This window comes from Terribacillus saccharophilus (genome assembly GCF_002272075.1).
Classification (GTDB): Bacteria; Bacillota; Bacilli; order Bacillales; family Amphibacillaceae; genus Terribacillus; species Terribacillus saccharophilus_A.
The window spans coordinates 230687-401311 of sequence record NZ_NPBJ01000003.1; the positions used below are offsets into that span (position 1 = coordinate 230687).

At 43.2% G+C, this 170625-nt stretch carries 167 protein-coding genes and 4 pseudogenes (1 of these 171 running past the window's edge); 152 read left to right on the forward strand and 19 right to left on the reverse strand.

Annotated features, from left to right (window positions below; genetic code table 11):
• From sucC to CHH48_RS02390, 110 genes and pseudogenes are all read left to right on the forward strand, one after another.
• Window positions 1–933: the 3' portion of an ADP-forming succinate--CoA ligase subunit beta gene (sucC, locus tag CHH48_RS01855; RefSeq protein ID WP_095217645.1), read on the forward strand. Its footprint begins 228 nt before the window's first position; 933 of the gene's 1161 nt are visible here — the last part of the coding sequence; the start codon falls outside the window, past its left edge; it ends in the stop codon at window positions 931–933.
• 18 nt (window positions 934–951) lie between these two features.
• Window positions 952–1854, forward strand: a complete 903-nt coding sequence (gene sucD / locus CHH48_RS01860) for a succinate--CoA ligase subunit alpha (RefSeq protein WP_095217646.1) — start codon at window positions 952–954, stop codon at window positions 1852–1854.
• A gap of 62 nt (window positions 1855–1916) precedes the next feature.
• On the forward strand, window positions 1917–2813 hold the full coding sequence (gene dprA / locus CHH48_RS01865; protein ID WP_095217647.1) for a DNA-processing protein DprA: 897 nt from the start codon (window positions 1917–1919) through the stop codon (window positions 2811–2813).
• Between the two features lie 149 nt (window positions 2814–2962).
• Window positions 2963–5041: a type I DNA topoisomerase gene (gene topA / locus CHH48_RS01870; RefSeq protein WP_095217648.1), complete on the forward strand. Its 2079-nt coding sequence runs from the start codon at window positions 2963–2965 to the stop codon at window positions 5039–5041.
• Between the two features lie 184 nt (window positions 5042–5225).
• Window positions 5226–5517: pseudogene (locus CHH48_RS20000) on the forward strand (FAD-dependent oxidoreductase); the annotation flags it as partial.
• A 336-nt stretch (window positions 5518–5853) separates the two neighbouring features.
• Entirely contained in the window at window positions 5854–6762 is a 909-nt protein-coding gene (xerC, locus tag CHH48_RS01875) for a tyrosine recombinase XerC (protein WP_095217649.1), read from the forward strand.
• Between the two features lie 15 nt (window positions 6763–6777).
• Complete coding sequence (hslV, locus tag CHH48_RS01880) at window positions 6778–7326, forward strand: ATP-dependent protease subunit HslV (RefSeq protein ID WP_093726606.1); 549 nt, start codon at window positions 6778–6780, stop codon at window positions 7324–7326.
• 2 nt (window positions 7327–7328) lie between these two features.
• A complete protein-coding gene (gene hslU / locus CHH48_RS01885; protein ID WP_095217650.1) occupies window positions 7329–8717 on the forward strand; it encodes an HslU--HslV peptidase ATPase subunit in 1389 nt (462 codons plus the stop codon).
• A gap of 17 nt (window positions 8718–8734) precedes the next feature.
• On the forward strand, window positions 8735–9511 hold the full coding sequence (codY, locus tag CHH48_RS01890; RefSeq protein WP_095217651.1) for a GTP-sensing pleiotropic transcriptional regulator CodY: 777 nt from the start codon (window positions 8735–8737) through the stop codon (window positions 9509–9511).
• Window positions 9512–9935: 424 nt separating this feature from the next.
• The gene (gene flgB, locus CHH48_RS01895) at window positions 9936–10334 is read left to right on the forward strand and encodes a flagellar basal body rod protein FlgB (RefSeq protein ID WP_095217652.1); all 399 of its coding nucleotides are present in this window, start codon (window positions 9936–9938) and stop codon (window positions 10332–10334) included.
• 2 nt (window positions 10335–10336) lie between these two features.
• On the forward strand, window positions 10337–10792 hold the full coding sequence (flgC, locus tag CHH48_RS01900) for a flagellar basal body rod protein FlgC (RefSeq protein ID WP_095217653.1): 456 nt from the start codon (window positions 10337–10339) through the stop codon (window positions 10790–10792).
• Between the two features lie 37 nt (window positions 10793–10829).
• The gene (gene fliE, locus CHH48_RS01905) at window positions 10830–11105 is read left to right on the forward strand and encodes a flagellar hook-basal body complex protein FliE (RefSeq protein WP_245840285.1); all 276 of its coding nucleotides are present in this window, start codon (window positions 10830–10832) and stop codon (window positions 11103–11105) included.
• A 77-nt stretch (window positions 11106–11182) separates the two neighbouring features.
• Complete coding sequence (gene fliF / locus CHH48_RS01910; RefSeq protein WP_095217655.1) at window positions 11183–12799, forward strand: flagellar basal-body MS-ring/collar protein FliF; 1617 nt, start codon at window positions 11183–11185, stop codon at window positions 12797–12799.
• 15 nt (window positions 12800–12814) lie between these two features.
• Window positions 12815–13828 carry a flagellar motor switch protein FliG gene (gene fliG / locus CHH48_RS01915; RefSeq protein ID WP_095217656.1) on the forward strand — a complete coding sequence of 338 codons (1014 nt, stop codon included), beginning with the start codon at window positions 12815–12817 and terminating at the stop codon, window positions 13826–13828.
• Window positions 13821–14567, forward strand: a complete 747-nt coding sequence (gene fliH, locus CHH48_RS01920) for a flagellar assembly protein FliH (RefSeq protein ID WP_176466347.1) — start codon at window positions 13821–13823, stop codon at window positions 14565–14567. The genes fliG and fliH overlap by 8 nt, the downstream gene beginning before the upstream one ends.
• The gene (gene fliI / locus CHH48_RS01925) at window positions 14567–15877 is read left to right on the forward strand and encodes a flagellar protein export ATPase FliI (RefSeq protein ID WP_095217658.1); all 1311 of its coding nucleotides are present in this window, start codon (window positions 14567–14569) and stop codon (window positions 15875–15877) included. The genes fliH and fliI overlap by 1 nt, the downstream gene beginning before the upstream one ends.
• A gap of 4 nt (window positions 15878–15881) precedes the next feature.
• On the forward strand, window positions 15882–16328 hold the full coding sequence (gene fliJ, locus CHH48_RS01930) for a flagellar export protein FliJ (protein ID WP_095217659.1): 447 nt from the start codon (window positions 15882–15884) through the stop codon (window positions 16326–16328).
• Window positions 16329–16331: 3 nt separating this feature from the next.
• Entirely contained in the window at window positions 16332–16979 is a 648-nt protein-coding gene (locus tag CHH48_RS01935; protein ID WP_095217660.1) for a MotE family protein, read from the forward strand.
• The gene (locus CHH48_RS01940) at window positions 16972–18345 is read left to right on the forward strand and encodes a flagellar hook-length control protein FliK (protein ID WP_176466348.1); all 1374 of its coding nucleotides are present in this window, start codon (window positions 16972–16974) and stop codon (window positions 18343–18345) included. Before CHH48_RS01935 ends, CHH48_RS01940 begins: the two co-directional genes overlap by 8 nt.
• Complete coding sequence (locus tag CHH48_RS01945) at window positions 18342–18785, forward strand: flagellar hook capping FlgD N-terminal domain-containing protein (protein ID WP_095217662.1); 444 nt, start codon at window positions 18342–18344, stop codon at window positions 18783–18785. The genes CHH48_RS01940 and CHH48_RS01945 overlap by 4 nt, the downstream gene beginning before the upstream one ends.
• Before the next feature lie 22 nt (window positions 18786–18807).
• Window positions 18808–19632: a flagellar basal body rod protein FlgG gene (flgG, locus tag CHH48_RS01950; RefSeq protein ID WP_095217663.1), complete on the forward strand. Its 825-nt coding sequence runs from the start codon at window positions 18808–18810 to the stop codon at window positions 19630–19632.
• A 38-nt stretch (window positions 19633–19670) separates the two neighbouring features.
• A complete protein-coding gene (locus CHH48_RS01955; protein ID WP_095217664.1) occupies window positions 19671–19889 on the forward strand; it encodes a flagellar FlbD family protein in 219 nt (72 codons plus the stop codon).
• Window positions 19879–20292 carry a flagellar basal body-associated FliL family protein gene (locus tag CHH48_RS01960; RefSeq protein WP_038560206.1) on the forward strand — a complete coding sequence of 138 codons (414 nt, stop codon included), beginning with the start codon at window positions 19879–19881 and terminating at the stop codon, window positions 20290–20292. Before CHH48_RS01955 ends, CHH48_RS01960 begins: the two co-directional genes overlap by 11 nt.
• 32 nt (window positions 20293–20324) lie before the next feature.
• Window positions 20325–21326: a flagellar motor switch protein FliM gene (fliM, locus tag CHH48_RS01965; protein WP_095217665.1), complete on the forward strand. Its 1002-nt coding sequence runs from the start codon at window positions 20325–20327 to the stop codon at window positions 21324–21326.
• The gene (gene fliY, locus CHH48_RS01970) at window positions 21319–22455 is read left to right on the forward strand and encodes a flagellar motor switch phosphatase FliY (RefSeq protein WP_095217666.1); all 1137 of its coding nucleotides are present in this window, start codon (window positions 21319–21321) and stop codon (window positions 22453–22455) included. The genes fliM and fliY overlap by 8 nt, the downstream gene beginning before the upstream one ends.
• Before the next feature lie 26 nt (window positions 22456–22481).
• Window positions 22482–22844 carry a response regulator gene (locus CHH48_RS01975; protein WP_095217667.1) on the forward strand — a complete coding sequence of 121 codons (363 nt, stop codon included), beginning with the start codon at window positions 22482–22484 and terminating at the stop codon, window positions 22842–22844.
• Window positions 22845–22860: 16 nt separating this feature from the next.
• The gene (locus tag CHH48_RS01980; RefSeq protein WP_095217668.1) at window positions 22861–23547 is read left to right on the forward strand and encodes a flagellar biosynthetic protein FliO; all 687 of its coding nucleotides are present in this window, start codon (window positions 22861–22863) and stop codon (window positions 23545–23547) included.
• Window positions 23540–24205, forward strand: a complete 666-nt coding sequence (gene fliP, locus CHH48_RS01985; RefSeq protein WP_038560221.1) for a flagellar type III secretion system pore protein FliP — start codon at window positions 23540–23542, stop codon at window positions 24203–24205. Before CHH48_RS01980 ends, fliP begins: the two co-directional genes overlap by 8 nt.
• Window positions 24206–24227: 22 nt before the next feature.
• A complete protein-coding gene (gene fliQ / locus CHH48_RS01990; protein WP_038560224.1) occupies window positions 24228–24497 on the forward strand; it encodes a flagellar biosynthesis protein FliQ in 270 nt (89 codons plus the stop codon).
• A gap of 4 nt (window positions 24498–24501) precedes the next feature.
• Entirely contained in the window at window positions 24502–25281 is a 780-nt protein-coding gene (gene fliR / locus CHH48_RS01995) for a flagellar biosynthetic protein FliR (protein WP_095217669.1), read from the forward strand.
• On the forward strand, window positions 25282–26361 hold the full coding sequence (gene flhB / locus CHH48_RS02000) for a flagellar biosynthesis protein FlhB (protein WP_095217670.1): 1080 nt from the start codon (window positions 25282–25284) through the stop codon (window positions 26359–26361).
• Between the two features lie 22 nt (window positions 26362–26383).
• Window positions 26384–28417 (forward strand): flagellar biosynthesis protein FlhA, encoded by a 2034-nt coding sequence (gene flhA / locus CHH48_RS02005; RefSeq protein ID WP_095217671.1) that lies wholly within the window; start codon window positions 26384–26386, stop codon window positions 28415–28417.
• The gene (flhF, locus tag CHH48_RS02010; protein WP_095217672.1) at window positions 28414–29517 is read left to right on the forward strand and encodes a flagellar biosynthesis protein FlhF; all 1104 of its coding nucleotides are present in this window, start codon (window positions 28414–28416) and stop codon (window positions 29515–29517) included. The genes flhA and flhF overlap by 4 nt, the downstream gene beginning before the upstream one ends.
• Window positions 29510–30394, forward strand: coding sequence for a MinD/ParA family protein (locus CHH48_RS02015; RefSeq protein WP_095217673.1), 885 nt, complete (start codon window positions 29510–29512; stop codon window positions 30392–30394). Before flhF ends, CHH48_RS02015 begins: the two co-directional genes overlap by 8 nt.
• Window positions 30366–31442 carry a protein-glutamate methylesterase/protein-glutamine glutaminase gene (locus CHH48_RS02020; RefSeq protein WP_095217674.1) on the forward strand — a complete coding sequence of 359 codons (1077 nt, stop codon included), beginning with the start codon at window positions 30366–30368 and terminating at the stop codon, window positions 31440–31442. Before CHH48_RS02015 ends, CHH48_RS02020 begins: the two co-directional genes overlap by 29 nt.
• Window positions 31433–33433, forward strand: coding sequence for a chemotaxis protein CheA (locus tag CHH48_RS02025; protein ID WP_095217675.1), 2001 nt, complete (start codon window positions 31433–31435; stop codon window positions 33431–33433). Before CHH48_RS02020 ends, CHH48_RS02025 begins: the two co-directional genes overlap by 10 nt.
• A 12-nt stretch (window positions 33434–33445) precedes the next feature.
• Window positions 33446–33916, forward strand: coding sequence for a chemotaxis protein CheW (locus tag CHH48_RS02030; protein WP_093879827.1), 471 nt, complete (start codon window positions 33446–33448; stop codon window positions 33914–33916).
• A complete protein-coding gene (locus CHH48_RS02035) occupies window positions 33916–34560 on the forward strand; it encodes a chemotaxis protein CheC (protein ID WP_095217676.1) in 645 nt (214 codons plus the stop codon). The genes CHH48_RS02030 and CHH48_RS02035 overlap by 1 nt, the downstream gene beginning before the upstream one ends.
• Window positions 34553–35047: a chemotaxis protein CheD gene (locus CHH48_RS02040; protein WP_095217677.1), complete on the forward strand. Its 495-nt coding sequence runs from the start codon at window positions 34553–34555 to the stop codon at window positions 35045–35047. Before CHH48_RS02035 ends, CHH48_RS02040 begins: the two co-directional genes overlap by 8 nt.
• Before the next feature lie 50 nt (window positions 35048–35097).
• Window positions 35098–35874: a FliA/WhiG family RNA polymerase sigma factor gene (locus CHH48_RS02045; RefSeq protein WP_095218070.1), complete on the forward strand. Its 777-nt coding sequence runs from the start codon at window positions 35098–35100 to the stop codon at window positions 35872–35874.
• Window positions 35875–35911: 37 nt separating this feature from the next.
• Window positions 35912–36382 carry a DUF6115 domain-containing protein gene (locus CHH48_RS02050; RefSeq protein ID WP_095217678.1) on the forward strand — a complete coding sequence of 157 codons (471 nt, stop codon included), beginning with the start codon at window positions 35912–35914 and terminating at the stop codon, window positions 36380–36382.
• Window positions 36383–36554: 172 nt separating this feature from the next.
• Window positions 36555–37298 (forward strand): 30S ribosomal protein S2, encoded by a 744-nt coding sequence (gene rpsB, locus CHH48_RS02055; protein WP_095217679.1) that lies wholly within the window; start codon window positions 36555–36557, stop codon window positions 37296–37298.
• An 82-nt stretch (window positions 37299–37380) separates the two neighbouring features.
• Window positions 37381–38262, forward strand: coding sequence for a translation elongation factor Ts (gene tsf / locus CHH48_RS02060; RefSeq protein ID WP_095217680.1), 882 nt, complete (start codon window positions 37381–37383; stop codon window positions 38260–38262).
• A gap of 65 nt (window positions 38263–38327) precedes the next feature.
• Window positions 38328–39053: a UMP kinase gene (pyrH, locus tag CHH48_RS02065; RefSeq protein WP_095217681.1), complete on the forward strand. Its 726-nt coding sequence runs from the start codon at window positions 38328–38330 to the stop codon at window positions 39051–39053.
• Window positions 39053–39610 (forward strand): ribosome recycling factor, encoded by a 558-nt coding sequence (gene frr, locus CHH48_RS02070; RefSeq protein WP_095217682.1) that lies wholly within the window; start codon window positions 39053–39055, stop codon window positions 39608–39610. Before pyrH ends, frr begins: the two co-directional genes overlap by 1 nt.
• A 146-nt stretch (window positions 39611–39756) precedes the next feature.
• The gene (locus tag CHH48_RS02075) at window positions 39757–40521 is read left to right on the forward strand and encodes an isoprenyl transferase (RefSeq protein ID WP_095217683.1); all 765 of its coding nucleotides are present in this window, start codon (window positions 39757–39759) and stop codon (window positions 40519–40521) included.
• Window positions 40522–40536: 15 nt separating this feature from the next.
• Window positions 40537–41361 (forward strand): phosphatidate cytidylyltransferase, encoded by an 825-nt coding sequence (locus tag CHH48_RS02080; RefSeq protein WP_095217684.1) that lies wholly within the window; start codon window positions 40537–40539, stop codon window positions 41359–41361.
• A gap of 27 nt (window positions 41362–41388) precedes the next feature.
• On the forward strand, window positions 41389–42534 hold the full coding sequence (dxr, locus tag CHH48_RS02085; RefSeq protein WP_095217685.1) for a 1-deoxy-D-xylulose-5-phosphate reductoisomerase: 1146 nt from the start codon (window positions 41389–41391) through the stop codon (window positions 42532–42534).
• Window positions 42535–42549: 15 nt separating this feature from the next.
• The gene (gene rseP, locus CHH48_RS02090; protein ID WP_095217686.1) at window positions 42550–43806 is read left to right on the forward strand and encodes an RIP metalloprotease RseP; all 1257 of its coding nucleotides are present in this window, start codon (window positions 42550–42552) and stop codon (window positions 43804–43806) included.
• Between the two features lie 15 nt (window positions 43807–43821).
• Window positions 43822–45519 carry a proline--tRNA ligase gene (locus tag CHH48_RS02095; protein WP_095217687.1) on the forward strand — a complete coding sequence of 566 codons (1698 nt, stop codon included), beginning with the start codon at window positions 43822–43824 and terminating at the stop codon, window positions 45517–45519.
• A gap of 80 nt (window positions 45520–45599) precedes the next feature.
• Window positions 45600–49892, forward strand: a complete 4293-nt coding sequence (locus tag CHH48_RS02100) for a PolC-type DNA polymerase III (RefSeq protein WP_095217688.1) — start codon at window positions 45600–45602, stop codon at window positions 49890–49892.
• A gap of 278 nt (window positions 49893–50170) precedes the next feature.
• Window positions 50171–50644, forward strand: coding sequence for a ribosome maturation factor RimP (rimP, locus tag CHH48_RS02105; protein ID WP_095217689.1), 474 nt, complete (start codon window positions 50171–50173; stop codon window positions 50642–50644).
• A gap of 14 nt (window positions 50645–50658) precedes the next feature.
• The gene (nusA, locus tag CHH48_RS02110) at window positions 50659–51765 is read left to right on the forward strand and encodes a transcription termination factor NusA (RefSeq protein WP_095217690.1); all 1107 of its coding nucleotides are present in this window, start codon (window positions 50659–50661) and stop codon (window positions 51763–51765) included.
• Window positions 51766–51780: 15 nt separating this feature from the next.
• Complete coding sequence (gene rnpM, locus CHH48_RS02115; RefSeq protein WP_095217691.1) at window positions 51781–52053, forward strand: RNase P modulator RnpM; 273 nt, start codon at window positions 51781–51783, stop codon at window positions 52051–52053.
• The gene (locus CHH48_RS02120) at window positions 52050–52367 is read left to right on the forward strand and encodes a L7Ae/L30e/S12e/Gadd45 family ribosomal protein (protein WP_095217692.1); all 318 of its coding nucleotides are present in this window, start codon (window positions 52050–52052) and stop codon (window positions 52365–52367) included. The genes rnpM and CHH48_RS02120 overlap by 4 nt, the downstream gene beginning before the upstream one ends.
• A gap of 4 nt (window positions 52368–52371) precedes the next feature.
• Window positions 52372–54528 (forward strand): translation initiation factor IF-2, encoded by a 2157-nt coding sequence (gene infB, locus CHH48_RS02125; RefSeq protein ID WP_095217693.1) that lies wholly within the window; start codon window positions 52372–52374, stop codon window positions 54526–54528.
• Window positions 54525–54803 (forward strand): DUF503 domain-containing protein, encoded by a 279-nt coding sequence (locus CHH48_RS02130; protein ID WP_038560303.1) that lies wholly within the window; start codon window positions 54525–54527, stop codon window positions 54801–54803. The genes infB and CHH48_RS02130 overlap by 4 nt, the downstream gene beginning before the upstream one ends.
• Before the next feature lie 30 nt (window positions 54804–54833).
• The gene (gene rbfA / locus CHH48_RS02135) at window positions 54834–55184 is read left to right on the forward strand and encodes a 30S ribosome-binding factor RbfA (protein WP_095217694.1); all 351 of its coding nucleotides are present in this window, start codon (window positions 54834–54836) and stop codon (window positions 55182–55184) included.
• Window positions 55185–55259: 75 nt separating this feature from the next.
• Complete coding sequence (truB, locus tag CHH48_RS02140; RefSeq protein ID WP_095217695.1) at window positions 55260–56180, forward strand: tRNA pseudouridine(55) synthase TruB; 921 nt, start codon at window positions 55260–55262, stop codon at window positions 56178–56180.
• On the forward strand, window positions 56167–57105 hold the full coding sequence (locus tag CHH48_RS02145) for a bifunctional riboflavin kinase/FAD synthetase (protein ID WP_095217696.1): 939 nt from the start codon (window positions 56167–56169) through the stop codon (window positions 57103–57105). Before truB ends, CHH48_RS02145 begins: the two co-directional genes overlap by 14 nt.
• A 138-nt stretch (window positions 57106–57243) precedes the next feature.
• A complete protein-coding gene (gene rpsO, locus CHH48_RS02150) occupies window positions 57244–57513 on the forward strand; it encodes a 30S ribosomal protein S15 (protein WP_095217697.1) in 270 nt (89 codons plus the stop codon).
• A gap of 137 nt (window positions 57514–57650) precedes the next feature.
• The gene (locus CHH48_RS02155) at window positions 57651–59777 is read left to right on the forward strand and encodes a polyribonucleotide nucleotidyltransferase (RefSeq protein WP_095217698.1); all 2127 of its coding nucleotides are present in this window, start codon (window positions 57651–57653) and stop codon (window positions 59775–59777) included.
• Between the two features lie 116 nt (window positions 59778–59893).
• Window positions 59894–60847 carry a polysaccharide deacetylase family protein gene (locus CHH48_RS02160; protein ID WP_245840282.1) on the forward strand — a complete coding sequence of 318 codons (954 nt, stop codon included), beginning with the start codon at window positions 59894–59896 and terminating at the stop codon, window positions 60845–60847.
• 40 nt (window positions 60848–60887) lie between these two features.
• Entirely contained in the window at window positions 60888–62102 is a 1215-nt protein-coding gene (locus CHH48_RS02165) for a M16 family metallopeptidase (RefSeq protein ID WP_095218071.1), read from the forward strand.
• Between the two features lie 16 nt (window positions 62103–62118).
• A complete protein-coding gene (locus tag CHH48_RS02170) occupies window positions 62119–62349 on the forward strand; it encodes a YlmC/YmxH family sporulation protein (protein ID WP_038560328.1) in 231 nt (76 codons plus the stop codon).
• Window positions 62350–62729: 380 nt separating this feature from the next.
• Complete coding sequence (dpaA, locus tag CHH48_RS02175) at window positions 62730–63608, forward strand: dipicolinic acid synthetase subunit A (RefSeq protein WP_245840283.1); 879 nt, start codon at window positions 62730–62732, stop codon at window positions 63606–63608.
• 14 nt (window positions 63609–63622) lie between these two features.
• Window positions 63623–64213: a dipicolinate synthase subunit B gene (gene dpaB / locus CHH48_RS02180; RefSeq protein WP_038560334.1), complete on the forward strand. Its 591-nt coding sequence runs from the start codon at window positions 63623–63625 to the stop codon at window positions 64211–64213.
• Between the two features lie 120 nt (window positions 64214–64333).
• Window positions 64334–65383 carry an aspartate-semialdehyde dehydrogenase gene (locus CHH48_RS02185; protein ID WP_095217701.1) on the forward strand — a complete coding sequence of 350 codons (1050 nt, stop codon included), beginning with the start codon at window positions 64334–64336 and terminating at the stop codon, window positions 65381–65383.
• A 9-nt stretch (window positions 65384–65392) separates the two neighbouring features.
• Window positions 65393–66604, forward strand: coding sequence for an aspartate kinase (dapG, locus tag CHH48_RS02190; protein ID WP_095217702.1), 1212 nt, complete (start codon window positions 65393–65395; stop codon window positions 66602–66604).
• Between the two features lie 35 nt (window positions 66605–66639).
• Window positions 66640–67503 (forward strand): 4-hydroxy-tetrahydrodipicolinate synthase, encoded by an 864-nt coding sequence (dapA, locus tag CHH48_RS02195; protein WP_095217703.1) that lies wholly within the window; start codon window positions 66640–66642, stop codon window positions 67501–67503.
• A 100-nt stretch (window positions 67504–67603) separates the two neighbouring features.
• Window positions 67604–68335: a ClpP family protease gene (locus CHH48_RS02200; protein WP_095217704.1), complete on the forward strand. Its 732-nt coding sequence runs from the start codon at window positions 67604–67606 to the stop codon at window positions 68333–68335.
• Entirely contained in the window at window positions 68332–68541 is a 210-nt protein-coding gene (locus tag CHH48_RS02205) for a YlzJ-like family protein (protein WP_095217705.1), read from the forward strand. The genes CHH48_RS02200 and CHH48_RS02205 overlap by 4 nt, the downstream gene beginning before the upstream one ends.
• Window positions 68542–68692: 151 nt before the next feature.
• Complete coding sequence (locus CHH48_RS02210) at window positions 68693–71002, forward strand: FtsK/SpoIIIE family DNA translocase (RefSeq protein ID WP_095217706.1); 2310 nt, start codon at window positions 68693–68695, stop codon at window positions 71000–71002.
• A 215-nt stretch (window positions 71003–71217) separates the two neighbouring features.
• Window positions 71218–72297 carry a BMP family lipoprotein gene (locus CHH48_RS02215; protein WP_095217707.1) on the forward strand — a complete coding sequence of 360 codons (1080 nt, stop codon included), beginning with the start codon at window positions 71218–71220 and terminating at the stop codon, window positions 72295–72297.
• Window positions 72298–72449: 152 nt separating this feature from the next.
• Window positions 72450–73982 carry an ABC transporter ATP-binding protein gene (locus tag CHH48_RS02220; RefSeq protein ID WP_095217708.1) on the forward strand — a complete coding sequence of 511 codons (1533 nt, stop codon included), beginning with the start codon at window positions 72450–72452 and terminating at the stop codon, window positions 73980–73982.
• Window positions 73982–75025, forward strand: a complete 1044-nt coding sequence (locus CHH48_RS02225; RefSeq protein WP_095217709.1) for an ABC transporter permease — start codon at window positions 73982–73984, stop codon at window positions 75023–75025. Before CHH48_RS02220 ends, CHH48_RS02225 begins: the two co-directional genes overlap by 1 nt.
• A 1-nt stretch (window position 75026) precedes the next feature.
• Window positions 75027–75980 carry an ABC transporter permease gene (locus CHH48_RS02230; protein ID WP_095217710.1) on the forward strand — a complete coding sequence of 318 codons (954 nt, stop codon included), beginning with the start codon at window positions 75027–75029 and terminating at the stop codon, window positions 75978–75980.
• A gap of 164 nt (window positions 75981–76144) precedes the next feature.
• Window positions 76145–77431 (forward strand): EF-P 5-aminopentanol modification-associated protein YfmF, encoded by a 1287-nt coding sequence (gene yfmF, locus CHH48_RS02235; RefSeq protein ID WP_095217711.1) that lies wholly within the window; start codon window positions 76145–76147, stop codon window positions 77429–77431.
• A complete protein-coding gene (gene yfmH, locus CHH48_RS02240; protein WP_095217712.1) occupies window positions 77424–78713 on the forward strand; it encodes an EF-P 5-aminopentanol modification-associated protein YfmH in 1290 nt (429 codons plus the stop codon). Before yfmF ends, yfmH begins: the two co-directional genes overlap by 8 nt.
• A gap of 2 nt (window positions 78714–78715) precedes the next feature.
• Window positions 78716–79429, forward strand: a complete 714-nt coding sequence (ymfI, locus tag CHH48_RS02245) for an elongation factor P 5-aminopentanone reductase (RefSeq protein WP_095217713.1) — start codon at window positions 78716–78718, stop codon at window positions 79427–79429.
• Between the two features lie 79 nt (window positions 79430–79508).
• Window positions 79509–79769, forward strand: a complete 261-nt coding sequence (locus tag CHH48_RS02250) for a DUF3243 domain-containing protein (RefSeq protein WP_095217714.1) — start codon at window positions 79509–79511, stop codon at window positions 79767–79769.
• A 163-nt stretch (window positions 79770–79932) separates the two neighbouring features.
• On the forward strand, window positions 79933–80688 hold the full coding sequence (locus CHH48_RS02255; RefSeq protein ID WP_095217715.1) for a DUF3388 domain-containing protein: 756 nt from the start codon (window positions 79933–79935) through the stop codon (window positions 80686–80688).
• 28 nt (window positions 80689–80716) lie between these two features.
• Window positions 80717–81640 (forward strand): helix-turn-helix domain-containing protein, encoded by a 924-nt coding sequence (locus tag CHH48_RS02260; RefSeq protein ID WP_176466349.1) that lies wholly within the window; start codon window positions 80717–80719, stop codon window positions 81638–81640.
• Between the two features lie 75 nt (window positions 81641–81715).
• Entirely contained in the window at window positions 81716–82294 is a 579-nt protein-coding gene (gene pgsA / locus CHH48_RS02265) for a CDP-diacylglycerol--glycerol-3-phosphate 3-phosphatidyltransferase (RefSeq protein ID WP_095217717.1), read from the forward strand.
• A 1-nt stretch (window position 82295) separates the two neighbouring features.
• Window positions 82296–83543 (forward strand): competence/damage-inducible protein A, encoded by a 1248-nt coding sequence (locus CHH48_RS02270; RefSeq protein ID WP_095217718.1) that lies wholly within the window; start codon window positions 82296–82298, stop codon window positions 83541–83543.
• Between the two features lie 166 nt (window positions 83544–83709).
• A complete protein-coding gene (recA, locus tag CHH48_RS02275) occupies window positions 83710–84753 on the forward strand; it encodes a recombinase RecA (protein WP_095217719.1) in 1044 nt (347 codons plus the stop codon).
• Window positions 84754–84969: 216 nt separating this feature from the next.
• Complete coding sequence (gene rny / locus CHH48_RS02280) at window positions 84970–86532, forward strand: ribonuclease Y (protein ID WP_095217720.1); 1563 nt, start codon at window positions 84970–84972, stop codon at window positions 86530–86532.
• A gap of 76 nt (window positions 86533–86608) precedes the next feature.
• A pseudogene (locus tag CHH48_RS02285) lies at window positions 86609–87416 on the forward strand (TIGR00282 family metallophosphoesterase).
• Window positions 87417–87572: 156 nt separating this feature from the next.
• Window positions 87573–87833: a stage V sporulation protein S gene (locus CHH48_RS02290; protein WP_038560399.1), complete on the forward strand. Its 261-nt coding sequence runs from the start codon at window positions 87573–87575 to the stop codon at window positions 87831–87833.
• A gap of 104 nt (window positions 87834–87937) precedes the next feature.
• Window positions 87938–89497, forward strand: coding sequence for a tRNA (N6-isopentenyl adenosine(37)-C2)-methylthiotransferase MiaB (gene miaB, locus CHH48_RS02295; protein ID WP_095217722.1), 1560 nt, complete (start codon window positions 87938–87940; stop codon window positions 89495–89497).
• Window positions 89497–89859, forward strand: a complete 363-nt coding sequence (locus CHH48_RS02300; RefSeq protein WP_095217723.1) for a RicAFT regulatory complex protein RicA family protein — start codon at window positions 89497–89499, stop codon at window positions 89857–89859. The genes miaB and CHH48_RS02300 overlap by 1 nt, the downstream gene beginning before the upstream one ends.
• 186 nt (window positions 89860–90045) lie before the next feature.
• Entirely contained in the window at window positions 90046–90621 is a 576-nt protein-coding gene (cotE, locus tag CHH48_RS02305; RefSeq protein ID WP_095217724.1) for an outer spore coat protein CotE, read from the forward strand.
• A gap of 113 nt (window positions 90622–90734) precedes the next feature.
• A complete protein-coding gene (mutS, locus tag CHH48_RS02310) occupies window positions 90735–93329 on the forward strand; it encodes a DNA mismatch repair protein MutS (RefSeq protein WP_095217725.1) in 2595 nt (864 codons plus the stop codon).
• 12 nt (window positions 93330–93341) lie between these two features.
• Window positions 93342–95174 (forward strand): DNA mismatch repair endonuclease MutL, encoded by a 1833-nt coding sequence (mutL, locus tag CHH48_RS02315; RefSeq protein ID WP_095217726.1) that lies wholly within the window; start codon window positions 93342–93344, stop codon window positions 95172–95174.
• Between the two features lie 110 nt (window positions 95175–95284).
• Window positions 95285–95680: pseudogene (locus tag CHH48_RS19710) on the forward strand (M23 family metallopeptidase); the annotation flags it as partial.
• A gap of 90 nt (window positions 95681–95770) precedes the next feature.
• Entirely contained in the window at window positions 95771–95908 is a 138-nt protein-coding gene (locus CHH48_RS19715) for a peptidoglycan-binding domain-containing protein (protein ID WP_255212158.1), read from the forward strand.
• A gap of 36 nt (window positions 95909–95944) precedes the next feature.
• A complete protein-coding gene (locus tag CHH48_RS02325) occupies window positions 95945–96400 on the forward strand; it encodes a Dps family protein (protein ID WP_095217727.1) in 456 nt (151 codons plus the stop codon).
• Between the two features lie 85 nt (window positions 96401–96485).
• A complete protein-coding gene (gene miaA, locus CHH48_RS02330; protein ID WP_095217728.1) occupies window positions 96486–97415 on the forward strand; it encodes a tRNA (adenosine(37)-N6)-dimethylallyltransferase MiaA in 930 nt (309 codons plus the stop codon).
• Window positions 97416–97456: 41 nt separating this feature from the next.
• Window positions 97457–97690: an RNA chaperone Hfq gene (hfq, locus tag CHH48_RS02335; RefSeq protein WP_038560416.1), complete on the forward strand. Its 234-nt coding sequence runs from the start codon at window positions 97457–97459 to the stop codon at window positions 97688–97690.
• A gap of 142 nt (window positions 97691–97832) precedes the next feature.
• Complete coding sequence (locus CHH48_RS02340; RefSeq protein ID WP_141230043.1) at window positions 97833–98753, forward strand: AAA family ATPase; 921 nt, start codon at window positions 97833–97835, stop codon at window positions 98751–98753.
• Window positions 98754–98892: 139 nt separating this feature from the next.
• Window positions 98893–100530 (forward strand): spore germination protein, encoded by a 1638-nt coding sequence (locus tag CHH48_RS02345; RefSeq protein WP_095217729.1) that lies wholly within the window; start codon window positions 98893–98895, stop codon window positions 100528–100530.
• Window positions 100531–100542: 12 nt separating this feature from the next.
• The gene (locus tag CHH48_RS02350; protein WP_095217730.1) at window positions 100543–101655 is read left to right on the forward strand and encodes a GerAB/ArcD/ProY family transporter; all 1113 of its coding nucleotides are present in this window, start codon (window positions 100543–100545) and stop codon (window positions 101653–101655) included.
• Window positions 101630–102775 carry a Ger(x)C family spore germination protein gene (locus CHH48_RS02355; RefSeq protein ID WP_095217731.1) on the forward strand — a complete coding sequence of 382 codons (1146 nt, stop codon included), beginning with the start codon at window positions 101630–101632 and terminating at the stop codon, window positions 102773–102775. Before CHH48_RS02350 ends, CHH48_RS02355 begins: the two co-directional genes overlap by 26 nt.
• Window positions 102776–102955: 180 nt before the next feature.
• Window positions 102956–104197, forward strand: a complete 1242-nt coding sequence (gene hflX, locus CHH48_RS02360) for a GTPase HflX (protein ID WP_095217732.1) — start codon at window positions 102956–102958, stop codon at window positions 104195–104197.
• Window positions 104194–105447, forward strand: coding sequence for a methionine gamma-lyase family protein (locus tag CHH48_RS02365; protein WP_095217733.1), 1254 nt, complete (start codon window positions 104194–104196; stop codon window positions 105445–105447). The genes hflX and CHH48_RS02365 overlap by 4 nt, the downstream gene beginning before the upstream one ends.
• Window positions 105448–105544: 97 nt before the next feature.
• Window positions 105545–105937, forward strand: coding sequence for a MerR family transcriptional regulator (locus CHH48_RS02370; RefSeq protein WP_095217734.1), 393 nt, complete (start codon window positions 105545–105547; stop codon window positions 105935–105937).
• Window positions 105938–105953: 16 nt separating this feature from the next.
• A complete protein-coding gene (gene glnA / locus CHH48_RS02375; protein ID WP_095217735.1) occupies window positions 105954–107288 on the forward strand; it encodes a type I glutamate--ammonia ligase in 1335 nt (444 codons plus the stop codon).
• Between the two features lie 1313 nt (window positions 107289–108601).
• The gene (locus tag CHH48_RS02380; RefSeq protein WP_095217736.1) at window positions 108602–108787 is read left to right on the forward strand and encodes a hypothetical protein; all 186 of its coding nucleotides are present in this window, start codon (window positions 108602–108604) and stop codon (window positions 108785–108787) included.
• Window positions 108788–108871: 84 nt separating this feature from the next.
• Window positions 108872–109066, forward strand: coding sequence for a DUF5776 domain-containing protein (locus CHH48_RS02385; RefSeq protein WP_176466350.1), 195 nt, complete (start codon window positions 108872–108874; stop codon window positions 109064–109066).
• A gap of 207 nt (window positions 109067–109273) precedes the next feature.
• Window positions 109274–109837, forward strand: a complete 564-nt coding sequence (locus CHH48_RS02390; protein ID WP_095218073.1) for a GNAT family N-acetyltransferase — start codon at window positions 109274–109276, stop codon at window positions 109835–109837.
• A gap of 174 nt (window positions 109838–110011) precedes the next feature.
• Here CHH48_RS02390 and CHH48_RS02400 read toward each other — a convergent pair whose 3' ends face one another.
• Both CHH48_RS02400 and CHH48_RS02410 read right to left on the reverse strand, forming a co-directional pair.
• A complete protein-coding gene (locus CHH48_RS02400; protein ID WP_095217737.1) occupies window positions 110012–110431 on the reverse strand; it encodes a VOC family protein in 420 nt (139 codons plus the stop codon).
• Between the two features lie 443 nt (window positions 110432–110874).
• Window positions 110875–111324 carry a GNAT family N-acetyltransferase gene (locus tag CHH48_RS02410; protein WP_095217739.1) on the reverse strand — a complete coding sequence of 150 codons (450 nt, stop codon included), beginning with the start codon at window positions 111322–111324 and terminating at the stop codon, window positions 110875–110877.
• 1523 nt (window positions 111325–112847) lie between these two features.
• Here CHH48_RS02410 and CHH48_RS02425 point away from each other — a divergent pair.
• Window positions 112848–113120: a holin gene (locus tag CHH48_RS02425; RefSeq protein ID WP_095217742.1), complete on the forward strand. Its 273-nt coding sequence runs from the start codon at window positions 112848–112850 to the stop codon at window positions 113118–113120.
• A 246-nt stretch (window positions 113121–113366) separates the two neighbouring features.
• Window positions 113367–114137 (forward strand): Cof-type HAD-IIB family hydrolase, encoded by a 771-nt coding sequence (locus CHH48_RS02430; RefSeq protein ID WP_095217743.1) that lies wholly within the window; start codon window positions 113367–113369, stop codon window positions 114135–114137.
• Between the two features lie 218 nt (window positions 114138–114355).
• On the opposite strand, the gene CHH48_RS02435 is transcribed toward CHH48_RS02430, so the two are convergent.
• Complete coding sequence (locus CHH48_RS02435; RefSeq protein WP_095217744.1) at window positions 114356–114904, reverse strand: TetR/AcrR family transcriptional regulator; 549 nt, start codon at window positions 114902–114904, stop codon at window positions 114356–114358.
• Between the two features lie 143 nt (window positions 114905–115047).
• On the opposite strand from CHH48_RS02435, the gene CHH48_RS02440 reads away from it, so the two are divergent.
• Window positions 115048–115806, forward strand: coding sequence for an SDR family oxidoreductase (locus tag CHH48_RS02440; RefSeq protein WP_095217745.1), 759 nt, complete (start codon window positions 115048–115050; stop codon window positions 115804–115806).
• A gap of 84 nt (window positions 115807–115890) precedes the next feature.
• Here the strand turns inward: CHH48_RS02440 and CHH48_RS02445 are convergent, their stop codons facing one another.
• Window positions 115891–116112 carry a DUF2188 domain-containing protein gene (locus tag CHH48_RS02445; protein ID WP_095217746.1) on the reverse strand — a complete coding sequence of 74 codons (222 nt, stop codon included), beginning with the start codon at window positions 116110–116112 and terminating at the stop codon, window positions 115891–115893.
• A 187-nt stretch (window positions 116113–116299) separates the two neighbouring features.
• Between CHH48_RS02445 and CHH48_RS02450 the strand changes: the two genes are divergently transcribed.
• On the forward strand, window positions 116300–116686 hold the full coding sequence (locus CHH48_RS02450; RefSeq protein WP_095217747.1) for a hypothetical protein: 387 nt from the start codon (window positions 116300–116302) through the stop codon (window positions 116684–116686).
• A gap of 286 nt (window positions 116687–116972) precedes the next feature.
• Here CHH48_RS02450 and lexA read toward each other — a convergent pair whose 3' ends face one another.
• Window positions 116973–117602: a transcriptional repressor LexA gene (gene lexA / locus CHH48_RS02455; RefSeq protein ID WP_095217748.1), complete on the reverse strand. Its 630-nt coding sequence runs from the start codon at window positions 117600–117602 to the stop codon at window positions 116973–116975.
• Window positions 117603–117885: 283 nt separating this feature from the next.
• Between lexA and CHH48_RS02460 the strand changes: the two genes are divergently transcribed.
• The 13 genes from CHH48_RS02460 (at window position 117886) to CHH48_RS02520 (ending at window position 128513) form a co-directional block, all read left to right on the forward strand.
• Entirely contained in the window at window positions 117886–118545 is a 660-nt protein-coding gene (locus CHH48_RS02460) for a YneB family resolvase-like protein (protein ID WP_095217749.1), read from the forward strand.
• A 42-nt stretch (window positions 118546–118587) separates the two neighbouring features.
• Window positions 118588–118812 (forward strand): DUF896 domain-containing protein, encoded by a 225-nt coding sequence (locus CHH48_RS02465; RefSeq protein WP_095217750.1) that lies wholly within the window; start codon window positions 118588–118590, stop codon window positions 118810–118812.
• Between the two features lie 126 nt (window positions 118813–118938).
• Window positions 118939–120942 carry a transketolase gene (tkt, locus tag CHH48_RS02470; RefSeq protein ID WP_095217751.1) on the forward strand — a complete coding sequence of 668 codons (2004 nt, stop codon included), beginning with the start codon at window positions 118939–118941 and terminating at the stop codon, window positions 120940–120942.
• Window positions 120943–121100: 158 nt separating this feature from the next.
• A complete protein-coding gene (gene sirA / locus CHH48_RS02475; RefSeq protein WP_095217752.1) occupies window positions 121101–121499 on the forward strand; it encodes a sporulation inhibitor of replication protein SirA in 399 nt (132 codons plus the stop codon).
• 43 nt (window positions 121500–121542) lie between these two features.
• The gene (locus tag CHH48_RS02480) at window positions 121543–121764 is read left to right on the forward strand and encodes a YneF family protein (RefSeq protein WP_038560474.1); all 222 of its coding nucleotides are present in this window, start codon (window positions 121543–121545) and stop codon (window positions 121762–121764) included.
• 385 nt (window positions 121765–122149) lie between these two features.
• The gene (locus CHH48_RS02485) at window positions 122150–123571 is read left to right on the forward strand and encodes a serine hydrolase domain-containing protein (protein ID WP_095217753.1); all 1422 of its coding nucleotides are present in this window, start codon (window positions 122150–122152) and stop codon (window positions 123569–123571) included.
• A 169-nt stretch (window positions 123572–123740) separates the two neighbouring features.
• Window positions 123741–124490, forward strand: coding sequence for a nucleotidyltransferase domain-containing protein (locus tag CHH48_RS02490; RefSeq protein WP_095217754.1), 750 nt, complete (start codon window positions 123741–123743; stop codon window positions 124488–124490).
• A 170-nt stretch (window positions 124491–124660) separates the two neighbouring features.
• Window positions 124661–125074, forward strand: coding sequence for a YndM family protein (locus CHH48_RS02495; RefSeq protein ID WP_095217755.1), 414 nt, complete (start codon window positions 124661–124663; stop codon window positions 125072–125074).
• Between the two features lie 83 nt (window positions 125075–125157).
• Window positions 125158–125853: a cytochrome c biogenesis CcdA family protein gene (locus tag CHH48_RS02500; protein ID WP_095217756.1), complete on the forward strand. Its 696-nt coding sequence runs from the start codon at window positions 125158–125160 to the stop codon at window positions 125851–125853.
• A 54-nt stretch (window positions 125854–125907) separates the two neighbouring features.
• Window positions 125908–126381 (forward strand): Na(+)/H(+) antiporter subunit B, encoded by a 474-nt coding sequence (locus tag CHH48_RS02505; protein WP_095218074.1) that lies wholly within the window; start codon window positions 125908–125910, stop codon window positions 126379–126381.
• A 10-nt stretch (window positions 126382–126391) separates the two neighbouring features.
• Entirely contained in the window at window positions 126392–126715 is a 324-nt protein-coding gene (locus tag CHH48_RS02510; RefSeq protein WP_245840302.1) for a response regulator, read from the forward strand.
• 29 nt (window positions 126716–126744) lie between these two features.
• Window positions 126745–127218, forward strand: a complete 474-nt coding sequence (locus tag CHH48_RS02515; RefSeq protein ID WP_095217758.1) for a CcdC family protein — start codon at window positions 126745–126747, stop codon at window positions 127216–127218.
• 188 nt (window positions 127219–127406) lie between these two features.
• Window positions 127407–128513: an ATP-binding protein gene (locus tag CHH48_RS02520; RefSeq protein ID WP_245840288.1), complete on the forward strand. Its 1107-nt coding sequence runs from the start codon at window positions 127407–127409 to the stop codon at window positions 128511–128513.
• 40 nt (window positions 128514–128553) lie between these two features.
• On the opposite strand, the gene CHH48_RS02525 is transcribed toward CHH48_RS02520, so the two are convergent.
• Complete coding sequence (locus CHH48_RS02525) at window positions 128554–128679, reverse strand: small acid-soluble spore protein P (protein ID WP_095217759.1); 126 nt, start codon at window positions 128677–128679, stop codon at window positions 128554–128556.
• A gap of 245 nt (window positions 128680–128924) precedes the next feature.
• Between CHH48_RS02525 and acnA the strand changes: the two genes are divergently transcribed.
• The 5 genes from acnA to CHH48_RS02550 all read left to right on the forward strand — a co-directional run bounded on the left by acnA (window position 128925) and on the right by CHH48_RS02550 (window position 135226).
• Complete coding sequence (gene acnA, locus CHH48_RS02530) at window positions 128925–131633, forward strand: aconitate hydratase AcnA (RefSeq protein ID WP_095217760.1); 2709 nt, start codon at window positions 128925–128927, stop codon at window positions 131631–131633.
• A gap of 91 nt (window positions 131634–131724) precedes the next feature.
• Window positions 131725–132171, forward strand: a complete 447-nt coding sequence (locus CHH48_RS02535) for a TlpA family protein disulfide reductase (protein ID WP_095217761.1) — start codon at window positions 131725–131727, stop codon at window positions 132169–132171.
• Between the two features lie 65 nt (window positions 132172–132236).
• Complete coding sequence (locus CHH48_RS02540) at window positions 132237–134489, forward strand: AAA family ATPase (RefSeq protein ID WP_342747513.1); 2253 nt, start codon at window positions 132237–132239, stop codon at window positions 134487–134489.
• Window positions 134486–134905: an acyl-CoA thioesterase gene (locus CHH48_RS02545; RefSeq protein WP_095217762.1), complete on the forward strand. Its 420-nt coding sequence runs from the start codon at window positions 134486–134488 to the stop codon at window positions 134903–134905. The genes CHH48_RS02540 and CHH48_RS02545 overlap by 4 nt, the downstream gene beginning before the upstream one ends.
• Window positions 134906–134908: 3 nt before the next feature.
• On the forward strand, window positions 134909–135226 hold the full coding sequence (locus CHH48_RS02550; protein ID WP_095217763.1) for a hypothetical protein: 318 nt from the start codon (window positions 134909–134911) through the stop codon (window positions 135224–135226).
• 11 nt (window positions 135227–135237) lie between these two features.
• Here the strand turns inward: CHH48_RS02550 and yidD are convergent, their stop codons facing one another.
• The 3 genes from yidD to plsY all read right to left on the reverse strand — a co-directional run bounded on the left by yidD (window position 135238) and on the right by plsY (window position 137138).
• On the reverse strand, window positions 135238–135483 hold the full coding sequence (gene yidD, locus CHH48_RS02555) for a membrane protein insertion efficiency factor YidD (RefSeq protein WP_095217764.1): 246 nt from the start codon (window positions 135481–135483) through the stop codon (window positions 135238–135240).
• A gap of 4 nt (window positions 135484–135487) precedes the next feature.
• A complete protein-coding gene (folE2, locus tag CHH48_RS02560) occupies window positions 135488–136420 on the reverse strand; it encodes a GTP cyclohydrolase FolE2 (protein WP_095217765.1) in 933 nt (310 codons plus the stop codon).
• Between the two features lie 115 nt (window positions 136421–136535).
• Window positions 136536–137138: a glycerol-3-phosphate 1-O-acyltransferase PlsY gene (plsY, locus tag CHH48_RS02565; protein WP_095217766.1), complete on the reverse strand. Its 603-nt coding sequence runs from the start codon at window positions 137136–137138 to the stop codon at window positions 136536–136538.
• Between the two features lie 154 nt (window positions 137139–137292).
• On the opposite strand from plsY, the gene CHH48_RS02570 reads away from it, so the two are divergent.
• From CHH48_RS02570 to CHH48_RS02615, 10 genes are all read left to right on the forward strand, one after another.
• The gene (locus CHH48_RS02570; protein WP_095217767.1) at window positions 137293–138360 is read left to right on the forward strand and encodes an ABC transporter ATP-binding protein; all 1068 of its coding nucleotides are present in this window, start codon (window positions 137293–137295) and stop codon (window positions 138358–138360) included.
• Window positions 138357–139877, forward strand: coding sequence for an ABC transporter permease/substrate-binding protein (locus tag CHH48_RS02575; protein WP_095217768.1), 1521 nt, complete (start codon window positions 138357–138359; stop codon window positions 139875–139877). The genes CHH48_RS02570 and CHH48_RS02575 overlap by 4 nt, the downstream gene beginning before the upstream one ends.
• A 16-nt stretch (window positions 139878–139893) precedes the next feature.
• On the forward strand, window positions 139894–140322 hold the full coding sequence (locus CHH48_RS02580) for a CoA-binding protein (RefSeq protein WP_095217769.1): 429 nt from the start codon (window positions 139894–139896) through the stop codon (window positions 140320–140322).
• An 87-nt stretch (window positions 140323–140409) separates the two neighbouring features.
• Window positions 140410–141834 carry a protein adenylyltransferase SelO gene (locus CHH48_RS02585; protein WP_095217770.1) on the forward strand — a complete coding sequence of 475 codons (1425 nt, stop codon included), beginning with the start codon at window positions 140410–140412 and terminating at the stop codon, window positions 141832–141834.
• A gap of 447 nt (window positions 141835–142281) precedes the next feature.
• Window positions 142282–144234 carry a DNA topoisomerase IV subunit B gene (parE, locus tag CHH48_RS02590; RefSeq protein WP_095218077.1) on the forward strand — a complete coding sequence of 651 codons (1953 nt, stop codon included), beginning with the start codon at window positions 142282–142284 and terminating at the stop codon, window positions 144232–144234.
• A 12-nt stretch (window positions 144235–144246) separates the two neighbouring features.
• Window positions 144247–146688, forward strand: a complete 2442-nt coding sequence (gene parC / locus CHH48_RS02595; protein ID WP_095217771.1) for a DNA topoisomerase IV subunit A — start codon at window positions 144247–144249, stop codon at window positions 146686–146688.
• 156 nt (window positions 146689–146844) lie between these two features.
• Window positions 146845–147309 (forward strand): flavin reductase family protein, encoded by a 465-nt coding sequence (locus tag CHH48_RS02600; protein ID WP_095217772.1) that lies wholly within the window; start codon window positions 146845–146847, stop codon window positions 147307–147309.
• An 18-nt stretch (window positions 147310–147327) separates the two neighbouring features.
• Window positions 147328–148023 carry a response regulator transcription factor gene (locus tag CHH48_RS02605; protein WP_095217773.1) on the forward strand — a complete coding sequence of 232 codons (696 nt, stop codon included), beginning with the start codon at window positions 147328–147330 and terminating at the stop codon, window positions 148021–148023.
• Window positions 148020–149357, forward strand: coding sequence for a sensor histidine kinase (locus CHH48_RS02610; protein ID WP_095217774.1), 1338 nt, complete (start codon window positions 148020–148022; stop codon window positions 149355–149357). Before CHH48_RS02605 ends, CHH48_RS02610 begins: the two co-directional genes overlap by 4 nt.
• An 88-nt stretch (window positions 149358–149445) precedes the next feature.
• The gene (locus CHH48_RS02615; RefSeq protein WP_095217775.1) at window positions 149446–150081 is read left to right on the forward strand and encodes a PepSY domain-containing protein; all 636 of its coding nucleotides are present in this window, start codon (window positions 149446–149448) and stop codon (window positions 150079–150081) included.
• A 140-nt stretch (window positions 150082–150221) separates the two neighbouring features.
• On the opposite strand, the gene CHH48_RS02620 is transcribed toward CHH48_RS02615, so the two are convergent.
• Window positions 150222–150323, reverse strand: a complete 102-nt coding sequence (locus CHH48_RS02620) for a YjcZ family sporulation protein (RefSeq protein ID WP_095217776.1) — start codon at window positions 150321–150323, stop codon at window positions 150222–150224.
• A gap of 382 nt (window positions 150324–150705) precedes the next feature.
• Between CHH48_RS02620 and CHH48_RS02625 the strand changes: the two genes are divergently transcribed.
• The 6 genes from CHH48_RS02625 (at window position 150706) to CHH48_RS02650 (ending at window position 158265) form a co-directional block, all read left to right on the forward strand.
• Window positions 150706–150798 (forward strand): YjcZ family sporulation protein, encoded by a 93-nt coding sequence (locus CHH48_RS02625; RefSeq protein ID WP_095217777.1) that lies wholly within the window; start codon window positions 150706–150708, stop codon window positions 150796–150798.
• 242 nt (window positions 150799–151040) lie between these two features.
• Window positions 151041–151322: a DUF3221 domain-containing protein gene (locus tag CHH48_RS02630; RefSeq protein WP_095217778.1), complete on the forward strand. Its 282-nt coding sequence runs from the start codon at window positions 151041–151043 to the stop codon at window positions 151320–151322.
• A gap of 72 nt (window positions 151323–151394) precedes the next feature.
• Window positions 151395–152438: a C45 family autoproteolytic acyltransferase/hydolase gene (locus tag CHH48_RS02635; RefSeq protein WP_095217779.1), complete on the forward strand. Its 1044-nt coding sequence runs from the start codon at window positions 151395–151397 to the stop codon at window positions 152436–152438.
• An 89-nt stretch (window positions 152439–152527) separates the two neighbouring features.
• Window positions 152528–156091 (forward strand): dynamin family protein, encoded by a 3564-nt coding sequence (locus CHH48_RS02640; protein ID WP_095217780.1) that lies wholly within the window; start codon window positions 152528–152530, stop codon window positions 156089–156091.
• Window positions 156092–156150: 59 nt separating this feature from the next.
• On the forward strand, window positions 156151–157653 hold the full coding sequence (locus CHH48_RS02645; RefSeq protein ID WP_095217781.1) for an FAD-dependent oxidoreductase: 1503 nt from the start codon (window positions 156151–156153) through the stop codon (window positions 157651–157653).
• A gap of 216 nt (window positions 157654–157869) precedes the next feature.
• On the forward strand, window positions 157870–158265 hold the full coding sequence (locus CHH48_RS02650; RefSeq protein WP_095217782.1) for a VOC family protein: 396 nt from the start codon (window positions 157870–157872) through the stop codon (window positions 158263–158265).
• 188 nt (window positions 158266–158453) lie between these two features.
• On the opposite strand, the gene CHH48_RS19720 is transcribed toward CHH48_RS02650, so the two are convergent.
• Complete coding sequence (locus CHH48_RS19720) at window positions 158454–158645, reverse strand: hypothetical protein (RefSeq protein ID WP_245840309.1); 192 nt, start codon at window positions 158643–158645, stop codon at window positions 158454–158456.
• A gap of 58 nt (window positions 158646–158703) precedes the next feature.
• Here CHH48_RS19720 and CHH48_RS19725 point away from each other — a divergent pair, with 58 nt between their 5' ends.
• A complete protein-coding gene (locus tag CHH48_RS19725) occupies window positions 158704–158904 on the forward strand; it encodes a PH domain-containing protein (protein ID WP_245840303.1) in 201 nt (66 codons plus the stop codon).
• A gap of 39 nt (window positions 158905–158943) precedes the next feature.
• On the opposite strand, the gene CHH48_RS02660 is transcribed toward CHH48_RS19725, so the two are convergent.
• Together CHH48_RS02660 and CHH48_RS02665 are read right to left on the reverse strand one after the other, a co-directional pair.
• Entirely contained in the window at window positions 158944–159459 is a 516-nt protein-coding gene (locus CHH48_RS02660) for a DUF6141 family protein (protein ID WP_095218078.1), read from the reverse strand.
• A 76-nt stretch (window positions 159460–159535) separates the two neighbouring features.
• Entirely contained in the window at window positions 159536–160288 is a 753-nt protein-coding gene (locus CHH48_RS02665; RefSeq protein ID WP_095217784.1) for a hypothetical protein, read from the reverse strand.
• Window positions 160289–160762: 474 nt separating this feature from the next.
• On the opposite strand from CHH48_RS02665, the gene CHH48_RS02670 reads away from it, so the two are divergent.
• Window positions 160763–161938: a NupC/NupG family nucleoside CNT transporter gene (locus tag CHH48_RS02670; protein ID WP_095217785.1), complete on the forward strand. Its 1176-nt coding sequence runs from the start codon at window positions 160763–160765 to the stop codon at window positions 161936–161938.
• Window positions 161939–162096: 158 nt separating this feature from the next.
• On the opposite strand, the gene CHH48_RS02675 is transcribed toward CHH48_RS02670, so the two are convergent.
• Window positions 162097–162990: a LysR family transcriptional regulator gene (locus CHH48_RS02675; protein ID WP_095217786.1), complete on the reverse strand. Its 894-nt coding sequence runs from the start codon at window positions 162988–162990 to the stop codon at window positions 162097–162099.
• A gap of 199 nt (window positions 162991–163189) precedes the next feature.
• Between CHH48_RS02675 and CHH48_RS02680 the strand changes: the two are divergent.
• Both CHH48_RS02680 and CHH48_RS02685 read left to right on the forward strand, forming a co-directional pair.
• Window positions 163190–163877: pseudogene (locus tag CHH48_RS02680) on the forward strand (SDR family oxidoreductase).
• A gap of 97 nt (window positions 163878–163974) precedes the next feature.
• Window positions 163975–165183 carry a multidrug effflux MFS transporter gene (locus CHH48_RS02685; RefSeq protein WP_095217787.1) on the forward strand — a complete coding sequence of 403 codons (1209 nt, stop codon included), beginning with the start codon at window positions 163975–163977 and terminating at the stop codon, window positions 165181–165183.
• A gap of 173 nt (window positions 165184–165356) precedes the next feature.
• On the opposite strand, the gene CHH48_RS02690 is transcribed toward CHH48_RS02685, so the two are convergent.
• From CHH48_RS02690 to CHH48_RS02710, 5 genes are all read right to left on the reverse strand, one after another.
• Window positions 165357–165836: a pyridoxamine 5'-phosphate oxidase family protein gene (locus CHH48_RS02690; RefSeq protein WP_400660495.1), complete on the reverse strand. Its 480-nt coding sequence runs from the start codon at window positions 165834–165836 to the stop codon at window positions 165357–165359.
• A 302-nt stretch (window positions 165837–166138) separates the two neighbouring features.
• On the reverse strand, window positions 166139–167038 hold the full coding sequence (locus tag CHH48_RS02695; protein WP_095217789.1) for a glycine betaine ABC transporter substrate-binding protein: 900 nt from the start codon (window positions 167036–167038) through the stop codon (window positions 166139–166141).
• A 19-nt stretch (window positions 167039–167057) separates the two neighbouring features.
• Window positions 167058–167807: an ABC transporter permease gene (locus CHH48_RS02700; RefSeq protein ID WP_095217790.1), complete on the reverse strand. Its 750-nt coding sequence runs from the start codon at window positions 167805–167807 to the stop codon at window positions 167058–167060.
• Window positions 167808–167820: 13 nt separating this feature from the next.
• Window positions 167821–168792, reverse strand: a complete 972-nt coding sequence (locus CHH48_RS02705; RefSeq protein WP_095217791.1) for an ABC transporter ATP-binding protein — start codon at window positions 168790–168792, stop codon at window positions 167821–167823.
• Window positions 168793–168805: 13 nt separating this feature from the next.
• A complete protein-coding gene (locus CHH48_RS02710; protein ID WP_281252921.1) occupies window positions 168806–169489 on the reverse strand; it encodes an ABC transporter permease in 684 nt (227 codons plus the stop codon).
• Window positions 169490–170625: the final 1136 nt, after the last annotated feature.

A 170625-nucleotide genomic window follows, 5' to 3' on the forward strand; every position in this document is an offset into this window, starting at 1 on the left:
TTAGGCAAGACGCTTGTAACGCATCAGACAGGCCCAGAAGGAAAAGAAGTGAAACGACTTCTAATCGAAGAGGGCTGTGATATCCAGAAAGAGTATTATATCGGTCTTGTTCTTGATCGCAGCACATCCCGAATCGTAATGATGGCGTCTGAAGAAGGCGGTACAGAGATCGAGGAAGTTGCAGCAGAGACACCGGAGAAAATCTTCCGGGAAGCGATCGACCCTGTTGTCGGTTTGACTGGCTACCAAGCTAGAAGATTGGCATTTGCTATTAATATTCCGCCAGAATCGCTGAACAAAGCTGTCGGGTTCATGATGAGCTTGTATCAGGCTTTCGTAGAGAAGGATTGCTCCATTGCTGAGATTAATCCGCTTGTTACGACTGGCGATGGTCAAGTATTGGCGCTTGATGCCAAACTGAATTTTGACGAAAACGCACTATACAGACATAAAGATATCGTCGCGCTTCGCGACTTGGATGAAGAAGATGAAAAAGAAATCGAAGCTTCTAAGCATGATTTGAGCTATATTTCCCTTGATGGGAATATCGGCTGCATGGTAAACGGTGCGGGTCTCGCAATGGCTACGATGGATATTATCAAGCATTACGGCGGAGATCCCGCTAACTTCCTCGATGTTGGGGGCGGTGCTACGACTGAAAAAGTTACCGAGGCCTTCAAAATCATTCTGGCTGATCAAAATGTCAAAGGTATCTTAGTCAATATTTTCGGAGGCATTATGAAATGTGACGTTATTGCTGAAGGTGTAATTGGTGCATCCCGTCAAGTCGGATTGGAAATTCCGCTTGTCGTGCGTTTGGAAGGAACGAACGTGGAGCAGGGCAAGAAGCTGCTCGAGGAGTCCGGATTGAACATCACATCGGCAGCGTCCATGGCAGATGCAGCAGAGAAAATCGTCGCACTTGTAAACTAACGGGGGAGGTACAAATTCATGAGTGTTTTTATTAATAAGGAAACAAGAGTACTCGTACAAGGTATTACTGGATCTACGGCGCTTTTCCATACAAAGCAGATGATTGAATACGGTACCCGGATTGTTGCCGGTGTTACGCCAAAAAAAGGCGGTACCGAAGTGGAAGGCGTACCTGTTTATAATACAGTGAAAGAGGCAGTACACGAAACTGGCGCAACTGCTTCAGTAATCTATGTTCCGGCAGCTTTTGCAGCTGATGCGATTTTAGAAGCTGTGGACGCGGAGCTTGATCTGGTCATCTGTATTACAGAGCATATTCCAGTTATGGACATGGTTCGTGTGAAGCGAGCGATGGAAGGTAAGAAGACAAGATTGATCGGTCCGAACTGTCCTGGTGTCATCACACCGGAAGAGTGCAAAATTGGTATCATGCCTGGATATATTCATAAAAAAGGACATATCGGCGTTGTATCACGGTCTGGTACCTTGACGTATGAAGCAGTGCATCAGCTCACACAAGCTGGCATTGGCCAATCCACTGCGGTTGGTATCGGTGGGGACCCAGTTAACGGAACGGATTTTATCGATGTTTTGAAAGCATTCAATGAAGACAGAGAGACGAAAGCGGTCATCATGATCGGAGAAATCGGCGGTACAGCGGAAGAAGAAGCTGCCGAATGGATCCGTCAAAATATGAACAAACCTGTCGTCGGTTTCATCGGCGGTGCAACGGCACCTCCAGGTAAACGTATGGGCCATGCTGGTGCCATCATCTCTGGTGGAAAAGGCACAGCTGACGAAAAAATCAAAGTCTTGGAAGCTTGTGGTGTAAAAGTAGCGAATACGCCAGCAGTTATGGGAGAAACTTTGATTGAAGTGCTGAAAGAAAAGGGACTGTACGAAATCTGTCAAACGCATTAAGATGAAAGTGGGCCGATTATTCGGTCCGCTTTCTTATCTTTTTCAGAGACAGGAGTGGTAAATTGGAGAAACGTAAAAGATTATTGTTGCTGCACCGAGTGCTGCGGGGACGGCGTAAGGTCATGCAGCGTATCCTCACACTCGATCCTCGATTGGACAACCTTCTACATTCATCCTTCCATGAACTGATGAGTTATTATCAGCTCCCCGAATCTTTTGCACTTACATTGTTCCACGAACTGCAGGACGAAACACATCTTACCTCTTTGGAGCAGGACATGCAGACCTTTTGCACTTTAACTTGCTTTGATGAAGCTTTTCCAGCTGCTCTAAGGCACATACCTGATCCTCCGCTTGTACTTTATGCTGCTGGCAATATCGAGCTCCTTGGCAGTCTGCCTGCAATCAGCGTAGTCGGCACTCGTCAGCCAACGAAGGCTGCTGCCGATAAGGTGGCTTATTTTTTAGCTCCGCTAGCTGCTGCCGGGTGGACAATTATCAGCGGTATGGCAAAGGGAATCGACAGTATGGCGCATCAAGCAGCGATTCGCAGTAATGGCAATACAATAGCTGTATTAGGAGGCGGTTTACGTCAAATATACCCTCGTTCGAATCAGGAGTTATTTGACAAATTAGCAGTGACACAGCTTGTTCTCAGTGAGTATTATCCCGATCAGCATCCGCAGCAGCATCATTTTCCGGAACGGAATCGAATCATCAGTGGACTCGGTTTCTGTACCCTAGTAGTCGAAGCCAAAAAACATAGCGGTACAATGCATACCGTCATGCATGCATTGGAACAGGGAAGAGATGTATTTGCTATACCCGGAGACCCTCTGGAGGACCGGACAGCAGGCTGTCATCAGATGATTTCAGAAGGAGCCGGAATCATCTTTGAACCGGGTCAGCTGATTGACGAATGGGAACGTAATAAGTCGAAATGGATACACTTTATATAGTAGAAACTTGCTTTTTTCTGTATGCTTTATTACAAAATATAGCAAGTTATGTTTGACAAACGGAATATAAGTATTTAATAATAGGGAAGATTTATCGGACAATATATAAAAAATAAACAGAAAAAGAAAACCTCTTGGGAGGAAACAATATGGCAGATTATCTTGTAATCGTGGAATCTCCAGCTAAAGCGAAAACAATCGAACGTTATCTAGGTAAAAAATATAAAGTAAAAGCAAGCATGGGACATATCCGTGACTTGCCGAAAAGTCAGATGGGTATCAATGTAGAAGAAGACTTTGAACCTCGCTACATCACTATCCGAGGAAAAGGACCTGTGCTCAAAGAATTGAAAAGTGCAGCCAAGAAAGTAAAGAAAGTATATCTCGCAGCCGATCCCGATCGTGAGGGTGAAGCGATTGCATGGCACTTGGCGCATAGCTTAAACATCGATGAGACTTCTGAGTGTCGTGTGGTCTTCAATGAGATTACGAAGGATGCGATCAAGGAGTCCTTCAAGCATCCGCGCAGTATCGATATGGATTTGGTTGATGCTCAACAGGCTCGGCGTATCCTAGACCGACTTGTCGGATATAATATTAGCCCGCTGCTATGGAAGAAAGTGAAGAAAGGCCTGAGTGCCGGACGTGTCCAATCTGTAGCCGTGAAGATGATTATGGATCGTGAAAACGAGATCAAGAAATTCATTCCAGAAGAATACTGGTCAATAGATACAGCTTTCCAATCCGGAAAAAGCAGTTTTGAAGGATCATTTTACGGAGTAGATGGTGAGAAAGTAGGCCTCGCGTCCGAAGAAGAAGTCAATGAGATTCTCGAAAAATTGAACGGAAATGATTTCCAAGTCGATAGAGTGAACAAAAGGGAACGTAAACGAAACCCAGCAGCTCCATTCACGACGTCTTCCCTGCAGCAGGAAGCAGCGCGCAAACTCAATTTCCGAGCTCGTAAGACAATGATGGTGGCGCAGCAGCTTTATGAGGGAATTGATTTAGGTAAAAAAGAAGGCGGAATCACTGGTCTGATCACCTATATGCGTACCGACTCCACTCGTATATCTAACACAGCCAAAGAAGAATCAGCCAATTACATCAAAGAAACGTATGGCGAAGAGTTCCTTGGTTCAGGTGCAAAAACGAAACAAACCGAAGGTGCTCAGGATGCCCATGAAGGTATTCGCCCAACGTCTGCGTACCGGCACCCAGATAGTGTAAAAGCAATCTTGTCACGTGATCAGTTCAGATTGTACAAACTCATCTGGGAACGTTTCACTGCAAGTCAGATGGCACAGGCTGTCCTGGATACAATGACCGTTCACCTTGTAAATGAGGGTGTAGAGTTCCGGGCAACAGGATCCAAGGTTAAATTCAAGGGATTCATGAAGGTTTATGTGGAAGGTAATGATGATAACAAGAGTGAAAAAGACAGGCTGCTTCCGAATCTGGAAGAAGGCATGACAGTGAAGGCGGAGGAAATCACACCGAACCAGCACTTCACACAGCCACCTCCGCGCTATACGGAAGCTCGGCTTGTCCGTACGATGGAAGAACAGGGAATCGGCCGTCCATCTACCTTTGCACCGACACTGGATACAATTCAGCGCCGCGGCTATGTAACGCTCGACAACAAGCGTTTCGTACCGACAGAACTAGGAGAAATTGTAATTGATATTCTGGAGGAATTTTTCCCGGAGATCATTGATTTGGAGTTCACAGTGAAGATGGAAGAAGATCTTGACCACGTTGAGGAAGGTAAGACACAATGGGTCACTATCATCGATGAATTCTATAAAGGCTTCGACACAAGATTGGAAAAAGCGGAGCAGGAAATGGAAAAAATCGAGATACGGGATGAACCTGCTGGTATCGATTGTGAGGAATGCGGGCATGAGATGGTATACAAAATGGGGCGCTACGGTAAGTTCCTCGCTTGCTCCAATTTCCCGGATTGCCGTAATACGAAGCCGATTCTGAAAAAGATCGGAGTAACTTGTCCGAAATGTAAGGAAGGCGAAGTTGTCGAACGTAAGTCGAAGAAAAACCGCGTATTCTACGGCTGCGATCAGTACCCAGACTGTGATTTTCTCAGCTGGGATAAACCGATCTCGAGACCATGTCCGAAATGTGACTCCATGCTTGTCGAGAAGAAAGCGAAAAAGGGAACGCAGATTACATGTTCCAGCTGTGATTATAAAGAAGAAGTTCAGCAGTAGTACGAAAAGACTCCGGCTTAATGATAGCCGGAGTCTTTTGTTTGAATTGTTAAGACTTTGTGAAAACAAGAGCAGGAACCGGAAATGATTTGACACAGTTTTATACGAGGTCTATAATAACGGATTGGAAAGGAATTTTGCTTGACACACTTGAGGGGAAATACCGTATGACAAATGGATTCGTCATTTCTATGATGTAACTGCTCCGATCATTGAAAAGGCCAGCATCAATATGTACAGAGTATACCTAAAATCACGCAATGACAAAGGTGAAGCTGCTTATTTGAACTGTCGATGACGAAAAAGAAAAGAGAATCTATCATTTCTAGCAAGCGCTTGTTTAAGCTGAAACGGTACCTTTGAAAGAATTCGAGAAAGAGATCTACATCTCAGGATGCCATGCTGATTGAAGCGGTGACAGAATGTGGTGAAATGATGTACTCTTCGGTTCGCTGAAGCCGGCAGGATTGAAGGATTCGTAAAATGGGGAAAACCATATGCAGACGTTCGGTCTCGTTAGGATGACACCGAAGAACACTTTACAACCTTGTCGAATTCCATACTTACTTTAATCGGAAGTTATTGCACATTATATAAAGCATGCAAACAGTGAGGATCTAGCTAATAAACGCTAACTTCGGTTTGATCCATGAACTGAATAAGATGATTAAAATATAAGCAAAATTGTAATTAAACTTATGCTAACCGTACATTGACTTCAATTCAGAATTTTTCTACAATTTAATTTCTAACGTTTGCTTCTCTGCTTGAAGTTATGATAAGCTTTATACGCTTGAAGTGAGGCGATTAAATTGAAAAATGCAGAACAGTTCGTTCAAGAGTTCAAATCTTATTTGCAAGTGGAGAAGCATGCTTCCCCGCATACGGTTTACTATTATCTGAATGATGTGAATTTTTTCCTTGAATTCCTTCATTCGGAATCTATTTCGTTTGAACAAGTAGATCCGGGAGTAGTACGCGTTTTTCTTACACGATTATATGAGAAGAAGCTATCAAGACGGACGGTATCTCGGAAGATATCCAGTCTCCGTTCTTTTTACAAGTACCTGGAGCGGGAAGATATTGTCACGTCAAACCCATTTTTGCGGCTTGTTCAGCCAAAGGCACCTGCTTATGTACCCAGCTTCCTTTACGAACAAGAGCTTGAGAAACTGTTCGAAGCTTCTGATTTGGAAACTCCGCTGGGACAGCGGGATCAAGCTATCCTTGAGTGTTTGTATGGTACTGGTATGCGTGTCAGTGAGTGTGCAGGTATAACATCAGGCGACATAGATTTCTCTATCGGGACAGTCCTTGTCCGCGGTAAGGGACGTAAGGAGAGGTATGTTCCGTTTGGCAGTTTCATGGAAAAAGCAACTCAGAGATATTTGCAGGATGGCCGCAATCGTCTTTTAGAAAAGGCGCAGGAAGATACCGACAAACTGTTCTTAAACAGCAGAGGAAAACCGATTACGGAACGGGGGATTCGTCTCATCCTGAATAAACTAGTTGAGCAGTCCGCTGTACATATGCACCTGCATCCGCACAAGCTGCGCCACACATTTGCCACGCACATGCTGAATGAAGGTGCTGATTTGCGTGCTGTGCAGGAATTGCTTGGTCATGAGCATCTGTCCTCTACACAGATTTATACGCATGTGACGAAAGATCGGCTGCGTACGATATATATGAATACCCATCCGAGAGCGAATCGGGATTAAAGGAGATGGATAGCCATGAGTTCTGAATTTCATGCCACCACTATTTTCGCCGTACGTCATAAAGGTGAGTGCGCAATGTCTGGAGATGGACAGGTGACACTCGGCAACCAAGTTGTCATGAAACATAAAGCAAAAAAAGTCAGAAGATTATTCAAAGGTCAGGTGCTGGCGGGCTTTGCTGGTTCGGTAGCTGACGCGTTTACGCTTTTTGAGAAATTCGAAGGTAAGCTGGAAGCATATAACGGCAACCTTGCCAGAGCTGCAGTGGAATTAGCGAAGGAATGGCGCAGTGATCAAGTCCTTCGGAAGCTGGAAGCGATGCTGATCGTGATGAACAAAGAGCAAATGTTTCTTGTTTCAGGAACTGGGGAAGTCATTGAACCGGATGATGATATTCTGGCTATCGGCTCAGGCGGCAATTTTGCCTTAAGCGCAGGACGCGCTCTGAAAAGATACTCCGAAGAGAAGTCGGCAGCTGAAATTGCTCAGGCTGCGCTTGAGATTGCTGGAGAAATTTGTGTATTCACGAACGATCAAATCACGTTGGAGACATTGGAGGCGTAATGATGGAGGCTAACTTAACCCCGAAACAAATCGTAGCGCAGCTGGATCGATATATTATCGGTCAGCAAAATGCCAAGAGATCAGTAGCGGTGGCATTAAGGAACCGTTATCGCCGCATGCAGCTTGATAGTGATTTACGCGATGAGATAACGCCGAAAAATATTCTGATGATCGGACCGACAGGTGTTGGTAAAACAGAGATCGCCAGAAGGCTGGCGAAACTCGTTGGGGCACCATTCATTAAAGTGGAAGCAACGAAATTCACTGAAGTCGGCTATGTCGGCCGTGATGTAGAATCGATGGTAAGGGATTTGGCTGAAGCTTCCGTAAGGCTTGTGCGGGAAAACAAGATGGAAGCTGTACAGGATAAAGCCGAAGAACAAGCCAAGAAGCGACTCGTTAAACTGCTTGTTCCTGAGACGAAAAAGCAGGCGAATAATTTCAAAAATCCATTCGAGATGCTCTTTAACCAGCAGCAGAGTGAAGAGCCAGAAGAAAAACCTTCTGATGAAATCGAATCCAAACGAGCTCGTACAGAACGGATGCTCGATATGGGCGAGTTAGAAGACACTATGGTAACAATTGAGATTGAGGAGCAGCAATCCTCCATGTACGATATGCTTCAAGGATCCGGTATGGAGCAGATGGGGATGAATATGCAGGATGCTTTGGGGCAATTCATGCCGAAGAAAAAGAAAAAGCGTCGTTTGCCTGTATCTGAAGCACGACCGCTACTTGTTCAGCAGGAAGCGCAAAAGCTGATCGACATGGACGAAGTATCGCAGGAAGCAGTACAACTGGTAGAACAAGCCGGAATCATCTTCATCGATGAAATAGATAAAGTTGCTGCTAAAGGCGAACAAGGTGCTAATGTATCCCGAGAAGGTGTCCAGCGAGATATTCTTCCAATCGTAGAAGGTTCTACTGTGACAACAAAATACGGACCTGTTAAGACAGATCATATTTTGTTCGTAGCAGCAGGGGCCTTTCATATGGCAAAGCCGTCTGATTTAATACCGGAGCTGCAGGGGCGTTTTCCGATCCGTGTTGAATTGGAGAAGCTATCTGTCGAGGATTTCAAGAAGATTCTTATCGAGCCATCAAACGCATTGCTGAAGCAATATAAGGCATTATTGGAGACAGAAGGTATAAATGTGGAGTTTACGGACGAAGCTGTTACCAGATTAGCGGAAGTGGCTTTTGAAGTGAATCAGGAAACAGATAATATCGGTGCTCGTCGTCTTCATACCATCTTGGAGAAGCTGCTGGAAGACTTAAGCTTCGAAGCAGCTGATATCAACATGGGGACAATTCAGATTACCCCTAGCTACGTAGATGACAAACTAGCATCAATCGCAAAAAATAAAGATCTGAGCCAATATATTTTATAACATTACAGGAGGAAATCATGAAATTATTAGATAAAGCAAGAGATATAAACTTTATGCTGCAAAAGACAGCAGGAAAGGCTGTCAACTTCAACAATATGTCAGAGACATTGCAACAGGTTATTGAGAGTAATACCTTTATCGTAAGTCGCCGTGGTAAATTGCTTGGTGTTTCGATTAACCAGGCAATCGAGAATGACAGAATGAAGCAAATGCTTGAAGAAAAACAATTTCCGAAAGAGTATACAGAAGGACTTTTCCAAGTTCAGCAAACAACTGCAAACATCGGTATCGATAGCCCTTATACAGCATTCCCTGTCGAGAACAAAGATCTTTTCCAGGGTGGTTTAACTACAATTGTACCAATCATCGGTGGTGGTGAACGTCTTGGTACATTGATTCTCAGCCGTCTTGCAGAAAACTTCAGTGATGATGATTTGCTGCTAGCTGAATATGGTGCAACAGTTGTAGGGATGGAAATCCTTCATCAGAAAACAGCAGAAATCGAAACAGAAGCGCGCAGCAAAGCTGTTGTGCAAATGGCGATTAGCTCCCTTTCTTATAGTGAATTGGAAGCAATCGAGCATATCTTTGAGGAATTGGACGGCAGCGAAGGTCTCCTAGTAGCAAGTAAAGTGGCAGATCGTGTGGGTATTACACGTTCCGTTATCGTTAACGCGTTGCGAAAGCTCGAAAGCGCAGGAGTTATAGAGTCCCGTTCTTTAGGGATGAAAGGTACTTACATTAAAGTTCTTAATAACAAATTCCTAGTTGAATTACAAAAGCACACAAGCTGATATAAAAGGAAGCAGGCCAAAAAGCCTGCTTCCTTTTTTTGTTTATAACCGTGACTCTTATACCATAAGTAACTGCCTGCTTAGACATAAAAAAGAAAACCCTTTCAAAAACTTAACGTCTTCTATGTTCTACTGTAGTAAAATGTGTTTAGTTTTTTTGGTGAAGAAAGGTAAAAACTCGGGATATAAAATCGGGATGATGGACTTTAATCATGTCATAAGAAAAGTTAACATCAAAAAGCGGGCGAAATATGTAAGTTAATGGCTTTTAGGTAGGTTTAAAGACTTAGTAGGCTTAGACCATTTTCGCATATATAAGAAAATTATCACAGAACATATAGACACGACTTCCTCCTTTCAATACAATAATCGTGTACATTAGAGCTAATTCGACGGCAGGCATAGCACTCTGGGAGGAACTACAATGGACCTATATGGCAAAACAATTCAATCTTTAGATCGTTCACTGGATTATGCCAATCTCAAGAATCAAACTATTGCTAACAATATAGCAAATGCCGATACACCTGGATATAAGACAGAAACAGTTTCATTTAAAGATACTTTGCAGGAGACAATGGATGCTTCATTTACTGCTAAACGTACAAATCCAAAGCATCTCGCTTTCGGCAGTACAGGAGATACATCCGAATTTCAAGTAACAAAGAAGGATAATACGACCTATACCAACAGTGGAAACAATGTTGATATTGATAAGGAAATGTCTGAGCTAGCAGATAACCAGCTATACTATCAGGCACTTGTAGACAGGATGAGCGGTAAATTCAACAGCTTGTCCAAAGTGATCAAAGGAGGTAATTGATTGTGACTATTTTTTCTTCCTTGAATACAAGCGCTAGTGCGCTTACAGCCCAGCGATTGCGGATGGATGTTGTATCATCCAATATTGCGAATGCAGAAACGACACGGGCAACTATTGATGAAGATGGGAACTATGTCCCTTACAGACGTAAAATGGTTTCCTTGGAGACGCAGGAAACAAAAAGCTTCTCTTCTTTCTTAGAAAGGGCACAAGGCAGCTCGACTAGTTCAAATGGTGTGAGAGTATCTGAAGTCACTGAAGATGAATCCGAATTTCAGATGGTTTATAACCCATCTTCACCTGATGCGAACGAGGAAGGTTATGTAGCAATGCCTAATGTCGATCCTTTAAAGGAAATGACAGATTTAATGAGTGCTACGCGATCCTATGAAGCTAACGTTACAGCAATGAACGCAACAAAAGGAATGCTTCAAAAAGCTTTGGAAATCGGAAAATAAAGGGGGGTAACAAATGGCAGTTGAAGGAATCAGCGGAATGGTCGGAACGAGTGGCCTAACTTCCGTAAAGCAGGCAACGCCTGCTCAGGCACAATCAAGCTTTACAGAAAGCTTAAAATCCGCAATAGAAAGCTTAAATGAAACACAGCAGGCATCGGATAAGATGACACAAGACCTCGCTGCAGGAAAGGTTGATAACCTGCATGATGTTATGATTGCGTCTCAAAAAGCAAGTGTAGCACTGGATGCAGCTGTACAAGTACAGAAGAAAGCAATCGATGCTTATACAGAAATGATGCGCATGTCTATGTAAGTAGGATATATAACGTATCCTCATTCAAAGTAGATATGCTTTTATTATGAATTTGACCTATGCTTTGGGGGAACAAGATGAATCAGCGAATTGCAAGCTACAAAGAAAAGATAACGAGTTTCTGGCAGACAAGACCTGGATGGCAAAAAGCACTAATAATATGTACCCCGATTGTTCTTATTCTAATCATCGGTATCACTTCTTTTTTTGCGACAAAAGAAACGATGGTTCCGTTGTATAAAGATCTTTCTGCCCAAGAAACTGGCAAGATAAAGGAAGAATTGGATGCGCAAGGTGTCAAGTATGAACTTCAAGGTAACGGATCAACTATCCTTGTGCCAGATACACAGGCAGAAGGGCTGCTCGTTGATTTAGCGGCAGAAGGTTTGCCGGAAACCGGCAGTATTGATTATTCTTTCTTCAGCAACAACGCTTCATGGGGTATGACAGATAACGAGTTTGATGTTATTAAACTCGATGCCTTACAGACTGAGTTGTCTACGCTTTTGACCAATATTGATGGTATCAAGAGTGCTAATGTATTGATTAATAAACCTACTGATCCTGTATTTGTTACTGACGAACAAGAAGAAGCATCTGCATCAATCGTTTTGAATACAGAAACAGGCTATGATTTTCAGCCAGATCAAGTAGAAGCGATGTATCGATTGGTATCGAAAACCGTGCCGAATCTTCCTGAAGAAAATATTGTTATAACTAACCAGGACTTTGAGTACATCAACATGGATACTGCCAAAGCAGGCGGAGATGCTTATACAAATCAGATGGGCATCAAGCAGGAAGTTGAGCAAGGAATTCAGCAGCGTGTGCAGCAAATGCTAGCTGCCATGGTCGGTGCTGAGAATGTTCGTGTATCTGTAACAACGGATATCGATTTTGATCAGGAAACACGCACTGAGGAACTTGTGGAGCCTGTTGATGAAGAAAATAACGAAGGGCTGCCGGTAAGTGTTGAGACAATTACAGAAACGTATGAAGGCGAACCAACGGCAGAAGGCGGCGTTGCTGGAACTGGAGAAGAAGAAGTTCCGAACATAGCTGCCGAGGATGAGACTACCGGAGACGGTGCTTATAACAATGTGAAAGAATCAGTAAACTATGAATTCAATAAGATAAAAAAAGAAATCACCGAGAGTCCATATAGTATCCGTGATATCGGCATTCAAGTTGCGGTTGATAGCAACAAGAACACCGCAGCACAGAACGGAGAGGCTCAACAGCTTACACAACAAGAACAAACACAAGTAGAAGAAAGCATCACCTCGATTCTAAATTCGATCGTGTCGACTTCTGTAGACGCAGAAGTAGCACAGACAATAAATCCTGAAAACAGTGTCTCAGTAGTCTTCCAGCCATTCGCTGCAAGTCAGGCTGCACAATCAGATGACACCGCTGGTTCAGGAATCCCAGTATGGGCATATATTGCTGGCGGAGTTCTTTTAGCTGCTGTAGCAGTACTCATATTCATGCTCATCCGCTCCAGAAGGAATCAAGAGGAAGAGGAAGATGATTTGCTGGAAAAAGAAGTGACAGCAGTACCAGTGGTAGTCGAAGAAATAGATGATACTCCAGAAACGGAATCAACACTGAAACAAAAGCAATTGGAAAAATTAGCACAAGAGTCACCAGAAGACTTCGCTAAACTACTGCGAAGCTGGATGGCTGAAGATTAAAGGAGCAATGAAGGAATGGCAGCTGTGAAAGGACGTTTGACAGGAAAACAGAAAGCGGCGGTCTTGATGATCTCTCTTGGAGCTGATACGGCTGCGAACGTGTACAAGCATTTGACTGAAGAAGAGATAGAACGCATGTCTCTCGAGATTTCTTCGGTCAAGAAAGTGGACAGTACAGAGAAGGAATCCATCATTGATCAATTCCACCAGATTGCCATTGCTCAGGATTATATATCCCAAGGCGGGATTGCCTATGCAAAGTCAATCTTGGAGAAGGCTCTAGGAGTGGATGAAGCTGCTGCAATCATGAACAGGCTGACATCCACCTTGCAAGTAAGACCATTTGATTTTGCAAGGAAAGCAGACCCAACACAGATTCTCAACTTTATTCAAAACGAGCATCCTCAGACAATTGCACTGGTTCTTTCTTATCTGGATCCGGAGCAATCCGGTCAGATATTGTCTGAGTTGCCGCAGGACATGCAGGCAGATGTTGCGAAGCGTATCGCTACAATGAGCAGTACATCGCCAGAGATCATAAGTCAAGTAGAACAGATACTTGAGAGGAACTTATCAGCGACTGCGACACAGGATTATACGCAGACCGGCGGTATACAGGCAGTTGTAGAAGTACTCAATGGAGTTGACCGCAGTACGGAAAGGACCATCCTTGATGAACTGGAAGTGCAAGACCCTGAGCTTGCCGAGGAAATCAAAAAGCGTATGTTTATCTTTGAAGATATTGTCACCTTGGATAATCGCGCGATACAGCGTGTCATCCGCGAAGTGGAAAATGATGATTTGAAACTCTCACTAAAAGTGGCAAGCGACGAAGTGAAAGATATTGTGTTCCAAAATATGTCTGACCGAATGGCGCAGACATTCAAGGAAGAGATGGAATTCATGGGTCCTGTTCGCTTGAAGGATGTGGAAGAAGCGCAAAGCCGAATTGTTTCTGTTATTCGACGATTGGAGGAAGTTGGCGAGATAATCATATCCCGTGGCGGAGGAGATGACATCATTGTCTAATATCTGGCAATCGGTTGCAGTGCAAGAGTCAAAAGTAATTGGTATAAAACCGATCAAGCTGTCGCTTGAGACTGCTGATGGTGCTGAACAAGAAGTATCTTTCCAAGTTGAGAAGCAGCGTTCAGAGCAATATGTCCAGGATGCGAAGAAAGAAGCTGACCAAATAATGGCAGCTGCCAACAAGGCAGTGGAAGAGCAAAGAGTCCAGTGGGAAGCAGAGCGGCAGGAATTAATGGAGCAAGCACAGTTGGAAGGATATCAAAAAGGCTTTGCAGCTGGACAGCAGGAAGGTCTGCAGTCGTATCAAGCGAAGATTGAAGAAGCACAAAATATGATTCAGCTGGCTCAGCAAGACTACAAAGCAACAGTAGAAGGCAGTGAGGATGCGTTGCTTGATCTAGGATTGAGACTTGCAGAAAAGATTCTTCATGAAAAACTGAAAGATGAACCAGAAAGCTATCTATCGCTTGTAAAGGGTGCTATTGCTGACTGGAAGGAACGATCCGATCTGCGACTTTACGTCCATACAGACAGTTATGAACTTGTCCTGCAGCAAAAAGAGGAATTAGCTTTGCTGACTGGAAATGATTTCGATCTTATGATTATGCCGCAGCATGATTTACCTGCTGGCGGCTGTATCCTTGAAACCAAGCATGGAAGAATTGATGCGAGCATTGATTCGCAGCTAACTGTTCTCCGAGAAAAATTGTTTGAAATCAGACGAGAGGAAACTCTTTGATGTTAGGGCGATATATTGATGAACTGGATAATTTGGATACCTACAAACGATATGGAAGAATTCATAGGGTCGTCGGATTGCTGATTGAATCACACGGTCCAGTCACAAGTGTCGGCGAAGTCTGTTATATTCATCCTTCTTCAAGTTCAGGAGAAAGGTTCCTGGCAGAAGTAGTCGGATTTGATGATGAAAAAGTGCTGCTTATGCCTTTTGCTCCTTTGAAAGACGTTGGACCTGGCTGTTTAGTCGAAGCGACTAGTTCGCCATTGTCAGTCAAGATAGGTCATGGGCTGATCGGCAGCATTATTGATCCGTTAGGACAGCCCTTAGATGGCAGTATGCTCCCTAAAGGCTTGAAGTCGTTTACAACGGATCGTAATCCTCCGAACCCAATGACTAGGCCTCGAATTTTAGAACCGCTGGAGACGGGGGTACGTGTAATCGACAGTCTATTGACAGTCGGTCAGGGACAACGAGTTGGAATTTTTGCCGGAAGCGGCGTCGGTAAGAGTACCCTTCTAGGGATGATAGCCCGCAAATCGAGTGCCGATGTCAATGTTATCGCTCTGATAGGAGAACGAGGGCGTGAAGTTCGAGAGTTCATCGAAAAGGACTTGGGCGAAGAAGGGATCAAAAGGTCAATAATTGTCGTTGCCACATCTGATCAGCCGGCTCTCATGCGGATTAAAGGTGCTTACACTGCGACTGCTATTTGTGAGTATTTCCGTGATCAAGGAATGCATGTGAACTTGATGATGGATTCGGTCACTCGGGTCGCAATGGCACAGCGTGAGATCGGTCTTGCCTCAGGCGAGCCGCCTACGACGAAAGGATATACACCGTCTGTTTTTGCCGCTTTGCCAAAGCTGCTTGAGCGAACAGGAACAAATGAACTTGGAGCCATTACAGCATTCTACACCGTGCTTGTAGATGGGGACGACATGAATGAACCGATTGCCGATACAGTGCGTGGTATTTTGGACGGACACTTCGTTTTAGATCGGAAACTAGCTGAACAAGGCCAATTTCCTGCTTTGAATGTCCTCAAGTCAATAAGTCGGGTGATGCCGCAAATCACCGACGAAGAAGTTTATCAGCTTGCACAGCGTTTACGGACGATGCTGGCTTTATATGAGGAAAACCGTGAACTGATTCAAATTGGTGCTTACAAAAGAGGTACGAATAATGAAATAGATGAAGCAATCGGCTATCAAAAACAAATCTTGGATTTCCTTAAGCAAGGAATGCATGAATTTACCAGTCGCCCGGATGCAATTCAGCTCATGAAGCAGCTGCTAGGAAAGGGATGATCTAATGGCTGAAGCAAAGGTGTTCGAAAAGATATTACGTATGAAAGAGCGGGAACGTAAAACCGCACAGCAAGCTTTTGCAGAAAAACAGCAACAGTTCGAAGCAGCAGCAACAACTTTGTATGAACTGCTAAAGAAGAAAGAAGACGCAGAAGAGCAGCTGTCTAATGGCTTAGCGGCTTCTGTTCCTATCCAGCGGCTATCCGAACACCATGATTTCCTGGAAACAATCAACCGGCGCATCGACCGGGCTCAAATAGCTGTACAGTTCGCTCGTAACGCAATGCTGGAAAAACAGGAACTGCTATCGGAAGCGTACATCGAAGTGAAAAAGATCGAAAAGCTTTTGGAGAAGAAAAGGCAGGAAGCATGGCGCAAGCTGCAGGAGGAAGAAAATAAGCAGATGGATGACATATCGATCCGCCAATTCTTAGCAAATGGAGCACGATAGTATATGGTAAAACAAAAAAAAGACCAACAAAAGAAAAAAGGCAAAGGAAAAGGGTTTATCCTCTACTTCTTATTGCCTGTCGTACTGGCAGCAGCGCTCGTGATTGCTATTTTAGAGTTCTCAGGCGTATCTGTTGCAAAGCTCGCCTCTGGCATTCCGGTCATAGGAAACATGGTTAATGATGAAACTACAGCAACAACGGGCAGTACAGCCGATGCAGAAAAGCTGAAACAGCAGCTTAAGGACCAGCAAGCAACCATCGACATGATGAAAGAAACAGAGGATGCTAAAAATACAGAGATTGATGATTTAAATCAGCAAATCGTCAAACTGGAAAATCAGATTAATGGTACTGAACCAGAAACTAATACTGCTGCAATGCAAGCAACTTCTGCTGATGGTGAGACAGCTGCAGGAGAAGAAGCGGTGACTCCATTTAAAGAGGCAGCATCATCTTTCAGCAAAATGGATGATACAAAAGCAGCAGCCATCATCAGTAAGCTGGATAATGAGAAGGCTTTAGGAGTTCTTCAAGAGCTTTCCGGCAAAAAACGAGGAACCATTCTCGCTGCAATGGATCCCGAGGCAGCCGCTTCTTATACAAGTGCAATGGTAGACGATGCAGAAAAGGAGGGTGAGGCAGTTGAATAATGTCATTATGTCCCTACTCCCGACCAGTACCGCTACCAATGTGCAACGTAACACATCAGCACCTTCGGATGTGTTCCAAAGTTTATTCCAGCAAGTAAGTTCCAAAACAGGTGAACCGACTGTGAACGATCAAGCTGGCAGTGAAACTTTGCTGTCAGATGTTCAAAATCAGCAGGATATGCAAGTTATCCTGGAAGCATTATTCGACAAAGTCCCTTCCGATGGCTCTCTTGAACTAGAAGAGCAGCCTGAAGATGCTTGGGAACTGATGGAACAAGTGCTTGGAGAAGATCAGCTAGCTGCGTATCTGCCGAAGCAATTTAAGGAAATGGCAGAGAACGTTTTACAGACTATTAAACCGAAGGATAAGGAATCGGCTGTGAGTGACCTTTTAGCGCAGCTTGGACAGTTGCAGGAGCAGTTGAAGACTGGAAGTCTTCCTGTGACAGGTAGTACAAAAGAGATGGTTTCTCTGCAAGCTTTGCCAAGTTCAAACTTTTCTATTATGTCTTTGCCAAACAAGAAGGAAACTGAAGTTACCAAGTCTGCTGCAGATAATACTTCTGCCCAGAAGGCAGCAAAAAACGAAGTAGTTTCAGAGACCTTGGCAGCCAAATTGGATAGGCGCGACACGCTATCTGTTCTATCAAATCGGTCAGTAACAGGCTCCGGCTTGCTGGAAGCGCATGCTGTTAGAAATCAAGCAGCTCTTACGCAGCAGTCAGAGACAAAACGAACCGAGACTGCTAACGCGGTTCGGCAACTTGTGAATGCAGCAGCTAATGGTGGAGAAGAAAAATTACCGACTAGCACAGCAGCGGCACAGCAGCGTGATTCTCAAGCTTTGGATCAAAAGCAAGTTAGCTTGTTTCAGGTTCCGAAGCAGGAGCAGCTTGTCTTCCATTTGAAACAAGCTGATCAGACGCCGGAGCAAGCTAGTGAGGAACTTATCCAAAAACTTGAACAGGCAGTGAAGTTCAGCGGTATTTTATCTGACAGAAACGGCTTGAAGGAATTGTCGATTCAGCTTAAGCCTGGTAATTTAGGTGATTTACAAGTGAAATTAGTCCGTGAGAATGGAGATATAACCGTTCAGATTCTTGCTACATCAAAGCAGGCTAAAGATTTGCTTGAATCCAACATTTCAAGTCTCAAGCATATGTTCTCTCCTCATCAGGTAACAATTTCTGAGAGAGCAGATCAATTCCAGACAACGTCCGCTGAAAGTAACGATCAGCAAACGTTCCAGGAAAAAGATGAGGAACAGTCAGATCGGCAACAAAGACAGCAAGAAAATGTAATGCTTGAAGAAAACCAATCCACCTTTGCGGACATTTTGCATGAACAAAAGGAGATTAAGGTATGACGACTACAGGAGCAATTGACTCCAGCTATTATCTGGACTCACAAAACAAACGAACGCCCAGTGCAACACTTGATAAAGATGATTTTCTCCAGATTCTTATGGTTCAGCTGCAAAACCAGGATCCTACAAGTCCAATGGACGATTCGAAGTTTGTTGATCAGATGACCTCCTTCACGACCTTGGAACAGGTAATGAATATGTCTGAGGCTGTTGAATATATGGCCGGAAATTCATCGATCATGTCGCCGGTTCTCGAGTACAGTCATATGATTGATAAAAATGTCACTTATAACGAATATGACTTGGATACAGGGGAGATCACAGACACCATTACAAGTAAGGTGACAGCTGTGACACAGCAAGGTGGATATGCCGTCTTGGAATTGGAAAACGGGAAATCGATTTTCGCAGATGCAGTAACTAAAGTAAGCAATGAATAATAAAAGAAAAGGATGATGAAGCATGTTACGTTCACTTTACTCTGGTATTTCTGGTATGAAAGGTTTTCAAACAAACTTAGACGTAGTAGGAAACAATATCGCTAACGTTAATACTTCTGGATATAAGAAAAGCAGAATTACTTTCCAGGATTTGATGAACCAGCAGGTCAAAGCATCTAATGATCCTACAGCAACAACTGGGGGTACGAATGCCAGCCAAGTCGGATTAGGATCCAAAGTCGGTTCTATTGATAACGTACATACACAAGGGAACCGTCAAACTACTGACCGAACTTTGGATCTCGCTTTAGAAGGAGATGGAATGTTTGTGCTATCTTCAGCACCTACAGGAAATAACGATTTGAACGCAAATACTGTCAGTTTTACTAGAGCCGGTAACTTCTATCTTGACGGAGAAGGCAGAGTTGTTAACAGCAGCGGACTTTTCCTTCTAGGTACTGATGGTGAAGCTATAACGATTGACAAAGAAGCTACTAATATTAGTATCAACAGTCAAGGTCAGGTTCAATATAACTCGGCTGATGGGGAATTAACGACAGCTGGAACTATCGGAGTAGCAAAATTCTCCAATCCAGATGGTCTTGTGAAAAATGGAAACAGCACGTATCGTAACTCTGCGAATGCAGGTCTGTCAGAAGCAGGTATTTCTGCGCCGGGTGAAAATGGTACAGCTGACATCGTCTCAGGGGCTCTGGAAATGTCCAACGTCGACCTTTCCGAAGAGTTCACGAACATGATTATCGCGCAACGTGGATTCCAGGCCAATACTAGAATCATCACTACATCCGATCAGATACTGGAAGAGCTTGTTAACCTGAAACGTTAAGAAGGGGGTGAAGGGAGCTTTAAGCTCCCTTTCAAATCATGATTCAGCTAACAAGATTGAATGGAGAATCATTTACATTGAATGCACTATTCATCGAACAGATACAATCCTTTCCTGACACAACGATCACACTGACATCAAATAAGAAGATCATTGTTCGGGATTCGGAGATAGAAGTGGCAAGAAAGATACGCGAATTCTATCAATCTATCGGTTTGATCGGTGTGAAGGAGAAACAAGAGAGAAATGAACGCTAAAGTTATCATTATTATTTTATCGGTTGTCATCATTTTAGGGGCTGGCGGATTTGTAGCATGGAATTTCTTCACGAGCCCTACGTCAGAGGCTAAAGAACCTTCGGCAACTGAGCTTGCGGAGTATTCAGTAGCAACAGATGAGATTACGACTGATTTGGAGGATGGCAGTATCGTCCGTATCCAATTCCAGCTCATCACAGATGGCGAGAAAGCGAAAGAAGAAGTGACTGCAAGACAATTTCAGCTAAAAAATATCGTTATCAAGGAAATGACTACGATTAATAAAGAGGATTTCCAGGCTGGTTTAACAGACTTAGAAGAAAACCTTAAGAAAAAAATGAATGAAGAAATGCAAGAAGGCAAGATCGATGATGTGTATACGATCAGTAAAGTACTACAATAAACCACTGAAAAGCAGGAACGGAGGTGACGTGCATGGCAGAAGAGGTCTTATCGCAGAATGAGATCGATGCACTGTTATCCGCTATATCTTCCGGTGAGATGGATGCAGATGAGCTGAAGCAGGATGAGAAAGCCAAAAAAGTAAAAACGTACGATTTCAAACGGGCACTCCGTTTTTCGAAGGATCAGATCCGCAGTCTTACACGTATTCATGAGAATTTCGCCAGATTGCTGACAACGTTCTATTCCGCGAGACTGCGTACATTTGTTCAAATATCGGTTGCATCTGTAGATCAAGTGCCTTACGAGGAGTTCATAAGATCTATTCCAACGATGACTATTTTAAACACATACAGTTTGGCTCCGCTCGAGGGTAAAATTCTGATTGAGTATGATCCGACCATCGCTTTTGCGATGCTGGATAGGACACTTGGCGGTAGCGGCGGCAGTGTGAATAAGATCAACAACCTTACAGAAATTGAAACGACTTTGATGACTCAGTTTTTAGAGTCCGGTATGGAGAATCTTAAAGCTGCCTGGCAGTCAGTGGAAGACGTTGATCCAGTGATGGAAGAATTTGAGGTGAATCCACAATTTATTCAGATGGTCTCTCCAAATGAAACTGTAGTCGTTGTCACTCTGAATTCAACCATTGGAGAAACGTCCGGCATGATCAATATCTGTATACCTCATGTTGTGCTGGAGCCGATTGTATCGAAGCTTTCCATTCATTATTGGATGCAGGCTCCCGTAGACAAACAAGGCAATGAATCAGAATGGCGAGATTTATCCTCGAGTATTCAGAAAGCTTCTATCGATTTAAAGGCGATCCTTGGAGAGACAACGATTCAAGTAGAAGAGTTGATGAACCTCAGGGAAGGTGACGTCCTGATGCTAAATCAGCAGATTGACCGTCCTCTTGACGTGAAAGTAGATAATCAAGTGAAGTTCAAAGCACAGCCAGGTAAACAGAAAAATAGAATGGCGATACAAGTAATGGAAGAGATTGAAACAGGGGGGGAAGAAAATGAGTGACAATATGTTGTCTCAAGAAGAAATAGATGCATTATTAAATGGAACATCCGACAATTCTAGCAGCATAGATGATGAGCAGCTCCTCCCTGAGGAAGATTTGAATTCTATGGAAGTGGATGCACTAGGTGAGATTGGTAATATTTCGTTTGGCAGTTCAGCAACAACACTATCGACACTTTTAAATCAAAAAGTCGATATCACGACGCCAAAAACTGCTGTAATAAATAGATCGGATTTATATGATAAGTTCCCGCAGCCAAATGTGGCGATTGAGGTCAGTTATACAGAAGGATTCGCGGGGGCCAACCTTTTTGTTATTAAACAGAGTGATGCAGCTATAATTGCAGACTTGATGCTCGGCGGTGACGGAAATGCTCCTGCTGAAGAATTCAATGAAATTCATCAGAGTGCTGTACAAGAAGCAATGAATCAAATGATGGGCGCAGCTGCAACGAGTATGAGTACTGTATTCAGCAAAAAAATTGATATTTCTCCGCCATCAATTGCACTGATGGATCTTTCTGCTGGTACTGGGGCCGATAAACTTCCTGAGGATGAACAACTAGTAAGTGTCTCCTTTGATCTGAAGATTGGTAACTTGATAGATTCTTCTATCATGCAGCTTTTGTCGACAGAGTTTGCCAAGGATATGGTGAACGAGCTGCTTCAGCCAGCTCCCGAAGAACCAGAAGCAGCAGCTGTACCACAGCAGCCAGCTCCAAGCCAGCCCGAGCCAACTATTCAGGAAGCACCAATGCAAACGATGCAGCAAACTGCACCGCAGCAGCGGCCCGCTCAGCCTGCGCCGAATGTGCAGCAAGCAGCATTTACAAGCTTTGATACACCAGCAGCTCCGCCTGCTGAACAGCCGCGCAACCTTGACTTGCTGATGGATATACCGCTAAAAGTATCGGTTGAACTCGGTAGAACAAAACGTACCATCAAGGAAATTCTTGAGCTGTCTGTCGGTTCCGTTGTGGAATTGGACAAGCTTGCTGGAGAACCGGTGGATATACATGTAAATGATAAATTGATAGCTAAAGGCGAAGTAGTCGTTATCGAAGAGAACTTCGGTGTGCGTGTTACAGACATCTTAAGCCAAACAGACAGATTGAAATCAATTAACTAATTTGACCATTGAGAGGAAGAGAAAATATGGGGAACAGAATTTTAATCGTAGACGACGCTGCATTCATGCGCATGATGATCAAGGATATTTTGACTAAGAACGGCTTTGAAGTAGTGGGAGAAGCACAAGATGGTCAGCAGGCAGTAGAAAAATACAAGGAACTAACTCCGGATCTTGTGACGATGGATATCACAATGCCTGAGATGGATGGAATTGCTGCAATGAAAGAAATCAGAAGTCAGTATCCTGATGCAAAAGTTATCATGTGTTCTGCTATGGGCCAACAAGCGATGGTTATTGATGCTATTCAAGCAGGTGCGAAGGACTTTATCGTCAAACCATTCCAAGCAGATCGCGTTGTAGAGGCAATTCAAAAAGCATTAAGCTAAAAAAGGTGAGTAGGAAATGATGAAAAGAACAGTCTGGGCATGCATGCTCGTCGTATTACTGCATCTTATCGTTTCTCCTGTTTCTGCCGAAGCGGCAGCAAGCGTGGAGGATTGTTTAAAAGAAGGTGCAGCCCAATCAGATGACTGCAAAGATATGAATGAAGCCGGAAACCAACAAGAAAATACACCAACAGTAGATTCGGCTGATTCAGCAGCTGGAGGCACATCGACCTTCCTGAATCTGGTCAAGCTTGCATTGGCACTAGTCGTCGTGCTCGGACTGATCTATGTCCTACTGAAATTTTTAAATAAGCGGAATCGGCTGTTTCAGCAGGTACGGGCTATGGAGAACATAGGTGGTATTGCACTAGGTAACAACAAATCCGTCCAGATTGTCCGAGTCGGTGAAAAAGTATTTATGCTGGGTGTGGGCGACAATGTCGATTTGCTTACGGAAATTAAAGATGAGCAGACGATTAAGGAACTGACAGAACAGGATCAGCAGGAAATGAAGGCATCTGCCCTGCTGGCGAACATTCTGCCGAACAGAAAACAGCAAGAAGAGAAGCAGCAAGAAGACAGACCGAAACAAAATGAATCTTCAAGCAATTTCCAGGATCTTTTTAAAGAGGAAATAGGGAAGCTGAAGCAGTCAAGAAATAGGTTGAAACAGCAGCAAAGGAAGGATACAGACGATGAATGATTTTATCAATATATTTTCTGGAACCGACCCCGAGAATGTATCTACCTCGGTCAAATTGCTGTTATTATTGACTGTTTTTTCCCTGGCACCAGGAATACTGATTCTGATGACCTGCTTTACACGAATTGTGGTAGTTCTATCGTTTGTACGAATGAGTTTAGGTACACAGCAGACACCACCGACGCAAGTATTGATCGGAATTGCATTATTCATGACTTTCTTTATTATGGCGCCGACTTTCAATGAGATTAATGATCAAGCTATTACGCCATTGATGAATGATGAAATATCACTAGATGAGGCTTATACAGAAGCGAGCGGTCCGATCAAGATGTTCATGGCGGAAGAAACACGGCAAAAGGATTTATCTTTATTTATGAATTATGCTGGTATCGAAAGACCGGAATCAGTCGAAGATATTCCGCTAACAACGCTTGTACCGGCCTTTGCAATCAGTGAGTTGAAGACGGCCTTCCAAATGGGTTTCATGATCTTCATCCCATTCCTTGTTATTGATATGGCAGTAGCAAGTATCCTTATGTCGATGGGTATGATGATGCTGCCGCCAGTAATCATTTCATTACCATTTAAAATTTTGTTATTCATCCTGGTGGATGGCTGGTATCTGGTCACATCCTCGTTACTGCGAGGGTTTTAGCAAATGAAGGAGCGTAACGTTTATGAGCAGTGAATTTGTTATTTCCATCGCAGAACGCGGAATTTATACAGTGCTGATTGTCAGCGGACCTTTGCTTATTCTGGCGCTTGCTGTCGGGTTGATTGTCAGTATATTTCAAGCAACAACACAGATACAGGAACAGACGCTAGCGTTTATTCCTAAAATAGTTGCTGTATTAGTAGGTTTGGTTTTCTTTGGTCCCTGGATGCTGACAAGAATGGTTGAATTCACAGCAGGTATCCTTGAGAATCTGGATCGGTTTGTGGGCTGAGTAGATGCTGTCGCAAATTGATTACACCGTTGTACCAGCATTTGCATTAATTTTAGTTCGTCTTATTGCTTTTTTTGTTACGGTACCTCTGTTTTCTTACAGAAACGTACCAACAACATTCAAGATTGGCTTCAGCTTCTTCCTTGCCATGATTATTTTCTTTACGATCGATCGGCCGACAGTTCCGGTTGACCAGACGTATTTTCTGTTACTTTTTAAGGAAGCAATGGTAGGTCTGTCAATCGGACTGCTCGCTTTTATCGTCATCCAAGCAATCAATGTTGCTGGAGGATTAATCGATTTTCAGATGGGCTTTGCAATCGCCAATGTCATTGATCCTGTTACAAGAGCTCAAAGTCCTCTGACGGGGCAATTTCTTTATACGATTGCTACGCTGTTCCTGCTGTCTGTCAATGGTCATTTACTCTTGATTGATGGTATTTTTTACAGTTATCAGCTTATTCCATTGGATGAGATGGTACCATTCGGTGATCAGTCGATTGTAGAACTGGTGCTCCGTTCCTTCAGCCAAATGTTCCTTATTGCATTCCAGATGAGCATCCCTCTTGTCGGATGTTTGTTTCTGGTCGATGTAGCTATTGGGATAGTTGCTAGAACAGTACCGCAGCTGAACGTATTTGTCGTAGGGCCTCCGATCAAGATATTAATAGCTTTTGTGCTGCTGTTCCTATCAATGGGTATCTATATGACAGTTGTTCGGCAGCTGTTCGACTATATGCTTGTAACAATGCGCGATCTGATGGTGCTGTTTGGAGGGGCTTAAATGAAATACCGTTTGGACCTGCAGTTTTTCGCTGGTGAAAAGACAGAGAAAGCAACTCCGAAGAAACAGCAGGATACTAGGAAAAAAGGACAAGTGGCCAAGAGTCAGGATGTCAATACTGCCATATTACTTTTATTCTCTTTAGGACTCTTGGCGTTGATGGGCGGTTATTTTAAAGATCAGTTCCTACAGCTTTTCACGCATGTATTCAATAACTATCTCGCCGAGGATATTACCGCAAATACTGTGCAGACACTGCTTGTTGAGATGAGCATATCTCTTGCGAAAATAGTAGGTCCTGTGATGGGAATTGCTATTCTGGCTGGACTGGTCTCTAATTTCGCGCAATTCGGTTTGCTTTTCAGCGGGGAAGCAATAAAGTTTGACTTGAAGAAAATCGATCCAATCCAAGGGGCAAAACGGATATTTTCAGTCCGGGCTTTGGTCGAACTATTAAAATCATTGCTCAAGATTGGACTGGTAGGGGCAGTAACATTTTATGTTCTTTGGCAGAACATGGATACGGTTATGACTATGTTCACGAAGTCTCCTGAAAATGCCATGCAGTTTTTCGGAAAGATAACGTTATACATGGGTTTTGCAGCAACGCTTGCCTTGCTGTTTATAGCAGTTCTGGATTATGCATATCAGCGATTTGATTTTGCAAAGAACATTCGGATGTCCAAGCAAGACATCAAGGATGAGTATAAAAACATGGAAGGTAATCCTTTGATTCGTTCCAAAATAAAAGAAAAGCAGCGCCAAATGTCCATGATGCGGATGATGAGCGAGGTTCCAAAAGCAGATGTAGTTATTACGAACCCAACACACTTCGCAATTGCTATTAAATATGACGACACGAAGTCGGATACACCCATCGTTATAGCGAAAGGTATGGAGCACGTAGCGCTGAAAATTAAGGAAATAGCTAAAGCGAACGATGTGACAATGGTAGAAAACAGACCGCTGGCACGCGGATTATATAAGAATGTGGAGCTGAACCATCCGATACAGGAAGAATTCTTCCAAGCGGTTGCGGAAGTGCTCGCCTTTGTTTACCGCACGGAGCGTAAAACGTAAGAGAAGAGGAAGGAATTACAACATGAAACTTAAGGATATGTCAGTACTTATAGCAGTAATATTAGTGATCGTCATGCTGATTATTCCGTTGCCGGATTGGCTTCTCAGCATTCTGATCCTGACGAATATCTCGCTTGCTTTAATCGTCATTCTGGTGGCGATGAATACGGAGGAAGCGCTGCAATTCTCAATCTTCCCTACTCTCTTACTTTTGCTTACCCTGTTCAGGCTGGCATTGAATATATCGACGACAAGAGCAATTCTTTCAGATGGTCATGCTGGCGGTGTGGTAGAGACTTTCGGCAGCTTTGTAATCGGTGGTAATCCGCTTGTCGGGTTTGTCGTATTTATCATCTTGGTTATTATTCAATTTTTAGTTATCACGAAGGGTTCGGAGCGAGTATCTGAAGTGGCGGCCCGATTCACACTTGATGCGATGCCAGGGAAGCAGATGAGTATCGATGCCGATTTGAATGCTGGCATGATATCAGATGTAGAAGCCAAAGAGCGCCGAGAAAAAGTGGGAAATGAAGCAGATTTCTACGGAGCAATGGATGGAGCGAGTAAATTCGTAAAAGGTGATGCCATTGCCGGTATCATTATCGTATTGATCAATATCGTATTTGGATTGATTATCGGGATGATGCAAATGGGCATGAGCTTCCAGGAAGCCATCAATACATTTATGCGACTCACTATCGGTGATGGACTAGTTACACAAATCCCGGCTATTTTGATTTCTACTGCAACAGGTATTGTGGTGACACGAGTAGCTTCAGAAGGAAACCTGAGCAGTGATGTAACGAAACAGCTATTCCGATACCCGAGTTTGTTATATATAGCTGCAGGGGCAATCTTCATGCTCGGTTTGACACCGATCAACTTCTTCCTGACAACTACGATTGCCGCTGTACTTGCTGGAATTGGTTATTTCTTGTCCAGAGTTCAAAAAAAGCAGGAGACTGTCGCAGAAGTGACCGAGGAAGTGCAAGAAGAAACATCTATGAAGTCTTCGGACAATGTTGTGAATCTGTTAAGCATGGATCCTATCGAATTCGAATTCGGTTATGCCCTTATACCGCTTGCTGATACGAATCAAGGCGGGGACTTGCTCGATCGGATTGTCATGATCCGTAAACAGCTTGCCATCGAACTTGGTATTGTAATTCCGGTTGTAAGGATACGCGATAATATTCAGCTCGGTCCCAATGAATATCGTCTGAAGATAAAGGGCAACGAAGTCGCAGCTGGAGAGGTGCTGCTGGACCACTACTTAGCGATGAGTCCGGGTGTGGAAGATGATGGACTGGATGGAATTGAAACACTTGAACCCGCTTTCGGGCTGCCTGCTAAGTGGATTAGTGAGGAGACGAAGGACGATGCCGAGCTATCTGGCTATACGGTCGTTGATCCTCCGTCTGTCGTATCGACCCACCTCACGGAAACGATTAAGCGCCATGCGCATGAATTACTTGGCAGACAAGAAACAAAACAGCTTATCGATCATCTGAAAGAATCATACCCAATATTGGCAGAAGAAGTGACACCGGAACCGCTGTCGGTTGGGGATGTGCAAAAGGTGCTGGCAAAACTGCTGCGTGAGCATGTATCAGTTAGAAATTTGCCGGTTATCTTCGAGACGCTGGCTGATTTTGGCAGGATGACGACAGATACAGATTTGCTGGCAGAATATGCACGACAAGCACTTGCACCGCAAATCACGAAGCAATATGTTCAAAATAGTCAGCCGCTGCAGGTTATAACCGTCTCTGGAGCTGTTGAAAAGGTCATAGCAGATCATATCCAGCAAACAGAACATGGAAATTATTTATCTCTGGATCCGGAATCACAGCAGAAAATCGTACAGTCAGTTATGGAACAAGCAGAACGTCTGTCGTTGAGAGAAGAAACAGTCATTGTTCTATGCTCTCCTACAATCCGGATGTATGTTCGTCAATTGCTTGATCGGAATTTACCGCATGCAGTGGTTCTATCTTACAACGAATTGGATAATACAACAGAAATCAGGAGTGTCGGGATGGTGAATGTCGCATGAAAATGAAGAAATATACAGCGGACACAATGCCCGAAGCAATGATTCAGATTAGACGTGAACTAGGTCAAGATGCAGTCATCCTTCGAACAAAAGAACTGACAAGCGGCGGTTTTTTCGGACTATTCAAGAAGAAGCGTATTGAAGTCATTGCGGCATTGGATCATCAAGATCTTAATAGCAGAAGTCGTAACGAGGGAAAGCCAGCTATTTCATCCACAATGTCTCTTGAAAAGAAAGAGACAAAACAAGCTGAAACGGATATTTCAGCAGAAATTGCGGCTCTCAAGAAGGAGTTAAGTTCTGCGCTTTCCAACCAGACCCGGCATTATGCATTGCCAGTACAAGGTCTATATGATCGACTTCTGCACAATGAGGTCCATCCCCAGATCGCTTCCGGACTTATGGAACGGCTCTTGGAAGAAGCTTCTAGTAAAGATGTCGAACAAGTGCTGCTTAATACGTTGGTGAAACGTTTTGAAAAGGTCCAGCAGCCCGCACAGTTTGATAAGAAATTTATACATCTTGTGGGTCCAACTGGGGTAGGAAAGACGACAACGATAGCTAAGCTTGCTGCAAAGAGTGCGTTAGTAGATAAAAAAAGAGTTGCTTTTATTACGACTGACACGTATAGAATTGCGGCAATCGATCAGTTACGCACATACGCCAAAATATTGGAAGTTCCGCTTGAAGTTGCTTATTCGCTTGAAGATTATCAAGCTGCAAGAGAGAAGCTTGCAGATTATGATTTAGTATTCATCGATACAGCCGGAAGAAACTTCAAAGATTCCACTTATGTAAAAGAGCTGGAACGCACGCTTGACTTGCAACATGAAGCGGAGACGTATTTGACTTTGTCCATTACGACAAGAGCTAGTGATCTGTCTGAGATTTATGACCAGTTCGCACATTTGCCGATTAAGCAGTTTATTTTCACGAAATTAGATGAGGCGAGCCGCTATGGAGGTATCCTGAATCTGATTCAGCAAGCACATATCGGTGTAGCGTATCTAACCCATGGCCAGGATGTACCGGATGATATTATTGCTCCATCTGCTTCTTACTTGGCAAAACGTGTGATGGAGGCGACTGCGCGTGCATGATCAAGCAGCTAAACTCCGGGAGAGTGTGCAGCACATGCCAATTGGACGCACTATAGCTGTTGCCAGTGGGAAAGGCGGAGTTGGCAAATCGAATTTCGCTCTAAACTTTTCGTTAGCTTTAAGCAAGCTTGGTAAGTCAGTCCTGCTTATTGACTTGGATTTAGGAATGGGAAACATTGAAATATTGCTAGGTTCTTCGGCCAAGCATTCCTTTGTGGAAATGATTCAGAACCGTTTAAAACTTGAACAGATTGTGGAAGCGGGACCTGATGGTCTCGACTTCATTGCTGCGGGAGCAGCGATGAATGAACTCTTTCATATGGACGGTCCCGGATTCACACATTTCCAAAAAGAGTTTGAAAGAGCACAGCAAGTCTATGACTTTGTATTCCTTGATATGGGAGCTGGATTAACGGAAGAAAGTGCATCGTTCATCTTAGCAGCAGATGAAAGTATTGTGGTAACCACGACTGAACCTACCAGCATGATGGACGCATATGCCCTGATCAAACATATCAAGCAGCGGAATGCTGATTTGCCAATGTATCTGCTTGTAAATCGGGCAATAGACAAGCGTGAGGGACAGGATACAGCAGCTCGAATGAAGGAAGTAATACGGACATTTCTTCATACTGAGATAATGCTCTTAGGAATCTTGCCTGAGGACAAGCAGGTTCCTAAATCGGTGAAAATGCAGGAGCCATTCATAAATCAAAAGGATTCAAAAGCGGGAACTAGCATAAAGCAGCTCGCAGCCACCTATCTGAAGCCTGCAGCAGAAACAACAGCTAAAGAAAGAACATCATTTATAGGCAGATTAAGAGATATTTGGACGGGAGGAACTCGCAATGGGAAAGATCCGCGTTTTAGTCGTTGATGATTCCGCTTTTATGCGGAAAATTATTTCGGATTTACTGAACAGTGATGATCGACTGGAAGTTATCGGAACAGCCCGCAACGGCAAAGATGGTCTGGAGCAAATCAGTCAGCTGAAACCAGATGTAGTGACGATGGATGTAGAAATGCCGATCATGAACGGACTGGATGCGCTGAAGCAAGCCATGCAGAAGCATCCGCTCCCAGTAGTCATGCTCTCCAGCTTAACGAAGCAAGGTGCAGATATGACCATTCATGCCATGTCACTCGGTGCGGTTGATTTTATTGCAAAACCGTCTGGTTCCATATCCTTGGATTTGGATAAGGTGCGGGATGAGTTGGTCGTCAAAGTTGTGGCAGCAGCATCCTCTCGTCTCTCAACTAGAGAGCAAGTAAAAGCAGCAGAGGTAAAGGTTTTTGCGAAGGCTCCTGCGAAAAAATCTGCTGATCGCAATTTGGTAGCTATCGGCACTTCCACAGGAGGACCAAGAGCTTTGCAGGAAGTTATCGGGAAACTGCCTTCTGCACTTGCTGCTCCCGTAGTTGTCGTCCAGCATATGCCAGTAGGTTTCACGAAGTCTCTGGCAGAAAGGCTGGACAGTTTAAGTGCAATTAAAGTCAAGGAAGCAGAACAAAATGAAACCTTAAAAAATGGCGTGGTTTATATCGCGCCGGGAGGATATCATCTGACGATAGTACAGGCAGACAGCAGGCTTATCGCCAAACTGACTTTGGAAGACCCTGTGAAGGGGCATCGGCCTTCTGTAGACAGAATGTTCGAATCAATCAGCAGTTTGGTAAATGTGGATGTATGTACAGTCATCATGACAGGCATGGGAGCAGATGGAACCGAGGGTCTGAGAAAAATGAAGGTCAAGCTGCCATCTGTATACAGCATCGGTGAATCAGCAGAATCATGTGTTGTTTATGGAATGCCTAGGGCTGCTGCAGAAGCCGGACTGCTGCATCATGTTTGTCCGGTCCAGACAATCGCTTCGGCAATCCAGCAGAGAATCAATCTATTAGAGGGGGTCAACAAATGGAAATAGATCAGTATTTAGGTGTATTTATCGAAGAAAGCAAAGAACATCTTCAAGCTTTGAACCAGAATTTACTAGTACTTGAAAAGCAGCCGGAAGATATCGGTGTAGTCAATGAAATTTTCCGTTCTGCTCATACGCTAAAAGGCATGTCTGCTACGATGGGTTATCAAGATTTAGCTAATTTGACACATCAAATGGAAAACGTACTTGATGCAATTCGTAACCATCAGATTAAAATTAACCCAGAAATCCTGGATATTGTTTTTGATGCTGTGGATAGTCTGGAAGAAATGGTCCTCGATATTGAATCTGGAGGAGCAGGAACTAAAGAGGTTAGTGAATTGGTCAGTCAGCTTGCTGCAATTGAGTCTGGTGAAGCGCCGCTTCAGTCTGCCGCAGCAGTTGCAGAGGAACCAATCAGTGATACATCAGGTCTTATTCTGGATGAATTTGAGCTGGCGGTACTGCGAGAAAGCGAAGAAAAAGGATTCCAAAACTTCTACACCAAAGTGACGTTACGAGAGGATTGTATGCTGAAGGCTGCTCGAGTTTACATGGTATTCGAAGTACTTGAGTCCTTGGGTGAGGTCGTTAAAAGTAATCCGGATGTTTCCCAGCTTGAGGATGAAGCATTCGATCTGACATTTGAAGTATTACTTGTGACTCAAGAGCCGAAAGAACTTATCGAGGAAAAGGTCCTGAAAGTGTCGGAAATTGATGCTGTTTCCATCCAAAACTTCTTCATCGATACATATAAGCACGTACAAGATGAAGGGCAAGAAGAAGTAACTGCTTCTGTGGATAAAGAAAAGGTTGAAGAAACAACAATCGAGAAAAAAGCCCAGCAAAGCAACAAGACGATTCGTGTCAATATTGAACGCCTTGATATTCTGATGAATTTGTTTGAGGAGCTAGTTATAGATCGCGGCAGACTCGAGCAGATTGCTGATGATGTAAAACATCCAGAACTACATGAGACAGTCGAACGGATGGCGAGAATTTCCGGAGATCTTCAGAGTATTGTTCTGACTATGCGAATGGTATCAATTGATCAAGTATTCAATCGCTTCCCACGCATGGTGCGACAGCTTGCAAAAGATCTTGGCAAGAAAATAGATCTGCAAATTGAAGGCGCTGAAACAGAGCTTGACCGTACAGTCATCGATGAAATTGGTGACCCGCTTGTACATTTGATTCGCAATAGTCTGGATCATGGTGTGGAAACTCCGGAAGTAAGACGAGAGTTAGGTAAGCCGGAAACGGGTACGATCAAACTGAAAGCCTACCATTCTGGTAATCATGTATTTATCGATATTACTGACGATGGTGCCGGGATTAACCGGAAGAAAGTTACTGAAAAAGCAATTAAAAATGGTCTTATTACAAAAGAACAAGCAGCAATAATGAATGACAACCAGGTATTCAGCTTGATTATGCAAAGCGGATTCTCAACAGCTGACACCATTTCAGATATTTCAGGTCGTGGAGTTGGGTTGGATGTTGTCAGAAATACAATCGAATCACTTGGTGGAACAATTACAATAAATTCCGAAGAAGGAAAGGGATCTATATTCAGTATTGAATTGCCGCTGACATTATCAATCATCAGTGTCCTACTTGTAGAGATCCAAAATGAGAAATATGCAGTTCCGCTATCTTCGATCATTGAGACAGCAATTATTCCAAAAGCGGATATCATGCATGTTCATAATCAAGCAGTAATCGATTTCCGGGGCAGAGTCGTTCCGCTTGTTTCCTTGAAGGAAGTTTTCCAAGTACCTGAAGTAAAAGAAGAAACGGATTATTACTCTGTGGTCATTATTAAAAAAGGTGACAAATCAGCTGGACTAATTGTGGACGGCTTTATTGGACAGCAAGAAATCGTCCTTAAATCACTTGGAAATTACTTAACTGAAATATTCGCTATCTCTGGAGCTACTATTTTAGGAGATGGCCAAGTAGCACTTATTATCGACAGCAATGCGTTAATTAAATAAGGAGGGTTCATCATGGCAGAAGAAATCGTACAAGATGTGAAAGTAATTGTTTTTCAGTTAAAAAACGAAGAATACGCAGTACCGGTAACACAAGTAGGGTCTATCGAGAAGATGGAGCACATTACGAGAGTTCCAAATACAGAGAGCTTTATCAAAGGTGTTATCAATATGCGCGGTGTTGTTACGCCAATCGTTGATTTGCGAAGCCGTCTTGGACTTGAAGAGACTCCGGTCGATGAAAATACAAGAATCATCATTGTGGATCTGGATGATACATCAATGGGTTTGATTGTGGATGCAGCGAATGATGTCGTGGATATTCCAGTAGATAAGATCGAAGAGGCGCCGCAAGTTATTGGGGCAATCAATGTCGATTACATCGATGGAGTAGTGAAACTTGAAGACAGACTTGTGATTTTACTTGATCTAAGAAAAGTCTTGAAATTCCATGAAATCGAAGCAATCAAGTCCATCGAAAGCTAATGTATGATCTACGCTATATAACGGAAGATCAGCTGGATGCATTGAAAGAAGCAGGAAACATCGGGGCAGGCAATGCAGCTACGGCGCTTTCCACTTTGCTCCGCCAAGATATCGATATGAAAGTGCCGGCAGTTCGAATCTGTCACTTTAATGAATTGATTGAATCTATCGGCGGGGCTGAGCAGCCGCTGGCAGCTATCTATCTTACGGTTCAGGGAGATGCGCCAGGGAATATGTTCTTTTTGCTCCAACCTGCTGAAGCGGAGTTATTCGTACATTATATAACTGGAGATGAGAGTTTTTCATGGTCCAACACGTCCAATGATGATATCAATCTTTCTGCTTTGCATGAAATGGGAAACATCCTGGCAGGAAGTTACTTATCTGCAATAAGCGACTTCGCCAAAGTGAATATGCAGCCATCGGTTCCGCAAATCAGTGTCGATATGGGGGGCGCCATCTTAGCTAACGGTTTAATCGAGATAGCCGAGGAAAGCGATTTTACCGTCGTCATCGATACGGTCATCTCACTGAGCGATCCGAATCAGCAACAGCATATGGTTGAAGGGAAATTTCTGCTGCTGCTTCATCCAGATGCATTCGGTCATTTATTTCGTGCTTTAGGAGTCGAGGAAGATGATTGAAGCTGAAATCTTGCATGTCGGGATTGCCGATGCAAAAATCGTCGCCTATCCACAGCATCTTCGGACAGCAGGTCTTGGGTCTTGTGTCGGGGTTGTCGTATACGATAAGCAAAAGAGAATTGCTGGTATGGCACATGTCATGCTGCCCGACTCTAGTCTGGCTAAACAGACACAGATGAACCGAAATAAATATGCAGATACAGCTATGGATGACTTGATTGCCAATCTGCTGCGTCATGGTGCAAGCAGGAGTCGTTTCAAAGCGAAGCTTGCAGGCGGAGCGCAGATGTTCTCCTTCATGTCCAGTGACGAGAAAATGCGAATTGGTCCGCGTAATATTGAAGCAGTGGAGCAGAAGCTTCGAGAATATCGCATCCCCATCGAGAGCAAGGATGTCGGGGGGAGCAATGGACGTACGATTGAATTCAATACAGATACTTGTGGTTTGAAGATTAAAACAGTAAGTAAAGAGGAAGCGATCATATAATGGAGCAGCTTCATTCTTATGACGTAACAGCAAACAAAGGAGGGAGTTTCATGATCAATTATGGATCAGAAACAGAACAGCAGTATTGGAACAGCTGGTTTTATAAAAAAGATAGCGAAGCTGCCAATGAATTGATGCGGATGTATATGCATGTAGTAGATTATCATACGCAGCGCATCGCTGCGCACCTTCCCTCCAGTGTGAGCAGAGATGATGTCAGAAGCTTCGGTTACACAGGATTGTATGATGCTTTACAAAAGTTTGAGCCAAGCCGGGATTTTAAATTTGAAACATATGCTTCCTTCCGAGTCAGAGGTGCCATCATGGACGGTCTGCGGAAGGAAGACTGGCTTCCCCGAACGGTACGTGATAAAGTGAAGAAAATAGAAGCAGCTGCGAGCAATCTCGAACAATCACTGGAACGGAAACCGACCAGCGTAGAGATTGCAAAGCAGACCGGCTTGAGCCGGGAGGAAGTAGAAGAAGCGGTGCGAGATGCACTATTCTCCAATGTTCTTTCCATGGATGACAAGCCTGCCCGCCCAAAGCAAGACAAACAGGATACTAGTTATGTTCTTCCTGATCTCAAGACACCGCAGCCGGAAGATGCAGTGCTGCAGAAGGAACTTGTTCTTCAGCTGACAGACAGCATCAAGCATCTAAATCAACATGAACAGCTTGTTATCAGCCTTTTCTATAAGGAAGAATTAACGTTTACCGAAATCGGACACATACTGGAATTGACAACATCACGAATTTCACAAATTCACAAACGTGCCATCTTCAAATTACGGGAATCTCTAGCCAAGCTTTCAGCAACTAGCTGAAAGCTATTTCCAATTTTATATAGAAAGAAGGTTCTCCATGCTCACACTACTAGTCTGTGCCAGTCTGCTCCTTCATGTACTGACCTTCATCGCTATCCGCGCATTGCAATCAAACGTACAGCAGCTGGAAAGCCGGCATCAGAAGGATAAACAAGCGTACGAAGCGATGCTCAGTTCTATACTCAATGAATTGAAAGAAGAGAATGATCGACTTCTACATGCAGAACCTCAGCCAGGCAAAGCCTACTCGCAAAAAAACGTGGAGGAGAAAAACAGCCAACCTGCTCCCGCAACAGAAGACGACACACATCCGGCTTCTGATTACACACCGCCGCAACCGGTGGAGGAAGAAGATCAAGTATCCATGTCCAACCTCAGTCGAGTTCTGCAGCTTCATGATCAAGGAATGGCTTCTGTTGAGATTGCGAAGCAGCTCGGAATGGGGAAGACGGAAGTAGAATTGATTCTTTTAATGAAGAAAAATGGTGAAAATAACAGAAAAAGCTGAGAAAGTACAAAAACATGTCTAAGATGCTTGATTGATGGTTATAGCTGTGCTATATTTATTTTTGGTGTTAATACACACGTCTGCCGATTTTTACGGGAGGTGCTGACAGTTTGTCAGTTCCCGATAAAAGATGAAGCAGTCGGAGGAGAAAAAACCATTAGGAGGAAACACTATGTCAGTCATTTCAATGAAACAATTGCTTGAAGCTGGTGTTCATTTCGGTCACCAGACTCGCCGTTGGAACCCAAAAATGAAGAAATATATCTTCACTGAGCGTAACGGCATCTACATCATCGACCTTCAGAAAACAGTTAAGAAAGTCGACGAAGCTTACAACTACGTGAAAGAACTTGCTGCTGATGGCGGTACTATTCTTTTCGTAGGTACGAAGAAACAAGCACAGGAATCTGTGAAAGAAGAAGCGATCCGTTCTGGTCAGTACTTTGTTAACCAACGTTGGTTGGGTGGTACGCTTACTAACTTCCAGACAATCCGCAAACGTATCAACCGTTTGAAATCCATCGAGCGCATGGAAGAAGACGGTACTTTCGAAGTACTTCCTAAAAAAGAAGTAGTAGGTTTGAATAAAGAAAAAGAACGTCTTGTTAAATTCCTAGGCGGTATCAAAGACATGGAAAGAATCCCTGACGCTCTATTCGTTATCGACCCACGCAAAGAAAGAATCGCTATTGCAGAAGCTCATAAATTGAATATTCCAATCATCGGTATCGTTGATACTAACTGTGATCCGGACGAAATCGATTACGTGATCCCTGCAAATGATGACGCAATCCGCGCTGTCAAATTGCTTACTTCCAAAATGGCTGATGCTATCTTGGAATCCAAGCAAGGTGAAGAATTGGAAGACCAAGAAGCTACAGCTGCTGAAGAAGCTACAGAAGCTGTAAGCGAGTAATGGATGAAGGGTGATAAGGGGGGACCTTTTATCACCCTTTTTTCAAGAATTAAATTGTCCAAACCCTAAGGAGGCATTTACGATGGCAATCACGGCACAAATGGTAAAAGAATTGCGCGAAAAAACTGGCGCAGGTATGATGGATTGTAAAAAAGCTTTGACACAAACAGATGGTGACATGGAGAAAGCGATCGATTACCTTCGCGAGAACGGTATTGCGAAAGCTGCTAAGAAAGCGGATCGTATCGCTGCAGAAGGTTTAACTTTCATTGCTACAGAAGGCGACCTTGCTGTATTGCTTGAAGTGAACTGTGAAACTGACTTCGTTACAAAGAACGATCAGTTCAAAACACTATTGAATGATCTTGCTCAGCATATCCTTACTAACAAACCAGCTAACGTAGAAGAAGCATTGGAACAAAAAATCAACGGTGACCAAACTGTTGAGGAATACATCAATGCTGCTATCGCGAAAATCGGAGAAAAGATTTCTCTTCGCCGCTTCGCACTTGCAAGCAAAGAAGGCAACCAAGCATTCGGCGCTTATACACATGGCGGCGGACGTATCGGCGTATTGGCATTGCTTGACGGTACAACTGATGCAGAGCTTGGTAAAGATGTTGCAATGCACATCGCTGCGGTTAACCCTCGTTACGTTTCTCGTGATGCAGTTGCTGCTGACGAAGTAGAACGTGAGCGCGAAGTATTGAAAACACAAGCTCTAAACGAAGGTAAGCCAGAAAACATCGTTGAGAAGATGGTAGAAGGCCGTCTTGGTAAATTCTTCGAAGAGATCTGCTTGCTTGAACAAAGCTTCATCAAAGATCCAGATCAAAAAGTGAAGAAATACGTATCCGACAAAGGTGCTTCTGTAGTTAACTTTGTTCGTTATGAAGTGGGCGAAGGTATGGAAAAACGTGAAGATAACTTCGTTGACGAAGTAATGAGCCAAGTTAAAAAATAAGTACGACAAAAGAGGGGACACTTTGTGTTCCCTTTTTTACAAAATACATACCTTTGGAGGCAATGATGACTACAACACCTTATAAACGAATCGTATTAAAACTAAGTGGAGAAGCATTAAGCGGCCAAGTCGGCTATGGTATTGAACCTTCCGTCATTCGTTCGATTGCGGAACAAGTAAAAGAAGTAGCTGAAATGGGAGTAGAAGTTGCAGTTGTCGTAGGCGGCGGTAACATCTGGCGCGGAAAAGTCGGCAGCGAGATGGGAATGGACCGTGCAAATGCTGACTATATGGGTATGCTGGCAACAGTGATGAATTCTCTTGCATTACAGGACAGCTTGGAGAACCTTGATGTTCCGACAAGAGTTCAGACATCTATTGAAATGCGCCAAGTAGCTGAGCCGTATATCCGTCGTAAGGCGATTCGTCACCTTGAGAAAAAACGTGTCGTCATCTTTGCAGCAGGAACAGGAAACCCGTACTTCTCGACTGATACAACAGCAGCCTTAAGAGCAGCTGAAATCGAAGCTGAAGTAATCCTGATGGCAAAGAATAATGTCGATGGCGTGTACAATGCTGATCCTAAATTGGTAGCAGATGCTGTGAAGTATGACACTCTAACTTATTTGGATATCCTGAATGAAGGACTGGGAGTCATGGATGCGACAGCCTCCACTTTATGTATGGACAATGATATTCCACTACTTGTGTTCTCTATTAGTGAAAAAGGAAACATCAAAAAAGCAGTTTCCGGTGAGAGTATCGGAACGATTATTAGGGGGAATAAATAATGTCAACAGCAATCATTTCTGATGCGAAAAGCAAAATGACACATGCAGTACAGGCTTTCTCCAGACAGCTGGCGACTGTACGTGCAGGACGTGCGAATCCATCACTTTTGGATAGTGTTTATGCAGATTATTATGGTGCTTCCACACCGTTAAACCAATTAGCAAGTATTACAGCTCCAGAAGCGCGTATGCTTGTAATCACACCTTATGACAAAACAGCAATCTCCGATATCGAAAAAGCTATCCAAAAGGCTGACCTTGGCCTATCTCCTTCCAGTGATGGTAATTTAATTCGTCTTAGCATCCCTGCACTGACAGAGGAGCGACGGAAGGATTTAGTGAAAGTCGTTTCTAAATATTTAGAAGAGGCGAAAGTGCAAATCCGAAATATACGCCGCGACAGCAACGATCAATTGAAGAAAGCTGAGAAGAATAAAGAACTTACAACTGATGAATTAAAAGGCTTCCAGGATGATGTGCAAACGGAAACGGACAAGCACATCACCCAGCTAGAAGGTCTTGCAAAAGACAAAGAAAAAGAAATATTGGAAGTTTGACCCTTAACCATGTAAAATAAGTAGTACAAGACCCTCTTGCTAAAGGGGGTTTTTGCTCTTTTTGAGAGAAGCAAAGAGCAGTACTGCACAGGGCGCCTCTGGCTCTTTTCAGTCAGCAGAGAAAAAAGCCCAATGGAGGATTCAAAATGATTAAACTTCCTTTTTTCAATAGGAAAAGAAGAATAGAATTACAGCCATCGACTCTAAATCTTGAAAACATTCCAGGACACGTGGCCATTATCATGGATGGAAATGGTCGCTGGGCGAAAAAGCGCGGCCTTCCTCGAATTGCGGGACACAAAGAGGGGATGACAACTGTTCGCCGGATTGTAAAAGCTGCAAATCGGATCGATGTGAAAGTACTTACACTGTATGCTTTTTCCAAAGAAAACTGGAAACGGCCTCAGGCGGAGGTAGACTTTTTGATGAAGCTGCCAAAGGAGTTTCTTACGACTTACTTGCCTGAGCTCATCGAAGAGAACGTTAAGGTACAGACGATCGGAGATTTTGAAGGGTTGCCTTCCTTCACTAAGGAAGCGATCAAAGAAGCGATGGAGCAGACGAAACATAACGATGGCCTCATTCTCAACTTCGCACTGAATTATGGCGGACGGTACGAGCTCGTTCATGCTGTGCAAAGTATGATGCAGGATATCTCCGATAAGAAACTGCAAATGGAAGATATCGATGAGTCATGTATTTCCAGCTACTTATATACTGAAAAATTGTCAGACCCGGATTTAATCATCCGTACAAGCGGCGAGCATCGGTTAAGCAACTTTCTGCTTTGGCAGAGTGCTTATTCAGAGCTTTGGTTCACGGAAGTATTGTGGCCTGATTTCGATGAACTGCTTTTCGAGCAGGCAGTCAGTGATTTCCAGAACAGAAAACGGCGCTATGGCGGTATTTGAGGTGACTATTTAACAATGAAGCAACGATTGATCACAGCGGTTATTGCAGGCATATTCTTCATGATTTTTGTGTTGCTTGGCGGAGCATGGTTTGAGGCGTTTATTTATTTGATCGCGACCATTGCCTTCATCGAGCTGCTGCGTATGCGCAAAATCGCGAAATATAAAGTACCATCCATCGTGAGTGTCCTGTTGCTATGGGGGCTATTGGCCCCGGACCTGGGCATGATCAACACAATGTTCGATTTACATATCAATAAAACGGATATCCTTTTATTTTCCGTTATTCTACTCTTGAGCTACACAGTACTGGCAAAGAACCGGTTCACTTTCGAAGATGCAGGATTCCTGCTAATCACAGTTGTGTACATCGGTTTTGGCTTCCTCTATTTCATCATTACGAGGAACGCTCCGAATGAGATAATCGGAGATCATATTGTAACAGGATTGTCCAAGTTCATTTTTGTCCTGGTTGTCATTTGGGCAACTGACTCGGGAGCTTATTTCTTTGGAAAAGCTTTCGGTAAACGTAAGCTCTGGCCTACAATCAGTCCGAACAAGACAATCGAAGGTGGCATAGGCGGCCTCGTTCTTGGCTGTATAGCAGGAATTGTATTCCAGTTTATTTCCCCTGTAAGCAGCTCCATTTTAATTGTTGCCGGAGTATGTATCTTGATAGCTCTCTTTGGTCAGCTTGGGGATATGGTTGAATCTGCTTTTAAACGTCATTACCTAGTAAAAGATTCTGGGAAAATCCTGCCGGGACATGGCGGAATTTTGGATCGTTTCGACAGTATGATTTTTGTTTTCCCGATCTTGCATTTAATCCAATTCATTTAATAGAGTATATATAGAGGAGCGTGTCCGATGAAAACAATCGCATTATTAGGTGCAACCGGTTCAATCGGTTTGCAGACATTGGATGTCATCCGCACTCATCCGGAAGCATTTCGACTTCACAGTATGGCATTCGGACGAAACATTGAAAAAGCATTGCCGCTTATCAAGGAGTTCGAACCGGCTGTAGTAGTTGTACAGGATGAACAGACAAAAGAGAAACTTCATCAGGCACATCCGCATACAGAAATCCTGGTCGGTTCCACTGGAATGGTAGCAATCTCTTCAGCAGGTGAGGTCGATGTTGTCGTAAATGCTGTTCTCGGCAGTATCGGACTGGAAGCGACGCTGGAAGCAATCCGTGCTAAGAAGCAGGTAGCATTCGCCAATAAGGAAACGCTGGTTTCAGCCGGTCATCTTGTCATGGCTGAAGCGAAGAAGCATGGTGTTAATCTGCTTCCGGTAGATAGTGAACACGCAGCTATATTCCAATGTTTGAACGGGGAAAAGCTTGAGGACGTGAACAAGCTGATCATTACCGCTTCTGGCGGAAGTTTCCGAGATAAGACGAGGGATGAGCTTAAACATGTAACACTGGAGGATGCCCTTCGCCATCCCAATTGGAGTATGGGACAAAAAATCACCATCGATTCTGCAACGATGATGAACAAGGGCTTGGAAGTTATTGAAGCACATTGGTTATTTGGGATCGATTATGATGATATCGAGGTTGTCCAGCACAGGGAGAGTATCATCCATAGCATGGTAGAGTATAAGGATTACAGTGTCCTTGCCCAGCTTGGTACACCAGATATGCGGGTTCCGATCCAGTATGCACTCACCTACCCTGAAAGACTTGATTTAGCCGTTTCAAAAAGGTTAAACTTAGTGGAAATAGGCAAACTCCACTTTGAGGAAATGAGTATGGAACGATTTCCTTGTTTGCGGATGGCATACGAAGCGGGCAGAGCCGGCGGCACTGCCACTACCGTATTAAATGCTGCGAATGAGGAGGCTGTAGCGTTGTTTCTTGCAGGGAAGATATCTTTCCTGACAATAGAGGATTATGTAGCGCGCGCATTAGATGCACATGCCTATGAATCTTTCCCTTCTTTGGAAACAATCATGGAAACAGATCGTCTCACGCGGAGTCAAGTGAGGTCCTATATCCAATAAAGGCAGGTGCCCATTGTGACAACTATTATTGCGTTTATCCTAGTGTTCGGGCTGCTCGTTTTCGTGCACGAACTCGGACATTTGATTTTTGCGAAGCGGGCTGGCATGCTAGCGCGTGAATTCGCCATCGGTTTTGGACCCAAGATCTTTTCCTGGATGAAAAATGAGACACTTTATACGATCAGACTACTCCCAATTGGGGGATATGTTCGCGTTGCCGGTGAAGATCCGGAAATCGTGGAATTGAAGCCTGGTCATCATATCGGTCTCGAATTCAATGACAAACAGGAAGTAACGAAGATTATCGTCAATAATAAATCCAAGCATCCGTATGCACGTGTCATTGAAGTTGAAAGTGCAGATTTGGATCATAGCCTGATGATATATGGTTATGAGATAGGTGAGGAAGAACGACTTTCCTTCCCTGTCCATGAGAAAGCTATGTACGTGATGGACGAGACAGAAACTCAAATCGCTCCATATAACCGACAATTCGCTTCCAAGAACAAGCGGCAGCGAGCGATGCAATTGTTTGCAGGTCCGATGATGAATTTCCTGCTTGCTCTTGTGCTGTTTTTCATCCTTGCTCTTATACAGGGAGTACCAGCTGACAACGCAGCCGTAGGAACTGTACAAGATGGATCAGCTGCACAAGAAGCTGGAATTCAATCAGGCGATGAAATTACAGCAATTGATGGAACGCCTGTGCAAACTTGGGATGAGTTCACGTCTATCGTTCGTGAGAACCCCGATAAAGAACTTGAGGCAACAATTGTTCGAGATGGTCAGGAGCAGCAGTTGATGATGACTCCTGCACTTGTGGAAAACGGCGATCAGAAAATTGGTCAAATTGGTGTAACGCTCGCAATGGAGAAAAGTTTCTTAGGTGCGATTCCTTACACTTTCAAGCAAACTTGGGAATTCGGAACAATGATCATAACCAATTTAGGACAGCTGATTACTGGTCAGCTTAGTATCGATGCGCTTTCTGGTCCAGTAGGTATATATGATGCAACAGATCAAGTAGTAAAAACAGGATTTATCAATCTGATCCAATGGACAGCACTTCTAAGTGTCAATCTTGGGATCGTTAACCTCGTTCCGCTGCCCGCACTTGATGGTGGACGATTGTTATTCATCGGTGTGGAAGCATTGAGAGGTAGACCAGTTGAACCACAAAAAGAAGCAGTGGTCCATTTCATTGGATTCGCTTTGCTCATGCTTTTGATGATTGTGGTCACTTGGAATGATATACAGCGGCTATTTTTATGATGCAGAGGTGGAAGAATGCGACAAAGTAAAACATTTATACCAACACTAAGAGAAGTTCCAGCTGATGCAGAAGCAATCAGCCATCAGCTGTTAGTCAAAGGCGGATATATCCGCCAGACAGCTTCTGGAATCTACAGCTACTTGCCGCTTGGTACGAAAGTGCTGCGAAAAGTAGAAACGATCATCCGTGAGGAGTTGGATCGTACAGGTGCGAGCGAGATGCTTATGCCAGCACTACAGCCTGCAGAATTATGGAAAGAAACAGGCCGATGGAAGGTATACGGACCTGAACTGATGCGTATGCATGACCGGAACAACCGGGAATTCGCACTTGGTCCTACTCACGAGGAAGTAACAACAAGTTTAGTACGTGATGAATTGAACAGTTATAAAAAATTACCGCTTACGGTGTATCAAATTCAAACGAAGTACCGTGATGAACAGCGTCCTCGTTTTGGACTATTGCGCGGCCGAGAATTTATCATGAAAGATGCATATAGTTTCCACGCTGATTACGAGAGTTTAGATGAAGCTTATGAGACTATCTCTGACGCTTACCATCGCATCTTTAAACGAGTAGGGTTGAATTTCCGTGCAGTAGTGGCCGATTCCGGAGCAATGGGCGGAAAGGATACCCACGAATTCATGGCTCTTGCATCTGTTGGGGAAGATACAATTGCATTCAGCGATGTATCAGATTATGCTGCCAATATTGAAATGGCTGAAGTAATCGATCAAGGTAAAAAGTCTGATACAGAAGCTCTTACTCTTGAGAAGATCGAGACTCCTGACGTGAAGACAATGCAGCAAGTAGCTGATTATCTTGGGCACTCACTTGAAGAGGGCTTAAAAGCAGTCGTATTCAAAGTAGATGATCGTCTTGTTATGGTCATCTCACGTGGAGATCATGAAATCAATGACATTAAGGTAAAAAACCTTTATCAAGCAAAAATAGTTGAACTTGCTGCTGAAGCAGAAGTGAAAGAACTGCTTGGTGCTGGTTTTGGATCTCTTGGTCCAATCAACGTACATGAAGATATAGACGTTATAGCAGATAATGCTGTTAAGTATGTGGCTAATGTAACTTGCGGAGCGAATGAAGATGGCTTCCATTATAAAAATGTGAACCCAGAACGCGACTTCCAAGTGAAGCAATATGCTGACCTAAGATTCATCAAAGCTGGCGATCCATCTCCAGACGGTAACGGTACAATCCAATTTGCTGAAGGTATCGAAGTTGGACAGGTATTTAAGCTTGGTGAATTCTATGCAGAAAAAATGCAGGCTAAATTCCTTGATGAACAAGGAAAAGCTCAGAACCTGATTATGGGATGTTATGGAATTGGTGTATCGCGTACACTTGCGGCCGCTGTCGAACAGCACAGCAAGGAAGGCGCGATTGTGTGGCCTAAATCCATCAGTCCATTCCAAGTACATCTGATCAGCCTTAACCCGAAAAAAGACGAACAGCGCGAACTGGCTGATCGTCTATATGAAAGATTACTTGAAGCGGGCGTCGATGTGTTGTACGATGATCGTAAGGAACGTGCCGGTGTCAAATTCGCAGATAGTGATTTGATTGGTATTCCAGTTTGCGTCACAGTAGGTAAACTTGCCGCTGATGGCGAAGTGGAAGTGAAGTTCCGTGATACAGAACAAGAAGCAGTTTCACATGAGAATGATTTGCTTGATCAGATAGCTGCTTATTTATAAAAATGTACAAGCCCTTGTCAATCCTTTGACAGGGGCTTTCGCAAGACCGCAGTACCACTAGCGGGGGAGGAGAAGTCACAATGAGTTTAAGCCGCAATGAGAAAATGGACATGCTCCTTGAGCAGATCCAGCTAGATGAAGAAACTATCGAAGCTCATTTCAAAGAGAGTCAACTGGAGAGATTGGAAGTTGACCCGAAAGAAAAGTCCTGGCACTTTCATTTTCAATTGGCCAATCTGCTGCCTCCAACCATATATAAAATCTTTACTGCTAAGCTGACAGAAGCTTTCGCACATATTGCTGCTGTGAATTGGTCAATCCGATGTGTTACGAACACAGTGGAAGGTGACCACATCCAGGATTATTGGAAGGATTTCGTCCTAACTTATCCCAAACTGTCACCTGCTTATAAGGATCTTGTCCAAACCCAATCACCAACAGTTAACGGTAATAAGATTATGTTAACTGCCAGAAATGAAGCAGAAGCAAGTGCTTTAAAGAAAAGACTTGAACCCGCTTTTCAAACTTATTGCGAGAGAATCGGTGCTGGTCTTTATATGCTTACTGTTACCGTGCAAGAACAAAGCATGGAAGAAATGACTAAATTCCGTGAGCAAAAGGCACTAGAGGATAGTTTGCTCGTTCAGAAGGCTATCAAGGATTCTGAAGAACGTGCGAAGAAACAGGATGAGGCTCCTCAAGGTCCTGTTATGATTGGTTATGCTATTAATGACGAAATTACACTCATGCAGGATATTCAGGATGAAGAACGTCGTATGGCAGTTCAAGGATATGTTTTTGATGTGGATATTCGTGAATTGCGCTCTGGCCGCCACTTGCTCATCGCGAAAGTGACGGACTACACAGACAGTTTCCAAATCAAAATGTTCTCTAAAGGTAATGAAGATGCCGATAAATTCAAGCAGCTCAAAAAAGGCATGTGGATAAAAGCACGTGGAAGCATCCAGACAGACAACTTCACAAATGAACTGACCATGATGGCAAATGACATCAATCAGATCACTGTCACCCTTCGCCGGGATGAAGCTGAAGAAGGGGAGAAGCGTGTAGAACTGCATGCGCATACGCTTATGAGTCAGATGGATGCTGTTACATCAGCCAGCCGTTTAATTGAGACAGCAGCCAGATTCGGACATGAAAGTATCGCAATTACAGATCATGCTGTCGTACAGAGTTATCCGGAAGCCTTTGCTGCGGGTAAGAAAAATAATGTAAAAGTTATCTATGGATTGGAAGCCAACCTTGTTGACGATGGAGTTCCGATTGCATACAACAGTAAAGATATCAATTTGGAAAAAGCGACTTATATCGTATTTGACGTAGAGACGACAGGACTGTCTGCTTCCTATGATAAGATAATCGAACTGGCTGCAGTGAGGTTCCATGATGGTGAAATTGTCGACCGCTTCGAACGGTTTGCCAATCCGCATCAAAAGCTGAGTCAAACAATTATTGACTTGACTGGCATCACGGACGATATGCTCGTAGATGCACCTGAAATCGAGGATGTTTTAAATGATTTTAAAGCCTGGATGGGCGACGATGTTTTAGTTGCCCATAACGCAAGCTTCGACATGGGCTTTTTAAATCAAGGTTTCAAGCGAATTGGTTTGGAGAAGGCAGCGAATGCAGTCATTGATACATTGGAGCTTGCAAGGTTCCTGTTTCCGCAGCTGAAGAATCACCGCTTGAATACGCTATGTAAATTCCTGGATATCGAATTGACACAGCATCACCGCGCAATCTACGATACGGAAGCTACTAGTTACTTGCTTTGGCGTTTATTGAAGGAAGCTTTCAATAAAGAAATCTTGAATCATAATCAGCTAAATAACTACATGGGGGAAGGAAATGCTTATCAACGCTCCCGCCCCTATCACTGTACAATCTATGTCCAGAATGAAGCTGGCTTAAAGAATATGTACAAGTTAGTCAGCATGTCACATGTTGACTACTTTTATCGTGTACCGAGGATTCCTCGTTCCAAGCTGGAACAGCATCGAGAAGGCTTAATCATAAGCTCCGGCTGTGATAAAGGTGAAGTGTTCGAGGCAATGATGCAGAAATCGAAGGAAGATGCAGCAGAAGCCGCAGCATTTTATGATGTGATTGAAGTACAGCCTCCAGCTAACTATTATCATTTGATCGAGAAAGAGCTTGTCCAGAATGAAGCTCATCTGTTTGACATCCTTCGCAACCTCGTCGAACTTGGCGAAGATTTGGATAAGCCAGTGGTTGCGACTGGTAATGTACATTATATTGAAGAACACGAAAAGCAGTACCGAAACATCTTGATCAAGTCACAAAATGGTAACCCGCTCAGCAGACAGACATTGCCAGATGTCCATTTCCGTACGACAGCTGAGATGCTTGCTTGCTTTGATTTCCTTCCTCCTGAGAAAGCGAAAGAGATCGTTGTGACGAATTCTAAGAAGGTTTCTGACTTGATGGAAGATGTGAAACCGGTCAAAGAAGATCTGTACACGCCTAATATTGATGGTGCAGAGGACGAAATGCGCCAGATGAGTTATGATCGTGCCCGAAGCATTTATGGTGATACATTACCGGATATAGTCGAGAAACGAATTGAAAAGGAATTGAAAAGTATAATCGGTCATGGCTTTGCTGTTATTTATCTAATTTCGCATAAGCTAGTGAAGAAATCTCTGGAAGATGGATATTTGGTTGGGTCAAGGGGGTCGGTCGGTTCGTCCTTGATTGCGACGCTAACCGATATTACTGAGGTAAACCCGCTTCCGCCCCATTATGTTTGCCCTGGCTGTAAGCATCACGAGTTCTTTAATGATGGATCGGTTGCCAGTGGCTACGACCTGCCTGAGAAAAATTGTCCGTCATGCGGTGAACCATTGAAGAGGGATGGGCAAGATATCCCGTTTGAAACTTTCCTAGGATTCAAAGGAGATAAAGTTCCCGATATCGATTTGAACTTCTCCGGAGCTTATCAGCCGCAAGCCCATAACTACACAAAAGTGCTGTTTGGAGAAGACAAAGTATATCGTGCGGGTACAATCGGAACAGTAGCAGAAAAAACAGCCTACGGTTATGTAAAAGGCTATGCCAGTGATAATCAGCTTCACATTCGCAATGCGGAAGTGGATCGTCTTGTGCAAGGAACGACCGGTGTTAAGAGAACGACCGGTCAGCACCCAGGTGGTATAATTGTTGTACCTGATGACCAAGATATATATGACTTCACACCTATCCAGTTCCCAGCAGATGACCGCAATTCAGAATGGAAAACGACCCACTTTGACTTCCACTCCATTCATGACAATCTGCTGAAGCTGGATATTCTCGGACACGATGATCCGACCGTTATCCGAATGCTTCAGGATTTGTCTGGTATCGATCCGAAGACGATACCGACGAATGACCCGGAAGTGATGAAGATCTTTTCCGGACCAGATGCATTAGGTGTGACGGCAGAACAAATAATGTGTAAAACAGGTACACTTGGTGTACCAGAGTTTGGAACGCGTTTCGTCCGCCAGATGCTGGAGGATACGAACCCGTCGACTTTTGCCGAGCTTGTCCAGATTTCCGGTCTTTCCCATGGTACAGATGTATGGCTTGGAAATGCTCAGGAATTAATCAACAGCGGTATTTGCACATTGCCTGAAGTAATCGGATGTCGTGATGACATCATGGTATATTTAATGCACAGAGGTCTTGATTCATCGCTTGCGTTCAAGATCATGGAGTCTGTCCGAAAAGGAAAAGGCCTCCAAGAAGAATGGATAGAAGATATGAAGAAGAACAATGTACCGGATTGGTATATCGATTCCTGTCTAAAAATCAAGTACATGTTCCCGAAAGCCCACGCAGCTGCATATGTTCTCATGGCTGTACGGATTGCCTACTTTAAGGTGCATCATCCAATTCTCTTCTATGCAGCGTACTTCAGTGTACGAGCTAGTGATTTCGAGCTTGATACGATGATCAAAGGGCCGGATGCAATCCGCCAGCGTATTAACGAAATCAACCAAAAGGGACATGATGCTTCTCCAAAAGAGAAGAACCTTGTGACTGTACTGGAGCTTTCCCTTGAAATGTGTGAGCGAGGCTTCCATTTCCAGCGGGTAGATTTGTATAAATCCAGTGCGACTGACTTTCTTGTTGATGGAGACAGCTTGATTCCGCCGTTCAATGCAATTGATGGACTAGGTACCAATGCTGCGCTTAATATCGTGAAAGTCCGGGAAGATGGCGAGTTCCTTTCAAAAGAGGACTTGCGTGAACGAAGCAGGATCAGTAAAACGGTATTGGAGTATATGGATCAGCATGGCTGTCTGGAAGGAATGGCTGACCAGAACCAGCTTTCGCTATTCTAACAGGATTCTTGCCTAAATAAGAAACTTGTGGTATATTATCCAATAGCGGTATTGATACGAACCAGATCAAGAGTGGGATTCCCCACTCTTTTTCATACCATGGATTCGGCATCAAGTTTGTAAGGGGAGCGCCTCTTCGTTTTTTTGTAGCAAAAAGCACATGATAAACATTGTTCCCTTGCTTCCATTTCGGGCAAGGGTTTTCTATTGAGAGGCACGCCCCAACCCATTTTTAAAGTAATATTCGCCTGAAAGCGTGCAGTAAAGGAGGAAGCATTTTGGCAGCCAATATAACGGAAGTTACGGAAAGCTATCTACAGCCGATCGTGGAAGAGCTGCAGCTTGAGTTGGTTGACGTAGAATTCGTCAAGGAAGGCAAGAACTGGTTCCTACGTGTTTATGTCGACAAAACGGAAGGCATTGATATCGAGGAGTGCGCCATCGTCTCTGAGAAGTTGAGTGCAATTCTAGATGAGAATGATCCGGTTGATCTTCCATACTTCCTGGAGGTTTCTTCGCCAGGAGCGGAAAGACCGCTTAAAACGAAACAAGCAATTACAAAAAGCATCGGTAAGACAGTACATATAAAGCTGTATGAGCCGATCGATAACGAGAAAGAGTATCAAGGTACATTGAAGGCGTTCGAAGACGATGTATTGACATTGGAAGTCATGATCAAAGCGAGGAAAAAGGAAGTGTCCCTTCCATATGAGAAAATCGCGAAGGCACGTCTGGCTGTAACGTTTAACTAAAGGGGGATATACGAGTGAGCAGCGAGCTTTTTGATGCCATTACTTATTTGGAGAAAGAGAAAGGGATTAATAAGGACGTCCTGATCGAAGCGCTGGAAGCAGCCTTGATCTCTGCTTATAAAAAGAACTTCAAGTCTGCAACGAATGTGCGTGTTGATTTGAATGAAACAACAGGGTCCATGAAAGTTTTCGCACGTAAAGATGTTGTCGAGGAAGTCGAGGACAGTCAGCAACAGATGACACTAGATGAAGCTCGTGCTGTTTCAGGTACGTACGATATCGGTGATGTTGTTGAAATTGAAGTGACACCGAAGGACTTTGGCCGTATTGCAGCGCAGGCAGCGAAGCAAGTCGTTACACAGCGTGTACGTGAGGCAGAGCGTGGTGTCATCTTCAGCGAATATGCGGATCGGGAAGAAGATGTTATGACAGGTATCGTCTCCCGCAATGATCCAAGATTCATCTACGTTGATCTTGGCAAAATCGAAGCGAAATTACCGGAAAGCGAACAGATGTCTTCTGAGAAATATGAAATACATGATCGCTTGAAGGTATATGTAACGAAAGTGGAGAACACGAACAAAGGACCAAGCATTTTCGTTTCTCGGACTCACCCAGGTCTTTTGAAGCGATTGTTTGAAATGGAAGTGCCAGAAATTTATGATGGTACTGTAGAGATTCGTTCTGTGGCACGTGAGGCTGGAGATCGTTCGAAGATTTCTGTATACGCATCTCAAGCAGAAGTCGATCCGGTCGGTTCCTGCGTTGGTCAGCGAGGTCAGCGTGTCCAAGCAATCGTGAATGAACTGAAAGGTGAAAAAATTGATATCGTTGAGTGGTCGGAAGATCCGGTTGAATACGTATCAAATGCGCTTAGTCCTTCCAAGGTCATCTCTGTTCTAGTCAATGAGGATGAAAAAGCAACAACGGTCATCGTACCTGATTACCAGCTGAGCCTTGCAATCGGGAAACGTGGTCAGAACGCCCGCTTGGCAGCTAAATTAACAGGCTGGAAAATCGATATTAAATCTGAGACTGAAGCACTTGAGCTTGGCATATTGACTAAGCAGGATGCAGAAGCAGACGACTTCGACGATTTTGACGACGAAGACACATATTGATAAGGGGCGCTGTATATGAAACAAAAGAAAGTTCCGCTTCGAAAATGTGTGGTTTCCAACGAAATGAAGCCAAAACAGGAATTGATCCGGGTTGTCCGCAGCAAGGAAGGCGAAGTCTTTGTGGATGAGACCGGCAAGAAGAACGGTCGCGGTGCGTATGTCTCCAAGGATACGGCTATCATAGAAAAAGCGAAGAAACAAGATACGCTGGCGCGCCACTTGAATACACAGATCGATGATTCTATTTATGAAGAACTTGAGCGATTAGCGAAAGGTCAGCAATCATGAGTAAAAATTATTTGAATTTGTTAGGCTTAGCTGTACGTGCCGGACAGTGCACCTTCGGAGAAGATGCCATTGTCCGGGATGTCCAGCGGCAGAAAGCAAAGCTAGTAATAGCTGCCAGTGATGTCGGTCCCCAAACCTTAAAGAAACTTCGCAACAAGACTGATTTCTACAACATCGACTTCCTGCAGGTAGAGGAGGACCGGGATCAATTATCACAAGCGATTGGTAAATCCGGCAGAGTCGCAATTGCCATTTTAGATCAAGGCTTTGCAGACAAATTGAAATCTTTGCTCACTGAATCCACTCGGAGGTGAACGTATGTCAAAGATTCGTGTTTATGAATACGCAAAAGAAAAAAACGTTTCCAGTAAGGAAATCATCACTAAATTAAAAGATATGAATATCGAAGTATCCAATCATATGTCCACAATTAATGAAACGGCAAAGGACAGACTGGATAAAAGCTTCACAGCAAAAAGCGCGGGTAGCGAGAAAGTAGCGATTAAAACGGGGAACTCAGCAAACACAACTAACTCAGCAAATAATAGCGGTCAAAACAATAAGCCTAAAAGCAAGAGTGGCGGCGGTGGACCGAACCGCAACCAACAGCAGCGTAATGGTGCTAAAAAACCAGGCAAAGGCGGACAGAACAACAACAGACGCGGCGGCCGGAACAATAACCGGAATAAAGCACCGCAGCAGAAGCGTCCTGAAATGCCGACTCCAGATAAAATTACCTTCAAAGGTTCTTTGACTGTCAGTGAATTGGCAGCAAAACTTCACAGGGAGTCCACTGAAATCATTAAGAAGCTCTTCCTTCAAGGTGTCATGGCAACGAAGAACCAGGAACTGGATAAAGATGCTCTTGAAATGATTTGTGCAGAATACGACGTCGAAGTTGAAGAAGAAGTAGATGTTGATGTAACGGATCTAGATAACTACAAAATCGAAGATAAAACAGAAGACATGCAGGAACGTCCTGCTGTTGTTACAATCATGGGACACGTTGACCATGGTAAAACAACACTACTTGATTCCATTCGTGATACGAAAGTGACGGAAGGCGAAGCTGGCGGAATCACGCAGCATATTGGCGCGTATCAAGTCGAAGAAAACGGTAAGAAAATCACATTCCTTGATACACCTGGTCACGCGGCTTTCACTAGCATGCGTTCCCGCGGTGCGCAAGTTACAGATATCGCAATCCTTGTCGTAGCTGCTGATGATGGCGTTATGCCTCAAACAGTCGAAGCGATCAACCATGCGAAAGCTGCTGAGGTTCCAATCATCATAGCAGTAAACAAAATCGACTTGGAAGGTGCGAATCCAGACCGAGTAATGCAGGAGCTTACTGAGCATGGTCTAATTCCTGAAGATTGGGGCGGCGACACAATTTTCGTCCAACTATCTGCGAAAAAACGCGAAGGTATAGATGATCTGCTTGAAATGATCTTGCTCGTAACTGAGGTTGAAGAACTGAAAGCGAACCCGAACCGTTTGGCTGAAGGTACTGTAATCGAAGCGCAGTTGGATAAAGGTCGCGGTCCTGTTGCGACATTGCTTGTTCAGAATGGTACGCTTAATATCGGTGACAGTATTGTTGTCGGTAATGCATTTGGCCGTGTACGTGCAATGGTGAATGATATGGGACGCCGTGTGAAAACAGCTCCTCCATCTACGCCAGTTGAGATTACAGGATTGAACGTCGTACCAAATGCGGGTGAACAATTCATGGTGTTTGAAGACGAGAAACAAGCTCGCCAAGTCGGTGAAGCAAGACAGCAGAAGCAAGTTGAACAAAACCGTTCCACTGGCGCACGTGTCAGCCTTGAGGATCTGTTTAATCAGATCAAACAAGGTGAAGTGAAAGACATCAACTTAATCGTGAAAGCGGACGTACATGGTTCCGTAGAAGCGATGGCAGCGTCCTTAGAGAAGATCGAAGTTGAAGGCGTAAAAGTCCGCATCATTCACACTGGTGTAGGTGCAATTACAGAATCTGATGTAATCTTGGCATCTGCTTCAAACGCGATCATCATCGGTTTTAACGTTCGTCCGGATGTTAATGCGAAAAAAGCAGCGGAATCTGAAAACGTCGATATCCGTCAGCATCGTATCATCTACAAAGTAATCGAAGAAATCGAATCCGCAATGAAAGGGATGCTTGATCCTGAGTTCGAAGAGAAAGTCATCGGACAAGCGGAGGTTCGTCAAATTATCAAAGTATCCCGTATCGGTACGATTGCCGGAAGTTATGTGACGGAAGGTAAAATCACACGTGATGCTTCCATCCGTGTCATTCGTGATGGTGTGGTTATCGTGGAGGACGAAATCGATTCCCTGAAACGATTTAAGGATGATGTACGTGAAGTTGCTACAAACTATGAGTGTGGAATCACTTTGAATAACTTCCATGATCTTAAAGAGGGCGACGTCTTTGAAGCATATGTAATGGAAGAAATCGAAAGAAAATGATTCTGGCTGCCGTTGTAGAATGTATGATCTATGACGCGCATTCTCTCAAGGATAAGCGTTCAGTTGTCAAGCGGATCACGACGCGAATTGGAGGGTCTTTCAATATCAGCATCAGCGAAGCTGACTACCATGATTTATGGCAGCGCACTTGCTTTGAGCTGGTGACGACTTCTCCTGATCGTGTTCGTGCTGAACGTGTGATGGACCAGGCGCTTGCTTTGATTGATTCTTTTCCGGAGATCGAGAGAACAGTTACTGATAAACAGTGGCTTTAGCATCCCTCCGAATGATGATGAGGTGATTATATGAGTGAACTACGTGCAAATCGTGTTGCAGAGCAAATGAAAAAAGAGCTTGGTGACATTATTTCTAGAAAAATTAAAGATCCGCGAGTCGGCTTCGTAACAGTGACGGATGTTGAAGTGACTGGAGACCTGCAGCAGGCGAAAATCTACATTTCCGTCCTTGGCGAAGAGAAGCAGAAGCATAACACACTTCTTGGCCTTGCGAAGGCAAAAGGATTCATCCGTTCCGAAATCGGCAAACGCATCCGTTTGCGTAAAACACCGGAGCTTGCATTTGAATTCGACGAAGCGGTTGAACAAGGTAATCGGATCGAGCATCTTCTTAAAGAGCTTAACGATTCCGATAGATAAGAATCAACGGAGAATCCCTTCGCCCTTCATGGGAGGAAGGGATTCTTTTTTTACATAAAAAAAGGGGTGCTGGCATTGAATGGGATCCTAGCATTATGGAAACCGAAGGGGATGACTTCCCACGATTGTGTGTTCAAAGCACGCAAGATTTTACAAACGAAAAAAATCGGGCATACAGGTACGCTGGATCCAGACGTAGAGGGTGTATTGCCGCTCTGTATCGGTCAGGCAACGAAGGTCGTGCCGTATTTGACAGATACATCAAAAACTTATGTGGCTGAGATAACACTAGGCACTGCAACTGAGACGGAAGACAAAAGTGGTGAGGTTATCGAAGAAAAGCCGGTCACTGAACCGATTTCTATGCAAGCTATTGAAGAGGTACTGCAAGCGTTCACCGGAGAAATCGAACAGATACCGCCAATGTATTCTGCTGTTAAGGTAAACGGCCGTAAACTGTATGAATACGCCCGGAAAGGGGAGCACGTGGAGCGTCCAGTGCGACATGTGACAATTCACGAAAATGGTCTGGATAAAGCATCTGTAAGCGAAGATGGAAGTGTGTTCCGATTTACGGTCAGCTGTTCAAAAGGTACTTATATCAGGACCTTATGTGTGGATATAGGCAAGGCTCTTGGCTACCCGGCTCATATGAGCAGTCTGGAACGGACTCAGGCTGGAGCATTTCGTACACAGGATACGATCACTTTTGCTAAAATGGAAGAGGCAATGGAAGCAGGAAATATGGAACAATTGCTGCAGCCGGTCACGAAAGCGATTGAATTCATGCCGCTGATCGAGGCAGATGAAGCAATTGAACTAAAGGTCAGGTACGGCCAGCGACTCTCGCGGCCGGCGGAAGCAGATCTCTACCGTGTGCAAAAAGCCGATCAGCTTCTCGGTATTTATGAGACACACCCTGCCTATCCACATTTACTGAAGCCAAAACGAGTATTCGTATCAGGGAAAGCAGGTGGCACAGATGCAAACGATTAAATTAAATTATTCAGAAACAATGAAACTGGATGACATGCCGGCTGTAAGTGCAGCGATTGGCTTTTTCGATGGCATTCACCGCGGACATCAAGAGGTCATCAAGCATGCAATAAATGCTGCCCAGGAAAATCAGCTGAAAAGTGCTGTTATTACCTTTCATCCGCATCCATCCGTTGTGTTGGGAAAAGCGGACACTAGAGAGGATTATCTGACACCGCTCCATGAAAAGGAAGCAATTCTGGAAAGTATGGGCATCGATTATCTTTATTTGATAGGTTTCACGAAAGAATTAGCCGGTCTTAGTCCGGAGAACTTTATCGAACGCTTTATCAATGGATTGGCAGTTCGTCATTTAGTATCGGGATTTGATTTCACATACGGAACAAAAGGTGCGGGTAATGCGGATACCCTTCAGAAAGCTGCTGAGCAGCATACCTTTACGTATGAGGCGGTAGCGAAAGTGGAAAGTGCGGAAGAAAAAATTAGTTCGACAAAAATTCGTCAGCTAGTAGCAAACGGTGATATCGCAGATGCCGTGGATTTGCTTGGTCATCCACTTACGTTGACTGGAGAAGTCATCACCGGTGATCAGCGCGGCCGCACAATCGGCTATCCGACGGCGAATATCCGTATCGCTGAGGAGTATTTCCTGCCAAAGGTAGGTGTTTATGCGGTAGAGGTACTGGTAAAAGGGAAAACATATGCCGGCATGGCGAACCTAGGCTTCAAGCCGACCTTCCAGCAGGATGCAGTCGTACCGAATTTGGAAGTACACATCCTTGACTTCGATGAGCAAATCTATGGAGAAGATGTGACGGTCTCCTGGCGGAAATTCATTCGGGAAGAAGTCAAATTTAATGGAATTGATGCGCTTGTTGCGCAGCTGGATCGAGATAAAGAGCAAATTAGCACATATTTTGCATAGAATAATGTCCCAGAGACTTGCAATCTGTCTGTAAAAAGTGTAATCTGGACTATGGAAAACCTTCGCTTGGCAATTTGCTGCTCCGGCGATTGCTCGGGGAATGGGGTTTACAAATAGAATTTTCAGGAGGAATAACAAATGGCAATTACAAAAGAACGTAAGAATCAACTTATCGCAGAATACAAAACACATGACACTGACACTGGTTCACCAGAAGTGCAGATCGCTGTTTTAACGGAGGAAATCACTACACTTAACGAACACCTTCGTACACACAAAAAAGATCACCATTCACGTCGTGGACTATTGAAAATGGTTGGTCGTCGCCGTAACTTGCTAAACTATCTTCGCGATAAAGATGTTACTCGTTACCGTGATCTAATCCAAAAACTTGGCCTACGCCGATAAGATTGACTAAGAAGCGGGAATTTTTCCCGCTTTTTCTATAGGAGAAAACCTATTCTACATAGTGTTATAAACGGTGCCTTGTCTGGAGCATAATACAAACAAGACATGATGCAAGATAAATGAGAGGGGCTTTATTCATGGCAGATCAAAAACAAGTGTTCTCCACTGAAATTTCCGGACAGACATTCACTGTCGAAATTGGAGAACTTGCCAAGCAAGCGAACGGCGCTTGTCTCATCCAGTACGGCGATACGTCCGTGCTATCTACTGTCACTGGTTCGAAGGAACCGAAGGACTTACCGTTCTTCCCATTGACAGTAAACTACGAAGAAAGACTTTATGCAGTAGGTAAAATACCAGGCGGTTTCATTAAACGCGAAGGACGTCCGAGTGAGAAAGCAGTACTTGCTTCCCGTCTTATCGACCGTCCGATTCGTCCATTATTCCCAGACGGATTCCGTAATGATGTACAAGTAATCAGCATGGTCATGAGCGTGGATCAGGATTATTCTTCTGAAATTGCTGCAATGATCGGTTCTTCCATTGCGCTGAGCATTTCCGATATTCCATTCCATGGTCCGATCGCTGGTGTAGTAGTCGGCCGTGTCGATGGCGAATTCGTCATCAACCCTACGAAAGCGCAGCAAGAGAAAAGTGACATTGACCTGACTGTTGCTGGAACAAAAGATGCAATCAACATGGTAGAAGCAGGCGCACAGGAAGTGCCGGAAGACATCATGCTGGAAGCAATCATGTTCGGACACGAAGAGATCAAGCGACTTGTTGCTTTTCAGGAAGAAATCGCAGCTGCTGTCGGTAAAGAGAAGATGGAAGTTAAACTCTTCGATTTGGACAAGGAATTGACAGAAGATGTCAAGAACCGCTGCTACGATCAGCTGAAAGCAGCAATCGAGGTGCATGAGAAAAAAGCACGCGAAGCGGCAATCAGTGAAGTGAAAAACGAAATAGTAACGTTCTATGAAGAACAAGAAACCGATGAAGCTACGATCAAGCAAGTGAAGGGTATCCTTGATAAACTTGTGAAGGAAGAAGTTCGTCGTGCTATCACGAAGGACAAAATCCGTCCTGATGGACGCGGAGTGGACGAAATCCGTCCATTGTCTTCCCGTATCGGTGTACTTCCTCGTACGCACGGATCTGCTTTATTCACACGTGGTCAGACACAGGCACTTAGTGTTTGTACACTGGGCGCACTTGGTGATGTACAGATTCTTGATGGTTTGGATACAGAAGAAACAAAACGTTTCATGCATCATTACAACTTCCCGCATTTCAGTGTTGGAGAAACTGGACCAATCAGAGGACCGGGACGTCGTGAAATCGGACATGGTGCACTTGGTGAGCGTGCTTTGGAAAAAGTTATACCGGATGAGAAGGATTTCCCTTATACAATTCGACTTGTATCTGAAATCCTAGAATCGAACGGCTCAACTTCACAGGCTAGTATTTGCGCCAGCACAATGGCCATGATGGCTGCAGGCGTACCAATCAAAGCACCAGTTGCTGGAATCGCAATGGGTCTTGTAGCATCTGGTGATGATTATACAATCCTTACTGATATCCAAGGTATGGAAGATGCATTAGGCGATATGGACTTTAAAGTTGCCGGTACTGAAAAAGGTGTAACAGCCCTGCAAATGGATATTAAAATCGAAGGATTAAGCCGTGAAATCCTGGAAGAGGCACTTACACAAGCACGTAAAGGCCGCCTGGAGATTCTTGGTCATATGATGTCAACAATCAGTGAACCGAAGGAAGAGCTTTCCGCTTATGCTCCTAAGATCCTGACTATGACAATTAATCCGGATAAAATCCGTGATGTAATTGGACCGAGCGGTAAACAGATCAATAAGATCATCGAAGAAACTGGCGTCAAGATCGATATCGAACAAGACGGTACTGTATTCATTTCTTCTACTGAATCTGTGAAGAATGAACAAGCGAAGCAGATTATCAGCGACATTGTACGCGAAGTCGAAGTGGGCGAAGTTTACGATGGTACAGTGAAGCGAATCGAGAAATTCGGTGCCTTCGTTGAATTGTTCAAAGGAAAAGACGGCTTGGTTCATATCTCCGAGCTTGCTGAAGAACGTGTAGGCAAGGTGGAGGATGTCGTTAAGATCGGTGATAAACTGAAAGTGAAGGTTAAGGAAATCGACCGCCAAGGGCGAGTAAACCTTTCACACAAACAGTTATTGGTCGAAGCTAAGAAAGAAAAAGAAGAGCAGGAAGCTGCAGAATAATATGTAAGAGAGAAGAAACTGGCCTAGCCAGTTTCTTTTTTTTAAACGGTTAAACATGCTATGCTTGTTCTTCCTTGTCCCATTCCCTCATAAGCTAGAGTAGAGGAGGGATGGGAATGCACCGGATTATCATTCACCTGGTCGTATTTATCACACTGCTATTTCTGCTTATCGATAGCGGGCATATGCCGTTTCAGACAGCGTCTGTCAACCATCATCCAGTTTTTTCTGATATAGCAGTACGAGCAGATGAACAGGAGCTACGGCAGGAAATAGAAGCGGTACGCAAAGAAGTCGAACAGCCGGCTGAAAATGCGCGAATCGATAAGATATGGAAAAAGGTGCCCGGAAAGGCTGGCGTCAAGGTAGATGTCGACGCTTCTTTGGAAAAGATGAAGAAGGCAGGTATATTCGATAGGGAGCTGCTTGTAGTGAAAGAAGTGGAACCTGAAATAACACTGGATGAACTTCCAGCATCGCCAATATACCGGGCCAGGGAAGATCAAGAGCAGGTTGCCTTATTAATCAATGTCTCATGGGGAGAAGATCATATTCCTGCAATCCTGCAGACATTGAAGGATGCAAATGCCAAGGCCAATTTCTTTATTGAAGGTAAATGGGCGAAAGAGCATAACCAGCTAGTCGAAATGATCAAGGAAGAAGGGCATGTCATCGGTAACCACGCATACAACCATCCTGATATGAGTCGAATGAGCAAGACCGATTCGGCGGAGCAGATAAGCCAGACGAATGAAATCATCCATGCGATTACAGGTGATAAACCAGTCTATTTTGCACCGCCTAGCGGGAGCTTTAATGATGGGACCATTCAGGCTGCCAATGACCAGGAAATGGAGACAATTCTATGGTCTGTCGATACCATAGATTGGCAAAAACCAACAGTTCCTGTTATGATGAAACGCGTGACCGAAAAACTGCATCCTGGAGCTTTCATTTTGATGCATCCTACTCCTGTTGTGGAGGCTGGGTTAGCTGATATGCTAAAAGCTATTGAAGAAAAAGGGTACAGTGTATCGACTTTGGATACGATATTGAATGAAGGAAGATAATGGTACAGCGAATTATATTGCTGATTGGGAGGATTTAAATTTGCTGCAAACGCACACTTGCAAAAATGGACTACGAGTTGTAGTAGAAAACATGCCATCGGTACGTTCCGTAACGATCGGCATTTGGATTTTGACTGGTTCAAGAAATGAAGAAGAGAAGAATAATGGTTTGTCTCACTTTTTAGAGCATATGTTCTTCAAAGGTACGAAAAATCGTTCCGCCAAGGAATTAGCTGAAGCATTCGATGCTATCGGGGGCATGGTCAATGCATTTACTTCTAAAGAATATACATGCTATTACGCTAAAGTACTGGATACACATAAGGAATTCGCACTAGAAGTGTTAGCTGACATGTTCTTTGAATCTCAATTCTCACAAGAGGAAATTGAGAAGGAGCAGAAAGTCGTTCTAGAAGAAATCAAGATGGCAGAAGATACGCCGGATGATATTATCCATGACTGGCTGGCAGAAGCTGCTTATGGAAAGCATCCGCTTGGGTTGCCTATTCTCGGAACAGAAAGCACACTTATGAGTTTTACAAGTAAGTCTGTAAGAAATTACAAAGAGTCGCATTATGTGCCGGAGAAAATGGTTATTTCTGTTGCTGGTAATGTAGATGAGTCTTTCATCAAGACTATAGAGGACCAGTTTGGTAATTTCCAAGCTGAATCTGCTCATAAAGCGCTTCATGCACCTCCATTCACACCAAATACGATCAGCCGATCCAAGGAAACCGAACAAGCCCATTTAACAATCGGGTATCAAGGTCTGGAGCTGGATGATCCGGCAAGCTACAGTCTGACGGTTGTGAACAATGTCTTGGGCGGCAGCATGAGTTCAAGATTATTCCAGGATGTGCGGGAGGAGAAGGGCCTAGCTTATTCTGTGTTTTCCTACCATAGTACATACCTGGACAGCGGTATGCTCACTATCTATGCCGGAACTGGCAAAGAACAGTTGGATGAGCTTCAGGAAACAATTCGTCTGACGTTGGAGAAGCTGAAAGCGGACGGCATCACTGACAAAGAGTTCCGCAATACGAAAGAGCAGCTAAAAGGGAATTATATGCTTGGACTGGAAAGTACGAACAGCAGAATGAGTCGAAATGGCCGTAATGAATTGCTGCTCGGAAAGCATCCATCCTTAAATGAATTAATCGAAAAAATCGATAACGTGACGATGGATGATGTTGATGCTGTTATCCAGCAGATATTCGGTAAGGAACAAGCAAGAGCGATTGTTGCACCAAAATAAAAGGAGCTGATCTGCTTTGCGTTTCAAGGACATAGGTGATAAAGAGATCATTGATGTGAACAATGGCGAACGTTTAGGTGTGCTTGGTCAGACTGATATAGAGTTCAACCCTGTCACAGGAAAAATCGATGCATTTCTCATTCCGAATTACAAATGGTTCGGGTTGCGCAAGGAAGGCAGCGATAATCGAATTGCCTGGGAGGAAATCCAGACAATCGGAAAACATATGATTTTAATACGGACATAAATAAGTGGCTGGGACAAAAGTGTTTTTGGCCAAACAAAAATCCGCATGATGCAAATTTCTCATTGAATTTGTATCATGCGGATTTTTTTATTCCAATCGCAAGTAAGAATCCCGCTCCGGCAAAATACTCGCTTTCCACGGCCTCAGCCTCCTCGCGGAAAGCGCAGTGTATTTTAGGAGCGGCAATTAAACATACCATTCTGGTGATTTTTCGTATCGTATTTAGGCATGAGTCACTTAGTTATGTTCCAGCTAATTTTGTGTTTACCCAATGCCCCAATTCAATCACTCCTGACGGTAATCCTCATATTATAACTCGAAAGCAACTAATCTCATTGATGAAAAATCTAAGAAAATACGCTTTAAAGCGAGGTGAGAGTTTGACCACTGAATTGACTATCGCTGTTCTTGGCGGTGATGCCCGCTACTTGGAGATGATTCGCAGCTTACAATGCAGTGCGAATGCATCTGTATTTGCGGTGGGCTTCGAACAAATCAGTCAAAGCTTCACCGGCGGTATCCAGCGGGAATTGGAAGACATTGATCCACAGAGTCTTGATGCGGTTATTCTTCCGATTCCTGGAGTTGGCTCAAATGGACAGATCGAAACAGTATTCTCAGATAAGAATATTCAGCTGACTGAAAGCTGGATAGATCGACTTCCTAAGGATTGTGTCATTTTCACAGGTATTACAAATGACTACCTGACAGAATTATTCGAGAAACGGAATTTGCGTCTTGTTTCCTTGTTCGACAGAGATGATGTCGCAATTTACAATTCGATCCCGACTGCCGAGGGCGCTATCATGACTGCAATCAAACATACCGATTTCACCATTCATGGCTCCAATGTCGTTGTACTTGGATTCGGCCGTGTCGGTAAAAGTGTGGCAAGCAAATTCAATGCACTTGGTGCTATTGTGCAAGTCGGATCGATCCATGATGCCGATATTGCCAGGATAAGTGAAATGGGAATGCGCGCCTTTTTCCTTGATCGTCTTCCGGAAAAGGTAAAGGATACTGATATCCTGATCAATACAATACCAGCCCTTGTTGTAAAGAGAGCAATTATCGAACAGCTGCCTGTCCAGACGCTGATCATCGATCTTGCTTCCAAGCCGGGCGGAGTAGATTTTGACTATGCGAAAAAACGAGGCATTGAAGCGATCCATGCATTAAGCCTGCCTGGTATTGTCGCCCCGAAAACTGCTGGAAATATATTGTCTGTCGTCATTAAGCAAATTTTAATCAACAGCTGAAGGAGGAGTAACATATGAGTTTAGCAGGAAAAAGGATCGGTTTCGGTATTACGGGCTCTCACTGTACGTACAGTGAGATTTTTCCGCAAATCGAACAGTTGGTGAAACTTGGAGCAGAAGTGGTGCCGATTGTCAGCAACACTGTTCAATTCACTGACACGTATTTCGGGGATGCGAAGGATCATCTGCAAAAAATCAGTGATCTGACTAAAACGAAGATAATTAAAACGATTCCGGAAGCAGAGCCGTTAGGTCCTCGTGAACCTTTGGATTGCATGGTCATAGCACCGCTTACAGGCAACAGCATGTCGAAGCTCGCCAATGCGCTCACAGATAGCGCGGTACTGATGGCGACGAAGGCGACTTTGCGAAATGAGAAACCTATCGTGTTAGGAATCAGCACGAATGATGCCTTAGGACTGAATGGGGTCAATCTAATGCGGCTGATGGCAGCGAAATACATGTATTTCATCCCATTCGGACAAGATGATCCTTATAAAAAGCCAAACTCCCTTGTTGCTGATATGACAAAACTTCCTGAAACGATTGAAGCCGCATTGCAATACAAGCAGCTGCAGCCAGTGCTGGTCCAACGTTTTTCCTAAACTCCTCAAACGATAACCTATGATAGAAAAATTGTGATAGAATAGTGCTAGCGTTAAAATCAAATAGCGTACCAACCAGTATACGTATCCATTTAGATAGACAGAGGAGAGGGTTCATTCATGACACAGCAAGGTTATCATATCGCAGTAGTAGGCGCGACAGGCGCTGTAGGCCAAAAAATGCTGGAAACTCTCGCAGAACGTAATTTTCCGATCAGCGAGCTATCCTTATTATCTTCCAGCAGATCTGCTGGACAACAAATAGATTTCAATGGCAAAAGCTATACTGTGAAGGAAGCCAAACCGGAAAGCTTTGAAGGTGTCGATATCGCATTATTCTCTGCAGGCGGTTCTGTTTCCAAAGCCTTGGCACCGGAAGCAGCAAAGCGCGGAGCAGTAGTTGTCGATAATACGAGTGCATTCCGAATGGATCCGGAGGTACCTTTAGTGGTACCAGAAGTTAATGAAGATGATCTGAAGCTCCATAAAGGAATCATTGCAAACCCGAATTGCTCCACAATCCAGATGGTTGCAGCATTAGAACCGCTGAAAGAAGCTTACGGGCTGTCTCGCATCATCGTCTCTACTTACCAAGCTGTATCCGGAGCAGGAGCAGTTGCAATTGACGAATTAAAAGATCAGGCACAGCAATTCTTGAACGGCGAGGACATGGATGCAAGTCTCCTGCCAGTCAAAGGTGACAAACGTCACTTCCCGGTAGCATTCAATGCACTGCCGCAAATTGATGTGTTCCAGGAGAATGGCTACACATATGAAGAAATGAAAATGATAAATGAAACGAAAAAAATTATGCATGCAGAAGACCTTCATGTTTCGGCAACTTGTGTACGTCTTCCAGTTTTCACTTCCCACGCAGAAAGCGTCTATGTAGAGCTTGGTCAAAGCGGACTTACTGTAAAAGAAATACAGGAGAAACTTGCTGCCGCTGAAGGAATCGTGCTTGAGGATGATCCAAGTACGCAGACTTACCCAACACCGCTTTCTGCAGCTGGCAAAAAAGAAGTATTTGTAGGAAGAGTGCGCAAGGATCCAGATCATGACAACGGATTCCACCTGTGGATTGTTTCCGATAACCTTTTGAAAGGTGCAGCGTGGAATAGCGTCCAAATCGCAGAACGCTTAATCCAACATAACTTGCTTACAGTCTGAGGTGTAGAAATGAAAGTGTTAGTCCAGAAATTCGGCGGTACGTCTGTTAGGGATAACCAGGCGGAAGCCATCCAGCATATCGAAGCAGCGCTTCAAACAGGGAATAAAGTAGTGGTCGTCGTATCGGCAATCGGAAGACATCCGGATCCATACGCGACCGACTCTTTGCTGGGGTTGATTGGTGTACCTGGTGAGACGCACATATCTAAAAGGGAGAAGGACTTGCTGCTATCCTGCGGCGAGGTCATCTCCTCTGTCGTCTTTTCAAATGCTCTCAATGCAAAAGGAATCCGGTCTGCCGCATTGACTGGAGCACAAGCTGGCTTTATTACTAATGAAGATTTTACAGCTGCGAAAATCAAAGAAATGCGAGTTGAACGGATTTGGAAGGAGCTAGAGACGCATGATGTCGTCGTCGTAGCTGGCTTCCAAGGTATGACAGAGGATGGAGAGATCACTACAATAGGCCGGGGCGGAAGCGATACATCCGCTGCTGCTCTCGGTGCTGCTCTGCAAGCGGAGTACATCGACATCTTTACGGATGTAGAGGGCATCATGACTGCTGATCCGCGCGTAGTAGAAGAAGCACGTATGCTCGATGTTGTCACGTATACAGAGATATGCAACTTGGCTTATCAAGGTGCGAAGGTGGTACATCCGCGTGCAGTTGAAATAGCGATGCAGGCAAAGGTTCCGATGCGTGTCAGATCTACAGGTTCTTTATCAGAAGGAACGCTAGTGACATCATCCAGAGACAATTTTGCAGGCAAGGATATTCCTGATCGGCTTATTACTGGTATCGCACATCTTGCTGGTATTTCTCAGATCAAGATCGAAACGGATACGGATGCTTATAAAACACAGTCTAGTGTTTTCAAAGCAATGGCCGAAGCAAATATTTCGGTGGACTTTATCAATATTTCTCCAAATGGTGTCGTCTATACAATTGCTGCCGAGCAGGTGATGCTCGCGCAGGATATCCTTCGTGAGCTTGGTCTGGAGCCGAAGGTAATCAATAACTGTGCGAAAGTATCTCTCGTCGGTGCGGGTATGACAGGTATACCTGGAGTGACGGCGAAAATTGTCCAAACATTGACCGATAAAGAAATCGATATCCTGCAATCAGCAGATAGCCATACGACTATTTGGGTATTGATTAAAGAAAAGGATCTTGTAGCAGCAGTGAATGCGCTGCATGCAACATTCGAACTTAGTCTATAAGTCATGATAATTGTTGAAGGCAGAGGAGTTTTACGATGAAATTCGGTAAAGTTATTACAGCAATGGTAACCCCATTCGATAATCAAGGTCAGATTGATTTTGATGCCACTACTCGTTTACTCGACTACTTGATCGAGAATGGAACAAACGCTGTCGTCGTAGCTGGAACGACAGGCGAATCGCCAACGCTTTCCCATGAAGAAAAACTTTCTTTGTTCCGCCATGTAGTGAAAACGGTAGACGGACGAATTCCAATTATAGCTGGAACCGGCAGTAACAACACACAAGCGAGTATCGAGCTTACAAAAGAAGCTGAAGAAATTGGTGTTGATGCGGCACTGATTGTTGCGCCGTACTACAATAAACCAAACCAGCGTGGATTATATGCACATTTTGAAGCAGTTGCAAATAGCACGAAGCTGCCGATCATGCTTTATAATATCCCTGGTCGCTCTGTTGTAAAGATTGAACCGGAAACTGTTATGGAACTGTCGAAGATTTCGAATATCGTTTCTGTGAAAGATTCCACTGGCGACTTGAGCAGTATGACAAAGGTCATTGCTGGTACGCCTGATGATTTTAGTTTGTACAGCGGTGATGATGATTTGACTCTGCCAGTAGCTGCTATCGGCGGTAATGGAATCGTATCTGTATCTTCCCACGTTGTCGGTAACGAGATTCAAGCTATGCTGCAGGCGTATGAAGCTGGAAATATCGGAGAAGCTTCCCGTATTCACCAGCAGATCCTGCCGATAATGCAAGGATTGTTCCAGGCGCCGAACCCGACACCAGTGAAAGAGGCATTGAATCAAAAAGGTATCGCAGTAGGCGGTGTCCGTCTTCCGCTAGTTGAACTAACGGATGAAGAAAAAGAGAATGTCAGTAAGCTATTGAAATAAATGACGAAAGAAGCAGGAGGACTCCTCCTGCTTCTTTGTTTATGTATGGTGCCTGGCTCACTGTCCATACTAAAAGCAAGTATGGAAAGGAGCTAGGAATATGGCTAAGGAACGTAACGATAATCAAGAGAATGAAAACGAAGAATCAGGCGGAAAATCCATTATTGAAAAAATCCAGCAACTCGGACAGACATCAGTTGCCCAGGCACCCGATTCCCGTGTTCATGTGCTGTCTATCATCGGTCAGATAGAAGGACATATGCAGCTGCCGCCACAAAATAAGACAACAAAATATGAGCATGTCATTCCCCAGTTGATCGCAATCGAGCAGAATCCAAAAATAGAAGGATTGATTGTACTGATGAATACGGTTGGAGGAGATGTCGAAGCGGGTCTTGCGCTTTCGGAGATGATTGCATCACTCTCTAAGCCGTCTGTATCTATCGTTCTTGGAGGCGGACATAGCATCGGGGCTCCAATAGCCGTAAGTACGGATTATAGCTTTATCGTGCCAACAGCAACGATGACCATTCATCCAATCAGGCTGACAGGCTTAGTCATCGGTGTTCCTCAAACTTTTGAATACTTGGATAAGATGCAAGATCGAGTTATAAGCTTTGTCACCTCCCATTCTTCGATAACCGAAGATAAATTTAAGGAGCTAATGTTTGCGAAAGGAAATCTCACCCGTGACATCGGTACGAATGTAGTTGGAACCGATGCAGTTTCCTACGGACTGATCCATGAAGTCGGCGGAGTACAGCATGCCATGAAAAAGCTGAATGAATTGATGGAGCAGCGGCAAGCAACCTTGAACGGGGAATTACAATGATTTTGTATACACCCCTTGCCGCAGAAGATATTTTTCCAGTTGAGGCAACACAATTTGAAGCTCATCAAATTATGCAATATAACGGAAAAACAGTTCAAGCCGAACATGTGGGTAATGGCATGTATCGTGTACATCAGTTGATGTCGACAGATCCTGCTGACTTTCTTGATGAAAACTGTGCACCAGGAAAATTGTTCTCCTTATAAATGAATACGTACGTTCGTCTTTTTGCTAGCTATGTTATACTGAATTCAGATGGCAATTGACGTATGAATTAGAAAACCCTTGTCGTTGGCAGGGGTTTTCTTTACATCTAAAGAAGTACATAAGCAATGCAAAACAAGGAGATCCCCTACAATGGCTAAACGAAAAACAAAAAAACGACAAACCAAGTTCAAGCAAGTGATGAGCTTTGAAGTAATCGGACTATTATTAGTATTTCTTGCAGTATTCGGCAGCGGCGCAGGAGCAATCAGTGATGGGGCGATACCGAACGCGCTTGAGCATTTATTCCGCTTCTTCTTTGGAAGCTGGTATTTCCTGCTTGCTATCTTTATGGGTGGGGTCGGCATCTACTTGATGGCAAGATGCAAAAAGCCGAACCTGCTTCATAAGAAGCTGATCGGATTATATGCAATTACAGCTGGTATTTTACTGTTCACCCATATTCAAGCGTTCGAGGATAAGCTGAGTCAGGTAGAACAGCCATCGATCATCAAGACGAGCTGGAACTATTATTTAGCTTATGTGCAGGATACGATTGATCCAGCGGCTCTAGGCGGTGGGATGGTAGGAGCTATCCTTTTCGCACTAAGTTATTATCTGCTGTCTGCTACAGGAGCTAAGATCATCGCTTTCTTTCTAGTGGTAATTGGTATTCTGATTTTGACCAATACGTCCCTTAGTTCCGTCGTTCAAAAGCTGTTCGCCATTCTGAGAAAAGGAGCAAGTGCTTCTTCAGATAAAATGAAAGACAAGCTTTCGGAAACAAAAGAGCGTAAAAAATCGGAACGACCACAGAGGAAGCAGAAACGTCAACAAGTATTAGCTGAGAAGGAAGAAGCAGCAGAGGCAGAACCGGAGCCTATTCATGAGGAACCAATTATCCAAGATTTCACGAATATTGCATACGCAGATCCTGAACCAGAAATTATTGAACCTAAACAAGAGAAACCAAAAGAACCAGTTGCAGAGCCTTCTTCTGATGAGAAAGAGGCACTGCCGGCGTCAGAACTGGAAAACAGGGACTATCAGCTTCCTAGCATTACGTTGCTGAAACAGCCGAAGAAGAACAGCCAGAAACAAGAACGCTCCCAGATTCAAGCTGTTGCACGTAAACTCGAGCAGACGTTCCAAAGTTTTGGAGTAAAGGCAAAGGTAAGCAAGGTACATGTCGGCCCAGCAGTAACGAAGTATGAAGTTTATCCCGATACCGGTGTGAAGGTAAGTAAGATTGTAAATCTGCACGATGATTTAGCACTTGCCTTGGCAGCGAAAGATATCCGTATAGAAGCGCCGATACCAGGCAAATCAGCTGTCGGAATTGAAGTGCCGAATAAAGAAGTGGCGAGCGTGTCGCTGCGAGAGGTGCTGGATAATAGTCAGGTAAAAACAGGCTCCAAGCTGAGTTTTGCTCTTGGGCGTGATATATCAGGTGAATCTGTTGTGGCAGAACTTAATAAGATGCCACATTTGCTTGTTGCAGGAGCTACCGGAAGCGGGAAAAGTGTATGTATCAACGGCATCATAACAAGCATTCTGATGCGTGCTAAGCCGCATGAAGTGAAGATGATGATGATTGATCCGAAAAAAGTAGAGCTAAATGTCTATAACGGTATTCCTCATTTGCTGACACCAGTCGTGACGGATCCGAAAAAAGCTTCCAGAGCATTGAAGAAAGTTGTAGCCGAGATGGAGCGCAGATATGATCTGTTCTCTGATTCTGGTACTAGAAACATTGAAGGTTATAATGCCTATATTCAAAAGCAGAATGAATTGAATGATGAAGAGCAGCCTTTCCTGCCATTCATTGTTGTGCTAGTTGATGAGCTTGCCGATCTAATGATGGTCGCTTCTAGTGAAGTAGAGGATGCCATTACCAGATTGGCACAGATGGCACGTGCAGCAGGGATCCATTTGATTATCGCTACCCAGCGCCCATCAGTTGACGTTATCACTGGTGTTATCAAGGCAAACATTCCGTCACGTATCGCCTTTAGCGTAAGTTCTCAGATAGATTCCCGTACGATTCTGGATGGCGGAGGTGCTGAGAAGCTGCTTGGTCGAGGAGATATGCTGTTCATCCCAGTCGGTTCTTCCAAGCCAACTCGTATCCAAGGTGCGTTCCTTTCCGATGAAGAAGTGGAGAATGTCGTTAATCACTGTATCGAACAGCAGAAAGCACAATATCAGACAGACATGATTCCGGATGAAGAAACTGAAGTACAGTCAGAGGTTGAGGATGAACTCTATCATGACGCTGTATTCCTTGTAACAGATATGCAAAGTGCCAGTGTTTCCATGCTGCAGCGCAGATTTCGCATCGGTTATACGAGAGCAGCACGTCTGATAGATGCTATGGAAGAGCGTGGAGTAGTAGGACCATATGAGGGGAGCAAACCGCGACAAGTGTTAGTTTCTAAGTCAGCGGAGGACAAACTATTGTAGGACATAATTTTTCAAGAAAAGCACCAAAAAGTAGTTGAATCACTCAAAAAAAAACGAGAATATTCGTGTTTTTTGTAAAATAAGTATTTATTTTCTGTAAAAAGCATGTTATATTATGTTCGAGTGAAGCAGATTTAGTAATTATGTCCTATTAATCTACTAATTATGTATCAGGCTTCAACTTAGTTATCAATCTATATTTGGGGGTTTCTATCTTGAAAATGCGTCGTTATGCAGTACTTTTAGGTTTGCTTCTTATCGTTGGCGTCGTGCTTAGTGCATGTGGATCCGGCGATAGCTCCGAGCAGGGCGGAAGCGACAGCAACAGCTTCAAAACAGCTATGGTTACAGATACTGGCGGTATTGATGATAAATCATTTAACCAGTCTGCTTGGGAAGGTCTTACACAGTTTGGTGCAGACAACGACCTAAAAGAGAAAGAAGGCTATGACTACCTTCAATCTAACAGTGCATCTGATTATGCAACAAACTTGAATCGCCTTGTGCAATCCAATACGGATCTGATTTTCGGAGTCGGGTTCAAACTTGCAGAGGATATCACTAAAGTTGCAGATCAGAACAAAGAAACGCATTTTGCCATCATTGACTCCGTCGTAGAAAAAGATAATGTAGCGAGCATCGTATTTGAAGAGCAGCAAGGCTCATTCCTAGCAGGTGTAGCTGCAGCGACGAAATCTGAATCCGGTAAAATCGGCTTCGTTGGTGGAGAAGAAAGTGAATTGATCAAGAAGTTTGAAGCAGGATACGTAGCAGGTGCGAAATCAGTCAATAAAGATATCGAAGTGGATGTACAGTATGCTGGTTCCTTCGGTGCTCCTGATAAAGGTAAGTTGATTGCATCCAACATGTATAACTCTGGCGTAGATGTTATCTATCATTCTGCCGGAGGTACAGGTAACGGTGTATTCGCACAAGCAAAAGATTTGAAAAACAATGATCCAGAAGGAAGCTACTGGGTAATCGGTGTTGACCGTGACCAGTATGATGAAGGCCAAATCGGAGATAACAACGTAACATTGACAAGCATGCTGAAAGCTGTTGATGTTGCTGTAGCCGATGTCGCGCAGAAGTCCAAAGATGGCAACTTCCCTGGTGGAGAAATCGTATCTTATGGTTTGAAAGATGATGGAATCGGTATTGCAGAAACAAATGAAGAAGCATACACAGACGATATCAAAACAGCTGTAGACGAATGGAAACAAAAGATCATCGATGGTGATGTGACTGCTCCAACTACGGATGACGAACTGAAAGCATATGTAGATTCTCTATAAGAAACCAGAAGGGCTAGAGTAGGTACTCTAGCCCTTTATAAAAAAATCTTCAACTGAAGCGTCTTTTAATTAGACAATTCCCCGCTTCATTTGACGATTTTTTTTTGAACAGAATCAAAGAAAGTTCGTAATTCCGAGAAGGAGTGTAAAATATGGAGAATTATGTAATCGAAATGCTGAACATTCGCAAAGAATTTCCCGGAATTGTCGCCAATGACAACATCACGCTTCAAGTGAAAAAAGGAGAAATCCATGCGCTGCTAGGTGAAAATGGCGCAGGAAAATCCACACTGATGAACGTCCTGTTCGGCCTTTATCAGCCGGAAAAGGGAGAAATCCGCGTAGACGGAAAGAAAGTCGAAATCAATGATCCGAATGTTGCCAATAGATTAGGTATCGGAATGGTGCACCAGCACTTCATGCTTATCGACACCTTCACAGTTGCCCAAAATATCGTTCTCGGCAGTGAACCGAAAAAAGGTCTGAAGATCGATATGAAAAAAGCAGTTCGCGAAGTGCAGGAACTTTCAGATCGCTACGGTTTGCAAGTTGACGCCACAGCGAAAATCAGCGATATTTCCGTTGGTATGCAGCAGCGCGTGGAAATCTTGAAAACATTGTATCGCGGGGCGAATGTCGTCATCCTTGATGAGCCTACAGCTGTCTTGACACCACAGGAGATCAAAGAACTTATCGTGATTTTGCGTACGTTGATCAAAGAAGGCAAATCTATCATTTTGATTACGCATAAATTGAAAGAAATCATGGAAGTTTGTGACCGCTGTACGGTAATCAGGAAGGGGCAGGGTATCGGAACAGTTGACGTATCCGAAACGAACCCGAATGAACTAGCTTCTCTTATGGTAGGACGTGAAATACGCTTTTCTACTGAAAAGATACCTGCTGAACCAAAAGAAACAATTCTTTCCATTCAAGGTCTGACAGTACAGGATTCTCGCCATGTAGACATGGTGAAGGAACTGGATCTGGATATCAGAGCAGGCGAAATTGTCGGAATTGCCGGAGTTGACGGAAATGGCCAAACAGAATTAATTGAAGCAATTACCGGACTTCGCAAGAAATCAGCAGGAAAAGTCACACTGAAAAATCAGGATATTACCAATATGCCAGTTCGCGCCATTACGGAGAGCGGAGTCGGTCATATCCCGCAGGATCGTCACAAGCTTGGACTAGTGCTCGATTACTCTATCGGGGAAAACATTGTCTTGCAAACATATTACCAAAAGCCTTATTCGACTGGAGGCTTTCTTTCCTTCAAACGAATCTTTGATAAAGCGAAAGCACTCATAGCGGAATACGACGTTCGTACTCCTAGTCATTTATCGAAAGCTCGTACACTATCCGGCGGAAACCAGCAAAAAGCAATCATTGGCCGTGAAATCGACCGGAACCCGGATTTATTAATTGCAGCTCAGCCGACTCGTGGTCTTGATGTGGGTGCAATTGAATTCATCCACAAACGTCTGATAGAACAGCGTGACCAAGGAAAAGCTGTCTTGCTCGTATCGTTTGAACTAGATGAAATTTTAAATGTAAGTGATCGTATTGCTGTTATGTTTGATGGGAAAATCATTGCAACAGTAAATCCGAAGGAAACAAATGAACAGGAGCTTGGATTACTGATGGCAGGTTCGAAGCTTGAGAAAGAAGGGGCGCAAAACTAATGTTTTCCAGCACAAAGTTCAATTTCATCATACCAATCATCTCGGTTATCCTTGGTTTGGTTGCCGGTGCAATCATCATGCTTATTTTCGGTTATAATCCGGTTCTCGGTTATCAGGCACTGTGGAATGGCGTATTTGATAGCCCGTTCTTCATGTCCGAAACAGTTAACCGGATCACACCTTATATACTGACTGGTTTGGCAATTGCTTTTGCTTTCCGTACTGGATTGTTCAATATCGGTGCAGAAGGCCAGGTACTAGTCGGCTGGGTCGCAGCTGTCTGGGTAGGTACTGCTATTGATGCACCTGCTTTCATTCATTTGCCGCTAGCACTTCTTGCAGCAGCTGCAGCAGGAGCATTTTGGGCTTTCATACCTGGTATCCTGAAGGCGAAGCTCGGTGTCCATGAAGTTATTGTTAGTATCATGATGAACTATATAGCACTTCATATTACGAACTATCTGATCCGTTCGGTACTGACAGATAATCAGGAGACAACGGAGCCAGTTAAACAAACCGCATCACTGACGAATGACTTTTTGATCGGATTAACAGGATCCCGCTTGCACCTTGGGTTCATCGTTGCTTTATTGATGGTGCTTATTATGTGGGTCATCCTTGAACGCACGAAGCTCGGATATGAATTGAAGGCTGTAGGTTATAACCAGCATGCTTCCAACTATGCAGGGATGAAAGTGGAACGAAACATTGTCATCTCGATGCTGATCTCAGGTCTTTTCGCAGGTCTTGCTGGTGCAATGCAAGGTCTTGGAAGTTTCGGTAACGCATTCACGAATACAGCATTCTCAAACCTTGGTTTCGATGGTATCGCTGTAGCGCTTCTAGGCGGGAACAACCCGTTCGGCGTTGTGTTATCAGCCAGTCTTTTCGGATTCCTGAAAGTGGGCTCGCTTAACATGTCCACAGCTGGTGTACCGAATGAAATCATCGAAATTGTCATTGCATTGATCATTCTTTTTGTTGCCTCCGGCTTTATCATCCGCTGGGCGCTGCTGCAATTGAAAAAAGGGGAGAAAAAATAAAATGCTGGATATCCTTTATTCTATTATTCCGCAAACGTTGTTCTTTGCCGCTCCTCTTATTTTCACCGCATTAGGCGGTGTGTATAGTGAGCGTTCAGGTGTCATCAATATCGGTTTGGAAGGTCTCATGGTTATCGGGGCTTTTTCCTCGGTAACGTTCAATTTGCTATATGCTGATGCTTTAGGAACTGCCACACCATGGATTTCCATATTGGTTGCTATGGTTGCAGGTATACTGTTCTCTTTGATCCATGCTGTAGCTACAATCACCTTCCGTGCAGACCAGACGGTCACAGGTGTAGCAATCAACATGCTGGCGCTTGGATTTGGTGTGTTCATGATCAAGCAGATCTTCGGAAAAGGCCAAACCGATTTTATATCGCAGCCGATTTATACAACGGATGTTCCATTCTTGGTTGATATTCCGGTCATCGGCAATATGTTCTTTAACAACATGTATATAACGTCGTATATCGCTATTGTCCTCTCCTTCCTTGCATGGTATGTGCTGTATAAGACTCCATTTGGTCTTCGCATCCGTGCAGTCGGGGAGCATCCAATGGCTGCTGACACAAACGGAATTAAAGTTTATACGACGAGATATCTCGGCGTAATCATTTCTGGAGCACTTGCTGGAATCGGTGGTGCAGTGTTCGCTATGACAATATCTCAGAACTTCTCTATATCTACAATTGCCGGTCAAGGATTCATGGCAATTGCAGCTGTCATTTTCGGTAAGTGGAATCCGCTTGGAGCAATGGGAGCAGCTTTGTTCTTCGGCTTTGCCCAGTCTTTGAGCGTGGTCGGTTCATCTATTCCGTTGCTTGAAAATGTTCCGCAGGTTTACTTGCTGATTGCACCTTATGTACTGACTATTCTTGCTTTGGCAGGATTCATCGGCCGTTCGGTAGCTCCAAAAGCAAGCGGTGTTCCGTACGTAAAAGGAAGTCGCTAAGACGAAAGACCCGATGCTTCTTATGCATCGGGTCTTTTTATGCAATCCGATTCGTTTTACTTCTAGGCGTTTTTTCATTAATATGGTAATCATAGCGAGGATTGTCGGATATATATAAGCAAAACTACAGAAGCTATACATAACAGAAGCCAGGGAGGTTCCTTATGAAAATCGCAGGTGAAAAAATCATCACAGGTAAAGGTGCGACGCTGCATCTTATACCGACTAAAAAATATAAGACAATTAGCATAGCTGTAAAATTACAGGCGCCGCTAGAGCGGGAGACTATTACAGCAAGAGCGCTGCTGCCATATGTACTGCAGCAGGGTACAGCCAGTTTATCGGATGCGCGTGCATTGCGACTAAAACTCGATGACTTGTATGGTGCTATTTTGTCTATTTCAGGAACAAAAAAAGGGGAGAAGCATATCATCACGCTTCGTCTCGATGTTGCCAATGAGAATTATCTGAGTGACCGAACTCCTTTATTTGAAAGAGCAGTCAATCTGCTGCGCGAGATCTTATTTGAGCCGAAAGTTGAAAACGGCGCTTTTACAGAGTCAATCGTTTCACGCGAAACACAAACGCTGAAACAAAAGATGGTAGCGTTGAAGGATGATAAGATGAGCTATGCAAATATGCGACTTATCGATGAGATGTGTAAAGATGAATCGTATAGTCTTCATGTGCACGGGTATGAAGAGGAACTGAAAGACATGGACGGCAGTAAGCTGTATGGCTTTTATGAGAAAATGCTGAAGCAGGATAAAATGGATATTTATATTCTTGGTGATGTAGACAGTGAACTAGCTGAAAAAGCGGTTCAGCCATTCCTAGAAAGAGATGTTTCTCCAATTGAAGAACGTGCAGCATCTGTTCATTCGACTTCTGCTGATGTCCAGGAAGTCATTGAGACGCAGGATGTACAACAAGCCAAGCTCCACCTTGGTTATCGTACGAATATCCGTTACGATGATTCAGATTATGCAGCATTGCAAGTGTTTAATGGCTTATTCGGCGGCTTCCCGAGTTCGAAGCTTTTCCGGAATGTCAGAGAAAAACACAGCCTTGCTTATTATGCCGCTTCACGTTTTGAGAGCCATAAAGGTCTATTATTTGTTTTCTCTGGTATCGATCCAAAAGATTATCAGAAAGCAAAGGAAATTATCGACGCCCAGCTTGCTTCGATGCAAGCAGGTGAATTTGAAGGATCCGAAGTGGAAGAAGTGAAGGATCTTATCGTCAGTCAAATATTAGAAACAATCGACAATCCAGCAGGTCATATTGAAACGTTATACCAGCAGGTAATGGGAAATAAAAATATAACTATCGAACAGATGCTTGATACCATCCAACAAGTAACCACGGAGGATGTACTGCAAGTGGCGAAAAAAGTTCAATTGGATACAGTGTATCTGCTGACGAATAAGGAGGCCGAGAAGAATGCATAAGAAGCACTATGAACAATTACAGGAATCCATCTACGCAGAAACGCTGCCGAACGGTCTGAAGGTTTTCCTGCAGCCGAAGTCGGAGATGGCGAAAACCTATGCGATCTTCTCAACGAATTATGGATCAGTCGATCAGACCTTCGTGCCACTTGATGGCGAAGAGAAAATCACCGTACCGGAAGGCATTGCACATTTTCTGGAGCATAAGCTTTTCGAAAAAGAGGATCGGGATGTGTTCCAGGATTTCACCAAACAAGGTGCATCAGCGAATGCTTTCACTTCTTTCACTCAAACAGCTTATCTGTTTTCTGCGACTTCTCATATTGAAGAGAATGTTACTACCTTACTTGATTTTGTACAGGATCCGTATTTCTCTGATAAATCGGTCGAGAAGGAAAAAGGCATTATCGCACAGGAAATTCGTATGTATGATGATCAGCCGGATTGGCGCTCCTTCTTTGGAACTATCCAAAGCCTATTCCAATCACACCCTGTAAGAATTGATATAGCAGGAACGGTGGAATCCATTCAAGAAATTACGAAGGAAGATCTGTACACTTGTTATAACACCTTTTACCATCCTTCGAACATGACCTTATTCGTAACAGGTAATATTGATGAAGAGAAGATGATTGAACTTATTCGTGCAAATCAGGATAGCAAGAAATTTGCTCCGCCTGCTAAAATCGAGCGCTTCTTCCCAGAAGAGCCTGAAACTGTAGCAGAAAAGAAAAAACAAGTCCGTATGCCAGTCAGTGTGGCAAAATGTATGGTCGGGATCAAAGAGAACACAGATTATGCATCTCCAGAAGCGTATTTGAAACAAGAACTGCTTACAGATATGGTACTGGATTATTATTTCTCTAAGAGCGGTGTCTACTACGAGGAATTATACAAAAATGATCTTATCGATGACAGCTTCGGCTTCGAAACAAGTCTGGAGAAAAACTTCGGTTTCTCGATCATCGGCGGTAATACGAAAGAGCCAGATCGCTTTGCGGATACAGTCAAAGGAATGCTGCAGCGAATGAAAGACCATACTGTTACCGAGGCGGAAATGGAACGGATGAAGAAAAAAACAATCGGTCAGATGCTTAGAGCAATGAATAGCTTGGAATTCGTCTCCAATCGTTTCATACAGTATCATCTTGCTGGAGTGGATCTGTTCGATATTGTACCAGCAATTGAAAAACTGACAGCTGCAGATGCGAATGACTTTCTAAAAGAATGGTTCAACGAGGATCGTTTGGCTGTCTGCCAGATCCTGCCGCAGGAGGCATAAACATGGGCAGAGTTATTTTCATTACGGGCGCAAGCGGAGCTATAGGCTCTGCTTGCGCCCGTCAGCTTGCCAGTGAAGGGCATCAGCTATTGCTTCATTACAATCAGAATGAACAAGCAATAGAATCCCTTTGTCTTGATATATCGGAAAGTGTGCTTGGAACAATCAAAGCTGATTTGACGAACGAAGCGGGTTTGTCGGAGCTTCTCCGCTTTTTATCTTTCCCGATTGATCAATTTGTCTATGCTGGAGGGATGGCCCATTATGGCATGTTCCAGGATATGACAAGCAAAGAGATGGATGATCTGCTTGCTGTTCATGTAAAGGCGCCATGGCGAATATGCCAGCATATTCTGCCGCCAATGCTTGCGCGCAGGAAGGGCGAAATCGTCATCGTCTCTTCTATTTGGGGAGAAAGAGGTGCAAGCTTTGAAGTCGCATATTCCAGCGTCAAAGCTGCTCAAATCGGATTTATCAATGGTTTGGCCAAGGAGATCGGAACGAGCGGTGTACGAGTCAATGCAGTAACACCAGGAGCGATAGAAACCGGGATGAACAGCCATTTAACTCAAGAAGAAAAAAATCAACTTACAGACGATATTCCAATGAATCGATTCGGACATGTAAGCGAAGTGGCAGATGCGGTCAGTTATCTGTTAAGCGACAAAGCTGCTTATGTGAACGGACATGCACTTCAAGTGAACGGCGGCTGGTAAAATTAAGTCATTCTTTTTTGAATAAGGACACCCCTTCTGTCAAAAGCTATACTGCAAGCTAATGAAGGAGGAATACACCATGTCAGTTCTTGATAATTTCGATTCTTGGAAAGACTTCCTAGGTGATCGCCTACATCAAGCGCAAGGCAAAGGGATGGAGAATGAAACCGTCTCAGGCATTGCATATGAAATCGGTGATTATCTTGCGACGAAAGTCGATGCAAAGAACACAGAAGAGAAAATTCTTCGTGATCTTTGGACTGTCGCGTCTCAGGATGAGAAACAAGCTATCGCCAACATTATGGTAAAGCTTGTCCAAGACAATGGCCATACACGCTAAATAAGCGGCCAACTTCATTCAAGCCTGCTTCTTTTTAAAGAAGCAGGTTTTCTTTATAGCTTCTCATAAGCCTGTTATGGCTTTTCTAATCTATCGTTTTCCTTTATAGTAAGAATAGGTTTTCGTTATGTAAGACGCTATTTTCCTGTAAAGGGGCTTTTCTATGGAAACATTGGAATGGTATTTGGAATATGAGATTCAGCACAACCGGCCTGGATTGTTAGGAGACATCTCTTCTTTGCTCGGTATGTTATCCATCAACATCAAGACGATCAATGGAGTGGAGAATCAACGGCGCGGTATGCTGCTTTCGGCAGAAAAGGAATTACAGATCATCCGACTCCATTCCATTCTGCGGACGATGGAACATGTGCATATCACAAAGTCCAGGGAGCCGAAACTTCGAGATCGGCTTGCTGTCAGGCACGGAAGGTATATACATAGGGATGTGGATGATAAAAAGACATTCCGTTTTGTCCGGAGTGAAATCGGACTTCTGGTCGATTTCATGGCAGAATTGTTTAAACAGGAAGGCTCTAAGGTAATAGGAATACGTGGGATGCCTCGTGTCGGGAAAACAGAATCAATCGTCGCTGCTAGTGTCAGTGCAAATAAGCGCTGGCTATTCGTCTCCAGCACCCTTCTGAAGCAAACTGCCAGGAATCAGCTGCTGCAGGATGAATACAATGAGGACAACCTCTTTATCATCGACGGTATTGTGTCGACTAGCCGCGCGAGTGAGCGTCATTGGGAGCTTGTGCGTGAAGTGATGCGGCTCCCTGTAGCAAAGGTAATCGAACATCCAGATATATTTATCCGGGATACGGAGTTTACATTGGATCATTTCGATTATATTATTGAACTTCGGAATCATGATGATGAAAAAATTATCTATGAACCGGAATTCAGACAGATTTAAGCAATAATAAAGATGGATGGTGGTATTAATGGACATTGGTGCAAAGCTTCGGGAGGCAAGAGAGTCCAAGGGAATGACGTTGGAGGATGTACAACAGCGCACCAAAATTCAGAAGCGTTATTTGAAAGCAATCGAAGAGAATAACCACAGTGTTATGCCTGGTGAATTTTACACGCGTGCTTTCATCAAAGAATATGCGCAGACAGTAGGACTAAATCCAGATGAAGTACTTGAACCGAAACAACAGCAGCAGGAAACACCGGCAGCTGTTCCGGTTCAGGAAGAGAGTGAGGCACCTTCCCGTCAGGAACGCAGTCGCGTTCGGGAAAATGACAGACCTCCTCGCAAGGAACGCAAAGGCATTCCTTATCTATCTTCCATCATCATTGGACTAATTGTATTGGCTGCCATTATTGTAGTCGTCTTCATTTACGCAGGTGGAACTAATAATAACAATGAAAATAATTCCGCCAATCAGCAGCAAAATGAAGATCAAGTAACCTCTCCGGAAAGTGAGCAGGAATCCGGCAATGACACAGCTGATCAGTCTGCTGAATCTGAGGAGCAAGCGAATGAAGCAGCTGAAGAAGAGGAAGCACAGCAGGAAGAGGAGCAAACAGAACCTAAACTTTCTGTGGACGAAGAAGGCACTGCCAGCAATCCGGTGACAACATATACACTGGAGAACGCTGGTGATGAAGTAACATTGAAACTTTCTGCACAAGATGGAGATGCATGGCTGCAAGTCGGTGACGGCAATAATGCTGGCAATGTCTATACTGGGACAATCGCTGACGGCAGTGAAGCTGTTGAGCAGGATGTAAGTGATTTGGAGACAGTCTCCATCAAGACAGGTTTTGCAAGAGCAACAAAACTGGAAATCAATGGTCAGGAACTGACATTCCCGATTGATAATGATGTTCAGACCATTACAGTAAATATTAAGAAATAATGATACAAGTTAAACCCTTTACGTCTATGGAAAGGGTTTAACTTATGTTTATCTGTACATACATAGGAGGCAGACATGAATATACCTAATAAAATTACTTTATCCCGAATTTTCCTGATACCGATCTTTATCATCCTGCTGGCAGTTCCATTCGATTGGGGAACTCTCGATATCGGTGACACAACACTCCCAGTGAACCATTTAGCTGGGGCGATTTTATTCATCATTGCATCATGTACCGACTGGGTAGATGGTTACTATGCCCGTAAATATAATTTAGTAACGAATCTTGGTAAATTTCTTGATCCGCTAGCTGATAAGCTACTTGTTTCAGCTGCGCTTATTTTACTGGTACAATTAGATTTAGCGCCGGCTTGGATTACGATCATCATCATCAGTCGTGAATTTGCTGTTACCGGATTGCGTCTTGTTGCCGCAGGTGCAGGTCTGGTAATGGCAGCAGGTAAAATGGGTAAGCAAAAAACGGCGGTTCAGATTGTCGCTATCAGCGCATTGCTGCTGCACAATTGGCCATTTTCGTATCTCGGTTTCCCGTTTGCAACGATTTGCCTGTATCTTGCACTGATTCTGACGATTGTTTCCGGAGTCGACTACTTTGTAAGAAACTGGAGTGTCATGAAGGAGTCGAAATAAAATGAAGCAAATCAATGCAGAAGTGATAGCTGTAGGAACGGAAATTCTCATCGGTCAAATTAACAATACGAACGCACAATATATTTCCAAGCAGCTTGCTGATCATGGAATTAACGTATTCTATCATCATGTAGTAGGCGATAATCTTGCTCGTGTGCAATCGTCCTTTGCAAAAGCACAGCGCGATGCAGACCTTGTACTTGTAACCGGCGGCCTCGGCCCGACTGAGGATGACTTGACAAGAGAAGCCTTTCAGCTCATATCTGGCCTTGAAATGCATGAAGACAAGGTTTCTATGGATCGGATCAAAGAGTTCTTCGTTAAACGAGGCCGCACAATGTCTCCGAACAACCATAAGCAAGCCCGTGTTTTTGACGGCGCAAAAGTGCTGGAGAATACAGTTGGTATGGCACCAGGCATGCTGGTAGAGCATGATGGTGTGGTGTGGGCGTTTATGCCGGGTGTCCCTCGTGAAATGAAGCAGATTATGTCTGATCATGTTCTGCCTCACGTGCGAGAGAAATACCAGCTTCAATCTGTTTTGCAGTCCCGCCTGCTTCATTTCATCGGAATCGGGGAATCGCAGCTGGAAACGGACTTGCTGGATTTGATTCAGGTACAGGAAAATCCAACAATCGCAACATATGCCTCTGAAGGGGAAGTTGCTGTAAGGCTTACTGCCCGTGCAGAAACGAAGGATGAAGCAGACCGTTTGATTGATGTTGTTGAAAAAGAAGTGATGGAGCGCGTCGGTCAATACTTTTATGGCTATGATGAAACATCTGTTCAGCAGCAAGTGTTCGAACTGCTGAAGCAACGGCAGTTTACACTGGCCAGTGCAGAAAGCCTGACAGGCGGACTGTTCGCAGATGCACTCGTTTCCTTGAGTGGCGCTTCCGAGGTATTTCTTGGAAGTTTCGTTACGTATGCACCTAGTATGAAACAGCACGTGCTTGGTGTGAAGGAAGAAACGATCCAGAATCAAGGCACTGTCAGTGAGCAATGTGCCATTGAGATGGCCGAGAATGCGGTGCAGCTTACTGGTGCCGATATTGGTATCAGTTTCACCGGTGTTGCCGGCCCGGATAGTTCAGAAGGCAAAGAGCCTGGAACTGTCTTTATCAGCCTTCATGAAAAAGGCAAACAGACACGAACTACAGAGCTGTCCATTCGGAGCTCGCGTCAAGGTGTACGGGCGCAAGCGGTGAAGAAAGGCTTTGATATGTTGTTCCATTATTTAAAATCATGATTTAACGAATGTTTGAAGCGAATAAATGCTCTTTTTGCCTGGATGAATTGTCTTTATTGGTGTGTTCGGGAGAAATAAAAAAAGGGAACATTTATTCGCTTTTTGCTTGTTATATCTCAAAAAACAAGTTAAAATAGAAATAGATAATCCAAAGGAGGAAATACATTTGAGTGAACGTAAACAAGCCCTTGATATGGCTTTGAGACAAATAGAGAAACAATTCGGTAAAGGTTCCATTATGAAACTAGGTGAAAGAGCAGAACAGAAGGTTTCTACTGTATCCAGCGGCTCTCTTGCCCTTGATATCGCGCTTGGTGTAGGTGGATATCCTAAAGGCCGTGTTATCGAGATTTATGGTCCGGAATCTTCTGGTAAGACAACTGTTGCCTTGCACGCAATTGCAGAAGCACAGCGCAACGGCGGACAAGCAGCGTTCATTGATGCAGAGCACGCGCTTGATCCTGTTTATGCACAGAAGCTTGGCGTCAATATTGACGAACTTTTACTTTCTCAGCCAGATACTGGAGAACAAGCATTGGAAATCGCCGAGGCGCTTGTGCGAAGCGGAGCGGTTGACATCGTTGTTGTCGATTCGGTAGCTGCCCTTGTACCAAAAGCAGAGATCGAAGGGGAGATGGGAGATGCCCACGTTGGTTTGCAGGCTCGTCTTATGTCTCAGGCACTTCGTAAATTGTCTGGAGCAATAAACAAGTCTAAAACGACTGCTATCTTCATCAACCAGATCCGTGAGAAAGTCGGCGTTATGTTCGGTAACCCGGAAACGACACCTGGTGGACGCGCACTTAAGTTCTATTCTTCTGTACGTTTGGAAGTACGCCGTGCAGAGACACTTAAACAAGGTAATGACATGGTCGGTAACAAAACGAGAATCAAAGTAGTGAAAAACAAAGTAGCTCCGCCTTTCAAACAAGCGGAAGTCGATATTATGTACGGAGAAGGGATCTCCAGAGAAGGGGAACTCATCGACATCGCCAGCGACTTGGATATCGTTCAGAAAAGCGGTGCTTGGTACTCTTATAATGAGGAGCGTCTTGGTCAAGGACGTGAAAATGCGAAGCAGTTCTTGAAAGAGAATCCGGAAATTGCTACAACAATTCAAATAACTGTACGTGACCACTATAACCTCGATGCAGATAAGAAGCTGCCAGAAGAAGCGCAGTCAGAAGAACAGGAATCATTGGATATGTAAGACTAAGCCTTCGGTTACACCCGAAGGCTTTTTATATAGGCTAATCTGCTAGTACTTTCCATGTTTTCTTGACAACATGCGAACACAGGATTAAAATTAATTTGTATAATTTTATTTTTATTATACTTCTCAAAGGTTACCATAGTTTTTTTATGAAAAACATTGTGCATGCCGACAGACATGTTTGTACAATTTTATAGCAGGGGAGGTGAAATCATGGAACTATTTTACCTAATCATCTCCATTTTGCTTGCTCTGATCGTCGGTGGTGTTGTTGGTTATCTTGTTCGCAAATCTATTGCTGAGAAAAAGATCTCCAGTGCGGAGGAATTGGCGAAGCAAATAGTAGAAGAAGGACATCGCAATGCGGAAACGTCTAAGAAGGAAGCACTTCTCGAAGCGAAGGATGAGAACTTCCAGCTGCGTCAGCAGACGGAGCAGGAATTACGTGAGCGTCGTCTTGAACTGCAGAAACAGGAAAATCGTCTGATGCAGAAAGAAGAGAATCTGGACCGTAAAAGCGATACGCTTGATAAGCGTGAAATTACGTTAGAGAAAAAGGAACAAATATTAGCTGAAAAACAACAACAAATTGAAGAATTAGAAAGCAAAGTGGAAGTCTTGGTGAAAGAACAGCAGCTCGAATTGGAGCGAATTTCCGGCTATACGTCTGATGAAGCACGTCAAATCGTGCTGGACAAAGTCGAGAAGGAAGTTGCCTTCGATGCAGCTGTCATGATCAAAGATGCGGAACATCGTGCCAAAGATGAGGCCGATAAGAAAGCGAAGAGCATTCTTTCCCTTGCACTTCAGCGCTGCGCAGCCGATCACGTTGCGGAAACGACTGTATCAGTCGTGAACTTGCCGAATGACGAGATGAAAGGACGCATTATCGGACGGGAAGGCCGTAACATACGTACGTTAGAAACGCTTACGGGAATTGATCTGATCATTGATGATACACCTGAAGCGGTCATCCTGTCCGGTTTTGATCCTGTCCGTCGTGAGATCGCACGAATCGCACTCGAGAAACTTGTACAAGATGGACGAATCCACCCAGCTCGTATCGAGGAAATGGTGGAGAAATCCAGACGTGAAGTGGATGAGTATATTCGCGAGATAGGTGAGGAGACGACTTTCGAAGTTGGGGTACACGGCTTGCATCCGGATCTTGTTAAGATACTGGGAAGATTGAAGTATCGCACAAGTTACGGCCAGAACGTATTGAAGCACTCGACAGAAGTTGCTTACCTAGCTGGTTTGCTTGCTGCTGAGCTTGGCGAGGACGTTACCTTGGCAAGACGTGCAGGGCTCCTGCATGACATCGGTAAAGCAATCGACCACGAAGTCGAAGGCAGCCACGTTGAAATCGGGAAAGAACTCGCAATGAAATACAAAGAGCATCCGGTCGTCATCAACAGCATCGCTTCCCACCACGGGGATGAGGAAGCAACATCGGTTATTGCAGTGCTTGTCGCTGCAGCAGATGCCCTTTCCGCAGCCCGTCCGGGAGCGAGAAGTGAGACACTGGAAAACTACATCAAGCGTCTGGAGAAACTGGAGGAGATTTCAGAATCCTTCCAAGGCGTGGAGAAATCCTTCGCAATTCAGGCTGGACGTGAGATCCGTATCATGGTTAAACCGGATGAAATCAACGACTTGGAATCCATCAAGGTCGCACGAGATATCCGGAAACGCATTGAAAGCGAGTTGGATTATCCGGGACATATTAAAGTCACGGTCATCCGTGAAACGCGCGCAGTTGAATATGCAAAATAAGAAAGCGGCCCTGTGCCGCTTTTTTTAATGTTAAACTATACCTACTACAAGTTGAGATAGAGAAAGGGATTTGATTATGAAGTTATTATTTATCGGAGATGTTGTCGGCGAGCCCGGACGTCAGATGGTACAGGAATATTTACCGCGTTTGAAGCAGCGTTATCAACCGCAGCTTACAATCATTAATGGAGAGAATAGCGCTGATGGTAAAGGAATTAATGAACGGATTTACAAACAGTTCCTCGAATGGGGTGCACAAGCAATTACGATGGGCAACCATACATGGGATAAACGGGATATCTTTGAATTCATCGATGATGCCAAATACCTTGTCCGTCCATCGAATCTTCCTCCAGGTACACCTGGTAAGGGAATCATTTATGTGAAAGTGAATCAATATGAGGTTGCTATCATAAACCTGTTAGCACGTACATTCATGATGCCTGCAGACGATCCGTTCCGGGAAGCTGACCGTCTCATCGAAGAGGCGCGTAAACGGACGAATTTGATTTTCATTGATTTTCATTGATTTTCACGGAGAGGCGACTAGCGAGAAGCAGGCTTTTGGCTGGTATGTCGATGGACGTGTCAGTGCTGTTGTTGGCACCCACACACATACGCAGACAGCTGATGAACGGATATTAGCGTCTGGTACAGCATATATTTCGGATGCAGGTATGACCGGTCCGTATGAAGCGATTCTCGGGATGGAGCGGGAAGCAGTCATTAAAAGATTCCTTACCGGTCTCCCAGTACGTTTTGAAGTACCAAAAAAGGGTAAAGCACAATTAAATGGAGTAGTAATCGATCTGGATCCGCAAACGGGGAAGGCTTCTTCCATCAAACGCATCCTTATCAATGATGACCACCCGTATATGGATTGATCCTTGCTGCTCACCCACTAGGTCTTTTGTTTACAGATATGAACCAGGACAGGTTGTACCACTTTTTTCAGACATCGCCCGAAATGGGCATATCTACTATCTTGCAGAAATATAGTAAAAAGGAAAGTAGTCCAGTAAACGAAGGAGGTACCAGTGATGGATATACTAAAAGTTTCAGCGAAATCCAATCCAAACTCAGTAGCAGGCGCACTTGCGAACGTATTAAGGGAACGTGGCTCAGCGGAGATACAGGCAATCGGAGCAGGAGCACTCAATCAATCAGTGAAAGCTGTCGCCATCGCGCGTGGCTTTGTGGCACCGAGTGGTGTAGATTTAATTTGTATTCCGGCATTTACGGATATAATGATCGACAACGAAGAACGGACTGCCATTAAATTGATTATAGAACCAAGATAAGTCCCGCCTAAGGCGGGGCTTTTTTATTTCCAATACTTGGACACTACAGTATGCATTGGTATAATGTAGAAAATAGTGAGCAATGAATGGGGGAGAAGGAACAAGTGAATGAGGAACAGCGTAAATCCGTGAGTTTGATTGCTGCAGAACAGACGAGAGAAGTGGAGAAGCCGCTTCATGAGAAAACCACAGCTGATTTCGCAAAATATTTTCAGACGACGTACCAGCCGCCGAATTTGAAGCAGGCAAAGAAACGACGCAGGGAAGATGTTCAGTTCCATTATGATTTCACGATTCCGCCAGAAATGCAGGAAGCCGGTCGCGGCAAGAAGTTCCTTATCCGTACATACGGCTGCCAAATGAATGAACATGATACAGAAGTGATGGCTGGATTGTTTATGGAGATGGGATATTCTCCGACAACAGAGACAAACGAGGCAGATGTAATTCTTCTCAATACTTGTGCCATTCGAGAAAATGCTGAGAATAAAGTTTTCGGAGAGATTGGCCATCTGAAACCATTGAAGCTGGAGAAGCCGGATTTAATTATCGGTGTATGTGGCTGCATGTCACAGGAAGAAGCAGTAGTAAACCGGATATTGAAGAAGCATCATCATATTGATTTGATTTTCGGGACACACAATATCCACCGACTTCCACAGCTCTTGAAAGAAGCGCAATACAGCAAGGAAATGGTTCTGGAGGTATGGTCCAAGGAAGGCGATGTCATAGAAAATCTTCCAAAAGCACGAAAAGGCAAGATAAAGGCATGGGTCAACATCATGTATGGCTGTGATAAGTTCTGCACATATTGTATCGTCCCATACACGCGCGGTAAGGAACGGAGCCGGCGTCCGGAGGACATTATCCATGAAGTGCGTCAACTGGCGGCTCAAGGCTATCAGGAGATTACACTGCTTGGGCAAAATGTAAATGCATATGGTAAGGATTTGCTAGATCTTGATTTTAGCCTTGGGGACCTGATGAATGAAATCAGGAAGATAGCAATACCGCGTGTGCGTTTCACGACTTCCCATCCAAGGGACTTTGATGATAAACTAATAGAGGTACTTGCCCAAGGCGGAAATCTTCTCGATCATATACATTTGCCTGTACAATCAGGCAGCAGTGACATACTCAGGGTAATGGCTCGACGCTATACGAGGGAAGAATATCTGACTCTGGTAAAGAAAATCAGACGTTCTATACCAAATGTGACACTTACGACGGATATCATAGTCGGTTTTCCGAATGAGACCGAGGAACAGTTTCAGGAGACATTAACGCTTGTAGAGGAAGTCGGGTTTGAGGCAGCATATACGTATATCTATTCTCCACGTGAAGGGACACCTGCAGCCAAATGGGAGGATAATGTCCCTATGGAAGTGAAACGGGAGCGCCTGCAGCGTTTGAATAGAGTGGTAGATGAACATGCAGCAGCATCCATGCATGCTTATGAAGGCAAGATCGTGCATGTACTAGTCGAAGGGGAAAGCAAACGGAACCCCGACGTGCTGGCCGGTTATACCGAAAAGAACAAGCTAGTCAATTTCCGCGGACCAAAATCGGTGGTCGGCAAAATTATCCCGGTTCGGATAAAACAAGCGAAAACATGGTCGCTTGATGGTGAATTAGCAGAAACAACAGCGGAGGTACACTTATAATGAATAATTCCACCGAAGATATTCTCAAGCAAGCGGAAGCTTTGGCTGATGACATGAGCAATCTGGATGAGATCGAACATTTTCATCAGCTGGAAGCGAAGCTTAATGAGAACAAAAAGGTGCAAACATATATTAATCAAATTAAAATGAAGCAAAAGCAGGCTGTCAATTTGCAGGCTTATGGCAAACGCGAAGCTCAGCAGCAAATGGAAAAGGAAATCGATGAGCTGCAAGAAAAGATCGACAGCATCCCTGTGGTCCAGGAATTCAAAGAATCACAGGTTATCACGAACCATATTCTGCAGAGCATTTCCCAAAACATCCAGCAGACGGTTTTTCAGGATGAGGAAACGGACGAATAGGTCCGTTACTTTTTTTGTCATTATTCCTCTGAGGCACGCCAGTCGGCAAGTTTTCTATAACCTCTTCTTAGGCACATGCATAGAATGAAGGAGCGTCCAGTTGTGGTGAGGGAATGTATTTTTTCTGACACCATAGGTGAACACACCGCATAACATGACTATGTAAAAAGAGGAGGTTTTTGCAAGATGGGTTTTCTAGAGCAGAGTTACCGTGAGATCATCACGAAAGCGGTCATTGGCCGTGGACGTAAATTTAGCAAGAATATCGATCATATCCGTCCGGACCACAAACCATCCAGCATCCTTGGCTGCTGGATCATCAACCACCGCTATCACGCAAAAAAGAAAGGTGATAAAGGTGTAGAAGTAGTCGGTTCCTATGAAACCAACGTTTGGTATTCGTATAATGACAATACGAAAACGCACGTTGTTTCGGAGAAAGTAGAGTATAAGGAACTAATCAAATTAAGCATCAAAGACGAGAACTGCCTTGATGACGAATTCGAGGTTTATGCGAAAGCAATCCAACAGCCTAACTGCCTGGAATGCAAGATCGTACAGCACGGACAGAAGATTTTCGTCGAAGTAGAGAAAGAATTCCTTGTTGAAGTTATCGGTGAAACGAAGCTTTGTGTGAAAGTAGATCCTGATGGCTGTGTAGTGGAAGAAATGGAAGAAGATTGGGATTATGAGCTTACTGAAGATGATTTTAAAGATGTAGATCCTGACTTTTTGGATAAAAAGGATGACCATGAAGACTGAACGAGAGCTGATGCTCTCGTTTTTTGTATTATTCAGAATGACACTGCAGAAGAAACATAGAAAATACCTGTGTTATAATAGGGCTAATTGCAATGAAACAGGGGAGTAGGAAAATGGAAGGTTACACACCGATGATGCAGCAATATTTAAGAATTAAAGCCGACTATAAGGATGCATTCCTTTTCTTCCGGCTTGGGGATTTCTATGAGATGTTCTTTGATGATGCCCTGAAAGCGACGAAGGAATTGGAAATCACTTTAACAAGCAAGAATGCGGGTGTTGAGGAGAAAGTGCCAATGTGCGGTGTTCCGTATCATTCGGCTGATAATTATATAAGAACACTAGTTTCGCGCGGCTACAAGGTAGCTATCTGTGAACAAGTAGAGGATCCGAAGACAGCCAAAGGGGTTGTAAAACGGGAAGTAGTCCAGCTAATCACACCGGGGACCGTCATGGAAAACGGTATGCTGGATGAAAAGGAGAATAATTACCTGGCAGCTGTACATGAAAACAATGATCGTACATACAGTCTTGTTTATCATGACCTTTCAACGGGTGAAAATCGAGCTGCATTACTTGAAGGTGGATTTGATAGTCTTTTAAGCGAGCTATACAACCAGCCAGTGCGGGAAATCGTCATTAGTGAAGAGCTGGATCAGCAGTTGCAAGAAGCTTTACAGATTCGCCTTGGTGTCACATTATCATACCAAAATAGCAGCAGTACGAGCGCGTCACTGGAAAAACTTACTGGTGATGTGACAGATCCAAGATTGCTAGATTGCTTCAGCATGCTGTTAAACTATGTAGAAAGAACTCAAAAGCGAGGTTTGGATCATTTAAAGCCGCTTCAAGTGATGGAGCTTAAACATTTCATGACGCTGGATATGTATTCAAAGCGCAATTTAGAGCTGACAGAGACGATTCTGAAGAAAGGCAAGCATGGGAGCCTTCTATGGGTGCTTGATGACACAGTAACGGCAATGGGAGCGCGGATGCTGAAGAAATGGCTGGAACGTCCGCTTCTTCAAAAAGAAGCGATCACAATGCGCCAGGATTTAGTCCAAGCTTTTCTTGATCACTTCTTCGAACGTGATACAATCCGACAGCATTTACAATCTGTTTATGATATAGAACGTCTTTCCGGAAGGGTCGCCTTTGGAAATGTCAATGCCAGGGATCTTCTGCAGCTGAAACGGACACTTGAGAAACTGCCTGAATTGAAGCAGGTCTTGTCAGGCTTTGAGGAAGAAGAAGTACAGCGGATGGGCAGAGAGCTTAATCCACTGCCAGAACTTAGCGAATATCTCGAGAAAAGTCTGCATGAAGATGCGCCGATTGGTGTCCGTGACGGTGGCATCTTGAAGGACGGTTTCCATGAACAGCTTGATACGTATCGAGATGCTTCAAGAAACGGAAAACAGTGGATCGCGGCTCTGGAACAGCGGGAGCGCGAGGAGACTGGTATCAAATCGCTTAAAGTCGGCTTTAATAAAGTGTTCGGGTACTATATCGAGGTGACACGGGCGAATCTTCAGCTGCTGCCTGAAGGGAAATACGAGCGCAAACAAACGCTCAGCAATGCAGAGCGTTTTATCACACCAGAATTGAAGGAAAAAGAAGCACTTATTTTGGAAGCGCAGGAAAAAAGCGTAGAACTTGAATATAACTTGTTCATGGAAATTCGGGATCATGTCAAAACGTACATCCCCGCTCTTCAGTTGCTTGCAGACCAAATCAGCCAACTGGATGTGCTGCAAAGCTTTGCGGAAGTGAGTGAAAAGCAGCGGTATGCTCGTCCAACATTCAATATAGATAGGTCTGTTGCAATTACAGAAGGACGACATCCTGTCATAGAAAAAGTGATGAAAACAGGGCAGTTTGTACCAAATGATGTGAATATGGGCAATGATGCTGATATCTTGCTGATTACCGGTCCGAATATGAGCGGTAAAAGTACGTATATGCGCCAAGTGGCTTTGACAAGCATCATGGCGCAAATAGGATGTTTCGTTCCGTGTGAAGCTGCTGATTTGCCATTGTTTGATCAAATTTTCACCCGTATCGGTGCAGCGGACGATCTTGTTTCCGGCCAGAGTACCTTTATGGTTGAAATGCTGGAGTCGAGACATGCATTGGAGCATGCCACTGACAGAAGTCTTATCCTGCTGGATGAGATCGGCAGAGGAACTAGCACATACGATGGAATGGCACTGGCACAAGCCATCATTGAATATGTTCATAACAATATCCATGCGAAGACTTTATTCTCTACCCATTATCATGAGCTTACTAGTCTTGACGAGAACCTGGACAAACTCCGGAATATCCACGTCCGAGCAGAAGAACATGATGGCAATGTGGTCTTCCTTCACCAAATCCGTGAAGGAGCGGCAGATGAAAGCTACGGCATTCATGTGGCAAAATTGGCTAAGTTGCCAGAGAGTCTTATTCAGCGTGCTTCTCATATTCTCCACGAGCTGGAGGGGCAGGGAGAAAAGCCATCTGTATCCAAACCGGCAATGCAAGTGGAGGATGACATTCAGCTATCGTTCTTCACAGAGCCTGAACCGGAAAAGAAAAAAACGAAGCAAGACAATAAGGCCGATAAAGTGATAGCGGAGCTTGCATCAATTAATTTGATGGAGCAAACACCGCTTGAAGCAATGAATCTATTATATAAATTGCAGCAAATGGCAACGAAAAAGTAAGGAGGTTCCCATATGGCGATTCAATTGATGCCGGATGATTTAGCGAATAAGATTGCAGCAGGTGAAGTGGTCGAGCGACCGGCCTCGGTCGTCAAGGAACTGGTTGAAAACAGTATTGATGCCGGAAGTACGGTCATTAAGGTGGCGGTACAGGAAGCGGGGCTGACCGAAATCAAAATTGTCGACAATGGTGATGGTATGGAGTCGGATGATGTGGAGCGGGCATTTTTCCGCCACGCTACAAGCAAGATCCGTAATGAGCATGATTTGTTTCATGTCCGCACACTTGGGTTTAGAGGGGAAGCATTAGCCAGTATTGCAGCGGTAAGCCAGCTGGAAATCAAGACGAGCACAGGTGAGAATGCTGGTGTGAAGCTTGTGATGGCAGGCGGTTCAATCAAAGAAAGAGGCAAATGCGATGCTCGTAAAGGAACCGAGATGACGGTACGGCATTTGTTCTTTAATACGCCGGCTCGGCTGAAGTATATGAAAACAATTCATACCGAGCTTGGCCACGTATCAGAAGTGATTAACCGGCTTTCACTTGCTCACCCGGAAATACGTTTTGAACTGACTCATAATGACAAACCGATGTTCCAGTCATCTGGCCGAGGAGATATGCTTCAGATTGCTGCTCAGATTTACGGTAACTCGGTGGCAAAGAAAATGGTCAAAGCATCACATGAAACATTGGATTACAAGCTGGAAGTATTTGCGGCCAAACCAGAAATAAATCGTGCGTCCCGTCAGTATGTATCGTTTATCGTCAATGGCAGATACATTCGAAATCCTGTCTTGGCGAAAGCAGTCATGCAGGCGTACCATACACTCCTGCCTATTGGCAGATTTCCGCTCGCCGTCATAACTATCGAGATGGATCCAGTCTTAGTGGACGTCAATGTGCATCCAGCTAAGCTGGAAGTTCGTTTCAGCAAAGAAAAGGAATTATTTGATGCTGTAGAGCAGCTTGTCTCAAAAGCACTTCGCCAGCAGCGGCTCATTCCAGAAGCTGTCGCACCTAAACAGAAGAAGATACAAGAAAAAAGTGAACAGCAAAGCTTCTCTTTCTTTGAAAGTAAACCAGCTAAGGAGCCGGAAGTACAACAGGAGCAATGGTTCTTTGACAAGGTGAAAGAAACCGCTCCTCCTATCATTGAGGAGAAGCAACCGGATACGGAACCTGAGATAATCAATGATTCATCTTTTGAAATAGTCCAAGAGCCTGAGTATGTATCAACCGAGAAAGAAAACGAGCCGGAGTATGCGGTACCGGCGATGTATCCGATCGGTCAGCATCATGGCACTTATATTCTTGCTGAAAATGAAGAAGGTCTTTTTCTCATCGATCAGCATGCTGCTCAGGAACGGATTAAATATGAGTATTACCGAGAAAAAATCGGAGAAGTGGAAAAGGAGCTGCAAGAGCTGCTCATTCCGCTTACGTTTGATTTCACTCAACAAGAATCACTGATTGTCGAACAACATAAGACTGAGCTAGAGGCGGTCGGATTGTTTTTCGAATCATTTGGCGGTCATACGTATATTGTACGTTCCCATCCGCAATGGTTCCCCAAAGGCTTTGAAGAGGAGATCATACGGGAAATCGTCGAACAAGTGATGCAGGAAAGTAAAGTGGACATTCGAAAATTACGGGAAGAAGCAGCTATCATGATGTCCTGCAAGAGATCTATAAAAGCGAACCATCATCTAAATTATGACGATATGTTTCATCTATTGGAAGAGCTCCGCACATCACAAGATCCGTTCACTTGTCCGCATGGGCGGCCGATTATTATCCGTTTTACTTCCTATGAATTGGAGAAGCTCTTCAAACGAGTACAATAGGCGCAGGCAACTGCGCCTTTTTTGCTTGTCTAGGTGTTCACCGCTTCGACTGGAAAGTGTCTCGATTATACTATCCTGTAACCCGAAAAATGACAGGGAGGAGTATATGTATGGCATTATTCATCAAACCAACTACAGGCAGACTGACAAATGGTTTCCTAGGTGCGAGATCGAGTCATAATGGTGTCGACTGGGCTCAATCTGGTACAGTTCGTATTGTCGCAGCAGCGGCAGGATCTGTCAGCAGGTCTTATGTATCTACATCTTATGGTGAAGTTGTCTTTATTGTGCATCAGCTAAATGGTCAGACATATGAAACAGTTTATGCTCACATGCGGTCCGGATCCAGGCAAGTTCGTGTAGGTGATACTGTCAGACAAGGGCAATTCATTGGCTATATGGGCAGCACAGGTGATTCCACTGGTCAGCATCTGCATTTTGAATTGCATCGAGGCAGATGGAATGCAGAAAAATCAAATGCGGTCAACCCGCTCAATTATATCGGAACAACAGCTAACAATGCGCAGCAGACTACTAGTGTCCGATACCCAGGCAGCTATATCCGGACGGGATCCCGTGGAGAAAATGTCCGACGTATCCAACGCACGCTAGGTGTAACGGCAGATGGGATATTCGGACCGAATACAAGGCAGGCGGTCATCAATTTCCAGCGTAACAATGGACTTGGTGTGGATGGAATTGTCGGGCCGGAAACGTGGAATAGACTGTTCTGATTTTGGGCATGCTGACAGCCAGAGGAGGCGTTAGCTATGCAAAATCAACATCTCATAGACTTTCTTAACCAGCAGATAGCAAATATAAGTGTATTACACGTGAAACTGCAGCGTTACCATTGGTATGCGAAAGGTCCATACGGCTATGTAATTGAGCAATATACCGAGGATTTACACGAACAGCTGGATGATATAAAGAAATGCTTAGGTAAACGAGTGCTTTCCATCGGCGGCAGACCAATTGCGGTTATGAGCAAATTCCTGCAGGAAGCCACTATAAAGGAAGCCCAGGCCGATGATGAAGATTATGAGGTAGTCAAGACAATGCGTCATGATTACAGTCAGCTTGCACAAGAGATCAAAATTACCGGAATACCACTTGCGAAAAGGCAGGAAGATGATGCGACCGCTGGATTGCTTGTTGATATACTTGGCAGGCTGGAATACGAGGCGATCCGCTTGTCGAAATATCTAATTGATGCCGATCGATAAGCTGTGCGTAGCCCGCACGGCTTTTCGTTTATCTTTCTTTGCAGTGTTATGCTAAACTAATGACATGTTAAAGAAGGAGAATGACATGGACAAGCAGAAAGTAATCGTCATTGTCGGACCTACAGGTGTCGGCAAGACACAGCTGAGTATCGAGATCGCCAAGAGATATGGTGGAGAAGTGATCAGCGGAGATTCCATGCAGATTTACAGAAGCATGGATATTGGAACCGCAAAAGTAACTAAAGAAGAACAGCAAGGAATTCCGCACCATTTGATTGATATTCGTGATCCGGATGAAAATTATTCAGCTGCTGATTTTCAAGTCGATGTAGAGGCTTGTGTTCAAGATATTGCAAGCCGAGGAAAACTGCCTATTATTGCAGGCGGGACCGGCTTATACATACAGGCAGCTCTTTATGCTTATGATTTTTCAGAAGCGAAACGAGACGACAGCTATCAGCGGAAGCTGGAGCAGGAGGCCCAAACCCATGGCCCAGTGCATTTGCACAAACAGCTGCAGGCAGTGGATCCAGTACAAGCAGAGCGCATCCATCCTAATAATGTCCGTCGCGTCATCCGGGCGTTGGAAATATTCCATCGTACTGGGAAAAGAATGAGTGATCACGAAGAAACAGAGCCAGATGCTCGTTATGACACAACGATGATAGGGTTAGATATGGACCGGGATCTTCTTTATGAGCAGATAAATCTGCGGGTTGATAAAATGCTTGCAGAAGGCTTGCTGGAAGAAGTCAAGCGTCTGGTAGAAAGTGGGGTTCAAGATACCCAATCTATGCGAGCAATCGGCTATAAGGAGTTTATCCCTTATCTGGAAGGGAAAATGGACTGGGAAGATACGGTTGACCAGTTGAAGCAGAACAGCAGGCGATATGCCAAACGGCAATATACCTGGTTCCGCAATAAGATGCATGTGGACTGGTATGCAATCACTCCTGCGACAAAAAATGAAAAATTTAGAATTATTTTAGAAGAACTTGCAGGAAAGCTGGAATAAAGGTAGAAATAGGAACCGTATAGAAATTAGGAGGGGAATAGATGTCTCAATCTGTTAATATTCAAGATCAATATCTGAATCAGCTACGCAAAGAACGTATGCAAGTCACAGTCTTCCTGACGAATGGCTTCCAAATCCGTGGAACGGTGAAGGCTTTTGACAATTTCACTGTATTGTTCGAAACGGAAGGTAGACAGCAATTAATCTTCAAACATGCGATTTCCACATTCTCCCCAGTGAAGAATGTATCGCTGGATTATAAAGAACAGAGTTAAATCGGAGCGAGCGCCATATGGCGCTCGTTTTGTTTTGTGGTTGTAAAGCGCGTGGTTGCTGAATAAAGTAGAAAAAGACCATTGGGCATTTGTCACGGCCTACCCGTCTTGAGCGTAGACTACAGCAGTGAGGGGTGATCATGTGGAAGCTCAAGTTACGAATGCAAAAGGGAAAATCAATATCGTCCTGAAAAACAGACAGCAGGAGACAGAACAGCTGCAAAGTGGAACTGTCAAACGCGATCTCGACCCATTCCGTCATATCGATCAGGAATTCTCCGCCTTCATCGGGATGGAAAAGCTCAAAAAAACAATCAAAGAAATTTATGCAAATGTCCATATCAGCGGGAAACGGGAAGCAGCAGGGTTAAAACAAGAAAAACAAGTGCTTCATATGCTGTTTGAAGGCAATCCCGGTACTGGAAAAACGACGGTAGCCCGCAAGCTTGCATCCGTCTTCCACGACATGAACGTGTTGGATAAAGGTCATTTTATCGAAGCGGAAAGAGCTGATTTAGTCGGGGAATATATCGGGCATACTGCTCAGAAGACGCGGGCGCTCGTCCAGCGTGCCATGGGTGGGATCCTTTTCATAGACGAGGCTTACTCCCTGGCTCGGGGCGGAGAAAAGGACTTCGGCAAAGAAGCAATTGATACTCTTGTTAAACATATGGAAGACGCCTCTAACCGTTTCATACTTATCCTTGCCGGCTACCCCAGGGAAATGGGGCATTTCATGAGCTTGAATCCAGGGTTGCGGTCGCGGTTTCCTATCCAACTCGAATTCCCTGATTATAAATCTGAACAGCTTATGGATATAGCAAAAGGAATGTTTTCAGAAAAAGAGTACCAACTGACCAAAGAAGCAGAATGGAAGCTCAAAGAAATCATCGTCCAGCAGAAAGCAAAACGTACAGCAGATTTTTCGAACGCCCGTTTTGTGCGGAATGTTATTGAAAAAGCCATTCGGATGCAAGCGGTTCGGCTTGTGCGGCATGACCACCATCTGTCGACCGAGGAACTGATGAAAGTGACTGTCGCTGATTTGAACCAAGAAGAATGACAGTGTGTATGAAAAGCTCAAGTGTGTGTAAGCACGCGTTTGAGCTTTTTTATTTTGGCATAAACCCCATGATAACGTTATATGCGGTGTGCATAGCTCTAACTTGCTAGGGCACTATACTTAGCAAGGAGTGCAAATCATGGGAAATATACTGGAATTTCTTATCAGAACGGATGTCTGGCTGGGGACGATTGTTGTAGTTCTTGTTCCAATCGGATTTACAGTGCTAAGCAACAAGTTGAAAGAGCTTCGTAAAAAGACACATAAACGAAAAGAGCAGCACTTCATTCAAGATTTTACACTATCACCAAAGATATCAGTAAATGTAGAACAGATAAAAGCGATTGTTGGGGACAGCTCTGATATCATTTTCCGTCAATTCAAGCTAGGGATGGATAATCGCAGCTGCAGTATTGTGCATATTGATGGATTGGTTGATCAGCATCTGTTGCAACAGTCCATTCTTCATCCTCTTCTGAATGCGAAACAAGCGAAATCAGGGCTGAACTTTTTTAAAACAGAAAGCATAAAGGATTATCTGCTGCTTCACACGATTGAGGTCAGTGATGTGAAAGTGGTAAAAGAGACAGATAAGATTATTCGGCAGCTTCTTTCTGGTTCTGTACTGCTTTTAGTTGACGGATTGGCTGAAGTTTTCGTCCTTAGCGTGAAGAAATGGATTTTACGCGGTATGGAAGAACCGATTACTGAAACGCTTGTAAGGGGCCCTAGGATGGGTTTCATTGAAAATCTTCGTGATAATACTGCTATGCTGCGCAGAATGACTTCCGATCCGAATTTGACCTTCGAAGATTTTGAAGTGGGAGAGAGAACGAAAAGGCAGTTGACGGTTACTTATTTGAAGGATATCGCTAACGAAAAGCTTTTAGAGGAAGTAAAAGACCGGATTAATAATTTGGATATAGATCATGCAGCTGAAACAGGTTATATTGAACAGCTGATCGAGGATGATTATTTGTCCATTTTTCCACAAGTACAATCAACAGAGAGGCCAGATCGTGTGATGGCGGCAATTTTGGAAGGAAGAATTGCCATATTGCTCGACGGAACTCCATATGCACTCATTGTGCCGACAACGTTCTCAATGATGCTCCAGTCACCGGAGGATTATTACGAGCGCTGGATTCCAATGTCGCTTATAAGAATGCTTCGCTATGTTGCAGCTTTTCTAAGTGTATTCCTGCCATCTTTTTATATAGCATTCGTGTCGTTTCATCAAGGATTGATACCTACAGACTTAGCGCTGGCAATAGCTGGGACAAGATTAGGGGTTCCGTTTCCGACAATTATAGAGGCACTTCTAATGGAAGTATCGATTGAATTGTTGAGGGAAGCGGGTCTCAGACTTCCGAGGCCTGTAGGGCAGACTGTAGGTTTGGTTGGTGCGCTGATCATTGGGGAAGCGGCCGTGCAGGCGGGACTAGTCAGTCCAATTATGGTCATAGTGGTTGCGGCGACAGCGATCGCTTCTTTCGTCTCTCCACAGTATGGTGCAGGTATTGCGCTAAGAGTACTCCGTTTCCTTGCCATGTTTTCCGCTGCTTTCCTGGGTTTATACGGAATCAGTTTATTCTTCTTGGCTATTTGTGTCCATACGGTTAAGCTGAGGAGTTTCGGTGTGCCGTACATAACGCCGGGCACACTTTACAGCAAAGATGACTGGAAGGACTTTTTCCTTCGCATGCCTTTATTTACGATGAGAAAGCGACCGGCTGAATATTTTCCAAAGGATCAAATCAGAAGAAAGAAATACTAGGAGCTGCAGCACATGAAAATGGGGACAACTCGAATCACAACAATGCAAATGATAACATTACTTTCCTCAACATTGATTGCTGTAGGTATCTTCACACTGCCTAGAACACTGGCGATTGAAGTAGGAACGCCGGATTTGTGGATATGTATTCTAATAGGCGGTATCTTCGGTTATCTATCCGCTCTTATCATGGTGTCTTTAAGTCTTCGCTTTAACCGGCTTACTTTTTTTGAATTTAATAAACTGATTGTAGGTAAATGGGTAGGAACAATACTTAGCGTTTGTTTTATTGGATATGCCCTTTTGATCGGTTCGTTTGAAATTCGTTCCATGGGTGAATTGACTCAGTTTTATTTGCTGGAAGAGACGCCAATTAGTGTCATTCTTATTAGTATGTACTGGGTCGCAATGTATTTGTTGGTAGGCGGCATCAATCCGATAGCACGGCTGATTGAGCTGCTGACACCTATTTGTATAATTATTTTTATACTGGTGTTTGCTCTTGGATTCAAAGTGTTTGAATTCAATAACTTGCGGCCACTGCTCGGATTAGGTGCAGCACCTGTCTTGAAAGGTCTGACGCCCACATTCCTTACTTTCAGCGGATTGGAGTTCCTGCTCGTATTCATTGCCATGATGCAGAATCCTAAAGATGCTAAAAAAGTTGCCTTTTTCGGATTAGCCATACCAGTTTCCATTTATTTGTTCGCAGTAGTAGTCATTACTGGAGGGCTATCAGTAGAAAGGATGAAGCATCAGAAATGGCCGACATTTGCACTCATACAAGAGTACGAATATGAAGGTATTTTGTTTGAACGTTTTGAATCGCTATTCTTAGTCGTTTGGCTGATTCAGATGTTTACAACATATGTTGTCTGTCAGTATGTGGCGGCAAAAGGAGTTTCTACGCTTACGCGTATTTCGTATAAAAAAGCGAACTATATACTTTTAGCTGCGGTTTATATCATTTGTTTAGTCCCTAAGGATTTGAATGAGTTAGAAAAAATGGGAACAATTATTGGCTGGACTAGCTTTGTCTTCTCTTTCATTGTGCCTGGGTTACTTCTGTTGATTGCGCTTGTAAGGAGGCTGAAGCAGGATGGCGAAACAAAAGATGAAACGTAACATTTTTGCATGCCTTATAGTGCTGCTTTTCCTCTCAGGCTGCTGGGACAGTTCAGATATTGAAGATATGTCCTTTGTTATTGGCTTTGGATTCGATAGCAGTGAGAATGAAGAGACTCCTATTAAGCATACGACGCAGATTGCTGTTACAAAGAAAAAGGGGGAGCAAGCAGGGGCTCAACAAGGAAAAATGTATCAAGACATTACCGTGGAGGGAAATTCCCTGCATGATATCCTGCGCAGTATATCCCTGCAGCTGCCTTATCCAGTTTATACGGATCATCTGGCATCTATCGTAATCAATCAAGAAACGGCAGCGAGATACGATCTTTCCATTTTGCTAGACCAAATCTTACGTGATAATGTGACGCGTCTAAGCCCGGTTGTGGTGCTAAGCAAGCAGCAAGCAAGCGACGTATTGGGTACGAATATAGAAGGGGAGATACCAAGCAGCTACATCGGCAACATCTTTGACAATAAAACATCCACTATGAAAATGCTCCCGCCAGTTCGTGTCGGCGATATTGCTGCCAATTTATCCTCACATGTCAGTTTTGTATTGCCGAATGTAACTAAAGAGAAAAATACTATTTTAGTGAACGGTGCAGGTGTCATAAGAGGAAAAGATAATAAACTCGTCGGTTATTTGACTGATGACGAGGTCCAAGGAATCAATTGGCTAACTGGAAAAGGGATGGGTGGCTTGCTTAATTTCAAGGATGAAAAAGATAATACAATCATTTATGAAGTGCAGCATTATAAAACAAAGGTAGAGCCACTATACAAGGATGGCAGACTGACATTTCATGTAAAAGTAACCTCGCAGGGCTGGATATCTGAGGACTGGTCACAGTCATCTAATAATTTATCCGAACGCTATATACAGAAGCTGGAGCATTTGGCTGAAAAAAAGGTAGTCAAGTTAATGGAAGGCACGATGAAGAAGCTGCAAAATGAATATCAATCAGACGTTATTGAGTTTCATGACAGTTTCAGGATAAGTTATCCAAGGGATTATCAAGAGATGAAAAAAGATTGGGATAAGTATTTTGCAGATGCAGATGTGACGTATGATGCAAAGATAAAGATAATCAACACAGGAGATATGGTAAAAGATTGACCATAATAACCTGTAAAAATAAGAATGAAATAGTGCGTGAAGTTGCCAGTTATACTGAATAGCTCCTATATGATGTTAACTGACAACATTTCTAACAAGATGATTTTCAAGCTTTCGCAGAAATGCGAAGGCTTTTTCTTTCTATGATAGGGTATAATGACATATGGAAAGGGTGACAGTATGGAACGTGTATTATTGATGGCAGTCCATCATCAGACTCAAACATTAGAGCGATTTCAATCCTCGCTCGATGAATTAGAAGCTTTAACAAAGACAGCAGGTGGCGAAGTGGCAGGAATTGTCACGCAGAAACGGGAACGCCTGCATCCGGGTACATATTTCGGATCAGGGAAACTAGAGGAACTTGCCGAGCTCGTTGAGCAGGAAGAGCCGCTTCTAGTCATATCCAACGACGAGTTGTCGCCAGGCCAATTGAAAAATATCAGCAACCGGGTCGGAGTTCGGGTCATAGACCGTAGTCAGCTGATCCTTGATATATTCGCAACACGTGCACATACCCGAGAAGGTAAACTGCAGGTAGAATTGGCACAGATGCAATATTTGCTGCCTAGATTGTATGGACAAGGTACAGAAATGAGCCGGCTTGGAGCTGGTATCGGGACACGAGGACCTGGTGAGACAAAACTTGAAACCGACAGAAGGCATATTCGCCGCCGGATCGATGAAATCAAGCAGCAGCTAAAAGCTGTCGTCTCGCACCGTTCCCGATATAGGGAGCGTCGTAAAGCGAATCAGGCTTTTCAAATTGCTTTGGTCGGTTATACGAATGCCGGTAAATCAACAATCTTCAACCGGGTGACTGGAAATGACAGTCTGGAGCAAGACCAGCTGTTCGCTACATTGGATCCGATGACACGCCGTATGCGACTTCCATCAGGTTTTCAAGCGTTACTGACAGATACAGTTGGATTTATCCAGGATCTTCCGACAGCGCTTATCGCAGCTTTTCGTTCAACACTTGAGGAAGTGACAGAAGCTGATTTCATCATCCATATGGTGAATAGTGCGCATCCAGATCATGAACAGCAACAGGCTACTGTACTGAAACTGCTCACAGAACTTGGGGCTGATCAATTACCGATTTTGACAGTATACAATAAAGCAGATTTACTTACAGAAGATTTCATTGCCAGTGCACATCCATATATCCAGATCTCTGCGTTCAAAGAAGAAGACCGCAGACTTGTAATGGAAAAAGTGCAGGAGATGATCCAGGAAGCAAGTGAATTTTATGATACAATCGTACCTGCCTCTGGCGGCCGTCTATTAGATAAACTTGCACAGGAGACGATTTTAACAAAAAGGGAATACAACGAGGAAATGGATGTCTATGAAGTAAGTGGCTATGTATTGCCGGATCATCCGCTTTTCCATCAGTTGAAAGGGAAGAATGAAGCATGATAATCGAAACAGCAAGAAGAACAGAAGAAGAAACAAGCTCCGAGCGCGCTAGAATAGACCGTATCGTGGAAGAAAATCAGAAACGGGTGATGGATGCTTTCCGCCACCAGCGGGTTAGTGACAGTCATTTCAACCCTACCACAGGATATGGCTATGATGACTTTGGACGGGAGACACTTGAACAAGTATACGCAGAAGTGTTCGGCGGAGAGGATGCCCTAGTCCGCCCGCAGATTGTTTCTGGTACACACGCGATAACTACTGCATTATTCGGCGTTTTACGTCCAGGAGATCAACTTCTATATATAACTGGCAAGCCATACGACACGCTGGAAGGTGTCATTGGAAACCGAGAAGAAGATACAGGTTCGTTAAAGGATTTCGGTGTCACATACGATGCTGTTGATTTGACAGAAGATGGAGCAGTTGACTATCCTGCTGTGGCAGCAAAGCTTTCCGAGAAAACGAAGGTGGTGTCAATCCAGCGTTCAAAAGGATATGCCGACCGACCTTCTTTTTCTGTTGCAGAGATTGGTGAAATGATTTCTTTCGTAAAAGAGAAGTATCCAGAAGCAATCATTTTTGTTGATAACTGCTACGGGGAATTTGCTGAAACTGAGGAACCACTTCATGTTGGTGCAGATGTAATAGCAGGATCACTTATCAAGAACCCGGGTGGCGGTATTGTCCGTGCGGGAGGGTATATTGCTGGTCGAGCCGACTTAATTGAGTTGTGTGCCAACCGTTTGACTGCACCAGGTCTTGGAAAGGAGACAGGAGCATCACTTGGGATGCTGCAGGAGCTGTTCCAAGGATTCTTCCTTGCACCACACGTAGTTGGAGAAGCGTTGAAAGGAGCCATCTTTACATCACGATTTTTGGAGTTGCTTGGATTCTCCACTTCACCGAAATTCGACAGCAAGCGTGTTGATTTAATTCAATCAGTGAACTTCCACTCAGCAGATCAAATGATTGCCTTCTGTCAGGCGATTCAGCATGCGTCACCGGTTAACGCCCATGTGACACCGCATGCAGCTCCGATGCCCGGCTATGAGAGTGATGTCATCATGGCGGCAGGAACCTTCATTCAAGGTGCTAGCCTGGAATTGACGGCAGATGGACCGATACGCCCGCCGTATACAGCTTTTGTCCAGGGTGGCTTGACTTATGCCCATGTGAAGCTCGCTATTATGGACGCAGCTCAGAATCTATTAGAAAAAGGCTTGATATCAACTAATCAAGCATACTAAAAAATTTCATGTCAACTAAGCTAACACGTGTTGACATTTAAAATTACCTACGTTTATAATAGACGTAGAGTACATAAGGAAAGGGGATGGACGATAAATGAGTGACATAAATCGCCGATCTATGCCCTTGTTCTCTATTGGTATTGTAAAATCACTTACTGCATTAACAGCGAGACAAATCCGTTATTATGAAGACAACGGACTGATTTTCCCAGCAAGAACAGAAGGCAATCAGCGTCTTTTCTCATTCAACGATGTGGATAGACTGCTGGAAATCAAGGAATTGATCGATAAAGGAATCAACCTTGCAGGAATCAAGCAAATGCTGCCGTACAGAGAAAAACCGACCGCAGAAATGCTTGAAACACCGATCGAACCGGAGATCTCTGATAAAGCATTAAGACAGATGCTGCGTCAGGAACTGATGGATACCGGCCGATTGGGCAAAGCTTCGTTACGTCAGGGAGAGTTATCACGATTCTTCCATTAATAGAGGAGGAGAAAGAATGGCGAAATTTACTAGAGAAGATGTAATCAAGATTATCAAGGAGGAGAACGTAAAGTTCATTCGCTTACAGTTCACCGACTTGCTTGGCACAATTAAAAACGTGGAAATCCCGCTTAGCCAGCTGGACAAAGCATTGGATAACGAAATGATGTTCGACGGATCTTCCATCGAAGGTTTCGTGCGCATCGAAGAGTCCGACATGAAGCTTTACCCGGACTTGGATACATTCGTAGTATTCCCTTGGACAAGCGAAAAAGGCAAAGTGGCACGTTTCATCTGTGATATCTACACTCCAGAAGGAGAGCCATTCGAAGGCTGCCCGCGTTACAACCTGAAGCGTAACATTAAAAAAATGGAAGAGCTTGGATTCAGCGCATTCAACATCGGTACAGAGCCGGAATTCTTCTTGTTCAAACTTGATGAAAAAGGCGAACCTACTTTGGAATTGAACGATAAAGGCGGATACTTCGACCTTGCACCAACTGACTTGGGTGAAACTACTCGTCGCGATATCGTATTGGAACTGGAAGAGATGGGCTTTGAAATTGAGGCTTCTCACCACGAAGTGGCACCAGGCCAGCACGAGATTGATTTCAAATATGCTGATGCATTGAAACATGCTGATGATATCCAAACATTCAAGCTTGTAGTAAAAACAATCGCTAGAAAACACGGTCTGCATGCAACATTCATGCCGAAACCACTATTCGGTGTGAACGGTTCTGGTATGCACTGTAACATGTCTCTATTCAAAGATGGCAAAAACGCATTCTACGATGAAAGCGGCGAGTTGAAGCTTTCTGAAACAGCTTACCAGTTCATCGCAGGTACGTTGAAGCATGCAATTAACTTCACTGCGGTTACAAACCCAACAGTTAACTCTTACAAGCGTCTTGTACCAGGTTATGAAGCACCATGCTACGTTGCATGGTCCGGTAAAAACCGTAGCCCGCTTATCCGTGTACCATCCGCTCGCGGAGCAAGCACACGTGTTGAAGTGCGCAGCGTTGATCCAGCAGCGAACCCATACTTGGCAATGAGCGTATTGCTTGCTGCAGGACTTGACGGAATCAAGAACAACCTGGAAGCACCAGCATCCATTGACCGTAACATCTACGTGATGGACAAAGCAGAAAGAGAAAAGAATGGCGTAGCAGATCTTCCAGCTACTCTATACGATGCTCTTGAGCAGCTTAAATCTGACGATATCATCGTCGAAGCACTAGGCGATCACCTATTCGAACACTTCATCGAAGCGAAAGAAATCGAATGGGATATGTTCCGCACGCAAGTTCACCCATGGGAACGCGAACAGTACATGGAAGACTTTTAATTGAGGAAACCCCTGATACCACTGGTGTCAGGGGTTTTTCTTTAAGTTGAGAAAGGTATAGCAAGCACAAAACACCAAAAACCATTTTCCCTGAAGAAAGAGAAGCTAGCACTACAGCATCTTATGACGCAATAGGTGGAGGGCGCAGCAATTCCATTACAGATCAGACAAGCAGCATAACTAAAGAGAATGCAGATGAAGCAGCTTATAGAAAAGGTTCTGCGAGAGATTGGAACGAGCAGTTGAAAGATTGCCTAAGTCGGAGAAATTCCTGATTAAAGAACGGTATATGTGTGAGGATGCGGAGTACATCACTGATTATAAAGTTTATTCCTTTGTATTTCACGCCGCCGATCTCCGAGAAGACATATGCAAAGATTGGTTGGAAAGGTTTCTATAAGCTAGCTTTAAACATGAATATTGCAGTCATTCAGAGAAATGTATAATTGACAAAAAAGCAGATATCTATATCTGCATTTTCATTATTTAAAGATCTATTTGTTCGAGATGCAATTTCAAAAATGTAGCAAGTAGCAAATCGAAGATGCATAGAATAGGTAATAATAAAAAAGTGATTAGTAATTATTCTCTGTTGAAATCAAAGCTCTACACGTGCTATATTTTGGGGGAATTGTAATACATCTGTGCATAAATTCCAACACAAGTATTACGAAGCTTATCTTTACAAATAAGGAGGGTTGGTTATGCTCTGCATTTTTTCTGCTGCGAAAGATAAGTTTCGAGAAGACTACCTAAAACAGCAGCAGACAGCAAAGCAAGTAACTACTGTCACTACAGTTAAAGCTCAAAGCACTAAGAAATAGTGTCTTGTACTATCATGGTAGCGGCCTATAGGTTGCTGCCTTTTTTTTGTATGAAAAAACTCGAAAACATTCCGGAATTTTTCCTAAATAACCTTGTGTTGTTGCTCTAAAAAGCCTGTATATGTGTATTATCAACAGTCGGCCAAGAGATACTTGGCTGGCTTTTTTTATGCCCTAACATGAAGGTGTCCGCTAATCCGAGGACACCGCTAATTAGCGGACACTCTATCCTCTAATTAGCCGTCCCAAAAAATAGATTCTTCATATAATAGAAAACGCTAAAGAAAGAATTAAAGAAACATATAAAGAAATTACCTAGCAAACGTTATTTTCTAGGGTATAGTTCTTCTACTTTCTCTTAAAATATCCATAAAAATGCTATGTGTAACTCATTCCTATGGGTTTTATGGAAACGAGTGTATTAAGGCTTTTAGCCTTTTTACCAGATCCACAATCATAAGATATGGGTAATTGAAAGGGTGGGGGAACATGGAAGTCACAAAAAAAATGCTTTATTGTCCACCAATTGGTAAAGAACAAACTGATATAAGGAGAGCTGCAGAAGGTATAATTGATGCTGTTATAGAGCCCTCACTGGAAAATCTACCATTGCCGAGTTTATGTTCCGTACCTCGAATGCTGACACTAAAGATGGAGGGCGACCTGGCTGCTTGATTTTTGATGAGTGACATATTTACGAAGATACAAAATTAATAAATACACTCATCTCCGGCCAAGGGTGTCATCGGTAAACTAGTTGTGGTGAAAAACAACTCAGATGGCTGGCTATGGACTTACAACAGTGCCAACTGGAATGACAAAGCAATCAAGTTAAAACCTGGCGAAGCATTCACTATCACGAAAGAATTGACTGTGAGCGGCTCCAAGATGTATCAAATTAAATCCGGCTTGTATATCACTGCTTCCACTAAGTATGTAGAAATAAGCAAATAAAGTCTCAAATTTATAGTATGAAGTTAGTCTTGTAAACCATTTTATTCTAGAATATTACAATTTAGGTAATCTAATGCTACAATAAATTGGTCAATCAATTTGACAGTATTTCATCTTATTAATTCATGAAGGGACTGAATTATGCGCAGATATCAAAGCTTATACCATACCACAATTTAATTTAAATAAATGGAGGTTAAGCATTTGATAGTCAATACTATTCGAACCAAGAGATTAATGTTAAGAAAGATGGATAAGTGTGATGCAAATTCATTATTTGCTATTTGGTCAAATCCTAAGGTTACAAAATATATGAATATTGAAGGGTTTACTCGAATAAAAGAGGCGGAAGAAATGATTGCCTTTTTAAGTGATTTATCTGAACGAGGAGAAGCCATAAGATATTCCATCTTTAAAAAGAATTCTAATACTATCATAGGATCGTGTGGTTTTAATTCACTCAATTTTGAGGCAAAGTCAGCCGAAATTGGATATGATTTAGATAGTCAATTTTGGAACAAGGGTTATGGGACAGAAGCAGTCAACGGTTTAGTTGATTATGCCTTCCATCAACTTAACCTAAAAATAATCGAGGCGAAAGTAGACCCCAGAAACATACTATCTATAAAGTTATTACAGAAACTAAATTTCGAGTTACAAGGTATTGTAGAAGAGAATGAAGGTCAAGCTGATGATCTTTATCTTTACACAAAGGGATCTCACATACAAAAGAGCTCTAACGGGTGGATTGTGCCATCACAAAAGGGCTGACAGTGAGCGGCTCCAAGATGTATCAAATTAAATCCGGTCTGTATATCACCGCTTCCACAAAATATGTAGAAATACGATAGAAAAAAATCCTCCTTAATTGGAGGGTTTTTTATTTATAACTAGGGTTAAGTTTTCACTTTTATTACTACTGTATTGAGTAAGAATTTATATGTTTTATTCGGATATTAAATACTGTTCCTTGAATTGAGGACTCAATTCGCTCCAAACATCAAATTTATTGCCATCTAAGTCGTAGAAAACAAAGTTTCTTCCGGTGTGTCCTCTATCTTCAATATCTCCAACTCTTACTTGTTTTTCTATAAAGTCCTTATGTATAGTTTTTAAAGCATCTAATCCATTGACCTCAAATGTTAATGAAAAGCGTTCTTCACCGTGAGTATCATAAAAATTTGAGCTCTGATTATCCTTGGATTTTACAAGAAATATGCTTTGATTAGCAAAATTGAATATTGCCTTATCTTTGTCTTTATAAGTCAATTCAGCACCTAATTTTTCTAAATACCATTCCGAAGAAAGATCTACATTTAATACCGGGATGTAAATTGTACCAACTCTCAATAATCTTTTAGTCAAAAACTCCGCCTCCTGTTAACCTTAATTTGGAAAATTATATCCTGAGTTTACCATAAGTAATACATTTTGAGATATATAATAGTAATACCTCCTTAGCGGGAGGGGTTTACTACAAAAATTAGAACGGCATGATCCATATACATTTCCTCGAACATCTTCTGTTCCTCATCGGTAAACCTCAAAAACCTGGGATCCCATTCTAAAGCTCTTTCCAGGTCGTATCCTTCCTCGTGTGCAATGAAGTCATGAACTACCTTCTGTTTTACCAACAAATAATCTGTATATATGTGGTCTAATCATTGTATCTCCTCCTTTTACCCATATAATCACATTGAAGAAAGGTGTGATTGATTTTTATATGAGTTAGGTGTAAAAAAACCACTTCCAAAAGGAAGTGGTTTTACTATTGTTTAACTTAAGCACCTATTACTTCAATAAGGAAATTATAATTTCTTTTCAAAAAAAGTTAAGGATAGTTGCTCATTTACCAAGACTTCGTTAATATTTTGAAATCCATTCTTTTTATAAAAACTAACAGCTGGAGTATTTTTAGATCCTGTTGCGACTTTTATTGTTTCAACCTGGAACTTAGTTTCAATGAAATTTAAAAGCAACTGTGCAATGCCTTTTCTAAATTGGTTTGGGTGTACGATTAACCTATGTATATCAACTACAACATCGTCTACTTTTATAGATACTACTCCGTATAGATTTCCATTTTCATAATAACCAAAGAAATTTTCTCCACAATGTTGCAAAGTGTAAACCGTGTCCTTTAATGGCGGTATATCATATGTTCCAATAATTTCTGCCTCTACCTTATATGATGGTATTTGTATGTTTAAAACATCGGCAGCACATTTAATATTACGAATGTCAATTTTTTCAATCAAGGAAACCCCTCATTCTGTTATTTTCTTTAAATTATACCATAAAATAGTAAAAGATTCTTTCGTTATGGGATTAGCAACAATCCTTACGAATACAATCTTTGTAAAAAAAAACCTCCAATTACTGAGAGAAGAGGGGGTATTCATTTAAATATCTATTTTTGAGTCTGCCTGTAGTTTTACCGTATATCCCGCCACCAATCCGCTTAGATGTAGCTTTTGGCCCTTTATTTATGGCGTTTACATCGTTGGATATTTTCAGGACGGTATAAAGAAACGATTTGAAGCTCAAATTACTTCCCCCATCTTTTTCGTCATACGGGCGATAATTCTTTGTTTATTCCTCTTGTATAGCTTCTCGTTCCTCCAGATCTTCGCGAAGGAACAAACTATCTTTCCCGGAACGTTTGGTACAATCTTTTCATTCTTTAACAACTGGCTAAGTCTGCTACGTGTAATCCGCAGAAACTCTAGGGCTTCCGAGGATGTCAACACGTCTTTCTGGATGAACTCAATTAGTTGTTCCTTGTTATCGAATGTGTACATAGTTACCTACCTACCCTTCCTTTTGAACAGGTCTGAAAATGCAACAATTAGAGTTGCAATGGCTAATCCAGCACTTAAGATATTCAACCATACTCCACCATAAATGTTGTAGGCAATGAACGCTGCAGCAGCGAGCAATATTAAAAAGAATTTAGTGTTTTTTTGCATAGCAGATGTGTTGATATATATAATTATATTTATGATAAGGGAAGGGCAAAGCCCCCGTACCTTATTCATTGTCCTTGTCCTTCTTACTAGTGTCTATCCATTGCTTAGCTACCCAAGCTATTGAAGTAATGAAGAACACTGTTTGGGTAAGCAGGAAGAAACAGAGTTACCGATAATAACTGTTACGGTTGTGGAAAAACAATAAAGAGGGGTGTAAATCCACTCCCAAACACCCCCAAATATCTTATATACTATATGATATTATTATCAGTCTTATAAAAGAAACCTCGAAATATCAACTATTACTAGAAGATATTTCGAGGTTTTTAAATAGAAATTCTGTTCTGCACACAAGTTCACCCATGGGAACGCGAACAGTAAAGAAACCCCTGATACTATTGGTATCAGGGGTTTTTCTTTTCTTTATACAGTTCGTAAATTTAATCCACTCCCATAATTATTCGCGCATTCTTTTCTTGTATTCTTCTTATTTATACAAAGTGTTCTGTTCCAATTTCTTGGAGATGTGAGTAAACCGCTGTTGTCGGTACTGCTCAGATTGAAAACACCGCGTTGGCAGAAGGGCGAGAACAACACATCATGTTATCCAGTATTTTATTTGATGATCGGCAGCATAAACGCGATACTACATCAAAATAAAGCAACTTAGTTGGGAATATCCAGTATTTTTGCGTCTGGCGGGATTATCTTTTTGATTATCCAGTGGCTCTTGGGACATTTTTTAAATTGAAGGAATTAAGTATTGCAGAAAGGAATAAGTAAGAACGAATACTGGAGAGGTGATGATATAAATGGAAGAAGTAATGACCTTTGCTTCGATTATCAGCCCGATTGTAATTGCTTTAGTGCAACTGATAAAAAAGACAATCACAGTAAACAAGAGGTATTTGCCATTGATTAGCTTGCTTATAGGTATTCTTGTCGGCTTTTTGGCTTGGCCATTCACTGATATGGATGTAGTCTTGAGGCTATGGTCTGGGGGATTTGCTGGGCTTGCAGCATCAGGATTGTACTCATTGGGGAAAAAGACAATTTCAGATAATAATAACGATAAGGCGGCCTAAGGAAGGCCTTTTTTATGGGTTTATATGATAAAACGATACATTCAACTGGGGTAAGAAGCAGAGTGAATAATTGTGTAATTAAATACGCCTTCCATAATTGGAGGGGCTTTCTCAATTTTTCTCTAATAAGTCTCGTTGTGTTATTGTTAAGATGAATATTTTTGAAATAAATGGAATTTATGTGTATGCTTAGTGCGTATTATGAACGAAGACTTGAAAAAGGCTAACGGAAAGTGGTGATAGAAAATGCGTAAAAAATTTATTGTCTTTGACATTGATGGAACATTATTAACAACAGAAATGGAGTTTCTTGCCAGTACAAAACAAGCTTTGGTTTCTCTTAAAGACCAAGGACATGTAATCGTCATTGCGACAGGGAGGGACTATCCTTCAGCAAAATCCATTGTTGATGAACTTGAAATCGATACATATGTCTTATGTAATGGATCAATTGGATATGTCCGTCATGAATTAGCACATGAACTAATCTTATCAAAGGAATCTATTCATACACTTATTGAAATTGCGATGGAAAACAATGATCAGGTTGTGTTTCAAACAGCTAACGGATTAGCCAGACATTTCGAAGAACCAGGTGAGGCGTTAACTAAAGCTTACGAAAGTCTAGGGTGGACCATCCCTGAGTTTGATCAAAATTTTTGGCGAGAAAATTCAATTATTCAAGCTATGCTTTTCTGCAAGAAAGAAGACCTTCCAAGATATGCTATCAAAGAATTCAGATATGTGAGTTGGCACGAATATGGGTTAGATGTTATACCTAGAGAAGGTTCGAAAGCGAGAACCATTTTGAAGATTGCAGAACAAAATGGTTTCAAGCGTGAAGATATCGTCTTTTTCGGAGATGGAAACAATGATATTGAACTGATGGAACTTTCAGGAGTTGGGATTGCGATGGGTAATGCGGAAACTGAAGTTAAAGAGAAAGCCGATATAATCACAGATAGTTGCAATGAACACGGAATTTACAATGCCCTTAAGAGCATGTCATTAATTTAGAGAGAAGGATTAATAGAACTTGCCAAGTATATAAGAGGCAAGTTTATTTTTAACAGGATTATTAGGAGATATTATTATAGAAATTTTGTACCGCACACAAGTTCACTCATGGGAACGCGAGCAGTACATGGAGGACATCTATTAGTATTATACAAACCCCCTGATACATTGGTGTCAGTGGGTTTGTATGTAGTATTAACAAGACTTTTGCAACAATATCAATATAACTTAAGTATATTAACCAAATGTATATTCATTTCATCAGCGGATTCTTGAAAATCACGGCGGTACCATTCGATAATCAATCCGATAATTGCATTGGAGGAATAGGAAAATAAATAATCTTCTTCTAGGTGATTTGTATGTTTATCATCAACAAGGATCGAGCGTATTTCATCGAACAGCATGTAATAATACTCTGCAGATACTTCCTTAGATAAGATAATCCTATAAAATTCTTCGTATTTTTGAACATGATGGAAGATACGTACCGTTTCTGGGTCCAGTTTTTCTCTTTCAATATACTTTGTATGACGATAAGGTTCATTATAGGATTCTCTTAAATCCATCATAATCTCCTCGAAAAATTCCTTAAAGACATCTCCAACTTCTTGATAATGAAAATAAAAAGTTCCTCGATTTATATTTGCTAGTTTGCAGAGTTCCGTTACTTTTATTTGAGGTAAGGGCTTCTTTTTTAGCAGATTTGTTAATGTAAGATGTATATTCTGTTTTGTTTTTAAGACTCGCAAATCATTTTTATTCAAATAAAAAACCCCCTTTATTAAACACTTTTTAAGTATTTGTACTATATCGTACAATTTGATTTTTTCTGCTGATTGAATGCGGTTACAATTCTATATTATTATTTTATCGAACAAATGTACATTAACTATGGGGGATGGATGATATGAGATTAAGAGATAAAGTAGCAATCGTTACAGGAGCAGCCTCAGGGATGGGGAAGGCAATAGCAGAGCTTTATGCAAAGGAAGGAGCAAAAGTAGTTGTTTCAGACTTTAATTTTGAAGGCGCCCAAGCAGTTGCTGAGGCTATCAAGAAGAAGGGTGGAGCAGCAATCGCGAATCGTACAAACGTTGCTGAGTCAGCGGACTTAGAACAATTATTCGCAGAAACAAAGGAAGCGTTTGGTAAATTAGACATTTTGGTTAACAATGCGGGTATCATGGATGGAATGGAGCCGGTGGGGGAGATTACGGATGAGAAATGGGAACGCGTCTTTGCAGTTAACACTACTGGTGTTATGCGAGCAATGCGTATTGCTACGAACATCTTCTTGGAACAAGGCCATGGCGTAATCGTAAATAATATCTCAGCAGGCGGGTTGCGCGGGGCACGAGCAGGGGCAGCATACACAGCTTCTAAACATGCGGTAACTGGATTGACGAAAAACACAGCTTATATGTATGCTCAATCTGGTATCCGGTGTAACGGTATTGCTCCGGGTGGTGTCGAGACTAACATAAGTGCATCTATGACGAATATCTCCGAATTTGGAGCTGGGCGTCAGATGACTGGTAACGGAACAATGCCGCGTGTTGGAAAACCAGCTGAGATTGCTCAACTGGCTCTATTTTTAGGTTCTGATGAATCAAGCTTCGTAAATGGGCAAGTAATAGCGGCTGACGCGGGATGGATTGCATATTAATCGAGCTTGTAAAACAAAACCTGAAACTGATTTCAGGTTTTGTTTTTTTCTATAAGTATCTAAATCCAATGGCTTACTGTAAGTTCAGCCCCTTGGAGGAAATGGATCATTGCCATAAGAATCCCGCTCACGAATTCTCCCGTCCCTGCCGTGAATGACATGTTCACCTTTATTCTGCTTAGCTAATTTCTTCCCATAATCCATCGCTTCTTTTTGCGTGTCAAAGCTTCCTGAAGCACGTATTGCTCCTTCTTTTTTAACCTGCCAGCTGTTATTTCCATCTGGGGCAGTGTGATAGTTTGACATTGTTTCACCTCCAATAAAGTCACTTATAGTGTCTATACCACATAGTAGCCCTGTTTAATGCAAACGATGAGAAATCAAACTTATCTGTTCTTTAACTTGTCACTTATTTGTGAAATAATGTACAAACTTTGCGATAGATTCATAACAAATATGTGAAATAATTGAACTATAACAAGGAGGAGATCACATGCCAAAACTAAGCGTTACATTATTTCATGAAATACTGGGACAGTTAGAAGCAGACCAACTCCAAGGAACGAAAGCAAGAGAATACCGCTGCGAATTAGGAACATGCACACCATACGATGTTGTACATCATGCGGAAGTGCTGCTGCAGGAAGGATTCATTTCAGGTGTCGTAACAAACTCCAAGGATTACAGAGATGTCTTCATTGACGATATCTTAGTAAAAGGACATGAATTGTTAGCTTTAATGGGGAACCAGCGAATTCTGGATGGTGCCAAGCGGCTGTTAGGGGAGACATACGAGAAAGCCACGCCAGGTATTCTGCTCGAGGCTCTTAATTTAGCGATGAAACAATATAAAAGCATACAAGAGGAGCTTGCCGTCTAGGCAAGCTCCTTATTTATACCGTTTTTAACGTTCTTTAAGATAATAATCATCCATACTGTGTTGTTCTCTACGGTGGCTTCTTGTATATCCACATTTACACGAATCAGTAACACTATCAATCTTATGTCGGCCTCGCAACTTGCAGAAGAGCTTGTAAAACAGCTTCACAACACCACCTGCTTTCTAGCTTTTGGTAATAGCATAATCTAATATACCCAAAAATTATGTCGAAAGAAGGCGAAAAGTATGTAAATTCTATGAAAAAAAACCGGCCGGAGCCGATTTTTTATTGAATGGAACGATATAAACCGATTACTTTACCAAGAATACTAACATTATCCAAAATGATAGGATTCATCGTACTGTTTTCTGGCTGCAGTCGGATCTGGTTTTCTTCCTTGAAGAAACGTTTCACTGTTGCTTCATTGTCCTCTGTCATCGCTACAACAATCTCTCCATTTTGAGCGGTCTGCTGCTGTTTGACGATGACCATGTCTCCATCTAGAATACCGGCTTCTATCATACTCTCTCCTACAATAACCAAAACAAAAATATTATCGTCCGGTCCTACTAGATGGCTAGGTACAGGGACATATTCTTCTATATTCTCCACTGCTGTAATTGGAATACCAGCTGTTACTTTTCCGATTACCGGAGCGTAGTTTGCCTCACCTCGAGGAATATCTGTTTGTTCTTCACTATCAAATGATAATACCTCGATAGCGCGCGGCTTTGTTGGGTCGCGACGGATAAGACCTTTTTTCTCTAAACGAGAAAGATGGCCGTGAACGGTAGAGCTTGAGGCCAATCCAACTGCTTCGCCGATTTCTCTAACGGATGGCGGGTAGCCTTTATCGAGTACCTGCTCCTTTATGTATGCTAGAATCGCTTCCTGTCTTTTCGATAGTTTTATCATGTATCGAACACCCCGTGCATATATTTTTATTACATACAGTATACCATGATAGATTGCAATATACAAACATCCGTTCGAAAAAAGGTCTTGACTAGAACCTATGTTCGTATATAATGGAATTAACAAAGAGAACGCATGTTCTTGAAAACGGAGGGGTCTACCATGTTCAAAAAACTAGCGAAATCAGATCTATTCTATTATGTGCTTTTCGGCTTCACGCTTTTCTTCTTATACTTTACACTTATAATGAGCGTCTAATTAGTCGAAGTGAGAGGGTACATCAATGAAAGCAGTCATCTATTGCAGAGTAAGTACAGAAAAGGACGAGCAAGCTAGCTCGATTGAGCGTCAGCGTGAAGAGCTCATCAGGCTTGCTGCGTCTTCCGACATAGAGGTTATCGATATCATCGAAGAGAAACAGAGCGGTTATGAGATCGAACGTCCGGGAATTTTTCGCATGCTGGATGTGTTTACAGCACGTGAAGCGGATTGTCTCCTCATTCAGGATGAAACGAGGCTAGGAAGAGGCAATACGAAGATCGCCTTGTTCCATCATCTTCAGAAGCTAGAGGTCAAGGTGTATACGTTAAGCCAGCACGGTGAATTCCAGCTTTCGGAATCAGATGGTATGGTGCTCCAGATCGTTGGTATTGTCGAGGAGTATCAGCGAAAGATTCATAATATGAAAATCAAACGAGGTATGAGAAGGGCAATCGAGGCCGGATATGATCCAAGTAAAAATTTGAGCAACCAGCAGGCCGCACCTGGCAGGGAGCGGATTGACTTTCCGATACAAGAAGTGATCAGGCTGCGAAACAATAAGCTTACTTTCCAAGAAATCAGCTCTGTTTTGCGCGGTATGGGCTTTAATGTATCAAAGGCGACCGTTCATAGAAGGTACCAGGAGTATCTTTCGCTTGAATCGGAAGACGCTAGCGGGTAACATAGTGTGTATCAAGTTTAATGCTTAAAGGAGCATATATATATGTTAACTAAAGACAAATTAGCACGCCTCAATGCTTTAGCAAATAAAGCCAAGGCAGAAGGACTCAGCCTTAGCGAACAGAAAGAGCAAAAAGAACTAAGACAGGAATATCTGGGAAATGTACGTTCTTCATTCAAAAATCAGTTCAAGTCGATGACGGTGATGGATCGTGAAGGCAATGACGTAACACCAGAAAAAGTAAAAAAATTACGTGAAGAGGAATAAGAAGGGTTGGCTGGCTTCGTGCACAGCCGTTCCCTTCTTTTTCTATGTATAAATCCTTGTCTCTCAGAGGATTTCAGTATAGGATGAACAAGAGTACATAATTTGCTAGATGAAAGGGATGTTTACATGGTTCAGACTACAGAATTGCTTTCCATTAATACAATTCGTACGTTATCAATCGATGCAATCGAAGCAGCGAATTCCGGCCACCCAGGTATGCCGATGGGTGCAGCGCCGATGGCTTATACGCTTTTCACCGATTTCATGGCTCACAATCCGAAGAATTCCCATTGGTTCAACAGGGACCGTTTCGTATTGTCTGCTGGACATGGTTCCATGTTATTGTATTCCCTCTTGCATTTGTCTGGATACAAAGTATCCATCGATGATTTGAAATCCTTCCGTCAGTACGGATCCCGTACACCTGGACATCCGGAAGTCCACCATACAGATGGTGTAGAAGCAACTACTGGTCCGCTTGGACAAGGTATCGCGATGGCTACCGGCATGGCGATGGCAGAGGCACATCTTGCGGCGAAGTATAATAAAGAAGACTTTCCTGTCGTAGATCACTACACATATGCAATTTGTGGTGATGGTGACTTAATGGAAGGTATTTCACACGAAACAGCTTCCCTTGCAGGTCATCTTGGCTTGGACAAGCTAATCGTTCTGTATGATTCCAATGATATTTCTCTTGATGGTGATCTTCACCATAGCTTCTCTGAAAACGTAGAGGATCGCTTCAAAGCTTATGGCTGGCAAGTTATTCGTGTCGAAGAAGGTAAAAATGTAGACGCAATTCGCGAAGCAATCAAAGAAGCGAAAGCAAATACAACACAGCCGACTTTGATTGAAGTAAAAACAGTTATCGGATATGGTTCTCCGAACAAATCAGCTAAAAGTGCTTCTCATGGCTCACCACTAGGCGTAGATGAAGTGAAGCTCACGAAGGAATATTACAAATGGAAGCATGAAGACTTCTACGTTCCAGATGAAGTTTATGCTGACTTTGAAGAGAAAGTCGTTAAAAACGGCGCTGAAGCAGAAAATGCTTGGAATGAGCTGTTTGCGAAGTACGAAGAAGCTCACCCTGAACTTGCAAAAGAACTGGCTACTGCAATCAAGGGAGAGTTGCCAGAAGGATGGGCAGATACGCTTCCAACGTATGAAGAGGGCAAAGACAAGACTGCTACTCGCTCTGCTTCTGGTAAAGTATTGAATGCAATCGCAGATGCTGTGCCTAGCTTGTTCGGCGGAAGTGCTGACCTTGCAGGTTCGAATAAAACATTGCTTGCTAAAGAAGAGAACTTCTCTAAAGCAAACTATAGCGGACGCAATATCTGGTTCGGTGTGCGCGAATTCGCAATGGGAGCTGCATTAAACGGTATGGCACTTCATGGCGGATTGAAAGTGTACGGCGGTACATTCTTCGTCTTCAGTGACTACTTGCGCCCGGCTATCCGTTTGTCTGCATTGATGGGAACACCTGTGACATACGTACTGACACATGATTCTATTGCAGTCGGAGAAGATGGCCCAACGCATGAACCGATCGAACAGCTTCCATCTCTTCGTGCAATGCCAGGTTTGAGTGTTGTCCGTCCAGCAGACGGTAACGAAACGCAAGCTGCTTGGAGACTGTCACTTGAGTCTGAAAAGGTTCCAACTGCGCTTGTATTGACGCGTCAGGATCTTCCTACACTGCCATCCACGCAGCAAGCTGCGTATGAAGGCGTTAAGAAGGGGGCATACGTTGTAAGCCCTGCTCAGAAGGAAACAGCCGACGTCTTGCTTCTTGCAACTGGCTCAGAAGTGCAATTGGCTGTACGTGCACAAGAAGCACTTCGTGAACAGAACATTGAGGCTTCTGTTGTCAGCATGCCTTCTTGGGACCGTTTCGAGCTTCAAGAGCAATCCTATAAGGATAGCGTCCTGCCTCCAGCAGTGAAGAAACGTGTTGGTATTGAAATGGCTTCTCCGCTAGGCTGGGAAAGATATGTTGGCGATGAAGGCAAAGTAATCGGCATTAACACATTCGGTGCCTCTGGCAACGGAGATAAATTGATCGAAGCTTTCGGCTTTACTGTTGAGAATGTAATTGAAAAAGTAAAATCCATATTGGATTAATGTGAAAGACCGGCCGTAGAATATGGCCGGTCTTTTTCTAATATGACAAAATTCGACTAAACTTTTGCAACTTCGTGTCTCTTTGCTACATGTTCCGAGGGATTAAGCATCGTTCCTCACGTATACTATTCTTTCAAAGGAGAAGGAGGGACAAGCTTATGAAAGAATACTTCGTCTATTGGGTGAAACACGAGATTTATTTCCGATATTTTTATAAGTCCGATATCCTCTATCGTTTTTTCCTCTCCAGTCAAGTGGAGGATACCGTATATGTGCAGGAGCAGCTAGATTATATCACTTATGATTTTTCTCCTGGAGCGTCACTTCAGCAAGCGCTTTATCAAGACGATAGCGTCCATTTAGAGACGGATCAGCACTATCTTCGGGTGGTCTGTGATTCCTTGACGACTGCCGAAGAAACGGTCTTCTCAGAGCTCCGCCACTTCGATTCTTCCTTTTTTATTATTGAGCCAGCAGCGAACAACTGTGGCTGGATTGCGCCTATCATAAAAAATGACTTACAATCACGGGTTCATCTATTGTATTCTTCCTTTTGATTGTCTATACTAGATTAGAGATATTTTGAAGGAGGAAGCCAATATGAGTCCGATCTGGGTCGTACTTATAGCACTGGCTGCATTGATTATCGGCGTTGCGCTAGGATTTTTCATTGCCAGAAAGTACATGATGAACTATCTTAAGAAGAACCCGCCAATTAATGAACAGATGCTTCGTACAATGATGATGCAAATGGGTCAAAAACCATCACAAAAGAAAATTAACCAAATGATGCGCGCAATGAATAACCAACAAGGTAAATAAGCAATTATTTCTATATAGCTTTGACGTTTCAAGTTGGCGATTTGGCATTGCAAACAAGGGATATGATTGCTGATAGTAGTAATTAAAATCCAGGAACCACTTTTTCTGCTTAATACTAAGTAGAATGAGTGGTTTTTTGTTGTTTAATAAAGCTTCATCATGTCACACACGAGATTAAACTAAGAAAACTATGATGAACAAGAAGAGAAATATAAACACCTTTATATTTTCCTGTCAGTCAGAAAAGAGAGGTATTAAATCACTAAAGTCTTTGTCAAAATATCAGTCTGAAGTCTTAGAGAGTTCCATTCTATGGAACGATGGAAAATCAACCTGAATTGCTTAAAATGAACCTAGATACAGAAAAGAGAGAAGGGTTCAACTCATGAAACAAGAAACAGGAGTCAGAGATTTCGAACGATACAGCAATGAAATTTTAAAAAAATACAAAGTACCTGGTTTTGCGATTGGATTAGCCAAGGATGGTGAATTGAGTTATAAGAAAGAGTTTGGACATCGTGACATGGAAGCCGAACTACCATTATCAGCAGATACGGTTTTTGGAGTTGGTTCCATAACAAAGGCGTTTACAGCTACTGCCATACTTCAATTACAAGAGAAAAGAAAACTGTCGGTCAAACATCCTGTCACCAAGTATTTGCCAGAATTCAAGACATCAAATGAAGTGCAAACAAAACAAATGACGATTCACCATTTTTTGACACATACATCAGGTCTGCCGCCACTATCTACTTTAATAGCCGCTGTTAAGAAAAGTATGGAAAAGGACCCGAAATTCGGGGGAGAGCAGCAACAAGGTAGTCCTTTGGATGCGATTCCTGAAATTGATACATACGCAAATTTAATGGATTCTATCGCAAATACAGAATTTACACTTCTTGGAGAGCCAGGAACTGAATTCAGTTATTCCAATGATGCCTATGCCCTTTTAGGTGCAATAATCGAACGGGTAAGTGGTATGCCATACGAACAATATGTGCAAGAAAATATTTTAGAGCCTGCTGGTATGCATAACAGTGGTTTTCAATATAAGAATGACTATAAAGATACAGCTGTTTTATATGACATGCGAGTGCAAGATGGCGAAGAAATTGTATTCCGATCCAATAATCCTTGGGACGCTCCAGCAATGCGTGCAGCAGGATTTTTAAAATCGACAGTAACTGACATGCTCAAGTTTACAGAAATTATTCGGAACAGCGGAGAGGTTGGTCGTACACGTATTCTGTCCCCTGAAAGTGTGGAGTTAATGACAACACCACACATAAAATGTGCGCATGGGAGTTTTTATGGTTACGGTTTAACAATCATTCCAGATTTCTTTGGATATAAACTTATTCATCATGGCGGAGATATTAAAGGGGTAACGGCTCAAATGAATATCCTGCCTGAACTCAATCTTTCTGGAATATCTCTTGCAAACTTAGCTGGGGCACCATCTTCGAAACTGCTTTTCAGCGCATTTTCCACACAGCATTTGGACAAAAACATCGATGCATCACACTTAAACGTGGGGACTGTAGACTTATCTCTTGAAAGTTTAAAGGAATACGAGGGTACTTTCATATCAGGTGACGGTATGATGAATGAATTTTATGTAGAGGATGGAAGGCTGCATCTAGCAACCGCTGGAATGCCTGTTGTAATACTTGATCCTATTGGAGATGATCAGTTTTTACTTACCCTAAGAGAAATGGATTCTACGATTCGGTTTGTGAGAGATAACGACAAGAAGATTCATCGCATTGAATTTGTATTACGCCAGATTCCAAAGATAGAGAAATAAAATCCAGGAACCACTTTTTCTGCTGAGAAATTTAGCGGGAAAAATGGTTTCTTTGATGTTTAATATCCATTTTTTATTGGAATGCGACTAAGTATAAATTGATCATAAGTTTTTATTGTGCATATTTTGATAACACTAGTTATTGAATTAGGAAGGGGATGGTAAAGAGATGGAATCCATCGGTCATGAATGGCTCGAAGAAAGAACCATCATTTTAGCTCCAACAGGCAGTTACGCATATGGCACTAATACGGAGGACTCGGATAAAGACTATAAAGGAATATGCATCCCGCCAGTGAGTTACTTCTTAGGACTGGAATCATTCAACGAATACAACAGCAGTGGAGGCAAGAACTTTAAAAATACGAAAGACGATGTAGATATCAATATTATTCATATCACGAAGTTCGTTAAGGACGCTATGGTCGGTGTGCCCAACAATATTGAAATATTATTCTTGAACAACGAGCAGTACATAATAAAAACAGACTTGGGACAGCAATTAATAGATAATCGGCATTTATTCCTTTCAAAAGAAATACAAAAGAAGTTCGGAGGATATGCTAACTCTCAGATTCAAAAGCTTAAGCAGAGGAATGATAGCAGATCCGGCAGACAAGACTTGATTGATCTTTATGGATATGACACGAAGTTCTTTATGCATAGTGTGAGGCTGCTGACAAGCGCTATTGAGATATTGAAGACAGGTGACTTTAGCACATACAGACCAAACCGCAGCTTTTTGCTCGACTGTAGAAATGGTAAATATTCCTTTGGTGAAGCTGAAGAGCTTATAGAGTCGTTAGATAGTGATCTTAAACAAGCAGCAGAGCATTCACCACTTCCTGACAAGCCGGATTATAATGCAATAAATCAGCTTTTAGTTAGGATTAATTCTTCAGCGATAGAAATTAGATGAAGAATTATAAAAATTATGATACCAAAACAGCGTTGATGATCCTTAATGGATAAGCCTCTTAATGAAAGCCAAGGTATGAAACATATGAAGCTGGCAACACTTTAAATACAAACAAATAGGTTTAAAACTGCAGTGATAATGGTATTTGAAAGAAAAAAGGAGTGAACAAAATGAAACATGTGAAAGCACTATTGATTAAGTTCATCATGATTCTTGCTGTTTTATTGGTTGTTTTCACCCTTATTTTCGATGCAGGAGTAGGGGCTGTGCTGATTATGAGCGCTGTCTTAACACTGGCAGCCTACGTAATTGGTGATTTGCTTGTTTTAAGCAGGTCTGGAGATCGAAGTAAGCCGAACGGAGATTATCCAAAGCGGAATGCTATTGCGACGGTGAGTGATGCGGTTCTGACTTTTATTGTGTTATGGGCACTTGGAAGTGCTTTGCTGGAACCTGATAATAATGTAATCCTAGCATCTCTGATAGCTACTGTCGTTATCGGGATCGGTGAGTGGGTTTTCCATCGGTATGTTAATAATCGTGTAATTAAGGACCGTAATGCACAAACTGTTGGTATGTTCTAAACTATGCTATATTGTAGACTAAGCTAGGAATCCCTCTTAAGGGATTCCTTTTGCTTACAAGTGTTTTAACAGGAGGGATTCTCATGGAAGTGACCATATTGCTGGCTGTAACTGCTGGATTCCTTTCCTTTCTTTCACCATGTGTACTTCCTCTTTATCCAGCATTCCTGTCTTATTTAGCAGGTGTCAATCCAAGCTCACCTGAAAAAGAAAAGCATGCTTCCGGATGGTTTCTGCATACGATTTTCTTCCTGATTGGCTTTTCATCGATCTTTTTGCTGCTTGGCTACAGCGCACTCGCATTATCTGAATGGCTTTTTACATATCAGTCGTACATACGAGTTTTCGGGGGAATCATTCTGATAATGCTGGGTGCTTTGCAGATAGGGTTGCTAGGAGGAAGGTGGCAGACATCTAAAACCTTGCTTCGTTTTAAAAGCAGGCCACCTGGATATGCTGGGTCGCTTCTGATTGGTCTCTCCTTTGCAATGGGATGGACGCCTTGTACGGGTCCTATCTTAGCGGGCATCATGACTAGCGCTGCACTGCAGCCGCTCGGGGCTGTTCCGCTTATGACAGCTTATGTATTAGGCTTCAGTATTCCTTTCTTTATTTGGGGATTCTTTGGATCACGTTTGCAAAAATTAAAAAGAACCGGAAAAATCCTCCATGAAATAAGTGGATATTTCCTGATTCTGATAGGTGTTCTGCTTTTATTTGATCTAACGACAAAGATTACTTCTTATCTAGCCAGTTTTTTCTCCTTTTACGGTTTTTAAATCGTGAAAAAAGGAGAGAAGTAGTTTAGAATATGTAAGGAAAGGGTGTCGAATGTGGAATTTTCACCGAATAATCTTATTTTCAAAACAACAACCGTGCTCATCTCTTTTCTGTTGCTCGGATTTTCGGTCTATCTGTTCTTTTCAGGCCATAATTCTCCGGGTGGAGGCTTCATAGGAGGACTTGGGACTGCTGCTGCTCTTGTGCTTATGTATATGGCTTATGGCATGAAGACGGTCAGCAAGATCTTGCCAATCAACTATCGTATTTTGACAATAACAGGTGTGCTTATCGCTATCCTGACTAGTGTAGGATCATTCCTATTTGGACAGCCATTTCTGAGCCATACGTTTACGTATATCCACTTGCCTGTATTAGGGGAGCTGGAATTGGCTACAGCGACGTTTTTTGATCTAGGGGTCTATCTTACCGTTGTTGGTATAGCTCTGACGATCATTCTGTCAATCGCACAAGATCGTTCAAGCAGTGAGGAGAATGTAAGTGGCAAAGATACTAATAGTAGATGATGCAAAATTCATGCGGAAAACATTGAGTGGCCTGCTTACCGAAAATAATTATGAGATTGTCGGAGAAGCAGCTGACGGACACGAGGCTGTTTCGCAATTTCGGAAAACTGATCCTGACATCGTCTTTATGGATATTACAATGCCGCACATGGATGGGCTTGCAGCATTAAAAGAGATTATCACGCAGGATCCAAATGCAAAAGTGATCATGTGCTCTGCCATGGGGCAGCAGCGTATTGTCATGCAAGCGATCGAGCTTGGCGCGAAGGACTTCATTACGAAGCCATTCGAAGATGCAAGGGTTATAGAGACAGTAGAACGCATTCTCAATTAAAGAAATGTAAATTGAAAGAAGGTAAGGGTATGACATTACCTGTTATCATTAGTACTATCCTGGTTGCATGTATGGGTCTGGCTGTTGCAATGGTTCGAATGCGAGCAGCTGCCAGACCGGTGACGGCGAAGAAGATCATTTTGCCGCCGTTGTTCATGAGTACTGGTGCGTTAATGTTTCTTTTTCCAGTGTTCCGTGTGCCATGGTGGGAAGTATGGTTCTCAATCGGAGCTGGGATTATTTTCTCTAGTCTTTTGATTTTAACCTCTAATTTTGAGGTACGGGACGAACAGATTTTTCTCAAGCCATCAAAAGCATTCGCAGTAATCATTGTTGGACTCGTGTTTGTTCGGGTCTTGTTGAAGGTTGCTATCGGTCAGACGATTGAAATCGGGGAGATGGGCGGTGTGTTCTTCCTGCTTGCATTCGGTATGATTGTTTCCTGGCGGATTGCGATGTTTTGGAAGTACAAACGGCTTGAGAGACGCTTACAAATCACCTGATGGTTGTCAAAAGACTTTCTTCCAAGTAAGAAGGTCTTTTTTCATATAATGATTTTGTCTATACAAGTTTTAGGAAAATCGTGGTATGGACGTTTTGTTTTTTCTATAATTGTAGTAACATACTTAACAAAAGGACTTATACATACATAGTTGCACGAACAATGTCACGTAAAAGGGGGCGAAGGAGCTTGAACGAAGACGACTATAAGACAGAGAAAAAGAAAGAAGCGGCTTCATTTAATCCGACGGGCTTTGATCCACATTCTTTGGCTGAACTTCCTGTACCGATGCTGCAATGGATCGATCAAAACGGATTTGATATAGTTTTCGTCTGTGACTACGAAGGGATGATTCACTATACATCTTCGTCGATTACAAGGCTGCTTGGCTATTTGCCTGAAGAAGTGGTCGGTACATCTTCTTTGACGTATTTAGATTCATGTGACGTGCCTGTCTTACGGAATAGGTTCGAGACTACAACAGAATGGCCGCAACGATTTCATCTGACAGTACTGGATAACCGAGGCAAGCATATTTGGATGGAAGCGAGCATCTCTTTGACAGAGGATCAGGGCGTGCCTTATTACATCGGCGTGGCTAAGGATGTGTCCGATAAGAAAGAAATAGAAGAGATGATGTTCCGTTCGGAAAAGATGAGCGTGGCCGGACAGCTTGCAGCAGGTATTGCGCACGAGATACGTAATCCGCTTACTAGTCTTAAAGGTTTCCTCCAACTCATTCAGGCCGGAATCAGCCGCAAAGAAGAATATTACCAGATCATGGTTGAAGAAATAGAGAAAATCGAAACAATCACATCTGAGCTTCTATTCATTTCAAAGCCGGTAGCAGAAAACAAAGAACCGGAAACGATTCATGAAATGCTGCAGGATGTCATCACACTGCTTTATTCTCAGGCGCGTCTGCAGAATGTCCAGATTAGTTTCGAAAAAGGGGAAAATAGCAAACTTCTCTGTGATCGATCTCAAATCAAGCAGCTATTTATCAATCTTATAAAGAATGCACTTGAAGAAATGCCGCATGGCGGTAAGATTGATATTCGGCAGCGACAAGAGGGTAAAGATTGTATAGTAGACGTAGTGGATGAGGGACCAGGAATCCCGGACGAAGTACTTGCTAAGCTCAAGGAGCCTTTCTTTACGACGAAGAAAGAAGGGACGGGTCTTGGTTTGATGATCTGTACACAAATACTGGACAAGCATAATGGTGCACTGGATATCCTTCGCAATGACACGAAGGGGAGCACGTTCAGAGCTTCCCTGCCAATTAGCTTATAATATTTATACATGGCCTCTTGAAAAAGAGGCCATGTTTCTTTTACATGTCGTGATGACTATTATGTTTCTGTCTGCTATGATTTTTGTTTTTTACTTTTTTAGACCCGCTCAACGGCTCATTCACCTTTTCTGGGTGTTTACGCTGTTTCCCTTTCTGATCGCCCATTTTCTCACCTCCGTAGTACCTATTATTCCTTCCACAGAAAGCCTTATGCGAGCGTTATCAAAATCTATAGGTACAGCGCAAAATGCGCTACTATTCCCTATTTTACGCGTGTTTTTTGCTCTTAATTAATTTACTTATGAATCGTTTTCATTTAGAATAAAAAGTGCAAATCGATGTTAGCTCGTGCTGCTCTATCATAAGATTGTGATAGGGCAGGCTAATTCACAAGGGGGTTTGTTCATACGATGGTGGGAAATAATTCATACAACGCAAAGAAACAGTTTGAATTAAACGGAAAGACGTACAATTACTATCAATTGAAAGCGCTTGAAGAGAAAGGCCTCGGAACAGTATCCCGTTTGCCATTCTCCATCCGTGTACTGCTTGAATCGCTGATCCGTCAGCATGATGGCTTTGCAATTAAGGACGAGCATGTAGAAGGCTTAGCAAACTGGGGGAATGGGAACATCACCGATGTACCATTCAAGCCTTCCCGTGTTATCCTGCAGGACTTCACCGGTGTACCGGCGGTCGTGGATCTCGCTTCCCTTCGGAAAGCGATGGTTGATCTTGGAGGAGATGCAGATCGGATCAATCCAGAGATTCCGGTGGATCTTGTCATTGACCACTCTGTACAGGTTGACAAGTATGGCACGCAAGATGCGCTGAAAGTGAACATGGAATTGGAATTTGAGCGAAACAAAGAACGTTATGAATTTTTAAATTGGGCGCAGAAAGCATTCGATAACTACCGTGCTGTTCCGCCTGCAACTGGTATCGTCCACCAGGTTAACCTGGAATACTTAGCGAATGTCGTCCATGGTAACGAGGATGCAGACGGTTCGTACACTGCATATCCTGATACATTGGTTGGTACCGATTCCCATACGACGATGATCAATGGACTTGGTGTCCTTGGCTGGGGCGTTGGCGGTATCGAAGCAGAGGCAAGTATGCTTGGACAACCATCTTACTTCCCGGCTCCAGATGTAATTGGAGTCAAGTTCGTAGGTACGATGCCAGCTGGTTCCACTGCGACCGACTTGGCGCTGAAGGTGACACAAGTGCTCCGTCAAAAGAGCGTGGTCGGAAAATTCGTGGAATTCTTCGGTCCGGGACTTGCGGATATGCCACTTGCTGATCGTGCGACAATCTCGAATATGGCGCCGGAATATGGAGCGACATGCGGTTTCTTCCCGATTGATGAAGAAACACTGAACTACATGCATTTGACAGGCAGAAGCCAAGAACAAATCGACTTGGTTGAAAAGTATGCGAAGGAAAACGACTTCTGGTACACACCAGATACGCGTGATCCTGAGTATACAGAATTGGTGGAAATCGACCTTTCTGCATTGGAGCCGAACCTTTCTGGTCCGAAGCGTCCACAGGATCTAATTCCGCTTTCTGGAATGCAGAAATCATTCGTTGATTCCATTACTGCACCATCTGGCAACCAAGGATTCGGACTTGATAAGAGTGAATTCGATAAATCGGTTGATGTACACCATCCTGATGGCAAGACAACCACGATGAAAACAGGTGCTGTCGCAATTGCTGCGATCACTTCCTGTACGAATACATCTAATCCATACGTTATGCTTGGAGCTGGGATTCTTGCAAAGAATGCGGTTGAAAAAGGTCTGAATGTGCCTGCGTATGTGAAAACATCCCTTGCACCAGGTTCTAAAGTAGTAACACGTTACTTGGATGATGCAGGTCTGACGCCTTATCTTGACCAATTAGGCTTCACGCTTGTAGGGTACGGCTGTACGACATGTATCGGTAACTCTGGACCGTTGTCTCCTGAAATTGAAGAAGCGATTTCTTCTAACGATTTGACGGTTGCATCTGTGCTTTCTGGTAACCGTAACTTTGAAGGTCGTATCCACCCGCTTGTGCGAGCTAACTACTTGGCTTCACCGCCTCTAGTTGTGGCTTATGCACTTGCAGGTACAGTAGATATCGACTTGGATAATGATCCAATTGGAACGGATAAAGACGGAAAAGCAGTCTATTTCAAAGACCTATGGCCAACTCACAAAGAAATTCGGGATGCAGTTGCTGAGGTTGTTACACCGGAAATCTTCCGCAAGGAGTATGAAGATGTCTTCAATTCCAATGCAAAATGGAATGAAATCGACACAACAGACCAACCGCTTTACAAGTGGGATTCGGAATCTACTTATATCCAAAATCCTACCTTCTTTGAGAACATCTCTGGAGGAAGCGGCACAGTGCAGCCTTTACAAGGATTGCGTGTAATAGGGAAGTTTGGCGACTCCGTGACAACGGACCACATTTCTCCAGCTGGTGCAATTGCGAAAGATATGCCGGCAGGTAAATACTTGCAGGATAAAGGCGTTACACCTCGCGAGTTTAACTCCTATGGTTCCCGCCGAGGTAACCACGAGGTAATGATGCGCGGTACATTTGCAAACATCCGTATCCGCAACCAGCTGGCACCAGGTACAGAGGGTGGTTACACAACTTACTGGCCGACAGATGAAGTAATGCCGATCTATGATGCAGCAATGAAATATCAAACTGATCAGACTGGTTTGGCTATCTTTGCTGGGGAAGACTACGGCATGGGAAGCTCTCGTGACTGGGCAGCTAAAGGTACGAACTTGCTTGGCATTAAAACTGTCATTGCTCAGAGCTTCGAGCGGATTCACCGTTCCAACCTTGTCATGATGGGTGTACTGCCATTGCAGTTCCAGCCAGGTGAGAGTGCGGAATCTCTTGGCTTAACAGGCCGTGAGAGCATCGACGTTTCAGTTGATGAAAATGTTTCTCCTCGAGATATTGTCAAAGTAAAGGCAACTGCCGAAGATGGCAAAGTAACCGAATTTGAAGCAGTAGCGCGTTTTGACAGTGAAGTGGAGATCGATTATTACCGTCATGGCGGTATTTTGAACATGGTATTGCGTAACAAATTACAGCATGCATAAGAACTTGTCAGAAGCAGCCGAGATGGCTGCTTCTTTTTTGGTTAGTTTGTTTCTCTTTAGCCCAAAATAAACGGCGAAGGGGGAATTTATTATGAAACGACGAGGATTACTTCTCTTATGTCTTATGCTGTTCGTCTTTCCGTCCATTGTACAAGCTGATGCAGTTGAATTAGAATCGGTCGAAGCTCTGATTGAACATGCAGAGGGAAAGCCTGTAATAATTATGTATTGGGCAACATGGTGTGATACATGTCTGTCGGATTTATCGGAACTGGAGGAGTTTCATGCTGCAGCGGGTAAAAAGGTGAGTGTGTATAGCATCAATGCTACTAAGAGTGAGCGGAGCGAGAAGCAAGTGAAAGCCTTTGTACAAAAAAGTGCACTTCAAGTACCGGTTTATCTGGATACGGAAGGTACTGTAGCGCATCAATTCCGCCAGGTTGCAGTACCTTTCACAATCATCGTGGACAAATCCGGTAAACAGCGGGTTATCCCTGGACCTGTGACAAAGAAACAGCTGGAGGAATGGGTCAAATAAAGTTCCACCAGTTCACCTGTCTGGCTGTAGTATGCTAAAATGATGGTAGAAAAGGGGGCATACTTGTGGCACAGACAGAGAAAACCCTGACCGAACAAGTGATTGCATGGAGTTCAATGGACATCTCACCGCCTCTATCAGAGATAGAGGCGTTACGTATGGCATCAGAGCTTGATACAGAGGAAGAAGACTTAAGACAAGGCTTGTATCGTATCATCGCTTTTTACCGGATTATGCGCGTGCATAAGCAGGATCCAATCAGCAGACAGCTGCTCGCTGCATCTGAGCGGACTCACCCAATCGTGATGGAGATCGACCAATTCGCACAAGTGAATCAATACTACCAAGCATTGATGGACACAGATTTACCAGTATGGTCGATAAGGGAAACGGATTTCGATCCTGCAAAACTAAAGAAGTCTCAATCCTTGCACAGTCAGCTGACGGATGCATTACAGGCATATCCGCGCAGAGTAGATGGGGCCAGCAAAGTTACATCGGCATATAACCGTTCTTATGAGGAATTGGAGGATTTGCTTGTCCTGCTGGAACAGACAATTGACACGATTGAAAATAGAAAGACAGGTTCGCCAGTTACAGCCATGAACGCAACAGTTCTGCAAATATTGAAATCCCTGACAGCTGTAAAGGAAGCGCTACCTGATGTTTTGAGTCAAGCGAGCGAGAGCCGTCCGCTAGAAGTGCTGGATGAGCTGATCGGTCTGCGTGATGTAAAGAAATACATTCACGACTATTACCATTATCTTCGGTATCAGCAGGAGAGAAAACAGTTTGGATTCCAGATGGTAGATGAACCGGGTCTTCATATGGTCATAACGGGCAATCCCGGAACGGGTAAGACGACGATAGCTCGATTGCTGGCTAAGCTGTATCATCAGCTTGGTCTGTTAGAATCTGATCATGTTGTCGAAGTAAACCGCTCCCATTTGGTTGGTTCGTATCTTGGTCAGAGTGAGGAAAACACGACAAACTATGTGCGTCAGGCAATTGGAGGCGTGTTGTTCATAGATGAGGCTTATAGCTTGAAACGAGAAGGACAGAGCGGAAATGATTATGGACAGGCCGTGATCGATACCCTTGTTTACAGTATGACGAGCGGTGAATATGGCGGAAAATTCGCAGTCATTCTTGCTGGTTATCCTGAAGAGACCCGTCAGTTTCTATTTGCTAATCCGGGTCTTCGCAGCAGAATTCCGGATCAGAATTACATCGAGCTTCCGGACTTCGAGACAGAGGAACTTCTGCAGATTGCAGAGAATACGGCACTAGCGAATGATTTCTTTTTTACAGAAGAAGCGCTGCGTCTTGTGAAGGATAATATCGAACAAGCACGCGTAGACGAGACATTCGGGAATGCCCGAACTGTAAGGGATATCGTGCTTCGGATCATCTTCCAAAAAGGAGCTGATCGAAAGCTGACGACAGATTCCTGGATTGATCATATGACACTGTCACAGCAAGATGTGAAAGATCCAAAACAGAACGAAAATGAATCAGAGCCCTTGCAGCAGCTGGAACAGCTGATCGGTCTGCAATCTTTAAAGGAAGAAGTGAAAAAATTATCTTCTTTTGTTCAAATTCAGCAGGCGCGAAAAAGTAAAGGATCTCCTGCAGTACCAATTCAGCTGCATGCTGTTTTTACTGGTAATCCTGGAACGGGTAAAACGACGATTGCTAAAATCTACGCTGCTATCCTGAAAGAGCGCGGATTGCTGAAGCGAGGACATTTGGTCGTTGCTTCGCGAAGCGATTTGGTGGCGGGTTATGTTGGCCAAACAGCTGCGAAAACAAAAACAGTCATCCGTGATGCGCTTGGCGGAGTATTATTCATTGATGAAGCGTACAGCTTGTTTCGTGGTTCACAAGACTTTGGAAAAGAAGTAATCGACACGCTTGTAGATGAGATGACGAAGCATAATGAAAACTTGGTAGTGGTTCTTGCTGGGTATCAGCAGGAGATGAAGCAATTTATCGACAGTAATCCAGGGCTTGCTTCTCGTTTTAAGAAGTATTTTATCTTCCCAGATTATAATAGTGAAGAGCTCGTCGCGATCTTTAAGCATGCAATGGAAAATTATGCGTATACACTTTCAGAAGAAGCGGAAGCTTTCCTGAAAAATCAGCTTGATGCAGTAACAGTAGCAGGTAATGCCAGATTCGTTACGAATCTCTTGGACGAAGCAATCCAGTTCCAGTCACTTCGACTTGTAGAAGCCCAAGAGCAGACGGAAATGGATGTGCTCGAGAAGAAAGATATAGAAAATGCTTGGGAAATGGTTAGGAGAAGTGCTTTATGAAAAAATCAACATCAGAAATAAATGTAAGATACGGAGAGACCGATCAAATGGGCGTTGTGTATCACGTGAATTACCTCGTTTGGTTTGAGATTGGTCGAACCGACTTTATTGAGACATTAGGCCTGCGCTATGCAGCAATGGAGGATGACGGCTTTCTTTCCCCAGTTGTGGATGCAAAATTGAATTTCCATTATCCTGTTCGGTACGGAGAAAAGCCGGTCGTGGAAACGTGGCTTCGTTCTTATGATGGCATTCGGACGATGTATGGCTACGAAATCAAAAATGAAGAGGGTAAGCTTTGTGTTTCCGGAACGTCGACTCATACGGTCGTGAAAAAGGAAACCTTCCGTCCGGTGTCCATTCGTCGTTCCCTGCCGGAATGGCATGCTGCATATTCAAAAGCTGTGGAAGCATAACAGATGGCATTTGGGATCAGGCGTAATGAACTGAAAATATGGAAGGAGCGTGTACGCAAAGGGGAGATAGCTTTTTTGACTCACTATTGGCTGGACGCGCGATTTCCTGAAGCAAAGACAGTGACAAAAGCAGGCTGTGCCGACCGGCAGAAGCTGATAGATTGGGGAGCGCAGTATGGTTTGCAGGAAGCTTGGATCGATGAGCATGAGGAACTGCTGCATTTCGATCTAATCGGTGACTATCAGCTTCGTATACTCCAGGCAGAACAGCAATGGGAGCAGCTGGAGAGATTTCAGCTCTTACAAAATAAAAAGCAGTAATCCTTTTGGGATTACTGCTTTTTTTCATGATGGTGCTCACACGTTGTACCAGGCACAGGATCAAATCCGCCACGGTGAAAAGGGTGGCATTTAGAAATACGTTTAATAGTGAGCCAGCCGCCCTTCCATGCACCATACTGCTTGATTGCCTCCAGCCCATATTGAGAGCATGTCGGATAAAAACGGCAGGAGGGCGGTGTTACAGGGCTGATAAATCGGCGATAGAAACGGATCAAGGCTAAAAATACCTTGTCCATTTGCTTACTCCTCTTCGTCGCGTTTGTCGTAGCTTAATGTGGCTACAGCGTCATGCAGGTGGATGGATTCTTCGTTACTGCATGATACAGTGAATTTCTCCACATAATCGAGCTCATACAAATCAGCTGCAACAAGACGGACCATATCCTCGACAAAGCGCGGGTTTTCGTAGGCAGTTTCGGTAACCATTTTCTCATCCGGACGCTTCAGGACAGGGTGAATACGTGCGCTCGCATTGCTTTCGGCAGCTTCGAGCAAGTCTTCTTTCCAGTCACGAACGTCTTCATCGAACGCATCTGTCAACTGCACTTCCATGGAGACGATGCCGCGCTGGTTATGTGCGCTGTATTCGCTGATTTCTTTCGAGCATGGACATAGTGTTGTCACTGTGCCGGAAAGCTTAGCTGTCGTGCGGAAGCCGGTATGTTTGTCATAAGCTACTTCAAGCGTAGCATCCGCATGATTTAATCCAGTCATACCGGAAGCAGGGCCGCTTCGCTCAAAGAACCATGGAAATGTCACTTTAACACGCGCATCCTCTTGTTTCAGGCGGTCTGCAAGCTCTGCAACGAATGTCTGTAAGCTTTTAACTGATACAGTAAATCCGTTCTTATGATACAAATCTAGCTGTTCTGTGAACCGGCTCATATTCGTACCTTTGCTATCCTGCTGTATGCTGGAGGTGAATTCGAACGTTCCGATTGTGGTCTGCATAGCAGGACGCGTATTGCTGATCACTTGGATCGGATGTTTTACTTTCGCAATGCCGACTGCATCTATATGGAAAAGAAAGTTCTTTTTCGTATTTTGTAAGTCAGCCATATCGGCTTTGTTTTCTGGTTTCGTCTTCTTGCCTGGCACAACGGAGCCGAACAATTTATGACGTTCTGCCTTTGATGGCAGCTGTTTTTTAGTTAGTGTGTGTAGGTGTTGCATAATTGTACTCCTTTCAAAGTCGCATGGACTAGCTTAAAGTATACCCGATGCTAAGCTCGCAATTCAATTGTCTGAACCGAGTAATCCGGGAAAATGAAAAAAACAATCCCGCTGCTTACTTGGAATTGTTTTTCACGAGGAATGACGCTTTCGGTTCTTCACGTCTGATGATACGGACAATATTCTGTCTATGTTTATAGAGGATGAATATAGCCAGCAATCCGAGAACGATAGAAAGCACGATATCCTGTGTAATAAAGAGCGAGACAACAACGCCGACAATGCCTGCTGTCATGGAAGCAAGAGACACATATTTGCTGATGAGCAGCACGATGACGAAACTTGCAATAATAATGGCGAACAGCAAGGCATTTACGCCTAGTATAATTCCAGCTGAAGTCGCAACAGCCTTTCCGCCTTTGAATCGGGCGAATACCGGATAAACGTGTCCGATGACCGCTCCAAGACCGATGACGAGCAGATATAAGTCGAACCCGAACAAAACGGGCAAAATAGTGGCGATTGTCCCTTTCAAGATGTCTGCAATCAAAACAATTATTCCGGCTTTCTTCCCGAGTATCCGGAATGTGTTTGTCGCACCAAGATTACCGCTTCCATGCTCTCTTACATCTATATTGTAGCCTACTTTTCCGACAATCAGGGCAGATGGAATTGAACCGATCAAATAGGCGAGCAGGATGAATAACACGTATTCCATATACATTCTCCTTTAACAACAAAACGTTCCTGTTACTTGCTTATCCATTTTAGCACGAAGTATCATGGAAGGGCATAACTTTTTATATAGTATAGGATTAAATCCCTACGTGCAAGGGTATGAGAACACGTAGTACATAATACGAGGTGAAGATATGATTGAATTCAAAGGCGTACAAAAGACTTACCCCGATGGAACTGTGGCCATCAAAAATTTCAATCTGGAGATAAAGGAGGGGGAACTTCTCACACTCATAGGGCCAAGCGGCTGCGGCAAGACTACGACGATGAAAATGATTAACCGGCTTGTTGAACCAACAGCAGGTGATATATACATAAACGGAAAACAATTGAAAGAATACAACATACACGAACTGCGTTGGAATATCGGCTATGTTCTGCAGCAGATTGCTTTATTTCCGCATATGACTGTAGAAGAAAACATTGCTGTTGTTCCAGAAATGAAAAAATGGAAGAAGAAAGAAATTCACGATCGTGCAAAAGAATTAATGCAGATGGTGGGGATGGAGCCTTCCATCTATATGAAAAAGAAGCCTTCTGAACTATCCGGTGGCCAGCAGCAGCGAGTCGGAGTGATTCGAGCCCTCGCTGCCGATCCGCAAATTTTGCTGATGGATGAGCCTTTCAGTGCATTGGATCCAATCAGCAGAGAAGGGCTGCAAAAGGATATCCGTAAATTACAGAAGCAGATTAAGAAGACGATTGTTTTCGTAACGCATGATATTGATGAAGCAACAGCGTTGGGTGATCGGATCTGTCTCATGAATGCTGGTGAAATCATCCAAGTGGATACACCGCAGAAACTGATACTCGAGCCTCGTGATTCCTTCGTCCGCAACTTTATAGGAGATAAAAAATCACCGTGGCAGACTGCGGTAGATATTGTAGCTTCCCAAACAGTTTCGCGTATTCTGACACAAACGGCATACGAAGAAGGCAATTTTGACTCGGAGCAAGCTTATATTCTATCAAGTGATGACGGACAAGTATTGTGTGCGGTGGAGCATGGCAAACAGCAAAATGTCATGGAAATTCCAAATGACATGAATGTATTGGAAGCAGTCAGTGTATTTGAAAATACCGGAACTAGCATCCTTCCTGTCACGAAGAACAATGAACTGATTGGTACACTTACGCAGCAGGAGCTACTCACGTATCTAGCGAGTAAAACGGAAGTCAAGAACGGGGTGGTTACACAATGAACGCATTCTTAGACGTATTCGAGCAGCGAAGTGATTCCTTTTGGACAGCTTTAGGTGAACACTTGCAAATATCTATCATTGCTTTGCTTATCAGTATAGCAATTGCAGTACCGCTTGGTCTCCTGCTCAGCCGCTCCAAAAAGCTGGCTGAACCGATTATAGCAGTAGCAGCAGTTCTGCAGACAATCCCTAGTCTCGCTATTTTGGCTTTTTTGATTCCATTGATAGGCATTGGGACAAAGCCTGCAGTAGTAGCACTTATCATTTATGCACTTCTTCCGATACTTCGCAATACATATACCGGTATCGCTGAAGTGGATCCGGCTTTAAAGGAAGCAGCAACAGGAATGGGGATGAACAGTTTCCGCCGTCTTCGCAAAGTAGAGCTTCCGCTCGCGATGCCGATCATTATGGCAGGTATACGGACTGCGATGGTCATGATTGTTGGGACTACTACTATTGCTGCTTTAATTGGCGCCGGCGGTCTCGGAGAACTAATCTTATTAGGAATTGATCGTGGCGGTGATGTAAATCTCATTCTGCTTGGTGCGATTCCGGCAGCTTTGCTTGCTATTCTGTTGGATTTGGTCATACGAATTTTCGAGCGGACGAGCCGAAAGTTTGGCTTCAAATCATTGGCTGTATTGCTTCTCGTAGCTATAATCGGTGTCGTTACACCGTTTGTGGTTGCAAAAGATAACCAGCCTGATCTTGTAATCGGCGGGAAACTGAATGCAGAGCCTACCATTTTGATCAATATGTATAAACTTCTTATTGAGGATCAGTCAGACTTGCAGGTTGAATTGGAACCGAATCTAGGAAAAACAGACTTCCTGTTTGAAGCGTTAAAAAGCGGCAGTATTGATATTTATCCGGAATTCAGCGGTACTGCATTAGTAACATTAGCAGGGGAACAAGCAGAAAGTAATGACGGTCAGGAAGTGTACGAGCAGGCGAAAGATGCTATGAGTGAATCGTACGACATGGCATATCTGGAGCCGATGGCGTACAATAATACGTATACACTTGCAGTGAAGCGATCATTTGCAGAAGAAAACGACTTACAGACGATTGCGGACCTTCGCAAAATGGATGATGAGATGACAGCTGGATTCACATTGGAATTCAGTGATCGGGAAGACGGCTATTTAGGTATTCAGGACCTCTATGGAGTCGAATTTGGTGAGCTGAGTACGTTGGATCCTGGTATACGTCAGCAAGCGATTGAAGCTGATGATGTAGATATTATTGATGCCTATTCGACAGACAGTTATATTAGAGACTTGGATCTTGTCACATTGGACGATCCGGAAAACCTGTTCCCGCCATACCAAGGCGCTCCGCTGATGCGTCAGGAGACGCTTGATGAATACCCAGAGCTTGCTGACATATTGGGGCAGCTAGCGGGTAAGATAACAGATGAGCAAATGACAGAGATGAATTACCAAGTCGATTTCGAAAAGAAACAGGCAGAGGATGTAGCAAGAGAATTCCTCGAGCAGGAAGGTTTACTCTAAGGAAAGGGGCATGAAAATGACATTTCAGAATCCAGAAAATGAACAGATTCGTGACATACTAGTCAACGCGAAGACGATTGCGGTAGTGGGTTTGTCCGATTCCCCGGCCCGCACGTCTTATGGTGTATCTCGGGCGATGCAGCAGGCTGGCTATAAGATTATCCCCGTCAATCCGAACGTGACCGAAGTTCTTGGCGAGAAAGCTTATCCGAGTTTGGCTGATGTACCTGATGAGATTGATATTATCAATGTATTTCGTAGGTCAGAATTTCTGCCAGAATTAGCAAGAGAAGCGAGCAAGACGAATGCCCGTATCTTTTGGACCCAGCAAGGTGTCTACGATGAAGGAGCGGCCTCTTATTTAGAACAGGAAGGTTTTACGGTCTTGATGGATCTATGCATCAAGGTCGCTCATAGTGTGCTTGTTGGACCTACACGCAATTGACTTTACCCCATCTGCTCCTTGCAGATGGGGTTCTTGTATCATTAGCGTATACTAGAACTAATGCAGATGATAAAAGGAGGAATAAACATGGACTTAGATGGTAAATTGCATAACTCCTACACGGCATTGCCTGAAGCTTTTTACACCAAGATGGAACCTAATCCGGTCAGTGAACCGAAGATGGTGAAATGGAACGAAAAGCTAGCAGCGCATCTAGGAATCCAACAGGAAGGTGTACTCGATACGTTGGCGGGCAGCACTTTTCCTCAGGGAGCAAGTCCGATCGCGCAAGCATACGCAGGTCATCAATTCGGCAATTTCACAATGCTTGGTGACGGACGGGCTATCCTTCTGGGTGAATGGCAAAACCAGTCAGGGGAGAAAGTGGATATCCAGCTGAAAGGCGCAGGACGCACGCCTTATTCCAGAGGAGGTGACGGTCGTGCAGCACTCGGGCCGATGCTTAGGGAATATGTGATCAGTGAAGCAATGCATGGGCTTGGTATCCCGACAACACGCAGCTTGGCTGTTGTTGCAACAGGTGAACCTATCTACCGGGAAACCGAATTGCCCGGTGCAGTACTTACTAGGATAGCTGCAAGCCATATTCGCGTTGGGACGTTCGAATATGCAAGAAGATTTTGTTCGGAGCTTGAGCTGAAGGCTTTGGCAGATTACAGTATAAAGCGTCACTATCCAGAGATTGCAGATCAGCCAGATACCTATGTGCAATTTTTCCAAGCAGTTGTGGAACGACAGGCTGCACTGCTTGCTAAGTGGGTTAGTGTAGGGTTTATCCACGGTGTGATGAATACGGACAATATGACGATTAGCGGAGAAACGATAGATTACGGACCGTGTGCCTTCCTTGATAGGTATGAACCGATGACAGTATACAGCTCAATTGATGTCCAAGGGCGTTATGCATACGCCAATCAGCCCCCGATTGCAGCCTGGAACTTAGCTCGTTTTGCGGAAGCAGTGCTTCCGCTTTTCGATGAAGTACCAGAAAAAGCTGTGAAGAAAGCTGAGGATATTTTGCGTGAATTTCCGCGTTTATACAGAAAATCATGGCTTGACATTATGTACCGGAAAATCGGTATAGTAAATGTAAGAGATGGCGATGAAGCCCTCGTTGAGGATTTGCTGGAGTGGATGGAGCAAGCAGAAGTGGATTACACGAATACATTTCGCGCATTGACCACAGGGGACACAGCTTCAATGGAACAAGCAGAAGGCTTCCGTTCATGGAAAGAGCGCTGGGAAGATCGAATGGCTTCAGAAGGAATCAAAGCTGCTCATGAGATGATGCGAAGTTTTAATCCGAATGTGATCCCCCGAAATCACTTGGTGGAAGAAGCATTAGAGGCTGCAGGAAACGGCGATTACACGTTGTTTAATCGACTTTGTGAGATTGTTTCCGATCCTTACGGTGATACGTCTATTGATCCAAAATATACAGAAGACCCGCCAGAACCAGAAGAACCGTTTCAGACATTTTGTGGAACATGATATTCTGCCTGCCTCTTGGCAGGTATACATATATAGGAAGTTGAGAACAAGAGACAATATAGTGAATAATGCTTTTACTGCAAAGCCATAATGATACATCAGCTTATCGTCATTTTTTATCAAAATCACTCGTCACTGCATCAATCTGAAACTAGAAGCTATTTTCGTAAGTTTTATAAGAAAGCATGCAAAAAGGCTGAAAATGTAGCGAAAATCGCCTCTAGCAGACGAGGAAATATGTGAAATCCCAAAATGTGGATTGATTGACTGGCATTATTCTGCTACTTTTAATTAGGCATACACTGGACTCTGCTAAGCATGGGGGCTAGTTTACACAAACATATGTTTGCGTTATGATGAACATAGCGTACTGTCGTTTTCCAGCGATACTGACGGAAGAATGACTTGGAAACAGTTTTTTGTTCGAAGAAGGGAGCCGATGTGGCTTTGGCAAAACAAGCATCGCATTACTCAGATGACTCTATTCAAGTGCTTGAAGGACTTGAAGCGGTCAGAAAGCGTCCCGGCATGTATATCGGTAGTACTGACAGCCGGGGATTGCATCATTTAGTTTATGAAATTGTCGATAATAGTGTGGATGAGGCACTGGCAGGCCATGGTGACAAAATCAATGTGACTATTCATGAAGATAACAGTATTTCTGTTGAAGACTTTGGCCGCGGGATGCCGACGGGCATGCATGCTACCGGTAGGCCTACTCCAGAGGTCATTTTCACTGTACTGCATGCTGGCGGAAAATTCGGCCAGGGCGGCTATTCAACAAGCGGAGGATTGCACGGTGTTGGTGCATCTGTTGTAAATGCTCTTTCCGAATGGCTCGAAGTAACGATCCACCGCGATGGCAATATTTACACCCAGCGGTTTGAGAATGGCGGGAAACCTGCTACTTCACTTGTGAAACAAGGGAAAACAAAGAAAACAGGGACTGGCATCCATTTCAAGCCGGATCCATCCATGTTCTCTGTAACTAGCTACAATTTTGACACGCTTGCTGAGCGCTTGCGCGAAGCTGCTTTCTTGCTTAAGGGAGTGGCGTTCCATATTGTAGATAAGCGCAGCGATAAGGAAGAGACCTATCTTTATCCGGATGGACTACAGTCCTTCGTCGACTATTTGAATGAGGAGAAAGATACTCTCCATCCTGTCGTTGCCTTCGAAGGTGAACAGCAAGATATTGAAGTCTTCTTCGCATTCCAATTTAATGACGGCTATACCGAAACAATGCTCAGCTTCGTCAACAACGTCCGGACAAAGGACGGCGGAACCCACGAAGCAGGCGCCAAATCTGGTATGACCAGAGTATTCAACGAGTATGCTCGTCGTAATAACTTATTAAAAGAAAAAGATAAGAATCTGGAAGGAACCGATATCCGAGAAGGATTGACAGCGATTGTCAGTGTCCGAATACCAGAAGCACTGCTTCAATTCGAAGGACAAACTAAGAGCAAGCTTGGTACTTCTGATGCGCGCTCTGCAGTCGATGCACTCGTGTCGGAGAAGCTTTCTTATTTCCTATCCGAAAATCCCGACATCTCCATCATGCTTGTGAAAAAAGCAATCCGGGCTAAAGAAGCTCGCGAAGCTGCACGAAAGGCTCGGGAAGATGCCCGCAGTGGAAAGAAGAAGAAACGCAAGGATACGCTATTGAGCGGAAAGCTTACGCCAGCTCAATCCCGCAACCCACAGAAAAATGAATTGTATTTGGTAGAGGGTGATTCTGCCGGGGGTTCTGCCAAGCAGGGGCGTGATCGTAAGTTTCAGGCTGTCCTGCCACTTCGCGGTAAAGTAATCAATACGGAAAAAGCCAAGCTGCACGATGTTATGAAAAATGAGGAGATCTCAACGATCATCCATACAATAGGTGCTGGCGTAGGGGCAGAATTCGCATTGGAGGATGTGCAGTATGACAAGGTTGTCATCATGACAGATGCTGATACAGACGGCGCACATATACAAATCCTGCTCCTTACTTTCTTCTACCGTTACATGAAGGAATTGATTGAAGCAGGCAAAGTATTCCTTGCCCTGCCGCCTTTATACAAGGTTTCAAAAGGTAAAGGCAAAAAAGAAGTAATCCGCTATGCCTGGAGCGATGAAGAGATGCGTGAAATCGTCCAGGATTTAAAAAATGGCTATACGATCCAGCGTTACAAAGGACTTGGTGAAATGAATGCCGATCAGCTTTGGGAAACGACGATGGATCCTGCCACTCGTACACTCATCCGTGTAACAATCGAGGACTTTGCTCGTGCTGAACGTCGTATCACGACGCTAATGGGCGACAAAGTAGAACCACGGCGTAAATGGATCGAGAGTAATGTCGCTTTCGGTATGGAAGAAGACGGGAATATCCTCGAAAACGACAAGCTGCACAACTAAGGGGGATTTCTTTTGGAAAACTATTTGGATCTGCCATTGGAGGAAGTCATCGGAGACCGATTCGGCAGATACAGTAAATATATTATTCAAGACCGGGCGCTGCCGGATGCCAGAGATGGTTTGAAACCGGTGCAGCGCCGGATTTTATACGCAATGTTTGATGAGCGAAACACACATGATAAACCGTTTCGGAAGGCTGCCAAGACGGTTGGTGCTGTAATCGGTAACTTCCACCCACACGGAGACAGTTCGGTTTATGAAGCAATGGTTCGACTCAGCCAAACATGGAAAGTTCGTAACGTGCTTATTGAAATGCATGGGAATAACGGAAGTGTTGATGGTGATCCGCCGGCTGCGATGCGTTATACAGAAACAAGGCTGTCCAGCATTGCTTCTGAACTGCTGCGGGACATCGATAAGGAAACAGTCGACTTTGTTCCGAACTTTGATGATACGAACGCGGAACCTACTGTTCTTCCTGCTAAGTTCCCAAACTTACTCGTTAATGGATCAACTGGAATTTCCGCTGGTTATGCGACAGAAATCCCGCCGCATCATCTTGGCGAGGTAATCGATGCTGTTATCATGCGCATGGATAAGCCGAATGCAACAGTAGAAGAATTGATGACCGTTATGAAAGGTCCGGATTTCCCTACAGGCGGTATTATTCAGGGAGTAGACGGAATCAAGAAAGCGTATGAAACCGGCAAAGGTAAAATCATCGTCCGCGGAAAAACGAGCATTGAGGACCTTAAAGGCGGTAAACAACAAATTGTTATCGATGAAATTCCTTTTGAAGTGAATAAAGCGAATCTCGTCAAGCGGATGGACGAGCTGCGGCTAGACCGCAAAGTCGAGGGTGTCGCTGAGGTTCGGGACGAAACGGACCGTACCGGAATGCGAATTGTAGTTGAACTTAAAAAGGAAGCAGATGCTCAAGGTATCCTGCATTATTTATACAAAAATACTGATTTACAAATCTCTTATAACTTTAATATGGTGGCAATCAAGGATAGAACGCCGCAATTGCTAGGGTTGGCGAGCCTGCTTGATGCTTATATCGGCCACCAAAAAGAAGTCGTCACGCGACAATCTGCATATGCTTTACAGAAAGCGAAGGACCGTAAGCATATCGTTGAGGGATTAATCAAAGCGATTTCTATTCTCGACGAATTAATTGCTACTATCCGTGCTTCCAAGGACAAAGCCGATGCAAAGCAGCGGATCGAGGCAGCTTACGGCTTCACGGAAGCACAGGCAGAGGCAATTGTAAACTTGCAGCTATATCGTCTGACAAATACGGACATTACAGCATTGCAGCGTGAAGCGCAGGAGCTGGATGAACAGATTCAGAAGCTTGAGGATATTTTGAAGAACGAAAAAACATTGCTGAAAGTGATCAAGCAAGATCTTCGGACAATCAAGAAGACTTATCATACAGATCGACGCTCAGAAATCGAGGATGAAATCGAAGAACTGAAAATCAATCTAGAAGTAATGGTTGCATCAGAGGAAGTTCTCGTCACTGTTACGCATGACGGATATATCAAGCGTACTAGTCTTCGTTCCTATCAGGCTTCTAATGGTGAGGATCTGGCGATCAAGGAAGAGGATCATCTGATCGGTTTGCAGGAAATCAATACGACTGATAAGCTTCTCGTCTTCACGAATAAAGGGAAGTTCAGTTTCATGCCTGTGCATGAGCTGCCGGATATCCGCTGGAAGGATCAAGGGCAGCATTTAGCCAATATCGTGAGCATGGATAAGGATGAGAAAGTAATTGCCAGCATTCCGGTTCGTGACTTCAAGCAGGGCGGTTACCTTGTTTTCTTCACAAAAAATGGTTCTGTGAAACGAAGTGAGCTCCAGCTTTATGAAGCAACACGAGCGAACAAATCATTAACTGCTATCAATCTGAAAGCGGGCGACGAAGTTTGTCATGTGTCCCTTACAGATGGAAACAAGCAGCTGTTCATGGCTACTAATTCAGGATATGGTTTATGGTTTACTGAAGAAGAAGTCAGCCCGATCGGAATACGTGCAGCAGGCGTCAAAGGTATGCAGCTGAAAGAAGGCGAGTATATTGTAGGTGCCCAAGCATTCGAACTGAAACATTCGCCAAGTGTTGTTGTCATCACACATAGAGGTTCTGCAAAACGGATGAAACTGAAGGAATTTGAACCATCTGGCAGAGCGAAACGCGGTGTTGTCATGCTCCGTGAGCTGAAGAAGAACCCGCATCGAATTGTCGGTTTCTACGTATTGGAGCAGGCTGCGACAATTCATATGGAAACGAAGGATAAGCAAGATCACATTCTCGAGCCGATGAATTTGAATGCAAATGACCGCTATAGCAATGGCTCTTATGTTTTGGATACAGATAAGCACGGAGAAGTTATCTCCACATATCCGGAAGCCATATACGACATTGCATTTCCACAAGATAAAGTATAAGTAGACGATAACATTATTATGTAAACTAGAGAGGCTGATAGCCTCTCTTTTTCTTTTTTGCTGCACAAGACGGACTTGGCTAGGATAGAATAATTGACAGGCGACGCATTTTACATGGTATAGTTTTACGTATAGCAAAATGAACGGGGGAGCAGAATGGATAATCGAACGTTTAGAGATGCAATGGGGAAATTTGCAACAGGCATTACAATTGTTACAACCGAGGTCGCAGGAAAGGTAAAAGGGATGACAGTGAACGCTTTTATGTCAGTATCACTGGAACCGAAACTAATTGCCGTATCAATCGATAAAAAGGCGTCCTTATATGATATTTTGCAAACTAATCCTTCATTCGGTGTAAGTGTTTTAAAAGATGAACAAAAAGATGTCAGCATGGTATTCGCCAAGCAGAAAGAGCAGGAGAATCCTGTTCCGATCACAAAGCTGCAAGAAGTTCCAGTTGTTGAGGGTGCTCTTGTTAATCTAGCTTGTAAAGTAGTCGATAAGGTGATAGCCGGTGACCATGTTATCCTGATTGGAGAAGTGGAAGACTTGGTGTTGCGTGATGGTGATCCTGTGTTGTATTTTGGAGGCAGTTACCGAGAAATCAAAGCGACATAAGGAAAGGGAGCAGGGCCTATGGAGCAGACGACGATCCTTGTAGTGGAAGATGAAAAGAAGATGGCAAGGCTGCTTCAGCTTGAGCTGGAGCATGAAGGCTTTACTGTTGATGTAAAGTATGACGGTTTGGATGCATTGGAAGCATTTTATGCGAATTCCTACCAACTCATCTTACTTGACGTGATGCTGCCGTCATTGAGCGGCATGGAACTGCTTCGGCGAATTCGTAAGCAAGATGCGCATGTACCGGTCATGCTGCTGACTGCAAGAGATGCCGTGCCTGATAAGGTAAGTGGTTTTGATCTAGGTGCGACAGACTATATGACGAAGCCATTCGAAATTGAAGAGTTATTGGCGCGCATACGTGCACACCTTCGCCATACTGTTACAGCTGCTGCAGTACAAGATACTGTACTGCAGGTTGGTGATTTAACGCTCGACGAAAAGACAAGGACTGTCATCCGCGGTAAAATGGAAATAGAGTTGACACCGCGAGAATACGATTTGCTATTGTTCCTCATGAAGCATGAAAAGCAGGTTTTGACACGTGATCAGCTGCTGGAGAGAGTCTGGGGTTTCCAATATGCCGGAGACACGAATGTAGTCGATGTGTATATCCGCTATTTGCGGAAAAAAATCGATACAGGTGAAAGACGCAAGCTAATCAAGACAGTCAGAGGTGTCGGATATACAATCAAGGATGAAGAAAAGTGAAGCTGCGGACAAGGATCCAACTCTACATAATTGTTACACTGGTGATCCTGTTGCTGATCGTAAATATGTCCATTTACTTCCTGTTCAGGCAAGTGAGTTTGCATAATAGTGTTGATCGATTGCATGAACAAGGGCGTGCCTTGGCAGAAACTGCTGCCACCGTCGACTGGAAAGATACGTCACGCACTAGCTTGTTTCAAGCTGATTTGCCAACTGAAGGGCTGGTACGTTTTATTGGCTCCGACGGACAAAGTGAGGGTGTGATCACGAGAGCGGAGAAGTATCGGGAGCTTCCATTCACGTTCACATCACAGGAACAGGATCAAACATATTATCACAATGGCAGCTGGTATGCAGAAGTATCGATTCCTGTTATCCGGGATAATGGCATTTATTCGATGCAAGTTGCAGAGGAACTTGTCAGTCTACAGCAAACGCTGCAAGTGCTTAAATATTGTCTAACAATAGCTGGACTGATCATTTTGATTCCGTCCATATTAGGTGGCAGATTGCTGGGCAGCTTCCTGCTCCGGCCGATTCTGGCTTTGACTTCGACCATGCAGGCCATACGCAAGAGCGGAAAGTGGAAACGTATGGAAACTGAAAACAGAAGTCATGATGAATTGCACGCGCTAAGCGAAACGTTTAATGAAATGGTTGACCAGCTGGAAGAAAACTTTACGAAGCAGCAGCAATTCGTATCTGATGCTTCACATGAATTGAAGACACCAATCAGCATCATCAAGAGCTACAGTAAACTGTTGGATCGTTGGGGTGCTGATGACCCTGCCGTACAGCAGGAATCGGTACAAGCAATCCATAGTGAGACGGAACGGATGCAGGCTTTAGTCGATCAGTTGCTGATTTTGGCAAAAGATGATCCAGAATTGCTGCAAAAAGAATCAGTTGATCTTGGCAGTATAGCAGAAACGTGTGCAGCAGCAATGGAAACAGCTTACCAAAGGGAAATCACTGTCCGGACTGAGCGTGGATTAATGGTTATGGCAGATAGCAATATGCTGAAGCAGGTTGTCTATATTTTGCTAAGCAATAGTATCAAATACAGTGACGAGCTAATTGAGATTACTGTAAAAGCTGAACGGAATGAAGCTATCCTGAGTGTCACCGATTATGGGGAAGGTCTTGATGATAAAGATCAGCGGCGTATTTTTGATCGATTCTACCGTGTAGATAAAGCGCGCACTCGGGAGAAAGGTGGCAGCGGCCTTGGTCTGGCCATTGCCAAGCAGCTGGTAGAACTGCATGATGGGGAGATCGAAGTGGCTAGCTCGTTAGGTGATGGATCTACGTTTACTGTACGGCTGCCAATTTAAGTTCTCATGAAATTCTAATGAAGTACTTACCATTCTTTTAATGGAGAAGATATATACTGGCTATAGATAATAGCTGGAGGCGATAGATGTGAAAAAAAGGTGGATTATACCTGCTGCAGTTGTTGTGCTTGTTGTTGCTGTTTTTGGTATTTATCAGATGCAGGCATCAGCCGGGGAACCGGAGATGACAATCGATCAGGCGCGTCAGCAGGCGGAAAAGCAATATAATGCAAGCGTAACAGAAATAGAATTGGATCGCAGTGGAAGCGAACCGAGATATGATATCGATTTGGAAAATGGAGAGAAGCTTTATGATTTGACGCTGAACGGAAATACCGGGGAAGTAATCAGTTTGAAAGAAAGCAGCAGACAAATAACTTCACCGAATACAGACAGTACGGATCATAGTCAAGCATCTGGTGATGACCAGCAGCAGGGTGAAAACGAACAATCTGCCGATGATCAACAGCAATCAGATAAAAAGCAGACAGCTCCTTCACAGAAACAGGCTTCACAGGCTGAAGTGAAAATCACGATGGACGAAGCAATCAAAATTGCGACAGACGAAGTAGGCGGCAGCGTAACAGATGCGGAGTTTGATGAAGAAGATGGACTCCCAGTTTATGAGCTTGAGCTTAAAACAGCTGACGATGAAGCTGAAGTTGTCATCAATGCACAATCAGGAGAAATTGTAACCATCACATATGATAGTGAAGACGATTGAAGCAGCGGACAGCTGCTTCTTTTTGTTGTCTTTTTTATGTATTAGTTAAAAGGGGTTCTTGTAAAAACGAAGGGAGGTTTTGGAAAAAAGTGGAGACAGGCCGTTTGACCTGTCTGCCTTATTAGAGAAAAACAATAAAATTAGTAGCTGCTGCCGCCTCCGTAACCCTTGCCAGATGCACCGACAATGATCAAAAGGATGAACAATACAACGATTAACGCAAAGCCTGATCCATGTCCCATAAAAACACCTCTCTTTGTTCAAGGATGATATATTTTATGTTTGTCTACTGTTACTGCTTGGGTATTATTCTGAGGTTTATAGAATTGGAATAACCCATTTTCAAAAGAGACACCCGTTACTGTTTCGCTATTCTATGTATTAATTGGTGAATACCTATAACATTATTCGTGCTATGTACATATCATTTAGGGACACCATTTAACTTGTGTGTTAACGCTAAGCTTCAGCTATCCAGGGCTAATTCAAATAAAAAGGTTGGCTTAATCAGCTGCTTTTTTATTTGAATAGTTCCTCCGAATCCTATAGCTCAGATGGGTTAATAACCATACAAGGGTTAAGAGCTATTCATATACTACACATATAATATATGGAGGTGTTTTCATGAGCAACGGAGGATCCAGTTACGGCGCAGGTTTTGCGCTTATCGTTGTTTTGTTTATTTTGCTTATTATCGTTGGAGCAGCATGGTGCTAATGAAATAAGTAAATGAGACTGCTAATCTATGCAGTCTCATTTTTATGTATGTTATTAAAGTAATCCCTGAGTTAGTAATTGAACCTAAAATTAGCCATTACCCTATCCATGTATGTAAAATGAAGTATAACTTATAGGGTTGGGAGGAATGTCATTTGGAATGGCTTTTACTCGATTTATTAGAGTTTGATGATGTCTTCAGCGGTTCAGATTACGCACCAAATCGATATGGTGAAGTCTAAATGCGATGGTTCGAGGGTTTACTTTTACTTGTCATACTACTAACTGGATGCAGTATTCAGGAGCCTATGTCAGATGAATGCCAGCAAAAAATGACTGGGTATTTGGATATTACGGAAGATAACCAATATATCATTCCCAAGACTGAACAAACACCTTACATACTAAAAGAAGCTGCAGTACCTGACGCCATAAAAAATGGAGAGGAAATTACAGTTACATATACGAGTATTCTTGAATCATATCCTCCTCAACTTACAGTGTGTGAGATTGAGCCGCTATAAGCATATCATTTCCCTCACCGCTGCATCGTATTGGATAATAGAAGAATACTATGCAGAAAAGAAGGGTCCGCTATGAAACAGATACATTCCAATGTTCTTACTTACCGTGGATCACATTATGATTTCGGCGTCATGCAAGGAGAACGCTTAAAAGATACACCGTTATATGCATATCAGCAAAAACAAAAAGAGCGGAACCGTCGCCGTTTTACGGTTGATTCAGCAGACGCTTTCCGCATGTTCCGGAGCTATCATCCGGGCATTTATGAAGAGCTGACAGGACTCAGTGATGCATTGGGCCTTTCCATTGAGGAGACATTAATGGATTACAGCGGCTTTCAGCAAGAATGGATCAATTCCGGCTGTTCAATTGTCGCCGGGAATGACTTTCTTGCGCGGAATTATGATTACCATCCGAAAACATATGAAGGACGTTTTCTTTTATATCAGCCATCTGAACAAGAGTATTTTGCTACAATCGGTCCTACTCAGCGAATTCTCGGACGTATAGATGGCATGAATGAAAAAGGTCTGACCATTGGCTATAACTTTGTGCACCAAAGATTCCCAGAAGAAGGCTTCATTTGTAATATGCTTTCACGTATCATTCTGGAAACGTGTTCGACGACAGAAGAAGCAGTCGATAAACTGACAGAAATGCCGCATCGCCACTCCTTCAACTATGTGATAAATGATGCAGCTGGCGTCCGTCGAGTGGTAGAAGGCAGTCCGCGCGGTACCGCAGTAAGAGAAGCTAGCTTTAGTACGAACCACTTTGACGTACTGACAAAAGAGAATCGCCATCATCTTGTCGACAGTAAACGGCGATTTGATAACATTCAGAAGCATTACAAAGAGAATATTGATGCGGCTGAGGGTTTTCGTCTCTTGAACGATCCAAGTTATGATGTTTTCTCAGATCAGTATCGCAATTGGGGAGGAACAATCCATACCTCTGTTTACAAACCAAAGGAATTGAAAATGACATTTGCTATCGGTAATCAGCAGCCGACCGAAGTCGATTTCGGCAGCTGGATCAAGTGTGGAGAACTGTCATTCAGCCAGTTCACAGGTGCTTTGGACACTGATGTCCGTATTCCTTATATGGGAGAATAAGAAGAAAACCGCATTTACAATGGTAAGTGCGGTTTTCCTGTTTTATAATAAAAAATATGAATGCGCATACATAAGAGGAGGGATCATCTATGCGAAGAACAGCGGAAACAACGGAATTGTTCAGTTTGTCAGCATTATATCAATATTTCGAAACAGAAAACGCATCACAATATAGTAAAAAAGCGCTTGATTTAGTGGATAAAGCCGAGAACGGAACTGCCTTTATCTGCTTCACAGGGCATTTCTCTGCCGGGAAAAGCTCGCTTATTAATGCGCTGCTTGGTGACCAAGTGCTTCCAGCCAGCCCTATTCCGACGAGTGCTAATATCGTTACCATTCAGTACGGTCAGCCGAAAGTGGTCGCTTATGGAGCGGATGAAACGAAATATGAACTTCCAATACCGTACCGAAAGGAAACATTGGATATATATTGTCGGAATAAAGATATTCGCAGAATCGAAATACAAGATGAACAGACAGTACTCCCAGACAAAATCGCTTTGATGGATACACCAGGTATCGATGCAAGTGATGATGCAGACCGTCTGATGACAGAGTCGGCACTGCATCTCGTAGACAGTATGTTTTATGTAACGGATTATAATCATGTACAGTCGGAAGTGAACTTGTTGTTTTTACAGCAGCTATCGGAACAGAAACAGCCATTTTATCTGCTTGTCAATCAAATTGACAAGCATCGCGAAGAAGAACTCTCATGGACCGATTTTCAAACTGGGGTCACGAACGTATTTGAACAGTGGAATATCACACCTGAAGCTGTATACTATACGACATTGAAAGAACAAGACCACGAGCATAATCAGCTATATGCTGTAAAAGAAAAGATGCAAAAGCTGCTTGCAGATAAAGAACAGTTACATAAAGCAGGATTGGAGCGAGGGAAACAGCGCCTGATTGCTAATTATCTGCAGGATGTGAGACAAGATTTAGCGGAAAAAGAAGCAGCATTGTTGGAGCAGCGTCATCAATTGGATCATACTGCTGAGGATGCAGCCAGCAATTGGCGAGAGAAACAAAAAACTGCAGAAGAAGACGGACGCGAGACTATTCAGCAGACTTTAAAAAACGCAAATCTGATGCCTTTTGAAGTGCGTGAAGTAGCAGAAGTTTATTTAGAATCCACTTTTCCAGACTTTAAAGTAGGTTTGTTTGGAAATAAACGAAAGACAGCAGAAGAGCGGGAACAGCGCCGAGCTAAGACAGAGGAGCTGATTTATCAGCAAATCGAGAAGCAGTTGGTCTGGCGGATTCGCGATAAGCTGAGCGACTGGGCTAGGAAGCATGAGATGTATACGGAATCCGTACAAGTGCTGCTGCAGGATTTTGCGGTAGTGCTGCCAGCTGATTTACTTGAGCAGCATGTTCAACCAGGGGCGAGTAAGAATGGCACCTATACATTGGTCTACACAGCTGCTGTCGAGGATCATATCAAGCTGGCTTACAAAAAAGCTGCCCTCCAAGTTGTAGAAGCAGCAATCCTTACGACTCAAACTGCCTTCCAGCAAGCGGAACAGCTAGAAAAACTGGAAAAAAGAAAAGCAGCTGAAAATGAACAAGTCGATAATGAAATCAACCAGTTACAGCAGTCTTATGAAAGAATCGCAAATCAAATTCACCAGACAGATCTGAATATGGATACAGAAACTATCGAACGGGCGAGGCAAGCATTGACGAATAGATATAAGCTGAAAGATAGCATAGATCTATTAGAACCTGTACCAAATAGTAAAACGGCCGTGCTGGAAGCAGAGCCGATTGTACAACTTGATTCACCTACAAAGCTAACTGCAGAAGATATGGCTCATCAGCTGGAATCGGCGGCATCTGCCCTGGGCGGCGTGGAAGGGTTTCAATCAGCAATAGAAGACATCAAGAATAGAAAAGAAAAACTTATACATCAAGATTACACATTAGTGCTTTTTGGTGCTTTCAGTGCTGGTAAATCTTCATTCGCCAATGCATTGCTTGGTGAAAGCCTGCTCCCGGTGTCGCCGAATCCAACGACCGCATCGATCAATATGCTGAAGCAGGCAACGAGTCAGCATCCTCATCAGACTGTGCTAGTCAAATGGAAATCTCGGCAGCATATCGAGGCTGACATTGAAAGCTTGAGCGGAAAGCAGCTTACCCTGCAGGATTTCTTATCTGAAAACCCGGCGGATCTTGTAAAGGATAAAAGACATCAAGCGTTTCTGCAGGCGGTCCAAACTGGGTACAATGTCGTACACGCTAATCTTGGTACAGAAGGGACTATTCCGTTCGGGGATTTTAGCGATTATGTAACGAAGGAAACGATAAGCTGCTTTATCGAACAGATAACCGTTTATTTGGATAATGAGTTCCTTAAGCAAGGCGTTACACTAATAGACACTCCAGGAGCCGATTCAGTCAATGCCCGTCATACGGATGTGACATTCCAATTTATGAAGCATGCTGATGCGATCCTTTTCGTGACTTATTATAACCACGCTTTTTCGAAGGCGGATGAACAAGTACTCCAGCAGCTGGGCAAGGTAAAAGGAGCTTTAGAGAAAGACAATATGTTCTTCGTCGTAAATGCGAGTGATTTAGCAAAGGATGAAGAAGAAGTCAATTATGTTACCTCCTATGTAGCAGACAATCTGGCTAACTTCCAAATCAGACAGCCGCGCCTTTTTGCTTTGAGCAGTTTACTTGGCTTGCAGGAGAAACAGACTTCCCTGAACCTGAATTCAGGGCTCAACAAGCTGGAGGAAGAATTGTATGGCTTCATCCGCAACGAGCTGACAGAAGTCATTATTCAAGGCGCCAGGCAGGAATTGAAAAGGCAATATGGACAGCTGCAAACGTATAGCAATGCAATGGATTTAGATGAAAATGCGAAATTGCGGAAAGTCCGTCAGTATAAGCAGGAACAGGATGAAATCTTGGCCAAAGCACGGACATATACACAGCCTGTTTTTCAACAAGCTATTGTTCAGCGTATTGAAAAACAGCTGCATTATGTTAAAGAAAGACAGATGCTTGAAGCAAATGATCTGTTTAAACAATGCTTTAATCCAGCACTAATCAAAAGCAGCGGAGCAGCAGGTAAAGAGGAAGTAGCACGGCAAATACTTGAATTCGCTAGTCAAATCCAAATTCAGTTAGAACAGGAATACCGAGCAGTCACTATTCGTGTCGACAGAACAGTACGAGAGCAGATGGAGCGATGGAGGAGCGGGTTAGAACAAGCCGTCCAAACGGTAAACGAGGCGTTATCCTTGGCAGCACCTGCAGATCAGAAACTGCCAGAGACTGCGCCGCCAGAAACATCGTTCCGTTTTGAACAAGGCGAAATTACTCGACTGCTAAAAATGTATCGCGGTCCAAAAGCCTTTTTCCAAGAAAACGGAAAAGAAAAGTTGAAAGAGGAACTTTTAAAGCTGATGGAACCGATTCTTGCTGAAATACTGCAAGTGTATACATCAGCTATGGAGAGCCATTACGAAGAAATTTGGCAATCGGAGAAGGCAGGCCTTCAGAAAAATGCAGCTGGACAGCTAGAAAGTTATTACACCGGTATGCTACGGGCTTTGACAGATACGTCTTCCCGTCAGAAACTTCAGCAAGCGGTAAAAACTTTCGCTGCCCTTTTACCGGAAAAAGTTTGACTGATGCTAATCCAGGATACTGTATAACCAAAAGGCAATAGTCCAGGAGGTTAGCAGTTATGGAGCAAACAAAAAAGCTATTTTCACAGAAACCATCATCATACTGGCGTAATTCAACGGAAATGCCGACCTATCCAGCTTTAGAAAAAGATTTGGATACGGATGTATTAGTCATCGGTGCAGGAATCGCTGGTATAACGACAGCATACGAACTGACTAAGCGCGGCAGAAGCGTTGTTCTTATCGAAGGTCGTGAGTTGATCTCTGGTACAACCGGATACACGACAAGCAAGCTGACCGCACAGCACGATATCATTTATCATGGCTTGATTGAACGCTATGGAGAGGAAACAGCAAAACAATACTTCCGCGCAAATCTGCAGGCGATCAATTATGTGAAAGATACAGCAGCCGAGCATGGAATCGATTGTGAATTTGAGGAGCAGGAGGCGTATGTTTACACGCAGTTAGACGAAGGTGTGGAAACAATTGAAAAAGAGGTAGAGGCCTACCGCAAGCTACAAATTGATGGTTATCTGGCAGATACAATGCCGTTGGAAATCCCTATCAAAGCAGCTGCTGTAATGCGTCAGCAAGCCCAGTTCCATCCGGTGAAATACTTGATAGGCTTATTGAAGGAAATCGAGCTTCGAGGCGGAAGCATTTACGAACAGACGTTAGCTGTCTCATTCGATACGGAATCTCGTCCTGTCGTCCATACAGAGAATGGTCATACCATTACAGCGAATCATGTTGTAAGTGCAACCCATTTCCCTGTTCAGGTGGAGAATCAATATTTCTCTTCGAATATGAACCCAAAGAATTCTTACGGTATCGCCATAAAGTCCAAGAAACCGTACCCTGACGGCATGTACATCAGTCTAGAGTCGCCAAAACGATCTATCCGTAGCTTGAAAAAAGGTGACGATCATTACGTGCTCGTCGGAGGAGAGTCCCATGTGACCGGCGATGGTTCTTCTGTCTTAGATCGATACGAACGAATCTATCAATTTGCTGAAGAACAATTCGGGGTGGAGGAACTTTATGAACATTGGTCCAGCCATGATCTGCTCACAACCGATCAGCTGCCTTTCATTGGAAAAGCAAGTGACGATGCTCCCGGTATCTATACAGCAACCGGCTTCGGTAAATGGGGCTTGTCCAATGGTGTAGCCGCAGCTACCTTACTCGCCGATCTTATAGATGGTAAAGACAATGAATTTGCCGAACTATATAAGATTGGCCGGGAGATGGAAGAAGCAGAAGCCGTCAGTATCGGGGAGGACGATGTGAATCGTATCAGCAATGAAACAGTTGTAAAACCAGATAATCTGCCAAATGGAAAAGGTGCTATCCTCGAGAAAGACGGTCAGACAATGGCTTACTATCGGGATGAAAAAGGGGAGCTGCACGAAATGAGTGCTTCCTGCACACATAACGGCTGTCCTGTTTCTTGGAATAACGCGGATCACACATGGGATTGTTCCTGTCATGGATCTCGATTTACAGCTGTTGGTGAAGTTGTAGAGGGTCCTGCGTTACGGGCATTGGATAGAGAATAGGTGGAGATAAGCTGCTAGGGGTTCCCCCGGCGGCTTTTTCTACTTAATGTTTGTGCTGAAAAGTCCGATCTTAAAGGAAACAAGTGGTACAATGCAGAAGATACAATAATACTGTTACTGGATTTCCTGAAGGTTCCGTCATGTGGAATGCCATGTTTACGGTCGAACAGAGCTAGCTTTTGAAATGAAAGAATAATTAAAGTGAGGTAATAAATAATGGAGAAGGTTACACCTTTCTTAATGTTCCAAGATGGCAAAGCTGAAGAAGCAATGAATTACTACATATCACTCATAGAGGATTCAGAAATTAAAAGTATTACTCGATATGGAGCGAACGAACCTGGAGATGAAGGAACTGTAATGCTGGCTGCATTCTCCTTAAAGGGTCAAGAATTTATGTGCATTGACAGTAATGTGACACATCAGTTTTCCTTTACACCTTCTTTCTCCATCTACGTTACTTGTGACACGGAAAAGGAACTCGATGAACTTTATCAGAAACTGAACGAGGATGGACTTGAACGTATGCCGCTGGACAATTATGGATTCAGTAAGAAATTTGGCTGGACGGATGATAAGTTCGGAGTTTCATGGCAGTTGAATCTTCCATAAGATTAAACAATCTGTGTACTTATATAAGACAGGCCGTGGAGATGAAGGTAGCAAAAGCCTCAGAGATATAGTCACTGGATAGAGTATTAAGTGAAACTGATGAGCTGCTGGGTACTCCCGGCAGCTTCTTTCTGATGTGAAACCTTGTGAAACAGGACTCGTATATAGTGTTATAGAAGTGAGGTGGGTTAGATGGTATTTTGTTCGAAAATAGATGCCTTTTTCGTTAATTTCATGATGATTGCAATTCTTTTACTGGGTTTAGCGTCATTTTGGCCACTCTTCTTTTTTAACAAAATAGACTTGTTTCCGTTTCTTTTATTAACATGTACATTTTTAATTCCTGCAGGAGTAATTTTGTGGTCAGCATTTTCAATCAAGTATGTTTACTCTCAAGACTTCTTATTAGTACAAGGAGGACCATACAAAAGTCGTATTTTGTACGAAGATATTACAGAGATTACTTCTTCAAATAATATTTTCTCAGGCTATAGAATATTGTCATCGAGGGACGCGATTGAGATTTATTCCAAACAGGCATTTTGGGGCAGTGTAATGATTTCACCAATGTGTAAAAGAGAATTTATTAATGAGTTAAAAAAGCGGTGTCCGAATATGAAAATTCGAGAAAAATGCTAGTTTTTACTTTAAACTTTTAACAATCAAGGCAAGCGAATTTTATAATTTATCCTTTTGAAAAGCGTCCATTCCCTTAATGATTTCTTTCGGTTCAATAGTGCTAATCACTACTGTTTGATATTTTAAAGTCAACTCTATCCCTTGTTTCCCGCCCATTATGTAACCCGTTTCTCCTTTGAAATTCACACGATAACCCCAGCCGCCAAAACGCGTTAATGGACTGTAGTTGATAGATCTATAATGTTTGATGTCCTTATACAAAAACTTCTTATAATGTAAATGGAACGGCATAAAGCGAATGTAAAGACCATCCTCATGCACTTCGACAATCAGCTTTGTCCATTTAAGCATGATAAAAGGAAAAGCAATTCCGAAGATAATCCAAAATATAATTAAAACAGCATTTGAAGCAGGTTTATTACCAATAGGAACTCCTAAGACGACTTGCTGAATGAAGCCGTACCACATCAATGCAGCAATAGATATTACTATCAGCCAGAGCAAAGGCTGCTTAGGTTTTTGGACTTCTTTGTAGATTACATTGTTTGCTACTATCTTAATCACTCCTTAGCGAAACTTGAATAAACGAAAGTGTGCTGTTCAATAATCAACCCACTGATTGTAAAAAAAATTATTCATTGATTAAGTCAATTAACTTTTTGACAGCATCATCTTCTCCAGGATTAACATAAACAAGCTCTGTATTATTGATAATGTTTTCAAGTTCTTCTCTCATTTTCCCTTCATCTAAGCCTTCTGGAGGGGAAGGTGCACCACCATACCAACGTCCTGGCAAAGGAACGTTGTACACATTAATCGAACCATCTCCATTACTGCTATATGTTACAGATCCATCGACTATGCGAGAACCGCTTAGCTGAACAACATCTTCAGGGTAGCTGACAATAGGGAAATAATCTGGCTCTAGTGTTGTGCCAGCTGGAATTTTCCTTACATACAATCCGTCAATCTGCTGGTTTGGACCGAGCTGGAGCCACACTCGTGCGTATTCAATTTCCTCAACAGAATAACTAGCCAATAGATCATTTTCTTCATTTTCGTATGTATCAGTTGTATCTTTATCAGTTGTTGTTTCCTCAGAAGTATTAGGTTCTTCAGTTTCGGGCGCATCTGGAGTTATTTCTTCTGAATTATTAGATGCAGACGCAGATACTTCTCTCTTGGACTCCGATTCATCGTCAGTTTTATCTACTTGATCATTTTCATTAGCTTCTTCATCTTGCTGATCAGATGCTGATGCAGTAGAAGTATCTGAAGAATCTTCTTTTGATTCTTCGTTGGTACTGTTGGTGCAGCCAATAAGCACTAGAACTAACAAAAGCAGTACAGTGTACAAATACGGAAGCTTGCTAGGCTTCATCATATAATCATTCCTTTCTTTGTCATTTATATTGTAACGTCAATCAGAGGAAATAAGGAAGTTAAATGGAATATTATGGTCAATTAAATATACCCACTGATTTGTAGAGGCAAATACCTTACTTGGAAAAACCCTAAAACAAAGAGTTTTAGGGTTTTTCTTTTAGCCATTTTTCTGATTGAATAAATAATTTTAATAAATTAGTTAAGAGTATTTTAGGAAAAATGTAAATAATAGAACTACTTATAAAAGAGTTATCATGCATTGTTATATATGTAATAATAGATGCTAATATTTAGCGTTAAGTTAGCTTATAAAACAGATTAAATGTTAATCAGGTATTTATAATAAAAATTTTAACAATTTGTAATGGGCGGGGGTTTTTCTCTGCTTTTATTATAAGAAGATTAAAATTGAACAAAGCTAAGTAAATTACACTGTTGCCATTGTGGTTCTGCAGAGTTGGAGGTTAAGGAATTGTCTATTGTTATTGGGATTTTAGGAATACTTGTTTTAATTGCTGTTGCTTGGGCTATGTCAAACGACAAAAAGAATATCAATTATAGAGCTGTCGGTGTCATGCTAGTTGTCCAGCTTATTTTAGGCTGGTTCTTGTTGAATACTTCCATTGGCAGAACGATCATCAAGAAAATTGTAGATGTATTTACCAAAGTACTGTCATTTGGTCATGAAGGAATTGCATTCATATTGGGTGACTTATCCGAAAAGGGTTATTTCTTCATTGACGTTCTTCTGATGATTATTTTTGTATCTGCATTATTATCCATTTTAACTTATACCAAAATACTTTCATTCGCAATCAAGTATATAGGTGGTTTCGTTTCCAAAATAACAGGGCTTCCGAAGATTGAATCATTCGTTGCCGTAAATTCCATGATTTTTGGTAACACAACGGCAATTCTATCTGTAAAGTCGCAAATTCACAAGCTTAGCCCGAACCGTTTATTTATTGTCGCAAGTTCATCACTAGTAGCTGTATCTTGTTCGACTCTTGGAGCGTATTTGCAGCTGATTCCTGCTGAATATGTCCTAGTGGCACTGCCATTGAACGTTTTCTCAGGTCTGATTTTATCTTCCATTGTAGCTCCGGTAACAAGTGAAGAAGATCTCGAAATTGATGTGAAAGAAATGAATAATGAAAAATCATTCTTTGAAGCTATCGGTAATGGCACTATTTTAGGCGGTAAAACTGCTCTTATCGTAGGAGCAATGCTACTTACGTATATGGCTTTACTTGCAATGGTTAACTTCATTTTGGATGGCATTGTGGGGATGACATTCCAGGAGCTAATAGGTTATGTATTTGCACCGGTAGCATTTATCATGGGAATCCCAACATCTGAAATTCTGAATGCAGGGTCCATCATGGGAACGAAAGTAGCTGCTAACGAATTTGTAGCAATCACTGATTTTGTCAAAATACTACCTGACATGTCCACGAAAACTGTAGGTATTGTGTCAGCTTACTTGATTTCATTCGCAAACTTCTCATCCATTGGAATGATCTTAGGAACTGTACAAGCAATAGATCAAAAACAGGCAAGCCTGCTGGCTAAAGTCGGCTTCAAGGTTCTGCTGGTTGCTACAATGGGATCTATCTTGACTGGTACGATTGTGGGGCTATTCCTCTAACGGCGCCTTTGTTTTTCACAAAGTCTCTTAAAGAGATAAAGAAGACTGTACACTAAGTGGGTGTACAGTCTTCTTTAATTTGATTTCCTCGTTTACGTAATCTTCTCCAATCACAACCACGGCAGCATATGACTATTTCCTGTTCTATTGAACGTCTATCAGCTTGATAATTCTGCTTGAATTGCCTTAAGAAACAAATCGGAAGCTGCAGAGAAAACCTGATGCTTTTTCCAAACAATTTTTAAACCGGACTCAAGTCTAGGCTCAAGAGGCTTAAAACAGAGATTGCTATCTTCTGACGTGTTCACTATCTTATCCAGAGTGATTGCGTAACCGATGCCTTCTTCCACCATAATGCTGGCATTGTACGCCAGATTATATGTAGTAACGACATTTAACTTATCCAGATTTTCACCGAACCAATCTGCAAATTCATTCTTTGAATAAGTCTGATTCATGGCCTGTTTTGAACAGATTAGCGGTAGATGTATTAAATCTGCTGCATGAATGGTAGCTTGCTCTGCCAGTGGACTGTCTTTTCTCATCACAACTCCCCAAAGATCTTTGGCAGGAATGTTCAGATAGTTATATTTTGACAGATTAGCGGGCTCAATCAGAATACCGAAATCAAGCATTCCTTTGTTTAGCCGATCCGTCACATCTTCTTCATTTCCACTGTGTATGTGATACCGGACATTAGGGTAACTTACCTGCAATTTTTTTAGTATCCGTGCAATTTGCCTCATGGCGTCTGTTTCTCCGCCGCCGATATAAACATCTCCACTTACTGTTTCTTTCATCGAATGAAATTCAGTCTTTAACTTATCAGCCATATAGACAATTTCTTCAGCTCTCTTTTTCAGGAGAATTCCTTCATTAGTGAGGGAGATACTGTGGCTGCTTCGGATAAATAGTTTCTTTCCTAAATCCAGTTCTAAATCTTTTAGTTGCCGGGATAAGGTTGGCTGTGTAACATGCAGAAAATTAGCAGCCTTAGTAATGCTTCCTTCTCGTGCCACTGTAAGGAAATAACGCAGTACTCTTAATTCCATATCTGATGCCTCCTTATGAAGTCTAGTATATATAAATAGAAATGCTTAGCAAGCATATCAAGAAATGAGATATAAGTATTTGTTATAAATATGAGTCCTATCTAAAATATGTATGAGAGGTTAAACGGCATTAGGAGGGATGATTTATTTGATAAACATTCAAGACAAAGTCGTTGTAATCATGGGCGCATAAAGTGGAATAGGAGAAGCAACAACCAGGAAGCTGGCAGAAGAAGGGGCAAAATTAGTGATTGCTGCTCGGCGTGAAGAACGCTTGGAAGCTATTGCGAATGCATTGCCAAGCGCAGATATTTCTATTGCAGTAGCAGATGTCACGAAAGAAGAAGTAGTACAAGCGGTTATCGACCTGGCAGTTGAGAAACACGGTCGTATTGATGTGCCTATCTAATAACGCTGGAATCATGCCAACAGCATTACTCTCCGAAAAACGCTTTAATGAATGGAGACAGATGATAGACATCAATATCATGGGTGTTTTAAATGGTATCGCTGCCGTGTTACCGATCATGCAGAAAAAACAATCCGGACAGATTGTTACGACTGACTCTGTAGCTGGTCACGTGGTATTCCAGCAAGGTACTATTTATTGCGGAACGAAGTTTGTTGTTCGCGCCATAATGGAAGGGTTGCGGCAAGAGGAACGTGAAAGTAATATTCGCAGCACGCTTATTTCTCCAGGAACAGTAGACACAGAGCTTCACACAACGATAAATGACCCGGAGAGAAGGGCATGGGTAGTGAATCTTCAGCGCACTGACGGATTAAAAGCAAGTGATGTAGCTGATGCAGTTGCTTATGCAATAGGCACACCTGAATCGGCAGCAGTAAATGAGGTAATCATTCGCCCAACTAAGCAAGTCGGCTAAAAAGCATAAACTGGGTTTTGAATTTAAGAAATTGCCCTAACCTTAGTAGCATTTTTTTATTTAGCGCAAGATTGCGTGTCAAAGGAGCTATGAATAAATGGAATATAAAAAGCAAAATAATTATTTTAGAACCGCTCTGCTGTTAGCTGTATTTTCAGCACTAGGACCATTCACTGTAGATATGTATCTTTCCTCGCTGCCGGAAATGATGAATGACTTTAATACAACGGCTTCGTTAATTCAAGCGAGCCTAACGGCCAGTTTGTTAGGTTTAGGTTTGGGACAGCTTGTTGCAGGCCCTCTAAGTGATGTTCATGGCAGGCGTAAGCCTTTGCTAATATCAATGCTTCTCTACTTTTTAGTTTCTATAGCATGTGCATTCGCGCCAAACATCGGAATGTTTATTGTTTTGCGCTTCTTTCAAGGATTTGTTGCTTCCGCAGGACTCGTTATATCTCGTGCGATTGTTCGTGATTGTTACAGTGGAGTAGAAATGGTCAAATTCATGGCACTTCTGACGATGATTAGCAATGTAGCTCCATTAATTTCTCCTACTGCAGGAAGTGCGGTGACTACGTTCACTTCATGGATTGGAGTGTTTATTTTTCTAGGGATTTTAGGGCTCATTCTAACAGGCATAGCCACATGGGGAATAAAAGAAAGCCTGCATGCTGAGCAGCGTGTTCCAAGCAATTTCAAGGAACTATTAAGAAACTACAGTTCTTTGATTCGAGATCGGAGCTTTATGGGCTATGCGCTTGTCAATGGCATATTGTTCTCCGGTGTGTTCGCCTATGTTTCCGGGACTCCATTTATATATCAGAATATGTATGATATTTCGCCTCAACTGTTTTCAGTACTTTTTGCCTTAAATGGACTTGGAATTATTTTGGGATCACAGCTAGTGAAATGGCTTTCAGAAAAGATGGATGAACATCGTATATTTCGAATCGGACTGCTGATAGCTTTCATCACTACTGCGCTCATCTTGATTATCGTGCTAATTCACGGATCATTCATTACTTTGTTCCTGGCAATCTTCTTATTTGCAGTAGCCATTGGAATAATTGCACCGGTTTCCTTTACTTTGGCCATGGAGTCACAAGGGCACATTGCAGGAAGTGCGGCCGCAGTATTAGGTAGTCTCCAATTTGCATTAGGAGCCATCACTTCTCCTTTAGTAGGTATTGCTGGAGAAGATTCTGCTGTACCCTTCGGAATAACAATTTTTATGACTAGTATACTTGCGGTTATCTTCTACATCACATTGGTGAGAAGGTCATCTGCAATTTCACGAAATATGTAACTTTAGTTACCTCAATTCCGCATTTATAGAGAGCAATGCTAAGGTCTTTTAATTAGATCATTATCATTAGGGGCCGCTATGATAACCCAATGAGGTTTTTCGCACCTGCTGAACAAAAATAGAGAAGAGGCAAGGTCTTTGTAGAAACCTTGCCTCTTCTCTGTTTTGGGCTGTTATTTTTTCAATTCAACCGTTTCATTAATATCTGTCGATTTTGCACTTTGCCCAGTCATACGTTTATACATAAAGGCAATTTTCTTCGTGAAATTACCGGTATCCCAATATTCAGCTGCTTCCGCTTGTATCTTTATCAAGACAACATCAGGACTATCATACGAAGTTTGCATGATTTTCTCATATGCTTTGCTCCACAATTCCTTTTTCTTCTCTAAATCCGAAACGATTTCCGCGCTTCCACGAATGGAAACATAGGATTTACCTGCATAAGCCACATTAACATCTTGCTCATGTAGAATCTCTTCATATTTATCAGTCTCTTTTTTAGTGAAAAACCACAAGTCACCATCAAACTCTACTTCTTGTGTTTTCATAGGGCGAGATACAAGTCCTTCTTCCGTAACGGTAGTCAGCATCGCAGTGTCTATGTCTTTGATTAACTCTCTTACCGTTTCCATTTCTTCTTGTTTCAACATTTCCACCACCTAAGTAATAGTTTATAGAGGTATATTACCCTTACCATCAATTTTTATGCGTTAATAAGGGTCTATTAAACTAAAAGCAAACTCGGGTTAAAACTGATTAACTGAGGTAAGAATTCTAATAGTTTGGTTGTACTTTATACTAGCTATATATAGTCTATATACGTGTATCTACAGAAAAAGATGGACAAGTTTCCTCCCATACGACCTGTAGTAGGAGGGAGCACCTAATAATCCGTTAGTATCTAAAGTCGTGTAAAAAACAAACAAAAACGACCCTCGTCAGGGCCGTTTTCTCAGTTTTTCAGCAGATCATTTGCTTCTAGGAAATCCTTGGCTACACGTTCTACACTTTTTTGTTCAATATCCACTTGATAGTTCAATTCCCGTAAGGAATCGTCGGTCAATGCTTTCTGTAGCGGCTCAAGTATTTCAGTTAATTCTGGATGCTCATCTAACGTGTCTTGATTGATAGAGGCAGCCAGGTTGTAGGACGGGAAAAATTCCTGATCATCTTCAAGAATTTTTAATCCGAGTGATTTGATTTGCGGATCGGTGGAAAACCCTTCGGACACATCGATTTCGTCATTATTCAGCGCGGAATAGTAAAGACCAATCTCCATTTCCCGGATGTTTGAATCAGGAACATGGAAGCCGTAATGCTCCTCTAAACCTGGCATCCCATCCTGACGATTAGCGAATTCGGTTTCCATCCCAAAGCTAAGTTCATCTGGGTTATCCTCCACGTAAGAAGCTAAATCGCTGATTGTATCAATACCCAGCTCATCTGCTCTTTCTTGTTTCATAGCGAGCACATAGACATTATTGGCATCGGTCAAATTTGTCCATGCTACACCGTTTTCTTTATCAAGCTTCTGGATGGTTTCCATAGCTTCGATCTTATCGACTACTGGATCCACACCTAAATAGGATACCAGTGCTGTACCTACATATTCCCATGTCATATCGACTTGCTGCGTTTCAATTGCTTGACGCATCGCGGATGAACCGAGATTCTGAATTTCTTCTACGTTATAACCGTTATCCTCCAATATGAAGGTTGTCATTTTGGCTAGAAGCAGCTGCTCTGTAAAGGTCTTGGCTCCGACTGTGATATTTTTCCCGCCGGGACTGCACGAGCTTAACACTAGTAATATAGATGTTAATAAAACAAATAGAGATAATCGTTTTTTCATAACCTCTGGTATCCTTTCTTTATGCGTTTTGTGCTTTCCTGGCTAGACGAAGCCCTTTTGGCACCAAAGCAAACTGCAGCCATTTGAACAAGTAATCAATCAGGATGGCCAACAAGGTGACAGGGACGGCGCCAGACATCAGAAAGGCGTTATCAAATAGACGGATACCGGTGAATATCCATACACCTAGACCGCCAGCACCGACAAGGTAGGCGAGGGCAGCGGTCCCGATATTGATGACCAATGCTGTTCGAACACCTGCAATGATCGACGTGAGTGCATTCGGCAGCTCGATTTTCCAGAGGATTTGAGCATTTGTGAGTCCCATTCCTTTGGCTGCATCGATCATGTTGTCATCAACGGAATCGATGCCTGCAATCGTATTCTGCAGAATTGGAAGCAGGGAATAGACGAATAAGGCAACTACTGCTGCGCTGATTCCGATACCTAGGAAGCCCATAGCCAGTGCAAGCACAGCTAAGCTCGGAATCGTCTGACCGAGATTCGCTATTCCGACAATCAGCCATTCCGATTTACGGAATTTAGGCCTAGTAACGAAAATGCCGAGTGGTACAGCAATCAGCACAGCAGCAGCTCCTGAAAGCAGCACGATTGTAATATGCTCACCGAGTAAGCGCAGGAAAGTATCCGGCTGTTCCCAAATCGTACTGAACATATTATTGGAGAATGCCCAAATAAAGAATGCAACGAGCAATGCCCAGAAGATAAGCTTGATAAACAGGGCGATCGTTTTGTTTTTTCGTTCCATGATTACTGCCCCCTTAGACGCTCTCCTTGATTTCGCGGTGCAGGAACTGCTCAATCAAGTCCAAAGTAATACTTCCTTTGCGCGTGCCATTGTCGTTCTCTACAATCAGCTGGTCCGCTTCCTGGTTTAAAATCTTTGAGATTGCCACTCGCAAGGAGAGGTTTTCGTTTATATTTTGAGAATCAGGAGATTCAAGAACAGGCTTCAGTGTCAGCGCGTTTGCAAGGTCTTTTACTGTATACAGACTCATGCTCTTCAGCACGCGGTCCTGACCGACGAATTCAGCAACAAAGCTGTTGGCTGGTTTGTTCAGCATTCTGGCAGGCTCTGCGTATTGCATCATTTTCCCGCCTTTTAAAAGTGCGATTTTATCGGCCATCTTGACCGCTTCGTCAATGTCATGGCTGACAAAAAGAATGGTTTTCTTTAGCTCTTTTTGGATTTGCAGGAATTCTTCCTGGAGATGAGTGCGGATGATTGGATCCAATGCACCGAATGGTTCATCCATCAACATCACTGGCGGATCGGCAGCCAATGCGCGGGCAACACCTACACGCTGCTGCTGACCACCGGAAAGCTCATGCGGATATCGTTTTCGATATTCATCTGGATTTAACCCTACAAGTTCCATCAAAGTATTAAAACGGTCGCGCATTTTTTTACGGTCCCAGCCTAGAAGATTTGGTACAATCATGGCATTATCCTCAATATTCATATTCGGGAACAAGCCATTAGATTGAATAACATAACCGATGTTTCGGCGCATCTCAATTTTGTTGGAATGGCGGACGCTCTTGCCGTTGAGCATGATATCACCGTCTGTGATGCTTTCGAGTTGATTTACCATACGAAGCAAAGTCGTCTTTCCACAGCCGGAAGGGCCTAGCATGATGACCAGTTCACCTTTTTCGACGGTGAAATTCATATCCTCGATCGCTTTTACATTGCCGTTGTATATCTTTGTGACATCGTTGAAATGTATCATATAGTCTCCCTTATTATTTTTTTACACCCTTTGGCGTAAATAGATTTTCAATCAAGCGCAGGAATAAATCAGCAATCAATGCCAATATAGCGACAGCAATTGCACCTGCGAGGATCATTGTGTTATTAGTACGCAAAATTCCTTGATAGATGATGCCGCCAAGGCCTCCTGCGCCGATTAGCGTTGCAATGGCGCCGACACCGATATTGAGTACAGTAGCGGTGCGGATTCCAGCCATGATCAAAGGCATGGCATTCGGCAGCTCCACTTTATAAAGACGTTGAAAAGTTGTGAGACCAATTCCATTTGCTGCATCACGTATGTCGGGATCTACATTGCTGATGGCCGTGTATGTATTTCGGATGATCGGCAGCTGTGAGTAGAGTACAAGTGCGATAACAGCTGGTAACGTACCTATTCCTTCGTTGATAAGCGAAAGTACGGGAATCATGATTCCAAATAAAGCGAGGCTTGGAATAGTCATCATGATGGAAGCAATCTGTAGAATAGTTGAGGCGGCGAATCTATTGACGGAACAATAGATTCCTAATGGAACACCGATCACGATAGCAATTATGATTGCTAAACCGACAAGCTTTATGTGATCCCATGTGTATCCAAGTATAAATGTGAAATTACTTGCGAAGTATTCTATTAAATTGGTGATGAGAGGGCACCTCCTGTTTTTGTACTGCAAAAGCTCTTGTCAGACTTTTGCTATCATATTTATACCCAGTTTGACTAACATCCTAACATGAAAAAATAACCAATACATAAGAATGAGTTAAGTCTGTGCGCTGATCAATTCTCTTTTAAATGCCAGAAGCGGTTATTTACGTATTGAAAAGGAAAACGATATTATCCAAGCATACCCTTTTGGGAACAGTGGAAGAAAGTGTTGCTTATATGATGGAGCATCAGTGGTTTGATAATCAGAGTTAATGAAGATAGAACAAAAAGGCTGTACAAAGTATTGATGTACAGCCTTTTCTTATAAACTGCTATTCTTCAAATCTTGCTTCGACGATACCATATCATCACTGGAATCAATAAAACGGAAAGAATGCCTCCAACATCGGCTAACATCGGAAAACTAGTACCTGCTACAAACAATCCAGACAAAGATCAATCAAAAAAAATAACTAAATAGTAAAGTCTGTACTTTTCTCACAGTGTACAGTCTTTATTAATTTTGAATCAAAAAAGACAAAAAGATAAAGGGCAATATATTGTTTGGGGTAAAAATCCGTATTCTACGGATGTGTCGGTTTGCAAACAAAGGTAGTTTCAGAGAAGTTAGTCCAATTTGCTATTTTCTGCATATCTTAAGTCGAGATAGCGTTTCTGTCCAGAATAACAGCCACAGGATTGCCTTTGAAAGGTTTCTTTGTAAATACATCTACTTGTTGGAATGAAATTTGTGTTGTTATTAGACTTCTCCTTTCGTTATTTAATTATAAGTGCTAGTTCTCTAAACAAAATACTAAATCTAATTTATAAATAGGTCACACGGTCACACTTATTTTAAATTTTTATATACGATATTTAGATTTCGAAATTTTTGCATGGAACAGCTCAATCTACACTTTTAGGTGTAAAACTCTCTAAATAATTACTGAATTGCTGGAGAAGTCATCATAAAAGTTTTGCATGTTAGTCATACTATTTATAAATGTGCTTGTAACAACAAATTCTTCAAGTTTAATTCTAATACAAGTCGGGTAAAATTTAGTATGTATTGGGTGATTTCTTGAGAAAGCGTTTTTGCATGGTATCAATTAAATTTTGGTGAGACAGATTTATTATAATCATTACAATTGAATAACTTTTATT

What these genes read in the sequence shown, in the direction of transcription:
- sucD (WP_095217646.1), top strand. Translation starts at nt 952, where the DNA reads ATGAGTGTTTTTATTAATAAGGAAACAAGAGTACTCGTACAAGGTATT.
- topA (WP_095217648.1), top strand. Translation starts at nt 2,963, where the DNA reads ATGGCAGATTATCTTGTAATCGTGGAATCTCCAGCTAAAGCGAAAACA.
- hslV (WP_093726606.1), top strand. Translation starts at nt 6,778, where the DNA reads ATGAGTTCTGAATTTCATGCCACCACTATTTTCGCCGTACGTCATAAA.
- hslU (WP_095217650.1), top strand. Translation starts at nt 7,329, where the DNA reads ATGGAGGCTAACTTAACCCCGAAACAAATCGTAGCGCAGCTGGATCGA.
- codY (WP_095217651.1), top strand. Translation starts at nt 8,735, where the DNA reads ATGAAATTATTAGATAAAGCAAGAGATATAAACTTTATGCTGCAAAAG.
- flgB (WP_095217652.1), top strand. Translation starts at nt 9,936, where the DNA reads ATGGACCTATATGGCAAAACAATTCAATCTTTAGATCGTTCACTGGAT.
- fliE (WP_245840285.1), top strand. Translation starts at nt 10,830, where the DNA reads ATGGTCGGAACGAGTGGCCTAACTTCCGTAAAGCAGGCAACGCCTGCT.
- fliF (WP_095217655.1), top strand. Translation starts at nt 11,183, where the DNA reads ATGAATCAGCGAATTGCAAGCTACAAAGAAAAGATAACGAGTTTCTGG.
- fliG (WP_095217656.1), top strand. Translation starts at nt 12,815, where the DNA reads ATGGCAGCTGTGAAAGGACGTTTGACAGGAAAACAGAAAGCGGCGGTC.
- fliI (WP_095217658.1), top strand. Translation starts at nt 14,567, where the DNA reads ATGTTAGGGCGATATATTGATGAACTGGATAATTTGGATACCTACAAA.
- fliJ (WP_095217659.1), top strand. Translation starts at nt 15,882, where the DNA reads ATGGCTGAAGCAAAGGTGTTCGAAAAGATATTACGTATGAAAGAGCGG.
- CHH48_RS01935 (WP_095217660.1), top strand. Translation starts at nt 16,332, where the DNA reads ATGGTAAAACAAAAAAAAGACCAACAAAAGAAAAAAGGCAAAGGAAAA.
- CHH48_RS01945 (WP_095217662.1), top strand. Translation starts at nt 18,342, where the DNA reads ATGACGACTACAGGAGCAATTGACTCCAGCTATTATCTGGACTCACAA.
- flgG (WP_095217663.1), top strand. Translation starts at nt 18,808, where the DNA reads ATGTTACGTTCACTTTACTCTGGTATTTCTGGTATGAAAGGTTTTCAA.
- CHH48_RS01955 (WP_095217664.1), top strand. Translation starts at nt 19,671, where the DNA reads ATGATTCAGCTAACAAGATTGAATGGAGAATCATTTACATTGAATGCA.
- CHH48_RS01960 (WP_038560206.1), top strand. Translation starts at nt 19,879, where the DNA reads ATGAACGCTAAAGTTATCATTATTATTTTATCGGTTGTCATCATTTTA.
- fliM (WP_095217665.1), top strand. Translation starts at nt 20,325, where the DNA reads ATGGCAGAAGAGGTCTTATCGCAGAATGAGATCGATGCACTGTTATCC.
- fliY (WP_095217666.1), top strand. Translation starts at nt 21,319, where the DNA reads ATGAGTGACAATATGTTGTCTCAAGAAGAAATAGATGCATTATTAAAT.
- CHH48_RS01975 (WP_095217667.1), top strand. Translation starts at nt 22,482, where the DNA reads ATGGGGAACAGAATTTTAATCGTAGACGACGCTGCATTCATGCGCATG.
- CHH48_RS01980 (WP_095217668.1), top strand. Translation starts at nt 22,861, where the DNA reads ATGATGAAAAGAACAGTCTGGGCATGCATGCTCGTCGTATTACTGCAT.
- fliP (WP_038560221.1), top strand. Translation starts at nt 23,540, where the DNA reads ATGAATGATTTTATCAATATATTTTCTGGAACCGACCCCGAGAATGTA.
- fliQ (WP_038560224.1), top strand. Translation starts at nt 24,228, where the DNA reads ATGAGCAGTGAATTTGTTATTTCCATCGCAGAACGCGGAATTTATACA.
- fliR (WP_095217669.1), top strand. Translation starts at nt 24,502, where the DNA reads ATGCTGTCGCAAATTGATTACACCGTTGTACCAGCATTTGCATTAATT.
- flhB (WP_095217670.1), top strand. Translation starts at nt 25,282, where the DNA reads ATGAAATACCGTTTGGACCTGCAGTTTTTCGCTGGTGAAAAGACAGAG.
- flhA (WP_095217671.1), top strand. Translation starts at nt 26,384, where the DNA reads ATGAAACTTAAGGATATGTCAGTACTTATAGCAGTAATATTAGTGATC.
- flhF (WP_095217672.1), top strand. Translation starts at nt 28,414, where the DNA reads ATGAAAATGAAGAAATATACAGCGGACACAATGCCCGAAGCAATGATT.
- CHH48_RS02020 (WP_095217674.1), top strand. Translation starts at nt 30,366, where the DNA reads ATGGGAAAGATCCGCGTTTTAGTCGTTGATGATTCCGCTTTTATGCGG.
- CHH48_RS02025 (WP_095217675.1), top strand. Translation starts at nt 31,433, where the DNA reads ATGGAAATAGATCAGTATTTAGGTGTATTTATCGAAGAAAGCAAAGAA.
- CHH48_RS02030 (WP_093879827.1), top strand. Translation starts at nt 33,446, where the DNA reads ATGGCAGAAGAAATCGTACAAGATGTGAAAGTAATTGTTTTTCAGTTA.
- CHH48_RS02035 (WP_095217676.1), top strand. Translation starts at nt 33,916, where the DNA reads ATGTATGATCTACGCTATATAACGGAAGATCAGCTGGATGCATTGAAA.
- CHH48_RS02040 (WP_095217677.1), top strand. Translation starts at nt 34,553, where the DNA reads ATGATTGAAGCTGAAATCTTGCATGTCGGGATTGCCGATGCAAAAATC.
- CHH48_RS02045 (WP_095218070.1), top strand. Translation starts at nt 35,098, where the DNA reads ATGATCAATTATGGATCAGAAACAGAACAGCAGTATTGGAACAGCTGG.
- CHH48_RS02050 (WP_095217678.1), top strand. Translation starts at nt 35,912, where the DNA reads ATGCTCACACTACTAGTCTGTGCCAGTCTGCTCCTTCATGTACTGACC.
- rpsB (WP_095217679.1), top strand. Translation starts at nt 36,555, where the DNA reads ATGTCAGTCATTTCAATGAAACAATTGCTTGAAGCTGGTGTTCATTTC.
- tsf (WP_095217680.1), top strand. Translation starts at nt 37,381, where the DNA reads ATGGCAATCACGGCACAAATGGTAAAAGAATTGCGCGAAAAAACTGGC.
- pyrH (WP_095217681.1), top strand. Translation starts at nt 38,328, where the DNA reads ATGACTACAACACCTTATAAACGAATCGTATTAAAACTAAGTGGAGAA.
- frr (WP_095217682.1), top strand. Translation starts at nt 39,053, where the DNA reads ATGTCAACAGCAATCATTTCTGATGCGAAAAGCAAAATGACACATGCA.
- CHH48_RS02075 (WP_095217683.1), top strand. Translation starts at nt 39,757, where the DNA reads ATGATTAAACTTCCTTTTTTCAATAGGAAAAGAAGAATAGAATTACAG.
- CHH48_RS02080 (WP_095217684.1), top strand. Translation starts at nt 40,537, where the DNA reads ATGAAGCAACGATTGATCACAGCGGTTATTGCAGGCATATTCTTCATG.
- dxr (WP_095217685.1), top strand. Translation starts at nt 41,389, where the DNA reads ATGAAAACAATCGCATTATTAGGTGCAACCGGTTCAATCGGTTTGCAG.
- CHH48_RS02095 (WP_095217687.1), top strand. Translation starts at nt 43,822, where the DNA reads ATGCGACAAAGTAAAACATTTATACCAACACTAAGAGAAGTTCCAGCT.
- CHH48_RS02100 (WP_095217688.1), top strand. Translation starts at nt 45,600, where the DNA reads ATGAGTTTAAGCCGCAATGAGAAAATGGACATGCTCCTTGAGCAGATC.
- rnpM (WP_095217691.1), top strand. Translation starts at nt 51,781, where the DNA reads ATGAAACAAAAGAAAGTTCCGCTTCGAAAATGTGTGGTTTCCAACGAA.
- CHH48_RS02120 (WP_095217692.1), top strand. Translation starts at nt 52,050, where the DNA reads ATGAGTAAAAATTATTTGAATTTGTTAGGCTTAGCTGTACGTGCCGGA.
- infB (WP_095217693.1), top strand. Translation starts at nt 52,372, where the DNA reads ATGTCAAAGATTCGTGTTTATGAATACGCAAAAGAAAAAAACGTTTCC.
- CHH48_RS02130 (WP_038560303.1), top strand. Translation starts at nt 54,525, where the DNA reads ATGATTCTGGCTGCCGTTGTAGAATGTATGATCTATGACGCGCATTCT.
- rbfA (WP_095217694.1), top strand. Translation starts at nt 54,834, where the DNA reads ATGAGTGAACTACGTGCAAATCGTGTTGCAGAGCAAATGAAAAAAGAG.
- CHH48_RS02145 (WP_095217696.1), top strand. Translation starts at nt 56,167, where the DNA reads ATGCAAACGATTAAATTAAATTATTCAGAAACAATGAAACTGGATGAC.
- rpsO (WP_095217697.1), top strand. Translation starts at nt 57,244, where the DNA reads ATGGCAATTACAAAAGAACGTAAGAATCAACTTATCGCAGAATACAAA.
- CHH48_RS02155 (WP_095217698.1), top strand. Translation starts at nt 57,651, where the DNA reads ATGGCAGATCAAAAACAAGTGTTCTCCACTGAAATTTCCGGACAGACA.
- CHH48_RS02160 (WP_245840282.1), top strand. Translation starts at nt 59,894, where the DNA reads ATGCACCGGATTATCATTCACCTGGTCGTATTTATCACACTGCTATTT.
- dpaB (WP_038560334.1), top strand. Translation starts at nt 63,623, where the DNA reads ATGAGTTTAGCAGGAAAAAGGATCGGTTTCGGTATTACGGGCTCTCAC.
- CHH48_RS02185 (WP_095217701.1), top strand. Translation starts at nt 64,334, where the DNA reads ATGACACAGCAAGGTTATCATATCGCAGTAGTAGGCGCGACAGGCGCT.
- dapG (WP_095217702.1), top strand. Translation starts at nt 65,393, where the DNA reads ATGAAAGTGTTAGTCCAGAAATTCGGCGGTACGTCTGTTAGGGATAAC.
- dapA (WP_095217703.1), top strand. Translation starts at nt 66,640, where the DNA reads ATGAAATTCGGTAAAGTTATTACAGCAATGGTAACCCCATTCGATAAT.
- CHH48_RS02200 (WP_095217704.1), top strand. Translation starts at nt 67,604, where the DNA reads ATGGCTAAGGAACGTAACGATAATCAAGAGAATGAAAACGAAGAATCA.
- CHH48_RS02205 (WP_095217705.1), top strand. Translation starts at nt 68,332, where the DNA reads ATGATTTTGTATACACCCCTTGCCGCAGAAGATATTTTTCCAGTTGAG.
- CHH48_RS02210 (WP_095217706.1), top strand. Translation starts at nt 68,693, where the DNA reads ATGGCTAAACGAAAAACAAAAAAACGACAAACCAAGTTCAAGCAAGTG.
- CHH48_RS02220 (WP_095217708.1), top strand. Translation starts at nt 72,450, where the DNA reads ATGGAGAATTATGTAATCGAAATGCTGAACATTCGCAAAGAATTTCCC.
- CHH48_RS02225 (WP_095217709.1), top strand. Translation starts at nt 73,982, where the DNA reads ATGTTTTCCAGCACAAAGTTCAATTTCATCATACCAATCATCTCGGTT.
- CHH48_RS02230 (WP_095217710.1), top strand. Translation starts at nt 75,027, where the DNA reads ATGCTGGATATCCTTTATTCTATTATTCCGCAAACGTTGTTCTTTGCC.
- yfmF (WP_095217711.1), top strand. Translation starts at nt 76,145, where the DNA reads ATGAAAATCGCAGGTGAAAAAATCATCACAGGTAAAGGTGCGACGCTG.
- yfmH (WP_095217712.1), top strand. Translation starts at nt 77,424, where the DNA reads ATGCATAAGAAGCACTATGAACAATTACAGGAATCCATCTACGCAGAA.
- ymfI (WP_095217713.1), top strand. Translation starts at nt 78,716, where the DNA reads ATGGGCAGAGTTATTTTCATTACGGGCGCAAGCGGAGCTATAGGCTCT.
- CHH48_RS02250 (WP_095217714.1), top strand. Translation starts at nt 79,509, where the DNA reads ATGTCAGTTCTTGATAATTTCGATTCTTGGAAAGACTTCCTAGGTGAT.
- CHH48_RS02255 (WP_095217715.1), top strand. Translation starts at nt 79,933, where the DNA reads ATGGAAACATTGGAATGGTATTTGGAATATGAGATTCAGCACAACCGG.
- CHH48_RS02260 (WP_176466349.1), top strand. Translation starts at nt 80,717, where the DNA reads ATGGACATTGGTGCAAAGCTTCGGGAGGCAAGAGAGTCCAAGGGAATG.
- pgsA (WP_095217717.1), top strand. Translation starts at nt 81,716, where the DNA reads ATGAATATACCTAATAAAATTACTTTATCCCGAATTTTCCTGATACCG.
- CHH48_RS02270 (WP_095217718.1), top strand. Translation starts at nt 82,296, where the DNA reads ATGAAGCAAATCAATGCAGAAGTGATAGCTGTAGGAACGGAAATTCTC.
- rny (WP_095217720.1), top strand. Translation starts at nt 84,970, where the DNA reads ATGGAACTATTTTACCTAATCATCTCCATTTTGCTTGCTCTGATCGTC.
- CHH48_RS02290 (WP_038560399.1), top strand. Translation starts at nt 87,573, where the DNA reads ATGGATATACTAAAAGTTTCAGCGAAATCCAATCCAAACTCAGTAGCA.
- CHH48_RS02300 (WP_095217723.1), top strand. Translation starts at nt 89,497, where the DNA reads ATGAATAATTCCACCGAAGATATTCTCAAGCAAGCGGAAGCTTTGGCT.
- cotE (WP_095217724.1), top strand. Translation starts at nt 90,046, where the DNA reads ATGGGTTTTCTAGAGCAGAGTTACCGTGAGATCATCACGAAAGCGGTC.
- mutS (WP_095217725.1), top strand. Translation starts at nt 90,735, where the DNA reads ATGGAAGGTTACACACCGATGATGCAGCAATATTTAAGAATTAAAGCC.
- mutL (WP_095217726.1), top strand. Translation starts at nt 93,342, where the DNA reads ATGGCGATTCAATTGATGCCGGATGATTTAGCGAATAAGATTGCAGCA.
- CHH48_RS02325 (WP_095217727.1), top strand. Translation starts at nt 95,945, where the DNA reads ATGCAAAATCAACATCTCATAGACTTTCTTAACCAGCAGATAGCAAAT.
- miaA (WP_095217728.1), top strand. Translation starts at nt 96,486, where the DNA reads ATGGACAAGCAGAAAGTAATCGTCATTGTCGGACCTACAGGTGTCGGC.
- hfq (WP_038560416.1), top strand. Translation starts at nt 97,457, where the DNA reads ATGTCTCAATCTGTTAATATTCAAGATCAATATCTGAATCAGCTACGC.
- CHH48_RS02345 (WP_095217729.1), top strand. Translation starts at nt 98,893, where the DNA reads ATGGGAAATATACTGGAATTTCTTATCAGAACGGATGTCTGGCTGGGG.
- CHH48_RS02350 (WP_095217730.1), top strand. Translation starts at nt 100,543, where the DNA reads ATGAAAATGGGGACAACTCGAATCACAACAATGCAAATGATAACATTA.
- CHH48_RS02355 (WP_095217731.1), top strand. Translation starts at nt 101,630, where the DNA reads ATGGCGAAACAAAAGATGAAACGTAACATTTTTGCATGCCTTATAGTG.
- hflX (WP_095217732.1), top strand. Translation starts at nt 102,956, where the DNA reads ATGGAACGTGTATTATTGATGGCAGTCCATCATCAGACTCAAACATTA.
- CHH48_RS02365 (WP_095217733.1), top strand. Translation starts at nt 104,194, where the DNA reads ATGATAATCGAAACAGCAAGAAGAACAGAAGAAGAAACAAGCTCCGAG.
- CHH48_RS02370 (WP_095217734.1), top strand. Translation starts at nt 105,545, where the DNA reads ATGAGTGACATAAATCGCCGATCTATGCCCTTGTTCTCTATTGGTATT.
- glnA (WP_095217735.1), top strand. Translation starts at nt 105,954, where the DNA reads ATGGCGAAATTTACTAGAGAAGATGTAATCAAGATTATCAAGGAGGAG.
- CHH48_RS02380 (WP_095217736.1), top strand. Translation starts at nt 108,602, where the DNA reads ATGGAAGTCACAAAAAAAATGCTTTATTGTCCACCAATTGGTAAAGAA.
- CHH48_RS02425 (WP_095217742.1), top strand. Translation starts at nt 112,848, where the DNA reads ATGGAAGAAGTAATGACCTTTGCTTCGATTATCAGCCCGATTGTAATT.
- CHH48_RS02430 (WP_095217743.1), top strand. Translation starts at nt 113,367, where the DNA reads ATGCGTAAAAAATTTATTGTCTTTGACATTGATGGAACATTATTAACA.
- CHH48_RS02440 (WP_095217745.1), top strand. Translation starts at nt 115,048, where the DNA reads ATGAGATTAAGAGATAAAGTAGCAATCGTTACAGGAGCAGCCTCAGGG.
- CHH48_RS02445 (WP_095217746.1), bottom strand. Translation starts at nt 116,112, where the DNA reads ATGTCAAACTATCACACTGCCCCAGATGGAAATAACAGCTGGCAGGTT.
- CHH48_RS02450 (WP_095217747.1), top strand. Translation starts at nt 116,300, where the DNA reads ATGCCAAAACTAAGCGTTACATTATTTCATGAAATACTGGGACAGTTA.
- lexA (WP_095217748.1), bottom strand. Translation starts at nt 117,602, where the DNA reads ATGATAAAACTATCGAAAAGACAGGAAGCGATTCTAGCATACATAAAG.
- CHH48_RS02460 (WP_095217749.1), top strand. Translation starts at nt 117,886, where the DNA reads ATGAAAGCAGTCATCTATTGCAGAGTAAGTACAGAAAAGGACGAGCAA.
- CHH48_RS02465 (WP_095217750.1), top strand. Translation starts at nt 118,588, where the DNA reads ATGTTAACTAAAGACAAATTAGCACGCCTCAATGCTTTAGCAAATAAA.
- tkt (WP_095217751.1), top strand. Translation starts at nt 118,939, where the DNA reads ATGGTTCAGACTACAGAATTGCTTTCCATTAATACAATTCGTACGTTA.
- sirA (WP_095217752.1), top strand. Translation starts at nt 121,101, where the DNA reads ATGAAAGAATACTTCGTCTATTGGGTGAAACACGAGATTTATTTCCGA.
- CHH48_RS02480 (WP_038560474.1), top strand. Translation starts at nt 121,543, where the DNA reads ATGAGTCCGATCTGGGTCGTACTTATAGCACTGGCTGCATTGATTATC.
- CHH48_RS02485 (WP_095217753.1), top strand. Translation starts at nt 122,150, where the DNA reads ATGAAACAAGAAACAGGAGTCAGAGATTTCGAACGATACAGCAATGAA.
- CHH48_RS02490 (WP_095217754.1), top strand. Translation starts at nt 123,741, where the DNA reads ATGGAATCCATCGGTCATGAATGGCTCGAAGAAAGAACCATCATTTTA.
- CHH48_RS02495 (WP_095217755.1), top strand. Translation starts at nt 124,661, where the DNA reads ATGAAACATGTGAAAGCACTATTGATTAAGTTCATCATGATTCTTGCT.
- CHH48_RS02500 (WP_095217756.1), top strand. Translation starts at nt 125,158, where the DNA reads ATGGAAGTGACCATATTGCTGGCTGTAACTGCTGGATTCCTTTCCTTT.
- CHH48_RS02510 (WP_245840302.1), top strand. Translation starts at nt 126,392, where the DNA reads ATGCGGAAAACATTGAGTGGCCTGCTTACCGAAAATAATTATGAGATT.
- CHH48_RS02515 (WP_095217758.1), top strand. Translation starts at nt 126,745, where the DNA reads ATGACATTACCTGTTATCATTAGTACTATCCTGGTTGCATGTATGGGT.
- CHH48_RS02525 (WP_095217759.1), bottom strand. Translation starts at nt 128,679, where the DNA reads ATGGGCGATCAGAAAGGGAAACAGCGTAAACACCCAGAAAAGGTGAAT.
- acnA (WP_095217760.1), top strand. Translation starts at nt 128,925, where the DNA reads ATGGTGGGAAATAATTCATACAACGCAAAGAAACAGTTTGAATTAAAC.
- CHH48_RS02535 (WP_095217761.1), top strand. Translation starts at nt 131,725, where the DNA reads ATGAAACGACGAGGATTACTTCTCTTATGTCTTATGCTGTTCGTCTTT.
- CHH48_RS02545 (WP_095217762.1), top strand. Translation starts at nt 134,486, where the DNA reads ATGAAAAAATCAACATCAGAAATAAATGTAAGATACGGAGAGACCGAT.
- CHH48_RS02550 (WP_095217763.1), top strand. Translation starts at nt 134,909, where the DNA reads ATGGCATTTGGGATCAGGCGTAATGAACTGAAAATATGGAAGGAGCGT.
- yidD (WP_095217764.1), bottom strand. Translation starts at nt 135,483, where the DNA reads ATGGACAAGGTATTTTTAGCCTTGATCCGTTTCTATCGCCGATTTATC.
- folE2 (WP_095217765.1), bottom strand. Translation starts at nt 136,420, where the DNA reads ATGCAACACCTACACACACTAACTAAAAAACAGCTGCCATCAAAGGCA.
- plsY (WP_095217766.1), bottom strand. Translation starts at nt 137,138, where the DNA reads ATGGAATACGTGTTATTCATCCTGCTCGCCTATTTGATCGGTTCAATT.
- CHH48_RS02570 (WP_095217767.1), top strand. Translation starts at nt 137,293, where the DNA reads ATGATTGAATTCAAAGGCGTACAAAAGACTTACCCCGATGGAACTGTG.
- CHH48_RS02575 (WP_095217768.1), top strand. Translation starts at nt 138,357, where the DNA reads ATGAACGCATTCTTAGACGTATTCGAGCAGCGAAGTGATTCCTTTTGG.
- CHH48_RS02580 (WP_095217769.1), top strand. Translation starts at nt 139,894, where the DNA reads ATGACATTTCAGAATCCAGAAAATGAACAGATTCGTGACATACTAGTC.
- CHH48_RS02585 (WP_095217770.1), top strand. Translation starts at nt 140,410, where the DNA reads ATGGACTTAGATGGTAAATTGCATAACTCCTACACGGCATTGCCTGAA.
- CHH48_RS02600 (WP_095217772.1), top strand. Translation starts at nt 146,845, where the DNA reads ATGGATAATCGAACGTTTAGAGATGCAATGGGGAAATTTGCAACAGGC.
- CHH48_RS02605 (WP_095217773.1), top strand. Translation starts at nt 147,328, where the DNA reads ATGGAGCAGACGACGATCCTTGTAGTGGAAGATGAAAAGAAGATGGCA.
- CHH48_RS02620 (WP_095217776.1), bottom strand. Translation starts at nt 150,323, where the DNA reads ATGGGACATGGATCAGGCTTTGCGTTAATCGTTGTATTGTTCATCCTT.
- CHH48_RS02625 (WP_095217777.1), top strand. Translation starts at nt 150,706, where the DNA reads ATGAGCAACGGAGGATCCAGTTACGGCGCAGGTTTTGCGCTTATCGTT.
- CHH48_RS02630 (WP_095217778.1), top strand. Translation starts at nt 151,041, where the DNA reads ATGCGATGGTTCGAGGGTTTACTTTTACTTGTCATACTACTAACTGGA.
- CHH48_RS02635 (WP_095217779.1), top strand. Translation starts at nt 151,395, where the DNA reads ATGAAACAGATACATTCCAATGTTCTTACTTACCGTGGATCACATTAT.
- CHH48_RS02640 (WP_095217780.1), top strand. Translation starts at nt 152,528, where the DNA reads ATGCGAAGAACAGCGGAAACAACGGAATTGTTCAGTTTGTCAGCATTA.
- CHH48_RS02645 (WP_095217781.1), top strand. Translation starts at nt 156,151, where the DNA reads ATGGAGCAAACAAAAAAGCTATTTTCACAGAAACCATCATCATACTGG.
- CHH48_RS02650 (WP_095217782.1), top strand. Translation starts at nt 157,870, where the DNA reads ATGGAGAAGGTTACACCTTTCTTAATGTTCCAAGATGGCAAAGCTGAA.
- CHH48_RS02665 (WP_095217784.1), bottom strand. Translation starts at nt 160,288, where the DNA reads ATGATGAAGCCTAGCAAGCTTCCGTATTTGTACACTGTACTGCTTTTG.
- CHH48_RS02675 (WP_095217786.1), bottom strand. Translation starts at nt 162,990, where the DNA reads ATGGAATTAAGAGTACTGCGTTATTTCCTTACAGTGGCACGAGAAGGA.
- CHH48_RS02685 (WP_095217787.1), top strand. Translation starts at nt 163,975, where the DNA reads ATGGAATATAAAAAGCAAAATAATTATTTTAGAACCGCTCTGCTGTTA.
- CHH48_RS02690 (WP_400660495.1), bottom strand. Translation starts at nt 165,836, where the DNA reads ATGTTGAAACAAGAAGAAATGGAAACGGTAAGAGAGTTAATCAAAGAC.
- CHH48_RS02695 (WP_095217789.1), bottom strand. Translation starts at nt 167,038, where the DNA reads ATGAAAAAACGATTATCTCTATTTGTTTTATTAACATCTATATTACTA.
- CHH48_RS02700 (WP_095217790.1), bottom strand. Translation starts at nt 167,807, where the DNA reads ATGGAACGAAAAAACAAAACGATCGCCCTGTTTATCAAGCTTATCTTC.
- CHH48_RS02705 (WP_095217791.1), bottom strand. Translation starts at nt 168,792, where the DNA reads ATGATACATTTCAACGATGTCACAAAGATATACAACGGCAATGTAAAA.